Here is a 230,686-nt window from a genome sequence, read left to right as displayed (position 1 = left end):
AGAGTTGATTGTTCGATAAGAATGGCCTCTAGGCGTCTGCCGAGCAAGAGTGAAATTAAGTGCGGTTCGCTGCGTCCAATGGCTTGGGTGTTGAGCTCAATGTTTTGTTCAATCGCAAAAGCATAGTCGTAACCATTGACGGTATTAATAATTAGTTGTTTAGGTAGTTCTGAAATTTTTTTGTATTTATCTATCGCAGGGTGTTCTTTTACCGTGCATACCGTATAGGTGGTTTCTCCAAGCTCATTACCTGGAATGATCCAAAAGCTACGACGGTTTTCAACGTTGTCATAGGCGATAAGCAATATATCTATTTTCCCTTGGCGTGCTAAGGCGGTTGCTCTTCGCCATGGTAGTGCGTGAAAGCTGGCCTCTATACCCAGTGATAGGGAGACTTGTTTGGCAAGTTCTATGTATAAGCCCGCGGCCTTACCATTTTTGTCAGTATAGGTGTAAGGGGGATAATCTTCATCGGTGGTTACTATACTGAGATCTTGGCTATCTGCAAAAGATATGTGGCTCATTAACGTTGTTAATATAACTGCGGTGAGTAGTCTAGGCATAAGGCTGCAATAACTGTATGAGTGATTAGAGTGCGCCAACAACTCTGAAATTATAAATCCAATTGCTGAAAATGGGCTCAGACTTTCGACTGTTTTGATAGGGGGATGGGGGTGAACAGAAGGGCAGGGGTTTGTAAAGCAGAGGCTCTTGCGAGCCTCTGTTGGTGTTTTTTATAGGCGATGCATTGCACAAATTTTGTTGCCAGAAGGATCGCGCAAGTAAGCCAAATATAGCTTCATGCCATTGCCTTCACGCACGCCTGGATCATCTTCAATGGCTTCACCGCCGGCCGCTAAACCCGCAGCATGCCATGCATCAGCTGCTTCGGTAGTCGCCGCTGCAAAACCAATAGTGCTGCCGTTACCGCCAGTGGCTGGCTGGCCATCGATAGGCTTGCTCAAAGCGAAAATGCCGGAATCTGTAAAGTAAAAGCAACGACCTTTCGGGTCGATTACACCAGGGCCGTGTCCTAATGCACCCAGTACTGCATCATAAAATGCTTTAGATTCTTCGATATCGTTCGCGCCGATCATAATATGGCTAAACATGTTGTCGCTCCTCGCTCGTTTTTTGTACTGGCCTTGTGGCCGAAGCTTGTGAATGCCCAAGATTTGCAGACTTTAGCCTTCGGTTCAATGCAATTTAGCGCTTCTTAGCATTTATTGGTCGCGCTTGTCTTATTTGGCTGCTTGATTGTCACCTTCTGGCTCGCTGCTAAGGTGGCAGCTGTTGGCTTTTGTTTGATCTTGGCCCTACAACTCTCTGGGCTTTTAAGCTAGGGTTAGCCATAGTAATAGCAAAAACCATAGCCATTTAAGACAAGCAAAAAGAGACTATTGTGTTAGCGTCCTATGTGCCGAATCAGGCGAACTTCCATACCATCCTTGAGCAATACAGTCAGCAATGGCAAGAACGTGCCAGTGCAGAGCAGCAGGCCAGCCTAGAAAGCCTGCTGGCCGATGAGGGGCTGGCTAAGCAGCTGGCCAAGGCTTGGCTGGGTAGCGAATTTATTTTTCACTGTTGCCGTGATCAGCCACAGTTGCTGATTGATGTGCTGGGCAGCGGTGAGTTGCAGAGTGTTTGGTCCGTAGATGATTTTACCGAGGCTTTAAAAAAGCTAAGTGCCACCGCAGAGAAAGACACTGAACTGGATAGGGCGCTAAGACAATTTCGTCGCCGTGCGATGTTGCGCATTATTTGGCGTGATCTTAATCAGTTGGCTCCGCTAGAAGAAACTACCGCCGATATGAGCGCCTTGGCTGAATGTAGTAGTCAGTTAGCTTTGGAGTTCCATTATCGCTCCTTGGTAAAGCGATATGGTTTACCGATTGGACAAGAGAGCGGCAAGGTGCAATCTTTGGTGGTCTTGGGCATGGGTAAGCTGGGTGCGCGTGAGCTTAATGTTTCCTCCGATATCGATTTAATCCTTGCTTATCCTGAGTCCGGTGAAACCGAACATCGTAATTTAGCGCCGGGCGCTCGCCCTAAAAAGACCACCAGTAACCAAGAGTTTTTTAACCGTTTAGGCCAGAAGATAATTAAAAGCCTAGATGCACAAACAGTCGATGGATTTGTTTTTCGTGTAGATATGCGCTTACGTCCCTACGGTGAAAGCGGTTCATTGGTAATGAACTTTGGCTCCATGGAGGAGTATTACCAAACCCAGGGGCGCGAGTGGGAACGCTACGCCATGATCAAGGCGCGAGTAATTGCTGAGGGCGGCCCTAGCCAAGAAGATCTAGCTGAAGGTTCCGCTGGTGCTGAGCTAATGGAGCTACTACGCCCGTTTAGCTATCGCCGCTATATTGATTTTTCGGCTATCGACGCATTGCGTGACATGAAGCGCATGATCAATCGCGAAGTGCATCGCAAAGGTATGGCCACAGATGTAAAGCTTGGCTTCGGAGGCATTCGCGAAGTGGAGTTTGTGGTGCAGGTATTCCAGCTGATTCGCGGTGGGCGTGATCAGCGTTTACAGGAGCGTCGAGTATTAAAACTATTACCTTTATTGCAAGAAGATGGTTATTTACCCGAGGGTGCTGGTGATCGCTTAGCAGAGGCGTACCGCCTATTAAGACACGTCGAGCATGCCATTCAAGGTCATCAGGATAAACAAACCCAAGCCTTGCCGGTGGATGAAAATGATTTGGAGCGCCTGGCTTGGGTGCTCAATTTTAAGAATTGGGCAGAGTTAGATGCGATGCTGCAAACTCATCGTGAGCAAGTTAATGCCGAGTTTCAGGCGGTGATTGCAGAGCCTGAAGAAGAATCCCAAGAAGAGGATGAATCGGAGGCATTTTTGCCGCTGTGGCTGGGCGAGTTAGAAAAAGATGCTGCCGTCGAATTGCTAGAGCAACGCGGCTACCAGCAATGTGAAAAGCTGATTCAACAGCTTAATGACTTGCGCCAAAGCCGAGCAATTTTGGCCATGCAGGCCGAAGGGCGTGATCGCTTAGATAAATTTATGCCGCGTTTACTCCACACCTTAAGCTTGGGGCGCAACCCAGAGGAAGATATTGCTGAAACCCTGAGTCGAGTATTGGGCTTGGTAAGCTCGGTGGCGCGCCGAACTATTTACTTGGTGTTGCTGACGGAAAACCCCGTCGCCCTAGCGCAGTTGGTTCGCCTCTGCGCGGCCAGCCCTTGGATTGCCGATCAATTATCACGACATCCAGCACTACTTGATGAGCTGCTAGATCATCGCAGTTTGTATTCACCGCCTAGTCGTCAAGAGTTGGCCGACCAGCTAAGGCAAGAGTGTTTACGCATTGAGTGGGATGATCTGGAAGGCTATATGGAAGCCTTGCGCTATTTTCGTATGGCCAATGTGCTGCGCGTTGCAGCCTGTGAGGTGACCGGTGCCATGCCCTTAATGAAGGTCAGTGATCACTTAACGGATATTGCCGAGCTGCTACTTGAAAAGGTCATTGAAGTTGCTTGGAAGCAAATGGTGGATCGCCATGGCCAGCCGCGAGATGCCGAGGGTGAGTCTGTTTCCCGCCCTGAGTTTTTGGTATTGGGCTATGGCAAAGTGGGCGGCATTGAGTTAGGGCACAGCTCTGATCTGGATCTGGTCTTTATCCATGGTGGGGCGCAGGGGCAAAGTACCAGCGGTAAAGATGATACCGGCGAGCGCAGCCTCGATAACTTGATCTTCTATACCCGTATGGCGCAAAAAGTTATCCATATTATGAATACGCAAACCGTGTCTGGGCAGCTGTATGAGGTGGATATGCGCTTGCGGCCAAATGGTAATTCCGGAATGTTGGTCACAACGGTTGAGGCATATGAGCAATATTTACAGCAAGAAGCATGGACCTGGGAGAAGCAAGCTCTAGTTCGTGCGCGTGCAATTTCGGGCTGTCGCTCACTGGCTGAGCAATTTGATAAGGTTCGCCAAAATATCCTCTGCCAGCCCCGTGAATTGGCAGCATTACGTGAAGATGTTGTGCAAATGCGCGAAAAAATGCGCAAACATTTGGCCACGCAAGGCCCAGATAGCGAAAAAGCCCTGCGCTTCGATATCAAGCAAGATGTCGGAGGTATCGTGGATATTGAATTTATGGTTCAATACGGCGTACTTGCCTGGGCTCATGAGCAGCCCTCCTTGGCGAAGTGGACGGATAATATTCGTATCCTGGGTTGCCTAGAGCAAACCGGGTTTATATCGGCAGATGACACTGCCCAACTTATCGAAGCTTACAAGGCCTATCGATCCGCCGGACACCGACTCGCGCTACAGCGCCAAAAAAGTGTCCTGCACGGAAAATCTGAATTTACAGCTGAACGCCAATCGGTGCAGCGACTATGGCAGCAATTAATGTTACTGCCCAAATAGTGGCTTGGCTTTGGGGCGCTTGGTTTTCCTGTCCGCTGTGACGCTTTTGAAGATTGTGGCGAGCAAAATGAGGGTTGGTAGCAAGATTACGTCTGTTTGGATGGCGGATGCTTTGCCGTTATTTTCCCTTAGTTGATAACGAGCTTAATGACTGAACGGCGCGAGCTTTGCGCTGCAGTCACTCTATATTTGTTTGAGGTTTCAGATGGCCGCGTTTGGTACAGTTTTCATGCCGCAAATGGCACTTTCTCGCTTTGATGGTTCTGGCTGGAGTGAGGCCGAAATGGTCGCCAGCGATAGCATCTCTTTGCACCCTGGCGCCCATGTATTGCACTATTCGAGCACCTGTTTTGAAGGCTTAAAGGCCTTTAAGCAGCCTGACGGCTCTATCAAGCTTTTCCGTATGGATAAGAATGTAGAGCGCTTCGCCCAAAGCAGTGAACTGCTATCACTCCCGGCAATCGATAAGCAGGCCACAGCGAAGATGATCACGGACATTGTTGCTTTATATGCCGATGAAGTTCCTGCTCCACCGGGCTCTATGTATGTTCGCCCAACGCATTTTGGTATCGACCCTGCGATTGGCAAGGCGGCGGCCCCCTCCGAGACCTCATTGCAATATGTTTTGTTGTCACCTGTAGGTGAGTACTTCAGCAGTGAAGGTGGTGGTTTGCGTTTGTTGCTGGATGAAACCGGTATGCGCTGTGCGCCACACAATGGCATGATCAAAAGTGGCGGTAACTATGCCAGTGCCTTACGTCCTATTATGCAGGCCCGTGATAAGTACAAGGCCGACCAGGTGCTGTTCTGTCCCGGTGGCTACGCCCAGGAAACCGGTGCCGCTAACTTCTTGTTGATTGACGATGGTGAAGTAATCACCAAAGCATTGGATGAGAGCTTCTTACACGGTGTAACCCGCGATTCCATTCTTACGCTGGCCAAAGACATGGGGATGAAAGTCTCTGAGCGCGAGTTATCTGTGGAAGAAATTCTAGAGCGTGCGGCGAAGCCAAGCTGTGAGGCGGCCCTTTCTGGTACCGCAGCGGTATTGGCCCCGGTTGGCACCTTTATTCACAATGATAAAGAGTACCAGGTTGCTGATGGCAATGAAGGCCCAGTAACTAAGCAGCTGCGCCAGGCGATGAACGATCTACAGTGGGGTCTAGCTGAAGATAAGCATGGCTGGTTGTTCGACGTTTAAATTAAACCATCCACTCATGGCCTGCTAATCGTCTGTTGCTAGCTTTGTGATACGGGGTATTTGGCGCCGTAATTGCAGCACTCATGCCTCTGTGTGTAGTCGCCATGGGCTAGTAGGATATCGCCGGTCACTTTAGTGGTCGGCGTTTTGCCTTTAGGGCTGTTATAATCCGGCCTTTGATGAAGACAAGGCAATTTATCGTGTGGCCCAACTCGGCTAAAAAGAACAGTGAAGGCTATATTGAGGCCCATTTCCGCCAGCAGTTTCGCCCGGCGCATATGCTTAATTTCCACGCCCTGTGGGAAATGCAGTTTCTTGATATCCACAAAATCTCCTTTCCAGAGGCTGGCCAAAGCCTGATCGACCGCTTTGACTTGGATGGCTTGGGTGCCTTTTACATTAAGCGCCAACTGGATCGCAGTGTGCGGACATGGCGTCGCCCATTCGGTGAGCCGACCTTTGCCCAAGAGCTACGCAATATTCGCCTGTGCGAGCAACACCATATTCCTACTTTAGAGCCTGTTTATTATGGTGAGCGCCAGATGGAATCAGGGTTGGCTGCAATTCTTATCGTGCGGGCCCTAGATGGCTATCAGTCGCTGCAAGATATTTTGGTGAAATGGTATGGCCTTGAGCGCCATACTCGTGAGGCGATTCTGCTAACGACGGGCAAGGCCTTGGGACGAATTCACGGTGCAGGTTTAAGCCATCGCCGCTTGCTGGCCGACGATATCATTATCGATCTTACTCAAATTCCCCAGTGGCGTTTGGCCAGCCCGCAATATATAACGCCAGCTAAAAGCCGTGATCTACTAATGGAGTTGCAAGGTTTTCTAGCGAGTATTTCCGTAGTTGGTGAAACTGAATTGGATTTCCTGCTAAAAGCCTATGTTGAAATCTGCCCGCAGTGGGCTGATGTCGGTGCACTTAAGCAGGCACTTTTCCCAAGCCGGCAGGCAAGCTAGCTCAGTATTAATTCGAGAATGGTTTATGACAGAACTTAGCGCTTCAGAGTCTGGGCAAAAGGCCAGCGGAGCACAAACTTATCGTCGCTTGTTAAGTTATCTTTTACCCCATAAGTTTATGCTGAGCATGGGCTTGATTGGCTTTGCTATTTTTGCAGCCTCTCAACCGGCATTAACTAAGCTATTTGGTATTTTGGTGGATTCCATTAATGGTGGTGATAGTGATTATAAAATCATTATTCCTCTTGCGGTGGTAGGTATCTTTTTTATTCGTGGTGTTGGCACTTTCATCGGTAGCTATGCCTTATCAAAAGTCTCTTTGGGCATTGTGCACAATTTGCGTGTGCAGCTTTTCGATCAGTTAACCTTGGCGCCGGGAGAGTATTTCGATAACAACAACTCCGGCCATCTGGTTTCGCGTATTACCTATAATGTTACCCAAGTAACCGATGCCTGTACGGAAGCGATTAAGGTTCTGATTCGAGAAGGCTTAACCGTCATCGTTTTGTTGGGGTATTTAATTTGGGAAGATTGGAAGCTTACCTTGGTGTTTGTTGCCATCGCTCCTATTCTTGGTTTTATTGTTTCAAAAGTGGGTAAGCGCCTACGTCGTTTATCGAGCAATATTCAATTGACCATGGGGGATGTTACCCAGTCAGCATCCGAAATGATAAATGGCTACAAAGTTATGCGCAGCTTCGGCGGTGAAGATTATGAGCGTGGTCGATTTGAAGAAGCCAGTGTTGCCAACTTTAAACAAAATTTAAAAATGGTGACTACCGCTGCCATTAACACGCCAGTTTTACAGTTGATCGTGGCAATTGCCCTGGGGGTGCTAATGTACATTGCCCTCAGTTTTATGGGCTCTTCAACCCCGGGTGACTTTATTGCTTATCTAGGTGCTGCGGCTTTAATTCCTAAGCCAGTACGCCAGCTCAGCGAGGTTAACTCAAAAATTCAAAAGGGCATCGCGGCGGCTGAAGATATTTTTGCTCAATTAGATGTTGAGCCAGAGCCTGATTACGGCAGCCATACGAGTGAGCGTGTAGCCGGTAATATCGCCATTAAAGATTTGAATTTTGCCTACAATGCCAGCGAAGGCAATGTTCTTAAAAATATCAATTTGAACATTAATGCCGGGCAAACCGTTGCCTTGGTAGGGCGTTCAGGAAGCGGCAAAACAACCTTGGCCAGCTTAATTCCGCGATTTTATCATCACGAGCAAGGCAGTATTTGCATTGATGATGTGCCGCTAAATGACTATCAGCTAGCAAGCCTGCGACAGCAAATCGCCCTGGTGAATCAAGACGTAACCCTCTTTAACGATAGCTTGCGCAATAATATTGCCTACGGTGGTTTGGCCGATGTCGGTGAAGAAAAGCTTCGTCAGGCGGCGGAAGCTGCACATTGTTGCGAGTTTATCGATCAGTTCAGTGATGGCTTTGATACCCTGGTAGGTGAAGACGGCACACGTTTAAGTGGTGGCCAGCGCCAGCGAATTGCTTTGGCTAGGGCCTTGCTAAAAGATGCGCCGATTTTAATTCTTGATGAAGCTACCTCAGCTTTAGATACCGAATCGGAACGCAAAATCCAAGCAGCACTTGACCGTTTGATGGAAAACCGTACGACTATCGTTATTGCGCATCGCTTATCCACTATTGAAAATGCCGATGTCATCGTAGTGATGGAAAAGGGCGAAATCGTAGAGCAGGGCAGCCATCAAGAGCTACTAGAAAAGAATGGCGCCTATGCCAAGCTGCATGCAATGCAGTTTGGTGAAGAGAGCAGCCCCGAATAAAACAATGTGCAATGTATACCTGAGGAGAGAATCATGCAGTTGAGCATGCCCCGTTTTGACCAAGGCAATGTGCTGGTGGTTGGCGATGTAATGCTTGATCGTTACTGGCAAGGTGATACCGCCAGAGTATCTCCTGAGGCGCCGGTACCTGTTGTCAATGTAAAAGTGACAGATGATCGCCCAGGTGGCGCCAGTAATGTTGCCATGAATATTGCCGCACTGGGTGCCGCTGCTAACCTTGCAGGTTTGGTTGGGCGAGATGAGGCGGCGGATAGCTTGCGTGAATCTTTAACTTCTGTTGGTGTGAACTGTCTTTTCAGTGAGGTCGGCGATAAGCCGACTATTACCAAGCTACGCGTAGTGAGTCGCCAGCAGCAGCTTTTACGAATGGATTTCGAAGAGGCTTTTGCGCAACAAGACAGTGAATTATTAAGTAATAGTGTTTCACTGGAAAATGTTCAAGTGCTGCTGCTGTCGGATTATGCCAAGGGCAGCCTGCAGCATTGCCAAGAATTAATTGCCAAAGCTCGCCAAAAAAATATCCCCGTTTTGGTAGACCCTAAAGGACATGACTTTAAGCGTTATCGTGGTGCTACTTTATTAACGCCAAACTTGTCGGAGTTTGAAGCAGTTGTTGGGCACTGTGCTAATGAAGCTGAGCTGCTGAGTAAAGGCCAGCAGCTTTTGCAAGATTTAGAGTTGCAGGCGCTATTAATTACTCGTGGCGAGCAGGGTATGACCTTGCTACAAGCCAATGTTGAAGGTGAGTTTCACCTGCCAGCCAAAGCGCGAGAAGTTTTTGATGTGACTGGCGCAGGCGATACCGTTATTGCGGTACTGGCGGCAAGTTTGGCCGCTGGTAGTGAACTGCCGATGGCGGTGGCCTTGGCGAATGTGGCTGCAGGCATGGTAGTGGCCAAGTTGGGTACCGCTACAATCTCTGCACCAGAATTGCGCCAGGCAATCAGTGAAGGCCAAGAGGTAGAGTGTGGTGTTGTTAATGAAGAGCAGTTATTGCTGGCGCTACGTGAAGCCAAAGCGCGGGGCGAAAAAGTTGTTTTTACCAATGGCTGCTTTGATATTCTGCACGCCGGCCACGTTGGCTACCTAGCCGATGCTCGCGATCTTGGTGATCGCTTAATTGTGGCCATTAATAGCGATGAATCGGTGTCACGCTTAAAAGGTCCTTCAAGACCAATCAACCCAGTCGATCGTCGCATGGCAGTATTAGCGGGTTTATCGGCAGTTGATTGGGTGCTGTCTTTTGCCGACGACACTCCAGAGCGTTTACTAGAATTAATCCAGCCCGACGTGCTAGTAAAAGGCGGCGACTACAGCGAAGAGCAAGTGGTAGGCTGGGAAATTGTTAAAGCCAATGGTGGTGAAGTTAAAGTGCTCAGCTTTTTCGACAACTGCTCAACCACAGCTATCGTAGAAAAAGTCATCGCCGACGCCGATAAATAAACAGCCACTAAACAAGGGGGTCAGATCCCAAGGGATCTGACCCCAAATCGAAGCCGATACCTCTAAGGCCGCCTTTCCCATATTAAAACCCACCAATTCTTAACTCAGCATTTTGTCCGGTTGAAGTTCAAAGCTGTGAGAATAAGAATAAGCTAAAGCTCAGGCTTCAATAAACTTAAAGGTGATCAGCAATGAATGTCGCAATAGCCAGAGGCTTGTCGGTGATACTCTCATCGTTGGCTGCTGTCTTGTTTATCACTGTGCTTGATGTGATTTTCAACCCTGTGCCCACCTCACTACAAATCACTTTTGTGGCTTTTCTATCGGGCAGCGGTGCTATCAGCATTTATGCAAAACTAAGGTCGGGGTCAGATCCCAAGGGATCTGACCCCAAATCGAAGCCAAGCACCTAACCGCTCTAAAACCCCCGCCAAACCAACTAAAGCACTTAAACCCATAAACCCATCACTTAAACGGCTTTTACTGTGTTCTCATCGCTATATAAATTCAGGTTGTTATAGTATAACGTTTTGCTATACCCCTAAAAATCAATAAGTAGGAACTTGCTATGAACAACACAGGGCTATTGCGCTCTTTGAAGCTCATGCTGCTTGGTACGGCTTGTGCTATTAGCGTCCCGAGTTTTGCTGAAGAAAAAGAGGATCAGGCGCCACTTTCCAGTGCGACCTTTAAAGGTTTAGAGCTGCGCAACATTGGGCCGGGCTTTATGTCGGGTCGTATCGCTGATATTGCTATCGATCCAAAAGATACCAGCACTTGGTATGTTGGCGTAGGCTCCGGCGGTGTTTGGAAAACCAAAAATGCGGGCATTAGTTGGAAGCCTATATTCGATGGGCAGCCAGTTTATTCAATTGGCGCCGTAGTTCTAGATCCTAGCAATAGTAATACGGTATGGGTAGGTAGCGGCGAGAATGTCGGCGGCCGTCATATCAGTTTTGGTGACGGCGTTTATGTCAGCCACAATGGCGGCGCTAAGTGGACCAATATGGGGCTGAAAGACTCTGGCCATATCTCCGAAATTATTGTGCACCCGAAAGACCCAAATACAGTGTGGGTTGCTGCTCAAGGCCCGCTTTGGAAAAAAGGCGGTCAGCGCGGTTTGTTTAAAACTACGGATGGCGGTAAAAACTGGAAACAGGTTTTAGGTGATAAAGAATGGGTGGGCGTTACCGATCTTGTGATCGACCCTCGTAACCCTGATGTGCTTTATGCAGCTACCTGGCAGCGTCATCGTACTGTAGCGGCCTATTATGGCGGCGGCCCAGGTTCTGGCCTGCACAAATCCAGCGATGGTGGTGAGACTTGGCAAAAGCTTGAGCAAGGCTTACCTAAAGAAGAGATGGGTAAAATTGGTTTAGCCATTTCACCAATTGACCCGGATGTGGTTTACGCCGCTATCGAGTTAAAGCAGCGTACAGGTGCAGTGTTCCGTTCAGCAGATCGCGGCGCTTCTTGGGTTAAAGGTGCCGATGCGGTCGCAGGTGGTACTGGCCCCCACTATTATCAAGAGCTTTACGCTAGCCCCCATTATTTTGATCATATTTATCTTGCCGGCGTTCGCATGCAAGAATCAAAAGATGGCGGTAAGACCTTTGCGGCAATGAAAGAAGCCCATAAGCACAGTGATAACCACGCTATGGAATTTATCGCCGGCGATAAAAACTACATGATGGTGGGCTCTGATGGTGGCTTATATGAGAGCTTCGATTTAGGCGAGCATTGGCGTTTCCATAAAAACCTACCTATTACGCAATACTATAAAGTGGCCTTAGATGATGCGAAGCCGTTTTATAATATTTATGGTGGTACCCAAGACAATAACTCTCAAGGTGGCCCTTCGCGTACCGATAGCGAGCACGGCATTCTAAATTCTGATTGGGAAGTGATTCTATTTGGTGATGGTCATCAGCCTGCGACTGAGCCGGGTAATCCCGATATTGTTTATGCGGAATGGCAGCAAGGCAATTTAACGCGCTACGATCGTACGACTGGTGAAATGGTTTATATCCAGCCGCAGCCTGGAAAAGGTGAAGGTCCAGAGCGTTATAATTGGGATGCGCCAATTTTGGTGAGCCCCCATAAGCCAACGCGTTTGTATTTTGCATCGCATCGTGTTTGGAAATCTGAAGATCGTGGCGATACTTGGACAGCGATTTCAGGCGATCTCACTAAAAATCTTAAGCGCATAGAGCAGCCTATTATGGGCAGCACCCAAGGCTGGGATGGCGCTTGGGATATTTATGCGATGTCCCAGTTCAGCACCATTACGTCTTTGGCAGAATCACCCGTGCAAGAAGGCTTGATCTATGCCGGTACCGACGATGGCCGCATTCAAGTGACTGAAAACGGCGGTGAAAACTGGCGCAAGATTGATATCAATAAATTACCGGGCGTACCTAAAACCGCCTTTGTTAATGATATCAAAGCCGATATGTTTGATGCCGATACGGTTTATGTAGCCTTAGACAATCATAAATTTGGTGATTACAAACCTTATCTCTATAAAAGTAACAACCGCGGTAAATCTTGGAAGTCCATGGCCGGTGATCTGCCTGCTAAGCACCTAGTGTGGCGTTTAGTGCAAGATCATGTTGATGCGAATTTGTTCTTCTTGGGTACCGAGTTCGGACTGTTCTTCAGTATCGACGCTGGTGAAAAGTGGGTTAAATTGCAGGGCAATGTTCCAACAATCTCTTTCCGCGACTTGGCCATTCAGCGTCGTGAAAATGATTTGGTGGGCGCAAGCTTTGGTCGCGGCTTCTTTGTGCTGGATGACTATAGTGCTCTGCGTAATCTAACTGAGCAGCAGCTAGAGCAAGAATCTTTATTGTTCCCAGCTCGCGATGCTCTTTGGTACATCGAACGTAGCCCATTAGGGGGCGATGAAATCGGCTCCCAAGGCGAAAATACCTATCGTGCCCCCAACCCCGAGTTTGGTGCGACATTCACCTATTATCTAAAAGACGATATTAAGAGCTTAAAGGAAATTCGTCAGGCCAAAGAAATGGCCCAGAAAAAAGCGAAGAAAACCCTTAAAGTTCCATCTTGGGATTCCTTAGCCGCCGAAGAGCGTCAGCAGCAGCCAAGCTTGTGGTTCACCATTCGTGATGAGCAGGGTAATGTTGTACGTAAGATGCAAGGCAAGGCGAAAAAAGGTATTCAGCGTGTAACTTGGGATCTTCGTTGGCCTGGCCATCAGGCGGTAGGTTTGCAGGGCGATTATTTTGATCCTGTGCCTAGAGGCCCAATGGTCGCACCAGGTAATTACACCGTGAGCATGAGCAAGGAAGTTGATGGCGTAATTACTGAGCTGCAAGCGGCGCAGCCATTTAAAGTTGTGCAAATGCATAAGCGTGACGCACTGAAAGATGTCGATGGTGCAAAAGTGGCAGCCTTCTGGAAAGAGCTGGCTTCTGTGCAGCGTGTATCTACCGCCACCGCTAAGGCACTTGCTGATTCGGTAAAACGTTTAGATTTGCTAGAGCAATCATTGGATCGCACCGTAGTCGCTCTTGGTGAGCATGATGCCAAGTTCGCAGAGCTACGTGCTCAGCTGCTTGTATTGGACAGCCGTCTGAATGGTAACCCGGCCAAGAATAAGGTTGGTGCTTGGAACGGTGTGGGTATCAATGACCGTTTATTCCATGCTCAAATCGGCACCTTCCGTTCAACCTATGGCCCAACTCCAGCGATTGAGCAGAGTGTGGCTATTGCTAAGGAAGAGCTAGGTGAGTTGCGTAACGCATTGGAAAATCTACGCAATACTAAGATTCCAGCTTTTGAGCAGCAGCTGCAAGCGCTAGGCGCCCCTTGGGTTCCTGGACAACCACTGCCTAAGTTGTAAGCACGCGACTTCGATACCGGGGTCAGAACCCATAGGGTTCTGACCCCATTCTTCCCTCGCATTCAGCCTAATACCAAAAATCACGCCCTTCGACCGAAATTCACTTTTTCTCTCTAATAGCAGCCCAGCCCTTCTAAGATACAAACTCAACAAACACATTGAGTACTGAAGGAGCACAACCATGTTAGAGCGTTTTTCACAGTTTGATAGCACAGCCTTATGGACAGAGCATGGGGTTTTTCTGTTGATCTTTATTCCTTTGTTTCTAGCGATCTACTTTTTGCCAAGTTTAGTTGCCTTTGTAATGAGGCGCGAAAGTAAGAAAAAGATCTTATTGGCGAATATTCCAGCAGGATTATCTTGGATTGCCTGGTTTGGAGTCTTAGCTTGGGCAGTAGTTGGTAAGCTGGAAGAGGAAAAATGCTAATCGCCGTTTACCTAGGGGCCTGGGCATTGCTATGCTGCCTAGAAGAAATTAATCAGCAACTATGGTTATCATGGATATGTCACAGCGCCTTAGCGTTTGGCTGGCTGAATGTCGCCAGCCAAGCACTGCCTATAAAATTGCCTGCTTTATTATTGTATTAGTTCATGTCAGCAGTGGCTTTATTCTTATGGAGCTTTTCCTAGAGGACTTAGCTAGGGATCGTTTAATGCTACTGCTGCGCCTTACGGGCGAGTCCCTAATGATCGTGGCGATTTGTCATATCTGTATGCGGCCTTTTCTTCGATTAGGAATCCTGCGTTCTGGGCTAAATGGAACTTCCTTTGCTGGCCTTTTCCTTTATTGTGTTCCCGTCGCTGGTGTTATGTCATTGCTAATGTATGGTATCGCCAGTGTTTCTGATTTCTCGGACTTCGATATCGATAGTATCCAGTTTACTAATAAAGCCGGTGAGACCTCTAGCCACAATCGAGCTACTTCAGCTTATGTGATTTATGCTGGGCAGCAATATGCATTTCTGCTTTTTTGGGCTGCGGTATATTTATCTTGGCATTTCTATCGTAAGCGCGTTGAGCTGTCCCGTGAGCTGGAAATTGCACGTTTACAGCAATTGGCCAATCAGATAAACCCTCATTTTCTATTCAATACGCTCAATAGTATTCGAGCCTTGGTTTACTCTGATCAAGATAAAGCGGCCGAAACCATTACCCAGCTTTCGGAGCTAATGCGAGTTCATATGCACGCCGAGGTAGCAACGCTTAGCCGTTTTGAGCAAGAGTGCGAGCTGGCCGAAAGCTACTTAAAGATTGAGCTACTGAGATTGCAGGAGCGTTTAACCGTTAGATGGGATGTGTCACCCAATGTTGGTACGGTACAAATGCCAAGCTTGGTATTGCTTACCCTATTAGAAAACGCGGTTAAATATGGTATCGCACCTTCAAGTAAAGCTGGCGTTATCGATATTGAAGCAAAGCTAGTCGACGATAATCGCTTCCGTTTAACAGTAAGCAATAGCTTGCCCGAAAAGAGTGCCGAAAAAGGCAATGGCATTGGCTTGAAAAATATCGAGAAACGTCTGCAGCTACTCTATGCCGATCAAGCGACGCTATCTATCAAACATGCACAGCAGTTTACTGCTGTAGTGGAGATTCCAGTGCCATGAAATTATTGATTGTTGATGATGAGCCGCTCGCTCGCCAAGAGCTAGAGCGCCTACTGGGTCGCTATGATGATATAAACTCCCTTAAACAGGCTGCCAATGGCAAGGAGGCTCTGGAGATACTACAGCAAGAAAGTTTTGATACCGTCTTTGTTGATATACGTATGCCCGAAATGGACGGTATTGAGCTGGTAGCCAGTGCCGGGAATAAAAGCTTATTTGTATTCTGTACCGCATACAGTCAGCACGCACTTGAAGCCTTTGACTTAAATGCCTTTGATTATTTGTTAAAGCCTGTAAATCCCAGTCGCTTGGATCAGGTCATCGCCAAGGTACGCTTGGCATTGGCTGACAAGTCTTATCACGGTCAGCAAGAAAAAGCGGCTTCGGTAGAACAGCTACCAGAAAGCCATGGTTTTCTCCTAAAGTTTGGGCACGATTACCGCATAGTGCGTTTGCAAGATGTTCAGCGTTTTGAAGCGGTTGGCAATCATGTGGCCGTTCACCTGGAAAGTGAGAAGTCTTTTATACAAAGCTCTTTAAGTCGTCTAGAAGCAAAGTTAGACAGTAATGTGTTTTTCAAGGCCAGTCGCAGCGATATTGTTCGTGTAGATGCGATTGCTCAGGTGGAAGAGGGTGTGAGCTCGGGCAGCTTGATGTTGATACTCAAAAACGGGCAGGAAATAGAGGTGAGCCGAAGACAGGTGCAGGCTTTAAAGAAACAGTTTAGTTTGTAGTGCCTCGGCTATTTTTGCATCACTCCAAGTTTCGATTTCTAGTATGACTTGATATGGGTTGCTGAATTGTTTTTTTAAAAGCTGATCTACCAATGTCGCATAGACGCTTGATTATTCAGAGGTGCCCTAAGTCAACAAATATAGTGCTGACAACCTCGGGGTAAAACTCCTTCAGCAACAACAAAGCCTTGCTGTCACACAAGGCTTGTTTTTCTCGGTCGATCTTATTCACCGCTGTAGCCAATGGCTATTGATTAGCGGCCAAGATCATATCGGAAGCTTTTTCTGCGATCATCATGGTCGGCGCGTTAGTATTGCCGCTAACTACAGTTGGCATAATCGAGGCGTCGATAACTCGTAAACCTTCTATGCCATGAACGCAAAGGTTGTCATCAACTATCGCCATTTCATCATTGCCCATTTTGCAGGTACCTACAGGGTGGTAGATGTGGCTGGCATTTTCACGAATAAAGGCTTCAATTTCTTCATCGCTCTGGCAGGCCGATCCCGGGGTAATTTCAGCACCGCTCACTTTGCGCAAGGCTTCCCCTTGCAATAATTCGCGGCCGCGTTTTACGGCGGCAACCAGTAAATTCATATCTTCAGCTTCGCTGAGAAGATTCAAATTGATAACAGGATCATCAGTCGCATTTTTACTGGCCAAGGTAACGCTGCCACGACTCTTCGGGCGCAATACACAGACATGCAAACTGTGACCATAAATGCTGTAATAACTGGTGTCACGACCGTGATCGCCCATCGCGGCAGGCGAGAAGTGCAACTGAATATCGGGTCTTTCAGCATTTTCTCCAACCTTAATAAAGCCACCAGCTTCCGCTACAGTAGAAGTTAAATTACCGCGGCGAGCAAAAATAAACTGGAAAAAAGCCTTGGTAGAATTCCACAGCGCTTTAGGGCGAGTGAGGGCCAAGCTAGTGCCGGTATTTTCTTTGGTGGTAATCAATACATCAGCGTGCTCTTGTAAGTTTTTCCCGACACCCGGCAAATGATGCACAGTCTCAATGCCATGTTTATCAAGCTCGGCTTTGTCGCCAATACCCGATAGCTGCAATAACTGTGGAGAGCCAAAGGCACCCGAGCTAATTAAAACTTCTTTATTGGTTTTTAATACTCGGCGCTGACTCCCTTCAATAATCTCAACACCCACTGCACGTTTCCCCTCAAAGATAATCTTGCTGGCATGCACTTTACTGATCAGTGTTAAATTACGGCGTTCTTTAAGTACGGGGTGAAGATAGGCCGCTGCAGCACTGTGCCGCAGGCCGTTTTTCTGAGTGGCCTGAAACCAGCCAACGCCTTCTTGTTCGGCGCCATTAAAATCCTGAGTCGCTTTCTCGCCTTGTTCTACGGCAGAATCGATAAAGGCCTGACTCAAAGCATGCTGACTGCGCGAATCGGCTACATTTAATGGGCCGCCAGTACCATGCAATTCATTAGCACCACGCTCTTGGTGTTGTGAGCGCTTAAAATAAGGCAGTACCTCGTCAAAACTCCAGCCTTTATTCCCGGCGTCTGCCCAACTATCGTAATCTTCCTTCTGGCCGCGTACATAAAGCATGGCATTGATCGAGCTGCTGCCACCAAGCACTTTACCCCTTGGGCAGTATATCTCTCGGCCATTAAGGGTTTTTTGGGCGCTGGAGTTATAAGACCAATTGAATAAGCCGCCTGCTAAACTGGCCAAAACCCCGAGCGGGGTATAAACCAAAGGGTTGCGATCACTACCGCCAGCTTCAATTAAACAAACACGGTTTTTAGGGTCGGCTGATAGGCGATTGGCCAATACACAGCCCGCCGAACCGGCACCAACGATAATGTAATCGTACATAGGGGTAGCTCACTCTTTATATTTATCTCGAGGGCTATGGTAATGAAAGTGGTTCGCAATTGAATGTTTTGTTTTGACATTTGATGCCGAAGTTTGATTGTTAGAAAGGGGCTAGCTGGACCGGCCTCTAAGGTGGGGTAGTGTTTCTCCGTTCCGATGTCGCATCCATGCGACTGTCCCTCCCCCTCCATGGCGCTAGTCACTACAAAACACTACCCCACCTTAGAGGCCTGCATCGATGGCATATTAAAGGTTGTTGCTTTAAGTAAGTTGATTTCTTAGGGGCTGCCCCGCTTCGTTACAAAAAGCGCGGGTAGCATCGAATTGTGATGCGTGTTGGTAGCTATGTTTTACAAGCTTGTGTTTTTTTCATTGCTTTAATAAAGCAACGGTCTCAACACAAACACCATAAAGACATACCAAGCCAGGAATGATAAATAGGAATGAAAACCCCACTTCTTGGTTTAGAAAGTAGGCCAATGCAAAACAAGTAAGCGCAATCACAAGCTGTGTAATGATTCCGTATACACCAGGCTCTAATGAACCTGCACTCGTTAGGCGTCGGAAGTTTTTATATTTTATTTTCATGCTTGTAACACGATAGTTTAAAATTATTGCTCAGTAGATTTTAGTTCTTGTGGGAGTAGATTTGAAACCGTAGAGAGGCATGGACGCCTCGAAGTCGAGCGCCCGCGGATGGTTTAAGCGTGTTTCAAATCTGCTTCCACAAGGACTGAAATCGGACAGCCTCAGCCATTGTTCATGGTCTGCATATAACTCTCAACATTCCCCATCAAATGCTTCAAATTAATCGTCCCAATAATCGCCGCCGTCGCCCCAGGATGCGAAAAAACAAACTTCATACTTTCCGCAACACCACTAGCTTGATTATTATGAGCAATATGCCCACTGGCTAATGCTTTCTTGATAAGAGCCGTTTTATGATTAGCAGCGCAAAAATCTAACACCTCAGCCTCAGCTGTTTCATTCAAATTGTAAGTAATCATCACACAGTCTGATCGCTTGGCTGCAGCAATACCGCCAGCAACCGTTTTAGTAGACATCCCCGTGGCACGAATTAGACCCGCTTGTTTTAGCTCAGTAAGTGCTTCCAAACCGCCCTGCGAAATAACATCTAAATCATTACCATCAGAGTGCAACAGAAGCATATCAATATAATCTGTATTCAAACGTTTTAAACTACGCTCAACACTTTTACGAATATGCTCTGGTCGAAAGTCAAAACTGGATTCACCATTATCGAACTCTTCACCCGCTTTACTAACAATAACCCAATCTTCACGCTGCCCCTTTAAAAGCCCACCCAAACGCTCCTCGCTACTGCCATAAGCCGGCGCAGTATCGATAAGATTTATCCCGCAAGATTTCGCAGTGGCTAATAGCTCTTTCGCCTCGCTATCACTAGGTAGCTCGAAAGCACTAGGATATTTTACCCCCTGATTTCGGCCAAGCTTCACCGTGCCAAGCCCCAGCGGACTGATATTAAAATCTAAGCCTGGGACGTTTTTTTGAGGAAGCAGAACATGGCTCATGGGCTAAGGTCTTCTTTAGATGGAAAAAGTTTATCCCAAGGTGCTTTAGCAATTTTAGCCACAGGCAAATGGGGTAGAGAGGATTGTTGGCTTAGAGTTTGATCCGCCGCTTGAAGTTGCTCGATAGCCTGATCGGCAAAATTCGGGCTAAGCGCCAGTTTAGTAGGCCAACCGACGATAACATTATTAATGCCTGCGGCACGTTCGGCAAAGGCCTTGTCTGGCCTTACCAAGCCCTTCTGCCTAGGCTCAGCGCGATTAATGGGAAGGCTGCACCATTGGGCCTTACTAAAATCCAGCCAAGGGAATAATTCAGCCAGCTCTAGCTTGGCCTGGCTAATGAGTTCTTCAGGGCTTTGCTTGGCGCCAGCTTCTGCCAGGCTGCCGCCCAAATACCATACCTGCTCGCCATCTTCGCAAGGATGACTAGAGATGGTTAAGCGCGGAGTGCTCTCGGCGCCCATACAGTGGCCATAAAAACGATAAGGTAGGTTATGTTTTACGCAGACCTGCTGCAATGGTCTTAGCTGCATGGCCGGTTTTTTCAGGCCTAGGTTTTCCAGTAAAGCGGCATTAGCTTCGCCAGCGCAAAATACAAAGTTATTGGCTTGAATAATCTGCTCTTCACCCTCTTCATTGGTAAGGCAAAGCTGTGCCTTATCTGCTTCTTTTAGCCAGCGGTGCTTACTTGGTAGTTTAAAAATTCTCTCGCGATAAGGCTCGCTAAGTGCCTTAAGTAATGAAGGCGTATCTACAACGATATCCAAAAGTTTATAGACTTGTGCATTACTTTGGCCTTGGAAGAGCGCGGGTAAATCCGCGCCTTTAACCTGTTCCACTCGCCCGCGTGTAAGCTTGCTGGCAAAGAAGGTACTGATCTTAGAGCTGCTCTGCTGGCTAGAAAACATATAGAAGTCTTCACTCAGCAGCTTGGCGGATTGTAGGTTGATTTCGCCCGAGCCAGAAAAGCACTCAGCCCAGCGACGGGGCATATCAGCAATCGCCTCGGAGGCACCGCTAAGTGCGCCAGCTAGGGTGTACTTGATTCCGCCATGAATCATTCCTTGTGAAGCTAAGGTTTGCCCAGCGCCAAGAGCCTCTCGCTCAAATAATGCACAGTGTCTGCCCTGTTGCTGTAGGCGGTTTAATAGCCATAAGCCAGCAATGCCGCCGCCGATAATAGCGGTATCCAGTTTGATGGGGGCTGATGCCATAGGTGTTTGAGCCTCGAGTGCTGAGCTGCGAGCAGCTACTGTATGGTATTGGCAGATTGCTTTATTATAACGTGAATTAATTAAGAGTCTGCTTTAGCCCGATGCGTTTTTTCTACAGTCTAATCTTCTACCTTGCCTTGCCGGCCGTTTTACTGCGCTTGCTATGGCGTGCCATCAAGGCACCAGCCTACGCTAAGCGATGGCAAGAGCGTTTGGGGCTGTTTCCAAAGCTTAAAAATTCGCGCCCAGTGATATGTTTGCACTCGGTATCGGTAGGGGAGACGATCGCGGCCAGCCCGCTGATAAAGCGCCTGTTAGAGGACTACCCCGATCATCAGTTAATGGTGACGACGACGACCCCGACTGGCTCGGCTTTGTTGCAGGAGCGTTTTACAGGCCAGTTGGCGCATGTGTACCTGCCTTATGATCTCCCCGACGCTGTCGCACGCTTTTTAAATAAGCTTGAGCCAGAGCTTATGCTGGTGATGGAGACCGAGCTGTGGCCTAACTTATTGGCGGCTTGTAAAAAGCGAGGCATACCCAGTTTGTTACTAAATGGCCGATTATCAGAGCGCTCGGCGAAGGGCTATCAGCGAGTTTCTGCCTTAAGTGCTCCAATGTTCGCGGCCTTAAGCGGGGTGTACGCCCAAAGTGAAGCAGATCGGCAGCGCTTTATTAGTACAGGCGCAAAGGCTGAAAACACAGTTGTCAGTGGCAATATCAAATTTGATTTGCAATTAAATAATGAGCTGCGTGAGCAGGCCAAAAAACTAAAACAGCAGTGGCGCGAATGCTCAACGGGTGAGGGGAGATTCCTCATTGCTGCCGCTTCTACTCATCCGGGCGAAGATGAAATAATCCTGGAAGCATTTGGCTTGCTGCTACAGCCGGAGCCACAGGCCCGCTTGTTGCTGGTTCCTCGTCATCCTGAGCGTTTTAATGAGGTTGCTCGCTTAATAAAAGAGCAAGGCCTGAGCATGCAGCGCCGCAGTGTAACTAAAAGCCGCAAGGCCTTAGAAGATAACTGCCAAGTTATCTTGGGGGACACCATGGGAGAAATGTTGTGTTTCTTTGGCGCTGTTGATGCTGCATTTATTGGTGGCAGTTTGGTGGATCGAGGCGGTCACAATATGATTGAAGCGGCAGCTTGGGGTTTGCCCATCATGACTGGCAAAAGTTGTTTTAACTTTGTAGAGGCGAGTAGTCTTTTACAAACAGCTGGTGCATTGCTGCAAGTTGAAAACGCTGTTGAGTTGGCCGATCACTGGAAGCAATTAATGAATGATCCCGAGCAGGTAAAAACCATGTCGACGGCCGCCTTAGAGGTTGCAGAAAGTAATCGTGGAGCCTTAGATAAAATGATGATGGGCATCGCTGCCCATCTAAAGTAAACAATTATTGTGGCGCAGGGCAGTCTATGCCGCCAGCTGATTGAACTCGCTCTTCAGTGCCAGGATGGGTGCTGAGGTAGTTTAAGGCATCTCTAAGATCAAACTCTTCGTCCCAGCCCATTTGTTTTTTCAGCTTCTCCTTCCAATCGAGCTCTTGTTCTTCCTTGTTATCTTTTTCTGCGTCATCGCTGTTAGGTTCTGTCGCGCTGGCATCATTCTTTGGATCGTCGCTTTCCAAAGTTTCTAAAAGCTCGGCAGCATCAATAGGCTCTTGCTCTTTCGGTTTTGCATCTTCAATAACAATATCGCCAACATTGTTTGTATCAAGCGTAATATCATGAGCTGCCATAAGGTGAGTTAGGCCAGCGCCGAGGCAACTGCTGGGTACATTGATTTGCTCTAGCATCTCAATGGAGAAGTGATCCGCTTCTCGTTCAAGATCTCGGCTATAAGAAAGCTGCTGGAAAATAACAGGGCCGGAAACAAGCACCGTTTCAGCTAAAACGCTGACATCACCTACGATAACGGAGAGCAATGCGACGGTACCCAAAGATTGAATGATATTGCGAATGCCGTGATACTGCTCTACATGGCCGGCTTCATGAGCTAATACCGCCAATATTTCATTTTCATTATTGAGCGCTGTTACCAGCTCATCAGTCACCAAAATATGGCCGCCAGGCAAGGCGAAGGCATTTGCACCGATGCCGGGACTGCTTTTGCTTAATAGGGTGTAGCGCTGTTGATTGGGTAGGCGTTGCCAAGCGCTCTCTAGAAGACGCTTACCATCTTCATCGAGTTTGCTTTCGTGGAAATAGCCTTGCAGCTGCTGCAAGGCCTGATTATCTAAAGCCAGCAAGGCCTCTTTGGGTATTTGAGGGGCCAATACTTTCGCTGCCAGTGGCATGCCCACTTTAATATACAGTAGGGCAATGATGGGCAGCATGACTAAAGCGGCCAAGGCAAAGCCTCGGCTCTTTTCCCAATAGTGAACCAGCCGCGAAGCGTTGGGTTCTGCGAAAATTGCCTCAATAGCCTGATGATCTTCACACTCGAAGCAATCACCATTTGGCAATTCAATGCGATAGGGCATGCGGCCAATAGGGGCCGAAAGCTGGCACTGCTCGATAGACAGCTCTTGCAGTATTTCACCACCGCTCTGAAAGCGTAAAGCTTGCCCTTCACAGAAAAGCTTCGCTGAAACTTGCTCAGAGCTGTGCGCGCGATAATATTTCCCCGTTAGGCTCATGCTGTATTAAAACCCGAAGTCAAAATCGAAGGCTTCGCCAACTTCATCGCCAACAGCATTGGTGTGTTGCTGATTGTGGGCAATAAATTGATCGCTATCACCTCGGTATTCAAGGGCTTCAATTTGCATTTTTAAAATACGAATTTTAATCCATGGGTAAGCAAAGCCCAGTGTAATCACCATCAACACCGTATTGATCACCCAGAGCTTGGCATAGGCATAAATGCTGAGGTTTGAGCGAAACTCGATATCGGCCAAAGTGAGGGTGTCAAAGGTGTCATTAAAAATGCGACCGCGCCAATAGGCATACGCCGCCATATAAGAGGCGATCATCAAGCCATAGACAAAGACAATGGCAAGGGTGATTAGTATCGCCATGCTGGCGCCGCCTTCGAACTCGATACCAAAACCAAAAATTATTGCCGCTGCGATTCCGGCAACAATGCCGCCAATAAGCATAACGGCCATGCCTGCGGCAATAGATATACCGAAGGCAATCCAAAAATGCTCAGAAAAACGGCCGCGTTTTAAGTCGACATTGAATGTGCTCTGGCCATACTGACTATGACGGGTATTGAAGTTGCGAACATCACAAATAAACAGTGGAAAGATAAAACACATGGCCATTACGATAAGACCATAGAATCCCATTAAGCGGGTAAAGTCTTCCATGCCTGCAAATGGATCGATGTCTTCACTGCTTTGGGCGTCATTTCGAATATCGTCTGCAGAGAATTCAGGGCTTATGCTGCCATCTTCTTCATTGTAGTCGTACTCTGTGATGGCTGACTCGCTCTCCTCAAGTAGTTCTTGCTCGGCCTGCTCTTCATAGCGTTGCTCGGCGCGCTGCTCCATATCCTCGCTCCAGGCCAGGATTTCATTACTGATGTGGATAATTCCGGCTGCAGCAATTAATAGGGCAACCAAATAAGGCCAAAGCGCTTTGTAGGCATCACTTATTTTGCCGTTGAACCCAAAGCGAATATTGCGCAAGCTGGTGTGGCGTAAACGAAAGCCTAAAGCGCGCACCATAAACATCGGTAATAAACCAAGAACAATAGCAGCCGAGATAAAGGGGATAGCCGTGTGTAATAATGCGCCCTGAGACCAGCCGATTAAAAGCACAATGGCAATAATTCGACCTAGCAGAATCTGCAGTGGCTTGCCGTGAAAGTCCAATCGTCCGCCGGCAACTTCGGTATGGCCATAGAAATAGCGGCGCTCACGCACAGTAGCCCATGCTGAGTAGATACCGAGGGTCAACAGGGTTAATACTAAATTGACAATCCAAATGCGAAAATACTCGCCGCCATTGCCGTGAAATTTTATCAGTTGCCACTGTGACTCGGGGGAGCTGGTTGCGGGCGTGCTATTTGGCTCGTCCGTGGAGGGTAATTGGGAATCTGACATGGGCATTCCTTGTGTTTACAGTCTATTCCTTGCGCAAAACCGTATCATCTGAGTACTGTTTTCTGCATTTGGTGCCCAAGTGTACGTTAAAAGCGCAGCAGCAAGCCATACCGCCAGTGAAAATCAGCGTTTTGCACTATACCCGTGAATATGTCCATGTATATATCCATGTAAAGGCCCTTATAAAAACTCATCCCAGCATCTAAAATCCAGTACAATAAACAACTTATACCGCCTGATTTAGAAGAGAGCCCCATGACGGAAGCATTGTCATCCAATATCGAAGAAAACTTCGACCGATTTATCGTAGAAGCCTTAGAAACCGGCTGCGTTTGGGGCTTGGAAGGCCCAGAAGGCTGGGCTTTATGCCCATCGGAGCAATATGGTGAAACGGACGTTATGCCATTTTGGAGCCAGCCCGAATTCGCCAAGGCCCATTGTGTAGAGGATTGGTCGGTCTATCAGCCCGTCGCAGTATCGGTAGAAGAGTTTATGGATAAATGGCTGCCAGGTATGCATGAAGACGTTTATCTCGTGGGCATTAATTGGGATAGTGAAATGGAAGGTATAGAGATAGAGCCGCTGGATTTATTAGAAGAATTCGAAAACGAAATCAGCTGATATGTATCCTCTAAACTATATAGAGCCAGTTTTTCGGCCCCCTAGCGAGTGGAAGTCTCTTATTCTGCAAGTAGCCAATGGCTGCTCATACAATAAGTGCACCTTTTGTGAAATGTACACCATGGAGCAAAAGCGTTTTAAGCCTAAGAAGCCCGATGTGATCGAGGCGGAATTGCGTCAGATCGCCGAGGCTGGCTACCCTGTTCAGCGAATCTTTTTAGCCGATGGTGATGCGATGACCTTATCGGTTCGCCGTCTCAAAGAAATTCTGCTGTTAATTAAGCAGTACTTTCCCCACATCAGCCGAGTGTCTAGTTATTGCTTGCCTCGCAATTTAAAAAATAAATCTGTTGCCGACTTACAAGAGCTAAGGGAGTTGGGGCTTAGCCTAATGTACGTAGGTTGCGAATCTGGTGATGACGAGGTCTTGGCCAGGGTTCGTAAAGGCGAGAGTTTTGATAGCTCTTTAGATGCGCTGCAAAAAATTAAAGCGGCCGGCATGAAAAGCTCGGTGATGATTCTAAATGGCTTGGGTGGCCCGACCTTGAGCGAACAGCACGCTATTAACTCAGCAAAGTTAATGAATGCCGCCCAGCCCGATTACCTATCAACATTGGTTGTTGAATTTCCAAGAGGCAGCGAGGACTTTGAAGAGGCCTTTGAGATTCCTTGGCGCAAACTAGAGCAGTTAGAGTTATTCCGTGAGATGGAGCTGCTGTTGGATAATTTGGAATTAGACAAAACCATCTTCCGCAGTGACCATGCATCCAATTACCTAGTGTTAAAAGGTGTGCTGGGCAAGGATAAAGGCAAGCTATTAGATACGGTGCGCACCGCTATCAATAAGCCTGGAATGATTCCATTGCGACAGGAATGGCAGCGGGGTTTATAAGGATTTTCATGACTGATATTGAATGGGATTTTCCAAATCCTCACACGGTTGATATAACGGTTGTAGAAGACGATATTGACGGCCTAAATCACGCCAATAATACTGTCTATGTGAAATGGTGCGAAATGGCCGGTTGGGGGCATTCTTGTCATTTGGGCTTAGATATCGAGGCTTATCGTCAGTTGGATAGAGCAATGGCGATTCAAAAAGCCGAATACGAGTACATGCAAGCTGCTTTATTAGGCGATGAATTGCGAGTCGCCACCTGGCTAACGGAAAGTGATGGCAAGCTCAGTATGACACGTCGCTTTCAAATCGTGCGCTTAAGCGATGGCGCAACTATGCTGCGTGGCCAGTGGAAAGTGGTTTGTATTGAAATGAGCAGCGGTCGACCGCGTCGCATGCCGCCAGAGTTCAAGGATGGCTATGGTGCGGCATTGGTAAGCGAAGCAAGTTAATACAGGCAAAGCAATGAGTGACGACGAAGATTTTTTTCGCCAGAGCATGGCCGATGTTCAGCCTATTAAGCAGCCTAAGCGCGTAAATCTAAAGGCCGAGAACGCCAGCAATCCGGGTTTAGAGCATCGTAAAAAAGCAGCAGTAGAAGAAATGCCCAGCCACCAAGGTGATCCGCTTTCTGATGAATGTATCGAGCCGGTCGACCCGCTAGAGATTATTGGCTACCAGCGCCCAGGTGTGCAGCATGGGGTATATAAGAACCTACGCTTAGGTAAATACCAAATTGAGGCACGCTTAGATCTACACCACAAAACCGTAGAGCAGGCACGCCGCTCGGTCTATCAATTTATTAAAGATTGTATTGAGCATGATATCCGCTGCGCCTTGATTACCCACGGCAAAGGTGAAGGCCGAAAAGATTCGGGGTTAATTAAAAGTGCGGTGGCCCATTGGTTGCCCCAGATAGATGCCGTCTTAGCATTTCATTCCGCACAAAAGCACCACGGCGGGGCCGGTGCAACTTATGTTATGCTGAAGAAGAGTGATAAGAAGCGCCTGGAAAATATGGAGAGGTTTTCTAAGCGTTAGGTTTTTGCAGGGCAGCGTTTGCGGCTCTGCCTCTACACACGCTGGCTGAAACTTTATTCTTCTGGCAATGTTAACAAGGATTGTTTGTGTTTAATTTAAAGAAAAATAAAACTATCTCATTGGCAATATTCTTGTTGCTTGCCGCGATAGGTCTGTTCTTTATTGGTGGACATGAAAATACGACTGTTGATGATCTGGTCGCACCGCAATTAAGTCAAAAGCCCAATCTAAGCCCGCCCGATACCCAGAAAGTAGAAACGCCTGATGAGCCCAAGAAGGTGGAAAGGCAAAAATCAGACGCTAAGCAAGCAGAAATAGATTCTGCGCGCACTGGGCCCCCTCCCTTTGTATACACACCGGAGCACTGGAAAGCCCTGCAGGAAAAAGCGAATAATCAACAAAATTTGTTTAGCTCAGAGCTTTGGTCTGATGCTGAATTTGATTCCTATATTCAGCTGCTGGAGAAAGGGGATAGTTCGGCCATCGTTAATTTTCTACATATTTACGCCAATTGCCGTACCAAATTTAGGGAGATGATCCAGGAAAATTGCGCCAAGATGAATCGCTGGCGATTGGATAAAGAGTTCGAAGACCCTAACTTTAGCTTGTTTGATGAATTTGAAAAGCTGGTATTTGCTGGTGATGAGCTGGCGAGCTATTTATATTATAGGGTACTCGAAGATGCCATTGAGTCCGAAGATGTAAATATCCGAGCTTTCCCAGAAAAGTGGATTGCTAGGCGTGATCGCGTTAGGGCTCACCTTATGGAGCAGACAATTCAGGGCAGCCCTGGAGCTGGAATGAGTCTAATGTTTGATGCTCTATTTGGTATAAATGGACCGGTAGATTTGGTGCGGGCTGCGGCCATTGGGCGTTATTTGCATGAGCAAAGCCCTGAACTGTTGTTTGAATTTGAAAATATTACGGATGATTTTGTTCTAAGGCATGGTATAGATGCGGCAGAGGTAGAGGTGGTTTACCAATATCTATTCGGGCATCTTTAAATGCCAGTGATACGAATTGCCCTATAGTTGAAGTGTGTGCGAGGTCAACTTCAAAGCAAGCTAATATGGAAGGTTTATGCTTAGGAAATTAGCATTTGTTGCTACGATCATAATTGTTTCGTACTCCACTTATCATTATTTTGTAGATGGTACGCAGTCTGCTATTAATAAAGATGGTACGCATGACTCTAATGGCCGCTTAGCTAAAACCAACTCGCCTCAACAAAGTTCAATGCCCTCTGAGGCCGTTGAGGCTGTAGAACCATTCAATGCTTCAAACAATAGTTTTTCATCCAACTCTTCTATTACCCTTCAAGACAGTAATTACTTAATTAATAATCAACTAATACTACTGGCTCAAGCATATAAGCCAAATGCGGAAGTGATAGCCAGCGTGGAACGCTTTGAGACTATTCAGTTTGAGCTTTTGGAAGAGATTGATGAAATTATCACAATGAAAGAGGGTGATATTCCCCAAGACGGAGATCCCGATGAATACCCTGCCTATGCCGAAAATAAAGCCCACAAAAGTGATAGTGTTTATGACCTTTCTTTGTTTACGCAATTTATAGGTGAGTGTTTTAGGAGTGGGTTTAAGGATAAGCCCGCCTGTACAGGAACTTATGGTACAGACATTAATAGGCTATCCATTCGGACGCCAAGAGCAATCGATAAGCTAGACCAATTGGCTTTGCAGGGAGATCTGCAAGCGCAGTCTCTCTATCACGCTTCCTTGCTAAGTGCCGTTGACAGCTTTGATATGAATACCGCCAGGGATACCGAGTTGTGGTTGCAGCGCCGTCAAAGAATGATTGGCTATAGCTTAAAGTTCGCAAGAGCTGGGTCAGCGCTCGCGACCAAACAGCTAGCGGAGCTATATGATAGTAGTGATTATATTGAAGCCCAGCCTTTTTGGGCTGCAGTGTTCTATAGTCAGCTGTCGACTTTAGACAATAGTGGTAGCTTCGATCTTCGGCGTTTGATTTCGAATCACGACTTGGATGAAGGTGAAATAGAGCAAGCAAGAAATGACTTGTTTGAGGATGATAGCTAATAGGTCTTTATGAGAATGTTAAGAGGAAAGCTAAAAATTGCCTTGCTGTGCGCTTGTCTTATGGTTGGCGTACTCTTTCTTTGGGCGAAGACTGATGTCGATTCAGAGTCCGCTGCTCAGGATGTAAATGAGCTTGGTGCCGCAATTAGTAGCGAAAGCAAGTCGCAAAGTGGAGTTGAGTTAAATCAAGGTCCCCGCCCAAATGCCTTGACTCAACGAGTTACGAATAGCGACAGCTCTGCCGGCATAAGAATCCCTTCGAAACCAAGAATGTTGGAGTTGGCAGTTTCAGCTTCTCAAGACGATGTACAGCAATTGGTAATCGCTTGGCCTGAATTGAAGGAGCAAATGCAAGAGCTCAGGTCTGCATATGCTATCCGGGCTAATAAAGATGAAGACATAGCCATAGAGGCAGTCACTAATCTTTTAAAAGGTGTAGAGGATAACAATGCATTTGCTGTCGATAAACTTAGGAATATAATTTTTCGTTGTGAAGACGGCTATGCTGAAAAAATTGATTGTGAGCAAGTAAATCGTTGGGTTGCTAAACAAAAAGAAAGTAGAAGTCCTTCTCTATTCGAGAGGCTAGAAAAGCAGGCTGTAAATGGGGATGTATATGCCCAGTATTTATACACACCAAACTTGCAATTTGCAGTCGGAAGCCGCGAAGTTAACACAGCTCGAGACATACAGTTATGGATGGAGCGCCGGCAGCGTATGATTGAGTATTTGGTTAAGTTTGCTAAGGCGGGTGATGTTGGAATGCAGTTTTATCTGGCGGCCACTTTTGAGGGTAACTATTTAATTAAATCTAATCCATTTTGGTCGGCGGTCTTCTTCAAGCAAGTAAAGCTGCACTATGGGGAATATCACCCATATGAAAATTTGGTCGAACTTCACGAGCTAGATGAAGCCTTAATCGAAAAAGCCCGTCAGAGCTTTTTCGATAGCTGAAGTAGTTTTCTAGGATTTAGGCCAAAAGTGTCGGACACTGAGGGTTAAGATTAACGGTTTTGCCGCAGATATAGCTGGAAAATAGATGTCTAACTCGGGGCTGCATGCCCCTCACATTCATGCTCATGCTCTTCATCTAGGTGCTTCTCGCCACACTGCAAACAATACTGATTAAAGCTGATTTGCAATGTCTTACAGGATCCGCACTCACGTTTAATACACAAGCCACAATACACACAGTACTTATTATCCGGGCTGGCGAATTTGCGATCACATGACGGGCAAATACCTTTGTGAATTTTCTCGAATGAGTTTTCTAGGTTGCGCTCGTTATTTTGTAAGCTACTGCGACGGCTCTCTTCGTCACGCTGCTCCATCTCGCGTTTCTTTTCTAAATAATCCTGCAGTTTGTTAATTAAGAAACGCCCTACCAAGAAACAAGCCACGATTCCAACGATGGAGCGCACATAGCCGCCATAGTTAGGGAAGTAAGGGACTAATTCAATAAAGAAGGCGTACAGCGAAAAGTAGCCCCAACCGTAAACAAATGGCCAGTAACTGGAATTACGATAACGTTTGAATAGAAACACTGCAAGGGCTAGTAGGGGCAACACGAAGGCCAGGCGGATTAAAAATGCCTTTAGGGTATTACTGCGTTCATCTTCGCGCATCAATTGGCGGGCATCCGATTTTAGCTCTCGGATTTCTTTGCGTAGCTTTTCGCTATCTTGGCGCAATAACAGTAACTGTTTTTCCAGTTGATTTTCGCTTTGGGTCGCAGTACTAATCGCCACTCGTCCCTGCTCGATCTTTTTACGTATAGCTTCCACTTGTTGATTGCTTTGGCTGTCTTCTGTGACATAGCGCGAGGCCAGCATCTCTTTGTAGTTTTGTTGTTGTATGCCCAATACTTCTTTTAAGCCACTAAGCTCGGTTTGTACACTCTGGCGCTGAAAACCCAAGGTTTCCTGCTTTAGGCTATTGTCGTCCTGCTGCTGCTCAAGCTGCGAGAGCTGCGCCTTATCCAAATAATCTTCTAGTTGAATGTTGGTATGCCGACTTGGCAGGTTTTTAATAATGAGAGAGCCGCCTTGTAGTAGGAAGTAGGTGAATACTAAGGCGATGATATGGAGGAATATATTAACGACTTTACTAAGTTGGCGACTGGATTTCATGATAAGGCTCTAAAGCTTGGGTAGTGGTCGTGGATAGTTGTACTCATAGTAGAGACTTGAACTATAGGGTCAATAGTCCTGTGAAAAGTATCGTATATTGATACTTTGTGGCTTATTGCTGAGTGCTTTTGGAGTGTGGGCAAAACCCCGGGGTCAGACCCCGTTTTTAAAAAATAACTGGGCTCAATAACCGGCTATGTTTTCTTAGATGTGGGGTCTGACCCCTTCACTGATCTAGATAAAAAAAGGGCCCCTTCGAATAAATCTTAGGAGCCCTACGTACGGAAATCTGACTTACTGCTGAATTTTTTCTTTTTAAAACCGGGGTCAGACCCCGTTCTTAAAAAAATAACTGAGCTTAATTAGCTACTATGCTTTCTTAAGTATGGGGTCTGACCCCTTACTTGCGCAGAAATTTTACTTAAGATGCGTTTTACACATTCATCTCAGGAACATTATCCGGCACTACTAGCTTGCCACCGGTTTTGCTAACAATCTCTTCTACGCTCACGCCAGGGGCGCGCTCTTTTAGAATAAACTGGCCATCTTCAATTTCTAGGTAGGCAAGATCGGTAACTACTTTCTTAATGCAGCCGGCGCCAGTAAGTGGCAGGGTACATTCGTTAAGCAGCTTAGAGTTACCGTGCTTATCGGCGTGGGTCATGGTTACGATGATGTTGTCCGCGCCCGCTACCAAATCCATGGCGCCGCCCATGCCTTTAATCAGCTTGCCTGGAATCATCCAAGAAGCGATATTGCCTTGCACATCAACTTCAAAGGCACCCAGTACGGTAAGGTCTACGTGGCCGCCGCGAATCATGGCGAAAGATTCGGCCGAACTAAAAATAGAGGCGCCGGTAATGGTGGTGACGGTTTGTTTACCTGCATTAATCATATCGGCGTCTACTTCTTCCTCGGTAGGGAAGGGGCCCATGCCCAGCAAGCCGTTTTCAGATTGCAGCATTACTTCCATGCCTTCAGGTACATAGTTGGCCACCAAAGTTGGAATGCCGATACCTAGGTTTACGTAGAAGCCGTCTTGTAATTCTTGCGCTACGCGCATTGCCAGTTGTTCACGTGATAAAGCCATGATCAATCTCCTTATGCGCGTACGGTGCGTTGTTCGATACGTTTTTCGAAAGTGCCTTGAATCAGGCGATCCACATAAATACCTGGGGTATGAATCTGAGTTGGGTCTAGCTCGCCCGGCTCAACAATCTCTTCAACCTCTACAATGGTGATCTTGCCTGCGGTGGCTGCCATTGGGTTAAAGTTCTGAGCGGTGTGGCGGTAGATCACATTGCCGTAGGTATCGGCCTTCCAGCCTTTCACAATGGCAAAGTCACCGGTGATGGCTTCTTCCATAATGTACTTGCGGCCATCGAACTCACGCACTTCTTTACCATCACCCACTGGGGTGCCGTAACCGGTAGCGGTATAGAAAGCAGGAATACCCGCGCCGCCGGCACGCATTTTTTCAGCCAGAGTGCCCTGAGGCGTTAGCTCAACTTCTAGCTCACCCGCTAACAGCTGATCTTCAAATAGCTTGTTCTCACCAACATAAGAGGAGACCATTTTCTTAATTTGCTTGTCTTCCAGCAAAATACCTAGGCCAAAGCCATCTACACCACAGTTATTGGAAACAATGGTTAGCTCTTTGGTGCCCATCTTCTTGATTTGAGCAATACAGCCTTCTGGAATACCGCATAGGCCAAAGCCACCGGCAATTACCGTCATGCCATCTTCTAGGCCGGCCATGGCTTCTTCGTAGCTGCCGACAACCTTATTGAAACCGGACATCATCCACCTCTTTTTTGTTATGTCAGAGTCACGCTCATTAGCGTTTAGGTGGCCTAGCTTGGTGGAATTCGCTATATTTAGCAAATATAAAAAAATTCATAATTGATAAATATTTTAAATATATCGAATGTATCCAATAAACGGAGAATGGCGACTTTATGAGCCAGCGCCCCTCATTTACCCATAAGCAACTGCGAGCCTTTGTGGCGGTAGCAAAACATCGAAGCTTTGCTGAGGCCTGTGGTGAGTTGCACCTTTCTCAGCCAGCCTTAAGTATCACTATCCGCAATTTGGAAGAGCAGTTGGGTGGGCCCTTAATTAATCGCAGCACTCGCAGCGTATCGCTTACCCCAGAGGGCGAGGCCTTTTACCCAATCGCTCAGCGCATATTGCAAGATTGGGAAAGTGCTTTTGATGAAATGCATAACCGCTTTGCGCTGCGCCGTGGCCGCTTGGCCATGGCCTGTATGCCATCGCTGGCGGCGAGCGTATTTCCTGCGTTAATGGCGCGCTTTCACGAGCAGTACCCTGAGATCGATCTAAGCCTAGAAGACATTGTGATGGAGGATGTTCTTTCAGCCGTGCATTCCGGCCGAGTAGAGCTCGGTATCGCTTTTGAGCAAGAGATACCCGAAGACATAGAGCAGCAACAGCTCTTTAGCGATAGGGCTGTGGTAGCACTTCCCCCTAGCCATGCCCTGGCTCGGAAAAAACAACTCAACTGGCAAGATCTATCGCGCTACCCTTTTATTAGCCTAAACGCCCGCTCGGGTTTTAGGCGCAGTATCGATACCATCATGCAAGAGCAAAACGCCGTGCCTGAGCGTATCTATGAAGCTAATCAATTAACTACTGTAGGCCGAATGGCCGCCGAAGGTTTAGGCTTGTGCCTAGTGCCAGGTTTTTGTCAGTTGCAAATGGAGCAGATGGGCTTGTTGTGTAAACCGCTGGTGGGGCCGGTGTTTAAAAGGGCGGTAGTTATCCTGAGCAGGCGGCGGCACGGACTATCAGCTCCTGCTGGGGCTATGACTGAATTACTCATGTCTAATTTTGATTTTGCTGATTAAATTGTACAAATGTCCAATTCGGTAAAGAAGGGTTAAACACCACGCTGATTGACGGGGCTTGAATTAGACTGCAAGTCTATAAAAACTCTGGGCCGCCGAGCCTAGAATACTATAAGCCTTTAGGCAGGATTAGCTCATGATCGAATTTCAGCTCAATGGCGAGCCCGTGTCCGTGGATTTGCCAGCCGATACCCCTTTGTTATGGATTATTCGAGAACACTTTCAGCTCACTGGAAGTAAGTTTGGTTGCGGTATGGGCTTGTGTGGTGCTTGCACCATGCATGTGGACGGCGTTGCCAGTCGTAGCTGTATCTTGCCTATTGCCGCTGTAGCTGGAAAGGCGGTTACGACGATTGAAGGCCTCGGCTCAGATGAGAATTTGCATCCGGTGCAAGAAGCTTGGCTAGAGCACAATGTGCCCCAATGCGGCTACTGTCAGCCTGGGCAGATTATGTCGGCATCGGCCTTGCTGGCAAGCAATCCTAAACCTGATGATGCCACTATCGATGCGGCGATGAGTGGCAATATTTGCCGCTGTGGCACTTACCCTCGAATCAAAAAAGCCATTAAAAGTGTGGCAGCCGTGCAGCATTTTGATCCGGCGACAGTGTCTGAGCCTAAGGTGGCTGGAGGTGAATCATGAGTCGTTCTGTCAGTTCTTTACCACGTCGTTCATTTCTAAAATTATTGGGTGCTGGCGGCTTAATGCTAAGTATGCCGACCTTAGCCAGTGATATGCCTTTGCTGTACAGCCAAGGTGATGCCTTAATGAGCGATGGCCTGTTGCAAATAACTCCAAGTGGAGAAATTATCTTTTTGATGCCTCGCGCTGAAATGGGGCAGGGCACTAATACCGGCCTTACTATGCTGATCGCTGAAGAGCTGGATACCCCGCCAGAGATGATTACCGTATTGCATGCAGGTGTCGGGGAAGAGTACAAGAATCCATTGTTCGGTATGCAAATGACGGGCGGCAGCACCAGTATTATGGCGCACTTTGAGCCGCTTCGAAAAACCGCCGCGACTGCTCGTGAAATGATACTGCAGGCCGCCTCCGAGCAGCTCAATATGGATCCGGGTAGCTTAAGTATTCGTGATGGTAAATTATGGTTCGCCGAGAAGTCTTACGGTCTAGGTGATTTTGTTACGCGAGCTAGCCAATTACAGCCACCTGAAAATGTTGTGCTAAAAGCCAATGGCAATTTACGTTTTATTGGCAAAAAACAAAAACGTATTGATGCGCTAGCCAAGGTTACTGGCAAGGCCCGCTTTGGTATCGATGTGGGCAGCCCTAGTGGCGACACAGTCATTAATGCCTCTGATCAAAATATTCCTAATTTAAAACGCGCTGCCTTATTACGTTGTCCGGTTATTGGTGGCACGGTAAAAAGTGTGAATGCCGATGCAGTTAAAAATCTAGAAGGTGTACAGCAAGTTGTGCCCATTTTTAATGGCGTGGCCGTCGTTGCCGAACACTACTGGCAGGCCAAAAAAGCTCTGGCTGAATTACAGGTAGAGTGGGATTTGCCCGAGCTGGCAAAGCATAGCTCAGGTGATATTCGCAAAACCTTTGAAGCGGCCCTAAGTGAAGAAGGCCAAACCGCCTTTGAGCAAGGTGATAGCAAGGCCGCCATCGCCAGCGCCAATAAAAAACACAGCGCCGATTATCATGCGCCATATTTGGCCCACGCGACCATGGAGCCAATGAACTGTACCGTATGGTTACAAGATGATGTGGCTGATATTTGGGTGCCGACTCAAGGCCCTGATGCTAGCCAGTCGGTCGCTTCGGAATATTGTGATGTACCGCGCGATAATATTCGAGTTCACAGTACCTTTTTAGGAGGCGGTTTTGGTCGTCGTGTAAATCAGGATTATGTGGCTGAAGCTGTTGCTATCGCCCATGCCTCTGGATTGCCCATTCAGCTGATTTGGAGTCGTGAGGATGATATGCGCAACGACTTCTATCGCCCTGCGGCCTCGGCACGCATGAGTGCGGCGATTAATGATGCGGGTAAAATTGATGCTTGGGATGTCACCCGAGTAGGCCCGAATATTACCGGTTATACCATCGATGAAATGGCTGGCATGTTCTTACCAGAGTTCTTGCCCGGTGGCTTTGTCGATTGGATCAGTAAGCGTGGCCATGGCGTTTTTGAAAACTGGACGGTTGATCACAGCAGTATTGAGGGGCTATGGGAAGAATACAGCATTGCCAACAAAACCGTGCGGCAGGTTACGGTTGATCCTGGCTTGCGCTTAGGCTTTTGGCGTTCGGTGGGGCATTCTTTTAGTGGCTTTTTCAAAGAAGGTTTCTTCGATGAACTGGCGATTGTGGCAGAAGAAGATCCACTGGCTTATCGCCTGAACCACTGTGATGATATGCCAAGACTGGCTGCGGTATTGAAAAAAGCCGCGGAAATGTCCAATTGGCAAGACCGTGAAAAATTAGCAGCCAAAGGGCGCTTCCTCGGGATTGCTGGGGTTTTCAGTTTTAACTCCTATGTGGCCCAGGTTGCGGAAGTGTCTGTAGAAGCCGGTCAAATTAAAGTGCATAAAGTGTATTGTGCGGCTGATTGCGGGCGTGTGGTTAATCCCGATGGTGTCGCTGCGCAGTTAGAAGGCGGTATTATTTTTGGTTTATCAGCGGCACTCAGTGGCTCTATTACTTTGAAAGACGGTGCTGTTGAACAGAGTAATTTCCATGACTACCCTGTTGTGCGAATGAATGAAGCTCCGGAAATTGATCTGCATATCATGCCGAGTACTCAAGCGCCTACTGGTGCAGGTGAACCAGGTGTGCCGCCAATTGCCCCTGCCGTAGCAAATGCTGTATTCGCAGCGACGGGGCAGCGCCTGCGCGAACTGCCTTTACGTTTGGCTTAATTTTTACAGAGACTTATTGTGCAAGCAGAACACGAAGATATTTTACATAGCGCCTTACTTGCTGCGCAGGCGGGAAAATCTTTGTGTTTGATTTCCGTTATGGAGACCTTTGGCAGCTCGCCAAGGCCGGTAGGGTCACTGTTAGCTGTTGCGAAAAGTGGTGAGTTTTGGGGTTCAGTTTCTGGTGGCTGCATTGAAGAAGAGCTGCTAGAAAGCTTAAAACAAAACTGGCCAGAATCGGCTGAAGTTCGCCTATATGGCGAAAGCGAAGAAGAACGTGCGCGTTTGCAATTGCCCTGCGGTGGTTGCATGCGCTTATACGTGCAGCCGGTGACGGAAAGCTTATTAGCCGATGCCCTTCAGGCTTTAAAGCAACGCCAAACAGTAGCCTTAGTTAGCCAGCTCGATAGCGGGCAATGTGAAATACAAGATTGTGATATCTGGCAAGAGCACCAGTGGGATGGTGAGCGTTGGCTCAATGTTTTAGGTCCGCGTTGGCAGTTGTATATCGTTGGCGCTGGGCCCATTTCGCAATATTTAGTGCAGCTAGCCGAGCTGCTTAATATTCGCTGCGCAGTCATTGATCCGCGCCCTGAGTATGCCGAGCAGTGGCAAGAATCCTGGGCACCTATTTATCGCCAATATCCCGATGATGTATTGGCTGAATTGGGGGTGGATAGCCATAGCTTTATTGCCACAGTAAGTCATGACCCTAAAATCGATGATCTCGCCGTGATGTATGCACTGCGCTCAAAGGCAGCTTATATTGGTGCCATGGGCTCAGTAAGAACCAGCGCCAAGCGTCGCGAACGCCTGCAGGAGCACTTTGGTTTTAGCGACCGCGAGCTGAAAAAGCTAAAAGCCCCCATTGGTTTAGATATTCACAGCAAAACCCCAGCAGAAATTGCGGTATCAATTTTGGCCGATCTTATCGCCGTAAAAAATGCCTAGCTCCATATCCAATTTAAATGAGCGCTTGCAAGTTTGCTTTTTAGCCGCCGGCTTTTCCCGCCGTTTTGGTAGCGCCAAACTACTCGCCCCAATGCCCGATGGCCGCCAATTAATTGAGCACAGCTTGCAGCCATACCTAGAGCTGGGTTTATCTCCTACAGTTTTTTTAAGGGCGGATGATCAAGCGCTTTTAACACAGATAAAGCATCACCCTTTGCCGACTATTTTATTAGAAGATGTGAGCGAAGGCTTATCGGTTTCCGTTCGTGCTGCTGCTGAATACGCTCAAAGTAAAGAGCACTCATTTACGTTATTCGCATTGGCCGATATGCCATATCTTAGGGCTTCAGCTTTGGAAAACTTCTTGGACGCAATAGACTGGCAAGAAAATTCAATCTTCGCACCGTTTAGTCAAGAACAGGGCAGGCTAGGTAATCCAGCAATATTCCACCGTAATTACTTAACTGAGTTTAGTAAGCTGCACGGCGACCAAGGAGCAAGGCCGATACTAAAGACGCATTCAGATAACTTAAGAAAAATAGATAGCCTAGATATCGGCTTCTACAAAGACGTTGATACAAAAGAAGATCTAACAAGTGGCGGCCCAACGGGGTCAGAACCCTAAAGGTTCTGACCCCACTTCGAAGCCATTTTTTCAAAGTGTATTCTTAATAGCTTTTGTTTCTTTCAGGTTTTTATCCGAAACCGTGGAGCGGCATGACCAATTTCCTTGGAGGAAATTTGGGCTTGACCGCAGGTAGAGCGCCATGGATGGCGACGAATCCACGCCGCGAAGTCGAGCGCCCTAGGATGGTTTAAGCGTGTTTCGGATCAAAACCTGAAAGGAATAAAAGCGGATGGAAGCTAATGAGTTGTTTTAAAGCAACTACGCCGCATCCATCAGGCATTGATCTCAGTATTTACTATCAATGAGCATTAGCAACCTGCCCACCATCAAGCACAATCGTATGACCATTCACAAAAGCCGAAGCTCGCGAGCTTAAATAAATCGCCGTGCCCGCAGCATCCTCCGGAGTACCCACACGCCCCGCCGGAACCGAAGCTGCCGCCGCTTGCGCATCGTGATCCAAAATAAAGGCCGTCATCTTGCTTGGGAAAAAACCAGGCGCAATACCGTTAACCAACACATTATCTTTAATCAAACGTGCCGCCATATGAGTGGTTAAATGAATCACTGCCGCCTTACTGGCCGAGTAAGAATAATTTTCCATGTTAGGGTTGGTTAAACCATTAATGGAAGCAATATTAATAATACGGCTACGGTCTTCAGCACTGGCACCCGTTCTCAAAAGAGGCAGCAACTTCTGACTCAAAAAGAAAATAGATTTAGTATTTAAATCCATCACTCGATCCCAGCCTTGCTCAGTAAACTCATCGATAGGCTGTCCCCAAGTCGCACCAGCGTTGTTAACCAATATATCAACTTGCGATTCACGGGCCTGTACTTCAGCAACAAAACTTTCAATACCTTCCATTGTGCTCAGATCAGAGCTGATAGCAATACACTCGCCTTGCTTACTTAACTCGGCAGCAGTGGCTTCCAATTCAGCTTGCTTACGAGCCGTGATATAGGTTCGAGCGCCAGCGGCCACAAAGCCTTGGGCAATCATGGCGCCAATACCACGAGAGCCGCCGGTGACGATAGCGACCTTACCTTGTAAATCAAATAGTGCTTGCATGGTTAACTCCTTAAAGTGTTTTGCCCCATTGTAAGAGCCAAAAGTAATAGCGCAAAGGGTGAATACTGACAGGATGTCGCATATAGATTGTGTGCTGGTGCGCGCTCAAAATGTCTACTGGTGCAATGATTACGAAACTAAGCTCAGCTTTACCTGTGTATCCTGCAAACTGCCGATTCATTCACGTTTATCTGGCACGGATGGGCGTAGCATTGCCAGCCGTCATTGGGGGTAGATTCAAGTCTTTGGCGGTAATGGCCGACAACTAACAATAATGAATAATGCATAAAAGGATGATGCATACCATGATCAGTTCACAGCGCGTCAAAAGGGTTGAAGTAGAAGAGTACCAGGGGATATTGCCACATCTCGTAGTTGTCGCCTTAGGGCACTGCTGTCAGCAGCCTGATAGCGCCATCTTGCGTCTTGCAAGGCAGCAGCCCAATGCTGACGAAGGTATTTATGACTTTGAGTTCTGCATGGATCCACATCAATGTGAGTGCTCTGCTCATGATCAAAAGAAAAACCTTAACAGCTATCGCTTAATGCATCCGCAAACCGCTAGCTATACTTGGGTGGATTTCCCTAAGAATCTCAAGGCTGTCAGAGTAAGTTCGGCTAACAATACATTGTTGGAATACCTTCCTCAGGCTGAAATTGCCCAAGCGATCTAAGTGTATCGGGGCGGCCCGCTAGCCTTTGTAGTTGAATTCGCCTCCAGCCCTCACTATCCTGAACGATTCCGAAAACTATGATGTGGCGTCGTTATGGATAAGCCTCAATTAGAAAAACTGTTATTAGATTCTTTATCAGATAGCCGACTGGATAATCAGGAAAAGCGAGAGCTGCGAGATTTTGTACAGGCCTTGAGTGGGCCAGAGAGAAACTTTGTGCGCAATCGAGCTTTTGATCTGGCCAAAGATGCCATGTCGAAAGACGATGGTAATCCAGCCGCTATTCTTGAATGGCTGCAAAAAGTGGTCAAAGTTTGTAAGCAAGATAGTGGCTTCTATAAGGCCGACCAAGCTTACTTTAGCCCTGGCAATACCTGTCGCCAAGCGATCATTCAGCAGATCAACAGTGCCCGTGAGCAGATCGATATCTGCGTGTTCACGATTTCAGATGACAAAATTAGCGAAGCTATCCTAGCGGCGCATCGCAAAGGTATCGATGTTCGAATTATCAGCGATAATGATAAATCCCACGATATGGGCAGCGATATAGATCGCTTAGAGGCTGCAGGCGTCGAGCTCAGACTAGACGACAGTCCTTACCATATGCACCATAAATTCGCCTTATTCGACCGTCGCTTGCTAATCAATGGCAGCTTTAACTGGACCCGCAGTGCGACCACCAAGAACCAAGAGAACATTGTGCTAACTTACGAACGCGATTTATTACGGCAGTTTTCTGCGCTCTTTGAAGAGCTGTGGCAGGCTTATAAATAATAGCCTGCCTTTTTCAACAGCCTGCTAGAGAGCATTTAGTTGGAATGCTGATCAACAAAATCAACAATAGTCTTAATAAAGCGCTCAGGTTCAAAATAAAAGGCGGCAACATGGGTGCCCCAGGCGCCATGGTCTTCATAAATCCAGTGATCGCTAGCCGGGTCGGCAAAGCTAACATAATTAATTTCCGGCCTTGCTTGGTGCAGGGTTTGGGCGTGTTCTAGGCGGGTTACTGGGTCGCCAACATCTTGCAGTAATAAAGTGGGTAGATTTTGCTTAAGGGCAATATCTAAAGCATTTGCGTGAAAATCGCGCTGCTGCAGGGTACTCCACACAACCATATCGGCCAACCAGTTGGGAATACCGGTGCTGGCTTGAGAGCCTAGCTCTAGGGCATCTTCGGTATGAAGCATCGGATCAAACAAAATTAAGCCGCGGCTGCGTTTATCGATATCAGCTAGGTGGATTACAGCAGCGCCACCCATCGATAATCCAAAGCTAAAAATCGGTAATTGTTCGGGGTTGCGTTGTTCAATCTGGTCGAGTGCGGCGATAAGATCGGGGCGTTCGGCAATGCCCATGCCCAGCTCGCCTAGCTCACTTCTTCCTGAGGTGCCATGGTTACGCATATCAATTGCCAGTAGGGAATAGCCCTCCGTAAGTAGCGCTTTATACATGGCTAGTGAGTTAGGAAAGCGTCCTTCTTTGCTACCATTGGCCCCGTGTACCATCAGTAAAATGGCTTTCGCATCGGTTGCGGGCATCCACCAAGCGTGCAGCTTGATATTCTCGTCTTTGGGCTCGAAGTATAAGTCTTCAAAAGCTAAGCCGATGTCGCCAGGATTTTGCTTGGGTACTTGGTTTTTGGCTTCTAGCATATAACTGGGCAATACCAAGCCGATCAAAATAGCGGCTATTGTGGCAAAAATGGCCAAGCCGACACCAAGCTTTTTCATATAAATTCCTTTGTCTCTATTATTGTTTGTTCATGCAGGTCAATGTATTGTAAAAATAAGCCCCTGTGGGCAATGCCCAGTTTAGGCATAATGACGCTATAAGATTGAAAGCGTTATAAAAGCCACAGCCAATACCAACAATGTTACAACAGTTAGGGCACCATTTTTAAGAGTTGCTCAGCGCCTGATAAGAGAAGAATTGTGAAATTTCAAGTTATTCCCGTTACCCCTTACCAGCAAAACTGCAGTTTACTGTGGTGTGAAAAAACCATGGAGGCTGTCATTGTTGATCCAGGTGGTGATCTTGACCGTATCAAGCAGGCCGTCCAGCAGTTGGGTGTAAAGCTCGTCAAGATTATCAATACCCATGCGCACTTGGATCATGTGGGCGGAGTGGCAGCTTTGGCCGAAGATTTGTCGCTGCCAATCGAAGGGCCGCATTTAGAAGATGATTTTTGGATTCAATCTCTTCCTAATCAGGCGCAAATGATGGGCTTTCCAGAAGCCAATACATTTGTCCCGAATCGTTGGTTGCAGCAAGGCGATGAAATTCAATTTGGCGAAGAATCGCTCGAGGTTCGTCACTGTCCTGGCCATACTCCTGGGCACGTTATCTTCTTTCATCGTGCTTCAAAGTTAGCCATTGTTGGTGATGTACTGTTTCAGGGCTCTATTGGTCGCACAGACTTTCCTCGTGGCGATTTTGATACCTTAGTGAAATCGATTCGTGAACAACTATGGACCTTGGGTGACGATGTCAGTTTTATTCCGGGGCACGGTCCTATGTCCACCTTTGGGCAGGAGCGCAAAACGAACCCTTTTGTTTCCGATAAAAACTTTGGTTAGCAAGAAGAGGCTAAGCAAAAAAGTAAATGCAGCAGTAGCAAAGAAGTAGAGAAAGATATGACAGAGAGAATTTGGTTTTCAGAGCCTGATATAGCAGAGTTTTCTAAAGGGCATAAAGGTACCGCCGTTGAGGCAATGGGTATAGAGATTACTGAAATTGGTGACGATTATATTCGTGGCACAATGCCAGCTGATCATCGTACTTTTCAGCCTTTTGGTTTGATTCATGGCGGCGCTAATGTTGTGTTGGCTGAAACTTTGGGCAGTATTGGTGCTAATTTGGTGATTGATCCAAGTCGTGAGTTTAGCGTTGGCCAAGAGGTCAATGCCAACCATGTGCGCGGCGTGCGAGAAGGCTCAGTGACGGGTACGGCAAAGCTTGCTCACAAAGGAAGAAGCTCCCAGGTGTGGGAGATACACATTGTTGACGATCAGGGGCGGCTGAGCTGCATCTCGCGCTTAACGATGGCAGTTGTTCCCCACAAAAAATAGTACTGCATTGCAAATGGCGGTGTAAGCTAAGCGCCTTATGGTAAGGCGCTAATCGTTTTTGCGTAAAACGGATTCCATCGCTTGGCGAAGTGGCGAGGGTATTTCTACCGCATCGCGAGTCTCTCGATTGATCCATACATGGGTGAAATGCCCTTGAGCTGCAGCTTCATTATCCCCCTCAGAAAATAAGCCTGCTGCATATTGCACTGAGCTGCGTCCAATCTTATTGACGCGCACGCCGATATCAATATTTTGATGTTTCGGCCATCCCAGCTCCTTAAAATAATCGCAGCCAGAATTAACAATGAGCCCAATAATAGGATCGTTTGCCATATCTAAACCACCTTCTTGGTGCAAAAATAGATTGACGGCATTGTCGATAAACTGGCTATGGACATTGTTGTTCAGGTGGCCATAAATGTCATTATCCTGAAATTTAGTACTCATTTGGGTGAACCAATAATAATCACTACGGCTATCGGCTGATGGTTTCATAGTCTGGTCTTTATCGTTCTGTTTAAGCTGAGTAATCTTTAATACTGCGCAGTAGCTTTGATACGGCCGAACGTTCTGCTTCATTTAATTCAGGGCGCCAAATCTCAAAGATAAGCACAACTCTTTCCGAGTCCGAATTGTTCCAAGCTTCGTGCTCCATCGAATCATCAAAGATTATTACCTGGCCCTCTTGCCATGGGCGTGCTTCGTTTCCACAGCGCAATGCCCCACAGTTTTCCGGAATAATAAGCGGTAAGTGGCAAATCAATCGAGTATTTAAAAATCCACAATGCGGTTCAATTCGGGTGTTGGGGCGTAAGCGGGAGAAAAGCACATTGGGAGAACTGTCTGGAATCTTGGCAAAGGGAATCTTTTCCAGTGCTGCAATTGTATTGGGGAAGTGAACCTCAGCGCTATTCTGACGTTCGCCACTTTTCCAAAGATAAAAAGCCCCCCAGTCATCATTGTCCCAGTTTTTACTGTCGCTAAGCGTTGGAACATCTTCACTGCTTTGCAAATAGGGTTCGAAACTTACCCCTTTTTCTAGGGCTGCTTTTAGCTCTTGTTTGATAATGGCTGTTTGTGCCTCTAGCTCTGGTACCCAGTCAAACTGCTCGGTATCAAAAAATTGTATATGGGGAAGCTGAGGAAAAAAGAATTTCGACGGTTGTTGTGGGTAAAACTGCTTTTTTCCCATGCTAATGTCTAAAGCTTCCTGAAAGCGTGCTCCGGTTTCTTCGGCATCGAGCCCAAGCTCATCCATCTGTGCTTGTAAATAATCCAACTGTTCGGCGGCAACACTGTCGTGGTTTGCTTGAGCTCTGGCAACTTGGGCCTGTAGGTCCGGTGCAAGATTGTTGCTTTGCTGGGCTTGAAAAAGAAAGCCCTGGTAAAATTCAGCAGCGGCGTTTTTATCGCCCTGGTGCCATAAATGATCGGCCTTGAAAAGTAAGGCTTGAGGATTTTGTGGCTGAATCTGCAGGGCAGTGTTTACCGCCTCCAGTGCGCCTTGCGGATCTTGCGCGTTACCGCAGGCAAAGGCTAGGCCGAGCCAGATACCGGCATTCGATTGAGCCTGTGGTGCTTTTAATACCGTTTGGAAAAGCTCTTTGGCCTGGGCGGCTTGCCCATTGCGCAGTGCTAAGGAAGCTTGGTTTAGTTGTTCTTGAATGGCTTGCATGGCTTCTATTCTGTGGCAATCAGTAAACGCTTAAGAGTAGAGCCTTGGGCAAAGCGGCACAAGCTTTTTGAGCTTGTGCCGCTCGTGCTTGTCAGTGTTGTTAGTGCGGCTTTAACTCAATGCGAGCGCTAACACTGGTAATCATCACATCGGCGGAGCCACCATTTAGACTCATTTCTAAAGAGCTGCCTGGGCCATACTTAGGGCGCTTGGCCTCGTGATCAGATAGCTTGTTTTTAATACGGCCGCCAGCATGGTTCTGCAGACTAAAGTCCGCCGAAACCTTGGGGTCTAGGCTGAGCGTAATATTCCCACTTACCGAATCGATTCGAATATCGCCATTATCGGCCAGGCGATTTACATTGATGTCCGCTGAAGCATTGGCGACTTGAATGCTGAGCTCTTGTAATTGATCGGCCATTACGGCCAATTCGATATCTGAATTTACCGATTGCAGCTCGATGTATTCGGCTTCAGTGGTGCTATGAATAGGGCCGTTGACAGTTTGGAACTCTAACTGCCCTCTAGAATTTCGATCTTCGATGCCGCCATTGATACTCTGAATTTCAATCTGGCCCTTCAGGTTTTCGGTGCGAATAGTTCCATTAATGGTTTCTAGCTGAACTTCCGAGCTTAATGAACTGGCGGTAATGTTTCCGTTTACGGTTTCAATACTGCTACCGCCATGGACACCGCTGACTTCAAAATTGACCAATACACCCTCACTAAACAATTTGCTGTTTTTGGGGATATGGAAGGTTAGATCGGAGCCCTTAGAGCGATCGCGATAATTGCCTCTTGGCATATCAACTTCAAAGATAATCCGGTTGCCATGGCGCTTGAATTCATAGCCATCGGCTTCATCATCAAGTTCGCCACTGACTTTTACCTGCTCCTTATCCCAACCAATAATTCTAACGTCGCCGCGCAAATTATCGATCAGTACGCGGCCATTCGAAGCCGCATCTAGTGTTTGATCTATGGTTTGGCCAGCAAAACTTGCGCTGGAAAGCAATGCCAGGCCTAGAGTTAACATTGTCTTGTTCATTTTGTTCACCTTAAATTTGCTGCCACTTTGGTGTGTGAACCTTATTAATAAGGTCTAATTGCTGCTGGTATACATTGCCTAACATATGAATTAAAACTGCATTGTCAGGGTCATCTTCCAGAGCGTTTCTTAGGCTCTTGGCGGCCTCCTCCAAGTCATTAAGCTGTTGCTGCCAGTTGCTGACTATGGCCTCTTGACCTTGATATCTCACTAACATCTGCTGCTTTTCTTGTTCGTAGGTATTAACCAGTGCGGCAATACCGCTGTCTATTGTCGGCTCTTGGCTAGGAAGCAGGTCTGGGCCTTTTATTAACAATACTGCGGCCAATACTGAGGCAGCGCTGCTGAATGCAATCTTACTGTTAATGGATAAACCTTTCGGGCTCTTTTGCTGCTCTTGGTTAATGGCCTTTTCGATGCCTGGCCAGAGATCGCGCTTGGGGCTTATCTCTTCGGGGCATTGGCGCTCATCGGCCAAAAGCTCATCTAAACTTTTACTATGCTTCATGGTTCAACCACTCCTGCAATAAATTGCGTGCGCGATGGTATTGGGCGCGGCTAGCGCCTGATGAAATACCGAGCATCTCGGCAATTTCAACATGGCGATACCCTTCCACTCCGTGCAGGGTAAAAACAATTCTCGCTCGCTCTGGTAGCCTGCAAAGTAATTTGTCCAGGCTAGAAAGCTCGATACTGTCTTGCTCCAGGCTTGCGCTCTGGGGTTCTGGCACGGCCTCGTCTTCTTGGCTAAAGACCAGTTTTAGCCAAGATTTATGCTTACGCAGATAATCTAAAGTGGTCCGGCTTGCCAGAGTGTGTAACCAAGTGCTAAATCGACTTTGCTTGTTAAAGCTGTCGAGCTTGCGCCAGGCTTTGATGAAAGCCTCTTGGGTACACTCTTCGGCAGATTCCGAGTTGGCGGTCATGCGCAGGCACAGGGCGTAAACCCGTCTATAGTGCCTTTCGTACAATTGCTTAAATGCCTGACTATCGCCATCGGCGGCCAGATCCACCAAGGAGCTATCTGGGTCTTCGCCAGCGTAGGCTTGTACAACAGCCGACATATGCTCTCCTCGTGAATATGATCGTTGGTTTGTAAATTATGACGTGAGTCGGTCCAAAAACGTTTGTTTGGATTGTATTTTTTAACGATTTCTTGGTTGAGCTCAATAAATGCGCCATAACCCGCGCTCAGCTTATGGTATAGTGCGGCCCAATTTTGCACAGTTTAAAGGTAGTGGATTTACCCATGTCCCAAGCGTTTCCCGAGTTAAAGAATGATCGCTTTTTGCGCGCTCTATTACGTCAGCCTGTAGATCTTACCCCAGTATGGATGATGCGCCAGGCTGGGCGCTACCTGCCGGAGTATAGGGCTACTAGGGCCCAGGCTGGTGATTTCTTGTCGCTTTGTAAAAACACCGAGTTGGCTTGTGAGGTTACCTTGCAGCCACTTCGTCGCTATCAGCTTGATGCTTCTATTCTGTTTTCAGATATCTTAACTGTGCCAGATGCGATGGGCCTAGGCCTTTACTTTGAAGCGGGTGAGGGGCCTAAGTTTAAAAAGCCGCTACGCAGCGCTGCCGATATTGAGAATCTGCCGGTGGTGAATACGGCCCAAGATCTAAGTTATGTGACCGATGCGGTCTCTATGATCCGCCGTGAGCTTAATGGCATGGTGCCATTAATTGGCTTTACAGGCAGCCCTTGGACCTTGGCGACCTATATGATTGAAGGTGGCTCCAGTAAGGATTATCGCCGCACCAAGGCGATGATGTATGACCAGCCTGAATTGTTTCAGATTTTGTTGGACAAGCTGGTCGACTCGATTATCGACTACCTGAATTCGCAGATTAAGGCAGGCGCTCAAGCGGTGCAGATCTTTGACTCATGGGGTGGCGCACTGGCCCATGATGCTTATTTAACCTACTCATTGCGGCCCATGAAGCGCATTATCGATGGCTTGATTAAAGAGCATGATGGCCGTCAAGTACCGGTGATTTTGTTCACTAAAGGTGGCGGCCAGTGGCTTGAGCCTATGGCGGATAGTGGTGCCCAGGCTTTGGGGCTGGATTGGACAACCAATATCGCTGATGCCCGTGCGCGGGTGGGGAGTCAGGTGGCTTTGCAAGGCAATATGGACCCGAGCATTCTCTATGCCTCGCCTGAACGAATCCGACAAGAGGTGGGTACCATCCTTAAGGCCTTTGGCAAGGGTGAAGGGCATATCTTTAATTTGGGGCATGGAATTACCCCAGAAGTCGACCCAGATCACGCTGGAGCCTTTATTTCAGCCGTTCACGAGCTGTCTGCAGACTATCACTAATTGGTTGATTAGACTAAAATACCATCAGGGTAATTGTTTTTAGCTCAGCGATAATCTGGGCTTATAGCGACACGCATTGGTTATTTGATCCCAAGCGGCTTCAAGGAGAGGACATTGGGCTTAAAGCAGGCAAAGGTAGGCGTTAACGATTTGGTGCTGGGTATGTTTGTATCCGGTCTAGATCGCCCGTGGACGCAAACCCCTTTCCCGCTCCAAGGCTTTTACCTTCGTGACCTAGAAGAGATCAACCAGCTTAAACGCTACTGTAAGCATGTCTATATTGATGTGCAAAAAGGTAAGGGGCCGGCTAACCGGCCCAATGCGCTTGCACCAATTCCCCGTAAAAAGTCAGAAGCTCCCGAAAGAAGTCCTAGTAATCAGCCGCTGGATGTAAAAGTGTCGCCTTTAAAGGTGCGTCACAATGTCTATAGCCATTACACCCCTTTGAAGAATGAAGTTGAAGCGGCGCGAGCCTTGAATCAACGAGTTGCCAAGGCAATTTCTGAAATTGACAAAGGCTTGGCAACAGTTGATACCCAGGCCTTGTCCAACACTCGTAAAGTGGCAGGGGAGATGGTCGACAGTGTGCTGCGCAACCCAGATGCTCTAAGTTGGTTAAATCGAGTTCGCGATGCCGATGAGCACAGCTATAGCCATTCTGTTCGAAGTGCAATTTGGGCCATTTTATTTGGTCGCTATATCGGCCTGTCGAAAAAAGATTTGGATGTCCTCGCCTTTGGTGTCTTGCTTAAAGACGTGGGCAAGGTCAAATTAGGCGCCGCCTTGCTGCGCAAAGAAAATCGAAGCGAAGAAGAGGAGCTAGAGTACGAAAAATTTGTACTTTATGGTGTCGAAATTCTTCGCCAAAGTCGACAAGTTGAGCCTCGAGCTATTGCGGTTGTTCACAGCCACTGTGAGCGCATTAATGGCAGCGGTTATCCGCAGCATTTAAAAGGCGACAAAATCCCGGTGTTAGGCCGCATTGCTGGCTTGGTTAGCTTTTACGATGAAATCAGCAACCCGCGCAATAGCAGCAAGGCATTGTCGCCTTCGCGCGCGGTGGCGCGATTGTATGAGTTACGTAATGTCGCTTTCCAAGAAGATTTAACGGTAGAGTTTATTCGCGCGATAGGCTTGTACCCTACCGGCACTTTGGTAGAGCTAAGTAATGGTGAAGTTGCCGTAGTGGTAGAGCAAAACTTTGAGCGTCGCCTTAAGCCTAAGGTAATGCTCGTGCTTGATAAGGATAAGCAGCCCCTTAAAAAGCAAGTTGTGCTTGATTTGGCTAAAAAAGATATTCGTTTGCAAAAGCAGATCGACAAAGGTAAAAAACGTTTACAGGATGTCGATCGAATTGAAATCTCTCACGATCTAGAACCCTCTAGCTACCCGGTGGATATCGCGAAGGTGAGAGATGACTATTTGTTCAGTACTCAACGCAAGGGCATTTTGGGGTTTATAAAACAATCCCTTATAGGTTAAGAAAAGCGGCGCCCAAATTACGCCACTTGATCACTGTGCTTCTCTTACGCTTCTGGGCTGATTTCAGAATTGGTCTGATTTATCTCTTGCCCCATCTCTTGGCCCATAACAGTTGGGCTGCCAGCGCTTAATTCTTCTTGCCAGTTCATTGTGTCTTTGGCAAATAAAACGATCGCTGTAGAGCCTAGTTTAAAGCGGCCCATCTCTTCACCTTTGTCGAGCGTGATGTCATCGATAATTTGGTCGTAATCATGGCGAACAATCTGCTTTAGCTGCGGCGTGATCTGGCCGGCCCATACGGTTTCAATACTGGCGACAATCATAGCGCCAACGAGTACCACCGCCATAGGCCCTATGTCGGTATCAAAAACACAAACTACTCGTTCATTTCGGGCAAATAAACGCGGTACATTTTCAGCGGTAGTTTCATTTACGGAAAATAAATCGCCCGGGACATGAATCATGCTGCGCAGCTTGCCGGCGCGGGGCATGTGAACACGGTGATAATCTTTAGGTGACAAATACACCGTGGCAAATTTTCCATCATTAAACTCAGCGGCCAAATCATTAGCTCCACCTAGCAATTCTAGAGTGCTATAGCTTTGCCCTTTAGCTTGAAAAATACGGCCGTGCTGAATGTCGCCGAGCTGACTGATCGCGCCATCGGCCGGGAAAACAATACTGTTTTCATTGTGGTCAATCGGGCGAGCGTCTTCTTTTAGGGCGCGCGTAAAAAAATCGTTAAAGCTTGCATAAGCGCAAGGGTCTTCTTCGGCAGCTTCGCTCATATCAATATCAAAGCGATCGACAAACCAGCGAGTGAAAGGATCTTTTAACCATTTGCGTTGGCTATTAGCGATCTTACCCATTAGGCGAGAAAGCAAATGCTGGGGCACCAAGTATTGAAAGGCGATAAATAACTTTTCCATGAATAATGTTCACCTATGAAATTTCTGTGTCACTAAGATTGCCCCACTCTGACCAAGAGCCTGGATAGGCTCTGACATCGTAGTCTAATGCCTTAGCGATTAAATACGTTAAGCCTGAGCGGTGGTGGGTTTGGCAATGGGTAATGATAGGGCGGCTGCCGTCGATACCCAGTGCTTTCAAATACTCACGCGCATCAGTACGAATTTTTAGATGTTTCTCTCTGTCCATAAAATCGAGCCAGTTGCCATTGATGGCGCCAGGAATGTGTCCGCCACGCTCGGCAAGCACCTTTTCAGCGCGAAATTCTTCGGGACTGCGGGCATCCCAAATATCGATACTGCCAGGGGCGCCCAATAAAAACTCAATTTCCTTACGGTCAACGCTCGGGGCTTCGCTAATGGTAAATGGGTAGCTAGCGGCTTGCTGCGCTACGGATTCACCAGTCTCAAGTGTGCCTGCAATAGCCTGCCAGGCAGTCAATCCGCCATTAAGGTAGCTGTAGTTGTGAAAGCCAATACAGTCGAGCAGCCAAATAAAACGTCCGGCCCAGCCGCCACCTTCATTGTCGTAGATCAGCAGGTGGCTGTCGGTTTGCAGGCCTAGTTTATCGACAATGCTTTGCAGTTGTTCTTGCTCAGGTAATAATCCCGGTGGCTTACCGCCGCGAGTCGTGGCCTTGGGGTCTATATGGACGGCACCAGGCAGGTGGCCTTTGAGATAACTTTCGCGATCACAAAGATCAACAATAATAAGTTGAGCGGAGGCCTCTTGGGTTTGGAAGTCCTCTGGCTCAACAATTAGGGGCAACAGTGTGGAAGCTCCTAGCATAGCAATTCCTTATTCTTCTCTAATGCGATTTTTGGGCGCGTAGGGGCTATTGTATGCCAAGCTAGAAGCTCGCGCTAACGCTATAGCAAAGCTTGATGATAGCGGCTTAGTTCTTAACTTTTAGTTGCTGCAATAGTGCTTGATGAAAACCGTGTCCTAGTTGTTTGAAGTACCTAAAATGCTCATCATCAAGATGCTCATCTTGTACCAGCATCAACAGGGCTGCGGGTTTGTTGGCGACGAAGATCGACATTAATGCGACCTCCTGCTTGGGGCTTAGCAGGATTTGAAGTCCCTGGGGGAGGCTGGGGTGCTGAGAGCTGAGGCGCACGGCAGCGGCCTTTTGCAGCAGCCGGAGGCAGATATTGTTGCTGCTCTGATTTGCTGTAAAAGCACTGGGACTGATGTCTTCGCCAAGGCCGTAATGGTGTCGGCTTTTGAATTCTCCGCGGCTATATACCCAGATTAAGCCGGCTTTACTAGTAAGGCCGCGCTTTAAACTTTGTAAAGTAAACTCTAATAGATGGTTGCTGCTTTTGAAGCTTTGTTTGTTAAGCAACCTTTTTAAGCTGCTTTTAAGAATGTCGCTGTTTATTTTTGTGGTGACTAATTGATTTTTTGAAAGCTCTTCTTGTGTTTCGTTTGTTTGTGCTTCTACAAATTTAGGCAGCCAGCGGCTGAGCTTCCACTGGCAGTGCTGCCAGCGCATTGGGTGGCACTCGATAGGCAAGCTTGGGTGCCATGGTATGCTCAGCATGCATTGGTTCAAAAGGCCGTGTATTTGTGGGCGGCTCAAACCGCTGATGCCACTTAGTAAGCGTAAATGTTTGGCAAAGCTTAATGGATTCCATAGTTGTTCAATTAGCCCGTGGCAAGTAATCAGGAGCATTTCAGGCTCGCTTGCTATGGCACTGGGACGGCCTTTGTTGCGTTGTTGATAGCTCTGCAGTGCTTGTCGAATTTGTAGCCGATTGTCTTTATCAAGATATTGCCAACTGCGATTGAGTTTATTCAAAATCGCGCAATACTGACTAAACTCAGTCATGATGTCGCTGTAATGGCAATCTAATAAGTTGTGCTGAGCTTGTCGCAGGCTTGTGCCATTGTGTTGTAAAAACTCTAGTTGAACTTGCATATGGGGCGTGTCGATGGAAATCCCCCATTCTGGCAATCTAAAAAGCAGGCTGCTCAACTCGAATTGTTTTGCGATGTCGCTGTTGTTGGCTATAGCAATGCGGCGGAAGAGCTCGCTGGCTAGATGACTGTTGATGAGGCTTCTGCTTAGCACCGCAAAATGTTGCTGCAAATCTTCTTGTTTAAGTTCTTCGCAGCTGCTGATGGTCGCTATAACTTGCGGGATACCAATCAAACTAATAAGTTGCTCAAGCTGTTCTGGCCATTTTGAGCGATCACTAATGAGTTGATTTGCGCGGCGGCTTAGTTGCCAACACAGCAAAGGGTCTTGTCGGCATAGGGTGGCGATAGAGGCGGCGGTTGCATTGGGCTTTTGGCATACATTCAGGGCGAGTTGGCGACTGCCTGGGAGTATTTTCCAGTTCAGTTCGCTGAGTTTTTTGGACCAGTAATGAAAACCCTCTGCCTGAGGCCGGATTACCAGCTTGGCTGCTGCAGACATGCATACCCCTTAATTATTCAACGCCAGACGCTTTGAAGTGGGTAGCTTGCTTCTATGTGGGCTACTCCTCAAAACTCCTTAGGATATGATAGTAGCTGTTCAGCCTTTGCGCTCGAATACTTCCTTCAGAAGCAGCTTTTTGTAAGGCGCAGCCAGGTTCTTTTTCATGTTGGCAATCCCTGAAGCGACATTGGCCGATAAATTCTTTTAGCTCCCTAAAGCCCGCCATCAGCTCGTGAACTTCTAGTGGCCAAAGGCCAAATTCGCGAATACCTGGGGAGTCGATCAAGTGTCCGCCGCCGGGGAAGTGCAGTAGTAGCGCGGTGGTGGTGGTGTGAGTGCCTTTTTGTCGCGCGGCCGACAAGGCGCCTGTGCGTAGCTCTAAACCAGGTATTAAGCTATTTATCAACGAGGATTTGCCTACTCCGGATTGGCCTACAAATACACTGGTGCCTTGTTTTAACAGTTCCGTCAGTTCATCCACGCCTTCCCCTGTAGCGGCGGATAATTGCAGAGTTTGGTAGCCTAGGTCTTGGTACAGCTCGGCAAGTTTTAATACTTTTTCTGATTCGGAACCGCCATCGAGCTGGTCGCTTTTATTGATCAATAGCAGTGGTTCAAAGCCAAGTAGCTCGGCGACAACTAAATAGCGATCGATAAGGTTACCAAAAGGTTCGGGATAGGGCGCCACAACAATCACAAGCCGATCAATGTTTGCTGCAATGGTTTTCATATTGCCATGGCTATCAGGGCGAGTCAGTACGCTGCGACGCTCTAATACGGCTTCAATCACGCCAATACTCTGCCCTTGACGCCATACTACTCGGTCACCGGTGACGATGGAGCCAAGGTTGGCGCGCAGGTGGCAGCGCTGGCTAATGGCTTCATCCTGATCCAAGCTTTCTACCTCAACTTGGGTGCCGTAATGAGCGATGACTAGGCCATTTTGTTCATCGCCAAGGCTGTCGGCTTCTAGGCTTTCTAGTTCCTTGTTGCGCTTTTTAGTGGCCCGTTCAGCCCTTTCGGCTTGGATCTTTTCAATACGCCAAGCTTGGCGGCGGCTGAGTTTGCGCTTCGACATACAATTTGAGTGCTAAAATTAAGTTAGAAAGATCGCCATGGTGCCAGTACAATGCTCTGGCAACAAGTCTTTCAGTCGCTGCGCTTAATAAAGAGGACACTCAATGCCAGTATCGGATACTCATTTAATTTGGATCGATCTCGAGATGACAGGTCTGATCCCAGAGAGTGATGTGATTATTGAAATCGCCACTATCGTGACCGATGCGGATTTGAATATTCTTGCCGAAGGCCCAGTGCAAGCGATTAAGCAGCCCAAGGGGCGCATGGAAAAGATGGACGCTTGGAACACTAAAACTCATGGCGCATCAGGTTTAACTGAGCGGGTATTGAGTAGTCAGGTAAATTTAGGGCAAGCTGAACAAGAAACTTTAGGCTTTTTACGCCAGTGGCTGCCACCCGCTGTATCGCCCATGTGCGGTAACTCAATTTGTCAGGATCGACGCTTTATGGCCCGCTATATGCCAGAGCTGGAAGCGTTTTTCCATTACCGAAATCTTGATGTCAGCACTATTAAGGAGTTAGCCAAGCGCTGGCGACCTAGTGCCTTAGAAGGTTTTAGCAAGCAAGGCTCCCACCTTGCCCTTGATGATATTCGCGAATCGATTGCTGAACTAAAGCATTATCGTGGACAGTTTATCGACCCTGAGTTCAGCTAAAAGCTAAACTGACTGGCGCTTTATTTTGCGCTTACGGCGACGTCCAGGCTGCTTTTGCTGAGCAATAGCCCAACTAAAGTGCTCGCTTAATACTGTATCAGCACTGACTAATCTTTCTTCTAAGGCTTTCACAATCAACCCATTACTTTCGGCATTGGCAAGACCAATGCTCAAGTTTCGTTGCCAGCGTTGATAGCCGATGCGGCGTAAAGGCGAGCCTGCTGTGCGTTGTAAAAACTCTTCTTCTGTCCAGCCGAATAATTCTAAAAGATCGCTGTCATGCAGGTTGTGGCGCGGCAAAAAGTCTTGTTCAGCGGTGTTGTGGGCATATTTATTCCAAGGGCAAATGGCTTGGCAGTCATCGCAGCCAAATACGCGATTACCCATCGGGTCGCGAAATTCCTCAGGTATCACGCCATCAAATTCAATTGTTAAATAGGATATGCAGCGCCTTGCATCTAAGACATAGGGCTCTGGAAAGGCGTCAGTAGGGCAGACTTGCAAGCAGGCCTTGCAGTCACCGCAATGATCTTCACTAAGTTCTTTGTTAATGGGTAAATCTAAGTTGGTGAATATTTCGCCAAGAAAAAACCAGCTGCCCACTTCTCTTTCGATCAGTAATGTATGCTTGCCTGTCCAGCCAAGTCCCGCTTTTTCAGCAAGCGGTCGCTCCATTACGGGGGCACTATCTACAAAAGCCCGAGCACCGTGTTCGTGCCCGATAAACTCTTCAATTTGTTTGGCCAGTAGACTTAAGCGCTTGCGTATTAATTTGTGGTAGTCACGTCCTAGGGCATAGCGAGAAACATAGGCCTTGTTAGAGTCTTTTAGTACTCGAATGGGTTCGGTCGAGGGCGGCAGATAGTTCATTCTTGCGCTGATCACCCGCTGGGTGCCAGGCAGCAACTCCTCAGGGCGACTGCGTTTATTGCCGTGCTCGCCCATCCACTGCATATCGCCTTGGTAACCCTTGTCCAGCCACTGTTTGAGTTTGCCTTCTTGCTCTTGCAGATCTATATCGCTGATGCCTACTTCCTGAAAACCCAGCTCTCGCCCCCAAATGGGGATCATTTGCGCGAGTTGCTTAAGTTTATCTGGCTTAGTCATAGAGTGTGCCTATCGCCTGCTGCTGTGGCTTGGGTATAATTCGATAACAACATTAGTGAGTCTTGGGCTAATAATGAATCCGCAGGCTCAATAGATAGAGAAAACCATGCAAAACCATACGCAAAGCTCCACTCTTCCTAGCGCATTATATACTGCCGAACAAGTAAAAGCCTTGGATCAAGAGGCGATTAATCGCCTTGCTGTGCCCGGTATAAAGTTAATGAAAAGAGCTGGCCGAGCCGCTTTTGAAAAATTATTAGAGCACTGGCCAGATCTCGATAGTCTGACGGTTTTTTGTGGCGCCGGAAACAATGCTGGAGATGGCTATGTGGTGGCGGCACTAGCGGCTCAAAAACGAATTGCTGTTGATATAGTACAGCTGGCCGATCCAGAAAAATTGCCAGCCGATGCCCATAAGGCTTATCAGTTTGCGCGACAGGAGGGTGTGATCATGGCGCCTTTCCAAGAGCATGGAGGTATTGCCGGAGAGGTAGTGGTCGATGCCTTGCTGGGTATTGGGAGTCGTGGCGCACCGCGCGGAGACTATGCCGCAGCTGTCGCCCAGATTAATGAAGCCAATAAACCTGTTGTTGCACTAGATATACCATCAGGCCTTTGTGCTGATACAGGTCATGCTGAAGCGGCGGTCAATGCTGACATCACTATCTGTTTTATTGCTTTAAAGCGTGGCCTGTTGACAGCTCGAGGCCCTAAACATTGCGGGCAGCTCTATTTTGATGGCCTGGGGGTGGCTGACGATTGCAACTCCCAAGTTGCTGAAGTGGAAAGAGTGAGTAGTGCTCAATTATTAGAGCGGCTCCCCCCCCGAGAGGCAGACGCCCATAAGGGGCGCTTTGGTCATGTTTTGGTAATCGGTGGCGACCATGGTTATGCGGGGGCAGCCTTGTTATCCGCAGAAACGGCAGCGCGCTGTGGCGCAGGTTTGGTTAGTGTTGCTACTCGAGCCGAGCATATTGCCGCAATTGTTAGCCGGCGTCCTGAGTTAATGGCGCAGGCGGTGGTATCAGGTCAGGAGCTTACGCCTTTGTTGGAAAAAGCCTCCGTCGTGGTTATCGGTCCAGGCTTGGGTCGCAGCCCTTGGTCTGAGCAACTTTTGCAGCAAGCTTCGGATTACTGCGCTGAACAAAATGTGCCGATGGTGATGGATGCGGATGCCTTGAATATGTTGGCTGAGGCTCGGGTTATCGAAGGCGCCAGAGATAACTGGGTGTTAACCCCACACCCAGGAGAGGCGGCCCGCTTATTGGCCTGCGAAATCAGCGATATTGAACAAGATCGCTTTGCCAGTGTTGCTAAGTTGCAGCAAAAATATGGTGGTGCAGTTCTGCTTAAGGGAGCAGGTAGTCTAATTTGCTGCCATCAAGCAGCGATTGGCCTGGCCAGTGTTGGTAACCCGGGTATGGCAAGTGCTGGCATGGGTGATGTCTTAAGTGGTGTTATTGCCGCTTTGATCGCACAAGGCATGTCCCCGGGGGATGCCTGTCGCTTGGCTGTGTGTTTGCATGGCGATGCGGGTGATTTGGCGGCTGAAGAGTTTGGCCAGCGGGGAATGCTTGCCGCGGATTTGATCCCCCACTTATCTGAGTTGTTAGCGGAAGTTTGATGGTGAGAATTTGATGGTGAGAATTTGATGGTGAGAATTTGATGGTGAGAGTTTGACGGTGAGAGTTTGATGGTGAAAATTGTTAGAGAGTTGGTAGATGAATCTGCCAGCCTTGAGTTGGCTGCTGAGTTTTCAAAGGCCTTGCAAGAGGAGTTGAATGCTGCAGATGAAGAGCTTTCGCTAAATTTTCCAGATGGTTTGGTAGTTTTTCTGTTGGGTGATTTAGGTGCCGGAAAAACGACCTTTAGTCGTGGTATTCTGCGTGGCTTTGGCCATCAAGGTGCCGTTAAAAGCCCCACCTATACGCTTGTTGAACCCTATGAGTTAGAAGTGCCCGTTTTTCACTTTGACCTGTATCGCTTGGCCGATCCAGAAGAGTTGGAATATATGGGAATACGAGATTACTTTGCTCCGGGCCACTTATGTTTGATTGAGTGGCCGAGTCGAGGTGAGGGCTTTTTACCAAATGCGGATATTGTGATTGAAATTAAGGTTCAGGGAAGGGGGAGAAGCATAGAGTTGCAGGCACAAAATCCCGCTAGTGAACGAATCCTGAAAAAGCTGGCCTAATAAAAAACGGCTTTCTAGTATGGTGTTAACAGCACATAAAAAAAGCGGCTATACTAGACTCATAAATTCACCTTTGAAGACCAACGACATAGCTTGGCTATTAAAGGTTATGCAACTGCCTAAGTAGCAGTGCGATATATAAAACAAAGAGCGTGTGCATCTGCGAGTATCTCGCAGTTGTGTTTGACCATAATCGGGGGAAGCAATGGGCTTTCGAGCAAGTAAAATTTTGCTGCCTAAATCCTTGGGTTTAGGGCTTCTCCTATTGTCTTTGTTACAGGCTTCTTTCCTGCAGGCTAAAGCTCAAATCGAGGGCGTGCGATTGTGGCGTGCGCCAGACCATACCCGGGTTGTATTCGACCTATCAGCTCCCTTAGAGCATAAACTGTTCAGCTTAGAGAACCCCCACCGGCTGGTTTTGGATATGGAATCGGCGGCGAATCAATTTGCACTTGCCGATATTGATCTTAGCAAAACACCTATTCGTCGAATCCGCAGTGGCGCCCGTGATAAACACGATTTACGTGTGGTACTGGATCTTAATGAAGCGGTTAAGCCGCGAAGTTTTTTATTGAAAAGCCACGGCGATAAACCTGATCGCTTGGTGCTGGATCTATTTGATAAAAACCTGCGCACTGAAAAAAAGTTGGAGCAGAGCCAGCCCAGTCAAAAGCGTGACATCATTATCGCGGTTGATGCAGGGCACGGTGGTGAAGATCCAGGAGCTATTGGGCCGGGCCGCCTACGCGAGAAAAGTGTGGTGATGGCTATCAGTAAGGAATTGGTACGCCAAATTAATCAGGTGAAAGGCTATAAAGGTAAGCTTGTCCGTACTGGTGATTACTATATTGGTTTACGTAAGCGTCGAAATATCGCTCGTGATATGCGCGCTGACCTTTTTATTTCTGTTCACGCTGATGCCTTTAAGCACCCTAGTGCAAGTGGAGCGTCGGTATTCGCGCTATCTAGACGTGGTGCAACTTCAGAGACTGCGCGCTTTCTCGCCCGTAAGGAAAATGAAGCCGATTTAATCGGCGGTGTTGGTGGTGTGAGCCTGGAAGATAAAGATGAGGTCTTGGCGGGCGTTTTAGTGGATCTATCGATGACGGCTAGCCTTAGTTCAAGCTTGCAGGTGGGTGACAAAGTTCTTCAGTCGATGGGTAAGATCGCCAAATTGCACAAGCGCCGTGTTGAGCAGGCGGGCTTTGCGGTTTTAAAATCTCCGGATGTACCCTCGATACTGGTCGAAACAGGCTTTATTTCAAACCCTAAAGAAGCTAAGAACTTGGGCAGTAGCCGTTATCGTAAGAAGATGGCAAGCCAGATATTCAAAGGGGTTAGAGCGTACTTCGATGATAAGCCTCCGATAGGTACATATCTGGCTTGGGTAAAAAACGGCAAACAAAATGGCCGCTCTAAAGAGTATATTATCGCCCGAGGAGATACGCTCTCTGGTATTGCTTTGGAATATAACACCTCGGTTGCGGCCATTAAAAAGGCCAACAAGCTAAGTAACTCTCGCATTCGAGTGGGGCAGCGCTTAAAAATCCCGACCTCTTAGCCGCCATTCTAGCTTTCACCTTTGATAGGCCGGTTCTTGCCCCTGGGGGTGATAAACTCGGCGAACCTCGTTAAACTTCCCGCCTCATCTGTACGGATTTATAGCCCATGTCGAAAATCAAACTACTCAGCCCCCGTCTTGCTAACCAGATTGCCGCTGGTGAGGTGGTCGAGCGACCCGCGTCTGTCATTAAAGAGCTGTTAGAAAATAGCCTTGACGCTGGCGCCACTCGAGTTGAAGTAGAGATTGAGGCCGGCGGTGTTAAGTTGATGCGTGTGCGGGATAATGGTGGCGGCTTGGCAAAAGAAGATTTGCCACTTGCGCTATCTCGCCATGCCACCAGTAAAATCTATGAGCTAGATGACCTCGAGGCCGTAGGTACTTTAGGTTTTCGTGGGGAAGCCTTGGCAAGTATCAGTTCGGTTTCGCGCTTGACCCTAACGAGTAATTCTGGGGATGCCGGGCAAGCTTGGCAGGCCAGTGCCGAAGGGCGAGACATGGTGGCGGAACTTAAGCCTGCTGCGCATCCACAGGGCACCACCGTTGAAGTGCGAGATTTGTTTTTCAATACTCCAGCCCGCCGAAAATTTTTGCGTACCGAAAAGACCGAGATGAATCGTATCGACGATGTCATTAAACGATTGGCGATGTCACGCTTCGATGTCAATTTTGTACTGCGCCACAATGGTAAAGCAATTCACAATCTTCCCGCGGCCAGCAACCAGCATGAAAAAGAGCGTCGCCTGGCACAGATCTGTGGCCCGGCGTTTATGGAAAACGCGGTGCACCTAGATATTGAACGCAGCGGCCTGCGGTTATGGGGCTGGGTAGCGCTACCCAGTTTCTCGCGCAGCCAAGCGGATATGCAACATTTTTATGTCAATGGCCGTGCAATTAGGGATAAATTGGTTACTCACGCTGTAAGGCAGGCTTATCAGGATGTTTTGTATCATGGGCGCCATCCGGCCTATGTTTTATACCTTGAGCTTGACCCGGCTACGGTAGATGTCAATGTACACCCTACCAAGCATGAAGTTCGCTTTCGCGATAATCGCAGGGTGCATGATTTTCTGTTTCGAAGCTTACATCGTGCCCTTGCTGAAGTTCGCCCAGATGATCAATTACCGAGTGCTGATGCCAATGTTTTGCAAGCCACCACAGCGCCTATTAGCGGCGTGGCGGCAGGGGAATTTAAACAGCAAGAAGCAATGGATTTTCGCGCCCAAAGCGCAGGCTTTAGTAGTGCGAATATGGCGCCAAATCAATCAGCTTTTGCACCATCTTCGGCGCCGTCTTATACCTCAGAGCGTCCTGCTGAGCACCAATTGCGTGAGCAAATGGCAAATTACGCCCAAGTTGTTGCGCCAAGTTCGCAGGGCAGTTCGTTAGAAAATATAGAAGCACAGGACGAACAAATTCCGCCATTGGGTTATGCGATTGCGCAATTAAAAGGCATTTACATTCTGGCTGAAAATGCCCAAGGCATGGTAGTCGTTGATATGCACGCCGCCCATGAAAGGGTGGTGTATGAGCGGATGAAAATTTCTTTTGCAGCCGAAGGCATTAAAGCTCAGCCGCTATTGGTGCCGCAAAGTTTAGCGGTGAGTCAAAAAGAAGCTGACTTTGCCGAGCAATTTAGCGATAACTTTAGCTCCTTGGGTTTTGTGATAGAGCGGGCAGGCCCAGAGACTTTATTGGTACGCCAGGTTCCCATGATGTTGCATAAGGCTGATGTGGAAACTCTGGTGCGAGATGTGCTCTCGGATTTAATAGAATATGGTGATAGCCGTCGCATCACCGAGCACGCCAATGAGATTATGGCGACCATGGCCTGCCATGGCTCGGTGCGAGCGAATCGCAAGCTTAGTATTGCAGAAATGAATGCCTTGTTAAGAGATATGGAGGCCACTGAGCGCAGCGGCCAGTGTAATCATGGTCGCCCAACTTGGTCGATGTTAAGTCTGGACGAAATGGACAAGCTCTTTATGCGGGGACAGTAAGGGAATCATTTTCCCTTTGTTGTCTCTGGGCATTTAATAATTCGATAAGCTCTTTTTGTGTCAGGGGTTTGGCGAATAGATATCCTTGGCCATAATCACAGCCGTTTTGATTTAGAAACTGATGCTGCTCTGGGTTTTCGATACCTTCTGCAACAACTTTCAATTGCAGTTTGTGAGCCATGGCGATAATCGCCGCCGTAATTTCCATATCGCTCTGACTGCTGGGAATGTCCATTACAAATGAGCGATCAACTTTAAGAATGTCTACTGGCAGTGACTTCAAATAGCTTAGCGAAGAGTAGCCGGTACCAAAATCATCAATCGATAAAGTAACTCCCAAGTCACGCAATTTTTGTAAAAGCTCAAAGCTCTCTTCCATATTGCCCATTACCATCGATTCAGTAATTTCTAGCTCTAGATGCTCAGTGGGAAGCCCGGTGGCTGCCAGCGTTTTTTCAACCGATCTAAAAAATCCTGGGTCGGTAAATTGTCGGGCAGAAATATTTACCGCTACCTTGATGGGGGGCAGGCCAGCTTGTAGCCAGCCGGCTACCAGGCGGCAGCTCTCTTTAAGAATCCATTCGCCTACGGGAACAATCAAGCCAGTTTCTTCGAGTGTATCGATGAACTGATCAGGGTATTGCATGCCCTTGCTTGGGTGGTTCCAGCGTATAAGGGTTTCCATACCGCATATCTCGCTGTTGTGGATATGCACCTGGGGCTGAAAATAAAGCACAAACTCTCGGTTAGCTAATGCGCTGCGCAACTCATTTTCAAGGGACAGTTGGCGTGCCGCTCGCAGGGTGAGCTCCTTGCTAAACGGGCAATACTTATTGCGACCCATCGCTTTGGCTTGATACATCGCTAGATCGGCGTTCTGCAAAAGCTCTTCAGTGCTAATGCCGTCATGGGGGGCTACAACGATTCCGATGCTAGCTGATATATTGATCTCAGTTCCAGAAATGTGAATCGGCATAATCAAGGTGCTGAGGATGTGTGACGCTAGCGAGTGGGTTTCACTGGGGTCTTTTACAGTGTCAATTAGAATGCAGAACTCATCGCCACCGAGACGGCCGACAACATCGGCGGCGCGAACACAGGATTTTAAACGGTTGGAAACAATTCCAAGGAGTTTGTCTCCGGCGCTGTGACCTAATGAGTCATTGATGCGTTTGAAATTATCTAGGTCTAGAAACAACAGGGCAAAGCCAGATTGATTGCGTTTGTAGCGCCGCTGACGGAGTTTGATTTCCTTTAAAAAACAGTAGCGATTCGCCAGCCCGGTTAGATTGTCAAACATGGCTAGGTTCTTTAACTCATCTGTACTTTCTTGCAACTGCATTTGCAGTTGGTCCAGCTGAGTGGATAGCTCGCCTTCGGCTTCCAAAAGCTGATCGACTTCATCGGCAAAGAAACGGCGCGGCTTTTGTTTTTTTAACAAGCTAGATGCCAGTTCGTATTCGCCTTTGATCAAAGTACGCATAATTTTAGTTTGACGGATCATGCGATTTAGCGGAGATAGCATCATTATGTAAAGTGCAATACAGCCAATCAATAGTGGCCCGATAATCTTACTGAGCGATTGTTGCTCAATATCCTTGACGGCCTGAACGGACTGGCTAATATCCGCTAGGATGACGAAGCTCAACCGCGCATCCATAAATTGCGGCATCGCAAAAATACTGATGTCGTAGGTACGGCTATCGGAAGATACGCTTTGACTGGTCCCTATACTGTCGGTGAAGCTTCTCTGGCGTGATAGTCGAATAATATGAGCTAGATTCTTTTGTTTTTGTGTTAGATGCAAAATAGATTGCGTCCACTCGGGGATGTCTGGGTTTTTGATATGTGGGCGTCGGCTGATGATGCCGATGTCGGTTTTGGTAACCCTTCGAAAATCATCCAGCATTTGACTGAGTTGAACATCGATTTGAATCAAAAGCGGGCCTTGGGGGCCAATCAATGGAACCAATATGGATTGTAGGCAGTGGCTTGCACAGCTTATTTTTGAGCCTGATTGGCTACCGTTTAGAGCTTGTTTGATCAAATTGTCAGGCATGCTGGGCGACTGCCCCCAGCTATTTAGTTTCATGCCTCTGTCAGAATACAGTGTAATGCCTTCAATCCCCCAGTCTGCCTGCAGATATAGCCAATAGCGAGCAATAACCTGCTCTAAATTTTGGCCTGGGTTGGATTTCATGGCTTCGGGAATGCCGCTGGCGACTTGTTTTAAATGTTTTTCAGATTGAGTTATTAGGCCATCAAGTAAGCTGATGTGTTGTTGATGAATTTCTGCACGCTCATTGGCGTTAGCTTTGCTTGCTCTTTGATCAATAAAGTAAAAGAAGACGCCACACAAAAATGCCAATAATAGACTAACGGCAAGAGTGGCTTTCCATCTTAGGCTGATAAACATTGTGTACTCTTGCTGGCGTTAGGCATTGGGCTGTCTTTATGGCTGTTGCTCAGCCATCCTTGAGGAATCCGATTGGGGGAGGCCTGACGACACGGTTCCCACTTAATTTCAATCCATTGTTTTTGCAAGGCGCTGCGACCATCATCGCGCAGCACTTCTAAGCATAGTCTAGTATTAGGATCATTTGCTGCATTATTGGCTGCTAAGCTTAATGTTAATACCTTTTTGCAGTGCATGACGTTAGAACTGCCGATTATCCCTAAATAACAGACTAATTTATGGGGCGCCGTTCAAAAATGGAAACCTTGTCATGCTTACTTAACGATTATCGGCAGATAAGCCCTAATTATTAAGTTCTATGCGGCGAGATTTTGCACTAAATAGCACGAAGGCGAGAGAATAATTTAATTCGCAGTTATACTGAATATATGACGTTTACTATATCTTTTGGAGATAGCACCCTGCCACAAGTAGTGTTTTTAATGGGGCCAACGGCCTCTGGCAAAACGGCCCTAGCCTTGGAAATCGCCAATCAATTGCCGGTAGAGATTATCAGTGTTGATTCCGCCTTGGTCTATCGCGGAATGGATATTGGTTCGGCTAAACCGAGTGCTGCTGAACTTGCACAAGTTCCTCACCATTTGATTGATATTCGGGACCCCGCCAGCCCTTATAGCGCTGCTGATTTTCGGGTAGATGCCGAAGCTTTGGTTGAGCAAATTATTGCTCGAGGTAAAACCCCTGTGTTAGTGGGCGGCACCATGCTTTATTTTAAAGCTTTGCTTGAAGGTATGGCAGACATGCCAGCGGCGGATCCAGCGATTAGAGCGGATATTGAACAGCTGGCCCAGCAGCAGGGTTGGCCAGCTGTACACGCTGAGCTGAAAAAAGTTGATCCAGTTGCGGCGGCGGCTATTCATCCGAACCATTCCCAGCGTTTAAGTCGTGCTTTAGAGGTGTACCGATCTTGTGGGCAGACCATCACGGAGCTTCGCAGGCAGCAGCAGGCAGGTGCCGGGGATAGCTTTCAAGACCGTTATCGTATATTGCAAATGGCCATAGCCCCCCACGACAGAGGCTTATTACATCGGCGAATAGAGCAGCGTTATCGCCAAATGATCGAATTAGGCCTCTTGGATGAGGTGCGCACTATGTATCGAAGGACGGACTTGCATGTTGCCTTGCCATCTGTACGAGCCGTGGGCTACCGGCAAATTTGGCAATATCTAGATGGAGAATTAACCCTAGATGAAGCCGTGGAGAAAGCCATTGTGGCTACCCGCCAATTGGCTAAAAGGCAATTGACCTGGTTAAGAGGCTGGCCTGAACTAAACTGGGTTTACATAGACAAAGAAGATGGGCAATTGTTGCCGAAAGATGAAATTATCGCCCAAGCAATGGGATTTATTGCCCGAAAGGACATATAATGTTTATGTCAGTTGTAAAAGGCCTCATTTGAGACCTTTATTACGCTTGTTTCTGCCTCTTTTGAGCCGTCCCCAGCGATTTTTGGCTTTGAAGAGTGTTTTTGCAGGAAGTTTTTTGCTTATTTTTAAGGAGAATAACAATGTCAAAGGGGCATAGCCTACAAGACCCTTACCTGAATGTGCTTCGTAAAGAGCGTATTCCGGTGTCCATCTACTTGGTAAACGGTATTAAGTTGCAAGGCCAGGTCGAATCTTTCGATCAGTTTGTGGTTTTGCTAAAAAACACCGTTAGCCAAATGGTTTATAAACATGCAATTTCTACGGTTGTTCCTTCTCGCCCAGTTCGTGTGCCTATGCTGAACCCAGCAGCAGGTGAAGGCGAAGAAGGTTAATCAAAGAGGGTAACCTTGTTTTTTGATCGACCCGATTCAGGTGAGCTGGCGGTTCTGGTTCACCTGGATCTCTCTCGCAGTGATGATTCAGACGACCCGCGCGAATTTGAAGAGCTTGTGCTTTCAGCCGGCGGAGATCCAGTTGCCTTTTTGACTGGCCAGCGTCAAAGTCCCACCTCAAATTTTTTCATTGGTAGTGGCAAGCTTGATGAGCTCAAGCAGCTAGTGCAGCTACACGGTGCCCAATTGGTTATTTTTAATCATGTATTGAGCCCCAGCCAGGAGCGTAATCTCGAGCAAGAGCTTGAGTGCCGAGTGCTAGATCGCACCGGATTGATTCTAGATATCTTTGCCCAGCGTGCCCGCACCCACGAAGGTAAGTTGCAAGTTGAGTTGGCGCAATTGCGTCATATGTCTACCCGCTTGATTCGAGGTTGGACTCACCTTGAGCGCCAAAAAGGTGGTATCGGCTTGCGTGGCCCGGGTGAAACGCAGCTTGAGTCAGACCGTCGTCTTTTACGTGGCCGTATAACGACCATCGAAAAGCGCTTGGAAAAGGTACGCAAGCAGCGTGACCAGGGGCGCCGCTCTCGCCAGCGCGCAGATTTACCCACCGTATCGTTGGTAGGCTACACCAATGCGGGTAAATCGACCCTGTTTAATATCATTACTGAGGCCGGTGTTTATGTGAAAGACCAGCTGTTTGCAACACTTGACCCTACCATGCGCCGTGTTGAGTTGGACGGTGTAGGTGCGGCGGTACTTGCAGATACGGTAGGTTTTGTTTCGCATTTGCCTCACAAGCTGGTAGAAGCATTTAGAGCAACGCTCGAAGAGGCGGCCAATGCGGATTTGCTGCTGCATGTTATCGATGCCGCAGCCGAAGAGCGCGATCGCAATATTGAAGCGGTGGTTGAGGTATTGGATGAAATCGGCGCCGGTGAGATTCCGTCGCTGAAAATCATGAATAAAATTGATTTGATGGGTTTGCCGGCTCGTATAGATCGCGACGATAGCGGTCTGCCGGTGGCCGTTTGGTTATCCGCTCATAGCGGTGAAGGTGTGGATTTACTACTGCAGGCCATTGCCGAGCGCGTGGGTCGCGACATGATCCATCAAACCTACAGCATGGCAGGCATTGATGTAGCGGCCAGCGGGCGTTTGCGTTCACGCTTTTATGCCAATAATGCGGTATTGGCAGAAGGCTATAATGACGAAGGCGTCATGCAGCTTGAGTTGCGGATGCCACGCAGTGATTTTTGCCGAATTTTAGCCGCAGAAAATTTAAAAGAAGCCGATGTTGAAATAGCGGTTAGTGCCACAGGCTAAGTTTTACTTTTTGTTTTTGCCCTAATTTAGCCTAGTGCTGCGCTATTAAGTTGCGTAAGTTTGCTTGTAAAATGGCGTATCAGCCTTATATTGATGAATAACAATTCACAGGTGCTTTGCCGCCTTTTGACTGGAGAGACTCTATGGCCTGGAATGAACCGGGTGGGAATAATAAAGACCCTTGGGGCGGTGGTAACCGCGGCGGTGGCAATAAAAATGATGGCCCACCGGATTTAGACGAAGTGTTTAAAAAGCTCCAAGATCGCCTCGATAGTGTCTTTGGCGGTAATGGCGGTGGTGGCTCTTCCAGTAAGGGAAGCGGCTTGCCATTTATGTTGATCTTTATTGTTCTGGGTGTGTTTTATATAGTTCAGAGCCTCTATCAGATTGATGAGCAGGAACGTGGCGTCGTTTTGTTTTTAGGCAAGTATGACCGCACTATGGGGCCGGGATTGAAGTTTGCTCCGGCTTTTATTGAGCAGGTTGTGATTGTAAATGTTACGAAACAACGTACTCATGCAGCTCAGTCTTCAATGCTGACGAAAGACGAAAATATCGTTCAGGTTGATTTGTCGGTGCAGTACAACATTGCCGACCCGGAGGCTTACACCCTGCGTGTAAGAAACCCGGACGGCACTTTGGTGCAGGCAACCGATTCCGCCTTGCGCCATGTTGTAGGTTCATCCCGCATGGATGATGTGCTAACGGTGGGTCGAGAAAAGATTGCCCAAGATGTGCAGATACGTCTGCAAGAGTATTTGGACAACTACCAAACAGGCATCTTGGTCAGCAAGGTAAACATGGAAGGCGTAGATCCACCACGTGAAGTGCAAGACGCCTTTGATGATGTGATCAAAGCTCGTGAGGACAAGACCCGTACTGAGAACGAAGCCCAAGCTTATGCTAATGGCATCATTCCTGAAGCACGTGGTAAGGCCCAACGTATGGTTGAAGAGGCCAATGCCTATCAAGCCGAAGTGGTTAGCCGTGCGAAGGGTGAGGCAGAGCGCTTTACCGATCTTTTGGTTGAGTACAAAAAAGCTCCAGAGGTAACCCGCGAGCGTATGTATCTAGATGCGATAGAGCAGGTAATGGCGCGTTCATCTAAGGTGATGATCGATGTGGAAGGTGGCAATAATATGCTGTACCTACCGCTGGATAAAATTGCTAAGCCAAGTGGAAGTAGCTACCCATCCAGTCAGGTGGTTTCACCAGATGTGGTGCGTGATATTAAGAACCGTGTGATCGACGAGTTGCGTCGTGATGCAGCGGCCAGTCGTCGTCGGGAGGCTCGCTAATGAGTACTAAAACCTTATTTGGCCTGCTGCTAATGGGCGTGGCCTTACTTATCGGCTCCAGCAGCTTGTTTATAATTAATGAAACTGAACGTGCGGTAATGCTGCGTTTCGGTGCTATCGAAAAAGCCGATATAGAGCCAGGCTTAGGTTTCAAAGTGCCTTTTATGAATAATGTTCGTCGCTTTGACGCACGGATACTGACGCTAGATTCACCTCCTGAGCGTATTTTTACCATTGAGAAAAAAGCCTTGATGGTAGACTCTTTTGCTAAGTGGCGCATTGCTGATGTTGGTACTTACTATCAAGCAACCTCAGGTGAGGAGCGCACTGCCGTACGTTTGCTTAGCCAGCGTGTAAACGAAGGCCTACGCAACCAGTTTGGTGGTCGTTCGCTACAAGAGGTAGTAAGTGGTGAGCGTGATGAGTTGATGGCTGATCTAACCCGCGATCTGAATGAGATTACTCAGAAGGAAATCGGTGTTGAGCTGGTCGATGTGCGTGTTAAGAAAATCGATCTACCTGATGATGTAAGTGGCTCGGTATATGACCGTATGACCTCAGAGCGTGAAAAGGAAGCCCGTGACTATCGTGCAAAAGGTCGTGAACAGGCTGAAGTTATCCGCGCTGATGCAGATCGCCAAAAAGCCGTACTTGAAGCCGAAGCTTATCGTGAATCTGAGTTGATTCGTGGTGATGGTGATGCGGAAGCCGCGTCTATTTATGCCGCTGCTTATAATCAAGATCCAGAGTTCTATTCATTTGTGCGTAGCTTGAATGCCTATAAGAACTCCTTTAAAGGTCGTGAAGACATGTTATTGGTGGATCCAAAGAGCGATTTCTTCCGCTATTTGAACAATTCCCAAGGCAAATCTTCCAAGTAAGCCTTAAATAGGCCATTGTCCATGATGAAATAGCCCAAGGGGCTATTTTCCATGGCAAAGAAAATGGTAAAATCAGAAAAACCGGGCCTAGGTCCGGTTTTTTTGTGTGCGGGCCAAAAATGGCCCTGAGAAGAGTAGGTTCGCAAGTGGTGATCTGGGCCTGTCCAGTTCTAAAGGCGTTAAGGGTGATCCCTAACGACGCTGCCACCATAGGCACCACCCGGTCGTACAAGGGCCCGGTGAATGATTCACACATTCGTAAATTCCTAGCTTTTATAAGTTGGGGCGGGATCGTGATAAGCGTCCCGATAAATGTACCTGAATTAATTAAACGTGAAGGATTATCACCATGAGCACTGGCCCGGCCAATGTCGACCGCTGGTTATTGCCCGATGGCGTGGAAGAGATGCTGCCCGCTGAGGCGGCCAAAATCGAAGCTTTACGCCGCCGTTTGATCGATACCTATCGCAGTTGGGGTTATGACCAAGTTATTCCCCCGCTGATTGAATACACAGATTCACTATTGATCGGCCTTGGGCATGATCTTGATCTGCTGACCTTTAAAATGACCGATCAGTTAAGTGGTCGGACCTTGGGCATTCGCGCGGATATTACTCCGCAAACAGCTCGTATGGACGCCCACAGTTTTCGTCGTCAGGGGCCAAATCGCCTCTGTTACGCTGGCCATGTTCTGCACACTAAACCAAAGGGGCCGCTGGCCACTCGCTCGCCGATTCAAGCAGGTGTTGAGCTATTTGGTGAGGCAGGTTTAGACGCCGATATTGAAGTGGTTTCCTTAATGTTGGAAACACTCAAATTAGCTGGAATTGAAAAAGCCAATATCGACTTAGGTCATGTTGGTATATATCGCGCTGTTGCCGAGGCTGCTGGTCTGGATGAGCAGGAGCAGCAAACCTTTTTTGACTTGCTGCAACACAAAGCAATCTCAGAACTGGAACAATGGCTAGAAGGATTATCGCTGTCCGCTGAGTATATTGATTTGCTACAGCAAATGCCTCGCCTTGCCGGAGATCAATCAGTGCTGGCCAAAGCTAGGCAGTGGTTCCAAGGTGTATCTGAAGATGCGCTTGCCGCATTGGATGAGCTAGAAGCCATTGCGCAAGTTATCGAACAGCGCTATCCAGATACCCAGATGTACTTCGATCTTTCTGAGGTGCGTGGTTATAACTATCACACAGGTTTGGTGTTTGCAGCTTATGCCGACGGCGTCGGTCAGGCGATTGCTAATGGTGGTCGCTATGATCACATCGGTGAGGTATTCGGTCGCGCAAGACCGGCGACAGGCTTTGCCGTTGATGTTACAAAGTTGGCGCAGTTGTTAGATGCGAAGCCGGCTGCAGTGAAGGGCATTTATGCCCCTGCCAGTGAAGACCCGACGCAGTGGCAGGCAATTCAAACATTGCGCAGCCAGGGTGAAAGAGTAGTTTGTGGTTTGGCCGATCAAGCGGCCATCCAGGAAGAGTTGGCCTGTGATCGCCAGCTAGAGTTAATTAATGGCGACTACCAAGTCGTTGAGTGGCGCTAAGCCAGCAAAGCTTTATACAGTTAAGAGCGTGAAAACATGGGCAAGAACGTAGTTATTTTAGGCACCCAGTGGGGCGATGAAGGTAAGGGTAAGATTGTTGATCTACTTACCGATCAAGTTTCCTTAGTGGCTCGCTTTCAGGGTGGCCACAACGCGGGCCACACTTTGGTTATTGAAGGTGAAAAAACCGTATTACACCTGATTCCATCGGGAATTTTGCGCGATGGCGTAACCTGCATGATCGGTAACGGTGTAGTGTTGGCTCCCGATGCTTTGCTAAAAGAAATGGCCGAGCTGGAAGCTAAAGGCGTGCCGGTACGCGAGCGTTTGCGCTTGTCACCATCTTGTCCTTTGATCCTGCCTTACCATGTCTCTTTGGATCAGGCTCGTGAAGCGGCTCGTGGCAGCAAAAAAATTGGTACTACAGGTCGTGGTATCGGCCCTGCCTATGAAGATAAAGTAGCGCGTCGAGGTTTGCGCTTGGGCGATTTAATGAACGCTGATCGTTTTGCGGCGAAGCTAAAAGAAGTGTTGGAATACCATAACTTCGCGATCGAGCATTACTACAAAGCTGAGCCACTTGATTACGACAAAGTTTTGGCCGATGCTTTGGCTTGGGGCGAGGAGTTACGTCCATTGGTCGCAGATGTAACTGATATGTTGCACAATGCTCGCGAAGCTGGCGAGAACATTTTGTTCGAAGGTGCTCAGGGTTCTTTATTGGATATCGATCACGGTACCTACCCATTTGTAACTTCTTCAAATACGACCGCTGGCGGTACCGCTACCGGTTCTGGTTTTGGTCCGCTGTATTTGGATTATGTTTTGGGTATCACTAAGGCCTACACCACCCGTGTGGGTTCTGGTCCTTTCCCTACCGAGCTGTCCTGTGAGGTTGGTAAGCACTTGGGTGTTGTTGGCCATGAGTTTGGTGCAACTACTGGCCGTGAGCGTCGCACAGGTTGGTTTGATGCGGTAGCGGTTAAACATGCTATTCGTATTAACTCTATCTCTGGTTTGTGTCTAACTAAGCTGGATGTTTTAGATGGCTTAGAGAAGGTTTGCATCTGTACGGGCTACCAGGATAAAGCGGGCAATGCTATTTCTGTACCTTTTGATGCGGAAGGTTGGGAAGAGGTGCAGCCAGTTTATGAAGAGATGCCAGGTTGGACTGATTCGACTGTTGGTGCTCAGTCGATTGATGCATTGCCGCAAGCGGCGCGTGATTATATTGCGCGTTTGGAAGAGCTTGTTGGTGCGCCGGTTGATATCGTTTCAACAGGTCCTGATCGTGTAGAAACCATTATTTTGCGCCAGCCATTTGCGTAATAATTAGTTTGTTCATGAAGTTCAAAACGCCTGGCCTATGCTGGGCGTTTTTGTTTCTGGGTTTTCTTTGATTAGAGTTTTGTACCGGCCTGACCGCTTTTAACTCCGATGGATATCGATCTGGAACGCGCTCAAGCCATCCGGGGCGCTCGGGTCGCGACGTCCGTGTCGCTTTACGGTTCCTGATCGATATCCATCGGAGTTAAAATCTACATTTCGTATTCGTTAAAGTCGGTCAGAAATCTGCTTTGTCCAAAGATCTTTTGTTGTAAAATAGCATTGATAGCAAAGGTGGGAAAAGCAACCAAAACCCTGAGGCTGGCATTAGAGTTACCCCTAGGCAATTAACCATCAAGAAGGCTATGGCGATCGTCTTGGGCACGGCTTGGCCATGCTTCTCAATGCTCAGCACCAATAGACCTATCACAAACAGCAAACATCCAAACAGTAAAAACCATGCGGCAAGGCTTTGCTCGATATTATTGATACCGTTTATAAAACCTTGCTGCCCAATTTCATGCAGCTCCTTAGTAAAACTGCTGATGCCAAAGAGTGTGTGTAGTAGCGCAACCACAATAATCCATATGCCCTTCCAGTTTTTCATATTAGCCCTTTATTGTTTTGTATTGACCTTAGCTTAAAGCCTTTGAGTTTATAATGGTATTTTATATACCGTAAGATAGCTCAAATTAGTGATATCGCGATTGTGTTAATCTTTCTTGAAGCGAGGCATACTGTCTGTGTAGTGAAAAAAGAAACTGAACTAAGAAGTAGCGAGCATTGCGATGTACAAAGCTGCCATTTTTCCTGTATTACTAGCTGCCATAACTCTGGCGGCATTTCCTATGCAATTAGCTGCGACTAATTTACATGCAAGTACCAGCTCTGTCCCGCCGTATGTCTACCAAAATGAAGGTGAGCTTTCCGGTTTAGCCATAGAAATCATTCGTGAACTAGAGCGCCGCCTAGATTTGCCCCCTATAGATATTCACATTCAGCCTTGGAAGCGTGCGCTGCGTGATGCTGAGGATGGGCGAAGTAATTTTGTATTTATGTCTGGGCCTGATAGCGAGCGTGAAGAGTGGGGCGATTATATGAGCACCCCTATCATTGTTGAACGCTATAAACTGTATCGTCTTAAAACAAAAGCAATTAGTTTGGCAAGTGATTATCAGCAAGCGAGCGCCTATCGTATCGGTACCGAGCGAGGCTGCCTTTATGGTCATGGCATTTTAAGAAAGGCCATTGATCAGAAATTTTTTAGCAATACCATCTCAAGTGATACCGAGGCCAATTTGAATATGCTGTTGTCTGCCAGGGTGGATGTAATTGCTGGGGATGAAAGAAGAGTGCTCTGGAATCTTAAAAAGATGGGTCTTGAGGGCAAAATTGTAGCGAATAGCTTTAGTGATAATGCTGAAGAGCTTGTCCTAGAATGGCCCACCTATATTGTCTTTTCGAAAAAACGCGATCAACAAGAATTGAAATCGCGTTTCGAAAAAGCATTACGAGAATTTAAGCAAAGCGAATCTTATTTGCAGCTGTTAAAGAAGTACCAAGTTAAGTAGTCGTTTTCATGTTAATCATGAAAACGAATGGTTTCTCCGTTGCTAGCGTGCACCAACACTTCTACGTCTTCAATTCTTTTAGCCAGTTGTAACTCGCCAAAGCCAGCATGATTGTACAATGTGCGGCTGTTTTTGTTGTTGGGGCGCCTGTGTTTGATGCGCATTTTTCGGCGTTGAGTAAACCAGTTAAGGGGCGACTTTGATCCATAAAATAAGCGGTTTAATCTATCCAGCCAGCTTAACAGTTTGCCTGGGAAGGCATTCTTAAAACCGCTTGCAGTAGCCTGTAGTATGCGAGGGCTATTTTTTCGAAAGCGTAGGGTGATGTCATAGGCGAAGGAGTAATGTACATCACCTGAAAGAATAATAAAATTTGGTGGAGTTTTGCCGTGCAGAAAGATATTCAACATGACATTGGCGGCGCCAGGGTGTGCCATCCAGTTTTCGGCATCCACTAAGAGTGGCTTCCCAAAGAAAGTAAATATTCGTTGAATGACTTCGATCAGTTTTACCCCAAATACCGGTGCAGGTGAGACCATAATGACCGAGTCTTCGCCAATCAGTTCTTGTTGTAGTTCGCTAAGGCTTTCCCAATCCATCAGGCCCGAAGGTTTTCCTGGGCTGCTCTCGGAGCGCCAGCGGTGAGTGCGAGTGTCCAATACGATGACTTTGGGTTTACTGTCTATACAGTAATGCCATTCTTGCCAATCTAAAACGGTGTCGATAAGTGATTCATGTTGCTCGATACCGACTGGGGTAAAGCAGTGGCGAGTATCTTCCCTTAAATCTTGGAGTTTTTCTGGACGGTTTCCCCAGGCCTGGCAAAGCCAGTAAGCGATCAGGGTGTTGCCAATAATACGTCGCGACAAGGGGTTGTTGTAAGCGGCTTCTTCCCAGCCTCGGGTTAGGTTCCAGTCGTCAGTGACATCATGGTCGTCAAAAATCATATAGCAAGGCAGGCTGGCGAGTACTCGCTGAACTTTGGGCAGCTCACGAACAAAACCGTCGAGTATTTGTTTTTCCTGGTCATAACGAGCTAAATACTCGGCCGGAATTTTTTCTCTGGCGCTTTGCCAGTTGATAAGGGGCCAGAGACTTGGAGACCAGCATAGCAAGTACATGGCAATACTCTCGGCCAATGTGATCAAGTGGTTATGGGCACCGGCCGAGGTAAATATTGGTTTGCGAGCCCCCCGGAAAAAGCTATCGGTAACCTCTTGATTGCTTTTGTCTTGGGGCAGTAGCTTTTCTCGTTGGTAGTAACAGTAGGGGTGATCAAGCAAAGCCGATTGGCTATTGGCCATCGCACCTTCCCAAGATTCAGTAAACAGGCCGAGTTGATCGATAAGCTGGTGAATTGCCGCAAGCATTGGGCCGGCCACATCGTCAGCGTAGATTTGATCGCCGCTCATCATAAGCAATGCTGGCCTTTCGTCGCTGCTTTTCATTTCGGCTAAACGATCATCCATGCTGGCAATGGCGTCGCGCTGTGGGTGATGGGGTTTGCGACAGGAGCCATGCCAGATGCGGTCGATCTCGCTCTTCAGGCGAAAGCGGGTGGCCTCATCGCTACTGTATTGTAGTGATGAATTGAATGCTTCGCCCAGAGCTGTCAGCTGATAAAAGTAATCCTGTTCAGTGCTCAATGCCACTTTGATACTAAGTAATTGGATAAAACAGTGTTCGCCAAGCTGAATGCGATCACAGCTGTGCTCATCAATATTGATGCTTTGCTTATCGCCTTGTTCACTTTTAATAATGAGCTGGCCAGTAAGCGGCTGGCTTGTAGCAATCCATAAAGTGAAATTTTCTTGGTTAATATGGCGCAGTATTGGGCCCGCCAGTACATCAGGCAGTGTGGCTGTGTCTTGCATTATTCTTTAGCTCTTCTGGGATAGCATCTGGTTTAAAATCTGACAGTCGTTAACAACTTGTGCTGCGTAGCTTTTTGCCGCCTCGACAATACTTTCTTCATGCCCTTGCAGTTTCGCTTGTACTGCCTGCTCAAATAATTTCGATCGTCGATCACCTCGGCAGTGGGCTAATGCTAAAGCTTTGCCGCAAGCAGAGGCGTAATCGCTAAAACCACCTTTGCAGGCCTTTTTACCTAGGGCGATATCTTGGGGGTCAAAACCTAGGCGAGCATGATGACGTGAGCGTATTAACCAATGGCCATCGCGCCATTCTGTTTCGTCGAGAACCATATCGGGCGAGCGTTGCATGCGGCGTTGGCACATTACCGTTAGGTGGGCAGGGTTCAGGCGATTATTGGGGCTTAGATTTGGGAAGTAAAATATTGGAGCGGCTTCACGCTGTTGTTTAACTTCTACCAGATGGCAGAGCTCTAGTTGGTCGGCATTGGCATCTTTGGGGCCAACCAAAAGATAGTAACGATCCATATTGACCGATCCCGTCCCGGCATTAAGACGTTTTACGATATCCAAGATAAAATCGTCCACAAAAGGAGATAAGTCATAATGAATACTATCGTATTCTTCGGGGCTTAATGTTTCAAAGCGATCCGGCCGCAGGGCAAAGTGTAGCGGCGAGGCCCCAAGATCTACAGACTTTGCTATTGCGCTTTTACGATAAAAATCATCTCCCTTGGCAGAGCGTCGCTTGGCTTTGTTAAAGCTCTTAAATAAAAAATGTTGTTCGTCGACTTTATCTAGACCGTCTTGATAAAGTTTGCTGTCTGAGCTGAGGCAGCTATTCACATAGCTGCGTACAAAAGCCAGTGCAGCAAGCTCGGCGCTTTCTTGGCTTACAAAGGCTTTGCCCTGTCCTTCTTCAGCTTCGATTCGACCCTCGCTAATAGCCTGGCAATGATCAGCACATAGAAACAAACTGCAACTGAATCGAATGAGATCCCAGCTCGCTTGCCCTATGCAGGCATCGTCAAAATCATTGGGGCTAAAAATTATATCGCTGCTGTGCGAGCCTTCCTCGCTGAGAAAGCCAAAATTGGAACTATGGCAATCTCCCATAACTGTGGTTAAAGGCATGTCTAGAAGGTTTTCAGGAGCCTCTAATTTACCTGATGCAATATCTTGATAAAACAAAGGTGCTGAGCCGCGAAAGAAGATAAAGGGGCTGCGGCTCATTTTGTGATGTTTGGGGATGCCTAATTGTTGATCAACTCGCTCAAGGCAATCTTGAATTTCTCTTGCCCGGGCTTCTGGTTGAACTCGATTTTGGCTGTGGCTTGCTGACATGCTTTCTCCGTCTAGAATCACTAACGAATATTTAGACGAGTTTAGCAGGCAATGGGTTTCTGCGATAAGGTAAGGAAGTGCAAATGAGTTGTGTGGCTCCCGCTCGATACTGTCATCCAGGCATATGCCCGCTCTTGCGCCGTCCATGGCGCTCGCTCGATACTGTCATCCAGACATATGCCCGCTCTTGCGCCGTCCATGGCGCTCGCTCGATACTGTCATCCAGACATATGCCCGCTCTTGCGCCGTCCATGGCGCTCGCTCGATACTGTCATCCAGACATATGCCCGCTCTTGCGCCGTCCGTGGCGCTCGCTCGATACTGTCATCCAGACATATGCCCGCTCTTGCGCCGTCCGTGGCGCCCGCTCGATACTGTCGTCCAGACATATGCCCGCTCTTGCGCTGTCCATGGCGCTCGCTCGATACTGTCATCCAGACATATGCCCGCTCTTGCGCCGTCCATGGCGCCCGCTCGATACTGTCGTCCAGACATAAAAAAACCGCTAGGCCTGGTGGCTTAGCGGTTCAAAAAAATCTCTAAATATTAGAGAAGAAGCGATGATGAAACTGACTGATAAGTAAGCCTCGCAAGCTTACTTAGTTAAATCCTGTACGGCGATGAAAGCCAACAGGGCTAGATAAATACCGAACGCTGCTTGCAACATGTGTCTAATCTCCTGCTTAGTGGTTTGCGGCGAGTTATTCGCTGCTTTCTTTAAGATGTGTGTAGTCTAGTTATTGGCCTGTTATGTTTCCAATGGTTTAGATTACTGACTATAATGAATTCAATTCATAACAGTATAAAAATGATATAAATAGCGATGGATACACGTCAGTTGGCCAGAATGGACTTAAACCTTCTGGTGGCATTTCAGGTTTTGCTCGAAGAACGCCATGTTTCAAGAGCGGCGGACCGCCTTTTTATCACCCAGTCAGCCATGAGCAAGACTTTGGGGCGTCTGCGCGATCTGTTTGATGATCCATTATTTACTCGCAGCTCCCACGGCATGGTGCCTACTCCAAGGGCCTTAGAGCTGCAGTCACAGGTGCAGGGGGTCTTATCCCAGGTTCAGTCGATCACCGCCGGGCAGCAGTTTGACCCCAAAACTTATGAGGGTGAGATTTCAATTGCGGTATCGGAATACGTTGGCGTTGTTCTGCTCCCAGCGTTGATGCAGCTGTTGCAGCAAGAAGCGCCTTTGCTGCGAGTTACAACTTTATCAAGGGTAGAGCTACAGCTGGATGAGTTAACAGATGGTGGCTTGGACTTCGCTATCCATGTGCGTCGTAGCCACTATCGCCCGGAGTTTAATCTCAAGAATTTAGGCTCCACCAAGCCGGTATTGCTGGTGCGTAAAGGGCACCCTCTTTGGCGTCAGCGTAAACCCGACTGGAAAGATATCAGTCAGTACCCTCGTGTTGCCCTGTATATGCCCAATGTGGAGGAAATGGAGCTGATTGATCAGGTGGGTGAGGTTTTTTATCAAATGGAACATGATATGCGAGAGGTATTTGAAACTTCACACCTTTACACGGCTATGGAGGTCGTGCGTCGAACGGATTGTATTATGATGGGGCCACCTTTTCTGACTGATTTTGCGCAATTTGGTGGTGGCTTGATGAGCCTGCCAATACCTACCCATCAAGAAGTTCAAATCAATTATGTTTTGGTTTCTCATAAGCGTACCGAAAACTCACCATTGCATAGTTGGTTGGCTGAGAAAATTGTTGGCTTATCACAGCTATTTAATGTGGAGCCTGAAGAGGATGACAACCCCTATTCGGCCTTTGGGCGAGCGGGGCAGCGAGGTCGTTGGACAAGGTCTTAATGTTAATGAGCAATATTCTAGAGCAGCTTAAATCTGCGGATGCTGAATTGCTATTTAACTGCCCTAGCAAGGTCGGACAGTTGTCCTTGCGTCAGACAGAGCAATACCGCTTTCTGGAAGTAGATGGCTTTATGCAAAGCGTGATGGATTTGCAGCAGCCTACAAAGGCTTGTCTGCCTCATGCTCAGGTCATCAACCTGGCGCAGCTTGCAAAACCAGAATCAATCTTGATGGCAGGTCTTGGCGGTGGCGATTTGTTGCGTCAATTTGCCTCGCCGAAAGGGACCAAGCAATTTACTTGTTGTGAAATCTGCCCTGATATTATCGAGGTTTATCAGAAATATTTTGATAGTCACTACTGCGTGAATGAATTGCAGCTACTGCAAGAAGATATCAATGATTTTATTCCCCAATGTCAACGACAGTTTGATTTAATCATATTGGACGTTTTCGCTGGAGCGCAGCAGCCTGAATGCTTGCAACAGGAGAGCTTCTTCCAAGAGTGTCTCCGTTGTTTGAGCGATGATGGGCTTCTTGTTACGAATATAAAAGTAGGGCAACAGCAGCAGTTGTTACAGTTGGCCCTGAGCTTAAGGCGCGTCTTCGATAAAAAGGTATTGATGGTGCCAGTTCAGCATTGTGACAATGTCATTGTGTTTGCTTTTAAAGGGCGCCCCTTTGCTGAATCTAATGCCGCTTTTGCTTCGCAGCTGGGTGAACTTAATTCTACCTTGCTCAGTCCGGTGCCTCTCACATTGGGCGAACTGCAGGCATGTAATGTTCAGCGCGAGGGTGGAGAGCTTGAACTGTGGCATATAAAAAATAAAAACTAGTGAGTGAAATATGTATCAGCGTATTAAAGAGATTGCCAATGATATGCACCATGGTAAAGGGCATTTCAATGAGCTCTTAAGCGAAAAAGAGGGAGCTGAGACGATCCACTTTTACCACGCAACGGGTTACCCCTTCGGTAGTTATGCCGACCTGCTGTCGCGCCTGGCTGATGATTATAATATTTTTGGTTTGGCCCATCGCGGTTGCTGGGAGGATCAAGCGGAGCCTAATTCCAGTATCGCTTGGCATAATTATGCCGATGATCTTATAGAGTTTTTAGACAGGCAAAAGCGTGGCCCGGTTATTGGTATGGGGCATTCAATTGGTGGTGTTACCACAATGTTTGCGGCGATTAAACGGCCTGATTTGTTCTCTAAAATAGTTTTAATAGATCCGGTATTTGTTGCTCCGCCGCTTTGGTATATGTCGCGCTTGGCGCGCTTGCTCAATAAGCCTGTGCCGATGGCTGCTGTGGCAAAAAAACGCCCGAATCAATGGGCGAGCCGAGAAGAGGCTGTTAATTTTCATCGTTCCAAAAGAGCCTTTAGCCGCTTTACTGAGAAGTCGATGGAGGCCTACGGCCATTTCGGTATTAAAGAAACCGACAAAGGTTTTGGTTTGCGTTTCAGTCGTGATTGGGAAGCGCATATTTACAGTTCAGTACCCTATATATGGCGTCAGCTGCCCAAGTTGAAATTGCCCGTATTGGGCTTGCGGGGTGAATTTTCTGATGTGCTGATGGATAAATCCTGGGGGCGCTGGCAAAAGCTGCGTCCACAAGATCAACTATTTAGCTTATCGGAGGCAGGTCATATGCTTCCCCATGAAAGGCCACTGGAGTGCGCTGAACATATAAAAGAGTTTCTAAGTCGATAGTTGATCGTTGGGGTTTTCTTTTTTGTGCTGATTAAAAAGTTTAGCGAAAAACGTTAGACTATCGCCATGATAGAAAGTAAAGCCTCACAGCAAGAGTTGCCAGGAATTCAACTTGTTCGCAGCAAGCGTAAAAGCTTGGCTATTACCATTGAGGCGGGGCAGGTTATCGTACGTGCCCCGCTTCGGCTTCCCAAATCTGAAATTCAAGCCTTTATTTTAAAAAAGGAGGCGTGGATTTTACGCACCGTAAAAGCCCAAAGTGAACAGCTTGCTGAGGTTCCTCAGCGTCAGTATATCGATGGTGAATACCTCCCTTGGCGAGGACGTTCATTATGTCTTCGACTAAAGCCAGGAAAGCGAATTACCGAGAGAATCGGCGATGAGCTATATACCGCTATAGCAGAAAAAAGCCAGCTTGAAGAGCGAGTACAAGCCTGGTATCGCAAAGAAGCCAAGCTTGTTTTAACTCAAAAAGTCGAACGCTTGGCGGCAGCTCATGGGCTGAAGTTTGCTGAAGTAAAGGTCAGGAAGAGCAAGCGCCGCTGGGGGCATTGCACTTCTAAAGCGGTGCTACAGTTTAATTGGCTGATTATGTTAGCTCCAGAATCAGTGATTAACTATTTAGTAGCACATGAGGTGGCTCATTTACGTCACTTTAATCATGGCCCAGAGTTTTGGCGTTTGGTGCAGTGTTTTGAACCTGGGTATCAGCAGGCTCAGGCTTGGCTCAAGGAAAATGGGCATCTATTGGTGTTATAAGTGATTTACAAAGGCAGCAGCTCAGGATCAAGTAGAACTGAAAGTAAAACGGGGCTCAATAAGCCCCGTTTTACTTTTACTGTAAAATGTTTTTACAGCGCGTCGACTTCGGCTCGAATGATCGATTTGCTATTAGTCATCCATTTGTCCAAAGAGTTAATATCTTCCGGGGACAAGGTGCCCGCTGCCTGCTTAAGGCGTAGATTGTTCAAGATATAAGCGTAACGAGAGTTGTCGTAATTACGTTGGGCGGCATACAAACGCTGTTGCGCTTGCAATACATCAACAATATTACGAGTACCCACTTCATAGCCCGCCTGTGTGGCTTCCTGTGCACTCATGTTAGAGGTTAAAGCTTGCTTCTGCGCTTTCACTTGAGCGACATCAGTCACCACTTGTAGGTGCGCTGAGCGAGCCTGTTGAATGGTGTCACGTTGAGCTTTATTTAATAGCTCTTGGGCTTGCATCCAGCTTTGATAGGCTTGGCGACGCTTGGCTGATGTTCCACCACCTGAGTAAATAGGGATGTCCAGTGTTACAGCAAAGGTGGTGCCATCTACTGTGCGGCTATCAGAGGCTGTCGTGGTGCCTTGAGCAATAATATCGGTATTACTGTCATCATAATCGGTGTATGAGATGCGACCATTAATGGTCGGGTAGTGGCCGGCCTTGGCTGTCTTCGCACCTTGCTTAGCGGATTCTGCGCTCGTTTTGGCAACTTTAAGTGAATAGTTATTCTTCAGGGCGAAATCAACCCAGTCGGCACGAGCAGCTGGGGTTGGGTTTACTACGGGTAGCTCGTCGGATAAGGGGGCAATTTCATCTGCCTTTTTACCGGTAAGAACTTCCAAAGCTTCAAATTGAATACCTACATTGCCTTGACCTTGTAGGGTTCGAGCGTTGGCAGAATCGTAGGCAGCTTGGGCTTCATGCACATCAGTGATTGCTGCTAGGCCTACTTCAAAACGTTGCTTGGTTTGTTCCAGCTGGTGCGAAAGCGCTTTTTGTTCTGCTTTGGCCGTGCTTAAGGTGTCTATTGCTTGCAGTACATTTAAGTAAGCTTCTACGACACGAAGAATCAGGGACTGTTGGGCCGCGGCAAACTGATATTCAGCTTGCTTGCTTTGGGCTTTACCCTGCTGGTAGCCATACCAGGCAGCCATGTTGAATAGCGGCTGCGTCAATGTCGCCGTATAAGCTTCATTCTCACGCTCGATAGCGGTAGTTACCGCAGGGCCGCCAGTGAAAAGCGCACCTACTGAATCTTGCTCTGTCTTAGAGTAGCTTGCGCGCGCGGTAACATTGGGTAATAGATTTGCGCGACCGATATTTACCGCTTCCTTGCCTGCCAAGAAAGCTGCCTCATCCGCCTTTATTTGATGGTCATTTTTCAATGCTTGCATATACACTTCTTGCAAGCTGTCAGCGTAACTTCCGCTAGCTGCTACTAGGCCGCTGATGGCGACGATTAGGGTTTTTCTTAACATAGGTTTTGTCCCTGGTATTAAAGCAAAGTGCCTAAAGCACCGAAGTTGCCTATTAGACGATGCTGCGGCGAAAAAAAGCAGGCAGCTTTTGAGATTTAGCCGCTAATTTTAGCCAGTTCATCGCAACTGGTCGACTCAATAGCCTTTAAGGATAGCAAACAAGCCGTAAATTATTGTTAATCGAGTGATTGCAGCAATGGGTTTCTCTGTTGGCTACGCCACTGTTGTGGGCTGATTCCCTGCCAACGTTTAAAGCTGCGCGTAAATGCGCTTAACTCCGAATATCCCAATACTGCCGCCACATCGGTAAGGCGATAATGGGGTTCGGAGAGGTAGTCCAAGCTGAGTTGATGTCGCACGCCGTCAATCATGTCTTGGAAGTTGGTATCTTCTTCTTGCAGCCGTCGTTGTAAGGTGCGTTTGCTGTAGCCGATGGCACGCGCGACACTTTCCAATTTGCATTGGCAGCTGGGTAGCATGATGCAGATAACATGCTGAACTTGTTCGATCAGGCTGTCTTTATGGCGGTGCTCTAAATATTGTCGCAATAACTGCGGCAGCGCCCGTGCCGATTCGGCGATTGGCTGCTCAAGTTGGCTGGGTTCAAACGATAGGCCAACAAAGTCATGGTTAAATGCCACCGGACATTTAAAAAAGCGACTGTAAATACTGGCGTGGTCGCAACCATCATGTTGTAAGTAAGCCGCACGCAGCCGCAATGGTTCGCCATACAAAATTTGTAATAGGTTGTAAATTAAGGCCAGCGCATGATCTTGCAGCGCCTGGCTTTTGGCGATCGCCTCATACTCGCAATGAATAATGAACTGTACAATTTCACTTTGCTGTCTTAATTCGAGCCGAATCATCTGGACGTTGAATTGCAGGTGGTCAGCAAGCATCTGTAATGCATCGCCAATGGTCTGGCTTTCGGTGGACATGATGCCAATTGGGCCATAAACCCCAACCGCTTGGCGGCTGGCTAACTCTAAGCAAAAGCTTGGGCTTTTAAGGCGCTCGCGGGCTAAATCTAGCAGGCGTACATGTCGATCGAATGGATTGAGTGTGCCACTTTGCAGGTGCAAGGTCTTGTTATTTTCAGGTAGTTGAAGGCCGGCTTCGCGATATAGCGCGGCAGGGTCACCGCCCAGCTCGCTGACATATTCGCTGAATCCGTCTAAATACTCACTGTTGATCAAGGGAGCTGACATGGCAAAGTATCTGTGATGAAAAGCCCAATTGTGTTTTTCTGGCGCTAAAAGTCAATACGAATTGCGAATCTTAGCGGCACGCGCTTATTATATTGATTGCTACAAAGACCTAGAATAATCAATAAATAAGGATTCTTTATGAATATTGTCGCTGTTTATATGTTGTTTAATCTGCTGCTGTTGGTTTTCAGTAAAGCGCCGGTCGCTATCGCGATGGCAAAGCAAGGCAGTGGCTATGATAATGCTAGTCCTCGCGAGCAGCAGGGAGAGTTGAGCGGCTGGGGTAAGCGCGCGCTGGCGGCACATCAAAATGCGATCGAGGCCATCCCTATTTTTGGCTTGGCATTATTAACCGCTGCCCAGCTTGAGTTGGCGGTGTCACAAATACACCTATATGCCGGCGGCTTCCTTGTTACTCGCCTTGTTTATCAAATTTGCTACTTGGCAAATTGGGCGACTCTACGCAGTGTGGCTTGGATAGCAGGCTATGCTTGTTGCATAGCCTTGGTGGCATTGGCCTTGTAGTGCTTTGTCAGTAGAGCCGTGTTACGAATTACATTAGTGCAGTGGAGCGAAACAGTCGTTCTTCGCGAAAAAAATTCGACATGATGTCGGCCATGACTCCGCGCAACCACAAATGTGGCTGGCTGTTAATACTACGTCGGTGCTGAATAATCACCATCTCTAATGTTGGATAGCCGAGCTCAACCGGCATGGTTTTATAGGTATATGCTGGGTTTTGAAGCTCTTTGTGATTGTCTGCCGTCACAAGCAGGCAGTCACTTTTGGCGACAACGTCTAAAGCTGAAGATAGCGATGAGGTTTCTAAGATGATGTCTCGCTGTTGGCCGCTCTGGTTGAGGATTTCATCCACTACGCCAATATTGGCGTGCGTGATTTGAGCGATATACAGGCGCACATGTGGAAAGGACAAATAATCTTCAAGGCTAATCTGCTCTTGTGCGGCCAGTGGGTGATCAGAGCGCATGGCGCAAATAACTTCGCCAAAGCCAACGCTGGTTTTAACCAATTCTTCGGGCATTGAGCGATTGATATGTATAACAAAGTCGAGCTGGCCTGAGGCAAGCTGTTCGGTGAAGTCGGTGCTAACCTCTGAAATGGTCAAGCTTGCTCTGGGCGAGTGATCTTGCAAGGCAAGGCTTAGATCCGGGATAAGTTGGTCAAGAATGACCCCGGGCCCAGCAATATTAAAGCGCCCATTATAAGAGCCGGGAATGAATTCCTGAGGATGCACTAGGTTGCTGATTTGATCTAACAAATCTGGCAGTTGTTGTTCTAGCTGCTTGGCTCTAGGGGTTGGGATTAAACCATGGGAAGAGCGAGTGAATAGTGGGTCGTTTAATTCCTCGCGCAGCTTCTGGAGTGTTTTACTCATGGCAGGCTGTGAGACATGCAGTCGTTTGGCGGCATGGGTCACATTACGCTCTTCAAGTAAAACACGCAGAGCGCTTAAAAGATTTAAATCGGGACGCATTATTTGTCTTCCTAGATAAGAAATTCCTTGGGGTTATGCTAAAACAGGTGAAAAGCAATTTCAATTATATCTGCAATTTGTTTAAAGTAGATATAGGCTGTAGGCATATATAAAGCGTATTCGCGTAAGTAATGACTCAGCTACATCATAGCCAGATGTACCCTTGGCGTGAACGATAACGACAACAGAGGCCTAAATATCATGCTTAAGTCCATACTGAGAGGGGTAGCTTGCGTTCTGTCCCTGGGAGCCAGCTGGACCGCTCTCGCCCAAGATCGTCCCAATATATTGGTGTTTTGGGGGGATGATATTGGTATCACCAATATTAGCGCCTATAGCCACGGATTAATGGGATACAAAACCCCTAATATTGACCGAATTGCGCGTGAAGGCGTTATGTTTACTGACTATTACGGTGAGCAAAGTTGTACCGCAGGTCGCTCAGCGTTTATCACTGGCCAAAGTCCGATGCGTACAGGGTTGTCAAAAGTTGGCTTGCCGGGTGCAGATAAAGGCATTCGTAAAGAAGATCCAACCCTTGCTTGGATGTTGAAATCCAAGGGTTATATGACGGCCCAGTTTGGTAAAAACCACTTGGGTGATCGAGATGAATTTTTGCCCAGTAATCATGGTTTTGATGAGTTCTTTGGCAATCTATACCACTTGAATGCGGAAGAAGAGCCTGAAGATCCAGATTATCCAAAAGCGCCTGGCTTTCGTAAGCGTTTTGGTCCACGTGGTGTAGTGCATTCCTATGCTGATGGCCGAGTTGAAGATACTGGCCCGCTGACTCGCAAACGTATGGAAACTGTCGACCAGGAATTTGTTGATAAGGCCATGGGCTTTGTCGATAAGGCTCATAAGGCTAAGAAGCCATTTTTCGTTTGGGTGAACACCACAGGTATGCATTTTCGTACTCACCCAGCAGCGGATACCAAGGGCAAATCTGGGCAGGGCTTTTACAACGATGTAATGGTGGCTCACGATGAAAAGGTAGGTGCCATGCTAGATCAGTTGGATAAGCTGGGCATTAGCGATAACACTATTGTAATGTACTCCACTGATAACGGTGTGCACTACAACACTTGGCCGGATGCAGGTATTACCCCGTTCCGTTCTGAGAAAAATACCAACTGGGAAGGCGCTTATCGTGTGCCTGCTATGATTCGCTGGCCAGGCAAAATTAAGCCTCAGGTTTCCAATGAAATCGCTTCGCACTTAGATTGGTTTCCGACCTTGATGGCCGCCGTGGGTGAAGGCGATATCACTCAGCAGTTACTGAAAGGTAAGACGGTAAGTGGTCGTAAGTATAATGTGCACTTGGATGGCTATAACTTGCTGCCCTATCTAACCGGCAAAGAGAAGAAATCGCCACGCAATCATTTTATCTACTTGTCGGATACCTCAGACATTGTTGGGCTGCGCCGTGAAGATTGGAAGCTGGTTTATGCAGAGCAGCGCGCCAAGCGCTTTGATGTATGGCGTGAACAGTTTGAATTTTTGCGTATACCGAAGCTATTCAATCTGCGTCGCGATCCTTATGAGCGTGCCGATGAGCATTCAAATGCTTACAACGAATGGTGGGCGGATAAGGTGTTACCACAATCTGCAATGGCTTCAACTGTCTTGATTCCGTTTTTACAGTCCTTCAAAAAGTATCCGCCAAGACAGAAGCCGGATACCTTTACCATCGATCAGATCGTAGAGAAGGCGCAAATTTGGGAAAACGTGCAGTATAAGTAAGGCTTATCCCGCACCGAGCTTGTACATCGACAGATATTACAGGCAGCAAAAAGCCCAGCCCAGTGCTGGGTTTTTTGTTATGCTTTCTTAGGCCCTTAAGCGGCTTTTGACGCTAGGGTCGACCAATAGCAATAACTAATAATAGGTTTCGTCATGGATGCTTTGCGTCAACAGTTTGCTGAGCTGCGCAGCAGTTTGCATCAACGCTTAATTGGCCAAGAAGCTCTGCTGGATTCGCTTCTTCTGGCGCTATTGTGCAATGGACACATTCTCCTTGAAGGCTATCCAGGAACGGCAAAAACGCGTTTGGTAAAGCTGCTAGGGCAGAGCATTCAAGGTGATATGGGGCGAATACAGTTTACCCCTGATCTGTTACCGGCCGATGTTACCGGTGCCGAAGTGCTGCACCAAGATGCAGGGCAGCAAAGCCTTAGTTTTCAAGCCGGCCCAATTTTTAACAATCTAATTCTCGCTGATGAAATCAATCGTGCGCCTGCTAAAGTACAGTCCGCATTATTAGAGGCCATGGAAGAGCGGCAGGTGACGGTTGCTGGTAAAAGTTATTCTTTGCCCACGGTATTTATGGTTGTCGCTACCCAAAACCCTATTGAGCAAGAAGGCACCTATCCATTGCCCGAGGCGCAGCTGGATCGATTTTTATTAAAGGCCAATGTGTCATACCCCGATGCTCAAGAAGAGTTGAATATCATTCGTTTAGTTCGTAGTGAAGAGCATCAAACAGAGCCATTGGCTTGCACAATCAGTGAAGATAACTTGCTGGCGGCCAGGCAAGCCTTTCAACAAACACATGTGGCGCCGGCGATAGAGCAATATATTGTTAATCTTGTAATGGCAACGCGTAAGCCAGAAATGTATCAAGACAGTCGCTTGCCTCAATATATTCAATTGGGTGCAAGTCCAAGGGCCAGTATTGCTTTAGACAAATGTTCTAGGGCGAGAGCCTGGCTTGCGGGTCGTGACCATGTTTTGCCTGAAGATGTTGCCGCTGTGCTACCGGAAGTCATGGCCCATAGGATCCAGCTTAACTATCGAGCCCAAGCCGAGTCCTATAGCAGTGCAGATGCTTGTGCTGAGCTATTGGAGCAGGTTTTGGTGTAACGGTAAGTATTCCATGACAATACTTTTGGGCGGCACGTAATGGCAATTGGTAACCCTAACAGTCCAGCTTCGAAAAAGCTGCTTGAAGCGGGTATCCAGGTGGATATGGAGGCCTTAATTCAACAAGCCGCCCCCAGTAAAAGTTTAATGCCGTTGTTTCTGGAGGGCTTGCTTGGGCCTTTGCTTGGCCACCGTAGTGGTTCGCGCAAAGGCAGTGGCCTCGATTTCGCCGAACTCAATCACTATCAGCAAGGTGATGATATACGCCACGTTGATTGGAAGCTGAGTAGTCGTAAGCAGAGTCCCTATGTGCGCCATTACCAAGAGGAGAAAGAGCAGCGTTTTGAACTGCTTGTCGATCAAGGCACGAGTATGTTGTTTGGCTCTTTGGCCGATAGCAAAGCGGCTGTAGCGGCTAAACTGGCCGCTCAGATTGGGTGGCAGGCTATCCATCAAGGGGATCCTTGCTCCTGTTCTGTAGTATCCAGCTCTGAAACCCACTGGGGGCACTCTAGTCGAAGTCTTCAGTCTTGGTTGCAGACTTTATCTGATCTACAAGAAATAAATCAAAATATTAATGCAAGGGCCGAGGCATCAGATCAATTGCTGTCGTCCTGCTTAGAGGAAATGCTCGATCGTCGCTATCGCGGGCGGCATATTTATATCATTAGCGATTTTATGAGTTTGCTGGCGCAAGAACAGAATGTGCGATTGCAGCAACAGTTGCAAGCGCTGTCTCAGCATAATTCACTTCGATTAATTTATATCTTTGATGAGTTGGAGCGGAGATTTCCCGAGGCAGGTTTTTTGCCGATATCAGATGGCCATCACCACGCTGAAATCAATAGTTCAGACCCAGATTTGCAATTGGCTTTGCAGCGCACTTTTTTGCAGCGGTTACATTTTTTATCGGATGTGGCTTCAACATTACCCAATGTGCAGCTGTTGGTTTTTGATTGCTCTTTGCAATATCGAGGAGAGCTATTGTGAAGCAAGATGGCGCCTTAAACGATCCGGAAAATGAACTTCTAAACCCCAATGGGCAGGAAGGGCAGTTGGCCGCATCGATCGAAGAGGCAAGGCCAGATTTTTGGTTTCAAGGTTTTGGTAACGACTGGTTAGAACATTTCTATGAGCTGGATTCTGCAGCTGGTGAATTGCCTAGCGGCTTGCAGATGTATATACCCAAAACAGAAATTCTGTTGCTTGGGCTTGCCTTTTTATTGCTAATATTACTGAGGTATTGGCTGCTAAGCAGATTGCAGGGGCAACTGGATTATTATCGCTTGGAAGCACAAAGCGAGCTAGACGATGTGTTTGCAGCTATCGAAAGCGGTGAGCTGGATAATGCCAATCGTATGGCTGAAATTCTACAGCGCTGTCTGTTGGTATTCGCAGAGCGTAAGACTTTAAGCTCTCTTTCTGAGCGCCAAAGGGTCGAGTTTATTAATCAGTTCTTACCAAGTACTACTCCCCCATTGTTCAAGCTTGACGAGCAAGACCTCGCCGCTTTAGAGCGCGGCCGTTTTGAAAAAGCAGCTGCCAGCATGGATCAAGAGCAGCTAGAGGCCGTGCATGGCAAGCTTTTGTTTTGGGTCAAAAATCATAAAGTGGGTGAGCAGCATGTTGTCCTTTGAGCAGCTCTGGGTTTTGCTCCTATTGCCCTTGCCTTGGTTAGTAAGAAAGTTAGCCCCGGCTTATGGCAGTCAAAGGCGTTCTCTTAAGGTGCCATTTTTCCAGGCACTGCTTAAGGAGCAGGGGCAAGTTTTACAAACACAAACGGTTCAGCGGCGACGTAAAATCCAAGTGTTTTTATTGTTATCGGTGTGGTTGTTGTTATTGCTGGCCGCGGCCAAGCCGGTGTGGTTAGGTGAGCCTGTTGAGTTGCGAGAGCCAACTCGTGATCTGTTAATCGCCGTCGATTTGTCTGGCTCAATGGCAGAGCTAGATTTTGCCCCTGAAGGCGAGCAGGCTATGTCGCGGTTACGGGGAGCTAAACAGGTATTAAGTGCATTCTCAGAAGCTCGCGAAGGCGATCGCTTGGCCTTGATGGTCTATGGTGATGCGCCTTATTTACAGTTACCTTTTAGTGAGGATAAGGCGCTTTTTAATACGTTGCTAGAAGAAAGTCGAGTGCGTATGGCTGGGCCTAAGACCATGCTGGGTGATGCTGTTGGTTTCGCCTACAAGCACTTTATGGAAGAGAAAGAAGCTGGCGATGCTAGAGCTGCAGATCGCAGTCGAGTATTGCTACTATTAAGTGATGGCAATGACTCTGGTAGTCGAGTACCGCCGAAAGAAGCCGCACGCTTAGCGGCCAGCGCTGGAATTAAAATTTACCCAATTTTATTAGGTAAACTGGATGCCGTCGCGGAGCAGGCGGTCGATGAAGGGCAGCTGCAAAATTTGGCAGATATCACTGGCGGGCGCTATTTCCATGCTGAGGATGCTGGTGCCTTGACTCGGGTATCTGAGCTTTTGGATCAGTTGGAACCTAGTCGATTCGCTGTGCATTATTATCAGCCGAGCCATAATCTATTTTATTGGCCAGTGCTGCTGGCGGTGTTGCTGGTTTATCTCATACACTTTTACTTGGCTAGCCAGTCTTTTAAACAACGCAGACAGAATGTTTCAGTTTCTATGGTCGGAGCTGACAATGTTTAGCTTGTGGGATTACTGGCAAAGCTTTCACTTCTTGCGGCCATGGGCATTATGGCTCTTGCTGCCCGCATTGCTCTTGTATGTAATGGCTTTGCTTCAAGCTCGCTTGGCTAGCCGCTGGGGGCAGATCATAAAGGCCGAGTACCTAGGTATACTCGCTGTGGATAGTCGCCATCATTCTGGCTTAAGCCCGGTTCTGTTAATGTTGCTGACTTGCAGTTTGGCGGTAATAGTTATCGCAGGCCCAAGTTGGCAGCTCAAAGCTAATCCGTTAAAGCAAACTCAAGAGGCGATTTATCTTGTGTTACAGCTCAATGAGCAGATGCAAGAAGATAAACAGCATTTGTTAACGGCGAAGCTAAAAATACGAGCGTTGTTGCAAGCCAATAAAAATTTGCCGGTTGCTCTTATGGTTTTTTCCGGCAGTGCTCATAGTGTGTTGCCGCTTAGTCGAGATCATCAGGCGATAAATTTGTACCTTGCTGATTTAACAGCGGACTTGATGCCAGAAGATGGCTATCGCCCCGACTTAGCCTTGCAATATGTACAAGATCAACTTGATGTACAGCGATACCCGCAAAGCACAGTTGTTGTGATAGGCAATAATGAGAGCTTCGCTGAAACAAGTCAGTTTTCTGGCTTTAAAAAGGAGCTATTAAAGATCTATTGGTCTTATGAGGCTGCAGGGATGCCTGCGTTTTTCGCACAGTTAAATTTCGAGGCACTGCAGATGAGCCTAGGCGATAGTGATCTTAGTCACTTTAAGTGGCTGCTTAAGAAGCAGCAGCAGAGCTTGGCATATGGCGAGGAAGATGACTGGCAAGATGCGGGCTACTTGCTATTGTGGCCCTTGTTAATTTTAGCTTTGCTATGGTTTCGGCGCGGTATGGTGCTCAGTTGGACTTAAACTATGTATAAAGCAAAGCAACAACAAATTAAACGAATTAAGACGCTTTTTGACGTAAGTCTTACAGCATCTTTATTGTTGTTGATTGTCTTACATATAGTATTTGCGCTTAAACCTGGGGTAAGCCCAAAACAGTGGTGGTGGACAAATGAGCAGCGTGCCGCTCAACATTGGCAGCGAGCTGAGTATCTGCAGGCTGCGGAGTTGTTGGGCGGGACGCGTCCTGCGTCCATTGCTTACTATGCGGCTGAGGATTTTGCCAAAGCTGAGGCGCTGCTGTTGAAAGAGTACGATGAGCTGGCTTATTTTGCTCTGGCCAATAGCTTGGCTCATCAAGAGCGCTATGATGAAGCGATAATTGCCTATCGTATGGCGCTGGTTCTGCAGCCAAAATGGCCAGAAGTGGAACACAATTTACAGCTTGTGAAGGTGCTGCAAGAAAAGCCTCGCCAGCGCCGCGATAAAGATCAAGACAGCAAAAGTGATTTCGCTGCCGACGATATTTCTTTCGATCTAGATAAGGACAGCAGTGATCAGCAAGTAGATGATGCTTTAGCTAGTGGAGATCTTAGTGAGACGGCGCTGCGACAGCTTTGGCTGCGCCAATTAAATCGTAAGCCGGTGGATTTCTTGCAAAGAAAATTCGCCTATCAGTGGCATCAGCAACAGCTGAAAGAACATGCAGGGGATAAACAATGAAGCCTGTCTTCCTCGCATTTTTATATTCGCTGTTACTGTTGCTATTAGGGGCTTTAAATAGCGCATATGTTTTTGCGTCAGCTGCGCAAGAGCAGCCTCTAGCTTTTGTGCGTATTGCTTTGCTTGATGAGCCTGAAGAAGCTTTGCTTGGGCAGGAGCGACTTTTAAGTGTCAAATTGTACAGTAAAACTTGGCTTCGAAAAGCGCCGCGTTATCCGGAAATTGAAATTGATGGCGCTTTAACTGTGCGACCGTTGTCCTTTGCAAATCATAGTCAAGAACTGCTAGACGGTGCGGAATACATTGTTCAAGAGCAGCAGTATAGAATATACCCCCAGCGCTTAGGGGCCTTCTATATACCCCCTGTCGTATTGAACTTAAGCATAAGCTTGGAAGGGGAAGAGCATCGTTTATCGCTGCACAGTGATGATCTAATATTTACTGTGAAAGAAAGTGTGCCAGCTATAGTGGCACGCAACTTACAACTGGAAGAGAGTTACCAGTTATTGCGGCAGGGGGAGTCAATAGACTTGGCCGAAGGGCAAGAGTGGGAGTTGCAATTGGGTGATATCTTGCTTCGCAGTTTGTCGCTGCGGGCAGAAAAGATAAGCGCGGTGCTTTTGCCAAACCTCTACTTATTAAACAGCCGCTCCGATAGCTTATTAGGGAGGGGGGAGGAGCGCCAGTTTTCACAGCAAAGCAATGAGCTTGGGGCGCTTTACACCGAGGTCAGCCGTTTAGAAGATTTGGAAAACCGCGGCGAAGTTAGTGCTATTCGTGAAGAAATATGGCGCTATGAGCTTAGTTTTGCAGGTCAGTTGGAGATACCTGCGATTGCCTTATCTTACTGGGACAGTGAGCAAGCAGAATATCGGTACAGAGAGTTAGATGCTAAGACAATTCATATTGGGCCAACTACACCTTGGTGGTTGCTCGCGACCTTGTTGTTTGTATTGTCTATTTTGGTGCTGTTTTATTACTCATCATCTGTCCAGCTGATATTAAAGAAGTTAAAACGTCCGCATTTAGAAAGTTCGGAAAAAAGTGTATTCGATGAGCTGGTTTACGCGCTAGATCACCATGCTGCTCAACGGGCCGCCTGTTTATTAGCCCTGTGGTTAAAGTATTATGATGCCGAGCCAGAGGTTCTGGAGCCCTATATTCAGCTAAAAGAATGCCTATCTATGCCCTATGAGTTACAAGCCGCAGCAGCTGAAGATAATGAAGGCCCGGAGCAAATTAAGATAGAAAAAATAAAAACCGAAAAAATTAAGGAAGAACTCAGGTCTTTGCGTTCAGTCTTGCAAGGGCACAAGAAAAAACAAAAGCCTGAAAAGAATATATGCTTACCTCCTTTAAATCCCTACAGCAAAAACTAGCCGCTGCGCTGCTTATGTTTTTACCGCTATTGCCGGCTACTCTATATGGGGGGTGGGTAGGCAGTGAACAGTGTAAAAATTGTCACGCAGAGGCTTATCAAGCTTGGCAGGGCTCTCATCATGATTGGGCAATGAAGCCGGCGAAGCCAGATTACGTTTTGGGCGATTTTAATAATAGCCGCTTTGATCACTTTGCTGTGCTGACTGAATTTTATACTCGAGCTGGCGATTATTTTGTAAAAACCCAAAATGCTAAAGGCCAGATGCAAGAGTTTAAGGTGGCCTACACCTTCGGATTTTATCCTCTACAGCAGTATTTGTTAGAGATGCCGCAGGGTAAACTGCAGGCTTTAACGGTTGCTTGGGATTCGCGCCCAAGCGCCGAAGGTGGTCAGCGTTGGTTTCATCTTTATCCCAATGAAAAAATTCCAGCAGGCGATCCACTGCATTGGACAGGGGCATATTTTAACTGGAACAGTCGCTGTGCTGAGTGTCACTCAACAAACTTGCAGCGAAACTACAATCCTGAATCGCTAAGCTACAACACTCAGTGGTCGGAGGTGAATGTTGCCTGTGAAGCTTGCCATGGCCCAGGTCGGGATCACCTTGATTGGGCGAGCTCGGGTGCTCAGGGTAGCGATAAAAAAATTCGACGCCTACATGCCAAAGGGCAGTGGATTCTCAGTGCCGCAGATGTCATCGCCAAGCGAGAACAAGGCCCCCGTGCAGCGGGTGAAATAAGCGAGCAGATTAATGTTTGTGGTAGCTGCCATTCTCGCCGCCGTTTACTACACGAAAAACGTGAGCCAAAAGCCGCAGCGGATTTTTTTGAGCAGCATGCTCTGCAAACTCTGGTCGAGCCCATGTATCACCGTGATGGACAAATTCACGATGAAGTCTTTGTACTGGGGTCGTTTATGCAAAGTAAAATGTATCAGCATGGGGTGGAGTGCAGTAATTGTCACGAACCACACAGCCTAAAATTGCGTGCGCCGGGAAATGCGGTTTGTGCACAGTGTCATGTGCCCACGGTTTATGATCAACCAAACCACCATCATCACAAAGCCAAAAGCACTGGAGCCCAATGCGTAAACTGCCATATGCCAGAGACTCTCTATATGGTGGTAGATCCTCGTCGCGATCACAGTATCAGAATTCCTCGCCCAGATTTGAGTGAAGAGCTTGGCAGCCCTAATGCTTGCGTACAGTGCCATACTGATCGGAATAACAGTTGGGCGAGTAAACATTTTAAAGATTGGCTGCGATCAGCGGGTAAGGCCTTGCCAGAGAAACCCGCTTTGGCCGAAACGAATCCACTTAAGCTGCTGTCACGTATTAGTAAAGAGCCTGCGATTATCGCCGCTAGTATATTGGAGCGCTTAGCCCAGCAGCCAAGCAATCAATCGCTATTGGTTGCTCAATCTCGATTGCACCACCCAGAGCCGATGGTACGTGAAGCGGCGGTAAACTTTATGGCGGCCTTGCCATTGCCGCAACGCTTGCAAGAATTGCTGGCCAGTTTAGATGAGCCGGTCATGGCTGTGCGTTTGGCAATTGCTCGGCAGACTTTAGGTGCTGATACGGTGTCACTGGATGCCTCGCAGCATCAAGCCATTAATGGTTTATGGAGCGATTACAAAAACAGCTTGATATTCCATCAAGATACTGCAGCTGGGCAATTGAATTTGGGGCTCTATTTTTTAGCCTTAAACGACTTGGCAAGAGCAGAGCAAAGCTATCGAAGGGCCATCGACTTAGAGCCCTTGCATCTTGGCGCCCACTTAAATCTCGCCGATTTATTACGTCAACAGGCGAAGGCCGAGCAGTCTTTGGCCTTGTTGCGTAAGATTAGTCGTGCTTTACCTGATGCGGCCGCAGCTCAGCACGCCTTGGGCCTGGCACTGGTGCGGGCGAAACAATATCCGCCTGCCGTAGCGGCCTTGGCGCAAGCTGCTGCATTGGAGCCAGATAATAGTCGTTATTCATATGTTTATGCGGTGGCATTGCATTCCACCGGGCAAAGCATAAAAGCCCGCAGTGTTTTGAGGGAGATGGCTAGTAAGTCTTTATTGGATAGTCAGGGGCGCCGATTTTTGGCGCAGTTAGAACAAATTACTCGATAGCAAATTGACCGGATGTTGATTAAATCATGGACTCAATAAATGAGAAGTCCTTGCTCGTTGAAAGCCCGTTTGAGCAAAGCGATGTTGAATATGATCAAAAGGAAGTTGCCTACGGCGGCTTTTTTGAAATGCAAAAATGGCAGTTACGTCATCGTATGTTTTCGGGAGAATGGACGGAACACTTTCGGCGGGAAATCTTTTGTCGTGGCAATGCTGTAGCCGGAATTATTTATGACCCATGGCGTGATGAGATAGCCTTGATTGAGCAATTTAGAGTCGGTGCACATGCTCACCCTACTGGCCCCTGGTGTTTGGAAGTGGTCGCAGGAATGATGGATAAGGGCGGTGAAAGCCCCGAGGAAGTCATGGCTCGCGAGCTGGAGGAAGAGGCCGGTTTGCAGGCTAAGGGGATGGAGTTTATTTGCCGTTATTTATCCAGCCCTGGCGGCACCGATGAAGAAGTATTTCTATACGCTTTGTTATGTGATCTCAGTGGGGCTGGGGGGATTCATGGCCTTGATGAAGAGCATGAGGACATTCGTTTGCTGGTTTTTCCAGCGCAAGAGGTGTTTGCTGCTATGCTTAACGGAAGGATGAATAACGCGGCTACCTTGATTGGTTTACAATGGCTGCAGCTAAACCGGGAAAGACTCCGTGGCCAGGCCTCTGTATTGGAGTGAAATTGCAACTTTAAGTCGAATGTATTTTTATGAAATCGCGTTATAAAGTAGACCTACAGGGATTGCAGGCACTATGTGGCATGAACTATGCCAAATTGCTGCGCTTAATGCCTGCTAGGGATTCGCGTGATAGCTGGGAGTACAGTGCAAGTGCTGATGGTGCTCATAAAATCAGCATTCGTATACTAGAGCGTGCACCGTATACCACCACGGTAGCGGTAGAGCAGCAAGGTAGTATTAACAAGTGGCTTAGAGATTTGTCCTTAGGGGTGCGCATTTATCATGATGCTGAGATGGCTGAGGTAGTAAATTGGGCACAGTATCGCCAATTTTTAGGACGTTACCCTTACCCCAATGAGCAAATGCATCAAATGGATGAAAAAACCCAGTTAAATCGATTTTTGTCGGACTGGCTGGGGCTCTGTCTTGCACAGGGTCACAGTTTGGAAAATTCCAACTTCACTAAACTGGGTCAAGGGATATAAAGTCAAATGAGGGTTATTGTGCCAACAGCGGCAATATTAAGTCGTTGTTCAGTCTTAGGTGCTAGATTTGCCCCAAAGCGCGCGCCCTTGGGCGGGTATAATTAAAAGGTGTAGCGGTGATTCTACCCATAAACGCAGAGCGCCCGATGAGGGTGTTGCAGATTACAGATTGCCACTTAGGGGCTGAGTCCAGCGAGACTTTGCTGGGCTTAAATGTGGAAACCAGCTTTGTCGATGTGCTGGAGCATGCCCTTGTCCGCGAAGAAACCCCGGACCTGATTTTGGTTACCGGTGACATTGCCGGCGACCCAAGTGCCCAGGCCTATCAGCGCTTTGTTTACCACTTAGACAAAGCCTTTCCTGAAGTGCCTTTTGTATGTATACCTGGTAACCACGACGTGCCCGCCACAATGGCTTCGGTGTTTCCTGAGAGTTCTTTGCCCAAGATGGTAGAGCTGGGGGATTGGCTTATTTTGTTGCTAGATTCAACAATTCCCAATAAAGAACACGGCGATCTCAGCGCGCAAGAGCTGGATTTTGTGCAAAAAACCTTAATGCACAACCCAGATAAACGCGCCATTATTTGTATGCATCACCAACCGGTAGCGGTTGGCTGTGAATGGATTGACCAATACAAGGTTGCCTCAGCGGCGCAGTTTAAAGCTTTGTTATCCGAGTTCGATAACGTTGAATTGGTTTTGTGGGGCCATGTACATCAGGCGTTTGAGACAGAAGTAGAGGGGGTGCGCTATATGGCCAGTCCTTCTACCTGTATACAATTTAAGCCAAACTCCGTCGATTTTGCCCTTGATCGCCTTATGCCTGGCTATCGCTGGTTTGAGCTGGATAATAGCGGCCAGCTTTCAACTCGTATTGAGCGCATCAATCAAAAAGATTACCCCATAGACTACAGCAGCAATGGCTATTAATATCCTTGTTTTGGAACAGCAGCATAAGGCGGCTGTGATTTAGGATACAAGAATGCCCGCTCTGCTCTACATTCACGGTTTTCTCAGCTCTCCCAACTCCTTTAAAGCCCTACAGGTGAAAGACTGGCTGCAGCAGTATCGTCCAGATATTGAATACTATTGCCCCTTCTTGACGGTGTACCCCGATCAGGTTCAGACGGAGCTTGATCGTATTGTGGCAGGGGTGAAAGCACAGGGTGAAGATTTGTACCTTATGGGGAGTTCCATGGGGGGCTTTTGGTGTAGCTACCTGGTCGAGAAGTATGATCTTCCAGCCTTGCTTATCAACCCGGCTGTGCGCCCTTCTATGCTGATGCCAGAATATGTTGGTAAGACATTAAAGAATTACCATAGTGAAGATAGCTATACCTTAGAAGCTAAGCATATAGAGCAATTGCGCGCTTTACTGCCTGAAGAAATTACTCGCCCAGATAATTACTGGGTGTTACTGCAAACAGAAGATGAAACTTTGGACTATCGCCAAGCGGCGCAGCTGTATCAGCACTGCAAGCTTACCATTGAAGAAGGTGGTGATCATGCCTTCCAAGGTTTTGAACGTTTTATCGAGCCGGGCATAGAATTTTTAGCCCAGCGTTATCAAAAGGCGTAAGCGCTCAACGATAATACAGAAGCAATTAAGGACCCTGTATTTATGGCAAATTATAGTGCCGAGGACATTGAAGTACTCACGGGCTTAGACCCGGTTAAAAAACGCCCGGGCATGTATACCGAAACGACACGCCCTAACCACTTGGCCCAAGAGATTATTGATAACTCAGTGGATGAGGCGCTGGCAGGTCATGCTAGCCAAATCGAAGTGGTGTTGCATAAAGATAATGCCATGACCGTAACTGACGACGGTCGTGGTATGCCGGTGGACATCCACCCAGAACAAGGCCGCCCTGGCGTGGAAGTTATTCTTTCTACTCTGCACGCCGGTGGTAAGTTCAGTAATGATAATTACCAGTTTTCAGGTGGTTTGCATGGTGTGGGGGTGAGTGTTGTTAATGCTCTCTCCAAGCAGTTATTAGTGACGATTCGTCGTGGTGGCGAAGTTCATCAGATGGAATTTCGTGATGGTGATAAGCACAGCGACCTAGAAGTTATTGATAGCTGTGGTAAACGCAACACCGGTACGGCGGTAAGATTTTTACCCGACCCTCAGTATTTTGATTCCAATAAGTTTTCAATCTCGCGTATGCGTCACGTTTTGCGCGCAAAAGCGGTGCTATGCCCTGGTTTAAAAGTTGTTTTTAAAAATGAACAAACCGGTGAGAAGGACGAGTGGCATTATGAAGACGGCCTACGAGATTATCTAAAGGCAGCAACTCAGGGTTGGGAAGTTTTACCCGCGGATCCTTTTGTAGGCAGCTTTAGCGGTGACAGTGACGCGGTCGACTGGGCTGTACAGTGGTTGCCCGAAGGTGGTGAGGTTACCCAAGAAAGCTATGTGAACTTAATTCCAACCGCGCAAGGCGGCACCCATGTAAATGGCCTGCGCTCTGGCTTGTTGGATGCGGTACGTGAGTATTGTGAATTTCGCAATCTATTACCGCGCGGCGTCAAACTTGCACCCGATGATATCTGGAACAATTGCTGTTTTGTTTTAAGCACAAAAATGGGCGACCCACAGTTTTCTGGTCAGACCAAAGAGCGTTTATCTTCGCGCGAAGCGGCGGCCTTTGTTTCCGGTGTGGCAAAAGATGCATTTGGTTTGTGGCTTAATCAACACACCGAAGAAGGTGACAAGCTTGCCGAATTTTGCATTAGTAATGCTCAAAAGCGTGTGCGTTCCTCTAAAAAAGTTGCCCGTAAAAAAGTTACCCAGGGCCCGGCCTTACCGGGTAAATTGGCGGATTGCTCCAGTGGTGAGCCAGAGCGTGGTGAGCTGTTTTTGGTAGAGGGTGATTCTGCGGGCGGTTCAGCTAAGCAGGCTCGTGATCGAGAGTTTCAGGCGATCATGCCACTGCGCGGTAAAATTCTAAATACTTGGGAAGTCGATAGCTCGGAAATTTTGGCCTCCCAAGAAGTTCATGATATTTCAGTTGCCTTGGGTATTGATCCTGGCAGTGAGGATTTGTCGAAGCTGCGTTATCACAAGGTTTGTATCCTGGCGGATGCGGACTCTGATGGTTTGCACATTGCTACCTTGCTGTGTGCGCTATTCCTGCGCCACTTTCGCCCAATGGTTTCGGCAGGTCATGTCTATGTTGCTATGCCGCCATTGTACCGTATTGATGTGGGTAAAGACGTTTACTATGCCCTCGATGAGGCTGAAAAAGCCGGCATTCTAGAGCGCATTAAGGCCGAGAAAAAGAAGGGCAAAGTAGGCGTGCAGCGCTTTAAAGGCTTGGGTGAAATGAACCCGCTGCAGTTACGTGAAACCACCATGGCGGTTGATACTCGTCGCCTAGTTCAGTTGGTTTTAGAGCCAGGCGATGATACCAACCAGGTAATGGATATGTTACTGGCCAAAAAGCGTGCGGGCGATCGTAAGGCATGGTTGGAGCAGAAGGGTAATTTGGCTGAGGTGTAGCTAGAGCTTTAATTCTAGAAGTACTCAGTTGTTAAGAGCGGGCAGCTTATGCTGCCCCAAAAGGAGAGCTAATAAATGGAAAGTAATCATCTGAAGGCCTTCAAGTCGCACAAAAAGATAATGCTGAGAATTGCAGTATTGATGGCCTTGGCTTTCGGCTTATTATTGGTTCTTAATCTTAAAATGAACATTGGCCTTACTGATGGCCAAGTGAAAATGCTAACCTCAGTATTGCCGGTTTTGATTGCCATTCCTTTTGGCATGTTGGCAGCTCACAGCTGGAAACTGTACGAATTGCTTAAACAGCAAATGAGTCAAAATTCTGAGTCTATAAAAGCTCTGGCGGACTCGAATTAAAAACTATCTCTTCTTTAGCTTGCATAACCTGTCTAATAAACTGCATTAGTTGGGCTTTGGTTGGGCTTGTGCACTAAATTTGATTTCTGAAACATAACTCTCCCCACGCCTTTCAAAATTAACTGCCCAGCCATGATGCTGACATATGCGGCTAATAATCTCCTGCCCATAACTTTATCTTATGTAGCTCACATTTCATCAGCACAACATTCAGCCTGTAAAAATTCGATCAGCGCTTCAAAGTGCTCATATTCGGCTTGGCAATACAGGGTTCTGCCGTCGCGGGTTTGGGAGAGTAGCTGGGCTGAGGCCAGGCTAGCAATATGATGGGATAGGGTCGAGTTAGGTATCTTCAGCTCTTCTTGCAGCTTGCCTACGGCCATGCCGGGCTGGCCTGCTTTGACCAAGCGTTTATAAATCGATAAGCGAATAGGGTGCCCGAGTTCTTTTAAGGCTTTGGCGGCTATTTCAATATCCATTGTGTCTCTGTACTGCGGTATTTGATATTTCGATATTAGCAGAAATATCTTGACCTGGCTTTCTTTAAAAACTATATTTCGACAATTCCGGAAATATAGTTTTATGGTTTTGTAGTTATTAGGATTTTGCAGTTATTTCGGTTTAGCAATTATTCCTGCTTGGCCGTTGTTTCAGCTTGAGAGATATAGGAGGACAAGATGGTGACTCAGTCAGCTATCGTGGCGAGTTTGGAAATGTTTGTGTTTTTGGCGGTTGAGCTAACCTTGCTGTTTTTAGTGGTGAGCTATGCTGTGGCTTATTTGCAAACCCGGCTGCCGCCACAGAAAATTCAGGACATTCTGGGCGCCAAGCAAGGCAAAGGCTATTTCTTTGCCGCATTGCTGGGTTCTATTACCCCGTTTTGCTCTTGTTCGACCATCCCATTTCTAAAAGGCCTGTTAAGAGCTAAAGCGGGTTTTGGCACTATGATGGTGTTTCTCTTTGCCAGCCCATTACTCAATCCAATTATTATCGCGCTTTTCTTTGCCACCTTTGGTGCGGCGGTAACATTGTTTTACTTTGTGATGGCGATGGGGGTATCACTAATTGCCGGTATTGCTCTAGAGGCCATGGGCTTTGAGCGTTACCTTGAAGCGCAATCCTATGAAGCACCTGATTCAGCGGGCTGTTCTCAAACTTGCGGCCAAGAAGTTCAAAAGCAAAGCCTATGGCGTAAATTGTGGGAGTCGACTTGGCAAGATTTTAAAACGGTGTTGCCCTATTTGATGGCGGGCATTGCAATTGGCTCAGTGATTTATGGTTTTATGCCCACCGAGTGGGTGGCTACATTTGCCAGTGCCGAAAACCCCTTCGCTATACCGATAGCCGCCATTATTGGAATTCCACTGTATATACGCGCCGAGGCTGTTATTCCATTGAGCGCTGTATTGGTCGCTAAAGGAATGGGGCTGGGTGCGGTAATGGCCTTGATTATCGGCAGTGCTGGGGCAAGCCTTACCGAGGTGATTCTATTGAAGTCTATTTTTAAAAGTCCGTTAATTGCTGCCTTTTTATTGGTTATCGTCAGCATGGCGGTTATATCGGGTTTCCTATATGGACTGATCTTCTGAGGGCCGTTGGAGGCATGAGCAGATTGCCTTGCTAGTTGTTTATGCTGACTATGGAATCGATTTGGCTTAATCTGCATTATTCACAAGTGCCTTAATAATTAAGAATAATAATTTGCTGACGACAGTGCTTGCCCAGCAATCCGTACCCAGGAGCCTCCAATGCATTTCTCCGTTGAATCTTTTCCTCATTTTGTCAGTGAGGATATTTGCTTACAGTTTAACCGTGTCTGGCAGCGATTGGCTGAGCCGGGTTACTGGTGGACAGCACAGCAGCGCAAATTAATTGTTGAGGCTATGCGGGCGGCGAAGCCTAGACCAGTTTACGACCGTCAGCGTGAAGCGGTGTCGAATCTATCTCATCAAGAGCCATCTCCAGAATGCTTGAGTCCGCTGTTGCTCGATACCATCGAGCGCGTTAGCACTGAGTCGGGACAGTTGGATGGACTGTGGTGTCGATCTGTCTGCGAAAGAATTGGTGAAGGCGCTTATGTTGAGCTGGTGGCCTTAATTATCTTGGTGTTACCTATTGATCGTTTTTGCATGGCGCTGGGGCGAGATTTACAGCCTTTACCTGAGCCCCAAAAGGGTGAGCCCTTAAGAGCTTATCCAGAGGGTATTGTGGAAAACGGGGCTTGGGTGCGCCAAACAAAATCTGCGGTTGCAAACAAAGAGTTGGTGAATGTTTCACGCGCTTTAAGTATCTGCCCGATTGAAAATGGCCTGCGTCGCGATCTGGTGGATGCCATGTATATGGAGGGCCATAGTTTTTTCGATAAGTTGTGGCACAGAAAATCTTTATCACGCACTCAGTTAGAAATCGCAGCCACTCGCACCTCTGTGATCAACAGATGTTTTTATTGCGCCAATGGACATACCATGATTTTGGATATGGCGGCTAAGGCTAGCGGTGATGCCGTAGATTTGAGATCCCCTCAGGGCCAAGAGGTGAATGACATTGGTGTCGAGCATGGCGAACTAATTTTGGATTATACCGAGTTTGCAAATCGAGAACCTGAAAAAGCCTATGAGCAGTACCCTAAGCTCATTGACGTTCTGGGTGAAAGGGCGGCCATGGAATTGGCCGCCGTGGTTGCGATATTCAATGGCTTAAACCGAACTAGCGATCCAACTGGGGTGCCAATGGAAGAAACCTTGATGGCCTATGGGCGACTGGGCAATAAAACCGAAAGCTTAGGCTTAGCGAAAATGACTGGCATCAATAATACCGAGCGCCCTTCACTGTTGCAGAGTATTTGGATTTTAGTGAAGTTTCAGATTCGACGCATAATGGGGGAGGGGCAATAGGTGATTATTGCTATTGCCCATCGAGGTATTCTTTAAGCTCCTTAAAAGGAAGTGCGGGGCTATATAAAAAGCCTTGTAGCTCATGGCAGCCATTATTGCTGAGGAACTCTTTATGGCTGTTTTGCTCTACTCCTTCGGCAACTATCGATAGATCAAGGCGTTTGGCCATTTCGATAACACTTAAAATAATTTCTCTGGCATTTGCGCTGTGATCAATTTCTTGGGTAAAGGATTGATCTATTTTGATTCGTTTATAGGGCAGTTGTTTTAAATGGCTTAAGGATGAATAGCCAGTTCCGAAATCATCAATGGTAAAGCCGATACCAAAGTCGCTGAGTTGGCTCATTACTTTCATGGCGGTGTCGATGTCGCGCATCAATGTACTTTCGGTGACTTCAAACTCAAGGCTCGATGGCGGCAGGCCAAGCTCCATAACAATAAGTTGCACTCGGCTAACAAAGTTTTCTGATAGGAATTGCTGGGGTGAAATGTTTATCCCCATTTGAATGTCATCATGGCCCAATTCGCGTAATTGTTTTAGATGGAAGCAGGCCTTTTTTAATACCCAGTCACCAATCGCAGAGATCATGCCTGAGTGCTCGGCTACCGGTATAAAGCTACTGGGGCTGATCCAGCCAAGCTTTGGATTCTTCCAGCGCAATAGGGCCTCAAGGCCATTGCAGTTTCCATCGCGTGTGTCGATACGTGGTTGGAAGTGCAATTCCAGTTCTAGTCGGTCGATAGCGTGGACCAGTGCTTGCTCGAGTTCGTAACGGGCTTGGACTTCCTGGCCAATGGTTTCGGAGTAAAAGCAGTAGCTACCTTTGTCATCCATGCGTGCTTTAAAAAGCGCAGTAGATGCATTGCGCATTGCCTCTCCGGCATCGTGACTATCTTTGGGCCAGCAGCTTATGCCCATATTGGGTGACAGAATCAAACTCTGGCGATCTCGCGTTATCGGACGGCTGAAGCTGGCATTTAGGCGCTCTAGAAGATCAAGCGTGTTTTGGCCTTGCCGATCATCGCTCACTAAGAAGGCGAAGTCATCACTGTTGAGGTGCGCCATAAAGTAGCCAGGACGATTTATTTCACGCAGTTGCTCAGTAATTTGTAGCAGCCCCGCTTTACCCAAGCTCTGATCGTAAATACTGTGGCTGGCATCGCTCCAATTAAAGTGGCAGATAATAAGGGCAACTTGCTGGCTGCTTTGCGCTTTAATAATCTTGGCAAGCTCGCGTTCTAGTGCTCCTTGGTTGGGTAATTCGGTAAGGGGGTTTCGGCTGCTTAGCTCGTCCAGTTTATCCTGTAGCTCTTGCTGGGTTTTAGCTTGGTAGTGCAGGCGCCATAAATTCCAAAGGGGCCAACAAATCATTAGGCATGCAATGCTGCTGGCTGGGGCAAACCAATACCCGCTAGCTAAAAGCATCGCAGAAAACGTTAAGCTGGCACTGATAAAAACCAGGGTAAGTGAGAAGCCATAACGCAGTGGCGCCAACATGATAGCGCTGGCACCGAGTAGAATAATTAGAATACTGATTAACCACTGCTGCCAAGGATTTAGCTCTTGCAGCACTTTACCTTGTAATAAGCCATTGAGTTGCTGGGCGAGTAGCTCAACTCCGGGCATTCTTTCGTGCTCTCGGTAAGATGGCGTAGCAATTCTGTCGCCGATTCCCGTGGCTGTTACACCCACGAAAAGGTATTTTTGATCAAGCTGATTCAACTTGATGCGCTGGTGTAAGACATCGGCATAGGAAAGTCGCGTGGCCTGATCTTGTCGCAAAGTGAATGGGATTAGCCCCCGCTTATTGCGTACCCAGCCAGCTGCAATTCGGCCTTCGATATTGTGATTTTGTAATTGTTCGAGTTGCGGTACTGGGTCTTTTGCAAACTGTGCCATGGCCAAGGGCATGGATGGCCAGTGGGCATCACCCATGCCGCCATAGGCATGAAATTTTCGATTCAAGCCATCAAGATCGAGCTCTACATCGACATGGCCAATGCCCGCCGCGCCGGCGGCTAGGCTTGCCATTGGTAGTAATTCGCTAACACCGGAACCCTGGCTAAGCAAAACAGGAGCGGTGATTAAAAAGGTTTTGCTATTGTTTTCGATGGCCTCAGCTAAGGCTTGATCGGCACTGCTTTCTTGCGGCTCAGAGAAAATAATGTCGAGGCCAATGGCTTTGCTGTCGTATTGGCTGAGGACATTTAATAGGTCGGCGTGAATATTTCTGGGCCAAGGCCAGCGGCCAAGCTCCATGATGCTGGCGTCATCGATATCGATAATGACGATATCTTTCGACATCTTTGGTGCTTGAACTGGTAATAGCAAATCGTAGCTGAGGGTATCAAAGCGGTTGAGTAGATTGCTAAAGTGTAAGCCGCTGGCCAATATTAAAAGGCCAGCGAGAAGAAGTATTGCAACGCCCAGTGTCTGTCTGTCTCGCCCGGGCATATTGCCGCCTGCTTAGATAATCAAAATGGCAATAATACCAAGAATTAGCGCCCAGTGGCTGTTATCGGGTAAGCCTTCGATCACTTGCGTGCTTCCCCAGGGGCTTTCATAGCCATCGGCTTCGATAGTCTTTACGCGCATATAGCGCTGATTGCCGGTGTGGGGGGCAAAGGCGAACTGCGGCACATCAGTGGTTTCATCAACGATGATGCGCTTAAAGTTCTTATCTTTGGCTATTTGTACTTTATAGCGCTGGCCTTCTCCCGTTTTTTCCCAGCTGGCCAGAAGCTTACCGTCGTCCCCGCTCGCAACTGCGGTTTGAGGCTCTTTAGGAATCGGTTTTACATTGTAGTGGCGAGTAACCCCTACTGGGCCGTATTCCCCGTCAGAGGCAATACTGGTCAAGCGCCAATAGAAATCGCCCAGCTCAGCGACGGCATTGCTATTGAATTGGCGGGCTTGGGTTTCTTCTTTGAGCAGCAAGTTGTTGAACTCCGGATCACTGGCTAGCTCTAGCAAATATCGCTCAGCATCACTGGATTCGGTCCACTGAAGAGTTGGCCACTCGGCGCGGTAGCTCTGCTTATTGTGTGGCTTCAGGGGCAGTGGAGGCTGAGGTCTGGCATCTAGCACGAATTGAGTCATCTTTTCGAGGCCTTCCAGGCCCAATTCGTCGATGCCACGAACACGCACAAAGTACTCGCCATCGGGTAAATCGGGTAGTGCAGCTTTGCTGTACTCGCTGACGCCTTGCCACAATAAGGTTTCAAAGGCAGCGTTTGCGCTGACCTCTGTTCGATAGGCTTTGGCGCCATCAAGCGCATGCCACTCTAAGCGCCAATTGAGTTGTCTAATGGCGTTGGGGATGGCTTTAAACTGAGGTGCTGGTAGCAGTTCTTTGGGTTTGCTGGGTGCTTCGCCAGCTTTTACCTGGGTTCCAAAGCCTGCTGGTACCAGTGTCTGGGATTTTCCACCGGCGACGGCAACCTTACCTTCAACCACTTCGATATTGGATGTTTCGCCATTATCGTTGGCGACTGCGCGGTAAGCGGTACCTCTAACCGCACTGATGGCCGACGGCGTGTGGATTTCAAAGCGCGAGCCTGGGCCAACAGCGGTGGTAACTTTTGAGCTTAAGCGGCCTTGCAGGAGCTTAATTCGTGAATCCACCATGCCAGTGCTACCGTGCGCGCTTAGATGGTCAAATCGCACAATGCTTTGGTCGAAGATGGAAACTATGGAGTTATCAGCAAAACGGATTGCGACGCCGCTGTTTTCACCTGTGCGGATAACATCGCCTAGGTAAATCTCCATGGCCTTACTGGCATTTAATCGTTCTTTGCCTTGGGCTCGCTCGATTTCAGCTTGGCCCGTAATCGAGTGAATGCGAGCTGGCACTAAATTAGATTTAATCCAGGCCATTGGGACGCGCACCACAGAGCCTGGCTTCATCCGGGTTGGATCGCTGATATTATTTATCTTACGAAGCTGTTCAAAGCGGGTGACTTTGTCTAGGTGCTTTTTGCTAAAGTTCCAAAGGTTGTCGCCATCTACTACGGTATAAACCCATTCATCAGCGAGTGAGAGTTGTGTAAAGCACAGGCTTATTAGGCACAGTGCAAGCTTGTATCGCAGGTGTTTGCGCAACATAGTGTATTCCAGCTAAACCGCTTAAATTGAATTTCTTTTAGGGCGTGAGTAATGCGCCAGGCCAAGTATTGACAGCTCTATTTTGATAGGAAATGCCGAATTCCTTAAAAAGACGGCTTCTCCTTGTATTTGGCTGCGTAGTCTACCAAAAAAAGGCATAAATCCCATTGAAAGTGCACCTTGAAAGCCAGGCAATAGCTTAATTTGAGAAGGAGTACACGCCAGATGATCTTGCGGCTTAGTCAATTACTCTAATGCCTTGGGGGCGCCACCACTGGGCAAAGCCTTTAATAATGATCGTTGAAAAATGAATGTAAGCTGAAAGTGCTAAATAAAGTTGCAGGCGGGGGGCTTTCGTAGTCCTTTAGGTTCAATTTTTCTCTCCTGGGCCCGTTCAGCTGGCCGCCTGTCAAAGTTTAGCTAAACTTTTAAAAAACCAATAAAAAGTACCAAGACTTGATCTTCAATTTAAAGGACTATTAGCTTTCACTGGGCCTAGGTAAAAAGGTCTAATTGTGTGAGTTAGGGTGCAATTAAATTAATTAGAAAAACTTAGGGCGGTTAGCAATGGATGCAGCGACTACAGCAGTAATTCTTGTGGGTTATCAGAATGATTATTTTTCGGCTGAGGGCATTCTTCATTCGGCATTAGAGGATAATCGCCGAGTTCAAGAGGTCCTACACAATACCTTAAATTTACTTGAAGCTTTGAAACCTAGTTCGGTCCCATTTATTCATACTCCTATTGTATTTACGGAAGATTATAGTGAGTTGCTTGATCCGGTTGGCATCTTAAAAATTATTAAAGATACCGGGGCTTTTAAACGAGGCGCTCCTGGCTCGCAAACAGTACCGGAATTAATGGCCTTGGGGGCTCGCATGCTAAGTTTGCCTGGAAAGCGGGGTTTAAACTGCTTTTCAAATACCTCTGTTCACGAACATCTTCAGCAGGCAGCTGTGACCGATGTTTTAATCGCTGGTGCGGTAACCTCTCTATGTATCGATACCGCAGGAAGAGAGGCAGCTGATTTGGGTTATCGAGTGCACATCCTCGAGGATTGCATGGTGGCTAGAACCAGTTTCGAGCAGGAGTACTTCGCAAAAGAAATTATGCCTTTGTATGCCAATGTTACCGATAGCCAAGCTGTAATCGCGCAACTGTATGCCTAAGGGATTAGGTGCATCTAATGTCCAGCAGCAAAAGTACGCTACAAAATGAACTGCTAGCTCAAGCTCAAACTCGTTTGATAGAAGAGTTACAAAGTTCTCAGCGTCATTATGCGCATCTTGTGGATCATCTTAAAGATGTTGTTTTTCATTTGGATGAGGATTTTTGCTGGAGTTTTTTGAGTCAGGCATGGGAAGGTCTAGCGGGGCAGAGTGCAGAACAGAGTCGCGGGCAGTCGGCTCTTAATTATTTTCGTGCTTCTGATTCAGAACCTTTTGAGCAGGCCTTGTCGCAGCTGCTTAGTGGTGAACGGCATGATCTAGAGGCGCAATACTATTTGCTAAGAGGCGATGGTGGCGGTCGTCATGTGGAAGTTTCCTGTCGCGCAATGCGAGATGATACCGGACGTTTAAGCAGTGTGGTTGGTGTTATACGGGATATTACTGAGCGTCTAGAGAGCCAGCAAAAAATTTATCATATGGCCTATCACGACTGCTTGACGAGTCTAGCCAATCGTCGGCAACTAATGGATCGTCTATCGAGTGTTTGTGTGCCCAGCAGCTCTCGTTCAATTGCTTTGTTGTATTTAGATCTTGACGAATTCAAAGGGATTAATGATATGTATGGCCATTCTGTTGGCGATGCAGTCCTACAGGAAGTCGCTCAGCAGTTGCTCACAGTAAGTTTTCCTGAAGAATCTTTAGCAGCGCGAATAGGTGGTGATGAATTTATTATCTTGTTTGAGCAGTTGGCAAGCCACTACCCAACGGCTCGTGCCCATTTGTCAAAGGTGGCCGACAGTTTGCTCGAAAAAATCATGCGTATTAATAAGCGTGTGGGTACCTTTAATGAAATAAAGTGCAGCGTCGGTATTACCCTGGTAAACAGCCATTCTATTTCAGCTGAAGAGTGCTTGAAGCAGGCTGATTTTGCGATGTATCACGCCAAGCGTGCCGGTAAGAATAGAATACAATTTTATGATGCCGAGCTCGCTAAGCAAGAAAGCCGTAGGCAGCAACTACAAAGAGAGTTGTGTGAGGCTGAGCGTTATGGTCAGTTTACCGTCTTTTATCAACCTCAAGTTGAAGCTGACAAAAATAAGGTGCAAAAAGCTGAGGTGCTTCTGCGTTGGCAACACCCTCAGCGAGGTCTGTTGATCCCAAAAGATTTTATTCATGAGCTGGAAAACAGTGATCTTATTAAGCCTCTGGGACAATGGGTTTTAGATCAATCTCTGGCGCAACTGAGTATATGGAGAAAAATGGGCTATGAGAATTTGAGCCTATCGGTCAATGCCAGCGCGGGTCAATTTCAAAACCCCGAGTTTGCCGATGATGTTCGACGCTCCCTTCAGCGCTTTGATATACCTGGCGAGTATTTGGAGATTGAAATTACTGAAACAACGGCCTTAAGTAATGTCCATAGCGCGATAGCTAAGATGCGAGCCCTAAAAGATATTGGTGTAAGAATAGCTTTAGATGACTTTGGGACGGGTTATTCTTCATTGTCTTATTTAAAACACTTGCCCATTGATACCATTAAGCTCGACCGTAGTTTTGTGCAGGGCTTGCCAGATAATGGTTACGATAGTGCGATCGTACAATCCACCCTGCTAATGTCTAAGCACCTCAAGCTGAGCTCGGTCGCAGAAGGTGTGGAATCCGAAGAGCAATGCCAGTTTTTAAAGGCCTTGGGTTGCGAGCTCTATCAAGGTTATTTATTTAGCCCAGCTATCTCTGCTGATCAGTTTGCTGAGTACTTACTTCAGCGTAGTTAGCCTCCTTCCTCTCAATAGCTTATCTGCTGCTCCGGGTTTGGACGCCTGCCGGGATGGTGGTATGGTGTGCCCAAATTTAGTTCTGTTTCATCTTGGGAGAAACTGCCTTGTTGTTACTAATCACCTTTATGGTGCTGGCTATCGCTATTTCCTTCTTATGTTCGGTTATGGAGGCGGTGCTATTAAGTATTACCCCGAGCTATATAGGGGTGCTGCGAAAAGAAAATGAAGCATTGGCTAATCGAGTGCAGTCATTAAAAGACAATATTGATCAGCCGCTGGCTGCCATTCTGACTCTCAATACAGTAGCTCATACAGCAGGTGCTGCGGGAGTGGGGGCGCAGGCTGCGGCCGTATTTTCGGATGCGGCCGTAGGTATTGCTTCCGCTATTATGACGCTATTGGTGCTGGTGCTCTCTGAGATTATCCCTAAGACCTTGGGTGCCAGTTACTGGCGCGGATTAACGCCAGTTGTATCTTTGAGTTTGGTTTTCTTAGTGAAGGTGTTTAAACCTTTTGTTTGGATGTCAGATCGCCTGACTCGCCTAATCGGTAAAAAGGAGGATGAGGCCCACTTTATCCGCCAAGAAATCGAAGTGATGGCCGAGCTAGGCTCAGAAGCTGGCGCCTTGAACCAAGATGAAAGTGATACCATCCGAAGCTTGTTAAACTTTAGAACCGCAAGCCTCACCGATATTATGACGCCCCAGACTGTGCTCTTTAAAGTGCATAAAGATATCACAGTGGATGACTATCTTTCAGAGCATGGCTCAGTACCCTTTTCGCGGGTCTTAGTCTTTGATGAAGATGGTGATGATGTGGTGGGCTATGTCCATAAAAATGACCTGATGTTGGCCTATCACCGCCTTGGGCATGACTATCGGTTGGGTAAATTAATCAAATCTCTTTATACCGTTCCTGAAACTTTAGCGGCCCCTAGCTTGTTTCAAAACTTGCTGCAACGTCGTGAACATATTGCTTTGATTGTTGATGAGTATGGTGCAGTGCAGGGTATCGTCACCCTAGAAGATTTACTGGAATCTTTGATTGGTGTGGAGATAGTAGATGAGCACGATCGCGTCAGTGATATGCAAGTGAAGGCGCAGCAGTTATGGAAAGAGCGTAGCGAGGCCCACGATAAAATCATTGACGATAGCGGTCTATCTGCGGACTTAGCTAGTGATCAAGATGGCAATGAACATAGTGAAATCGATCCGGAAAACGGCAGTCAAGGTAATAGTAAAGCAGATTAAAGAGAGATAATCATGTTTATTCAAACAGAAGAAGAGTTGCGTGAGATATATGGCTTTCCAGCTGGGAGAGCTAAAGACAAGCAGCTGGCTGGTTTGGAGAAACACGCGATTAATTTTATTGCTCACTCGCCCTTTATGTTGCTCTCTACGAATAATGCCGTGGGGGAGTTAGATTGTTCTCCACGCGGGGGTTCGCCTGGTTTCGTTTATGTTAAAGACGAGAATTGTATTTTGATTCCCGATGCTAAAGGGAATAATCGCATTGATAGCCTGGTGAATATCGTAGAGACGCAGAGGGCAGGTTGTTTATTTCTGATTCCAGGGGTTGATGAAACCCTTAGGGTTAACGGTCGTGCAAACATCAGTGCCGATCAAAGTTATCTTTCCTATTTTGAAGATCAAGCTAAGCCTGCGATAAGTTGTATTGTTTTGCAGGTTGAAGAAGTATTTTTGCACTGTGCAAAGGCTCTGATGAGATCAAGATTGTGGGATGCTGTCTCACAGATTAAGCGTGACGAATTTCCGACAATGGCGCAAATGATGAAAGATCAGTTGAGGCTTGAGGGTGAGCCAGAGACTCAAAGAGATATGATTCAGCGTTATATGAAGGATATTTAACCGCAGTTAGTCTTACCCCAACAGTGCTTTATACAGTATAGATTTCATGAGTATTTCTCGTTTCCATTTTTACGAACATTTCACTTTCTTGTGCTTCATCACAGGAAGTAAGTTTTTTCAGTAAGTCCTAATTTAGCCAACTACACTCCTTTTGCATCGAAAAATCGACGCAAAAAACATTACTTCCTCTTTCTAGTAGTAGTTAGCTATGAATTCATTATTGGAAACATCTCGATTTCTTATGCAGGCAACTCTTGGCTACGATCAGGCCTTGTTGCAGCAAGTGTCCACTGACGGTATTAGCAATTGGTTAGGCACTCAGCTTAATGCTCCAGCTTTAGCAAATGATCACTATCAGTCGTCGACTAACTCCATCTGGCAAGACTTTCGCTCTCAGTGTCTAGCGAAAGCCGCTAACGATGAGAGTAAGTTAAATGGAGACAACAACAACCCATGTTTGCCATATAAATGGTATTTTCGTATGGCGTGGTGGCAGCGTTGTATTGAGAATAATAACTCCGATATTTTGCGTCGCAGAGTGGCTCAGGCCTTAAGTGAAATTTTGGTGCTGTCCGATAACTCCGCATTGGAGTTGGACGCGGTGGGTCTAGGAAGTTATTACGACCTGCTATATAAGCATGCCTTCGGTAACTATAAAGAGCTACTGTTTGACGTTAGTATGCATCCTTGTATGGGCGTCTATTTAACCCATATGAATAATCGTAAAAAGGAAGCAAATATTCATCCTGACGAAAACTATGCTAGGGAAATTCTTCAGCTTTTTACCATTGGCTTGTTTGAACTAAACCCTGATGGTAGCCGAAAACAACTCGCGGGAAAGGATATTCCTACTTACGATAATGACGACATTAAAGAATTGGCTCGGGTGTTTACTGGCATTAAAGCTGCGAATTATGAGTATGAGTGGACGACGCCTTTTTGGGATAAGGCTGCCTTGAATGGAACCAGTGTAAGCTTTGTCGATTCTGTCAGCAAATCATATAAAACGGTTCCCTACGTAAATATGGTAGACCCCATGGAGGTCGATGAGGCTTTCCATGATCGCGGAGCAAAATCTCTACTGGATGGTTATCTACAATTGCCCGCTAATGTAAATGGAGCTGTTGAGATACGCAGCGCTGTCGATAAATTGGTTGAACACCCTAATACTCGTGTGTTTGTCGCCAAAAAACTGATTCAACAGTTAGTGACCTCCAATCCGAGTGGCGCCTATATTCAACATGTGGCGAATGCCTTTGGAAGCGATGGTGATTTGAAAGCTACGGTTGAAGCTGTGTTGACTTATCCTCTAACCAACACGGTGGCCGCACAAAGATTCCCTTCTGCTTATAGTCAAGGGGCTAAGGAAGTACAAGCTCAAAAGCTAAAATCTCCGAGCCTGCGTCTGAGTCAAATTTTGTTAGCGTTCTCTGCCGATAATACCAGTAAAAAATACTGGATGACAGCTGAGGATACTCTGTTTTCCTTGCGACATAACCCGCTGAGCTCGCCGACGGTATTTAATTTTTATAAGCCTGACTATGTGCCTCACGGAGCATTGGAGCAGTTGGATTTGGTAGCGCCGGAATTTGAATTGCACGATTCGGCAACATCTATTGCCTATGTGAACGTGCTTTACGACTGGCTATTTGCTGGGGCTTTGGCCTCAGTTAGCACGGAGGTTAGTAGAGAGAATAATATTTTTAATATTCCTGAATTGGATGAAGTTAAGCTTTTCGATAAATTAGATAATCGCTTAAATTTGAATTTGTCAGCTTATGCAGCTCGAGCCAATAGCCCTGCAAATCATGATGCCTTAATCGAAGAGGTAGGCATATTGCTGACGGCAAAGAGTAATCTACCAGTGAAGCCGCACATCCTAAATGCCATTAGTACTTATCAAACCAATGGCGAGTGGGTTATGCAAACCATAGTTTTTATGATTGCTGCATCACCTGAATTTACAGTGATGGAGGCTTAATGATGAAAGTGTCACGTCGTAATTTTCTTGCTGCCAGTAGTGCTTCAGCGGCTGCAATGGGTTCCATAGCGCCTCAGTTTTCAATCGCTCAAAGCCTGCAAAAGGTACCGCTTAAAAGTAATAACAAGGTTTTGGTTTACATTATGCTGGATGGCGGTAACGACAGCTTCAATATGCTGGTGCCAACAAGTGCAAGCCATTACGCCCAATACAGTAGCACTCGTGATAACTTGGCGGTCCCTCTGGCTGATTTACTGAGTTTAAATGGCTTTAGCGATAGTGAAGGTCGCAGCTTTGGTGTGCATAAGGCAATGCCTGAAGTACAGAGCTTATTTAATAATAAGAAGCTCTCTTTCGTTGCCAATGTTGGGCCTCTCGTTGAGCCTGTGGATCGGGCAGGGATGCAGGCGGGCACTGCCAAATTGCCTTTGGGCTTGTTGTCGCACTCAGATCAGTTTAAGCATTGGCTAACGGGTAGGCCAGACGAGCGAACTAACACCGGCTGGTTTGGGCGTTTTGCCGATTCAGTACAGGCCAATCGCCAAGCTAATCAAATACCGATGAATATATCATTGGCGGGAAGTAATATTTTACAAAACGGAGCCGACAGCACTCACTATACGGTTAACAAAAAGGGCAGTGTTGGCTTGGCGGTAAAAGATAAAAGTACGCCAGCCAATCAGGCTTTAAACAACGCACTTCTCGCAGGCTTTGAAGCGATGCTGAATCAAAGCTATGGCGATGACCCAATGCGCGCTGCTTATATTGCACAAACTCGAGAGTCTCAGGCACAGCACGAGAGGTTTAAGGCGGCTACCAACACGGTAACACTGAGTAGCGCCTTTTCAGACAGTAATTTGTCTCAGCAGCTTAAAAAGGTGGCAGAGTCTATAGCCAGTGCTGATCAAATGAATTTGCAGCAGCAAACCTACTTTTTGCGTTACATTGGTTGGGATCATCATGACGGCTTGTTGGATAAGCATCCCAAAATGCTGTCAATTTTAAGTAAGGCTTTGTTTGAGTTTCAAAGAGCCTTGGAGGAGCTAAATGTAGAGGATCGAGTAATCACCTTTACCGGCTCTGATTTCGGACGTACTTTAACGTCGAACGGTAATGGATCTGATCACGGGTGGGGAGGAAATGCCATTGTGATGGGCGAGCCAGTTGATGGTGGAAAAGTATTTGGAGAGTTCCCTAGCCTTGAGTTAGGCAATAATAATCCACTTGACGGTGGTGACGGAATGTTAATTCCCTCTATGCCACTTGATGAAATGTTTGCAGAATTGGCTATCTGGTATGGCGTCGAAGGTAGTGATGTTAAAACGCTTTTGCCAAATATTGAGAAGTTTGGTGGTATAGAGCACCGCAAGGTACCGGTAGGCTTTGCGCTTAAGTCTAGCGATGTGACTGTGCTACCTGCTAGTGCACCGGGCTCGGCGACAGCGGTGCCAACAATGGGGGCTGCCGCATCTGCTGTAACTATGGGTGGGCTCGCTTTACTTGCAAAAAGTTATCACCGACGCATGGATGTTGTAGATTCTGAGGACCAGGAAATAGAAGCTGATAATCGATAGGCTCGGCTTTAAGTGCTGGAAACATGCTAACTTGGTAAGCTAGCATGTTTCCACTTGCTCTATTTTACACTGAGTTTCGCCAGCTCAATCAGTTCTTTAAGTTCCAGCTCATCATTTGCTAAGTCTTCAACTGTGGCTGAGTAGCCAAGCTTTAATAGCTGCTTTGCCGCCATAAAATCTTTCGGGCGGTTGATACAATCCGCAGCAATTAAACGCTTCGCCTTGAAATACCAGACGCTAAAGTTTTCTTCTTCTGGATTACCGCGCACTACGTAGTCGCTATAGCCCATATTAAAACCAGCTATTTGCAGTTTTACGTCATATTGGTCTGACCAAAACCAAGGGTGTTCGATATTTGGTAGAGGCTTATTGCATAGAGTGGACGCAATAATTCTTGCCGTGTCATTGGCGCTGGGTACTGACTCTAGGCGAACTTGGCTATTGAGCTTGGGGTGTGGGTATGAGCAGCAATCGCCGGCTGAGAATATATCCATATCGCTGCTGCGGCCTTGCTCGTCAACAACGATACCGTTATCGATGCTTAAGCCTGCCGCTTCGGCGAGCTCGGTGTTGGGTATAACGCCGATACCAATAATAACCATATCTGCTGGCAACACTCGACCATCGGCGCAAAGTACAGCTTCGACTTTATGTTCGCCCTTGATGGATTCTAATTGAACTTTGCTGAGAACCTTCACGCCTTCGCGCTGGTGTTTGTTGCAATAAAAATCAGAAACGTCGCTAGCGGTAACACGTTGCAGAATTCGATCGCCCGCTTCCAATACGGTAACGTCGGCTCCGAGTTTGTTGAGCGAGGCTGCGGTTTCTAATCCTATATAGCCGCCACCGATGACGACTACGCGCATGTTTTTCTTAAATTGCTTTTGTATGCATTTGCTGTCCTCGGCACTGCGCAAATAGTGTACTTCTGGAAGATGTGCGCCGCTTAATGGTAGCAGTCTAGGTCGAGCGCCGGTACATAGAACTAGCTTGTCGTAGTTTAGAAGCTCGCCATCGCTGAGCTTTAGTTGCTTGTGGTCGCGATCAATACTAATTACTTTGCAAGCAAGCCTCAGGGTCACATCCAGCTTTTCGTATGCTGACGCCGGACGAATCAGTAATTTGTCTTCTGCGAGCTCACCACTTAAAAATGCTTTGGATAATGGCGGCCGTTGAAAGGGAAGCAAGGCTTCTTCGCCGATAAGAGTTATAGGGCCGGTCCAGCCAAGTTGTCTTAAGCTGGCGACAAGTTGCGCCGCAGCGTGAGAGGCGCCGACAATTACACAATGCATGCTAAAAATTCCGAGTGGGTTTTGATGTTTTCAGAGGGCTAGAGAGAAGCTAGCGACGACCCAGATAGGCCGGGCAAAACAGCCCGGCCTAGGCGTTTACTAAGAAACGGCTTTAATAACTTGGGAGAAGTTATCCAACATTTCTAGTTCTTCTTCCTGCTCAAAGTAACCAACATGGTGCCAGCATACAAATTCTTCAGTGCCATACTTTTCTTTTAGTGCACCAACTTGATCAATAACCTGGTTAACGGTTCCTTTCCAAACACGCCCCATGGGTACATTGTAAGGCGGGGCATTGTAGGCAAAGTTAAACAACTCTTCGAAATCGCGATAGTGTTGTTCAGCTTGGGCTTCGTTTGAACCAATGGTTAAGTGACCCCCGAGCACCAAAGTGTTACCTACGGTGCACTCGGTGTGACCATGTCTATGGGCTTCCTCGATATACAGGTCCATGGTCATATCGATAAATTCTTCTTTGGCTACAAATGCAACCAGCTTGGCGCCTTCTTTGGCCCAGAACTTAGCGGTTTCCATTGACCACGAGAAAGGCACATACAGCGGTGGGAAGTCACGGCCTTCACGAACCCGTGGGCGAGGTACGATGCCGGTCTTTTTCAGGCGGTCGTTCTCATCCAGTGCGTCTTCTCCGCCCCAGGCTTTGGTTGGCGGGAATGGCCAAGTGATGTCAGTTGGGGGGATGTCCCAGAACTCGCCATAGTGGTTAAAGGTTTTATTGGTCCAAGCTTTTTTGATCACCTGCCAAGACTCTTCCATCAAGCGGCGATTTCGGGCATCTGCTTTTGAACGATCGGACTGGGTGGTAGTGATATCCAAGTGCTGGGATAAATTGTTAAGCCAGCGTGGGGTGTTGCCACGCACGAAGCCACAGAATAGGCGGCCATTCGTCATGTGATCTAGCATCGCCAAGTCTTCTGCTAGGCGCATTGGGTGATGGGCGGTCAGTGCCATGCCTACCTGGCCAACCATTAGGTTCTCAGTGTGTTGGGCAATGTGCAGGTTCCACAGTAGTGGGTTGGTGGTGGTTTCAATGCCCTCAACCTGAAAGTGGTGCTCAGTCATACAGAAGCCAGCAAAGCCATTCTGGTCGGCGAATTGCATCTGTTCTGTGGTGCGCTGTAGCAGCGTTTCAAAGCGATCTGGGTCGCCACCAGGAAGCTCGACATCTTCACCTTTGCTGCGCATATAGGGCTGTACAAGTATATGGGCCTTCATTGCTAATCCTCTAATGGTATGAACGTTCGTTCGATTATAGGGTGGAAGTGAATATTTGTATAGATGTTGGCTGATGAAAGATCCCAAGCTGGGGTCAGAACCCAAGGGTTCTGACCCGGTTTTCGGAGTCGCGATGTATCTGCTGCGATGAGGTTGGCAAGTTGCCCATGCGGAGCTTCGCTGCGCTTAGGTATTTACTTAAAAATCGTACAGGCACCTGGGGTCAGAACCCATAGGTTCTGACCCCGTTTCGGAGCCGTGATGTATCTGCTGCGATGGGGTTGGCATGTTGCCCATGCGGGGCTTCGCTGCGCTTAGGTATTTACTGAAAAATCGTGCAGGCATCTGGGGTCAGAACCCATGGGTTCTGACCCCTCTCTCTCCGTTTGGGGGGCTTAATCCATCAGCGGCTTGGCTCTTTCATCAACGATATGGCTATCGATCTTGGTATCGAATAGACGCTCAGCCAGATAGTGGTGGAAGTCCACAACCACCTGCTCCAGCTCAACCAGTTTTCCTGGCTCCCCATGGCGGGATTTCATGGCTTTTTGATTGCGCTCACAGATCCACTTGTCTTCAGCGAAAAAGGCCTCAACGAACTCTTGCTCTCCTGCCCCAGGGTTAATTTTGCTAGAAGAAATAGTGCCTGCTCGAATAATAGAGTTGTTAGCGTCAACAGGAATTACCGATAAATAACCGAGAGTGTCACCAAGCAAAATTCCAACAAAATTCGGCGGTAAGCTAAACAGCACATAGTGTTCCCATAGGCGTTGCTGTGATTTGGGCATTAAGGCCATCATGGCATTTTCTGTAAAGCTACGACTTTCACCGACCAAATTTCCGCCCGTCAAAGTCCAATCCGGTTTGCCTTCGATGTAAAATGCTTCACGCGTCGGAGTGTTAACTTCAAGGGTTTCTTGGTGAACTTTAAATAGATGGTAGCTTTCAATGCCATTCTCTACGGCTAGCTTCCAATTGGTCTCCCAGTATTCATTTTCGCCGCCAACACCTTTATCAAAAGAACCGATATTGTAACGTTGCAAATACTTCTCTATGCCAGAATAGCGCTCACTCAAGGCTTCGGCATTGCCATTGATATTCACAAATACCAAGCCATGCCAGCTTTCCAATTTGAAATGAGGTAGGCAGTGTTTTTCTTTGTCTACCGCAATAATTCCAGGGTGAGGTACGCCAATCAGCTTTCCTTGATCGGTATAGGTCCATGCATGATAAGGGCAAACCATGCGACCTTTATTGCCAAAACCTTCATCGTTTAGTGGCGTCCCGCGATGGCGGCATACATTGGACATGGCCCGTAGCTCGCCATCTCTACCGCGAATAATAATAATAGGTTCATCGGCAATGGTTAAGGCGTAGTAATCGCCGGGATTAGCAACTTCGCCCTCATTACAGACGAATACCCAATCATTGCGATAAATCTTTTCCATTTCTAATTGGTAAACTTCTTCGTCTGAGTAGGCGGCAAATGGTAAGCCGGTGGCCTCCTCAATTTTTGCGCTGGCGACTTTTTTTATCGAATCCAGAACTGTCATTTTCATCTCCTTCAGAGCCGTATTGGCTAATCAATGTTTATTGTAATGTGTTACAAACAACTATTTAAAAAAATACCTTTTGCCTCAACTGCTAGATGAGGCAAAAGGTTCTGTTGTCATTAAGAGCTTGCTTTGGCGTCGCTTGCCGCCGCTTCTCGTTTGCGTTTTTGCTCTTGTTCCCACGCCCAGATCGGCGGGCGAACCAGCAGCTGAAAACGATAAGACCAGCTTGGCGCTTCCCATAATTGCTTGCCCAGCTTGGTAAAGCCATGGAAGAACACAGTAAATGGATTTACGCTATTAATACGAGGGTAGACACCAAACTTTACTTCCTCGTCTTCCTCGGCAAAGGTGCCAAACATGCGATCCCAAATGATAAAAATACCTGCGTAGTTTTTATCAATGTATTTACTGTTGGTGGCATGGTGAACACGATGATGTGAAGGCGTGTTCATGATGTACTCGATTGGGCGTGGTAATTTCTTAACCATTTGCGTATGTAGCGCTGTCTGGTATAGCTGCACCAGTGCTTCTGCTAAGAACACCATAAACGGATGGAAACCTAGCATGATTAGCGGCAAGTGGAAGAAGAACGGGAAGAAGCCATCCAGTGGGCCGAAACGATAGGCCACAGAAATATTAAAATGTGGCGAGCTGTGGTGAACCGTGTGGGTTGCCCAGCCCAAACCGCAAACATGCATAAAGCGATGTTCCCAGTAGTAGATGACATCCGCTAATAAAATACAGCCCAGCAAACTCATCCAAGTTAGCGGTAGTTGAGTAATACTGAAGTTTTCGTATACCCAAAAAAAGGCCGTTAGATAAAACAGGATATAAATAAGCCCGCCAATAAAGCGGTAGGCAAATAAGGTGATGAAGTTGGTGATGGAGTCACCAATTAGGTTCCAGGTCACGGCTTTTTTAAAGGCCATAACGATCAGCTCGAAGGCAAACAGGGCCATCATTGCTAGGAAGAACCAGTAGTTTATATACTCATCCCAGCCAAAAAGCTCGAGATCGGTAAGGCGTTGCTGTAAAAATTCCATCATGGCAAAGCTCTCTATTGATAAATCACGAATAAAGACGTCAGCTCGCTGTTTTGGGTGTAGTCGCGACGTTCCACTACCGCTTTAACAGCTCTGCTATAGTCGATATCCTGCCACGCATTAAGTAGCGCATTGTTTCCATAATTACTGGGTTTAAGAAGAGGCTCAATTTTGCCTTTTGGAATCAGTTGTTGCTCGCCTTTCATGCCTGGCTTGTCGTAGCCGATGCTGATGGTGGCGCGGCTGTAATCACTATTGAAATCGCTGTATATGGCGAACACACTCACCGTATAGCTGTCTAGCTGATCGCTAAGGGCACTATTGCTGGCAAATTCCTGCCACACTTTCTCGACATTAATTAATTCGGTGCTGCGCTGTATGCCAATCACGGATTTGGGCCAGTCTTTTAGTGATGGCTTTGCTTTAGGCTTGGCTGGACGCTCAATTTGAGCCAATTGCATCGTCGGTGCTTCCGCCTTGCTTGCTTGGGCTTCGCTGGCGGCTACTTGGGGTGCGTCGCTGGCGCTAAGCGCTTTGGCATGATCATTTTGCGCTAGTTGCACATATTCTTGGTAATCCTTTAGCTCGAAATAATCTGCAGTAGATTCACGGCCAAAGGCGGCCATGGCGTAGCCAACTTCGCTCATGGTGGCGAAGTCCATGTTAGCACTGCTGTATTTTTCAAATTCAGTGGGCGGTTCGGCTTTTTGCAAGCTGAGGGCAAAGCCTACCACTAAGCCGAGTAAGATGGTGCTTAAGGCTGAGACAAAAAAGTTCATAGTTTTACCTGCTAATCACACTATTACACTTGAGAATAATTTTCATCATTAAGGGCTTCTGTGCCGTATTGCTCTTCGAGTTCACGATAAAACATCGGCAGGCGCTTAAAGACATAGGCGTAACAGCCTAAACAAATAGCCATAAAAAACGTTGCCAGAATCATTTTTCCGTCTTCGCTGAGCAAGCCGTTGAACTGGGTGCCAAAGGTCATGCCGACAACGGTGGCGGGTAGGAAGATGGCGGCAAAGCGCCCGTCAATGCTGAACTCGCTGTATAGACCAAGTTGAAACGGCGTAAAGATTGCCCATGAAATCGAGTAGATAAGTACCGCAACGGTATAAATCCACTTATCTTCAGGACCAGTCGATAGGTAGAACATAAAATACACCATTAGGTGAATGCCGCCGGCGATTAGCATGGGGTAAGTACGCTCAAAACGGCTCGCTAAGTAGATAGCGATACCATTCCCCGTTAGGCTTGCCAAGTAACCTGCGGCAAAAATACTACTAATAAAAGTAGCAGATAAACCCATTTCCATCCCGCGATTTGCCGAGTCAGCCCAAAACAGTCCGAGTGCCGCGTACCAAATGATGGTGGTGCCAATAACAATGGCTTTTAAGCGCTTCAGTAAAGGGCTTGCCTTGAAATCTTCGGCATCTTCTTCCTGTTGATCGCCTTTGGGTGTCCATAAGGCCGTTGGGATAATGGCGATCAAGCCACAGATCAATAAGAAGGAGAAAGAAAGTAAGGGCATACTTTCGCTCAAGGTAGGCATCGCAAAGGATGCCACGGCAGACCAAAGTACCTGTGCAAACAGCACCAGGGCAAAAAGAGCCTCTGGGTTTTTCTGGCTGCCAATAATAGAAAAAGCATGGGAAGTAACAATGCCCGCACCCAGGCCGCACATCAGTCTGGCAAATAGTGTCAGGTTGAAGTCACCATCGGCCGCCATGGTAATGGCATTACCTGCAATAAAAAGTAACAAGCCTAGCAAGCAGCTCAGCTTTAGGCTTAAGCGCTTGCGCCAATAGTTGAAGCTAAGGCCGCTGACGCAAATACCGAATAGCTCGGCAGTGGTGAGGGTTGCAGTCGATTCGATATCGAAAACCAAGCTAAATGAAGAAAAGATAAAAGGCAGAATATTGGCAGCAGAGCCGCCAATAACGGCTAAAACCAGCAGAGCGCTGATCTGTCGTTTATTAAAACTAGATTGAATCATTATTCGCTTCTCGGCTAAAAATCGGCTTCCCGATTAAATTCTCATTGACAAAGGCTCATTGAAATTTGTAGTCTCGCCCATAATACGATCGAACGTTCGGTCATGCAATGGCTTGAGTGGCTCGATTGTGGTGTATGCGCAGTGAATGCAAAGAATTTCTAAAACAATAAAGATCGAGAGGCTAGGAGAATGTCAGTGACTAGGAATTTCCCGGTAAAACCATTAGTGGCAGCGGTTGTAGTGGGCTCAACGTTGGCGGCTGATTGGGCGGCGGCGCAAATTGAAGAGGTGTTGGTAACGGCCCAGCGCCGCACGGAATCGGCTCAAGATGTGCCTGTATCCCTAACGGCGTACAGCGCAGAAGACCTGAAAATCGTGAATATTACCCGTAGCAGTGAGCTGGCTGCGCAAACCCCCAATATGGTGGCGGTTGATGGTAACTTCGGCCTGTCGGCGCCGATTATCAGTATGCGTGGGGTAAGTAATGTTGATTTTAGTGCGATATCCAATACCCCGATTGCTGTGTACAGCGATGGAGTGATCTTAAACAATATTCAAACCCATGGCTTTGCCATGTTCGATCTTGATCAGGTTGAAATCTTGCGTGGTCCTCAGGGTACGCTATTTGGCAGAAACTCCACAACGGGTGCGATGCAGGTTTTTTCTGCCAGACCGACGGAGGAGTTCAGTGCTGGTATTGAAGCTACCTTTGGGCGTTTTGATCGTTCTCGTCAGGAGGCTTTCGTTTCGGGTGCTTTGACCGAAGATGTTCGCGGACGTTTGGCTTATGTTAGCAACCGCTCTTCCGGTTATGTGAAAGATCAGTTAGGCCGCGATGCTCAAAACGAAGATGTGCAAGCGGCACGCTTGAGTGTTGACTGGGATGTAAATAAAGACATCGTCGTTGAGTGGCGCTTAGCTCACCAGCAAATCGACAATAAGCCAGTGGTTTTCCATAACCAGTTGCCAGCGAATGCTTTTGATCCAAGCTCGCCAGGTGGTGGCGCCTCGGATTATCGTAGAGTTACCCTCAGCCCTGATTATGAGCGAAAAGAAAAGGGCGAGACTATCATGAGCTCCTTAACTTTTGATTGGGATCTGGGTGATGTTAACTTGGTTTCGGTAACGGGCTTTGTTGATCATGATTTCCTTTATCAAAACGATGAGGATGCCAGCACGCAGCCAATCGGACACAGCCAAGCTTTTACTGGGCAGCGTCAGTTTACCCAGGAGTTTCGTTTGCAAGGTGAAACCGAAAAGCTAGATTGGGTGGCCGGTGCATTCTTTATGGATGAAGATGTGGAGTCACAAGCCAGCTATGACATTAACGGTGTGTTGGCCGCAATTCCCCACGGCTTTGTGCCAGGTAGCGATGGCTCAGTCGGTGGCTTTGATGCCGCCTTAGGCTTGGGCGGTGCATGGATTGCATCGGCTGCTGCTGCTGGTTTTGCGCCGACGGACTTTTTGAATGTCGCACAGGCCTATAATGTTCTGCAGGCAATAGGCCGCATCCCGGCGGGCAATGTTTCTACTCGTGCCAACAAGCACAAGCAAAACTTAGAGAGTATGGCTCTATTTTCCCACTTAAAATATCGCATCAATGATTATTGGGGGGCTACTGTAGGCTTGCGCTGGAGTCGCGATGAAAAAGATCTTTCTGGTCAGTACTTAGGTTGTTATGTGGGGCAAAATCCAAATGCTGGCCAAGGCCGCTTTGATCAGTTGCAAGGTATTGGTGTTGATCCTAATGCGCCCTTTGGCTTTGACATTGCCGGCTTAGTAATGGACCCAGAGATTTGCGGTATTAATAATGGCGCGCCAGAAAATTTTGCTCGCGATGCAAGCTGGGACTCACTAAGCGGTAAGGTTTCATTCGAGTATACGCCGGACGAGGAATCCCTATACTACTTCGGTATTTCTCGTGGCTTTAAGGGTGGCAGCTTTAATGGTACTTATTACAATCGTCTAGTTGAAGTTGATCCTGAAAAGCTGACCTCAATTGAACTGGGGACTAAGCACTATCTATTGGATCGCCGCATGACTTTAAATGCTGCATTGTTCCAGTATGACTACACGGATTTCCAAGCTGTTATCGCCGTGACTCTGCCTTCGCAATTGCAAGGTACTACCGTGGTTAATGAGTTGGTTAATGTACCGGATTCCACTATTCGCGGTGCGGAAGTTGAGATGGCTTACAACCCGGTCACCAACCTGGTATTAACTTTGGGCGCCTCTTGGTTGGATTCGGAAGTGGATAAGCAGCCAACAGTTGCCGCTGGTGCGATCCCAGATATTCGTGGCAATGCTTTTCGCTATGCGCCAGAGTTTACATTTAATGGTGTGTTGAGCTATACCTTCGAGTTAGGCGAGATGGGCTTTATTACTCCGCAATTGGATTGGTCGTACACCGATGAGTACTTCACGGATATCGCCAATAACCCATTGGGCAAGACGGAAGATAATTGGATGACTAATGCTCGTATCAGTTGGACTAGCACCGATGAAAGCCTCAATGCTACTTTCTTTGTTGAGAACTTAACGGATGAGGTTTACAACAGCTCAAACACTCGTGAATTTACAGAGTCGTTTGGCTCCACCTTTTCAACTTACAGTAAGCCTCGCACGGTTGGTTTGACGGTGGCCTATCGCTTATAGCTGTTTAGCGACGGTTAGGTGAGATCCTCACCACATTGCTTGGGGCCACATTGTGGCCCTTTTTTTGTGCGCTGCAGCTGTTTTTAGAATTTTAAGGTGCTGCGGCTTTGAATTAGCTAGGCTTCTTTTAATTCGTAAAACCTTTCACAGTTTTGGCTGGCTTTGGCCCACTCTGAAGACTTGCTTCTTTGTTGGTGGAAATCAAAAGCCCGTTGGTCAATGAATTCTTCGTAGACCCAGAAAATTTCTTTTCTTTCGCTGTCCTGATTCACTCTAAAGCAAACGCAGCCGGGTTCTTGTTGGGTAGCAGCTATATGCTGCTGGAGGGCGTTCTTGAACAGCGAGACTTCATGCATCGGTACTTGAATATAACCTTCTAAAATAATCATAAGGGGATTTGGATCGGGCTTAAGCTGCTTGAGTGCGTGATCATAGCTTAAGTCTGCTGGTGCAGAAACAGTAGTTATAAAGCTTACGCAGTGTAGAGCTCTATTATTTTTACAAGCAGTTGCTAAAATACCTCCCCAATCAGCAGGGGTAAATATGGCAAGACCAAGTGTAAAAGAGGAAAGGGCGGCGGCTATTTTGGCGGCCTTTGAGCGCTGTGTGGCTCGCTACGGGGTTGAGGGGGCGACGTTAGAGCGTATATCTCAAGAGTCGGGCTTGCATCGCAGTTTGCTGCGTCACCATGTGGGGAATCGTGAGGCCTTGCTTGAGCGTCTGCTTGAGCGTTGTGTAGGCACCGAGCAGGATGATATTCAGCGCTTGTTTGATGATCTTCATTCTGGTGATTCCTCTGTTGAGCGAAATGAAGAGCTTATTATTGCCTATCTATTTGGCGAAATGCCGGAGCAAGAGCAATTGCGAATGCGGGTGGCGCTGGCATTGCTGGCGGCGGTAGAAAATTATCCGAGTATCAAAAGACGCCTTAGCCAGTGGAATAATGACTTTATTGCTAACCTTCAAAGGCTGCTGCAGCAGGCTTACCCAAAGTTCCAAGCTGAGCAGTGTGCTGCGGTTGCTTGGGGCTTGGCGAGTATTTCGCTTAGCCATCTTTCTATGGCGCCTCTGGGTTCCGTAAAACTTTATCAGCGCAGTGGTGTGCAAGCAGCAAAAATTCTACTGCAAAGTTTGCGGGGGTGATTGGCTTTAAAGTGCGTTTGCTCTGAAGTTCGGTGCGCCGGGGTCAGACCCCGCTTCTAAAAAGTGCACGGTATAGCAAGCTAAGGTTAACGTAATAAATGTGGGGTCTGACCCCAATAAAAAGCATTTTGCAGTTGAAGGTATCGGGGCTCGGCGCGCCGGGGTCCGGTGCGCTGGGGTCAGACCCCGTTTCCAAAAAGTACGCGGTTTAGCAAGCTAAGGTTAACTTAAAAAGGATGGGGTCTGACCCCTATAAAAAGTATATTGCAGTTGGAGGTGTCCGGGCTCGGCACGCCGGGGTCAGACCCCGTTTTCAAAAAGTACGCGGTTCAGCAAGCTAAGGCTAACTTAAAAAGAATGGGGTCTGACCCCTACAATTTGGCCGGATCTCTTTTTCATATCGGAAACGCTCTCTGCTCTGGCCGAATATTTTCATACTGTTTAGCTAACTGCAGCACGCCAAAATCATCAAACCTTGGTCCAACAATCTGTAAGCCTATGGGCAGGCCTTTGCTGCTGTAACCGCAGTTAATGGAGGCAGCAGGCTGCTCGCTAATATTAAATAAAAAGTTATTACACCAGGGGTCAAATAGTTTGTCGGCATCATCGGCCGGAAGCTCAGCAGGAAATGCAGGGCGGGGAGTCGATGGTAATAACAAATAATCTACTTGCGAACACATTTCCAAGGTTTGTACGCCAAGCTTGCGCATTTGCATGGTGGCCTCAAATAAATCTGGCGCAGAAACCTCTTCACAATGTTCTGTAAATTTCCAGATGTATGGGCTTTGGCGGCGCTTTTCTTCGTTGTATTGCTTAAACTCATTGTGGCAGCGCTGTTGATAATAGAGTTCAGCGCAATCTTCATCGCCGCTTTTAAAGGGCGACTGGATCGGGATTACTCTATGTCCAAGATCTTCAAGTTGTTCGGCGGCTTGGCTGACGGCGGTTAGAGTTTCTGGGTCGGGGCTTGTCCCAAAGCCAATATCTAATAGCAGGCCCAGGCGTAAAGACGGACGGGCAGATTGCAGCCCTTGCGTAAAATCAAAATCTTGCCAGGCAAGAGAGCGAGCATCGCGCCGATCTGGGCGGCTCAATATATTTAAATAGGCGGCCGAGTCCATAACGCTGCGTGACATTGGCCCTGCTACTAGTGTGTCGGCATTGCTTGGGTAGTAAGGAACCCTACCTTGGCTAGGCTTGAGCCCAAATAATCCGGTATAGGAAGCTGGTAGCCGTATGGAGCCTACGATATCGGTGCCGGCGGCAACGGTGTTGAAGCCGGCAGTAATTGCAGCAGCCGTGCCTGAGCTGCTGCCGCCGGTAGTCACACTGCTATCCCATGGGTTGCGAGTAATTCCATGATATGAGCTGTAGCCGGACGCCAATATGCCAAAATCTGGCATGGTGGTTTTGCCTAGTGAAATCATTCCAGCTTCTTTTTGGCGTGCAACGAGAGGGCAGTCTTCGTTCCAGTCGATGTCGTCAGCAATATTGGCGGTTGATCCGCGGTAACTTTTTTGATCGCGGCTTAATAGTGCATCTTTTACGCTTGTAGGGGTGCCGTCTAAAACACTATTGGGTTCACCATTAAACCAACGCTGTTCGGATTTTTGCGCCTCGCGACGGGCGCCTTCAAAGTCAATTTCGTAAAAGGCGTTGTATTTGGGGTTCAGCGCTTCGAGGCGCTGCAATTGAGTGTCGATAACTTCCCTTGGGCTTAGCGCTTTACTTTGATAAAGGCGGCTGAGTTCCAGTGCGCTTAAGTTAGAAATATCACTCATGAAGCGTTCCCTAGTAGGCTAGCTTGATTGCTGATGGTTTCATGGATCAACGGGTACTTTTCTTCACCGCTCTGGCTGCTTTTGTGATCGATAAAGAACTGCTGTAAGGCCGCAGCAATACTTGGGTAAGCGAGTTGCGACCAAGGGATCTCGTTTTGCTTAAAAAGCTGAGCTTCTAAGGTTTCTAGACCGGCTTCTACCTTTGGGCTCAATAGTTTAGCCCGGTAGTACATATAGGTTTGATTGATATGGGGTAGGTTATACACCGCATACAAAGACTGGATCTCAAGCTCTGCACAGGTTTCTTCTTTAGCCTCGCGCATGGCGCCTTCATCGCTGGACTCGCCGTTTTCCATAAAGCCGGCCGGCAGACACCAGAGGCCTTTTTGTGGCTCAATGCCTCGTCGGCAAAGCAATACCTGGTCTTGCCAATGGGCAATGACGCCAACGACTAAGTTGGGGTTTTGGTAGTGAATGCGACCGCAGTGACTGCAAATAAAGCGCTCGCGCAAATCACCCGCAGGTATTGCGAGTATTAAACTGTGTCCGCAGTCGCTACAAAATTTCATGCTAAAAGCCCGGCAAATTTGCTTCGGTAAAACGCCAGAGCTTCACCGTCATTGTGTTGCAGTTTCTCTACCTTGCCGATCAGTAAGCGATGGTCGCCACCGTCGTGATTAGCGTTTAAAGAGCATTCAAAACGCACCAGGCAATCTTCCATAGCTGGTGCGTTTTGATCGCCTTGCGCAAGTTTAACGTCGGCAAATCGGTCGCCGTCTTTGCTGGCAAATTGGTAGGCCAAATCGCCCTGGTCGTGCTTAAGGATATGGATGTTGAAGTGGCTGCAACTATTAAAGGCCTCAAAGTTGCTACTGCCTTTGCCGATGCTCCATAGCACTAGTGCTGGTTCTAGTGATAGTGAGTTGAAGCTGCTGGCTGTCATGCCAACTGGCTTACCGTGTTGATCAAAGCAAGTGATCACTGTAACCCCGGTGGCAAATTGACCTAGGGCGTCTCTGAGTTCTCTGGGGTCTATCGGCTTGTTGGCGTGCTTTTCTTTCACGGTACCACTCTCACAATTTCAATTTCTGTCTGATACGCGTTCGTTGTCTTTAAATCTGCTCAATGATCCATGAACGAACGTTCGATAATATTATGTTCGAGAGCTATTTAAGTCAAATTTTAGTCGATCAAATGGACTCAATTTGATCTTGACATGATCGTTCGTTCGGTTAAAAGTATATTAAGACATTATTAGACTTAGAAAATACTATTCGATAGGCATTTTCAGCGCAGTTTGGCCAAAAGTGCCATTTGTGCTCCTGGCGTCTCGCAAGGCTCGCCAGTCTGCCGCAGATACAAAAACGATGAGGTAATTAAAAGCCAATGGTGGAGCAATCACTCAGTGGTCACGGTCCTTGGGCCGAGTATCAAGCGCGCTTGAATGCAGGGCAGTTTTGCATTCAGCAAGGGGGCGATGGTCAGTTTTTCTTTTATCCGCGGGCTATTGCGCCCGGCAGTGGCAGCAATGACTGGCAGTGGGTGGCTGCCAGTGGTGCAGCCAGTATTTATTCTCTGAGTCGAATTCCCCAGCGGCCAGAGCGCGGCGGTGACTATTACGTAGCGATTGTAGAGCTTAAAGAGGGGCCGAGAATGATGACTCAATTGCGCCTGCAATCGGATGAGTTGCCAAAAATCGGCGATACAGTTGAGGCTTTTGTCGAGCAGCAAGAAGGCGCTGATGCGCTATTGCTTTTTAAGCACGGTTTGCAGGAAGGGGCGCGCTAATGTCAGCTGAAATTTTACGTGGAAAAGCTGCGGTTGTTGGCGTAGCGCAAGCAGGTATTGGAAATCACGAAGGCTGGCAACCATTAGAGTTAATGGGAGTCGCCGTGCAGCGTGCGCTGGAAGATGCCGGCATAGGGCTGCACGAAATCGACGGGCTTTGTGCGACCACAGGCTCCCATTATTTTGCCAACCTTAGTGCCGCTGAATATCTAGGTATTCAGCCAAGTTTTACCAGTTGCGATATGAATGGCGGTTCGTCGTTTATGTCTCAGCTTTTGCAAGGCGTAATGGCGATTGAGTCTGGCTTGTGCAAAACCGTGCTCATTGCCTACGGCAGTAATGCGCGCAGCAATGGTGGTAATCATGCGGGACTAATTGAAACCCCAGAATGGGAGCAGCTCTATCGCCCGCGCATCCCCGTCACCGGTTACGCCCTAGCTGCAGCCAGACATATGCATGAATACGGAACAACTAGAGAGCAGTTGGCTGAGGTGGTGGTGGCGGCTCGTGCTTGGGGCGCGATGAACCCAGAAGCTTTTGTTCGAGAAAAAACTGATTTAGAAACGGTACTTGCCGCAAAAATGGTTTCTGATCCGCTATCGGTAATGGATTGTTGTTTGGTGACTGACGGTGCGGCGGCGATGGTGTTGGTTGCTAAAGATCGTGCCAAAGAATATGGCAAGCAAGCAGCTTATGTCCTAGGGGCATCTTCGGCAACAACTCATCGACAAATAGATCAGATGCCTGATTTAACAACAACGGCCGCAGTGCAAAGCGGTAGTCGTGCCTATCAAATGGCTGGCGTCCAAGCCAGTGACATCGATGTTATCCAGCTGTATGACGCATTTTCTATTAACGTCATTTTATTCTTAGAAGATCTTGGTTTTTGCGCTAAAGGTGAAGGCGGTGCTTTCGTTTCTGCCGGGCGAATTGCGCCAGGTGGTGTACGCCCAGTTAATACTAATGGTGGTGGAATCTCCTGCGTACACCCAGGCATGTACGGCTTGTTTTGCATGATCGAAGCTGTTCGTCAATTGCGCGGCGACTGTGGCGATCGACAAATACCATCGGCCGAGCTTGCTTTGGCGCATGGTAACGGCGGCACACTGTCTAGTCAGGCCACGACGATCTTTGGCACAGAAGCTTGTTTATAGGAGTTTAAAAATGCTCGGAAAAATGATGGATTTTCAGCTCACTATTCCTGCGGTTATGCGTCATGCTGCAAGAATCCATGGTAATACCGAAATTGTTTCTAAATTGGCGGATGGCAGTTTGCATCGCTACCGCTATGCAGATGCATTTAAACGCGCTGCAAAGTTGGCGGGCGCTTTAGAAAAACTTGGCGTTAAACAAGGTGATGTGATCGGAACCCTGGCGTGGAATAGTTATCGCCACTTTGAATTGTATTATGGGATTCCAGGGGTGGGAGCGATATGCCACACCATCAATCCGCGTCTATCCGACGAGCAGTTCGATTTTGTATTAAACGATGCTGAAGATCAGTGGGTATTTGTCGATCCAGACTTTTTACCTTTGATGAGCCGTCTGGCCGACAAATTTAAAACGGTTAAAGGTTATGTGGTTCTTTGTGGTGAAGAGGCAATGCCGGCCCACGAGTTAGACAACGTTTATTGCTATGAGACGCTTTTAGCCGAACAAAGCGGTGAGTTTAATTGGCCAGAGCTCGAAGAAAATCAAGCCTGTGGTATTTGCTATACCTCGGGTACTACCGGTAATCCAAAGGGCGTTGTTTATAGCCATCGCTCAACTGTATTGATTAGCTTAACGGCCAATACCAGTTCCTCTGTCGGAATGCAGCCTGAAGACTCTCTATTAGCAGTGGTGCCAATGTTTCACGTAAACGCTTGGAATATTCCATACGCTGGTGCAATGGCCGGTGCCAAAATGGTTTTTCCTGGGCGCTTTATGGGGGACGGCCAGGCGCTGGCCGAGCTAATGAACGCTGAGCGTGTTCGCTTTGCTTCGGGTGTGCCGACAGTTTGGCTGGCCTTGTTGCAGTATTTGCGCGAAAGCAATACCAAATTGGAAACTGTTGAGCGTTTGATGGTAGGTGGCGCTGCAACGCCTCTTGCATTGATGCAGGCCTTCGAAGAAGAGCAGGGTATTTTTATGCAGCAGGGTTGGGGAATGACGGAAACCAGCCCCTTAGGCACGATGAATATGCCAACGCCCAGCATGATGGCTATGGAGAAAGATGAGCAGTTTGCCTTGCGTAAAACTGTCGGTCGCCCAACTTTTGGTATCGAGGTGCGCATTGTTGATGATGCTCTAAATGAAATGCCATGGGATGGTAAAAGCCCTGGCTCTTTCCAAGTGCGCGGCCCGTGGGTGTGCTCTCAATATTTAGGTATCGAGAAAGCCGATGCTCATACTGAAGATGGATGGTTTGATACTGGCGATATAGCGGTTATCGATTCTAGGGGCTATGTCTCTATTACTGATCGCAGCAAAGATGTTATCAAATCCGGTGGCGAGTGGATCAGTTCTGCTGATCTCGAAAACGCTGTGATGGCCCATGAAAAGGTTTTGGAGGCGGCGGCAATCGCGGCTTATCACCCCAAGTGGTCTGAGCGCCCTCTCTTAATTGTTGTTAGCAAACCCGGCGAGGAGGTGAGTGAACAGGAGTTGAAAGATTTCTTGCAAACTCAGGTAACGCGCTGGTGGATACCAGAATCTATTTTATTTGCGACCGAGCTACCGCATACCGCAACGGGGAAAGTCAGCAAAAAAGACTTGCGTGAGCAATACCGTGATTTTTCCTACGAGGGATAAAGTTTGATGTCTGAGTTTAATCAATATGTAAATTATTCTGTTCAGGGTAATTTGGCGACACTGAGTATGTGCCATGCACCAGTAAATACCCTGAGCTATGAGCTTCGTTGCGCGATCGATCATTACCTGGATGCGGCTGAACAGGATGAGCAAGTCAAAGTTGTGCTTATTTGTTCAAGCCTAAAAGCATTTTCGGCAGGTGCAGATATTACAGAGTTTGGCAGCGAAAAATCTTTTGCTGAACCAAGTTTGCCGTCTTTGTGCAATCGTATAGACAGCTTTCCGAAGTGGGTGATTGCCAAGGTTTCTGCTTATGCCTTAGGTGGTGGCTTGGAACTGGCTCTTGCAGCGGATCAGCGTATTGCCGAAGCGGGCAGCCGCTTGGGGTTGCCGGAAGTCAATTTAGGTATTCTGCCGGGGGCCGGTGGTACCCAAAGATTACCAAGAATAATACCAATGGCAACTGCAGCAAAAATGATGTGCGATGGAAAGCCAATTTCAGCGGAGCAGGCCTTAGAGTTGGGCTTGATTGAAACCGTTTTTGAAAGCCAAGAGCAAGCTAATGAAGCTGTTTTGACCTTAGCGGAATCCTCCAAAAACGTTGAGCCTATCAATATGTTTGAGCAGAGCTTCACGGTAAGTGAGGATGATGAGCAAGCCTTGCGAGCATATCAAGAGCAGCAGTCTCGCCGTTGGTATGGTCAAAAATCCCCTGTTGCCATTGTTGAGGCGGTGCGCGAGGGGATGAAGCTAAGCTTGCAGGCGGGCCTTGCCTTAGAGCGAAAGCTCTTTGATGAGTGCGCTAATAGTTTCCAGGCTCGCGCTTTGCAGCATGCTTTTTTTGCAGAGAAAGAAGCATGGAAAGTACCTGGTATTAGTTCAGCTGATGCTTCTTTGGAAATCCAAGAGGTAGCCATTATCGGCTCTGGGTTAATGGGCTGTGGCATTGCCATTAACTTCTTATTGGCAGGCATTAAAACTCGTTTGTTAGATGTAAATGCAGAGGCATTAAAGAAAGCCCGCGCTTACATTACTAAAACTATTGAATCTAATCGCGATAAGGGGCGCATCAATGCTGCTAAATGTGAAGCATCTTTAGCGGCTCTTGCTACGGTAAGTGATTATCAAGAATTAGCAAATACCGATTTGGTAATTGAAGCAGTATTTGAAGATATATCAGTGAAAAAGTCGGTATTTGCTGAGCTGGATCGCCACTGTAAGCCCAGCGCGATTCTCGCCAGTAATACGTCCACCCTCGATCTGAATGAAATTGCCGAGGTTTGCTCTCGCCCAGAGAACGTTATCGGCCTGCACTTTTTTAGTCCGGCCAATATTATGAAGCTGCTTGAAGTGGTGCGTACCGAGCGTACCTCGGCTTCGGTTTTGGCAAGTTGTTTGCAATTAGCAAAAACGATAAAGAAAACTGCGGTCACCGTTGGAGTGTGCTACGGCTTTGTGGGAAATCGCATGGTGGCCCCTTATTCGCGTGAAGCGTTTCGCATGGTGCTTGAAGGTGTGAAGCCCAGTGAAGTTGATTCTGCGCTGCGGGAATTTGGCATGGCAATGGGACCAATTGAAATGGCCGATATGGCGGGCATTGATGTTGGTTGTATGGCAGCTTTGGCTAATCAAGATGAGTGGCAGGGTGAGGAAAGCTATCAGGCTTTACAGTTTGCCTTGCGTGAGCAAGGCCGCTTAGGGCAAAAAACGGGTGCTGGGGTGTATCAATATCCGGAAGGTAAAAAACAAGAAGATCCACAAGTACAGGCTTTGATTGCTGAAATTTCTGAAAATCTCAGTATTAAACAGAGAGAGATCTCAAAAGAAGAAATTGTGCAACGTTGCATCCTCAGTATGGCCAATGAAGGCATGCGTATCCTGGAAGAAGGTATTGCTTTGCGCTCTGGCGATATCGATGTGATTTATCTCAACGGCTATGGCTTTCCGCGCTGGCGTGGTGGCCCAATGCAATATATTGATGAGCTGGGCTTGGAGAATACTCAGACAAGTTTAGTTAAATTGCAAAAGAGCCTTGGTGAGTACGGCGAACGCTGGTTTAAGCCCGCAGACTTGTTAAACGAGTTATCTGAAAGCCAGAGCAGTCTTAAATCATATAGAAAATCATAAGGGCTGGGGCACGTCTAAATATCTAGCCTAAATCGAATACAAATTTTTTGGAGTTATCTTATGAGTCAACGTCAAGCCCTTATTGTATCAACCGCACGAACGCCAATTGCGAAAGCCTTTCGCGGTGCATTTAATATTACTAAATCGCCCACCTTATCTTCTTATTCTATTAAGGCGGCGGTTGAGCGCAGCGGCTTGGCCGCTGATCGCTTTGACGATTTAGTAATGGGTACTTCATTGCAGGCCGGTACGGCGGGTATGAACTTGGGCCGTATGGCCGCTTTAGCTTCAGGCTTGCCTTTAACAGTTTCCGGCCAATCTATAGATCGTCAGTGCTCTTCCGGTCTGATGTCAGTGGCGACGGCTGCTAAGCAAATTATGGTTGATCGTATGGATGCCGTTGTGGCAGCGGGTCATGAACATATTTCCATGGTGCAAACACCGGCCTTTGAATGGATTATGAAGGAAAAAGACGAAACGGTTTTGGCCAATTCCGATACGGCTTATATGCCAATGCTGCAAACTGCAGAATATATTTGTAAGAAGTACGGTATCTCTCGCGAATCTCAGGATGAGTATGCCTTGCTGTCTCAGCAGCGCACTGCGGCAGCGCAAGAGTCGGGTGCTTTCGAGCAGGAGATTGTTCCTGTTACAACGACTAAAGCTGTTTTTAACAGAGAAAGCAAAGAAACTTCGTTTAAAGAAGTAACGCTTGGTATGGATGAAGGTAATCGTCCGCAGACTACATTGGAAAGTTTGCAGGCACTGAGCTCGGTAGTCGAGGGGGGTTCTATTACGGCGGGTAATGCCTCTCAACTTTCAGATGGTTCGGCGGCCTGTGTATTGGTTTCTGATGAATTGGCTGCCCGTGAAAACTTACAGCCACTAGGTGCCTATAAAGGCATGATGGTAGCGGGACTGGAGCCTGAGGAAATGGGTATTGGTCCTATCTATGCTGTTCCAAAACTGCTTAAAGCTCATGGTTTAACTGTCGATGATATTGGCCTTTGGGAATTAAACGAAGCCTTCGCCTGCCAGGTTATTTACAGTGCTGAAAGGCTGGGTATTCCAATGGATAAGCTCAATGTAAATGGCGGTGGTATTTCGATTGGCCACCCTTATGGTATGACAGGCACTCGCTTAGTGGGGCATGCTCTCATCGAAGGTAAGCGTCGTGGTGCGCGTTATGTTGTCGTCACTATGTGTGTAGGCGGCGGTATGGGCGCTGCAGGTTTGTTTGAGGTTCTGTAAGGCAGCAAGAAATATCTGCTAGCTGATTTAACACCGTATTAATTCGAGAGAAAGTATTGTGACCCAGTATCACGTTCCCTACGAGAGCATTCGTTTTGCTTTCGAGCAAGTAATGGAGGTCCCCGCGGCCTATACAAAAAATAATCCCGATTTGGATATGGATTTTGTATCGGCGATTTGGGCAGAAGCCGGCCGCTTTGCCCAGGAGCAGCTGGCTCCTTTAAATCAAAGCGGCGATGAAGGATGTCAATGGCAAGATGGCGAGGTGACTACACCCACAGGTTTTAAAGCGGCTTACCAGCAGTTTGTTGAAAATGGCTGGCCCGCCCTTGCCCAGCCAGAAGAGTTGGGTGGCCAAGGCCTGCCGATGAGCTTGCAGTTTTCAATTTATGAGATGTTGGTGAGCGCAAATTTGGCTTGGACGTTATACCCAACCATTACTTGGGGTGCGGTTACTACTTTAAAAACCCACGGTACTGAAGAGCAAAAGGCCGATTATTTACCCGGCCTGGTGAGCGGGCAATCACAAGGGACTATGTGTTTAACCGAAGCGCATTGTGGCTCTGATTTAGGTTTGTTAAAAACTAAGGCGACGCCCAATGAAGATGGCAGCTACGCGATTAGTGGTAGCAAGATTTTCATTTCCTCGGGTGAGCACGATATGGTCGACAATGTGGTGCATATCACTCTGGCCCGTATTGAAGGTGCGCCTGAAGGGGTGCGCGGAATTTCTCTATTTCTAGTGCCTAAGTTTTTACCCAATGAGCAAGGTGAGTTCATTCAGCGTAATACCGTTGCCTGCGGTTCCATTGAGCACAAGATGGGGATTCACGGTAACGCGACCTGTGTTATCAACTTTGATGGTGCAAAAGGCTTTTTAATTGGTGAACCCAATCGTGGTTTAGCCAATATGTTTACCTTTATCAATGAATCACGTGTCGATGTTTGCTTGCAGGCCCAGGGGCAAATAGAGAAGTCATTTCAAAATGCTTTAGCTTACGCTAAAGAGCGTTTGCAAATGAAGGCGAGTCCGCGTTTTTCAACTGATAAAGCGGCTGATCCAATTATTGCTCACCCAGAAATACGTCGCTTGCTGCTTACTCAGCAGGCCTTTTCCGAAGCTTCACGAATGATGTCCTATGAGCTAGCAGAAAAGGTTGATCGTCTGCACGATGGCGGCGAAGTAGCAGATGAGGCTCAGGCAGTACTGGCTTTCCTAACGCCAATTGCTAAGGGCTTTATTACCGAGGCTGCTATGGAAGCCACTAGTCACGGTGTGCAGATTTTAGGTGGTCACGGATTTATCTCTGAATACGGGATGGAGCAGTTATATCGCGATGTACGTATCACGGCGATATATGAAGGCACTACGGCAATCCAAGGTATCGATCTTATTAGCCGTAAAATTATTGCTGACGACCAGCGGCAGTTAAATGCCTTTATTGCTCAAGTTAATGCAGCTTGCGAAGAGGCTAAGGCCAGCAATACGCCTGATCTTATTCAGTGCGCCAATGCTTTGTCGGATGTTGTGGCTGACTGGCAAAACCTGAATGCGAGCTGCTTGGCGAAATTTGCAGAAAACCCTGCAGAGGTTAATGCGGCCGCCAGCGATTATCTGATGTTCTGTGGTTATATTGTGGCAGCGTATTATCTATTGCGTGCTGCAAATAAAGCCAATGCCTATCAGGGCAGTGATTATAGCTCTGAGTTTCTTGAGCAAAAGCAAGCTTTGTTAAATTTCTATGTTGCACGTATTTTGCCGCGCACCCAGGCACTGGCGGCGGCGATTAACGCGGGCAATGATTCCATCGCCGATTATTGGTTAAAAGAGCCGTTCTAGGTTTCTTGCTGGCTAGGTTGATTGTATGAGTAAAAGAAAACTATCACATACTCGCAATATCCAGGTACAAGCCTTTGAGCGCGAAGATGGTTTATGGGATATCGAGGCCCATTTAACTGATAAGAAGCACTTTAGCTTGGGTACCCCAGATCGAGAGTTGATCACAAGTGACGATTATCTTCACGATATGTGCTTTCGCATCGCTTTAGATTTGGATATGACTATTCAAGAAGTAGAAGCCACGATGAGTGACACCCCTTACCTGCGGTGTCCTGATGTTTTACCAAACTATCAGCGTTTACTAGGCGTGGTAATAGGTCCAGGCTGGCAACGTGAGATTAAACAGCGGCTTGGGGCAACGGAAGGCTGCACTCATCTGAGAGAGCTACTTGGCCCTATGGCCACGGTAGCTTACCAAGCCATTACAGATGCGGTTTACCGCCCGATAGACTACAGCGAAAACCCACAAATATTTAAACCTCTGGTCGATAGTTGCTACGGCTTAGATGCCGCTGGTGATGTTATCCCAAGACTTTGGCCAGAGTTTGTTGAAGTAAAAACGAATTAGAGTAAAGAGGATACTATGAGTGAATCTCTACAGGCGACTCGCCTACAGTTGTTAAAAGATTTTGCCCAAGCTTGGAATGATCACGATATTGAGGCCCTTATGGCTTGTATGTCAGATGATTGCCGCTTCGATAGTTCAGCAGGTGCGGATATATTCGGTAATCGTGCTGAAGGTTTGGTGGCTGTGCGGGAAAGTTATCTAACTATTTTTAAGGTCTTCCCTGATGCGAAGTGGAACGAAGACACTCACTTTGTTGCGGGCGATCGCGGTGTATCCGAGTGGCGTTTTACGGGCACCAAGGCTGATGGCAGTAGTGTCAACTTGATGGGCTGCGATCTATTCGAATTTGCTGGCGATAAAATCAGAGTTAAAGATTCTTATCGTAAAAACCCAGCTTAACTATCTACTTGAAAACCGATGGAGTCATTTATGAGCGCTATTGATAAAGAAGCTATTGAGGCGGTTTATAAAACCTTGGTCAAATCTTTGCTGAAAAAAGACTACGCTACTGCAAGGGCTTTGTATGTGGAGCAGGGTGCTTATGTCAAAGCAGACGGTGAGTTAACTCAAAATGAGATCGAGCTTAACGCCGAGCTTGAGCGTTTCACGGATATTATCGCCAATATGGCCTTGGTAAAGCGCAGTATTCATATTGTTGAAAACACGGCTTTGGTAGTTGTTGCTTGGCATTGGGCGGACGATAAATCTGATTCGCCTGAGCTTCACAAGGCTATTGATGTTTTACAGAAGAATACTGATGGTGAGTGGCAATTTATAATTGATAATCCGATGGGCTTGTAGTCTGTATATCCTACAGTGTGGAGGCTGAACGAATATCTTGGGCGGGTAGTGCTATGAAGGGGTCGCAAAAAGCGGCGTCCATGCTAGCTCACCTCCTCCTCCAAGTCGGAGATGCCCCGTCATAGCACTACCCGCCCAAGACATTCTGCATCGTAAATTTTTTTGAGTATGCTTAAAGGATGCAGGGTTAGTCTTCAATTGCAGCATGTCATGGGTAGGGCGCACTTTGCAGGGCCGTTTTCGACTTGACCAAATCTCTAGGAGAGATTTTGGGCTTGGCCAAAGGCTGAGCACCCGGATGGTGCGAATCCAAGAGGAAGCGAGCTTGGATGGACCCAGCTTTTTGCGTGCCCAGCAAAGTGTGCTCTATCCATGGCATGCGGTCAGTTCGGTAAAAAGTTATGTGCGGCTCTCTTGTTGCATACGAGAAATACTAAATTTCCAATATAGAAGAATCGCCACGATTAACGTAAAGCCTTCTGCCAAGGTAATGCTCAACACCGGCGAGTACTCGGGTAAAAAGTTGATGAACAAGGCAATAAACAACAGAGGTAAAATTAGACTTCGGCTTAGGGCAATTAGCGACGAAGCGGCGGCCTTATGTAGCGCCGTTAAATAGGCCGAAAGGGTAATGTTCAAGCCATTTAAAATAAACACCGGCCACAAAATACTGGCAAATAACATGGCTTGCTCAAGTAACTCGGGGTTTTGGCCTTTAATAAATACCGCCATAATCGAATCGGCCGAGCTGAGTAGAAGAATACTAAAAGCGATACCGACAGAGATGCTGCTAGCTAATGCTATGAATAAAAAACGGCGGAGCTGGTCCCATTGCTTGGCCCCATAACACTGGCTGCTTAGTGCTTGCAGACAATCGGCAATACTGAAGCTGACCAAAAGGCCAATAAACATCGTGTAATTAACCAGACTGAAAGCCGCTAGGCCTTGAGTGCCTAATTGTTTGATAATGAGTAAGTTTATAATAAAAGCGACAGTGCCTGCCGACATCTCATTAATAAACTCAGAAAGCCCATTAAAAGCACTGGCAGCAAGGCTGCCCCAGTTCTTTTGGCGAATGCCGAAACGCAGGATTTTATCTTTCTGAAAAAAGTACAACAGTAAGACCAGTAAAGCTGATAACTGAGAAAGCCCGGTTGCGAGGGCTGCACCGTATAGACCTAGATCGAGTTTTGCGATAAATAGATAATCTAAGGCAATATTTAAAACGGCGGCGGCTATCAAGGCAGCAGATGCGAGAGCGGGTTTGCCCGCAATGCGTACAAAGAAGTATAGGCCTACGCTTAAAGCTTGAATGGGTAAAAATGGCAGTAAGGTTTTGAAATAATCATTAAGCAGCTGTTTCAGTGAGTCTTGCGCGCCCAGTAGGCCATAAAGGGCGTCAGCCAGCAGAAAGCTACTGCCGGCAAAGAGTATTGATATCAGTGCTAGTGCGATTAGGGTTTTGCTGAAAATCGCTGAGCTATCGTCAAGGTTTTGTTCACCAATCCACTTACCGGCTGATACCGAACCACCGACGGCGAGCATATAAAAAAGCCCGGCAAACATCGAAAAAATAGGGATCAGCAGATTGATGGCTGCAAGAGCGGTTTCACCTTCATAGCGGCCAATAAAAATACCGTCCACGATAGATGCCGAGGAGATGGCTAGTAGCCCGATAAGTGAGGGCAGCAAGTATTTTAAGAAGGTGCGACCCGCCGGAGCATGGCTGACAGAAGTGCTGTTATGCATAGGGTTAATTGTAAGTAGTGATAAACAATAATTGTATAATAATGCATTCTTTATTCAATGGATTTGCTACAATTGGGCAAAATTTGGGGGACCCAATGGCCGAAGACAAACAAACTGCAGATAAAAGCCTTGAGCAAAAGCTTAATAAAATAGAAAGCAGCTATAGTATTCGTAAATGCGCGAGTGAAAAGGGCGTATGCATTGAATCGGATCTAACCAAGGAAGATGTCGGTAATCATGCTTGGGTATTGGATGATGCATGTGCTCGCATGGCTTGGGTTGCTGCCCATGAATTATTGCGCAGCCAAGAAAAACATCGCCTTTTACGTATTGAAAACACCCACCTAAATGCCTTCGCTCAAGGTGAGGGGGCTTGCTTACAAGCTGTCGCCGAAGTGATTTTCAAAAATAGCGAACGTTGCGCTATACGCGTACAGCTATTTCGCGGTGCTGCAGAACATAAGGCGAGCCCTGAAACCTTAATCGCTGAATATAACCTACAAGGCCTTTGGTACGATATTGGCGAAGCCGCGGCAAAAGCCGAAGAGATTGTCGCTGCCCGCAATGAGCAGCAGCCAGTTGCTAGTAGTAGTGCCCCCCTTAGTGCCAAAGAACAGGCCATCGAAGACAAGAAGCGTCGTATCTTTGAAGGTGCCTGTGAAGTCATTGGTCGTGAAGGTTATGCGGCTACTACCATCCGTAAAGTGGCTAAGGCAGCTGGTTTGCCAATTTCTACCATGTACCAGTACATCGAGAGCAAAGAAGATCTGCTCTTTATGATCACCAGTGGGTGCATGGAAGAGATCTTCGATTATATGTATGAAGAGATGAGTACCGATCACCCTCCAGTGCAAAAGCTAGAAGAAGCGGTGTCGGCTTATATGAAGTACATTTCAAAAAACCGTCGTTATATTAATCTGGTTTATCGTGAAACTCGTGCACTGAGCCGCCATAATCGCGAGAAGGTTTTTGATATCGAGCGTAAGTTCACCCAGCTTTGGGAAGCCATCATTATTGAGGGTAACAAAGAAGGCGTTTTCGATGCCCCGAAATCGCGCCTAGCGGCTAATATGGTGTATTTCTTCTGTAATGTTTGGTCACTGCGCTATTGGAGTGTGCAAGATTATACGGAAGATGAAGTTAAAGAATACCTAATGCGCTTTATTCGTCAGGGTTTGAATTAAACCAGCTCCCAAGGAAGGGCCATGCTTAAAACTCTATTAAGTTTAATTTTATTAAGCCTAATCGCTTGTTCGGCTTCGCCTCAAATGGAATCCCTTTCGGTGGATGCCCTTGGTGATGGCCGAGTTCAAACGGTTCGCTACTACAATATATCCAGAAAGGATGCTGCACTTTTCCTAGATCATGTTGTGAATGAGCAACTTCAATATGGCAGAGAGACCGGAATAGATCTTTCGTCGTTATCTGATGCGGAAGTGAGTCGCTCGCTCACCCTTGATGAGTTGTATTATATTGTTGCTATCCAAGGGCGAGTACGGGCTTATATTCGAGAATGTTGGGGTGGTGAATGTCGCTTTATATTCGCTACCACAAATGCCAAAATCTGCGGTTTTGAGGTGTCGGTAACAAAGTAGCAGAGTGTGAAATCAATGAGTTAATTAGGAGTATCTATGAAAGTGCTTAGGTTTACTTGTACGATGTTGAGCATTAGCTTGATGTCAGTTGGGTTTAGTTTTGCAGGCCCCGACGCTTTTACACCTGGTCCGCAGATTGAGAATTTTGGCGAAAATGCCAAGGTTAATCAGAGCAAGGCGGTTAGCCCAAATGCTAAATTTAAAGTTGCCTTTGATGTCGGAAAGCCTGCCGAAGAAGGCAAACTAAATCGCAGCTTTAATTCGCTGGCTCGTTTTATCAACATGCATGTAGCCGCTGGCGTGAAGCCCGAAAATATTGAGCTTGCCCTTGTCGTCCACGGTAAGGCGGCTAATGATTTACTGCACAATAAGGCTCGAGCTGCAAAAGAATTGGTAGAGAATCCTAATCTACCCTTGTTACAAGCACTGCTGGATAACAATACCCAAGTCTTCCTGTGTGGCCAAACGGCGGCCTATTACGGTATCAAGAGCGAAGATCTCTACCAAGGTGTGCAAATGTCACTTTCTGCAATGACGGCTCATGCATTATTGCAGCAAGAAGGTTATACAGTTAATCCGTTTTAATTTGTAGAGCCACGAGCGCTATGGATTTTAATCCAGGTTTTCGATTTTCAGTTCTCGATGGGGTAATTATTGCCGCTGCGTTGCTTGGGGCGTGGTATTTGCATCCATACTCCTGGCTTTTGTCGGCTATCGTTTTGTTTGTAGTCGCTCACTTCTTTTTATTCTGTAATATTATTCGTATGTCCCGAATGCCGGAGCTAATATGGGCTTCGATTTTTGTGCCTTTGACCACAGCCTCGATAAGCTTGAATCTTATCAGTTGGTACATTTCAGCTGCTTTAAGCCTGCTTAGCACCGCTGTACTGGTGCTTCGGGAGATTAGGCAGCCTTTCTACCATGGTGTTCTTTGGAAGCGTTTAAATCCGGGCTTGCCAGATTGGTTCGAGGCCAACTCTAAGGACTGCAAAGCTTAATAAACCTCTAGCTTCGTGGGCGCGCGCTATATCGTTGTCTTGCTTTACTACATTTTAAGTCTTATAGTGATAGTAACATTGGTCGGTGATCCTAAATCTCTAGCAATACGTAGAAAATAATTAAAAGCGAGGGCCTTATGGCGAAGTATATGCGGGCGTTGAAATTCTTATTGGTGATCGCAGTGGTTGCGACAGGTTTGGGCTATGCGGGCAGTAGCCATAGTTTGCAGGCCTTTGATTGGCCGATTTTTGCTATTTGCATGGGGGTAGCCTTCGCGGTGCAGTGGCTGATGTTTATTCCCGCTTATATCTGGCAAACCGAGCGTTACTTTGATCTAACGGGCAGCCTTACTTATATCAGTGTGACCTTGCTGGCCTTTTTCTTGGCGGCTAAGGAGGATACCCGCAGCATAGTATTGCTGGCGATGGTGCTGGTTTGGGCGCTACGTTTAGGCAGCTTTCTGTTTACCCGTATTTTACAAGATGGCTCGGATCATCGCTTCGATGAGATAAAGCCCAATTTTGCTCGATTCTTTGTGGTCTGGACGCTGCAGGGCCTGTGGGTTTCTTTTACCGCCGCTGCGGCACTTGCGGCTATCAGTAGTGAGGCCACCTTGGAGCTGCAGTTGTGGGATGGTTTTGCGATTGGCCTATGGCTATTGGGCTTTGCCTTTGAAGCTATTTCAGATCGTCAAAAGCGCATTTTCCGTGCCGACCCTGCCAATAAAGGCCGATATATTGATAGTGGTTTATGGGCCTATTCTCGCCACCCAAATTATTTCGGTGAGATCTGCTTATGGATTGGGGTGGCGATTCTAGCGCTGCCCGTTCTTCAAGGTTGGCAATATGCGGCCCTGTTGAGCCCGCTATTTGTTATCGTATTGTTAACCCGTATTTCTGGTATTCCAGGCCTTGAGGCTGGCGCGGATAAGCGCTGGGGCGAGGAGGCGGAGTATCAAGCTTATAAGCAAAATACACCGGTGTTGATTCCGAAGTTGAAGCGCTAGTTAGAAGGCTTGGGGAATAGAGTGAGTAGCGAAAACTCGCTCTATTCTCGGTATAGTTTTTCTAGCCCTTTATAGTCTTTTTCTAAAAACAATTCGATCGCTTCGCGTGCCTTAGCTTTGTTGAGGCAATCAGAATATAAAGAGATTGTTCCTTGGCTTTTGTATAGACCAAAGAGCCTCTTCACTTCCCCAGGAAAACAACACTCTGAAGTAAATGCGGAGCACTTGTGTGAGCCGACGCCCGATACCCAAATCATTTCAGAGCTGCCGTTAACTAGAATGCTTAGGGTGGGTGAGCAGTTGTTAAGCTGATTGGCTTTCTCTACTTCGCCGTCCCAGTCGAATTGCTCAAAGGCATTGAGAGCATCTTCTTTGCTGATATTGTGCGTAGTGTCCGACTCATCGCTTTGGTGATGGGCATACTGAAAATTCAAATCCATTTACAAGCGTTCCTTATTATTCGCTGAAGTTGTTGTTTCGGCGGGTTAAAGCCGTTTTAGTGATACCGTGATCCGGCACCCATTGTTTAAATTTAACAAAGCCATATTTCTCATAGAGCTGGATAGCAGGCTTATTCGCGGTTGCAGTTTCCACCACAGCTTCATCGTAGTCAAACTGAGTAAGTACATACTCAATCAGCTTTCCGGCAATACCTTTTCTAAAGTGCTCTGGTGATACGACCAAGCTATTAATATCTAGTCGATTTTCAAGTCGTTCGACTTCAATGACTCCTGCCAACTCGCCTTCGTCATAGTAGCCGTAAAATACGTTTTTCGAGCGAGAGATATCTTTCACACTTCTCGACAAGGGTGGGAAGTTATCTGCTTCGATTATTGCTGCTTCGACTTTATAGGAGGCTTGAAAGACCTGGTATATAGCTTGTGCGACTACGATAGATTGCGCTTTAAGGTGGTTTATCATCTACTTGCTTGTTTTCTGTTCTTATCTTATGTATCTATCTTATGTACTTCTCTTCTCAGCTCGGGACTGCTTGTACTGCCAGCGCTTACGGTTAATATTCTAATCTAATAGCCGGATACTTTATCGGTAAAACCCTTGATGCAAAAGAGTTGTCTTGATGTTAAACATACTTAAACAGTCAATTTTACTTCTTACCACTACACTCTCTGTCGTTCATGTCAGTGCTGAGCAGCAGAAGCTGCTGGCCGATGACGGCAAGCCTGGTGATTCTTTTGCATTTAGCGTGGCGATTGATGGCGATACCGCATTAGTTGGTGCTTTCAATGCTGATTTAGAAACTAAACTAGGCACTGTGAAGGATGCAGGCGCTGCTTATGTTTATAAACAGAGCCCAGAAGGGTGGCGTTTGGATAGTAAATTGCTTGCTAGGCAAGCAAAAACCGGTGATACCTTGGGGGGCAATGTGGCTCTAAAAGGTGGCACTGCGGTATTGGGTGTATCAAGGCGGGATGATGTTGCTGAGGATGCCGGCGCAGTGCTGATATTTGAACAGCAGGGCAAAGAATGGCAGGAGAAAGCTTGGCTTACAGCGGCTGACGGCAAAGCTGGTGATGCGTTTGGACAGAGTATTGCTCTTACAGAAAGCTTTATGGTCATCGGTGCACCCCATAGCGATGCTGTGGCAAAAGATTCCGGCTCTGCCTATGTTTATCGACGCCAGCACGGAGGGTGGCAATTTCAAAGCAAGTTAACAGCAGGCGATGGTGCCGAGGGTGATCTCTTTGGTATCAGCGTAGCCATTGATGGGAATACAATATTGGTGGGTGCTGACCTAAATGATGAAAAAGCAGAAAAGGCCGGTGCCGTTTATGCTTTTGTGCTTGAAGATGGAAAATGGCAGCAGCAAGCTAAGTTAATGGCGACCGATGGCGGGCACACAGATATCTTTGGTGTGCGCGTTGCTCTATCAGGCGATACCGCCTTGATATCGGCAAGAAGAGATGATGTCGAAGGAATCGGTGTTGATGCCGGTTCGGCCTATATTTTTGAGCGATCACAAGGCAAGTGGAAACAAGCAGTTAAGTTGATTTCACCTGATGGCAAGGCTGATGATCGCTTTGGCCGTGGAGTTTCATTGCTAAACGATACCGCTATTATCAGTGCGATGAATAACGATGCGAACGGCAATGATGCTGGCGCGATTTACGTTTATAAAAAGCGTGAAGGGAGCTGGCTATACAACTCAAAAATAGTGGCTGAAGACGGGCGAGATGGCGATCGTTTTGGTTGGAATGTGGCGCTTAGCCAGACTAGGCCCAATAACGAAATGCCTAGAAAACCCTCTCTGTTTGCGATTATTGCAGCGCCAAACCGTGCTGATAATGGTAAAAAATCTGGCGCTGCTTACATACAGGATATCGACGAATAAAATCAATTTCCTTCGGTGTTTTTGGATAGAATTTGCTGTCTTATCCAGTGGTGTGCTTTATCTTTATTGCGGCTAAGATGCCAGGCAATACTGCTATTGATTTCTGGCTGCTCAATGGGCAATGCCCGGTACGTTCCACCTGTGTGTTCTTTCACAAAGTGCTCTGGTAGAACAGTCAGTAACTTGAAACTCAAGGCAAGGTCGATAGCGCTAGAGAAGTTAGACACTCTATGCTTTATTGTGCGTTGCAACTCCAGCTTTGCAAGCGCTTTATCGACAAAGCTTAAGCCTTTTCCTGTTGGCGAAACCAGTACTTGCTCGCAGCTGGCAAAAGCTTTTGTAGTTAGACTTTTTCTCGTCATTGCAGGGTGATCTTTGGGGCCAAATATTACGTAGCGATCGTTAAGAAGTGGCCTGATAATCAAATCTTGAAACAATGACGTTTGCGGGGCACTGGCTATTATTTCGTTGGGGCCTAGCAGTAAGTCAATTTGTCCCTTTGCTAAGCTTTCCAAAGCATTCTGATCCAATGGGCGCCAGCTCGATTTAATATTGGGGGCATAGGGCGCTATTTTATCGCGCCAGATATCAATGGCGACTTTAGTTAGATAATCGTTGCAGGCGATAACTATAGTTTGCCTGCTTTCGGCAGGTTTAAACTGCGGGCTTTGTTGGGTAATTAATCGCAGTTTACTAACCGCAGCGGCTAGATCGTCCTGCAAACCCATGGCCATCTGCGATGGTATCAAACTGCGCCCTGATCTTATGAGTAGTTCATCTTCGAAATCCAAGCGTAAACGCTGCAAGGCTCTGCTTGCGGCAGGTTGTGATACACCCACTCGCATCGCCGCGCGGGTAACGCTACGCTCTTCGAGCAACCAATGAAGCAAAAGAAGCAGGTTTAAGTCTAAATCTTCAAGATTTTTCATATATCAATTATGCATCTTAAATATATATTTCATGCATTTTACATATGATTTGAGTGCTTGCAATAATCCTCTTATCCGTAGGAGGTGCCTTATGAATGTGACTTTTAAATTCTTTTTATCCCTTGTCGTCTCAATCTTTTGTTTAATTTTAAGTTCATGCGAGCTGCTGCAGCCAGTAGGGAATATCAATATTGAGCCGATAGCATTGTTAGGGGACGGTAGAAGTAAGGCCTCTTTATCAAGTCATGAGGGTGTGAGAGTTACCGCTTATGTCACCGGGTGGGTTAAAGCTCCGGCTAAGATACTTATCGATCAGGATTCACCAGATCTCCCTAGCCAACTTCAAAGCGCAAAGTGGGTTCCTTCAATTGCCTATGCTATTCATCATCCTGAGTATGGTGTCGTGATCATGGACGCCGGCCTCAAAAGAGGAGAATGCGATTATGGCTTGCGGCCATTTTACTGGGTGCCATGTCGAAACGATGTTGGTGCAGATTTGGTGTCTCAGTTAATCAGGTCTAAGGTCGCAGGCGAAGATATTATTCACATTATTCCATCCCACTTTCATGGTGATCATATCAGTGGTTTAGGCGCTTTATTGGCCTATAGCGATGCGGAGTTGCTTTTAACTCAAGCAAGCTTGGATGAGTTGCGCTCGCCATTACGTGCCTTTTCGGGAGTGCCTTCTAAGATGATAGGGAAAGATATGAAAGCTTCTGTCATCGATTCGAGAATGCTTGAAGATCCGCTTTTAGGTCAGAGCTTTGATGTTTTTTCTGATGGCTCTCTCTTGCTGTTCGCTACTCCAGGGCATAGTGCTGGGCATTTGTCAGCCTTGGTAAAGACTAATAAAAATCAATTTTTATTGAGCTTTGATGCGAGTCATATTAAAGAAAATATGCAATTAGGAATTCCCTCTGGGGCTAGCAGCTCGCCGGATCAGGCGCTAGATAGCTTGCAAAAACTTAGCGCGATTATGGAAAGAATTAACGGAGTAAAAATGATATACGGCCATGAGCCCTCACAGTGGGCTTGTGTGAATCAGTCTATAGATTTGGATGTCTTACTGGCAACTTGTTAACGCCCGTTCATGAGCTTACGCCAAACCGGCTTGTATGAAGAAAGGTCTGGCACGGCTCATAAGCCCTCTTTTACTAAGGGGCGAGGATTAAGTCACTTAATCTGAAAAGACGATTTTATTATTGTCTAAATCCCTAACATAGGCTGAGAAACGCGGGCCCCGCTGATTGGGCTCGCCTTCGCAGCGGCCACCTAGCTCCAGTGCTTTTTTGTATAGCTTCGATACTTCCTCGCTAGAGCCAAGGCTAAAACCTACCATGGTGCCGTTGCCATTTGTTGCGGGCTCTTCATTAAAAGGAATGGCTACAGCAAATGCTGAATCACTGTCTTCGTCCTGCCAATAAGTCATTCTGTCGGTCGCAAATGTTTGTTTATAGTCGGTTAGCTCGAAGAGCGCGTCATAAAATTGAATGGCAGCGGCCATATTGTTGGTGCCTAGAACAAAGTAATTTATCTTCATTTTGTGTTCCCTATTTTGGATTAAGCTATTTGAGTTCTTGAGCTTAGTTCAAGGGCCTGACAGGAGTTGTCGGTAGTAGGGGGAGAGTTTTGCTGTGATGATTACTACTTTGAGAATAGTTGTTCCGATTGCGGTGTCTCATTGCAATGCCCACAAACCAGCTGCTGCTGTAAACTTGCCCCACAAGTCTTGTGAATCAATTGGCTGCCAATGGCTTTGCCTTGTTCATCACCGGCCAATATCCATTGGCGCAATTCACTGATAAAGCGCCCAGCCATTAAGCCTTTCTTGCTGAGCTGGTAATTAAAGCGCGGTGGATTGTCTTGGTATTGTTGTTTTACCATCAAGCCCTGTTCTTGAAATAGTTTAAGGCGTGCATTTAAGGTGCTGGGCGCGATATTGAGCAGCTTTAGGAAATCATCAAAGCGCTCTACCTTGAGTAGGTTGGCGATAATAATGAGTAGACACCAACGGTCGCCAATAATATTGGCGACGATGCTCTGTTTGTTATCGCCTGTGCTGTTTTTAAACACCGCGCTTTCCCTAGGGCGCTTGCCTTGGCCGTTTATGCTTAACGCTTGCAGCTGGTTTAGTTCTTGTAACTCGTCGCGCCCATGAGCCAGCTGCTGCCAGGTAATATCTTTGTCATGTAGCTCTTCTTTACAATGTTGGCAAATAAGTTTGGCTTTAAACGCATGGCCGCAGCTGGTGTGTTTCAAAGGTCTGGGTGCCTGGCCGCTCCAAGCTGCTTCTAATTCGCGGGCGAGTAAGGAGGCATTTAGTAGTTCCAGGCCACGTTCACTAAAAACATATAAAAAACGACGCGGATGATCACTGGGGGTTTTGATGAGTATTTTATGGTGTGTTAGTTCTTCTAGGCGACGACTCAAGGTGGCCCGGCTAATGCCTGTTTGGCTAAGGAAGTCATCAAAGCGGCAGCAGCCCTGAAAAGCCGCTTGCAGAATGCTGAGTGTCCAGCGGTTGGCAATCAAATCCAATCCATCGGCGATGGTTTGCAATATATGGCTGGGCGCTTTCATTAATTCTCTGTATTTTTATTGTTAAGGTTTTACGGTTGGTTGTTGTTAGTGCTTTTGCTCTACAGCTTTATTTTCTGTGGCCGCTTGGGGCTTTGGCTGTGAAAACAAATGGCCAATTGCTTGGCTCAAGGCTTCGGAGCGATCAGGAGAGCGAATGAAACGCAGTAAAGTTTCGCGTAACGGCGCTTGGAATAAAAGCTCTTGCACTACGGCGGCGAAAACATCATCTCCGGCGGCCGCTAGATGTTCTAGAAATACCAAGGCGTATTTATCGCTTACCAGTTGCTCACTACAGCGGCTGCTAAGGCTAACCAGCATTTCGACATCCATGATTACAGGACTGGATAAAACTAGGTTTAACGCCTTTTCGACTCGTGTAGCATCTTGGCAAAAGCTGATGCCGCGCATAAGGGCGATTTGCTCGGCTTTTGCATCGCTATCTTCAATAGTACTTTTTAAGCGTAAAAGTAGGGCGTCGGCGACTAAACCGTTAATTGCATGGTGTTCTAGGCAGTGACAAAAGCTGCTAAGGACCGGGCTTGGTAAATTTGCAATGGCTGCACAAATTTCGTTTTGGTAGTCCTGCCAGCGGCAGGCCAAATCGGCCAAGCCTTGAATGCCCAATTGTTGCCAGTCATCACCTTCTGGTTTAGCGAAATACTCCAGTACGGTACTCATAAAAGCGCTATGGGGTTGCTTTAATTGTTGGCTAACAATCGCATGCAGGTTGGCCTGTTTTTCTTCGCTGGGTTTGAAAACGTATGGATTGCCTTCAAGTACGGCCGTGAGTTGTTCGTCTTTTTTGGCGGCTTCTAAATTGCTGCTTAGGGCAATTAATAAGTGTTTTAAAAACTGATCGCGACTGGCTAGGTCTAATTTGCCCTGCTCGTCTAAAGGAAAGCGCAAGCACCACAGTTGAACATTCTGCTTGCGTTGATCGTCTTCCGGCCAAAAAGCTAGGCCAAGGTAAGCTTGTTTTAGATAAGGGTGAGGGTAGGCGATTTGCCCGTTTTCAAATTGCTGCCATTGGCTTTGGCTTAGCTTGCTAATGCGGTGGCCGGCATCAAACCAACGACAGTTCACCTGCATATTTTCCAATAATTGGTAGAGGGTGCTGATTGCAGCGCTCATGATAAAAGTCCTATACAGATCAGGCGCAGCAGCGCTTAAATTTCAAGCCGCTACCGCAGGGGCAAGGGTCGTTACGTCCGGTTTTTTTGGGCGCTTTTTGTGGGGTGCTGCCTTCTACATAGAGCCAGCGGCCATCAACCTTGCTAAAGCTGGATAGCTCGTGATGGGCCAGGCGCTCGCTGCTGCCTTTAGGGCGATAGTAGGCGATAAACTCTACGGTGCCTTCGTTTTGTTGGCTACCACCTTTGCGACATTGCAGTACTTGCAGCCCCAGCCAATCGTGGGCTTCTACCCAAGCTCGGGTGTCTTCTGCTTGGCCGGCGCTATGCTGCCAAGTGGCCATCAGGTAATCGATATCGCCCAAGACATGAGCTGTATAGCGCGAGCGCATCAGGGCTTCAGCAGTGGCAGCGGGCTTGCCTGCCAGAATAGCTTGGCAGCAGTCCTCAAAGCTCGCTTGGCTTTGGCAGTAGCAATTGCTGGCGGAGAGGTTAGCGGACATAGCGGCCCATGATAGTTATCCCTATTAAAAACTCGCGATGTTAACACGAGAGGCTAGTCCAACCCTAGCTGGAGCCCCCGTTCTTATAGGCATGCTATAGGCACGTTATCAGTATTATAAGTCTTGAAATTATAGCTTTTGGGGCCTGTTTTCGGTATGTTGGCAGGTTTTGGTCGAGCCATAATAACAATAGGCCGGCCGCTTATGTTGCTACAGGAAGACTATGAGCAAGTTTGACGATATCCGTCCTTATAATGACGCCGAAGTTCGACCCACACTGGACAAGATTCTAGAAGATCCAGAGCTGCTACAAGCAATAGCGGCCTTTCGTTTTCCCCGCTTGAATGGGCTTGTGGGAGGCTTGCTGCGCCCCATGATTAAATTTGCCTTAAAGCGTCGCTTGGCCAATGTAAAAAATGTAGAAGACTTCCAGGTGGTGGTTAAGTCCTATATGGATAAGATGATCGCCAGCACATCTAGGGGCTTGAGTATCTCTGGCATTGAAAAGCTTGATCGTAATAAGTCTTATCTGTTTATTAGCAATCATCGTGATATAGCCATGGACCCAGCCTTTGTCGGTATGGCTCTTCACAAGAATGACTTTGATACTGTGCGTATTGCCATTGGTGATAACTTGCTGACTAAACCTTATGTATCCGATTTGATGCGTTTAAATAAGAGTTTTATCGTTAATCGCTCGGCGACTGCTCCGCGTGAAAAACTGAAGGCAGCCAAGCATCTTTCCAGCTATATCCACCACTCTATCAATGAGGAGAATGCCAATATTTGGATTGCTCATCGTGAAGGGCGAGCTAAAGATGGTTTGGATGTCACCAACCCTGCGGTGATTAGTATGATTGCCCTAAGCAAAGGCAAGCAGCGCACCCTTAGCGAATATATTAACGAGCTTCACATCGTTCCGGTCGCTATTTCATATGAGCTAGACCCCTGTGACAGCATAAAAACCAACGAGCTATACAGGCAGGCGAAAGACGGCGCTTACGAGAAAGATGAGCACGAAGATATTGCCAGTATTGCCCAGGGCATCACGGGTGACAAAGGGCGTGTGCATGTGGCCTTTGGTGAGGTGTTACGCGGTGAGTTTGAGAATACTGATGATGTGGCCGCCGAAATTGATCGCCAGATTCGCCTAGAATACCGCCTCTTCCCCAGCAACTGCTTCGCCTATGAAAAGCTCAATGGCAAATGGCCTATGGTTAAAGTGGGTGCTGGTGCGAAAGACTTTAAAGCGCAAGCGTACACCAAAGAGCAGGCCGAGTTTGAATCTCGATTGGCTGAGGTGCCCGAAACGCAGCGGGACATCTATTTGGCGATGTATGCTAATACGGTGAGTAATAAGCTGTCTAAGTAGGTCGCCCACCATTGTGAGTAGCATTTTAAGAAGCCCTGGCACCTTTGCCGGGGTTTTTTATGGCCAGCTCTTACCATCCGATCATGCGGCTATTCTCCAAGTCCCAAAAAGGGTAGAATCCTCTACCTGATATTTATCCAGTAGTTTCACGCACATTCATGCTAAATAACGACCTCAAGCGCCAAATCCAGGGTGCTTACAGCAAATTTCTAGAAGCCAAAGGCTTGCGACCTCGATATGGGCAGAAGTTGATGATTGCCGATATCGCGCGCACCCTGGGTGGTATTGTCTTGGATGATCAAGATCAGCGCCATAATGAAGGGCATATTTGCGTGGTTGAGGCGGGCACAGGCACCGGTAAGACAGTTGCTTATTTGCTGGCTGCATTACCCATTGCTAAGGCCTTGGGTAAAAAGCTGGTGGTTTCAACCGCTACTGTTGCGTTGCAAGAGCAGATTGTGAATAAAGATCTGCCCGATGTGCGCAACAATAGCGGCATGCAATTTAGTTTTGCTCTGGCTAAGGGGCGCGGTCGTTATTTGTGTCTCAGTAAATTGGATAACCTGCTGCAGAGCGTTGATGAGCCGGTGCCGGTGGATCCTACCCAAGCGCTTTATGAAGAGTACGCCAGCGGTGTCGATGAGCAGAGCATCAAGATATACCAAAATATGGTGGATGCCTTAGCGGCGAACGAGTGGGATGGTGATAAAGATGGTTGGGCTGATGGCGTCGAAGACGATGTTTGGCGCCGAGTGACCACCGATCACCGCCAGTGCACGGGCAGGCGCTGCTCAAACGTCAGCAGCTGCAGCTTTTTAAAAGCACGCGATAATATAGGCAATGTGGATTGTATTGTTACCAACCACGATTTGGTGCTGGCCGATTTGGCTTTAGGTGGAGGTGCGATTTTGCCTGCGCCCGAAGATGCCATTTATATTTTTGATGAAGGTCATCATTTACCCGATAAGGCCTTGGGCCACTTTGCTCACCACAGTCGCATGTTATCGACATCAAAATGGCTGGAGCAAAGCAATAAGCAACTGGCCGCCATGTTGGGGCATATTTCTGGAGCCGGCAATATCGATCGTTTTGCCGAACAACTGCCAGCGGCCATGCTAGATGCGCGCCAGCAGCTCGATAAAATTTATCCGGCTTTCCAAGCCTTAACCGATACCATCGAAGATGATGAGCGTCATTTGCGCTATCGTTTTGAAGGCGGCGTTATTCCCACCGAGCAGCGCGAGCAGTGCGATGAAATTTATCGCGCCTTTGATCGTTTGCAAGATCTACTGGGCAAAATATCCCGTGAGCTAGAAGAAGCCATGGAAGATAGCTATTGCGAAGTGCCCAAGGTCGATTTAGAAAACTGGTACCCCCTGGTGGGCAGTTGGCAGGCCAGGGCCGAGGCCAATGCGGCACTCTGGGAAACCTTTGCCACCCCAGATAAAGAAGGCGTGCCACCAACGGCGCGCTGGATTACGGTGGTGGAAATCAGCGGCTATATCGATCTAGAAGTATGCTCTAGCCCAATACTGGCATCGGGCACCTTGGCTTATGGTTTATGGAGCCGATGCTGTGGTGCGGTGGTAACTTCCGCCACCTTAACCGCGCTGCAAAAGTTCGATCGTTTTCGTATGCGAGCCGGTACGCCTGTTGATAGCTGTTACAACTCAGTACCCAGCCCTTTTGATTATCAAGGCAACGGCACATTGGCGATCCCCAAAGAGGCCGCCGATGCTGGAAATGCCATGGCCCATTCCGACAGTATTATCGAGCTACTGCCTAAATTATTAAAAGACGAATTAGGCAGCCTGGTTTTGTTTTCCTCCCGCCGGCAAATGCGCGAAGTATTTGAAGGTTTACCTATGTCTTGGCAGGGGCGGATCTTAATGCAGGGCGATAAATCCAAGCAGGAAATAATCACCGCCCATAGAAAAGCGGTTGATCGGCAAATGCAAAGCGTCATTTTTGGTTTGGCCAGCTTTGCTGAAGGAATCGATTTACCTGGCCCTTATTGCAGCCATGTGGTGATCGCCAAGATACCTTTTGCAGTGCCTGATGACCCTGTAGAAGCATCGCTTTCCGAATGGATTGAGGCGCGCGGTGGCAATCCTTTTATGGAGATTACCGTCCCCGATGCCTGTGTAAGATTGATTCAGGCCAGTGGCCGCCTATTACGAACCGAAAGCGATACCGGCCAAGTAACCTTGCTCGATAATCGTTTACTAAGCCGCCGCTATGGTCAGGCGATATTAAATTCACTGCCGCCCTTTGCTCGTCAGTTTTAAACTCAGCCAGCAAAGAGTAGGAGCTCGAAATGTCCGATACAAAGCTCAATCAGGCCGAGCAAATGGCGGTTCTGCTCATCGATTTAGAAGCCGCTCTGCGAAAAACAGGGCAATGGCAAAGTACAGCGCCTAGTGCTGAGGCGCTTGCCAGTACCCAGCCCTTTTGCGTAGATACCTTAGATTTTTGCCAGTGGCTGCAGTTTATTTTTATTCCGCGCATACAGTTTATGTTGGAGCAAAAAATTGAGCTGCCCACAGTAAGTGGCATCGCTGCAATGGCTGAAGAAGTTTACAAAGCGGATCGTCATGTCCTTAACAGTGTAGTGCCTACTTTAAATAAAATTGATCAATGCTTGGGTGGAGATAGCCGCGTAGCGATACCTACGGCCAAGCAGTAGGGTCGTAAAACAGCAAATAGGCCCTTTAAGTAAAGACCTCAAAAAGACGAGAGTGCAATGAGTAATACCACAGCGCAAATAAATACCCAGGGCACCGGTTGGCGTTCTCCCTATGCGCTGCTAGCTATCATGACGGTCGCCATGCCCCTAGCTTTCTCCACCTGGTATGCTCTGCTCAATAATTTCGTGGTGGAGCGTGCGCAGTTTAACGGCGCCGATATTGGCTTATTGCAAAGCGTTAGGGAAATACCAGGCTTCCTAGCATTTACCGTAGTTTTTATTCTATTGTTCCTGCGCGAGCAACGCTTCGCCATTCTTTCTTTGTTTACCCTTGGCTTGGGGGTGTCATTAACAGGCTTGCTGCCCAGTAGCGTAGGCCTACTGTGTACCACATTCATTATGTCAGTGGGCTTTCACTATTTTGAAACCCTTAAAAAATCACTCACACTTCAATGGCTACCCAAAGATCAAGCGCCAGCCTTAATGGGCAAGCTGCTCGGCATTGGTTCGGCAAGCTCCATGGTGGTTTACGCCTTTATTATCTGGCAGCCGTTCGGATATGAAACCACCTATATGCTGGGCGGGGGCTTATGCATGCTGCTCGCCTTATTTATGTTTCTGGCCTACCCGCTATTCCCAGAGAAAGAACCCCAGCATAAAAAACTCTTCCTCCGCAAACGCTACTGGCTCTACTACGCCCTTGTCTTTATGAGTGGCGCACGCCGACAAATCTTTATGGTATTTGCCGGCTTTATGATGGTAGAAAAATTCCACTATGACGTCAGCGACATAGCTACCCTCTACCTAATCAATCACGCCATCAATAGCGTTATCGCTGCCCCGATAGGGCGCTGGATAAACCGAGTAGGCGAGCGCACCGCATTAAGCTTGGAATACATCGGCTTAATCTTAGTATTTGTCAGCTACGCTTTTGTAAATGATGCTAAACTGGCCGCCGGCCTATATATTATCGATCACCTGTTTTTCTCAATGGCTATCGCCATTAACAGCTACTTCCAAAAAATTGCCGATCCAAAAGACATCGCTGCAACATCGGGAGTAAGTTTTACCATCAACCATATAGCCGCTGTCGTTATCCCGGTAAGTTTTGGTTTACTCTGGATGACATCCAGCGCCGCGGTGTTTCTATTAGGCGCTGCCATGGCCTTAGTATCATTAATACTGGCCAGAAAAATTCCTTGCGATCCAAGTGCGGGGAATGAAGTTAGGTAGTTCAAAATCAGAAAATGTAGCCTGTAAGCCCCAGTAGGTTTCTCTAGGAGCCTACCGGGGCTTACAGGCGATCAGGTCTGCCACATAGCCACAGCCTGAATTGAAAATTTAACAAATGCAGCTCTTAAGTAGTGGAAACTCTTGCTGGAAACCGTGGAGTCTCATGGATGAGACGAATCGAGCGCCCGCGGATGGTTTTAGCGTGTTTCCAGCGAGAATTTCCGCTACTTAAGAGTGGTCCGGTTTGCAGCAATGTTTGTCTCGGACCTAATTCTAGGAGTCAATGTTGTTTAAGTCCCCCACAAAGCCCTTAGCGCTACCCGAATTTATTGCCCTCATGGCACTCATGACCGCACTGGTGGCCCTAGCCATCGACGCCATGCTGCCAGCACTGGCAGAAATCGGCCAAGAGCTAAAAGTCGAAAACCCCAATCACGTTCAACTTATCATCGGATACCTATTTCTAGGTTTGGGTGTAGGCCAAATCGGTTTCGGCCCACTATCCGATAGCATAGGCCGCAAGCCCACCATCTACATTGGCTTAATAATATATTTGTTCGGCAGTCTCATGGCCATGTTCGCCAAAGACTTCGACACCATGTTAATGGGAAGATTACTACAAGGCCTAGGCTTAGCTGGCCCCCGAGTCGTCACCATGGCAATTGTTCGCGACCTTTATAAAGGCCGAGAAATGGCCAGAGTCATGTCCTTTATGATGACAATTTTTATCCTCGTGCCGGCTCTCGCCCCAAGTCTCGGTCAACTCATACTATTCGTTGCCGACTGGCGAATGATTTTCAGTTCATTTGTAATACTGGGGATTGTCGTCTGGGTTTGGTTAGGGGTACGCCAACCTGAAACATTGAGCAAAGAAAATCGCCGACGCTTCCATATTGTCGATATCGCAAAAGGCTTCGCCTATGTATTAAAACACCCCACCGCGATCGGCTACACCGCAGCTGCCGGAAGTATTTCCGGAGCCTTCGTAGCGTTTTTAGCAACCTCGCAACAAATTTTAGAAATTCAGCTTGGCGGCGGGAAATACTTCCCGCTATTGTTTGCTTGTTTGGCACTGTGTTTAGGTGCTGCATCAGTAGTCAATGCACGAATTGTGGTGCGCTATGGCATGCGAGCAATAAGCCGCAATGCCATGTTGTGTATCATGCTGGCAGGTAGTCTTTACTCTATAGCGGTTTATATTTTAGGAGAACCAAGCCTATTGTGGTTTATGCTATTTCTGGGATTTTTGCTATTCTGTGTAGGTATGGTGTTTGGAAATATGAGTTCCGTCGCCATGGAACCACTAGGAAAACTAGCCGGAATCGGCGCTGCAGTAGTGGGTTCTGTCTCAACACTAATCTCCTTTGCCTTAGGGGCATGGATAGGCAGTTTCTACAACGGTAGCGTATTTCCCCTAGTGTTAAGCTTTGCTATGTGTTCCGCCTTGGCCTTGCTAATTATTACAATTGCCGATAGGCTGGAACCACCTCAGGAAGCTCAGCATTAGAGCGAGAAGACGTAAACGAGTATATATTTTAAAAAATTAATTTAAAAAAATAGCCTATAAGTTTCAACCGTCTGTCATATTGATCGCTCATGCTAGCTCCGTATAAAAAGGAGAAAAACGTATGAGTGATAAAATAAAATATTCCAGTGTCAGGCCGACACGAAGCATGAATCTACTTTCCCATCGAGAAATTGAAAGCTTGATGGATTCCCACCCCGAGGTGCACCGCTTATTTAGAGAGTGTGCCTTGGCGGTCTTAAATGCCGGATCAGAAGATGATGATCCAGAATTGCTGCTAAATAGCTTTAAAGATTTCTCTATCGAACTCTCGCCGCAATCACGCGGAGTAAAGCTGGAAGTTCGAAACGCCCCGGCGACAGCCTTTGTTGATGGTGTGATGATTCGAGGTCTACAAGATCAGCTGTTTGATGTATTGCGAGACATCGTCTTTACCCATAACAAAATGAGTGAGCGCGGCAACTTTGATCTTAGCAGCGCAGAAGGTATCAGCGATGCGGTATTTCGTATATTGCGCAACGCAGGTGTGGTAAAGCCCGAGCGTATGCCCAACCTCGTTATTTGTTGGGGTGGCCATTCGATTGATCGAGTGGAATACGATTACAGCAAAAAGGTAGGTTATCAAATGGGCTTGCGTGGCCTTGATGTGGGCACCGGCTGTGGTATTGGTGCCATGAAAGGCCCAATGAAGGGTGCAGCCGTAGGCCATGCCAAGCAGCAGATACATAACGGCCGTTATGTGGGTATTACCGAGCCTGGCATTATCGCATCGGAATCGCCAAACCCTATTGTTAATGAACTGGTTATTCTTCCGGATATTGAAAAGCGCCTAGAAGCCTTTGTGCGCATGGCGCATTGCATTATTGTTTTCCCTGGTGGTGCTGGTACTGCTGAAGAAGTCATGTACTTGCTTGGGATTTTAATGCACCCGGATAATCGTGATATCGAAGTGCCGTTAATTTTTGCTGCACCCGAAGAAAAGCCCGAGTATTTCGAAGATCTTGATCGCTTTATTCGCTTTAGCTTGGGTGATGATGCGGCACAATATTACGAGATTATCGTTGGGCAGCCAGAGCAAGTTGCACGCTTAACCAAAAAAGGCGTTGAGCGGGTAAAACGACAGCGTCGTAAATCACATGAATCCTATGTGTACAATTGGCAGCTAATGATTCCTGAATCTCTTCAGCAACCATTTATACCAAGCCACGAAAATATGGCAGCTCTAGAGCTTAATAAGAATGTGCCCGCTCATGAGTTGGTTGCTAATATGCGCAGCGCCTTCTCTGGTATCGTAGCGGGTAACGTTAAGCCTTTCGGAATCGAGCAGATTCGAAATCGTGGGCCTTATCAATTAAATGGAGATGCCGATATTATGCAGGCTATGGACTCCCTGCTACGTAGCTTCGTGAGTGCAGGTAGGATGAAGCTTAAAGGTGAATATACCCCCTGCTATGAATTAAGCCATTAGCTGGCTGAGGAAATATCCCAGGGGCGCCTTTAAGAACCACCAGAAGAACCTCCGGGGTCAGATCCCGTTTTTAAACAGAATTGAGAACAACCGGGGTCAGATCCCAGTTTTAAAAAGAAGCGGGGCTTTTTCTCTATAGTGTTTTAAAAAAGAATGGGATCTGACCCCTAAAGCTGCTAGTTGATCGTATAAAGTTGGCCCCGGTATCCACCGGGGTCAGATCCCGTTTTTAAAAAGAAACGGGGCTTTTTGTCTGCATCGTTTTAAAAAAGAATGGGGTCTGACCCCTAAAGCTGCTAGTTGATCGTATAAAGTTGGCCCCGGTAGCCACCGGGGTCAGATCCCGTTTTTAAAAAGAAACGGGGCTTTTTGTCTGCATCGTTTTAAAAAAGAATGGGATCTGACCCCTAAATCTGCTAGTTGATCGTATAAAGTTGGCCCCGGTAGCCACCGGGGTCAGATCCCGTTTTTAAAAAGAAAAGGGGCTTTTTGTCTGCATCGTTTTTAAAAAGAATGGGATCTGACCCCTAAATTGTAACGAGATCGACTCGTTACAATTTATTATCCAACGCTAAGGAATCATCATCCTTATAAAGCAACATAATTAAGGTCGCGAAAAAAACGGTTGTCGATGGGAAAAATAAAGGCTTGGCTTCACCGGCTAAATACAGGCCGAGCGGGTCTAGAATATACTGCCAAATGGCAAGTAAACCGAAACCCAAAATTAATGCCTGGGCCGGGTAAACATACTTTCGAAACAAACCTAAAACTACTAAAAAACCAATAGCAATCTGAGCAACTCCCATTGCTAATACAATCTCATCGGCGCTGACTAAACCACCATAGTATTTTTCAGAAACACCTTTAGCCTTGTCGGGCGCAGCAATTTTAATGGCTCCCCAAATCAGCAATAGCAAACCCGTTGAAACACGAGTGAAGAGTAGAGTCCAAGCCTTCATAATTTATCCCGTTCAAATTTATGGTTTTGATTATGTTTAAACGCGAGAAGTTTTGCCGAGCGGGCGATTGCTTGCAAGGCTTTATTTAGATTCAAAATGAATGAGCTTATGGTAAATAACAGCGACGAGAAGGGATGAGGAAATTGTGATACTTGCGTGAGGAATTGAAGGCTTGAGCGGGGTCAAATGAACTTGCTCAAGCCGATGGGATGCCGCCCTTCATACCCCAAGGTAGCTATAAAGCCCCCTTCCTGCTTTATAGCACCCATCGGTTTTGAGCGACTTTTTTCTACATGCTCCTTTAGCCCTGTAAAGCGTTTAGGCGCGCCAGGGCTGCTTTATACTCGGCACCTAGTTTGGCAATAAAATCGGCGGCCGGCTGTACTTCTTTTACTGCTCCAATTCCTTGGCCACAACCCCATATATCTTTCCAGGCTTTAGTCTTCTGATTGCCCCCAGAGCCAAAATTCATCTTAGACGGATCACTTTCAGGTAGCGCATTCGGGTCCATACCTGCCGCTTCGATTGAAGGTTTTAAATAATTGCCGTGAACACCGGTAAACAAATTACTGTAAACAATATCTTCTGCACCACAATCGGTAATCATCTGCTTATAGCGCTCATCAGCATTGGCTTCGGTGGTGGCGATAAAGCCCGAGCCGATATAGCCCAAGTCTGCGCCCATTGCTTGTGCTGCCAAAATAGAATCGCCAGACGCAATGGAGCCAGATAATAGCAATGGCCCATTGAACCATTCGCGAATCTCTTGAATTAGGGCCAGTGGCGACTGAACACCGGCATGGCCGCCAGCGCCAGCGGCAACAGCGATAAGACCATCGGCGCCTTTTTCAATGGCCTTTTTAGCAAAGGTGTTATTAATAATGTCGTGCAGCGTAATGCCACCATAGGAGTGAATCGCTTCATTAAGCTCTACACGAGCGCCCAGCGATGTAATAACAATTGGCACCTCATATTTCACGCACAGCTCTAGATCCTCGTCCAAGCGATTATTAGAGCGATGCACAATCTGGTTTACCGCATAAGGGGCTGCTGGCTTGTCCGGATTTTCTTGATTGTGGCGATCAAGCTCTTCGTTAATGTGAATTAGCCACTTCTCAAACTCACCTTCACCGCGAGCATTAAGTGATGGAAAGGAGCCCACCACGCCAGCCTTACACTGCGCTAGAACCAGTTCTGGGTTGGAAATAATAAACATCGGCGAAGCTACTGCTGGAACAGATAGACGGCCTTTTAGAATCTCAGGTAATGCCATGGGGTGTTTCCTTTGCCAAATTTCAAGACAGAAAATGTATCAGTCACTATAAGACCTCAGATGAGATTGGCTCGCAATGGCCAGATATGCCATTGCATTGGCAAAAAATAATGAAAATGGTCAAAAGTGCTATCTGAGCGGTCTGCTGGGAATTATCTTCGGGGTCATTGAGCCTGAGAATGCTGACTAGGGCGCGACGCTAAGGTATTCGCAATATTGCAGAGCAAAACGAGCGCCATATGCTAGATTTATAGTAATAACAAAGTAGCAGGGTCGCATTACAAGAATTCTCTATGAACAGTCAGCAGGAATTTCAGCTAGACAATCTTACCCCTCTCTATACCAGTCAGCGGACACGGATATCCAAAGCCCAAGATAGGCTTAGTGGAGAGTCGCTGGTGGTTAAACAGTCCATATCCCTGGATTTGGACTTCTCGCGCTATGGTGAATGCAAAGAGTGGGTGCTAGGTAGAAGCTTAGACCCGAGTTATGTCAGCTGTCCGATCGCGATCATGCAGTTTGAGCGCCGACCAGCACTGATCTTTGCCGAAGAGGGTTTGCGCTCATTGGCCGATCTGGCGCCAGCTGGTGGGATGGATTTGCATAGCTGGTTAGATTTAGGCATCGAAATTTGTCGCTGTATTGAATCTATACATAATGCAGGTGTTATTCATCGTGATATTAACCCAGCAAATATTGTGAGTAGCACCGATTTCCGCTCGGTTAAGTTGATAGACTTTGAACATGCCAGCTCCTTGCAAGAGCATTCGGCCGAATTTACCTCGGCCAAACAGCTCGCTGGGACGCTCGCTTATATCTCGCCAGAGCAAACTGGCCGCGTAAACTTGCCCATTGATCAGCGTAGTGATCTGTATTCGCTGGGCTGTACTTTATTTTATCTGGCAACTGGCCAAACCTTATATCAAGCTAAGGAACCTGCCGAGCTGATATACGCTCATATCGCACAAGCACCAACAGCGCTTGATAGTGTTTTACCTCGCTGGCCCAAGGTCGTAGCGCGGGTTGTCGATCGGCTTCTAAAAAAAGATCCTAAGTTAAGATATCAGAGCATTGCTGCTCTTCAACAGGACCTTGAGCATATTCGGCAATGTTTGGGGCAGGATAAGACGCTCGAGAACTTTAAAGTCGGCTTAGGTGATTCAAATACCGCAATTCAATTGAGTCAAAAATTATTTGGTCGCGAACAGCAAAAAGCCGAGTTATTAAAATCTTTAAAGGAGGCTCGTGATCAAGTCTGCATATTGTCTGTCTGTGGTCCTTCAGGTATTGGGAAAAGCGCCTTAATAAGGGAACTTTTTGCTGAAATCAGTCGAAGCAATGGCTTTTATATTTCTGGAAAGTTTGATCAGTTTGAAAAGGGGCACGCTTACACAGCAATCTGCTCAGCTTTGGATGATTTTATTGATCAGGCCCTGGCAGATGATAATGTTCCCTGGAGTGAAGTTATAAGCAAATCTGCGGCATCAGCACTTCCTCTGCTATTGGAGATGATGCCAAAATTTTCGCTACTGTTAGCTGAACAAGCTAGCACCGAGGGCCAATTTAGTAAACACGAAGTTAGGACCCAACGTAACCGCTTATTTGCAGAGCTATTCTTCACCATATGCGAACAGTTACATCGGCAGGGTCGCGAGTTGGTAATGTTTATCGATGACTTGCAGTGGGCTGATGCCGCCAGTATCGAGTTGATGGAAAAGATACTGCAAAGAAAGCCAAATGGATTGCTGATTTTACTGAGTTATCGTGATGACGAAATTGAAGACAGTTACCACTCCAGCTTGTTTCTAAAAACCATAGAGGATTTAGATTGTCGTTTTAAAAAACTGCTACTGCCGACTCTGAAGCAAGAGCATTTGATTGATTGGTTGCAGGTGGATCTGCACCTAGATCGAAACGTTGCAGCAAAGCTTGCTGAACAATTGATGCTCAGAACGGCGGGTAATCCTTATCATATACGATCCTTGCTAGAGAGTATTCTTTCTTCGGAGATCGTATTTGTTGAGGGGGCTAAAGTAAAGATAGATTGGGATGCTATGCTGGCACTGCCCATTTTAAGCTCCACAGAGTATGTAAAGGACAAGCTGCAAGGTCTGAATGAAGAGTCCAAGGATCTTGTGGCTAAGCTCTCAATCTTGGGAAATAAATTCAGTATTTCTCAGATGTGTGATTTTCTTGATGTGAAAAGGTTTGAGCTTGCCGAAAAAATACGAGACCTCATCAAGATCAGTGCCTTGTTTAAGGCTGGTGATTATATTCACTTTTGCCATGATAGCGTTCAAAGGGCCGCCTTTGATTTGCTTCCTGAGAATCAAGTTCAGAGCTTATGTTTATCGCTAGCCGACAAGCTTCGTGATAGACAAATTAATCAGGGAGGACAGCCTGATTACGCTCAATTTCTTCATCTGTATAACAGGGCCATAAAACTACTAGACAAGAATCAATTAGAAGATTTGGTTCGAATGAATCTTGAGTATTCTCGCGAGCTGATGGCGCAGGCGGCCTTCGCTTCGGCTTTAGATTTCTTGTCAGTCTCTGAACAGATTTTATTAGAAAAACATGCAGGGAGGTACAGTGATCGCCTTGGCGAAGTCTGTACGGCAATGGGGGAAGCCAATATAGGCCTGTGTAACTTCGACGAGGGCTTGGAGAAGCTTGATTGGGTGATAGCTAAGGCGCGAAAGGATAAGGAAAAAATACCTGCCTTAGTATCCAAACTGAATTACTATTCGGCAGGTCACCTGAACTCAGAGGCGGCTGGCGTATTAAAAGAACTACTCAGGGCTATGCATATAGGCATGCCTAAACGGGTTGGCTTGCTGCGTCAGGTGGCAAGTTTCTTTAAATTAATTAGTCATTCTTCGGTTCGCCACCCAGAGAAGATTCTTGAATTACCAGAGCTTGAGGATGAGGAGGTAAAACAGCAAATAAAATTGTTGTCAGCTTGCCTGGTGGCGGCCTATCTTTGTGAATCCGACTATTTTGGCCTCATAGTAATGCATATGATTAAGCTGACTCTGAAGCACGGGGTGTTTGATCAGAGCGCAAGCCCGATGATCTGCTTCTCGGTAGTTTGCATGGCTTTTGGGCGTTGGGATTTGGCTCGAAACTTTGCGAAATCAGCATTGGCTCTGTTAGATAGATATGATAATAAATCAACGGAGGCTTTTGTTTATCTGAATTATGGTGCGCTGGTAAATCATTGGTTTAATCGACCAATTGCGGAAAATGAGAGCTATGTAAAAATGGCTTTAGATAGTGCAGAGGCTTGCGGTGAATATGAAGTGGCAAGTTTAGGAATTGCAATTCTGACTGGCCAGCGCTATTTGCGTGGTATACCTCTGCCGTCGTTAATTGAAATTCAGCTCAAGGCTCGCGATTATATAGAGCAGTTCGAGAAAGATCTCTCGCTTCAGCATAGTGATTTCACCATCGAGTTATTCAGAGCTGTTTCGCTAAGTGATAGTGATGGTGTGACGATCTCAGGCCCGTTCTTTAATGAAGAAGATATGCTCAGTCTAGAAGCTGACCAGGGCGAGAGCATATTTGTTTCTGGGCTTTATGCCGATAAGGCTTTTTTATGTGTTTTGCAAAAAGACTACAGCTTAGCTTTCGATAATTTTAGTCGCGCTTTCAATGGTAAAATTATGGAAGCCGCCGGTAGTTATTATCACCCATTTATCTTTATGGTCGGGGTGGTTGCGTCGGTAAACTGTTTATCTCAAAACTATCAGCCATTGAAAGCGCGATACTATATTTGGACGTTGTTGCGCCGTTTGAGGAAGTTATCTGAACAGAGTCCGGTGAACTTTAAGCCGCAATATCTTTTGGCAAAGGCTTGCTATCTTGCTTACAAGGGATCTTTTGAGGAAGGCATGAGTGCTTATCAAGAGGCCTTAGATTGTGTCATAAAAGATGGGGCGTTGCAGACCAAGGCCTTGGCTCATGAGTTATTCGCTCGATTTCTTCTGACAAAGAACTTTACCGGCTTGGCAAATACTCAGATACGCCTGGCTTATGAGTTTTATCAACAGTGGGGCGCTCAACCAAAATTACGCGTTATGCGTGAAGAATTTGCGTTTTTGCAAGATCGCTATGCGGCTTCTGATAGCACCTTAAGTACTACTACTCGTACTGTGAATGCGGATCTTGATTTTAAGGCGCTCTCTCGAAGCATCGAGCTTTTGGGGAGTAGTTTAGATAAGAATCAACTGCTATCTGGATTGATGGATGCTTTACTGCTGAACTCGGGTGCTAGTCGAGTAGCCTATGTTGAGCACTTTAATGGCAGTTTAAGTCTGCTAGCTCTAAAGAGTGGTGATTCGGCCTGCTTAATTCTTGAGGAGGGCGAGGCCAAATTGCATGAGCATCAGCTGCAATTATCCTTGCTTCACAAGGCTAAGGATGGCAAAGGCAAAGTGTTGTTAGAAAATTGCGAGCTCAATGGCGCTAGTTTAAGTGTTCTTGTTATTCCGATCTATCGTAAAGCTGCGCTGCAAGGGTTGATTTATTTAGAGAACTCGCTTTTTGCCGACGCCTTTAGACCCGATAATGTTGATGTGTTGCGTCTGCTGGCTATGCAAGCTGGTATGGCACTGGAGAACGCCGGGGTTTTCGAGCATGCTGAGCGAGAACGAAAGAATGTAGAGAATATCATTAACGCTGCACCACTTCTGGTGTTCGAGGTCTCTGTTGATGCTCGGATACTTTACGTAAATCCCGAAGCCTGCCGACTTACTGGGTACAGTAAAGATGAGATGATTGATGCCAATTGGTGGCATTTACTTTTGCATGAAGAAAATTCAGCTAATTTCAAAGATGTAAGACGTGCAGTTATAAAGGGTGAATTGAATAACTTTGAGTTTTCTATTCAAACTAAAAATAACGAAGAGCGTATAGTACTGTGGAGTAATGTTATTCGCCAGGCGGAAAAGGGACGCCGCAGAATTTTAATCTTTGGCGTGGATGCTACAGAAGAGATTGTTGCTAAACGTAAAATGTTAGGTTTTAATCAAGAGCTGCAAGAGCGAGTTGCATCTAGAACACATGATTTGGAAGTTTCCTTGCAGAGTTTAAAAGAAGCGCAAAGCAAGTTGGTCGAATCTGAAAAAGCGGCTGCTCTCAGTGGTTTAGTTGCCGGAGTTGCCCACGAAATCAATACGCCCATTGGCATTGGCGTCACAGGCGCTACCCAGTTTATAGACAGTACCAAGCGAATTGTTAGGGATTACGAATCTGGTGCGATGAGCCAGCAAGGCCTAGAGGGATATTTCAAAAACAGCATGTCGATTGCTGAGCTTCTGCACAGTAACCTGCATAGGGCGGCGGAGTTAGTGAAAAGCTTCAAGCAGATATCGGTGGATCAAACCAGTGAGGCTCGCCGACGTTTTTATTTAACCGAGTATTTACAAGAAGCATTGCTGAGCTTGCATAGCCAGTATGCTCATCGAGATATCACTGTTGATCTGCAGGGGCCTGAGCTATTTGAGATTGATTCATACCCAGGTTTTTATTCCCAAGTACTGACCAATTTGTTGATGAATTCACTATCCCATGCCTACGGTGAAGAAGACTCTGGTCAGATTACAATTCGAGTCACCATCGATGATAGTGAAATTAGCATAAATTACTGCGATGATGGCAAGGGCATTAGCGATGATAACCTATCGAAAATTTTTGATCCGTTTTTTACCACAAACTCCCAAGGCGGCGGCACTGGTTTAGGGCTCAATATTCTTTATAACCTGATTACTCAGAATTTAAATGGCGAGATTCGTTGCGAAAGCGATCTGGGGGCAGGGGTTTGTTTTTATATCAAGTTGCCTAGAGAACTGGCGAAGGAAGAGATAAGCCTGTAACGTTGATGGACTAAAAGCTGACCACCGTAGTGGTCAGCTATGACGTAGAAGATTTACATCTTCTCCATAGTTTCAATGCCTAATAGATCCAGGCCTGTGCGTAAAACGGTGGCGGTAGCCGCACATAGCTGCAGGCGGCTCATTTTGTCAGCTTCACTGACACCATCTTTTAAAATCGGGCAGGCCTCATAGAATTTCATGTACAGGCTTGCCGTTTCGTATAGGTAAGTACAAAGAACATGTGGAAACGCTTCTTTGGCGACCTGCTCTAGGGTCTCATCAAAGCGTAACAGTTTTAAGGCTAGTGCCTGCTCTTCTGCTGCCGCAAGATGTAAATCTACGTTCAAATCATCGGCTTGAATGTCAGCGCGACGGAAAATACTCTGTATACGTGCGTAGGCATACTGCAAGTATGGCGCAGTATTACCTTCAAAGCTCAACATCGATTCCCAGCTGAAGATGTAATCATTGGTGCGGGTTTTGGAAAGGTCAGCATACTTAACAGCGCCAATACCAACTTTGCGAGCCACCTCTGCACGCTCTTGCGCGCTAAGCTCTGGATTTTTGGCTTCCACCAATGCATTGGCACGCTCTACCGCTTCGGTCGTTAAGTCCGCCAGTTTTACCGTGCCGCCGCTGCGGGTTTTAAACGGTGTGCCATCTTCGCCCATCATGGTACCAAAGGCATGGTGCTCCAAGCTTACTGCCTCAGAAACAAAGCCCGCTTTGTGAGCCAAGGTAAACACCTGCTTCATATGCAGTGATTGGCGCGCATCAATAAAGTACATAATGCGATCAGCCTTAAGCTCACCCACTCGGTGACGCATAGCGGCAAGATCGGTGGTAGCGTATAGATAGCCGCCGCCTTTCTTCTGAATGATAACTACCGAAGGGTTTCCTTCTTTATCTGCAAGTTCTTCCAGAAAGACTACGATAGCACCGTCGTCTTCAACGGCTAAGCCTTGCTCTTTTAGTTCGCTAACCACTTTGGCCAAGTCGTCATTGTAAAAGCTTTCACCTTTAACATCGCTGCGCTTTAAAGTTACCCCTAAAGCTTGGTATAGCTCTTCACCATGTTCTAGAGAAACATCACGGAATTTATCCCATAGCTCTAATAGTTTGGCGTCGCCACCTTGCAGCTTGACGACGTAATCGCGAGCTTTATCGGCGAAGGCTGGATCATCATCGAAGTGCTTTTTTGCTTGCTGGTAAAACTGTTCTAGGTCTTTCAGCGCCATGCTGGCGGCCTGGTTTTGCCCAAGCTGTTCTTCCAGTTCTGCGGTAAGCATGCCAAATTGGGTGCCCCAGTCGCCGACGTGGTTTTGGCGAATCACCTTATGCCCCATAAATTCCAACACTCGAGCGAGACTGTCACCGATAATTGTAGAGCGCAGATGCCCGACGTGCATCTCTTTGGCTAAGTTCGGGGAAGAGTAATCTACGACGATAGTTTGTGGGCTGTCACTGCTCTGAGCTTCGCAGCTTTGCTGCTTAAGCTGCTGGGCAAGCCAGGCCGGGCGCAGATGCACATTAATAAAGCCTGGACCGGCAATCTCGGTTTTGTCGGCTAAATCATCAAGCTCAACATTATCGAGAATCTCTTGGGCAATATCACGAGGCTTGCGACCCATTGCTTTGGCGGCGCCCATGGCGCCATTGGCTTGGTAGTCACCAAATTGTGGGTTTTTGCTGGGGGCCACATGCGGGGCGCATTCAGCAGGGATACCAGCGGCAGCCATAGCTAGGCTGAAGCGCTGGGTAAGCAAATCACGGATATTCATAGCTCTTCCAAGAGGGCAAAAACAAAGGCGAGATTGTAACTTGCCGCGTTTGAGATGCAAGCTGCGCCATGTAATTTGTCAATCTACGATCAATACCTAAGCATGTGCGAATATGCATTCATAAAATGCATAAATATGCGGCCAAATGCGGCTATTTTCTTAATCTTTGCTAAAATTAGGACGTTTTGTGGGGCTTTACATTTATTGGCTTGCAGTATTACCTGCCGGCGCTAAATTACTAAGCTCGAAAATACCCTTCTTTTTTATATTGATGCTCTTGGTTTGTGGTTCATTATGCAGAGTTTAAATTCCTTGTGGGAAAGTAAAAATTATCGCATCGCTTTTGTTATCGCTTTGTGTTCTATCCTTTGGATGCTATCAGGTTTGGTGATTAGCTCCGATAGTGAGGAGGCCAATCGTGAGGTAAAGGCTGAAGATAAGCTAACTACCGTTCAGGTACAGCGACTCAAGAGTGAACCATACGCGTTGCAGGTGCGGGTAAGAGCTCGCACCCAGGCGCACCGCATGGTGGATGTTCGCGCCGAAGTTGAAGGACGTGTTGCTCGTCAGCCGGTTGATAAGGGCGCGAAAGTTAAAATCGGCGATTCCATGTGTGAAATTGCCATGGAAGATCGCAAGTTGCGTTTAGATGAAGCTAAGGCCGCAGTTCAGCAAGCCCAGTTAGAATACGATGGCGCCCTGCGATTGAAGTCGGGTGGCTATCAATCAAAAACCGCTATTGCCGGTGCCAAGGCCCGCTTGCAAACCGCCAAGGCAAATTTGCAACGCAGCGAGCTGGATCTCGCTAATTTGAATGTCCGCGCTCCTTTCGATGGCGTCGTAGATTTACGCCCAGTAGAGTTGGGTGACTATATGCGTAAAGGTGATACCTGCGCCCGTGTTATTGATTTAGATCCTATCGTCTTAGCAGGGCAAGTTTCTGAAACCGAGGTTGCTCGATTGGCCGTTGGTGGTGAGGCGCACGCTAAATTGCGCACAGGTGAAGAGCTTACGGGTCGTATTCGTTATATTGGTCGTGAGTCCAATAGTGTAACTCGTACCTTTCCGATTGAGGTTGAAGTAGACAATGCCGACGGGAAATTATTGGCAGGTATCACCAGTAAATTAGTGATACCTGTAGGCGCCGTAGATGCCTTTCATATTCCAGCTTCGCTGTTGACCCTGGATGATGACGGTAAAGTTGGCGTGCGAATTGTTGATGAAACCAAAGTAGTGCAGTTTTATCTTGTAGATATTATTGGCAATGACGATGACGGTGTTTGGGTTTTGGGAATTCCAGAATCCTCTTTGTTGATCACTGTGGGCCAAGAGTATGTCGCTAAAGGCGAGAAGGTCGCTTATAAATTCGCGGGCACTAAAAATGCGGAGCAGGCAGCCAGTCTATGAAGTTTCTCGATGTCGCGGTCAGTCGTTCCCGCAGTACTTTAAGTATTCTGTTTCTCATCGTCATGGTGGGCTTGTTTTCCCGTGAAAAAATGGCTGTTGAGATGCAGCCAGATGTCAGCTTGCCCTTTGTTATCGTGTCGGTCTTTCAAGAGGGTATTTCTCCTGAAGATGGTGCGCGTTTATTGTTGCGTCCACTTGAGCAAGAGCTACGAACTTTGGAAGGATTAGAAGAGCTCAATGGTACAGCGCGTGAATCTACCGCTTATATTCTTGTTGAGTTTGAATCTGATAAAGAAATTAAGCAGGCTGTTACTGAAGTGCGCGAGGCGGTTGACCGTGCCAAAGCAAAGCTGCCACAAGAAGCCGAAGAGCCCGTTGTTGAAGAAGCTTCCGCGAGTGATTTTCCGGCTATCGTAGTCACCTTTAGAGGCGATGTTTCTGAGCGAACACTCTTTAAAACGGCTCAAGCTTTAAAGCGTCAGTTTGAGGGTGTGCCGGACATCCTAGAAGCCAATATGGTTGGCCATCGTGAAGAAGTGGTTGAGGTTATTATCAACCCTGACCAATTAGAGCACTATGGCATTACCAGCAATGAGCTGATCAATGCCGTACTTGGTAACAATTTATTGGTGCCTGCTGGTGAGTTAGATAGCAGTCAGGGCCGCTTTGCCATTAAAGTTCCAGGCTTGATTGAAACCGCACAAGACGTGTATGGCATTCCAATTAAATCTACCGCCGACGGCGTAGTTACCCTGGGTGAAGTGACTGATATTCGACGAACCTTTAAAGACCCAAGCCGCTTTACCAGTGTGAATGGTCAAAGCGCGATTGCCGTTGAGGTGACTAAGCGTCGTGATGCCAATCAGATTGAAGTGACTCGTAAAGTTCAAGCGATTGTTAATCAAAACGCTGGTAACATTCCCAAAGGCGTTACAGTTGAATACATCCTAGATCAATCAGCGTTTGCGCTCGGTATGATCAGCGAGATGGAAGGTAATATCGTTACCGCCATGTTGCTGGTGATGGTGATTGTTGTTGCAGCCTTAGGCTTTCGATCAGGTTTGCTGGTTGGCTTAGGTATTCCTTTCTCTTTGTTGTTTGCCATCATTATTATTTCCTATATGGGCTACACCTTTAACTTTATGGTGATGTTCGGCATGTTGCTGGCCTTGGGGATGTTGATTGATGGGGCGATTGTAATTACCGAGTTTGCCGATCGGAAAATGGCTGAAGGTTTAAGTGCTCGCGGGGCATATCAAATCTCCGTTAAGCGTATGTTTTGGCCGGTGCTTGCATCAACGGCAACAACATTAGCAGCTTTTTTACCGCTAATGTTTTGGCCCGGTGTCGCTGGTGAATTTATGGGGTATTTGCCAACTACCGTATTTGCGGTGCTGACAGGCTCCTTACTTTACGCTTTATTATTTGCGCCGGTTTTGGGCTCTTTGATGGGGCGCAGTGAAATAGATTTAGAAGTTCAGCAATATTTGCGCAAACTGGAAACAGAATCGCCTACTAAGGTAAAAGGTATCACGGGAGCTTATGCTCGCCTGCTAACGACCTTGTTGCGACGCCCTGTGGTGATGTTTGGGGTAAGTATCTTTACATTGGTCGCCATCTTTATGGCCTACGGTGCTGGTAACGCTGGCCTTGAATTCTTTACTGAAACCGAAGAGAAATATGGCCAAGTTGCTGTTCGTGCACAGGGTAACTTATCGGTCGAGGAAACACGCGATATCGTCCAGGAAGTTGAGCGCAGGGTGATTGCCACAACTGGGGTAGTCTCAACTTACTCAGCCAGCGGTAGCGGTGGAACCCAAGGGGGCGGTGCCCGCCCACCTGAAAAAGATCAGGTAGGCTCAATACTGGTCGAGTTGGATGATCCTCAAAAGCTAACGATGCGAACCCGCGAAGTCTTCGCGCTTATCAATGAAAACACCAAAGATATACCTGGTGTTATTGTAAGTGCCAATGCCTTTGAAGGTGGCCCGCCGGTAGGTAAGCCGATTCAAATTCAAATCGCGTCCCATAATCACGATAAGCTCATTGCTACGGCGCGCCGAATTCATCACGCTCTAGATACCGAGTTTGAAGGCTTGCGAGATATTACCAATACCACGCCATTACCGGGCATTGAATGGGAGTTGAAAGTTGATCGCTCTCTTGCCGCTCAAATGGGTGCCAATATAGTTGAGGTCGGACGTTCCGTACAATTGGTCACCAATGGGGTGAAGGTAGGTGAGTATCGCCCTGATGATGCCGATGAAGAAGTGGATATTCGAGTGCGCTACCCAGATGCCGAGCGCGGTATGATGGCCCTGGATGACTTGCGGGTTAATACCAATGCGGGTTCTACGCCAATTTCAAGCTTTGTAAACCGCCAGGCTCAGCCTAAGGTCGATAAGATCAAGCGAGTGGACGGTATTGAAATCATGATGGTGCGTGCTGATGTGCAGCCAGGCGTTCTTGCCGATACTAAGGTGAAGGAAATCGAGGCTTGGTTAGCAGAACAGCCGAAGGACTCTGAAGTGGCGGTGGAATTCCGAGGTGCAAACGAAGAGCAAAATAACTCAGCAGCCTTCTTATCAGTAGCCTTTTCATTGGCGCTGTTCTTGATGTTCGTATTGTTAGTGACGCAGTTCAATAGCTTCTACCAAGGCGTATTGATTCTATCGGCCGTGATTATGTCTACCGCGGGTGTGATGTTAGGTTTGTTGATCACCCAGCAGACTTTCAGTGTGATTCTTACCGGTGTGGGAATTGTGGCGCTGGCGGGTATCGTAGTGAACAATAATATTGTTTTGATCGATACCTATAACCATGTTCGCTCTCAAGACTCTGAGCTAACAGCCGCTGAGGCCGTAGTGCGCGCCTGTGCTCAGCGATTGCGTCCGGTGTTCCTAACTACGGTAACAACCGTATTAGGTCTGTTACCAATCGCGCTTGGCATGAGTGTTGATTTCGTAGGTCGTGAAGTGGTATCTGGCGGTGTGATCGCATCTTTCTTTGTACCTCTGGCCAGCGCGGTGGTCTATGGCTTGGTGTTCTCCACTATTCTAACTTTGGTCGTTACGCCGGTGCTGCTGGTCTTGCCTCAACGAATCAACTATCTTTTCTTCCGTTATATTTGGACGAAAAAGGCGACTGAGCAGTCTGTATAGCACACTTATCTATAGGGTCAGATCCCGTGGGATCTGACCCTGATCTTCGATTAAACTCAAGCAAATTCTGAATTTTCCGCTATAACTATAATGGAAGAGTTTATGGAATTTGCTATGCCTGCCCGCCGTTTTTTATCTGGTCTATTCGTGTTCTTTATGTCAGCCCTCAGCTGGGCTGCTGAACCTTATTTATGGCTACCGACTACCTATAAAGAGAAACTGCCAGAGCTAAAGCAAGCCGTTGAAGTCGCTCGCAGTAATCCTCGCTGCAGCAAAGTTTTAAAAGGCACGGTAAATGTTGATCTAAGTAGCTTGCAGGTGCCGGTTTTTAAAATTCTATGCCGCGACGATGAACGTAAAACCTTTTCCCTCTTACTCGATGGTAGCAGCTTTACCACCTATGATCGCACTAAGTCTCGCTTCCATAGTGGCCCAAGTGAGCGCTCGATGCGTGAGTACTGGATGGCTTGTAAAAAGGCGGTGAACGATATGTACGAGGACTTCCGTACGATTCGAGTGCTTACCCGTAAACGGCCAGAGCCCACTTTATATAAAGATGCCACAGTAGGTATTGCGATTGATTTTGATGCGGTTAGTTTGATTGGAGAGCCGCTGGCATTTAGAGCTGAGTGTATTTTTACCAGTGGCACCAGCTATCGTTTAAAGCTGACGGGCCGAGAAGATGAGTAGTTAAAACTTCTACCGGTATATCTGGGCTTTTAAAGTAAATCAGGAGGCGTAGGCCTCCTGATTTACTTTAGGCTTGAATTGGCTGCTAGATACAGCCTTTTTCTTTCAGGGTCTTAAGCTCTTCTTCGCCTAAGCCCAGAACATCCGATAAAATCGTTTCAGTATCGTTGCCAAGCAGTGGTGGGGCTTTGCTGATTTCGACTTTTGTACGGCTGTATTTAATCGGGCTATTGCATAAAGAAATACTGCCAGACAAAGGGTGTTCTACCTCGATTTGCATTTGGCGATGTTGAATTTGCGGATTGGCAAAAACCTGTTCTATGTTATTAATGGGGCCGCAAGGTACACCGCGAACAGACAACGCTTCTAGCCAGTAATCACGGCTTTTTTGCACCATAATATTGGCCACTTCTTCGCAAACGACCTCGCGGTTTTGTACGCGGGCGGGATTGCTAGCGAAGCGTTCATCTTGCATTAGCTCTTCGCGTCCGGCCAGCTGTAATAGCTTTTCGAATTGTCCATCATTGCCAACGGCAAGAATGATAAAGCCATCGCTGGTAGCAAAAGCTTGGTAAGGAACGATGTTGGGGTGTGCGTTACCCATGCGCTGGGGAACCACGCCGCCCACCAAGTAATTACTAGCTTGATTGGCCAGTACTGCCGCTTGCACATCGAGTAATGCCATATCGATATGTTGACCAAGGCCCGAACGCTGACGTTCCAAAAGAGCGCCCTGAATAGCAATGGTGGCATACAGCCCGGTAAATAAATCAGTAACAGCGACGCCAACTTTTTGTGGGCCAGCACCGGCAACACCATCTTTTTCACCGGTAATGCTCATCAGGCCACCCATGCCCTGAATCATAAAATCATAGCCGGCACGTTGAGCATAGGGCCCGTCTTGGCCAAAGCCGGTAATCGAGCAATACACTAGAGCTGGGTTGATCTCTTTTAGTGATTCATAATCCAGCCCGTATTTTTTTAAGCCGCCAACTTTATAGTTTTCTATTAATACATCACATTCTTTGGCGAGTTTTTTAATAATGTCTTGGCCGTCGGGCTGGGTAATATCCACGGTGATGGAATCTTTACCACGGTTGGCTGCGGTATAGTAAGCGGCTTCGGCTGTGTCTTGACCATCGCTATCTTTTAAATAAGGAGGTCCCCAGCGACGAGTGTCATCCCCCACTTTGGGGCGCTCTACTTTGATAACCTGTGCTCCAAGGTCGGCGAGGGTTTGTGCGCTCCATGGTCCTGCAAGAATTCGGCTCATATCGAGAACACGAAAACCACTGAGAGGGCCGGATTGATTGGCGCTATTAGCCTGGCTGGACATGACTGCTCCAAATGTAAAAATAAAAGTGAAGAAGAAAAAAGGGCCGTGATATCGGCCCTTTAAACGGTATTAAAACCGTATCTTAAACAGCGTCTGCTTAAACTTAGAAAAACGCTTGCAGGCCAGTTTGAGCACGGCCAAGAATTAATGCGTGGATATCTTGTGTACCCTCGTAGGTATTAACTACCTCTAAGTTACACATGTGACGCATTACAGGGTACTCGTCAGAAATACCGTTACCACCGTGCATATCACGAGCTTCACGGGCAATTTCCAAAGCCTTAACACAGTTGTTACGCTTCATCATAGAAATTAGCTCAGGCGCTAATTGACCGGCGTCTTTCAACTGAGATGCACGCAAGCTGCCCATCAGGCCAAGGCTGATATCGGTTTGCATTACGGCTAATTTCTTTTGGATTAGCTGAGTTTGTGCCAGTGGGCGACCAAACTGCTTACGATCCATGGTGTATTCACGAGCAGAGTACCAACAAGCTTCTGCAGCACCTAAAGCACCCCAAGAAATACCCAAGCGTGCAGAGTTCAAACAACCGAATGGACCTTTCAAGCCTTGTACGCCAGGCATTAAGTTTTCTTCTGGAACAAATACATTGTCCATCACAATTTCACCCGTGATAGAGGCGCGCAGTGCTAGCTTGCCTTCGATCTTAGGGGCACTTAAACCTTCCCAGCCCTTTTCTAGAATAAAGCCACGAATAACGTCGTCTTCGGTCTTGGCCCAAACCACGAATACATCGGCGATAGGTGAGTTGGTGATCCACATTTTGGCGCCGCTTAGACGATAGCCGCCATCTACTTTCTTAGCGCGAGTGATCATTGAGCCAGGGTCAGAGCCGTGATCGGGCTCAGTCAGTCCGAAACAACCAATGTATTCCCCGCTGGCGAGCTTAGGCAGATACTTTTCTTTTTGCTCTTCGCTGCCGTAGCTCCAAATAGGGAACATCACCAAGCTAGACTGTACAGACATCATCGAACGATAACCGGAGTCTACACGCTCAACCTCGCGAGCAATCAAACCGTAAGCAACGTAACTAACACCTGGACAGCCATAGCCTTCAAGAGGAGCGCCTAGCAAGCCCATCTCGCCCATTTCGCGGAAGATGTTGATGTCGGTTTCTTCTTTTTGGTAAGCCTCGCGTACGCGCGGTAACAGCTGCTCTTGGGCATACTGGTGAGCAGAATCACGCACCATGCGCTCTTCTTCGGTCAACATTGAATCCATCAAGAAAGGGTCTTGCCAGTTAAAGCTGGCCCAAGGGGACTTCGCCATGGTGTACTCCGGTTGATTGTTGTTTCGCTAATCTTAGTTTGCAGCTCAATAAAGCCAAAACTTCACATGTAACCTAATTATACTCTAGCTGGATGCATATATAAAATATATCGTTTATATTGTTGGCATATATTTTATATATGGGTTGTTTTTTAAGGAGGGTGTCGCCGAGACTTGGGCTTCATTGCTTCTTATATAGGTAACTCCTTTTTGATTGTCGGTGCGTATAGTTACGCCCCAAAGCTAAGGTTTCGAATGGATAAGCGTCAATTACAGATTTTTCGCCAAGTGGCGATTAGCCAAAGTTTCACTAAGGCGGCATTAGAGTTGCACATGGCACAGCCGGCGGTAAGTATTGCGGTAAAGAAGCTGGAAGAAGAGCTGAGTACAAGATTATTCAATCGTATTGATCGACGCATCGAGCTAACCGCTGCGGGTGAAAAGTTACTGCATCGTGCCGAACGTATTTTGGTTGAGTTTCAGCAAGCTAAAGACGAGCTTAAGGAGTTAGAAGCCTTAAAGAGTGGCCAAGTACGCTTAGATACACCTGCAATGTTAGGCTCCTATTTTTTGCCCGAGCAGTTGATCGCGTTTCGCCGAGCTTATCCAGGTATTAATTTGCACATTAGTGCAGAGGGTACTCAGCGAGCCGAGCAAATGTTGATAGATGGTTCTACCGATATGGCCATTGTTAACGTTCAGCAGCATTCTGAACAGATTGAGTCACGTTATCTATTAAAAGAAGAGGTGGTTCTGTGCATGGCCAGCGATCACCCGCTGGCAAATCGAGAAGCTGTCGATTTCCTTGATATAAAGACGGAACCCTTATTGGTATATCACCAGGGTTATCACTTGCGACAAATTCTAAACCGCCTAGAGTCGAGTGCTGCTCATAAGGCGAACATTATTATCGAAACGGATATCTTGCGTTTAATGGTTGGGATGGTGGCTTCAGGGGAGGGGATGTGCTTGTGTTTGAGACGCTTGGTAGATGCGGAGAAAGATTTGGTTTCGGTTTCTTTTAAGGAGCCACAATACATAGAACTGGGAATTGGCTGGAAAAAGGGGGGCTATTTGTCACCCGCGAACCGGGCATTTATCGAGTATTTGATTGAGTCTGCAGCAGAAATCGCGAGATAGCGGCTGCCCACAATATTACAGGCAAAAAAAACGGCGCCGAAGCGCCGTTTTTGCAAAGAACGCTGTAATTACTTCTTAGCAGCTTTCTTGGCTGGGCGACCGCGACGGGTAGCTTTCTTAGCAGCTGGCTTCTTAGCAGCAGCTTTTTTGGCCGCTGGTTTCTTAGCAGCTGGCTTCTTCTTAGCAGCAGGCTTTTTCTTAGCGGTTTTCTTCTTGGCAGCAGCTTTAGCTTTAGCGGCCGCTTTCTTTTCAGCAGCTTTTTGCTTAGCAGCGGCTTTCTTAGCAGCAACTTTAGCTTTAGCAGCGGCTTTCTTCTCAGCAGCTTTAGCTTTAGCGGCGGCTTTCTTCTCAGCAGCTTTAACTTTAGCAGCAGCTTTCTTCTCAGCAGCTTTAGCCTTGGCAGCTTTCTTCTTAGCAGCAGCCTTTTCGCGAGTGGCTTTAGCCTTGGCAGCAGCTTTAGCTTTAGCAGCAGCTTTCTTAGCAGCTAGCTTTTCACGCTCAGCTTTCTTCTTAGCGGCTACTTTAGCGCGGGCAGCGGCTTTCTTGTCAGCGGCTTTAGCTTTAGCAGCAGCTTTCTTATCAGCAGCTTTTTGCTTCTTGGCTAGAGCTGCTTCAGCTTTGGCGATCGCCTTAGCTTGATCGTTAGAGCTCTTATTAGCAGCCTTAACAGCTTTTAGCTCAGCTTTAGCGGCGGAAGAAGCAGCTTTAGCTTCAGCAGCAGCTTTTTTATCAGCAGCAGCAGCTTTAGTCGCAGCAGCCAATTGCTTAGCTTGAGCGGCAGACTTCTTCTTCTTACGGATAGCTGCAACCTTGTTGCCAGAAGCTTTCGCTTTGGCAGCGGCCTTAGCAGCGGCTTTTTCTAGTTTAGTGGTCTCTTTACCCAAGTCGGCTTCTTGCTTGGCACGAGCTTTAAGCAATTGAGCTTGGATCTTGGCCAGTTCTGCTTCTAATTTAGCGACTGGATCGTTAGCTTTACGAGCTGCCATCTTATTTTCCTTTGAATGTAATTAATCTAGCACTGAAACTTCTTTTTAGTGGCTGTCCAGCCCGCTTATGGCGCGGATCTGGGAGTATAAATAACCAGCCGACTACGACGCGTGTATAAGGTACGTCTTTACTGACAAAATTCAAGAGTTTATGGTCAAAAAAATAGCAATTTTTGGTATTTATTGGCCGTTTTTCTTGAATTCACATTAATTTTAGAAAAAAAACAGAAAATTTCATTTTTATAAGGGGCCATTTGGCAAAAAACGGTTATCGCTGTTGGCTTTAATCCAAAGCAACATTTCCCTTTTTAGCGGCATTTTCTTTTGTCGCATAAATTTAACAATATATATCACCGGGGAGTCTTCGCCGGCTTGCCAACTAGCAATTTGCTTTTCAGCTAGGGTCAAAAACTCGATCAAACTCAGTAATTGAGCTTCATTAAAATCTGTAACGGCGGCAAGCCAATTTTCTCTACCCTGTTTCATCATGGCGCTATGCTTTTGCAGATCTGCAGCGTCAAAATAATCTGCAATCGGCTTTTCATCGCTATTTTGTCGTTGCTTGATAATACTCAGCAGAATATCGTGCTCTATCGTATAGCTTTTTTCTTGCTCGCTGGCATCTGGGTCCCAGGATTCTATGCTCATAATTGAGTCTCTTTGGTATCTACTTTGATCGGCTAGCTAAAACTATCTAAATCCGACTTACCTGAGTGTTACAATAAGCTATCAAGCGACGGATTCATTATATTATATACCCGTCTATCCATAAGTAGCCCAGAATCTTACGACTTTTAAAGCCTATATGAGTCTAGAGCGCCATATTATTCACTGCGATGCCGATTGTTTTTATGCTTCGGTAGAAATGCGAGACGATCCCAGCTTAATCGGTAGGCCTTTGGCCATTGGTGGTGAAGCAAAAGGCCGAGGCGTGGTAGCGACTTGTAATTATGAGGCTCGTAAATTTGGCGTGCGCTCAGCTATGCCGATGGCATATGCCCGCAGACTTTGTCCTGGTATTTTGTCTATGCGACCAAATATGGAAAAGTACCGAGAGGTTTCCCGACAGATGCAGGAAATTTTTTACCGTTATACTGACATCATTGAGCCTTTGTCTCTTGATGAGGCATTTTTGGACGTTTCTCAGCAGGTCAATCGAGGTAATTTTGACTGCGCTAGCACTATTGCTGAGTTAATTCGTAAGGAAATTCAGCAGGAACTGGGAATTACCGTTTCAGCTGGGGTCGCCCACAATAAGTTTATTGCTAAAGTAGCAAGTGATTGGAAAAAACCTAATGGCTTAACGGTTATTTCTCAGGTTGAGCAAGGCGATTTTGTAGCCGCCCTTGGGGTTAATAAAATTTACGGCGTTGGCAAGGTAACCGAGCAAAAATTGCTTTCCATGGGTATAACGCATTGTTATCAGCTACAGGAATATGACTTGGAATTTTTACAGGCCAAATTTGGTAGCTTTGGGCGGCGCCTTTATGAGCTATGTAGAGGCAATGATTATCGCCCAGTTGAGCAAAGCCGTAGGCGAAAATCTCTCAGTGTTGAGCACACGTTTGCCAGTGATTTACCCGATTTGGAGGCATGCTTTGAGCAGATTCCTGGATTGCTGGAAAGTCTGCACAAACGTTTGTCGATTCTGGATGATAGCTATATCATCGCTAAACCATTTGTGAAACTAAAATTTCATGACTTTTCATCCACAACTGTGGAAAAGCAATCCGCCAGTTACTCATTAGAGGCCTATCGGCAGCTTATTTCTGAGGCCTTTGAGCGGTCTTTTCAGCCTGTGCGCTTGCTCGGCTTGGGGGTGCGCTTCCAAGAGCCACGCTCTGAAGATCCTCAAAGTGACCTTTTTGCCTAAAAAAGCATCAGTTTCAGTGTTTGCTAATTCAAATGCCCAATAACTGGGCATAACCAGCAGCAGGAATCCCCGATTATTTATCCTGCTTTAGTTAATCCTAGTTTTTTCTTAAGTGGCGCTACAAATTCCCGCTGAACTCATTATAATCGCCACCCTTTTTGAGTGGCCCCTTTGGGGTATCGGTGTTATTTAAGCCGGGGAGCGTTTGTGTTTGTTTTTACCGTAAGCTGTGATGTTAGCCAAGATGTATATGTAGGCTCAGCCAAGGAATCTATTGAAGCGCAGTGGGCTTCAATTGTAGCCGCAGCGGATGAGGGGCAAGAGGGTGCTTTGCAAGCGGCAATACGCTTGCATGGTGTAGAAAATTTTTCTGTTGAAGAATGGGCGTTTGCGGAAAACAGCCGTGAATTGCGCGAATTACTGAGTGAGGCCAAAGAAACCTTAGGCGCCAAGTCTATCAAGCTAGGCCGCGTTAGTGAGGGTGCCAGTAAGCGCAGTGGTGCAACGCAAGTGAGTAGCGATATTCGAGAGCTGTTTTCGATGGCAAAAGCCGAATACGAAAGCGAGTTAGTCGAAGAGCTTATTCCAGCCGAAGGCTTAGAAAGAAAAGCTAAAACTGCAGTAGCTGAGGAAAAAAACACCTCGAGTATTAGTCCGGGTGCTCGAATATCGCGCGAAGCAGAAAAAGAAGAGTTACCGGCTAGCGAAAAAGTGGCCAATGGGCGCAGTGGCTCGGCTGGCAAAGAAAAGCGCATCAAGGAAGCAATTACAGCCGAGCGTGAGCAGCGGGCTGTTTTAAGGCAGCAACAAGCAAGTATGGAAGCGAAAGAAATGCAGGCTGTGCTGCTGCAAATCGAACAGCGCCGTTTAGCCCAAAAGAAAAAGCCTACTGCGCGTAAAAGCAGCAAGTCGAAAACGTCATTACGCAGTGCGCTTAGCAGCAAGCCACCGAAGAGTTCGGCAGCCGCCAGCACTTCTAATACTGCTGATAAAGCCCCTGCAAAAGTCGCTGTGGCTAAAGGTCGTACCGGTTCGAGTGTAAAAGAAAAGCGAATTAAGGAGGCTATTGCGCAAGAAAAAGCCTCTATCGAAGCGGCCAAGCGCCAGCAGGCTGAATCACAAGCAGATGAAATGGCCGCGATACTTAATCGTTTAGATGAGCGAAATAAAGCAGCCGCAACCTATAAACGTAAGCTATAAGCTTTACAGTATAAAAAAGGGCCTTTAAAAGGCCCTTTTTTAATTCTGGGTTATTTCGCGCAAGGCTTATCGTTTGCCGAGCATCATGCGCAGCATAAAGTCCATGGTTTTACCAAATGGGGCAACCATGTATTTAGTGCCAGGACTTGGGGCTTGCTGAAAGATAGGTCTTAACTTAGAAAACTCTATAAATCCTTCTTTACCGTGATAGTGCCCCATACCACTATTACCAACACCACCAAACGGAATATCGTGTTGTGCGACGTGCATCATCACGTCATTTAAACTTACCCCACCAGAAATAGTGTTTTTAATCACCTTGTCCTGTAGAGGTTTGTTTTTACTGAATAGGTAAAGCGCCAAAGGACGCTCACGAATATTGATAAACTCGATGACTTCGTTGATATCGCGATAGGTTTTCACCGGCATAATCGGGCCAAAGATTTCCTCTTGCATAACGGTCATTTCAGTCGTGCTGTCGAGAATCAAAGTCGGCGGGATTTTTTCTAGCTCATCGCTAGGCTCCACGTCGCCGAGTAGGTTGACAACTTGGGCGCCTTTCTCTTTTGCATCATCTAAAGTTTGTATTAAACGAGAATATGCTCGCTTGTCGATGATGGAGGTGAAGTCCTTGGTTTCTAGATTTGGGTAGCGTTGTGGAACAATTTTCTTTGCATGTTCGATAAATGCATCGGCTTTGCTTTCAGGTAAGAACACATAGTCTGGTGCTACACAGGTTTGACCGGCGTTATACAGTTTACCTTGTAAAATACGTTCACAAGCTAGCTCGATGTCATAGTCTTCGGCAACAATACAAGGCGACTTACCGCCTAGCTCTAGGGTGACAGGCGTTAGGTGCTTAGAGGCTTTTTCCATCACCTGGCGGCCAACGTTTGGAGAGCCGGTGAATACCAAGTGGTCATAGGGCATGTCGGTGAAATCTGAAGCGCTTACGCCCGGTAAAATTGCCAAGGTATCTTCACCAAATTCTTTGTTTACCAGATCGGCGAGTAATCGACATAAATTCTGCGAGTTGGCCGCCATTTTTATCATGGCGCGGTTGCCGGCTGCGAGCACATTGGCAAGCGGGCTCATGCATAGAAACAGCGGGTAATTCCACGGCACTACAATACCTACGACACCTTTTGGTTGAGGTAGTACTTTATTCTTGCCACCAAAAAACCATATTGAAGTATGGCGTTTCTGCGGTTTCATCCAGCTTTTTAGTTGCTTACGGCAATATTTGATGCCATCAATTGAACCAAATAACTCAAGAAACTCGGTCTCATGAATAGAGCGGTTGCCATAATCTTTATTGATTGCTTCGGTAATGGCTACACGGTTGTTCTTCAGTATGTTTTCTAGCTTTTGAAGGTTGGCTAGGCGCTCTTCATACTCAGGGTATGGATTCGCCAGGTAAGCTTGATGTTGTTTTTCGTATGTTTCTTGTACACGTTGAGCAGAAGCTTCAACGTTCAAATTGGGGTTGGCCGCTTGGTTCATGGTGCGGGTCTCCTGCTGTGTCGGATTTCGTTGTTAAAATTGTCTGTTATATAGAGCGCCTACAAAGGGGGAGCTAGAAGGCCCCACAATGACACTGGAGCTCACATTAGCAAAATACTGCACAAATGTACTAATGCGCTTTCGCAGGAGTGTGGCTTTGGCGTGATTGGGTAAAAATAGCGCATTTTGATGGTGCTTGGCGTGCTAGAAATTACGGATCGCTACACTAATATCATCAACACCATGCAGATTATGGTGACTTGCCACTTGGCCTGTGCAGGTAAAACCGCTAACATGTCATCCTTGCTGGCACTAAGCTGCCCAAGGCGATGATAAAATAGCGGGTTCCCAGTCTGAGTAAAAAATGCACACTGACTGTGATATAAGACTTGAATAGTTAAGCTTTATTTCACAGCTAGGTCATTTGTTCGAGGCTCTGGAGATACCAGCAGAGTAAATCAAGACTAGAATAACGGAGCAATAATGAGCCGTCGTAAGAAGAACAAAGTAGAAGTTGAAGAAAAAGCTGATATTGACCTAACGCCCATGCTGGACGTTGTATTCATCATGCTGATCTTCTTTATTGTAACGGCCTCTTTTGTGAAGGAAGTGGGTATCGGTGTGAATATTCCACCTGAAAATGATAACCCTCCGCCACCAGATGCCCCGCAAAACATCCTAGTAGAAGTTACTGCTACTGACGAAATTTGGATGGAAGGTCGTCGTGTAGATGTTCGTGCGGTACGCGCAAACATTGAGCGTATGAGCGCAGAGAACCCTAAAGCTTCCGTAATTATCAAGGCTGACGGTAAGGCAAGTGCTGAAAAGTACATTGCAATTGCTGACGCGGCACGTGAAGCAAATGTTTATAACGTATCTTTGGCACCAGACATCAAGAAGCGCTAAGCTTTAATATCTAACGGTGCAATAAAACAGGAGCTTAGGCTCCTGTTTTTGTTTCTGACACTGCCTTTTGCTAATCAGAGGGAAATACAGTGGACAATTCCAGTTTTCAATTTCAAACCGCCATGCCAGCACTGCTGATTATTGATTGGCAGCAGGCTATCGATCACTTTGGTGAGTTAGCTCGCAGTCACCCAGAGGCGGAATCAGCTTGCTCAGACCTACTGGCCTACTGGCGACAAGAACAAAGACCGGTGATTCATATTCGCCATTCATCGAGATTCTCAGATTCTCCATACCATCAGTCTTCGCCTTGGTTTGATTTTAAAACTGAGCTGGAGCCAATGGTGGGGGAGTTAGTCTTAAGTAAGCGCGAAAATTGTGCTTTTGCCCAAACTGAGCTGGAAGAGATTCTGAGGGCTCGGGGCGTAGAGGAGCTTGTTTTTACCGGGGTGTTGTTAAACAACTCTGTTGATGCAACGCTAAGAGTGGCAGCAGGGCTGGGATTTAAAAGCTATTTAGTGCCAGAGTGCTGTCCAGCCCAGGCCATTGATAGTTTGTCTGGTGAGCATTTCACGGCTGAACAAGTACACGATATTTTTCTAAGTAATCTGGCCGATGAATATTGTCAGCTACTCAGTGCTGAGCAAGCCATTAGGGGCTAGTCAGCACTGGGTGTTACCGTGTTTTGATGTAGAGCAAAAGAGTTATTGCGCGCTAAAACGCTGTACGCCACCGATGACCGTTTCGATAACTTTTGTATTGCGAAGACTTTCGGCGCTTGCCAGTGGGTCTCTGTCTAAAACGATAAAGTCAGCCAGCTTTCCAGCTTCCAATGAACCTAGTTCTTGCTCTGCAAATATCTGCCAAGCAGCATCAATAGTGATGGCCCTTAAAGCATCTATGGGCGTGATGGCTTGTTCTGGGCCTAGCACATCGCCACTGGACGTCTCTCGAGTGACCGCTGACCAAGCTGCTAAGAATGGTGTCATGGGTACGATCGGGGTATCTAGGTGCAGTGTAAAAGGTACATTTCTGGTTTTGGCACCAGCCATAGGGCTCATTCTGGCGGCACGTGCTGGCCCCATAAATAGTGCTTTGTGGCGGTCACCCCAATAGTACACATGACTATTAAAAAAACTTGGGCTCATGCCGAGCTCTGCAAATTGATCCAGTTGATCGTCGCGGGTCATTTGGGCGTGAATAATTATCGGGCGGGCATCTTCTCTCGGGTGAGCCTTTTGGGCATTGCGATAAGCTTCAATAATCAAATCGATGGCGGCATCGCCATTACCATGCAGCGCTATTTGCCAGCCTGCTTCGTGGAACTCTGCAACGCTGGCAAATAACTCTTCTTTGTTCATGGTTGGGTAGCCACGATAGTCATCGTCTTTACCTTCGGCGGGCACATGATATGGGTGACCCAGAAAACCGGTATAACCTTGAATGGAGCCATCGGTAATTAATTTTAGGGCGCCAACTTTTACCCTATCGCTTTCTATATTATTAACACTTAGCTCTCCGGATTGAATCGCTCTTGCAGCTTCTAAATCAGGCCACATGACTACGCGCTGCGGGTAAATGCCAAGCTTGCCAAAAGCAGAAATTGGGGTGATGAATTTTTTGCTGGCCAAGCCGACTTGGGCAGAGGTTACGCCTTCTTGTAGATAGTTTTCACTGGCGAAGCGGGACATGGCATAAAACTGCTTTAAGCCAAGGTCTAAAGCCTTCATCACTAAAGGGTATTGAGCATTTTCTTCTACTAAGCCTGCCAGCTCACCGTCCTCGCTGCGCACTATGACTCCGCCTTCGGGGTCTTTGGTGTTTTTATCATAGCCCACCGAAGCAAAAGCCATGCTGTTGGCCATGCCCATATGCCCGGATATATGGTTTACATAAATGTTGTGCTCGCTAGAAATACTGTCCAGCTCAAGGCGCGTTAAAAACCGCTGTTCGGCAATTTGTGTATCATCATAGCCGTACGCATACACCCAGCTGCCTTTAGGGCTTTTTTCAACCTGTGCGCGCAGCCGAGCAAGCGCATCGGCAACCGTCTTTACTTCGTTAATTGGCGGGCTATTTAAATCGGCTGCCACGGCCGCCAAGCCTGAACCGGGAAAATGACCATGGGCATCGATAATACCTGGCATGATGGTTTTGCCAGCCATATCTCGAGCAAGTGATGGGTTTTTAAGTAGCTTTTTGATCTCTTCATTGCTACCAATAGCGATAATCTTGTCGCGCTTTACGTACATCGCTTCGGCAATATCATTATTGCTGTTCATGGTCAGAATTCGGGCATTAATGAAGGCTTGCTCGTCTTCTGGCTGTGGATTGAAATGCATATAAACGGCAACTACGACTATTGTCAGTAGCAATGCAAGCCCGGTTAAGGCCTTGATTAAGGTTTTTAATAGCGACATGTGCGCCTCTAATTATTGTTGGTTGGCTGAAATTGTTCAGGCTATCAAATTTTAGCCCGCGCTACTTGGCCAAAAGTGACAGTTGTTGGCCTAGCCGAATAGAAAAGCCTTCTTTGGCCCTAGCAGTCGATAGAAAAGACGTTTTTGGCATAGACAAACGCCATTTGCGCGTTAAGGTAGTGTCAAACAGCTGAAGGTTGATTGTCGTAATCTCCAGCTAGCTAAAAAGTCACTAGGTTTAAAGAAGGATAGGTCCAAGGCATGAGCATTACCCCCCAGGAAACAGATTTATTTTCTTTGCTAGAGCACCGCTACAGTGTGCGCGGTTTTACCGATCAGGTAATTGAGAAGACAGTTCTGCAGGAAATTTTTCAAAAGTCCCAGCAAGCTCCTTCCAACTGTAATACTCAGCCCTGGCAGGCCTACGTCATTTCGGGCGAGCGCTGCCGTCAGTTTGCCAAAAGCCTAGCTGAGGCCATTGTTGGTGGTGCGCCTTCCAAGCCCGATTTCGATGTGACATTAGGTTTCTTCGATGAATATCGCCAGCGTCAGGTAGATTGCGCTTACGCGCTATACGGTTCCATGGGTATCGAGCGTGGTGACAAAGCTGGCCGTGGCGCGGCCATGTTGCGTAACTATGATTTCTTTGGAGCGCCACATGTTGCATTTATCGCAATGCCCAAGAGCTTCGGTATTGTGAATGCCTTGGATGTGGGCATTTATTTACAGACTTTAAATCTTGTTATGGAGTCTTACGGAGTGGGTAGTTGCATTCAAGGTGCATTGGCTTATTACCCAGATCTGGTTCGTAAAGAGTTGGGTTTGCCTGAAGATGACAGCATGCAAATCCTTTGTGGTATTTCATTCGGTTACGAGGATAAAAACCACGCTGCCAATAACACCCGAACTGTTCGCGCCGACTTAGGTGAAAACGTAAGCTTCTACGAATAGGTACACTTGGCATGATTATTAAGCACGCAGATAAGATCGCTTCGCCAGAAGTCTTGCAGGAAGCATTTGAAAAGCGTGGATACATTTGTAGCGACTCAATCGCTACAGCTGTGTATCTAGCTTGCCATTTACAAAAACCTATTCTCGTTGAAGGCCCTCCTGGTGTTGGTAAAACAGAGCTGGCGAAGGTAACCGCTGAGTATTTAGCTGCGCCACTGATTCGTATGCAGTGTTATGAAGGTTTAGATGAGGCCAAAGCACTGTATGAATGGAAATACGGCAAACAGCTTCTTTACACCCAGGTTTTAAAAGATCAGCTTGGAGATGTGATGCGTGGTGCTCGTGGTTTGGATGAGTCTGTTGAGCGCTTACACTCCTTTGGCGATATCTTTTACTCAGAGCAGTTTTTAGAAACCCGACCATTGTTGCAAGCTTTACGAGAGCCAGATGGCGCGGTCTTATTGATTGATGAAATTGATAAGTCCGATCAAGAGTTTGAAGCTTTTCTTTTGGAACTGCTGTCAGATTACCAAGTATCTATTCCAGAAATTGGAACGGTAAAGGCCAAGAGCAAGCCGATTGTTTTTCTTACCAGTAATAATACGCGCGAGCTTGGAGATGCACTGAAACGTCGCTGTTTGCACTTGCATATTCCATTCCCTGAGACTGCACTGGAAAACCAAATTATCGCCAGCCAGGTGCCGGATATGGACGGTAGCTTGAGAGATCAGCTGGTCGATTTTGTGCATGAGTTACGCCAAATGGCCTTAAAGAAAGTGCCGGCAATTAGTGAATCTATCGATTGGGCGCGTGCTTTATTACTGTTAAATGTTGACAGCCTTGATGAAAAGTGGGTGAGAGATACCCTGAGCCTATTATTAAAATATCAGGACGATATTGAAATTGTGGAGCCTGAGCTTCGCAAAATCATGACGCAAATTAATCCTAAATAATTCGTTTTTAAAAATGTACTGTATTCATATATAGGTTAGTTAACGTGCAGAAAGTTTTTGCCGATTTTATCCATACTTTGCGTCAGCAGGGGGTGCCGATATCCCCTGCGGAGACTCTAGATGCCTTAAAAGCAGCGGAGCTTTTGGGCTTGCAAGGAAAGTCTCGCTTGCGTCAGGGCCTTGGCTTAGTGTTGGCAAAGAATGAGCAAGATAAGCAAACTTACGAACACTACTTTGATGAATTTTTTAAGTTTGCGGAGACTGCCTCACCCTCAGGTTCTGAGGCGCTTGAAGATGGCGATGATTTAGAACAACAGAATGAACAGAGTTCTGATGAGTCGTCATCAAATGACGACGCAAGTGAGGTGTCCAGCAGTTCTGGGCAGGGTGGGGGCGAATCTGAAGACAATGAGCAAGATGAGTCTTCGGAGAACTCTGCTACAGAAGTTTCCGCCAGCTCCCCCTTGGGAAAAATGCTGCAAGCGTCAGACCCAGCGGCCATTGCAATGGCGATAGCCAAAGCTGGGCAGCAAGAATCGGTTCAAAATATTCAGTTATTTACCCAAAAGCCTTTGTTTAGTTACCGCATGATGAATCGCATGGGTAACGAAGCTTTAAACCAAGAATTGCTGGCCTTAGATGCAAGTGATGAACTGGCTCAGCAACGTTTGGCTAATCGGCTCAGATCTGCCCAGGCCCAGCTGCAAGAGCAGGTTAAAGATTATGTTGAGCAGCAATATCTACTTTATGCCGAGGCAAAGGGGCAGCAACTGCGTGAAACCACCTTGCAGAAAGTAAAGCTTACCAATATCGATAACCACTATATGCATCAAATGGCTGATTTGGTGCGAAAGGCTGCCAAGCGTTTGGCAAGTCTTCACAGTCGCAAGAGAAAATTACGCAAGCGCGGTCTACTAGATGTGCGTAAAACCATAGCGGCTAATGCTGCCTATGATGGAGTGTTGTTCCATACTCGCTGGAAATCCACCGTGGTAGATCGCCCTAAGGTTATGGTGATTTGTGATGTCAGTGGGTCTGTAAGCCGGGTGGCGCGCTTTTTATTATTATTCGTTCACAGCTTGCAAGAGGTCTTGCCCCGTAGCCGTTCTTTCGTATTTTCTTCCGATATGGGTGAAGTTACCGATCTGTTTAAGGAACATAAATTAGAAGATGCATTGGCTGAAATAATGTCTAAGTGGGCGAATCAGTCCACTAGCTATGATAAGGCCTTGGCGGATTTCTCCGAAAATACACTGAAGGATGTTGATCAAAAGACCACGGTTATCATGTTGGGTGATGCTCGCAATAATAATGGTAATGGCCGTGCGGATATTTGGCAGAAGGTTTATCTTCAGGCAGGGCGGGTTCTGTGGCTAAACCCAGAACATATCAATAGTTGGGACACTGGCGATTCTATAATGGCCTCATATCGCCCTTATTGCTCAGAGCTGCATTGTTGTAATTCTCTAAAGGATCTTGAGCGCATTCTAGGTAATTTGCTTAAGCACAGTTAATATTGGGTCCTGGGCTGGAATACTTTGGTGGGTGAGTATTGAAAAAGTTTATATTTCTTGCAATTTTTATTGTGTTGTTTCAGTTTCGCGACGAGCTTTTTAGCTTTCATAGCCCTGCTCCCGAATATGCAGCCAAGCATGAAGAAAGAGTTATTCTATACGCCACACAGTGGTGCGCTTATTGTAAAAAAACACGCAAGTTCTTAGAGCAGAATAATATTCCCTATTATGAGTATGATGTCGAAAGCTCAAGCGAGGGGTATGATCAATTCAAGGCGCTTGGTGGTCGCGGTGTCCCTTTGTTGCTGGTAAACGGCAAGGTAATAAAGGGTTTTGATACAAAGCGCATTTTAAAATATCTGGAAGGCTAACGATTGCAGCGGCATAGGCAAAAGCAGGCTTTTATGCTGCAAGCGCTGGCTTTATCTCGACAAGCTCTACCAGCTTGCTTACCAAATCCGCCTGTGGCCTGTTTGCTAGTAAAGCATGGCCTTGTTGTCGCTCGTGGCTTTACTCAAGCCATTGGCGGCAATCACGCAGAGGTCCAGGCGCTCAATGCCTGTAATTGCGATAGCGCTGATCTCACAGCCTATGTAACTTTGGAGCCATGTTCATTTGTAGGTCGCACACCATCTTGTGCGCAAACTCTAATTGATTCTGGCATTAAGCACGTAGTAGTAGCGATGCTAGATCCCGACCCTCGCAATAATGGCCGGGGAATTAAAATGCTGCGCGATGCTGGAGTTGTTGTGGAGTTCGGGTGTTGTGAGGCGGAAGTGGGTAAGTTTTTAAGCCCTTATCTTGGGCTTTCCTAAGCGGCTAAGTAATCTTGAGTTATTCACTTTCAGTTTTCTGTGAATTTTGGTTTTCTGTGTAGTTAAAAGTTCGAAAGTGTAAGCTTTATTAAGGTTTATTGCTTCGTTTTTAAGCATTGGGCAAGCTCAAGACAACATCCGATTGAAGCGCTACTTAAGTGAAGCTTGTGTGGGTTTCTAGCGTTCTTAGTTGAGTTTTGCAACAACATTATTTTCTCAAGGCCAAGCGAATTATGTCTGATATTAAAGCGAATCAATTTTCCAGTATTGAGCAAATGAGGGCTGATTTTGAACGGCGTAGTCAGAGATCTATTTCCATGCCATTGGCCGGCATGCTGGTTTGGCTGTTCATTGCTGTCATCAGCTTTTTTCTGGATTCGAAATTAGCGATTTATGTTTTACTGTTTTCGAGTGGTGCTATTTTTCCATTGGCCTTATTAATAGCCAAGTTTAGACAAGAAGATTTGATGTCACGCACTAACCCTTTGGCGACCTTAATGGGGTACTGTGTATTAATGGTGAATTTGCTTTGGGCGGTGCACATCCCCCTGTTGTTTATTGAACCCGAATTGCTACCACTTAGCTTGGCAATTGCTTTGGGTTTGCACTGGGTGGTCTACTCTTGGATTATTCAACACCCTTTAGGAATTATTCATGCCGTTCTCCGAACATTAATGGTGGTGTCTGCGTTTTATTTATTTCCTAAAAATAGCTTGAGTGCGATTGCGTTGGCAGTGGTGTTCGCTTATATGATTAGTTTGTGGATGATGTTGCGCCGAGAAATAGCCTGGAAAGCATAGTGGAAGTTAGTTTGAAAGGCCTTTGAAGTTGAGAGCAGTTTGAACCCTTAGTAGAGAAGCTGCCCCACTCTATCCATTTAATAGATAGAGTGGGGCAGTGGGAAGTTAGTAAAAGGTAGAGCTAAATTACCAGCCGCATTGACGGCCTTTGTTTTGCTCGTCTAACCAAACTTTTAATGGCGCAAAGTAATCAATGATCGCTGAAGCATCCAGCTCGCGCTGGCCTGTTACCGCTTCCATAGCATCTTGCCAAGGACGACTAGAACCCATAGCCATCATGGTTTTTAAGCTCTCACCAACTTCTTTATTGTTGTAAATAGAGCAGCGATGAAGTGGGCCTTGATAGCCAGCTTTTTCACACAATGCGCGATGGAATTGGAACTGTTGAATAAAGGCTAGGAAATAGCGAGTGTACGGAGTATTGCCCGGTACATGGTATTTTGCACCTGGATCAAAATCAGCCTCGCTGCGCGCTAGTGGCGGAGTAATGCCTTGATATTTTTCACGCAGCTCCCACCAACCTTTGTTGTAATCCGCAGGCTGTAGGTCGCCGTTGAATACTTGCCAGCGCCACTTATCTACGAGTAGGCCAAATGGCAAGAAGGCAATTTTATCCAAAGCTTGCTGCATCAAGAAGCCAAGATCTTCAGACGCAGGGGGTTCTTTATTCAGTAGACCAATTTGAACCAAGTAGCTTGGAGTGATTGATAGGCCGACAACGTCACCCAAGGCTTCGTGGAAACCGTCGTTTGCGCTTTCACGGAACAACATTGGTTGTTGATTGTAGGCGCGCTGATAATAGTTATGACCTAGCTCATGATGGATGGTCTGAAAATCTTCACTGTTCTTTTGAATACACATCTTAATGCGTAAATCTTCGACATTATCGATGTCCCAAGCGCTAGCATGGCAGACAACATCACGATCTTCTGGCTTAGTAAATTGTGAACGTTCCCAAAAGGTTTCTGGCAGCTCTTTAAAGCCTAAAGAACTAAAGAAAGCTTCACCGGTTTTTACCATATCCATTTCACTCATACCTGATTTTTCAATCAGCTGAGTGACGTTATAGCTTTGCTCAACGCCTTCAGGTTTCACTAGATCGTAAACGTTACCCCAAGTTTGGGCCCACATATTGCCGAGTAGGTGTGCTGGGATTTTGCCTGTCGCCGGTGCAACATCATCGCCATAGTGCTCGTTTAGTTTGGCGCGCACATGACACTGTAATGAGTCATAGAGTGGCTTCACTTTTTGCCATTGGGCGTCGGCATCGGCGGCAAATGCATCTGGATCCATATCGTACTTGGAACGCCACAGAACACTCAGGTTTTCAAAGCCTAGGTCTTTGGCGCCTTTGTTAGCAATGCTAACTTGCTCTTCATACAATGGGCGCATTGGCGGTGAAACTTGGCGCCAGCCGGCCCATAGCTCTTTTAAAAGTTCTGGGTCTCGACTATTAGCGAAAACCGCACTCATTTCACCAAGGTTGTAGCAGCGTTCGTCATTACAGTATTTGCCTTTGCCATACATGCCTTGCATCTTGGAGCCAATCTCCGCTAGGCGCTTAGCTTGTGCGGGATCATTCGGAGCTGGAAAGCTTAAGGTTTTCTTTAGGGCGTTCATTTGGCGGCGGCTAGATGCGTCGAGTTGCACTTGGTCATATTTGGCTGCTTCTTTTGCCAGCTTCACGCTCAGCAAGCTGAACTCGGTTGCCGCTTTGGCCTCTAGGTACTGGGAATCGAAGTTGATGTAGGTCGCGGCTATCCATGAAGCGCGGCCATAATCTTCTAGAGATTGAGCCAGTTCATCGTTGGCTTTTTTAAGGAATGCAGCAGCTTGTTCGGCGCTTGGCGCCGAGGCTTGTGCATTTGTTTGCTCGGCAGCTTGATTCTGGCTTGCAGCTGTTTGGTTTTGCTCATTGCAGCCAAATAAGGCCAGCGCCGAAACGCATGTCGCGAGGGCTAGGGGTTTCATCGTCATCTCCAGTTCTAGTTGTTATGACACTGAAGCATAGACGAATAACAGCTGTCTGCGCTCAAATTGCAACTTGGCTATTTGGCTCTAAAACGTGCCACTAGGCCCAGTAGAGCGCTAAACAAGATAACTTGCATGGGAATTGGAAGGCTCGGAACGGCATGGTTGTCGTTGCTCATCATGGGGTTTCGCATCAGCAAAATTTGTCGTTGGCCGCTTGGGTTAGCCGTAGGGGTAATATTGCTGGCGGCTGAGCCAAAGGCAATGAATTGGCCGTTTCCTGAGATATCGGTTTGAGAGCTTGCTCCGTCTGCTTCCTGGCCAGTGCGGCTAAGGTTGATGCGAAAGGTGTTTTGGCTCTCTCGGTCGTATAGGAAGGTGTCTCGAGAGGCATTGTTGTCATTGTCTACAAGGTTGCTGGCATCTGACCAAAAGCTGATGAAGCGGCCGTCCTCACTAATGGCTGATCCTGCGCTGTTGTGATTGCCAAGGTCTCCGTTGCTGTGTTGACTGACGGCAGAGTTTTGCCCATTACTGTTGTCGTGAATGATGATATCCCGTCGGCCATTGCTATCGCTGGACAGCAATTGACCGGATGGGTGAATCATGGCGCTGATCCGACCATTGGCTGCAATGACGGGGCGAAAGTTTGAAGCCAGATCGGTGATTTCGTTTCCGCCGACTGTAAGGCTGACTCGGCTCATGGTGCCACTGCTCACTTCGCAGCTAAAAATATCCCCAATGGCATTGCCATCCCCTGGAACGAGATTGCTGGCTTCAGAAATAAAGATAATGTGCTTGCCTGAGCCCTCTATATATGGTCGTCTGGAAGCTGCATTAGCTTCAGTTCCAGCGGCTTGGCTTACCAGCGTGGTTTGCCCTGTGCTGCGGTTATGCAGATAGACATGTTCATTGTTAGCGGCGGCGGGGGTAGCCAGATCACCGCCTCCAACAAAAGTAAGTAGCTGCCCATCATCGGAAATCGATACTTGATCTCCGGTATCTTGGCTGCCTTCGTTGCCATCACTGCGGATGCTGATCCTTTCGATGCTGTTGTTTAGCCTGTCGTATACAAAGGCATCTTTGTTGCCGTTGTTATCAGCTATTACTAGGTTGGTGGCTAGTGATGTAAAGGCGACATAGCGCCCGTCAGGCGTGATGGCGGGGCGGGTGGAGTTTCCATTGCTTGGAGTATTGCCAAGTCCTTGGCTGACTCGGATCGTACTGTTGTTTTGGCGATCCCTCAGATAAATATCGCTAGAGCCGCCGTGGCCCGGGGCTAAGTTTGTCGCAGATGATTGAAAGGCTACAAAACGGCCGTCGTCAGAGACGGCTGGGTTATCGGCATGGCTATCGGCAATATCGCCAGCATTGTTAAGGCTGACAATATCTAGGTTATTTGGGCTTAAATCCTGAGCGACACAATGCTTGGAGCAGATGCCCAAAACCATTAGGGCAATTACTAGCTTTTTCACGACGACTAAATCCTTTAGTGCTTAGGCAACTAAATAAAAGTAGCACTAAAGAATTGGTTTTCCAGTGAGCCAAGAAAGATTACTTGCTGTGCAGTTCTTTCATGGCGTCATTCCACTGGCCAGCAGCGGCTTTAGGTAGAACCTTGCTGGCCTCATAAATTGCGTCATCAATTGCTTGCTTGTCGCTGCCCGAAGGGCGCTTCAACACATAATTGGCTACTTCTTTTGCGTTGCCAGGGTGGCCAATGCCAATGCGTAGACGAGCAAAGTTATTGTTATTGCCAAGAGCCTTGATGATGTCGCGTAGGCCATTATGGCCGCCATGGCCACCGCCAATTTTAAGCTTGGCGATACCTGGGTCCATATCCAGCTCATCGTGGGCAACTAGGATTTCTTCGGGGGCAATCTTAAAGAACTTTGCCATCGCGCTTACAGATTGACCGCTTCTGTTCATAAAGGTTGTTGGCTTCAGTAGGCGAATATCTTTACCGCCGACATTAATGCGGCCGGCTTCGCCATAAAATTTGCTTTCTGGACTAAGCTGTCCGGCATATTGGCGGGCTAATTCGTCAACAAAGTCGGCGCCGGCATTGTGGCGGGTGCCATCATACTCAGTGCCGGGATTGCACAGACCGACAATCATACGAATAGGGTTGTTCATAATATTCCTTGAGCTGCTTAAACGGACCACCAGCGGTAAATCATCAAAATCACTAGTAATAAAGAAACGAGGCTGGCCGGATAAGCTTTATGTCCAATGTCTTTGCCTTTTCGGATCATATGCACCGAATAAGCAATAGCAGCGTTGCTTACTGCGAACATGAAGCCTAGAAACACAGCCGTCTCGGTCTTGCTGTTTCCGCCAAAGCCTGCGAGTGCGGTAATGGCTATCAATATGCCTGCGACAGAGGCTATTAGGGCCAGGTAGAAAATAATCGTTTTCATAGGCTATTTGTGCTGTTTAATTTTGGCGACGACTTCACCAGCCAATGCATTGGGGATTGGAAAGGCGAGATTATACTGCCTGAACTTCCAGTTTTCTTGTTCGCCTGTTGTCTCTAGGCTGAGTACACCTGAGCCTCGCACTAGGCCATACTTTTTATTCCAAAGTAGCTCATCAAACCACGCCATTTTACCATCCTTGCTGATAATGATATGGCGTTCTTTTGCGGTATACAGCCAGCCGCGGCCTTTATTGAAATAAGGTAAGGCATAGCCTTTAAAATCGTCTTTGCTCCAACGCTCGCTAGCATCGGTGCCAAGATAAACCATATCTTCGCTCATCAGTTCAAAATAAGCCTTACCATTTGCCTCGGCGGCATATTGGTGGAATCTGTCTAAGGTGTTATCTACCGCTTCTTTTGCGCCTGCATAGGAGTTTGCGACTGCAAAGCAGCAGCAAAGAAGGATTGTTCGAATCATTGGGGGCTCCCAGCTTTGATTTGAAAAGAGCCAGTCTATAAGAAAGTTGCTGTATGCGATAGTTACTGTTGGGTTGGGCCTGGCTGGCCTGTGCTATTGCCTAAAGTATCGACGAGTAGGCATAAAAAAGCCGGCATAAGCCGGCTTTTTTAAAGAGGGAAGAGTGTCGATTACTCGGCAGCTTCTTCACCTTCTTCTTCACCTTCCTCAGCAGCTGCGCCTTTAGGCTTGTTCACGATCGCAACAGTTAGATCGTGGTCAGCGCCGTGGCTTAGAGCTACAGACTCAACACCCTTAGGTAGAGTCAAATCAGAAATGTGGATTACCGCACCCGCTTCTGCATTTGCGAAATCAACTTCGATGAACTCAGGCAAGTTAGCTGGTAAACAAGTGATTTCCAGTTCGGTCATGCTGTGAGCAACGGTGCAGCCCTGTAGCTTAACAGCTTCACAAGTGTCTTCATTGATGAAGTGTAGAGGTACAGTAGTCTTGAACTTCTTGGTTTTAGAAACGCGCAAGAAATCAGCGTGCATAACCAAAGCTTTGGCTGGGTGGCGCTGTAAGTCTTTTAGAATTACGTTCTCAGTTTTGCCATCGATGTCTAGCTCGATGATGTGAGAGTAAAATGCTTCGTTTTCTAAGTGCTTGATCAGCTCGTTGTGTGCAACGGTGATGTTAGCAGGCTTCTTCTTGCCACCGTAAACGATAGCAGGAACTTTGTTTTCCAGACGACGCAGGCGGCGGCTCGCACCTTTTCCCTGCACGTCACGGGCTTGGGCATTCAATTTAAAATCTTCAGACATGATATTTCCTCAATCTGTCTTCCACTGCTCTCCGCGACCAGAATTGCAGTGGGCTTATGAAATCCCGGCTTTATAGCTGGGAGTGTTAATGCAAGGCTCGAGAGCTTTGCGTTTCTGCTTGCGTGCTAAATGCTCGCAATCAAATCTTTTTTTGCTGGCCTGTTAACGAAACATGGCGCTCAGAGACTCTTCATTGGCCAGGCGGCGCATAGCTTCGGCTAGCATGCCTGAAAGAGTCAGCTGACGAACAGTGCCCAGCTTTTCAATATCCTTATTCAGAGGGATAGAGTCGGCGACAACCATCTCATCCAAAATGGAGTTGCTTAAATTCTTTAGTGCATTGCCAGACAAAACCGGGTGAGTACAGTAGGCAACCACTTTTGTGGCGCCTTGCTCTTTAAGTGCGGCAGCGGCGTTACACAGTGTTCCTGCGGTATCAACCATATCGTCGACTAGCAAACAGGTGCGGCCATCTACTTCACCGATCAAGTTCATTACCTCGGCTACATTGGCGCTTGGGCGACGCTTATCGATGATGGCTAGATCTACATCTAGCTGCTTAGCAACCGCGCGAGCGCGAACTACACCGCCGATATCAGGAGATACCACCACCAGGTTTTCGTACTTTTGACGATTAATGTCGTCTAGCAATACTGGTGATGCGTAGACGTTATCCACGGGTACATCGAAGAAGCCCTGAATCTGCTCAGCGTGAAGGTCAACCGTTAATACGCGGTCGACGCCAACACCAACCATCATGTCGGCCACTACCTTGGCGCTGATAGGTACTCGAGAGGAGCGCACACGACGATCCTGGCGGGCATAGCCAAAGTAAGGCACCACTGCGGTGATACGGCCTGCCGAAGCTCTGCGTAAGGCATCTACCATTACGATTAGCTCCACCAGGTTGTCGTTGGTAGGTGCGCAAGTCGATTGCACCACGAAAACATCGCGACCACGCACGTTTTCATTAATTTCTACCGCAATCTCGCCATCGGAGAACTGACTTACTGTTGCGTCACCTAGGGGGATGCCTAGACGGCTAACAATCTTCTTTGCTAATTCCGGGTTTGCGTTCCCGGTAAAAACCATTAAATCGGCCACGGTAATTCCTTAGCGTTGGAGTTCACGGTTAATCAGCCTGGCTTGTGGCAACAGGCGAAATCAGGGGCGCGCATTCTACCGTGTTTTAAGGGGGGATTAAAGAGATAATTGTTGGATTAATGAGCGTTTGTCAGAAGAAAAGATGGCTGGGGTGGAAGGATTCGAACCTTCGCATGACGGGATCAAAACCCGCTGCCTTACCGCTTGGCTACACCCCAGTAAAGGTGTTGAGCATTATATAAACGCTAGGATAGGTGACTCTTGAATACCTTTGGCAATGAAGCCGTTTAGATGCTCTGGTCGCTGCTTGAATACAATTTCAGCTGATGATTGATCATCGAAGCTGGCAAATACACAAGCACCTGTTCCTGTCATTTTAGCTGGCGCGAACTGGCTAAGCCAGTTGAGTGCTTCAGCCACCTCTGGATAGAGTGAGCTGACCAGCTGCTGGCAATCGTTTTGACCACCCTGCTCAAGAAAGGCCGCTACTGTAATGGCCGAACTGTCTCTTGTCAAATATTTATTTGAAAAAATTTCAGCGGTAGAAACATGGCAGTTTGGTGCCAGTACTAAATACCATTTCTCTTCTAATTCAAGGGCTTGCAATTGTTCGCCGACTCCTTCGGCCCAAGCTGTTTGGCCATTAATAAAGACCGGAACGTCGGCGCCAAGGCTTAGCCCAAGCTCGCAAAGCTGCTTTTTATTGAGTCCGCATTGCCATAGATAGTTTAGGCCGACTAGGGTGCTGGCGGCGTCACTGCTGCCGCCACCGATGCCACCTCCGGCTGGTAATGTCTTGTGCAGGTAGATGTCGGCACCCTGCTTTTGCGGGCAGTGGCTTTGCAACAATTTAGCCGCCTTAAAGACAAGATTATCCTCTGTCGCGAGCCCTGGAATTTCAGGTTTTAAGTGAATTTCTTGGTCGCAGCGCCTTGTGAAATCTAGGCGGTCGCCATGATCTAGCAATTGGAAGGCTGTTTGCAGCTCATGATAACCGTCAGCTCTTTGCCCAAGAATATGCAAAAAGAGATTGAGTTTGGCAGGGGCGGCCAAGCTAATGCGTTGTTCTTGCATTACTGCCATCGCTTAACCACAAGGGTCAATTGAATGTTACCGCGCTTTAATTTGAGCTTTTCTGGCAGGGGAATACGATGCCGGCTATAGCGAAGGTATTCGATTTCCCAGCCACCTTGCTGCAGCTTTTGTAATAGGCCCTCTGACCATTCGCTCTGGCTGCTTTCATCTGGGGCGGCTAGGCCGCGAACCCAGTATGGCATTTGCTGTTGTGGTAATGGCCAGCCTAGGGCTTGCTCGGCTTGGGCTTGAGGGTTGTTGATAACTTCTTCGCCCTGGATGCTAAGCTCATGTTTATTGCCAGCTATTACCGTGCTGCCTTGGCCGAGTGGCCCGCTAACCTGTAAGCGAAACTGCTCGCCATCCTGCTGCCAGTCAATAAAGCCTGAGCCGTTCTGCTGGGGGCTGCGCAAGCCAATTTTTCCTCGCATACGCCATTTGCTATGCGGGATAAGTAATGCCTGGCGTGCCTGTTGCTCTGCGCTGCTGGTGGCAAGGTCTAGATCTTGATTGCTGTTAACTGGCTGTTGGCTGATATTGCTACAGGCCGATAGAAATAGGGCAAGCAGCAACAGCCTCGCAGCGTTATAAATTCTTGTCATTTGTTTGCTCTTAGGGCTGCGGGATTTTGGCGTTTAGACGCTGGATGGTTTCTTGCAGAATTTCACTGCCAGGGTGCAGTTCGAAGCCTTGCTGCCAAATGCTTTGAGCCTCTTCTGCGCGCCCAAGCTGCCAAAGCACTTCACCTAAATGGGCGGCGATTTCATGATCTGGGTAGGCGTTCATTGCCTGACGTAAAAACCCTAGTGCGCTCTGGAGGTTGCCGCGCAAATACTCAATCCAGCCCATGCTGTCGATAATTGCTGGATCTTTAGGGTTCAATTTGAACGCTTTGCTGATGAGCTCAAAGGCTTCTTCTTTACGATCACTGCGTGTAGCTAATGTGTAGCCAAGTGCATTTAATACACTGGCATTATCGGGTTTGTTTTCCAGAATTGCGCGCAGGTCAGCTTCCATGGCGGCAATGTTATCTTGCTTTTCAAAGCTCATGGCGCGACCGTAAAGTAAATGGCGATTTTGCGGATCGCGTTCGAGTGCCTGATTGAGCATTTCCACTGAAAGGTCGCTCTGGCCGTATTTATTGAGGGACTCTACCGTTACCAGTAAAAAGCGCTGAGCTAATTTAGGGAATTGTCTGGCGGAGCTTTGCAGTAGAGCTATGGCCGCTTGGCTTTGTCCTTGCTCTATTAATATGTCACTACGAAATACCCAAGCCGGCAGAAAATTCGGGTCACCTGGCTGAACTTCGTCAAAGTACCCCATGGCCACATGAGGCTGCTGACGGTTCATGGAAATTCTACCTAAGTAATAATTTGCCATTGAATAGCTCTGCTCGTAATCCAGTAGCAGGCTGAATTGCTCTTCGGCGGCATCGGTTTTACGCTGCTCGTAAAGTACCAGGGCATAAGCCAGTTGTAGCTCAGTATCTTTAGGATAGTCTTTGTGTAACGCGGCAAATTCTTGCTCTGACGAAGGTAGGTCGATGTTCGCCATTAATCGAGCGTATTGAACTCTTAAGCGTTTATTATTGGGTTGCTGTTCTAGTAATTCCGCTAAGCGTTTTTGAGCTAGGTCGAGTTGGTTTAATCGCTGCAGCGACTTCACCTCAACCATGGCGGCGCTGATATAGCTTGGATCGATGGCTAGCGCGCGTTTGGCAAGCGCCATGGACTCTTCAGGTGCTTGCTGTTGCAGTAATATGGCAAGCGCTGTTAGCAACTCTTTGTCATCACCATCTTCATCTAGCCACATTTGCAGTTGCTCGGCCATGATGCCGATCTGTGCGCCTTCGCTGTTACTGGCTTGACTGGCAACGGTAAGGTGCAGGGCTTGGTTGCCGCGCAATTCCAGTTTTCTTGAGTATTCTAGGGCTTCAACATAACGTCGAGCATTGATTAACTCGGTGGTGGCAATAAACAGAGCCTCTTCGCTGCTTGGGTCAAGCTGGCTCCATAATAGGGCTGCCTCTAAACCGGCTTTGTCTTTGCGTAGCTGACGCGCAATTTGTGTGCTGTGTTTGGCAAGACCGATGTCCCGAGTTTGTTGGGCTTGTTCTAGATAATTGTCCAGAGCAATATCGGGGTTGCCACGCCGACCGGCGAACTCTGCAACTAAAAGAGAATACAGGGTGTCTTGCGCAAAAGGCTTTGTTGGTAGCTCAGGGGCCGGCGCGGGTTCAGCCACTGGGCTGACTGGGGCGGGCTCTGGCTGGGGTTGTTGGCTACAGGCGCTAAGGCCGAGGCTGATAAGGCCGGCGATTACTATATGTCTTTTGCTCACTACTTATGCTCGTGTTCGGCTAGGGCTTGATAAGGCCAATATTCTACTATAGGCCTTACTATAGCAACTTAGTGCCCTTGAGCACTAATCGCTTTGATTTTAGAGGCTTATTGTTATCCGCTGAGCTGGCCTTGGGGCTGGCTTTAGGGGACAATAGCGGGCTGTTTTCAAGTCTCTGCTGTAGTAAAGGTCGTCATGCTCATCGCATTAGGCATCAATCATAACACCGCGCCGGTAGATATCCGTGAGCGAGTGGCCTTTGCCCCTGGCAATATAGCTGGGGCGCTTAAATCTATGTGCGACAGTTTGGCAATTGAAGAGGCCGCTATTTTATCGACCTGTAATCGCACCGAGTTATACGCTTGGGGTGAATTGCTCGATGCCGATGTGCTGCAGTGGCTGGGTGATTATCATCAGCTTTCCCGGGAATCTTTAGAGCCTTATCACTATGTGTTGCAAGATGGTGAGGCCATAGAGCATATGATGCGTGTTGCCGCCGGTTTGGACTCCTTGGTTTTGGGTGAGCCGCAAATTTTAGGGCAGATGAAATCGGCTTATGCGGATGCTACCGAAGCAGGCGTGGTAGGGCGAGGTTTGCACTATGGCTTTCAGCAAATTTTTAATATTGCTAAGCGTGTGCGAAGTGAAACCGAGATTGGTGCGAACCCTGTCTCGGTGGCCTTTGCGGCTGTTAGTCTGGCGCAGCAAATTTTCTCTGATCTGAAAGAAGATACAGCCCTATTGGTAGGCGCCGGGGAAACTATCGAGCTGGTTGCTCGGCATTTGCATAATAATGGCATTAAAAAACTGATTGTTGCTAATCGCACTTTGGAGCGTGCCAAGGGGCTCGCGGAAGAGCTGGGCGCTGAAGCGATTTTATTGGCCGACATTCCTGAGCAATTGCACCGCGCCGATATTGTTATTTCGTCAACGGCCAGTCAGCTCCCATTATTGGGTAAGGGTGCCGTGGAGACGGCCTTGAAAAAGCGCCGGCACAAGCCCATGTTTATGGTGGATATCGCGGTGCCAAGAGATATTGAGGCTCAGGTCGATGAGCTGGATGATGTCTACTTATACACGGTTGATGATCTGCGCGCAGTAATCGATGAAAACCGTAAATCCCGTGAGGACGAAGCAAAAAAAGCTGAATTGATTGTAGCTGAAGGAGTCGCTCAATATCAGGCGGAAATGCGAGCCTTGCAAGCAGTCTCTACAATTAAGGCTTATAGGCAGCAAGCTGAGCAGTTGCGAGACAAAGAGCTGGAAAAGGCGCTGCGAGCTTTAGAGTCTGGCACTGATGCTGCGCAAGCAATGACACAGCTTGCGCGCTCGCTAACGAACAAACTTATTCATTCGCCCACAACTAAATTAAAACAGGCCAGTGCTGATGGCCGCGCTGAAGTGATCGATATTTCGCAAGAGTTGTTGGGTATAGATATATCAAAAGAATCATCTAAATAGCGCTTTGCGCTATTGGTGAGCTGATAGCTTGCCAGTAAATTTCTGAGAGTTTAGCTGAATTATGAAACAGTCCATTTTAGATAAATTAGACCATCTGCAAGATCGCTACGAAGAAGTGGGGGCTTTGCTTAGTGATGGTGGGGTGATCGCAGATCAAAACCGCTTTCGTGAATTATCTAAGGAATACGCCGAAATTGAGCCCGTCGTAAAATGTTATGAGCGCTACACCACTATTTTGGAAGATATCGAAGAAGCCAAAATGTTATTGAAAGATGGTGATGCCGATATGCGCGAAATGGCGCAGGAAGAGTTAAAAGAAGCTGAGTCTCAGTTGGAGCCAATGGAGCTTGAGTTGCAAAAACTTTTGCTACCGAAAGATCCAAATGATGATAAAAACGTATTCTTGGAAATTCGTGCGGGAACCGGTGGTGACGAGGCGGCAATCTTTTCCGGCGATTTGTATCGTATGTACAGCAAGTATGCCGAAGCTCGTGGTTGGCGAGTAGAGATTATGAGTCAAAATGAGGGTGATCATGGTGGCTTTAAAGAAATCATTACCCGGGTTTCAGGTCAGGGTGTTTATTCTCAGTTGAAGTTTGAATCCGGCGCTCACCGAGTACAGCGTGTACCAGAAACAGAATCGCAAGGCCGTGTCCACACTTCAGCTTGTACTGTGGCGGTAATGCCAGAAGCTGATGAAACCGAAGAGGTTAATATCAATAAGGGCGATTTGCGTATCGATACGTTTCGAGCCTCCGGCGCCGGCGGTCAGCACGTGAACAAAACCGATTCGGCTATTCGTATCACCCACATTCCAACCGGTGTGGTCGTGGAGTGTCAGGATGAGCGTTCTCAGCATAAAAACAAGGCTCGAGCCATGTCTTTGTTAGCAGCGCGTTTAAACAATGCTCAAGCTGAGAGGGCTGCCCAAGAAATTGCCGATGAGCGTCGTAATTTGGTGGGCAGTGGTGATCGCTCTGAGCGAATTCGCACTTATAACTACCCGCAAGGTCGGGTGACTGACCATCGTATTAATCTGACTCTATACAAGTTGGCAGAGGTTATGGAAGGGCGCCTGGACGATGTGGTGCAGCCTTTGGTGAATGAATACCAAGCTGATCAGTTGGCAGCTTTGGCTGAATAATTTTGGTTTAAAAACTTTAGTTGAGGCTGATTTTGAACAGCATTGCCGAACTGCTGAATAGTGCTCGCCAGCAGTTGCTCAATAGTGATACGGCTCAGCTCGACGTGGAGCTGCTCTTATGCCATTGCCTGGAGTGTGAGCGCAGTTATTTATTTACATGGCCCGAAAAGCAATTGAGTGATCAGCACAATGAGCACTTTCAGAAGTTGCTAGAGCGACGCATTGCTGGTGAGCCGGTCGCTCACATTATTGCAAAGCGAGACTTCTGGGATCTGACTCTCGAAGTAAATAGCAGCACCTTAATCCCTAGGCCTGATACTGAAACTTTAGTGGAGCAGGCCCTAGATTACTTTCCTAGTGGCGCTGCAGCAGCTCTAGATTTAGGCACCGGAACTGGAGCGATTGCTCTAGCCTTGGCGAGCGAATGGCCGTCTTGCAAATTATTAGCCGTCGATTTGAATGCTGAGGCCGTGGCCTTAGCCGAACGAAATCGGGTGGCGAATAACATTCAAAATGTGCGCTTTTTACAGAGCTCTTGGTTTGCTGAAATAGACCCGGGTTCTCGTTTCAATTTAATTGTTAGCAACCCTCCTTATATTGATCCTATAGATCCCCACCTTCAGGAGGGGGATGTTCGTTTTGAACCTTTGTCGGCCTTGATTGCAGGTGATGGGGGGATGGCGGACTTAAAGCTGATTGTTCAGCAGGCGCCACATTACTTAGACTCTGGCGGTTATCTATTGTTGGAGCATGGTTATCAGCAGGCTGCATTGGTGCGTGAGTTGTTATCTCTGCAAGGTTTTGTAGATGTAGCAAGTCGCGAAGATATTGCCGGGCATGAGCGAATCAGTTTTGCGCGTTGGCCATAGAGCTTGCTCGCTCGGGCTATAGAATGGAATTTCTGTTTTCGGCATAAGCTTTGTTGAGCAATTTGAGTTCGCGAGCGTGAAGTTAATTTGACTATCAATGGTACAAGCTAATGAACGATGAACAGTTACTGCGCTACAGTCGCCATATTTTATTGCCTGAGATTGATATCGCAGGGCAGCAAAAGTTATTGACTTCACATGTCGCCATTGTCGGTTTGGGTGGTTTAGGCTCGCCTGTGGCGATGTACTTGGCGGCGGCAGGTATTGGGCAGCTAAGCTTGTTTGATTTTGATGTGGTGGAGCTCAGTAATTTGCAACGTCAAATTGCCCATCGCTTTAGTAGCATTGGTAAAACCAAGGTTTCTTCTGCTGCTGCAACTATTCGTGATTTAAATGCCGATGTTCAAGTGCATGAAATCAATGCCAGTCTTTCAGCTGAATCTTTTGCTGAACATTTTGCTGCGGTGGATTTGGTGTTGGATTGCACAGATCGATTTTCTTCTCGCTTTGCGATAAACCAAGCTTGTGTGAAAACTAAAAAGCCTTGGGTGTCAGCTTCGGCTATTGCTATGGATGGTCAGTTGCTGACCTTTGATCCTGCGCTGAAGAGCTCGCCTTGTTACGCCTGTCTTTACGATGATGATGGTGACGAGGGGCGTCGTTGTGCAGAAGAGGGGGTGCTATCACCTTTATTGGGGGTGATTGGTAGCATGCAAGCGTTGATGGCATTGCGAAGCGTGCTGGAAGGGCCGCTTGCTGTTGGGGAAATGAAGCGCTTTGATGCCAGGGATTTAAGTTGGCAAAGTTTGCGTTTGCCTAAAAAAGCAAATTGCTGTGTTTGCTCGGTGTGAGTTTTCGCAAGCTTAAACGGCGAGCTTGCGAATTTTGTCGAGTTGGTGGATCAATAGTCTTCCGCTGCTGCGGCCGATCCAGCCTTGGTCTCGCCAGGGCTTTAACTCCCTTTGTACGCTTTGCCGTGTAGCACCTAGCATGTTGCCTATGTCGGTCTGCGATAGTGGAATGTTAATACTGATGCCGTCTTTTTCCTGTTTGCCGTGTCGCTCGGCAGCATCAACAATTAAGGTTGCTAGGCGTTGCTTTAAGCTGGCTTGTGAAAGTGATTCCACTTGTCCAAGTAGGCTGCTTATGATGGCGCAAAGTTTCTGGGTGAGTTGTGGGAATATTTCCGGATGTTGCTGGCTTAAGTCAAAAAAATCATTTTGGCTTAGGCTACGCACAATGGTATTGCCCCTTGCTACGGCATTAAAGCCGCGCTTAGCCTCTTTGGTGAGCAGGGGTATTTCGCCAAAGCATTCTCCGGGGCCATGAAAGGTGGCTAGATATTCTTCGCCTTCTTTATTGCTCCGCTTTAAGACTATCAGTCCGCTTTGGACTTGAAATAGTGCTTGGGCTTGATCGCCGGGTTGATAAAGTGGCTCGCCATTTTGCAGTTCGCGGCGTTGCATTCGCTGTTTTATTTTTTCTTGTACAGCTTGGGGGAGCTCTTCTATCCAGTCGTGCCCGCGATAAAAGTGAGACATGATTAATTTTCGTCTGGGCGCAGTAATCCAACCTGTAAAACCGTTCTCATTACTTGCCCTTGTCGAATAAAATCGATATTGATCAGGCTGCCCGGGCGCAGGCGGCTGGTGGCCTGTTCTGGTGCAGGATTGCTCGCGCTAAGAGGGATGTCGTTGATGCTGGTGATGTAGTCGCCAAGTTGTAAGCCCGCTTGCTCGGCTGGGCTACCTGGTGTAATGCTGGTTACAAATATACCGTCGTTGTTGACTAGCCCGCCTGAAGCTGCGGCGGCTGCGCTTAATCTATCGGCGCCAAAACCGAGCCAGCCGCGAACTACATAACCATATTGAACGATGTCATCGAGGGCATACATGGCGTAATCAGCAGGAATGGCGAAGCTAATTCCAGTGGCGTTCTCATTGTTGAGAATGGCGGTACTGATGCCGACTAATTTTCCATAGGCGTCGATCACGGCGCCGCCGGAGTTGCCGGGGTTTACGGCGGCATCGGTTTGAAAAAAGTATGTGTAGGGGCTTAGCTGCTTTAGGCCTCTATCGGTAGCGCTGATAATGCCTTGGCTCACTGTTTGCCCAACCCCCCAGGGGTTGCCGATTGCCAGTACAACATCGCCAATTTGCATTTCTTCGGAACGTCTCACCTGTAGAGGTTTAAGGTTTTCTTTGTTTACCTTTAATACGGCTAGATCACTTTTGGGGTCGGTGCCTACCAATTCGGCATATTCCGTGCTGCCATCGAAAAACTGTACTTGGATTTCGTTGGCGCTCTCAATGACGTGGTAGTTGGTTAAGATGTAGCCATCTTCAGAGGCGACAACGCCTGATCCGAGTGGGCTGTTATTTCTTATATTATTGTGCTGCTGAAATAAGGGGTCGTTAAGTAGTGGGTGATCCCTAAAGTTGCGCTTTTGGTTGGTGCTAATATTGACTACGCCAGGGGCTGCTATTCGAACTGCGCGGGAATAAGATGCGGGGCCTTGCTGATCTATCTGCTGCTGGGTGCCAAGCTGAAAAAAGCTGGGTTGGCGAAGTTGGGGGAATAAAAGCAACAGAGCCGCAGCGATGATTATCCCAGCGAATACTGGTAAACCTACAAAATCCAGCAGCTTTTTCAAGTTCGCCATTCCCCCAAACGCTTCTACTTAGGCTTTTTCTTCTTCTTTTGGCTCGCTGTCGCTTTCTTCCGGCTTGCTGTCAGCGGTTTTGTCTAGGCCAAAGTCTTCGCTCAAAGTGCCCTTATCTCCCGGGTTTTTAGGGGCCCAGTCTTTAGGTTGTTCTTGCAGCTCGCCCATTGCTTGGCTTTCTAGCGCGGGTTGGCTGGTGCCTGCTTCTAGAATCTGGCGGCTAACATCAGGGTTGGATAACTTCAGGGCGCTATTGGCAAGGTGCTCATGCACGGCCTTATAGCTTTGATTCATGTCGTTAACCAAAGATGCGGTTTCAGCGAAGTGTTCGGCTACTTCATGCTGGTAGTCACGCTGTTCTTCTTTTAGCTGCTCTAGTTCTTCTTTAATAGTCTCTGCGGCTTTGCTTTGTTGGCTGGTGCTGCGGCCAATGGCTAGGCCAATAATGCCGCCGGCAATCAACATGCCCACGCCAGTAATAATTAGGTGGCTCAGTTCAAACTCAGTCACGGATGGTCTCCTTAACAAACAACGGTGGCAGTTGGGCTGTTAAAGTTTGCCCCTGCTAATATCTATTATATAGGATAAATGGTCGCTGTGTGGATCTGGACTTTGGTGGTATCACGCTTCTTTACATACGCTATTGCGGCTTGCTTCTATGTTGATGGCTGGTTAAAGTGGCGCGGTTTTGCTATCGCCCTTCGGAAGTAGAGATATGAGTAGCCCTATAGAGCGCTATCAGCGCGACCTTAAGAGAGATGATTTTCGTCATGATCCTGCCCAGGCGATGGCAGTGGATCATTTGCAGGATCTCTATGAGCGCTTAACAGCTAAGCCTGTTGCGGCTAAAAAGCCCGGATTGATGTCTAAATTGCTGGGACGCAAGAAAGAATCTTTAGGGCCTGAGAAAGGCTTATACTTCTGGGGTGGTGTTGGTCGTGGTAAGACCTACCTGATGGATAACTTCTATGAGTCTCTGCCTTTTGAAAATAAAATGCGGGTGCACTTCCATCGTTTTATGCGCCGCGTCCATCAAGAGCTGAAAACCTTGCCGGGCGAAAAGAATCCCCTTGAAATCGTAGCGAACCGATTGGCTAAAGAGGCTCGTGTTATCTGCTTCGATGAATTCTTTGTTTCCGATATTACCGATGCAATGATTCTGGGTAATCTGATGCAGGGTTTGTTCTCTCGCGGTGTTACTTTGGTGGCCACCTCCAACATTGTTCCTGATGGTCTATATAAAGATGGCCTGCAGCGTGCGCGGTTCTTGCCAGCTATTGCCATGCTTAATGAGCATACTTTGGTGGTCAATGTAGACGGTGGTGTTGATTACCGTCTGCGAGCCTTAGAGCAAGCCGAGCTTTTTCATCACCCTTTAGATGAAGAGGCGGATATTAGTTTGCGGCGCAGCTTCGAGGGTTTGGCGCCTGATTTGGAAGAGGCTCGTGCCAATGTGCCCTTGGAGATCGAGGGTCGTGAAATCATGGCGCGCTTCGAATCAGAGGATGTGGTCTGGTTTGACTTTATGGCGCTCTGTGACGGTCCTCGCTCCCAGAATGACTATATTGAGCTGGCTCGCGAATACCATGCTGTATTGCTTTCGGATGTGCCTCAGTTGGGGCGTGAGACCGATGATCAGGCTCGTCGCTTCATTAATCTAGTTGATGAATTTTATGATCGCAGTGTGAAGCTGATCATCTCTTGTGAGGTACCTTTAGAGCAGATCTACGCTGGTGGCCACTTAAGTTTTGAGTTTGATCGCACGGTGAGTCGTCTGCTGGAGATGCAGAGTCACGATTATTTGGCGTTGCCGCATAAGCCTTAGTTCTTGTTTAGGTGTTATGCAGGACTGACCGCCTGTTAGGGGTAGGGGCTACTTTGTTGGGGGCGCAAAAAACAGCATCCATGCTAGCTCACCTCCTCCTCCGAGTCGGAGATGCCCCAACAAAGTAGCCCCTACCCCTAACATTCTGCATTTGCGATATTTTAGTTTTCTTTGATCTTTCGGCGCGTTGACTCAATGAGTTTGCGGTGTTTTTGCGCACTAAACTCAAAGGATTGGTTGTATGTATGAATATGTAGCCTGTTGAGGGGAGCAGTTGCTATGCTGGGGCATCTCCGACTCGGAGGAGGAGGTGAGCTTGGATGGATCCAGTTTTTTGCGCCCCCAGCATAGCAACTGCTCCCCTCAACAGGCGGTCGGGCTTCTTGGGATGTAATAAGTTTGGGAGTTTTGCTTGCTTTTTGCTCACCCCCGCTATAGAATCCGCGCTCCATTTTTGTGGCTCCCTGATTCGCCCTTTGTGAATAGGCGCTGCAAACCGAAACCCTAAAAGGCAGATATAACATGAAGACATACAGTGCCAAGCCCGAAACCGTCCAGCGCGACTGGTACGTGATCGACGCTGAAGGTAAGACCCTAGGCCGCATGGCCGTGGCGATTGCCGACCGTTTACGCGGTAAGAACAAGCCTGAGTTTACCCCTCACGTTGATACTGGCGATTACATCGTTGTAATCAATGCTGAAAAAGTACAAGTGACTGGTAATAAGGCTAAGAACAAAATCTACCATAGCCACACTGGCTACCCTGGTGGTTTGAAGTCTATCAGCTTTGAAAAGTTGATCGAGAAGGCTCCTGAGCGCACAATCCAGAGCGCTGTTAAGGGTATGTTGCCAAAAGGTCCTCTAGGCCGTGCAATGTTCAGCAAGTTGAAAGTATATGCTGGTGCCGAGCATCCGCATACTGCACAGCAACCCAAAGAACTGGACGTATAAGGAATAAAGACAATGGCAGCTACACAATATTACGGCACAGGCCGTCGCAAAACTTCCACTGCTCGTGTTTTTATCTCTCAGGGCACTGGTAAAATTTCTGTTAATGGTCGCGCTATCGAAGATTACTTTGGTCGTGAAGTGGCTCGCATGATCGTGCGTCAGCCGTTAGAGATCACTGATAATGTTGAGACTTTCGATGTTACTGTTACCGTTAAAGGCGGTGGTAGCTTCGGTCAGGCAGGTGCGATTCGCCATGGTCTGACTCGTGCATTGATGTCCTACGACGAAGGCTTGCGTCCAACTCTGCGTGAAGCAGGTTACGTTACTCGCGATTCTCGTGAGGTTGAGCGTAAGAAAGTTGGTCTACGTAAAGCACGTAAGAAGCCACAGTTCTCCAAGCGTTAATTCGCTGGCCGAGCTGGCTTTCGAAAAACCCAGGCTGCTTCAGTCTGGGTTTTTTTATGGGTTTAGAAAGGCTGTAACCCTCATTTTGGTGTCATTCAAATGGCCAGTGGGTCGCAAATTGATTGATATTGATCGGTTTTTGTCTCGAAGTGGCGAGGCAGTCACAAATTGACCTGCTATTCTTGTTGGGCGCATTAGAAGTCGCTTGCATGACATCTGAGCAGAAACATTAGCTGCGAATGATCTTGGTCAGAACTTCTGGGAAAAATATAGCTAAAGCCTTGAAAAACAGGCGGTTATCCTTGTCAGTTCAACGCAATTTCTATACCATGTGTCAATTTTTAAAATCACACCATAAGCACAGAATCAACCGTAAACCTTTGTAATTCAATCAGTTACTGCCTGCAGTACTGGAATGGGAGAAGATCGTCATGAGCAATGGCGGAGTGAACGAAGGGCGTCGCCGCTTCTTAACCGCTGCTACCTGCGTTGTAGGTGGTGCCGGAGCAGTGGGTGTTGCCGTACCTTTTGTTGGGTCCTGGAATCCGAGCGCTAGAGCGAAAGCTGCTGGTGCCCCGGTTAAATATAATCTAAGCAAGCTTGAGCCTGGTCAAATGGTCACCGTAGAGTGGCGTGGCAAGCCGGTTTATGTCGTGCGTCGTACTCAGGAAGTCCTTGATGACCTGAAAACCGTCGACGGCCTATTGCGTGATCCAAATTCTACAGAGTCGGTGCAGCCGCCTTATGCAGATAATGAGGCTCGCTCAATTAAACCGGAATTCCTAGTATTGCTAGGCTTGTGTACTCACTTGGGCTGCGCCCCAATGTACCGCCCTGAAGTTGGCGCAGCTGACTTGGGTGGCGATGAGTGGAAAGGCGGTTTCTTCTGCCCTTGTCACGGTTCTAAGTTTGACTTAGCTGGCCGTGTTTACCAGGGTGTGCCTGCTCCGATCAACCTAGAAGTCCCGCCATACCGCTTTGATAGCGATGCGGTGATTACTATCGGTTTGGACCAGGAGGCCTAATTGATGAATATGTTAGTGAATCTGTGGAACTGGATCGACGCTCGCCTACCTGTGCAGCGTGCCTGGGATACCCACATGGGCAAATATTATGCCCCGAAAAACTTTAACTTCTGGTACTTCTTCGGTGTTTTATCACTGTTGGTTTTAGTTAACCAGTTGTTGACCGGCATTTGGTTGGTTATGTTCTTTGAGCCCAGTGCCGATGGTGCATTTGCTTCTGTAGAGTACATCATGCGTGATGTCGATTACGGTTGGCTCATCCGCTATATGCACTCCACCGGGGCCTCGGCTTTCTTTGTGGTGGTCTATCTGCATATGTTCCGTGGCTTATTGTACGGCTCGTACAAGGCTCCGCGTGAGCTAGTGTGGATCTTTGGTATGGCGATCTACCTAATCTTGATGGCTGAAGCCTTTATGGGTTACGTATTGCCTTGGGGTCAGATGTCCTACTGGGGCGCCCAGGTAATTGTATCTTTGGCTGGCGCTATTCCGGTGGTTGGTGAAGACCTAGTGCAGTGGGTACGTGGTGATTACTTGATCTCCGGCGCTACCTTGACTCGCTTCTTCTCCTTGCACGTAATTGCATTGCCTATCGTATTGTTGCTGTTGGTGGTATTGCACCTGCTAGCGCTACACGAAGTGGGTTCAAACAACCCAGACGGCGTTGAGATCAAGAAGAACAAAGACGAAAACGGTATTCCAAAAGACGGCGTTCCTTTCCACCCGTTCTACACCGTTCACGACCTAATCGGTATTTCCGTATTCTTGTTCGTGTTCTGTTTCGTAATCTTCTTCATGCCGGAAATGGGCGGTTTCTTCTTGGAGTACGCTAACTTCGAAGAAGCAAACAACTTGAAGACTCCGCCGCATATTGCGCCGGTATGGTACTTCACCCCGTTCTACGCCATCTTGCGAGCGGTAACCTTCGATATTGGGCCTTTGAGTTCCAAGTTCTTAGGTTTGGTTGCCATGGGCGCAGCGATTGCTATCTTGTTTGTGTTACCTTGGTTGGATAAGTCGCCAGTTAAGTCTATGCGTTACAAGGGTAACTTCAGTCGCATCGCACTATTGGTATTCGCAGCTTCTTTCGTAATCTTGGGTTACTTAGGCGTTAAGGCCCCAACTCCGGGTCGTACTATCCTGGCTCAGATTTGTACCGTTATCTACTTTGCTTACTTTATCGCTATGCCGTTCTGGACGGCTCGTGAGAAGTGTCAGCCAGAGCCAGATCGTGTACAGATGAAAGGCTTGCCTGCACCACTGGTTTGGGGTGGTTTCATCCTATTCTTAGTGCTCACCATTGTGCCGATTAAGGCTGTAGGTGCTGGTGGTGAGAAATCTTGTGGCGCTATCGATTGTTATGAAATGACTCCGGATCTACACGATAAAGAGTCTTTGCAGAACGGTGCTAAGTGGTTTATCAACTACTGCATGGGTTGTCACGAAGCGAGTTTCTCTCGCTATGGCCGCGTAGCAGATGATTTAGGTATTGATCGCGAGTTAATGCGTGAGCAGATGGTTTTTGATGGCTCCGCAGTGGGTTCATTAATGACGAACTCAATGGATCCTGACAAATCTAAAAAGTGGTTTGGTGCGACTCCTCCAGATTTGACTTTGGTAGCACGTGCTCGTAACCCGCAGTGGTTATACACCTACATGCTGACTTTCTATAAAGATGATAGTCGCCCAACAGGTGTAAACAACCGTACTTTTGACAAGGTTGCAATGCCTCATGTAATGCTGGAAATGCAAGGCTTGCAAGAATGTGCACCTGGTCCAGTTTACGATCATGGCAAGCCACGTCGCGACCCAATCACTGGCGATCCAATTATGGAAGACCCTTGTGGTACGCTGAAAGTGGGTGCAGTTAAAGGTACCATGAGCCCAGAAGAGTATGAAAAGGCCGTTTACGACCTAGTTAACTTCTTGGAATATGTTGCTGAGCCTGCGGCACTAGATCGTGAGCGCATTGGTATTTATGTATTGCTGTTTATCCTAGTATTGTTCGTATTTGTTTACTTGCTGAACCGCGAGTACTGGCGCGACATTCACTAGAATCCCAAAAAGGATTTTACAGCTACCGGGCGGTCCTCTTTTAGAGGCCCGCCCGTTCGTTTTTTTTATAGTTTGAAGATAGAGGTGGAATAATGGCAGTTGGCGTAGGCGCAAAACGCTCCTCCATGACATATTTTTCGGATGCTAGGAATCACTATAGCCACCGAGTACGTATTGTTTTGGCCGAAAAAGGTGTATCGGTTGATATCATTGATGTTGATCCGGACAACAAGCCTGAAGAACTGGCTGACCTGAACCCATACAACGATTTGCCTACCTTGGTTGATCGTGACCTGTCCTTGTATGAATCAAAAGTAATGATGGAGTACTTAGATGAGCGTTTTCCTCATCCTCCACTGTTGCCGGTTTACCCAGTAGCGCGTGCACAAAGCCGTTTGTGGATGCACCGCATTGAGAAAGATTGGAGTCCAAAGGTGGACGAAATTCTTTCTGGTAAAAACAAAGAGGCCGCGGCAAAAGCGCGTAAAGATCTTAAAGATAGCTTATTGGCGATTGCTCCGATCTTTTCAGAAATGCCATTCTTCATGAGTGAAGAATTTACTTTGGTAGATTGCTGCTTGGCACCGATTTTGTGGCGTTTGGATTTATTGGAAATCAAATTGCCATTAACTAAGCAAACCCAGCCTTTGCATGACTACATGGGGCGTTTGTTTGAGCGTGAAGCTTTCCAGGAAAGCTTGTCTGAACTAGAGCGCGAGATGCGTGGCTAGAGGTTTAGATTTATGAGCATGAGCAGTAGTCGTCCTTATATGGTGCGTGCCCTGTATGAATGGATTGTCGATAATGAGTGCACCCCCCATGTGCTTGTTAGCGCCTATGCCGAAGGCACTGAAGTACCTCAGCAGTATGTTAATGAGGATGGCTTGGTGGTTTTAAATATCTCTCCAACCGCTGTAAGTGGCTTGGCAATGGATAATGAGGCCTTGAGCTTTGGTGCACGCTTTGGTGGTGTGCCTACCGATATCTTTGTGCCATATAGCGCAGTGCTTAGAATTTATGCTCGTGAAAACGGCCAGGGTTTAGTGTTTGAGCCAGAAGCGGATCCGAGTCCAGAGCCGCCGAAGCCTAGCAAGCCTGATGATTCAGGAGCTAAGCGCCCAAGCTTGAAGGTAGTGAAGTAAAATTCACGCCCGGGGCAGACACAAAAAAGCCGAACATGATGTTCGGCTTTTTTGTGTCTGCCCCAGGCGTTTATAAGGAGTTTATCCGCAATGATCTTTAACAGCCTGCTCTGCAGTTTTACGCTGCTTATCCATTTGCTCTTTACTTAGCACAGTCAGCTCGCCGTTTTCATCTTTTAGTCGCACTCGATTATTGCGGTTCAAAATCTCTAAGTTGCGTTTGGCGGTATTGCAAACCTCGGGGTTCTTAATGGGTTGTGGGGCTGCCTGAGTCGTTTCTTCCTCGGGCTTTTCTTCTTTTTCTTTGGCGGCTTGATTGGGGGGAGGGGTGCCTCGGCCAGTGTAGGTATTCACCACTTCGGCCTGCTGCCCTTTTGGTGGCCGCTCGCTGTAATGGGTTACGCCATCTTTATCGACCCATTTATAGAATTTCTTTGCGGCATGGGCGTCGTTGCTCATAACGGCGGTGACCAAAAAGCAGCTGGTGATGAGGGCTGCTGATATCAACTTGGTTATATATGGCATGCTGGTAGATCCCTTTCAAATACTGCAGCTATTATAAGGCTGAAAGCTGTCCCTTGGCTAAACTTAGTGCTCAACAAGGTTATTCTAAGACAGGCGGGCTAGTCTATTCTTAGAAATTGATCATATTGGGTGAATTTTTGTGCTAAAGGCTCTATAGACCATCGAACATCTTGACTTTAGCTTAGACTTGTCCAGAATTAAGCTTACGCAAGATGGGTGTAGATCCTGGCTGTAACCTCAGCAAATAAAACTCCGCCATCATGGAGTTACAAGCATCTACCCGAGCAAGCCAACCGTTTGCAAAACCATCCTCACCGCGGGGGTGTATCAACCGATACGTCCTCCCTGGATCCGTGCACTAACCTGTGACGGACATAAAAGGGCGATAGATAAATTTATCAGTCTGGCTACTTTGTGTAGAACCGGGCTCGTTGTGTTTTGATAATTCTTAAGGAGAATTCAAGTGGAAATGCTATCCGGCGGCGATATGCTGGTACGCTCCTTACAAGATCAGGGTGTTGAATACGTATTCGGCTATCCTGGCGGTTCTGCCCTACATATTTATGATGCCATCTTCCGCAACAAAGCGGTCAAGCACATTCTCGTACGCCATGAGCAGGCGGCGACTCATGCGGCTGATGGTTACGCTCGCGTCACGGGTAAGGCGGGTGTGGTACTGGTCACCTCTGGCCCTGGTGCTACCAATGCAATTACCGGTATTGCTACGGCCTATATGGACTCCACTCCAATGGTAGTCATTTCAGGTCAGGTGCCGAGCGAGAAAATTGGTGAAGATGCTTTCCAGGAAACCGATATGGTGGGTGTGTCCCGGCCTATCGTGAAGCACAGCTTCCTGGTGAAAGACCCAGCTGAGATTCCTGAGATTGTTAAAAAAGCGTTTTACATTGCTGAAACTGGTCGCCCTGGCCCGGTAGTTATTGATGTGCCTAAGGATGTGACCAGTCCGGCGGAAACTTTCCCGTATGAATACCCCAAGAAGGTAAAAATCCGCTCCTATTTCCCGGCGGAAAAAGGCCACAGCGGTCAAATTAAAAAAGCCATTCAGTTACTGTTAGAAGCTCGTCGCCCGGTAATTTATTCCGGTGGTGGTGTTGTTCTCGGAGATGCTTCTAAGCAGCTTAGAGAGTTGGCTCGCAAGCTGAACTATCCTGTGACCAATACCTTGATGGGCTTGGGTGCTTTCCCTGGAACCGATAAGCAGTTCCTGGGGATGTTGGGAATGCATGGTACTTTTGAAGCCAACACCGCTATGCATCACGCCGATGTCATCTTGGCTATTGGGGCGCGTTTTGATGACCGCGTGACCAATACCCCAGAGAAGTTCTGTCCGGGTGCCAAGATTATTCATATTGATATCGATCCGGCCTCTATCTCAAAAACCATTCAAGCCGATATTCCTATTGTGGGTTCAGTGCAGAGCGTCTTGAATGAAATGCTGGAGTTGTTGGCGCAGAGCAAGGAAAGCCCAGATGAGCAGGCGCTAGCGGATTGGTGGCAGCAGATCGAAGATTGGCGTGGCCGTCACGGTTTGTACACTAAGAATCGTTTTGAAGAAACGGGGCAAATTAAGCCTCAAGAAGTGATTCAAGCACTGCACGAAGTCACTGGCGGTGATGCCATTATTACATCTGATGTGGGCCAACATCAGATGTTTACGGCCCAGTACTACCACTTTAATCGTCCCCGTCAGTGGGTGAATTCCGGTGGCCTTGGCACCATGGGCTTTGGTTTGCCAGCAGCTATGGGTGCACAGTTCGCCGAGCGTGATCAGCAGGTTGTTTGTGTTACTGGTGAAGGCTCAATCCAGATGTGTATTCAAGAGCTTTCTACCTGTACTCAGTATCATCTACCGGTGAAGATTATTTGCTTGAATAACCAGGCCTTGGGCATGGTACGTCAGTGGCAAGATTTGCATTACGATGGACGTTACTCTGAAAGCTTGTATGAGGAATCTCTCCCTGATTTTGAAAAGCTAATGGAAGCTTACGGTCATGTTGGTATTAAAGTAACCGAGCGTAGCGAGCTTAAGTCGAAGTTAGAAGAATGTTTCGCCATGAAAGATCGAGTGGTCTTTATGGACATTTATGTGGATCAATCCGAACACGTATATCCAATGCAGGTAGCTCCTAATGGTGCCATGCGCGATATGTGGTTGAGTAAGACGGAGCGCACCTAAAATGTCAGAGAAACAATCAAAACGTATTATCTCCCTATTGATGGAGAATGCTCCCGGTGCGCTATCGCGAGTTGTTGGTTTATTCTCACAGCGTGGTTATAACATTGAAACACTTAATGTTGCGCCAACCGACGATGCCAGTTTGTCGCGCTTGACGCTGACCACTATCGGTAGTGAGCACAATATTGAGCAGATCACAAAAAACCTTAATAAGCTGATTGATGTGGTGAAGCTGGTCGATTTGACCGAAGGTTCCCACATCGAGCGTGAGCTGATGCTGGTAAAAGTGAAGGCGACGGGTGCTTTGCGTGAAGAAGTAAAACGTTGCGTGGATATCTTTCGTGGTCAAATCGTTGATGTCACCAGCACTGTTTACACGATCCAAATCGTGGGCGCCTCTGATAAGCTGGATGCCTTTGTGCAGGCCGTTAGTGATGCTCAAATACTCGAAGTGGTTCGCTCGGGTGTTTCCGGTATTGCTCGCGGTGAAAAGGTCTTGAGCCTATAAAGATAGCTTTTCTATGAGTTGCCACAAAGCCTCGCACATGCGGGGCTTTTTTGTATCGGCTTTCATGCCAAGATCATTGTCACAGTTTGCCATCGCTTGGTTTGCCTTTACTCCTAAATATCTCTACATTAACTCGTTTAATCACTGAAAAACTAGGCTGCTCAATGCGTATCTCTCATTTTCTTTTAAGTGCTTTGTTTTTACTTGCTCCGCTAAGTTTTGCGGCAGAGCATGGCGAGCCCAAGAGTGACCCTTTTTACAGGGGAGCTGATGTGCAGCTTGAGATTGATGCCAAGCTGGCGCTGGCCAAGCGAGAAAATAAAAAACTGCTATTGGTCTTAGGTGCACAGTGGTGCCACGATACCCAGGGCTTATTGAGAAATTTTGATAAGCCCGAGTTGCAAAAGACTCTGCAAGTTCACTATGAAGTGGTTTTTGTGGATGTGGCTTATCTCAGTAAAGGTTTTGATGTGACCAAGCGATTCGGCTTGCCTATCTTTTATGGAACGCCAACAGTGATGGTGGTTGATCCTGAGACGGAAACTCTAATCAATCGTCCTTCAATGACACAGTGGTTAAGCGCCGATAGCGTTTCCTATACGCAGTACAAAAGGTACTTTGCAAAAATGTCATCACACGCAGTTGATGTTAAGTTAGAAGGCAGTAAGCGCTTGGCCGATTATCTATCGCAGATACAGCAATATGAGGAAGTTCAGGCTAAAAGAATCAAACTGGCTTATCAGCGCTTAGGCCCTGTTTTAGAAAATTACCAAGAGAACGGCGTGGACTTTTCTGAAAAAGAAGATAATGAATGGCGTGAGTTGGCTCGTTTTCGCTATGGGGTTCAAAAGCGCGCTGCAGAGTTTAGGCAGCAGGCGAGGGATGCCGTTAAAAATCAACAAGAGCTAGAGCTATCTTTCCCGTCCCATAAAAAGTTCTCCTGGGAGTAATACAGATTTGCATAGCAGAGGTATTTAGGCCTGTGCTATACAGCAGCGCTGCAACAGTGTTTCTCTAATCGCTCTGCTATTAAGGCAGAGCTTTACAGCTATTGGAAAAATACGGCCCTACCAACTGTCTTTGCTGCACAAGTTTGCCGTCTCTCAAATCCAGCATAAAAATATAGCGATACTCGCTGTGATCGATATTGCCTTCGTACTGTCCGCCCAATGCGCGAATTATCTCGCTCAAATGATTATGAGCCACTACTAAACTTGTGCCGCTTAGAGCGGCTAGCTGCTTAGCAAAATCCTGCTGGTTTTTGGGATCAAAGCTGAGCGCTGTTAATTTTTGCTGTGCGCTTACTGGGGCGGCGGTTTGTTGATTGCGTCGGTACTTACTGGCAAAGAGCCTATCCAGCTTTGTTTTGGAAAAAAACTGGGCGTAGTACTGGGCGCGACATTGGCCAGCTGCGGTTAATTCTGGGTCTTTACCTTTTTGCTTTTCAGCATGGCGTACAAAATAAATACTGTGATCGCCAATGGCAGCAGCCTGGTTGTTATAGCCAATTCCAATAAATAGGCTTGCAAGCAAGAGGCAGCGTTTTATTATCATCTTGATTATCCCAGTTCTTAGAGCGAAGACTTGGCAGTCTGCCTGCGCTTTATTGGGTTGTCTATATATGGCTCAGGCCTGTTTGTAAGCCGCTCAGGGCTGTTTGTAAGCCGCTCAGGGCTGTTTGTAAGCCGCTCAGGGCTGCCCTAGATCATCTAAATCGTAATTAGTCGCTTTTGGCTAATGAGAATCAGTCTGTCTTGGGGTAAGCTATGCGTCCGTTTTTAGTGATCTGTTGAGTGTTTACCATGTGGGCCAGAACCTTCACCATTGCCCTTAGCATTGTTGGCGCTATGTATTTGATGGCTTGTTCCGAGCCCAGTACTCAAGCATCGCAGTTACAAAAGAAAGTCGCTCTCGGTAGGGCGTTGTTTAATGATGTGCGTTTATCCAAAGATGGTCAGCAGGCTTGTGCGAGCTGCCATGATGCAAGTCGCGCTTTTATGGATGCTCGTCCTAATGTTTCAAGTCACCGCCGCGGCGAGCCGGGCGCAGTTTCGCTAGGGCAGGATGGCCAATCTTTAGGTGATATCAATACCCCTAGCATTGCCTATTTGGCCTTTGCGCCAGACTTTTTCTTCGACACCTCTGACCCAGAGGAATCGCTGTATAAAGGCGGTTTCTTTCTAAATGGGCGGGCAGCGTCCCTACATGAGCAAGCCAAGGGGCCTTTTGTAAATCCAGTAGAGATGCAAACCACGGTTGCTGAGCTGGCTGCTAAGGTGGAAATTTTCTACGCCGCTGATTTCGAGAAGATCTACGGGGCAGGCGTATTCGCCTCAGCGGGCCTGGCCTATAGCGCGATTAGTGATGCGCTAGTGGCCTTTGAGCGCAGCTCAGAATTTGCGAGTTTTGATTCAAAGTTTGATCGCGTTATGGCCGCCAAAGAGAGTTTTAGCGAGCAAGAGCAGCGAGGCTTCGAGTTATTTAAGGCCGAAGATAAGGGCAATTGCGCGGCTTGCCATACGGTGCCAGAGCCCGGAGCTAGCAAATCCGAGCGTTTATTTACCGATTTTACCTACGATAATCTTGGGGTGCCTGCCAACGAAGTAGTTCGCAGGCTAAACGGATTGGCTTCGGACTATCAAGATGAAGGCTTGCTCGCGAATCCTGTGGTAAGTGATGAGGGTTTGAAGGGGGCTTTTCGGGTAGTAAGCCTGCGCAACGTAGCCGTGACTGGCCCCTATATGCACAATGGTGTTTTTCGAGATTTAGCCACAGTAGTGCATTTTTATAATAGCCGTGACGTCGCGGGTGCGATAAACCCTGAAACCCACAAACCTTGGCGCGCAGCTGAAGTACAAAGCACCGCCAATCGCGAGGAGTTAGGTGATCTTGGCCTTTCTGATGATGAGGTGGAAGATATTGTCGCCTTTATGAAAACCTTAACAGATAGACGATACGAGGCCTTGCAGTAGCGGTGTCTTAGCTGTTTTGGGGCCTAAATAGTTGGCAGTTTGGTCTTGCCCGGCTGTTGAAAAGACAATTGGCGATTTCTGCTCTATGGAAAGCTCGGCAAGGGCTTTCTCCGGCGGCGGTTTGGTGTACAATCCGCGCCTTATTCTCTTTAACCCTCACCATACACAGCACAAAAAGGCTTGCCATGTTTGATAAAGACCAAACCATTGCCGCTTATGATCCAGAATTGTGGGCTTCTATCCAGTCAGAAGAAACCCGTCAGGAAGAGCATATCGAGCTAATCGCTTCTGAAAACTACACCAGCCCTATGGTTATGGCGGCCCAAGGCACCAAGTTGACCAATAAGTATGCCGAAGGCTATCCAGGCAAGCGCTACTACGGTGGCTGTGAATATGTTGATACTGCAGAAGCCCTAGCTATCGAGCGTGCAAAAGAGCTATTTGGTGCCGATTACGCCAATGTGCAGCCACACTCTGGCTCACAGGCGAACGCTGCTGTTTATCAAGCTTTGTGTGCTCCAGGTGACACAGTATTGGGTATGAGCTTGGCTCACGGTGGTCACTTAACCCACGGTGCTAAGGTTAACTTTTCCGGTAAGACTTACAACGCTATCCAGTATGGGCTGAACGCTGAAACTGGCGAAGTTGATTACGAAGAAGTTGAGCGTTTAGCGCTAGAGCATAAGCCTAAGATGATTGTGGCTGGCTTCTCGGCTTACTCGCAAATTATGGATTGGCAGCGTTTTCGCGATATCGCCGATAAAGTGGGCGCTTACTTATTTGTAGATATGGCTCACGTGGCCGGTTTGGTTGCTGCAGGTGTCTACCCTAATCCTGTTCAGATCGCTGATGTAACGACGTCTACCACCCACAAAACCCTACGTGGTCCACGTGGTGGCATTATCCTGGCTCGTGCCAATGAAGAGATCGAGAAGAAGCTAAATTCAGCTGTATTCCCTGGCGGCCAGGGCGGCCCATTGATGCATGTTATTGCCGCAAAAGCGGTGAGCTTTAAAGAAGCCATGAGCGATGAGTACAAAACTTATCAGCAGCAAGTGGTTAAAAATGCTCAGGCCATGGCCAAGACCTTTATCGAGCGTGGTATTAAGATTGTTTCTGGTGGCACTGAGAACCACCTGATGTTGGTTGATCTTATTGGTAAGGAATACACCGGTAAAGACGCTGATGAGGCTCTAGGTAACGCCAATATCACCGTTAATAAGAACTCGGTTCCGAATGATCCTCGTTCTCCATTTATCACCTCTGGTCTACGTGTAGGTACTCCGGCGATCACCACTCGTGGCTTTGCTGAAGAAGAAACCGTTCAGCTAACACATTGGATCTGTGATGTATTGGAATCGCTAGAAAACGGCAATTGCGAGCAGGTTATTGAAGAAGTGAAAGGCAAGGTATTGGCAATCTGTAAGGATTTCCCAGTATACGGCTAAGCTTTAAAGCGATGCTAATAGCGCCCAGTCGGCTTCGTCGTCTGGGCGTTTTTGTCTCTGCGATGCTGTTGTTTTTCTGTTTTGATACGCGGCTTAGCAAGCTTGTGCCGCTGCCGACTATTGAGGGAGCAATATGAATAGTAGCCAGCTTATCTGGTTGATAGGCTTTATCACTTATTTGCCTCTACACTTGGGCATGCCTCTGTTATTGGAATTGATTCGCAACGGTGCTTTGCCAGCGGGCTACCGCCGATACTTGTGGCAAGGGGCGCTCGTGACGCTCTTGGTCTTTGCTTTGGCCTACTATTTGAGTCAATTTGGCCTGTGGTGGGCCCTTTTATGTATCGCGCTGAGTATTCCCTTACCTTGGATACAGCTCGGTAAGATGCGTGAGCCTTAATTGTGCTATTATCCGGCCCGCCGATATAGCCTATGCCAAATAAGGATTGCACATGCACTGCCCATTTTGCAGCGAAGAAGATACGAAAGTTATCGATTCGCGCTTGGTAGCCGAAGGCGACCAGGTGCGCCGCCGCCGAGAATGCCAGACTTGTCGTGAGCGTTTTACCACCTATGAAGTGGCCGAACTGCTATTGCCTAGGATTATTAAGCAAGATGGCAGCCGCGAACCCTTTAATGAAGAGAAGATGCGCTCTGGCTTGTTAAGAGCCTTGGAAAAGCGCCCGGTCAGCATGGAGCAGATTGAATCTTCGGTGACCCAGATTAAGCACTATCTGCAAGCGACCGGTGAGCGCGAAGTGCCCGCCATGCGAGTTGGTGAGAAGGTCATGGAGGAGCTGCAAAAATTAGACGAAGTTGCCTATATCCGCTTTGCGTCGGTATATCGTCGATTCCAGGATCTCAATGAGTTCCGTAAAGAGATCGAGCGTCTAGAAGGCAGCCCGGAGCATAAAGAGTAGGGCGGAGCCACTTAAAAGCTACTTAGAACTTATTGAAGAGTTACGCAAAAGCTATGCAAGAGTTTGATAAATCTAGCGTCCAGCAAGACGATAAGTACTGGATGGCACGGGCTATCGAATTAGCTAAGCGTGGCCAATACAGCACTATGCCTAACCCTAGAGTGGGTTGTGTAATGGTTAAAGATGGACAGTTATTATCGGAAGGCTGGCATCAAAAGCCTGGCTTAGGGCACGCCGAGGTGGAAGCTATAGCTGCGGCCAATAGCGTCGGCGCTGAGCTAGTCGGCGCAACGGCTTATGTCACTCTAGAACCCTGCAGTCACCACGGCAAAACAGGGCCCTGTTGTGAGGCCCTAGCCGCAGCAGGTGTTGCGCGTGTGGTCTACGGTATGGAAGATCCGAATCCGCAAGTGAGTGCGCGAGGCCTAGAGTATTTAAAAGGTCAGGGCATTGTTGTTGATGGGCCAGTCATGGAAGAAGACTGTAGAGCATTAAACCCAGGCTTTATCGCCCGCATGATGCACGGTCGGCCACTGCTTCGGCTAAAGCTTGCGATGAGCTTAGATGCTCGTACAGCAATGGCTAATGGCGAGAGCAAGTGGATTACCTCGGCCGCAGCCCGCAGTGATGTTCAGCGCCTGCGAGCCAGCAGTTGCGCGGTTATCAGTGGTATCGATTCGATATTACAAGACAATCCCGCCATGAATGTTCGTGCGAACGACCTAGGCTTAGACGAAACGCTCTGTCAGTTGGCCACAGAGAAACAGCCGCTAAGAGTGATTTTGGATTCGGCACTAAGGATGGATCCAAAAGCCCAATTATTGAGTAAACCGGGCAAGGTCTTAATTTGTACTCTGCAAGATCCAGCTTGCGAAAAGGCCCAAGAGCTTCGATCAGCTTGCGCTGAGCTAGAAGTTTTGCAGGCTAAGGCCCGCGAAGGGCGAATTGATCTGCATTGGCTGATGACAGAGTTGGGCAGAAGAGAATGTAATGAGGTGTTGGTAGAAACCGGCGCCTCTCTAGCGGGCAGCTTTTTAAGGCGCGGCCTGCTGGATGAGTTGATTATCTATATGGCACCAAAGCTGCTGGGTAGTAAAGCGCGGCCAATATTTGAGCTGCCGCTGGATACCATGGCCGCTCATCTGCCATTGATGATCGAAAGTATTGAGCCGATCGGGCAGGATTGGAAAATCCTAGCTCGCCCCGATATAGAGTCATAAGTCCTCGATATCGAACGATCGCTTCGCTTGTTGGCGTCTTAAGCCGGCAATGGGAGCGCATCGGCCATAGGCAATTGAATAGTGGATTGATATGTTTACCGGCATTATTGAAGCAGTTGGCGAAATTGTCGCCGCAGAGCCTCGCGGTGGTGATATTCGCCTGCGAGTGAAAAGTAACGGTCTTGATCTTGGTGATGTGGCATTAGGTGATTCAATTGCCACTAATGGCGTTTGCCTAACCGTTATTGATTTGCCGGGTGATGGCTATTGGGCTGATGTTTCGGTGGAAACCATCGATAACACCACCGTTGCTAGCTGGCAGGTAGGCCAAGCCGTTAACTTGGAAAAGGCGCTAACCCCGCAAACCCGTCTAGGTGGCCATATAGTTAGTGGCCATGTTGATGGTGTAGGTGAGGTGATCAGTCGCCACAGCGATGCCCGCTCTGAGCGTTTTCGCTTGCGTGCACCTGATAACCTGGCCAAGTACATTGCCCACAAAGGCTCGATTACTGTCGATGGCACCAGCCTGACCGTTAATGCTGTACAAGGTGCTGAATTTGAATTGAACATCGTGCCTCACACCCTTGATAAAACGGTGATGGGGCAATACCGCAGCGGTAGCAAAATCAATTTGGAAGTTGATGTCATTGCCCGCTATTTAGAGCGTTTACTGCAAGGAGAGCAGGCCGCGCACGCCGAAGGCAGTTCTGATCTGTCGATGGCGTTTTTGCAAGAGCACGGCTTTGCCGGCCGCAAATAACTGTCGTAGCACACTGTCCTAGCACAAGGGTACGGCCTCCTAAAGATAGAGAGTGAATTATGCAACTCAACACCGTAGAAGAACTGATTGACGATATTCGTCAGGGTAAAATGGTTATCCTGATGGATGATGAGGATCGCGAAAATGAAGGCGATCTAATTATTGCGGCCGAACAGCTGCGCGCCGAAGATGTTAACTTTATGGCCACCCATGCTCGCGGCTTGATTTGCTTAACCCTTACCGAAGAGCGCTGCCGTCAACTGGATTTGCCGTTAATGGTAAGCGATAACCGCGCGGCTCACTCGACTAACTTCACGGTATCTATCGAAGCCGCTGAAGGTGTAAGCACCGGCATTTCCGCCGCTGATCGTGCGCGTACCGTACGTGCTGCAGTGGCTCGCGATGCGCAGCCTAAAGATATTGTGCAGCCAGGTCATATTTTCCCATTGAAAGCTGAGGCTGGTGGCGTATTAAGTCGTGCAGGTCACACCGAAGCCGGTTGTGATCTAGCGCGCCTTGCAGGTTTTGAGCCGGCCGCTGCCATCGTTGAAATTATGAACGAAGACGGCACCATGGCGCGCCGTTCGGATTTAGAAAAGTTTGCGCAATTGCATGATCTTAAAATTGGCACCATTGCCGATATGATCCAGTACCGCACGCTTAACGAAAAAACCGTAGAGTGTGTTAATGAGCGCAATGTAAGCACTGAGTTTGGTGAGTTTAGCTTGCGCACTTATCTTGATAAGCCTCGCCAGGAAAAGCACTTTGCATTGGTCAAAGGCGATATCCAAAACGAAGAGTCCGTATTGGTGCGTGTTCACAATAGTGATACCGCACGTGATGTTTTGGGTATTTTGCGTGAAAGCGACAAAACCTATAAGCCGTGGAGCTTTCAGCGTGCTTTGCAGAAGGTTTCTGAAGAAGGCAGTGGCGTGGTGATCTTATTGTGTCACAACGAAACTACCGATGACATTGAAGAGAGCATCGATTGGATGATCTCTGGCAAGCAGCAGCGCCCTAGCCAAGATATGGTTTATAAAAGCGTAGGTACCGGCTCCCAAATCTTGCAAGATTTGGGTGTGCGTAAAATGCGTTTGATGAGTGCGCCGTTTAAATTTAGCGCACTATCTGGTTTCCAGTTGGAAGTTGAAGAATATTTAAGTTGTAAATAAGTTTTAGTCAGCTCTACAAATTAGAGACGAAGGAATTTCATTATGAGTATTAAAACCATCGAAGGTCAGTTCACTAACTGTCAGGGTAAATATGCACTGATCGTAAGTCGCTGGAACAGCTTTGTTGTAGAAGCATTAAAAGACGGCGCTTTGGATACTTTACGTCGCCATGGCATTAGCGAAGATCAAATCACCATCGTGTATGCACCGGGTGCCTTTGAGTTTCCTCTTGTTGCTCAGCGCCTGGCCGCTAAAGGTGAGTTTGATGCCATTATCGCACTGGGTGCGGTAATTCGTGGTGGTACTCCACACTTTGATTATGTCGCTGGCGAGTGTACTAAAGGTTTGGCGCAAGTTGGTCTTAACAGCGATA

At 47.4% G+C, this 230,686-nt stretch carries 206 protein-coding genes and 1 tRNA gene (2 of these 207 cut by a window edge); 130 read left to right on the top strand and 77 right to left on the bottom strand.

The window, feature by feature from the left end; genetic code table 11:
- On the bottom strand, positions 1-524 hold the 5' portion of the coding sequence (locus tag Q1A41_RS09460; RefSeq protein ID WP_299977675.1) for a transporter substrate-binding domain-containing protein. 193 nt of this gene lie to the left of the window's left edge; 524 of the gene's 717 nt are visible here — the first part of the coding sequence; it begins with the start codon at positions 522-524; its stop codon lies off the left edge, out of view.
- A gap of 210 nt (positions 525-734) precedes the next feature.
- The gene (locus tag Q1A41_RS09455) at positions 735-1,112 is read right to left on the bottom strand and encodes a VOC family protein (protein ID WP_299977672.1); all 378 of its coding nucleotides are present in this window, start codon (positions 1,110-1,112) and stop codon (positions 735-737) included.
- Between the two features lie 290 nt (positions 1,113-1,402).
- On the opposite strand from Q1A41_RS09455, the gene glnE reads away from it, so the two are divergent.
- From glnE to Q1A41_RS09410, 9 genes are all read left to right on the top strand, one after another.
- Positions 1,403-4,402, top strand: coding sequence for a bifunctional [glutamate--ammonia ligase]-adenylyl-L-tyrosine phosphorylase/[glutamate--ammonia-ligase] adenylyltransferase (glnE, locus tag Q1A41_RS09450; RefSeq protein ID WP_299977670.1), 3,000 nt, complete (start codon positions 1,403-1,405; stop codon positions 4,400-4,402).
- 205 nt (positions 4,403-4,607) lie between these two features.
- Positions 4,608-5,603 carry a branched-chain amino acid aminotransferase gene (locus Q1A41_RS09445; protein WP_299977667.1) on the top strand — a complete coding sequence of 332 codons (996 nt, stop codon included), beginning with the start codon at positions 4,608-4,610 and terminating at the stop codon, positions 5,601-5,603.
- 200 nt (positions 5,604-5,803) lie between these two features.
- The gene (locus tag Q1A41_RS09440; protein WP_299977664.1) at positions 5,804-6,568 is read left to right on the top strand and encodes a lipopolysaccharide kinase InaA family protein; all 765 of its coding nucleotides are present in this window, start codon (positions 5,804-5,806) and stop codon (positions 6,566-6,568) included.
- A 25-nt stretch (positions 6,569-6,593) separates the two neighbouring features.
- Entirely contained in the window at positions 6,594-8,366 is a 1,773-nt protein-coding gene (gene msbA, locus Q1A41_RS09435; RefSeq protein ID WP_299977661.1) for a lipid A export permease/ATP-binding protein MsbA, read from the top strand.
- Between the two features lie 33 nt (positions 8,367-8,399).
- A complete protein-coding gene (hldE, locus tag Q1A41_RS09430) occupies positions 8,400-9,830 on the top strand; it encodes a bifunctional D-glycero-beta-D-manno-heptose-7-phosphate kinase/D-glycero-beta-D-manno-heptose 1-phosphate adenylyltransferase HldE (RefSeq protein ID WP_299977658.1) in 1,431 nt (476 codons plus the stop codon).
- Positions 9,831-10,398: 568 nt separating this feature from the next.
- A complete protein-coding gene (locus tag Q1A41_RS09425; protein WP_299977655.1) occupies positions 10,399-13,695 on the top strand; it encodes a glycosyl hydrolase in 3,297 nt (1,098 codons plus the stop codon).
- Positions 13,696-13,876: 181 nt separating this feature from the next.
- Positions 13,877-14,122: a superinfection immunity protein gene (locus Q1A41_RS09420; protein WP_299977652.1), complete on the top strand. Its 246-nt coding sequence runs from the start codon at positions 13,877-13,879 to the stop codon at positions 14,120-14,122.
- A gap of 76 nt (positions 14,123-14,198) precedes the next feature.
- The gene (locus Q1A41_RS09415; protein ID WP_299977649.1) at positions 14,199-15,302 is read left to right on the top strand and encodes a histidine kinase; all 1,104 of its coding nucleotides are present in this window, start codon (positions 14,199-14,201) and stop codon (positions 15,300-15,302) included.
- On the top strand, positions 15,299-16,036 hold the full coding sequence (locus Q1A41_RS09410) for a LytTR family DNA-binding domain-containing protein (RefSeq protein WP_299977646.1): 738 nt from the start codon (positions 15,299-15,301) through the stop codon (positions 16,034-16,036). Before Q1A41_RS09415 ends, Q1A41_RS09410 begins: the two co-directional genes overlap by 4 nt.
- Before the next feature lie 247 nt (positions 16,037-16,283).
- On the opposite strand, the gene Q1A41_RS09405 is transcribed toward Q1A41_RS09410, so the two are convergent.
- The 4 genes from Q1A41_RS09405 to Q1A41_RS09390 all read right to left on the bottom strand — a co-directional run bounded on the left by Q1A41_RS09405 (position 16,284) and on the right by Q1A41_RS09390 (position 20,652).
- Positions 16,284-17,885 carry a choline dehydrogenase gene (locus tag Q1A41_RS09405; RefSeq protein WP_299977643.1) on the bottom strand — a complete coding sequence of 534 codons (1,602 nt, stop codon included), beginning with the start codon at positions 17,883-17,885 and terminating at the stop codon, positions 16,284-16,286.
- Between the two features lie 369 nt (positions 17,886-18,254).
- Positions 18,255-18,473, bottom strand: a complete 219-nt coding sequence (locus tag Q1A41_RS09400; RefSeq protein ID WP_299977641.1) for a hypothetical protein — start codon at positions 18,471-18,473, stop codon at positions 18,255-18,257.
- 161 nt (positions 18,474-18,634) lie between these two features.
- Complete coding sequence (locus Q1A41_RS09395; protein ID WP_299977639.1) at positions 18,635-19,438, bottom strand: aldo/keto reductase; 804 nt, start codon at positions 19,436-19,438, stop codon at positions 18,635-18,637.
- A complete protein-coding gene (locus Q1A41_RS09390) occupies positions 19,435-20,652 on the bottom strand; it encodes an FAD-dependent oxidoreductase (protein ID WP_299977636.1) in 1,218 nt (405 codons plus the stop codon). The genes Q1A41_RS09395 and Q1A41_RS09390 overlap by 4 nt, the downstream gene beginning before the upstream one ends.
- Before the next feature lie 101 nt (positions 20,653-20,753).
- On the opposite strand from Q1A41_RS09390, the gene waaA reads away from it, so the two are divergent.
- Positions 20,754-22,043, top strand: a complete 1,290-nt coding sequence (gene waaA / locus Q1A41_RS09385; protein WP_299977633.1) for a lipid IV(A) 3-deoxy-D-manno-octulosonic acid transferase — start codon at positions 20,754-20,756, stop codon at positions 22,041-22,043.
- A 4-nt stretch (positions 22,044-22,047) separates the two neighbouring features.
- Here waaA and Q1A41_RS09380 read toward each other — a convergent pair whose 3' ends face one another.
- Entirely contained in the window at positions 22,048-23,292 is a 1,245-nt protein-coding gene (locus Q1A41_RS09380) for a M48 family metallopeptidase (protein ID WP_299977630.1), read from the bottom strand.
- A gap of 6 nt (positions 23,293-23,298) precedes the next feature.
- A complete protein-coding gene (locus tag Q1A41_RS09375) occupies positions 23,299-24,702 on the bottom strand; it encodes a YjgN family protein (protein ID WP_299977627.1) in 1,404 nt (467 codons plus the stop codon).
- A gap of 255 nt (positions 24,703-24,957) precedes the next feature.
- Here Q1A41_RS09375 and Q1A41_RS09370 point away from each other — a divergent pair, with 255 nt between their 5' ends.
- The 7 genes from Q1A41_RS09370 (at position 24,958) to Q1A41_RS09340 (ending at position 30,274) form a co-directional block, all read left to right on the top strand.
- Complete coding sequence (locus Q1A41_RS09370) at positions 24,958-25,323, top strand: DUF2750 domain-containing protein (RefSeq protein ID WP_299977624.1); 366 nt, start codon at positions 24,958-24,960, stop codon at positions 25,321-25,323.
- A gap of 1 nt (position 25,324) precedes the next feature.
- Complete coding sequence (locus Q1A41_RS09365) at positions 25,325-26,215, top strand: radical SAM protein (RefSeq protein ID WP_299977621.1); 891 nt, start codon at positions 25,325-25,327, stop codon at positions 26,213-26,215.
- An 8-nt stretch (positions 26,216-26,223) separates the two neighbouring features.
- Positions 26,224-26,673 (top strand): thioesterase family protein, encoded by a 450-nt coding sequence (locus tag Q1A41_RS09360; RefSeq protein WP_299977618.1) that lies wholly within the window; start codon positions 26,224-26,226, stop codon positions 26,671-26,673.
- Positions 26,674-26,686: 13 nt separating this feature from the next.
- Positions 26,687-27,262, top strand: a complete 576-nt coding sequence (gene smrA / locus Q1A41_RS09355; protein ID WP_299977615.1) for a DNA endonuclease SmrA — start codon at positions 26,687-26,689, stop codon at positions 27,260-27,262.
- A gap of 86 nt (positions 27,263-27,348) precedes the next feature.
- The gene (locus Q1A41_RS09350) at positions 27,349-28,266 is read left to right on the top strand and encodes a hypothetical protein (RefSeq protein WP_299977612.1); all 918 of its coding nucleotides are present in this window, start codon (positions 27,349-27,351) and stop codon (positions 28,264-28,266) included.
- Positions 28,267-28,342: 76 nt separating this feature from the next.
- Complete coding sequence (locus Q1A41_RS09345) at positions 28,343-29,320, top strand: hypothetical protein (protein ID WP_299977609.1); 978 nt, start codon at positions 28,343-28,345, stop codon at positions 29,318-29,320.
- 9 nt (positions 29,321-29,329) lie between these two features.
- Positions 29,330-30,274 (top strand): hypothetical protein, encoded by a 945-nt coding sequence (locus Q1A41_RS09340; RefSeq protein ID WP_299977606.1) that lies wholly within the window; start codon positions 29,330-29,332, stop codon positions 30,272-30,274.
- Positions 30,275-30,363: 89 nt separating this feature from the next.
- On the opposite strand, the gene Q1A41_RS09335 is transcribed toward Q1A41_RS09340, so the two are convergent.
- From Q1A41_RS09335 to Q1A41_RS09325, 3 genes are all read right to left on the bottom strand, one after another.
- Positions 30,364-31,449: a hypothetical protein gene (locus tag Q1A41_RS09335; RefSeq protein WP_299977603.1), complete on the bottom strand. Its 1,086-nt coding sequence runs from the start codon at positions 31,447-31,449 to the stop codon at positions 30,364-30,366.
- Positions 31,450-31,882: 433 nt separating this feature from the next.
- A complete protein-coding gene (locus Q1A41_RS09330) occupies positions 31,883-32,539 on the bottom strand; it encodes a CoA transferase subunit B (RefSeq protein WP_299775346.1) in 657 nt (218 codons plus the stop codon).
- An 11-nt stretch (positions 32,540-32,550) separates the two neighbouring features.
- Positions 32,551-33,249, bottom strand: a complete 699-nt coding sequence (locus tag Q1A41_RS09325; protein WP_299977840.1) for a CoA transferase subunit A — start codon at positions 33,247-33,249, stop codon at positions 32,551-32,553.
- A 158-nt stretch (positions 33,250-33,407) separates the two neighbouring features.
- Between Q1A41_RS09325 and Q1A41_RS09320 the strand changes: the two genes are divergently transcribed.
- The 5 genes from Q1A41_RS09320 to Q1A41_RS09300 all read left to right on the top strand — a co-directional run bounded on the left by Q1A41_RS09320 (position 33,408) and on the right by Q1A41_RS09300 (position 38,778).
- On the top strand, positions 33,408-34,316 hold the full coding sequence (locus Q1A41_RS09320; RefSeq protein ID WP_299977601.1) for a LysR family transcriptional regulator: 909 nt from the start codon (positions 33,408-33,410) through the stop codon (positions 34,314-34,316).
- 136 nt (positions 34,317-34,452) lie between these two features.
- Positions 34,453-34,959, top strand: a complete 507-nt coding sequence (locus Q1A41_RS09315) for a (2Fe-2S)-binding protein (RefSeq protein ID WP_299977598.1) — start codon at positions 34,453-34,455, stop codon at positions 34,957-34,959.
- Positions 34,956-37,202 (top strand): molybdopterin cofactor-binding domain-containing protein, encoded by a 2,247-nt coding sequence (locus Q1A41_RS09310; RefSeq protein ID WP_299977595.1) that lies wholly within the window; start codon positions 34,956-34,958, stop codon positions 37,200-37,202. Before Q1A41_RS09315 ends, Q1A41_RS09310 begins: the two co-directional genes overlap by 4 nt.
- Before the next feature lie 18 nt (positions 37,203-37,220).
- Positions 37,221-38,153, top strand: a complete 933-nt coding sequence (locus Q1A41_RS09305) for an XdhC/CoxI family protein (RefSeq protein WP_299977593.1) — start codon at positions 37,221-37,223, stop codon at positions 38,151-38,153.
- Complete coding sequence (locus tag Q1A41_RS09300; protein WP_299977590.1) at positions 38,146-38,778, top strand: nucleotidyltransferase family protein; 633 nt, start codon at positions 38,146-38,148, stop codon at positions 38,776-38,778. Before Q1A41_RS09305 ends, Q1A41_RS09300 begins: the two co-directional genes overlap by 8 nt.
- A 301-nt stretch (positions 38,779-39,079) precedes the next feature.
- On the opposite strand, the gene Q1A41_RS09295 is transcribed toward Q1A41_RS09300, so the two are convergent.
- Entirely contained in the window at positions 39,080-39,853 is a 774-nt protein-coding gene (locus tag Q1A41_RS09295; RefSeq protein WP_299977588.1) for an SDR family NAD(P)-dependent oxidoreductase, read from the bottom strand.
- A gap of 305 nt (positions 39,854-40,158) precedes the next feature.
- On the opposite strand from Q1A41_RS09295, the gene Q1A41_RS09290 reads away from it, so the two are divergent.
- Positions 40,159-40,527, top strand: coding sequence for a hypothetical protein (locus tag Q1A41_RS09290; protein WP_299977585.1), 369 nt, complete (start codon positions 40,159-40,161; stop codon positions 40,525-40,527).
- A 93-nt stretch (positions 40,528-40,620) separates the two neighbouring features.
- Entirely contained in the window at positions 40,621-41,301 is a 681-nt protein-coding gene (locus Q1A41_RS09285) for a phospholipase D-like domain-containing protein (protein WP_299977582.1), read from the top strand.
- A gap of 35 nt (positions 41,302-41,336) precedes the next feature.
- On the opposite strand, the gene Q1A41_RS09280 is transcribed toward Q1A41_RS09285, so the two are convergent.
- Entirely contained in the window at positions 41,337-42,257 is a 921-nt protein-coding gene (locus Q1A41_RS09280; RefSeq protein ID WP_299977578.1) for an alpha/beta fold hydrolase, read from the bottom strand.
- Positions 42,258-42,455: 198 nt separating this feature from the next.
- Here Q1A41_RS09280 and Q1A41_RS09275 point away from each other — a divergent pair, with 198 nt between their 5' ends.
- Together Q1A41_RS09275 and Q1A41_RS09270 are read left to right on the top strand one after the other, a co-directional pair.
- Complete coding sequence (locus tag Q1A41_RS09275; protein ID WP_299977837.1) at positions 42,456-43,103, top strand: MBL fold metallo-hydrolase; 648 nt, start codon at positions 42,456-42,458, stop codon at positions 43,101-43,103.
- 57 nt (positions 43,104-43,160) lie between these two features.
- Positions 43,161-43,595: a hotdog fold thioesterase gene (locus Q1A41_RS09270; protein ID WP_299977575.1), complete on the top strand. Its 435-nt coding sequence runs from the start codon at positions 43,161-43,163 to the stop codon at positions 43,593-43,595.
- A gap of 48 nt (positions 43,596-43,643) precedes the next feature.
- Here the strand turns inward: Q1A41_RS09270 and Q1A41_RS09265 are convergent, their stop codons facing one another.
- The 5 genes from Q1A41_RS09265 to Q1A41_RS09245 form a co-directional block, all read right to left on the bottom strand.
- A complete protein-coding gene (locus Q1A41_RS09265; protein ID WP_299977574.1) occupies positions 43,644-44,090 on the bottom strand; it encodes a thioesterase family protein in 447 nt (148 codons plus the stop codon).
- A 22-nt stretch (positions 44,091-44,112) separates the two neighbouring features.
- Positions 44,113-45,270, bottom strand: a complete 1,158-nt coding sequence (locus Q1A41_RS09260) for an aspartyl/asparaginyl beta-hydroxylase domain-containing protein (protein WP_299977569.1) — start codon at positions 45,268-45,270, stop codon at positions 44,113-44,115.
- A 100-nt stretch (positions 45,271-45,370) separates the two neighbouring features.
- The gene (locus tag Q1A41_RS09255) at positions 45,371-46,318 is read right to left on the bottom strand and encodes a DUF4097 family beta strand repeat-containing protein (protein WP_299977566.1); all 948 of its coding nucleotides are present in this window, start codon (positions 46,316-46,318) and stop codon (positions 45,371-45,373) included.
- 10 nt (positions 46,319-46,328) lie between these two features.
- A complete protein-coding gene (locus Q1A41_RS09250; protein WP_299977563.1) occupies positions 46,329-46,826 on the bottom strand; it encodes a tetratricopeptide repeat protein in 498 nt (165 codons plus the stop codon).
- Positions 46,816-47,382: an RNA polymerase sigma factor gene (locus Q1A41_RS09245; protein WP_299977559.1), complete on the bottom strand. Its 567-nt coding sequence runs from the start codon at positions 47,380-47,382 to the stop codon at positions 46,816-46,818. The genes Q1A41_RS09250 and Q1A41_RS09245 overlap by 11 nt, the downstream gene beginning before the upstream one ends.
- Before the next feature lie 185 nt (positions 47,383-47,567).
- Here Q1A41_RS09245 and hemE point away from each other — a divergent pair, with 185 nt between their 5' ends.
- Positions 47,568-48,641: a uroporphyrinogen decarboxylase gene (gene hemE, locus Q1A41_RS09240; protein WP_299977557.1), complete on the top strand. Its 1,074-nt coding sequence runs from the start codon at positions 47,568-47,570 to the stop codon at positions 48,639-48,641.
- Positions 48,642-48,755: 114 nt separating this feature from the next.
- Positions 48,756-50,123 (top strand): HD-GYP domain-containing protein, encoded by a 1,368-nt coding sequence (locus Q1A41_RS09235; RefSeq protein ID WP_299977555.1) that lies wholly within the window; start codon positions 48,756-48,758, stop codon positions 50,121-50,123.
- A gap of 44 nt (positions 50,124-50,167) precedes the next feature.
- Here Q1A41_RS09235 and asd read toward each other — a convergent pair whose 3' ends face one another.
- From asd to rsgA, 4 genes are all read right to left on the bottom strand, one after another.
- Positions 50,168-51,052 carry an archaetidylserine decarboxylase gene (gene asd / locus Q1A41_RS09230; protein ID WP_299977552.1) on the bottom strand — a complete coding sequence of 295 codons (885 nt, stop codon included), beginning with the start codon at positions 51,050-51,052 and terminating at the stop codon, positions 50,168-50,170.
- A 13-nt stretch (positions 51,053-51,065) separates the two neighbouring features.
- Positions 51,066-51,881: a rhodanese-like domain-containing protein gene (locus Q1A41_RS09225; protein WP_299977549.1), complete on the bottom strand. Its 816-nt coding sequence runs from the start codon at positions 51,879-51,881 to the stop codon at positions 51,066-51,068.
- Positions 51,882-51,987: 106 nt separating this feature from the next.
- Complete coding sequence (locus tag Q1A41_RS09220) at positions 51,988-53,517, bottom strand: hypothetical protein (RefSeq protein ID WP_299977546.1); 1,530 nt, start codon at positions 53,515-53,517, stop codon at positions 51,988-51,990.
- Between the two features lie 61 nt (positions 53,518-53,578).
- Positions 53,579-54,598: a small ribosomal subunit biogenesis GTPase RsgA gene (gene rsgA, locus Q1A41_RS09215; protein ID WP_299977543.1), complete on the bottom strand. Its 1,020-nt coding sequence runs from the start codon at positions 54,596-54,598 to the stop codon at positions 53,579-53,581.
- Between the two features lie 103 nt (positions 54,599-54,701).
- On the opposite strand from rsgA, the gene orn reads away from it, so the two are divergent.
- Entirely contained in the window at positions 54,702-55,256 is a 555-nt protein-coding gene (gene orn / locus Q1A41_RS09210) for an oligoribonuclease (RefSeq protein WP_299977541.1), read from the top strand.
- A gap of 3 nt (positions 55,257-55,259) precedes the next feature.
- On the opposite strand, the gene queG is transcribed toward orn, so the two are convergent.
- Positions 55,260-56,363 carry a tRNA epoxyqueuosine(34) reductase QueG gene (gene queG, locus Q1A41_RS09205; protein WP_299977538.1) on the bottom strand — a complete coding sequence of 368 codons (1,104 nt, stop codon included), beginning with the start codon at positions 56,361-56,363 and terminating at the stop codon, positions 55,260-55,262.
- Between the two features lie 106 nt (positions 56,364-56,469).
- On the opposite strand from queG, the gene Q1A41_RS09200 reads away from it, so the two are divergent.
- The 4 genes from Q1A41_RS09200 to mutL all read left to right on the top strand — a co-directional run bounded on the left by Q1A41_RS09200 (position 56,470) and on the right by mutL (position 62,118).
- Positions 56,470-57,987, top strand: coding sequence for an NAD(P)H-hydrate dehydratase (locus Q1A41_RS09200; protein WP_299977536.1), 1,518 nt, complete (start codon positions 56,470-56,472; stop codon positions 57,985-57,987).
- Between the two features lie 69 nt (positions 57,988-58,056).
- A complete protein-coding gene (gene tsaE / locus Q1A41_RS09195) occupies positions 58,057-58,557 on the top strand; it encodes a tRNA (adenosine(37)-N6)-threonylcarbamoyltransferase complex ATPase subunit type 1 TsaE (RefSeq protein ID WP_299977533.1) in 501 nt (166 codons plus the stop codon).
- Positions 58,558-58,762: 205 nt separating this feature from the next.
- Positions 58,763-60,118 (top strand): N-acetylmuramoyl-L-alanine amidase, encoded by a 1,356-nt coding sequence (locus Q1A41_RS09190; RefSeq protein ID WP_299977530.1) that lies wholly within the window; start codon positions 58,763-58,765, stop codon positions 60,116-60,118.
- Positions 60,119-60,225: 107 nt separating this feature from the next.
- Complete coding sequence (gene mutL, locus Q1A41_RS09185) at positions 60,226-62,118, top strand: DNA mismatch repair endonuclease MutL (protein WP_299977527.1); 1,893 nt, start codon at positions 60,226-60,228, stop codon at positions 62,116-62,118.
- On the opposite strand, the gene Q1A41_RS09180 is transcribed toward mutL, so the two are convergent.
- Positions 62,102-64,534, bottom strand: a complete 2,433-nt coding sequence (locus Q1A41_RS09180; RefSeq protein ID WP_299977524.1) for an EAL domain-containing protein — start codon at positions 64,532-64,534, stop codon at positions 62,102-62,104. The genes mutL and Q1A41_RS09180 overlap by 17 nt on opposite strands.
- A gap of 428 nt (positions 64,535-64,962) precedes the next feature.
- Between Q1A41_RS09180 and miaA the strand changes: the two genes are divergently transcribed.
- The 7 genes from miaA (at position 64,963) to Q1A41_RS09145 (ending at position 72,736) form a co-directional block, all read left to right on the top strand.
- Entirely contained in the window at positions 64,963-65,961 is a 999-nt protein-coding gene (miaA, locus tag Q1A41_RS09175) for a tRNA (adenosine(37)-N6)-dimethylallyltransferase MiaA (protein WP_299977522.1), read from the top strand.
- A gap of 140 nt (positions 65,962-66,101) precedes the next feature.
- Entirely contained in the window at positions 66,102-66,353 is a 252-nt protein-coding gene (hfq, locus tag Q1A41_RS09170; protein ID WP_166850557.1) for an RNA chaperone Hfq, read from the top strand.
- Between the two features lie 15 nt (positions 66,354-66,368).
- Complete coding sequence (gene hflX / locus Q1A41_RS09165) at positions 66,369-67,682, top strand: ribosome rescue GTPase HflX (RefSeq protein WP_299977519.1); 1,314 nt, start codon at positions 66,369-66,371, stop codon at positions 67,680-67,682.
- A gap of 143 nt (positions 67,683-67,825) precedes the next feature.
- Entirely contained in the window at positions 67,826-68,980 is a 1,155-nt protein-coding gene (gene hflK / locus Q1A41_RS09160; protein ID WP_299977516.1) for an FtsH protease activity modulator HflK, read from the top strand.
- Positions 68,980-69,861, top strand: coding sequence for a protease modulator HflC (gene hflC / locus Q1A41_RS09155; RefSeq protein ID WP_299977511.1), 882 nt, complete (start codon positions 68,980-68,982; stop codon positions 69,859-69,861). The genes hflK and hflC overlap by 1 nt, the downstream gene beginning before the upstream one ends.
- Before the next feature lie 349 nt (positions 69,862-70,210).
- Positions 70,211-71,407, top strand: a complete 1,197-nt coding sequence (locus Q1A41_RS09150; protein ID WP_299977508.1) for an ATP phosphoribosyltransferase regulatory subunit — start codon at positions 70,211-70,213, stop codon at positions 71,405-71,407.
- A gap of 36 nt (positions 71,408-71,443) precedes the next feature.
- Positions 71,444-72,736: an adenylosuccinate synthase gene (locus tag Q1A41_RS09145; RefSeq protein WP_299977506.1), complete on the top strand. Its 1,293-nt coding sequence runs from the start codon at positions 71,444-71,446 to the stop codon at positions 72,734-72,736.
- 235 nt (positions 72,737-72,971) lie between these two features.
- Here Q1A41_RS09145 and Q1A41_RS09140 read toward each other — a convergent pair whose 3' ends face one another.
- Entirely contained in the window at positions 72,972-73,340 is a 369-nt protein-coding gene (locus Q1A41_RS09140) for a DUF6463 family protein (protein ID WP_299977503.1), read from the bottom strand.
- A gap of 181 nt (positions 73,341-73,521) precedes the next feature.
- Between Q1A41_RS09140 and Q1A41_RS09135 the strand changes: the two genes are divergently transcribed.
- Positions 73,522-74,304 (top strand): transporter substrate-binding domain-containing protein, encoded by a 783-nt coding sequence (locus Q1A41_RS09135; protein WP_299977500.1) that lies wholly within the window; start codon positions 73,522-73,524, stop codon positions 74,302-74,304.
- Between the two features lie 11 nt (positions 74,305-74,315).
- On the opposite strand, the gene Q1A41_RS09130 is transcribed toward Q1A41_RS09135, so the two are convergent.
- From Q1A41_RS09130 to Q1A41_RS09120, 3 genes are all read right to left on the bottom strand, one after another.
- On the bottom strand, positions 74,316-76,178 hold the full coding sequence (locus Q1A41_RS09130; protein WP_299977497.1) for an alkaline phosphatase D family protein: 1,863 nt from the start codon (positions 76,176-76,178) through the stop codon (positions 74,316-74,318).
- Between the two features lie 6 nt (positions 76,179-76,184).
- Entirely contained in the window at positions 76,185-77,519 is a 1,335-nt protein-coding gene (locus Q1A41_RS09125; RefSeq protein ID WP_299977494.1) for a DUF2252 family protein, read from the bottom strand.
- A 324-nt stretch (positions 77,520-77,843) separates the two neighbouring features.
- A complete protein-coding gene (locus Q1A41_RS09120; protein ID WP_299977491.1) occupies positions 77,844-78,014 on the bottom strand; it encodes a hypothetical protein in 171 nt (56 codons plus the stop codon).
- Between the two features lie 328 nt (positions 78,015-78,342).
- Here Q1A41_RS09120 and Q1A41_RS09115 point away from each other — a divergent pair, with 328 nt between their 5' ends.
- The 4 genes from Q1A41_RS09115 (at position 78,343) to Q1A41_RS09100 (ending at position 81,819) form a co-directional block, all read left to right on the top strand.
- On the top strand, positions 78,343-79,350 hold the full coding sequence (locus tag Q1A41_RS09115) for a LysR family transcriptional regulator (RefSeq protein WP_299775427.1): 1,008 nt from the start codon (positions 78,343-78,345) through the stop codon (positions 79,348-79,350).
- Positions 79,351-79,355: 5 nt separating this feature from the next.
- On the top strand, positions 79,356-80,183 hold the full coding sequence (locus tag Q1A41_RS09110) for a fused MFS/spermidine synthase (RefSeq protein ID WP_299977488.1): 828 nt from the start codon (positions 79,356-79,358) through the stop codon (positions 80,181-80,183).
- Between the two features lie 10 nt (positions 80,184-80,193).
- Positions 80,194-81,060: an alpha/beta hydrolase gene (locus Q1A41_RS09105; protein ID WP_299977485.1), complete on the top strand. Its 867-nt coding sequence runs from the start codon at positions 80,194-80,196 to the stop codon at positions 81,058-81,060.
- Positions 81,061-81,126: 66 nt separating this feature from the next.
- Positions 81,127-81,819: a SprT family zinc-dependent metalloprotease gene (locus Q1A41_RS09100; RefSeq protein WP_299977482.1), complete on the top strand. Its 693-nt coding sequence runs from the start codon at positions 81,127-81,129 to the stop codon at positions 81,817-81,819.
- A gap of 92 nt (positions 81,820-81,911) precedes the next feature.
- Here the strand turns inward: Q1A41_RS09100 and Q1A41_RS09095 are convergent, their stop codons facing one another.
- Together Q1A41_RS09095 and Q1A41_RS09090 are read right to left on the bottom strand one after the other, a co-directional pair.
- Positions 81,912-83,306 carry a TolC family outer membrane protein gene (locus Q1A41_RS09095; RefSeq protein ID WP_299977479.1) on the bottom strand — a complete coding sequence of 465 codons (1,395 nt, stop codon included), beginning with the start codon at positions 83,304-83,306 and terminating at the stop codon, positions 81,912-81,914.
- Positions 83,307-83,482: 176 nt separating this feature from the next.
- A complete protein-coding gene (locus tag Q1A41_RS09090) occupies positions 83,483-84,514 on the bottom strand; it encodes an AraC family transcriptional regulator (protein ID WP_299977477.1) in 1,032 nt (343 codons plus the stop codon).
- Positions 84,515-84,652: 138 nt separating this feature from the next.
- Here Q1A41_RS09090 and Q1A41_RS09085 point away from each other — a divergent pair, with 138 nt between their 5' ends.
- On the top strand, positions 84,653-85,039 hold the full coding sequence (locus tag Q1A41_RS09085) for an MAPEG family protein (RefSeq protein ID WP_299977475.1): 387 nt from the start codon (positions 84,653-84,655) through the stop codon (positions 85,037-85,039).
- 28 nt (positions 85,040-85,067) lie between these two features.
- Here Q1A41_RS09085 and Q1A41_RS09080 read toward each other — a convergent pair whose 3' ends face one another.
- Entirely contained in the window at positions 85,068-86,009 is a 942-nt protein-coding gene (locus tag Q1A41_RS09080; RefSeq protein WP_299977472.1) for a LysR family transcriptional regulator, read from the bottom strand.
- A gap of 201 nt (positions 86,010-86,210) precedes the next feature.
- Between Q1A41_RS09080 and Q1A41_RS09075 the strand changes: the two genes are divergently transcribed.
- From Q1A41_RS09075 to Q1A41_RS09005, 15 genes are all read left to right on the top strand, one after another.
- Positions 86,211-87,752 carry an arylsulfatase gene (locus Q1A41_RS09075; RefSeq protein ID WP_299977469.1) on the top strand — a complete coding sequence of 514 codons (1,542 nt, stop codon included), beginning with the start codon at positions 86,211-86,213 and terminating at the stop codon, positions 87,750-87,752.
- 153 nt (positions 87,753-87,905) lie between these two features.
- Entirely contained in the window at positions 87,906-88,871 is a 966-nt protein-coding gene (locus Q1A41_RS09070; protein WP_299977466.1) for a MoxR family ATPase, read from the top strand.
- A gap of 39 nt (positions 88,872-88,910) precedes the next feature.
- Positions 88,911-89,861, top strand: a complete 951-nt coding sequence (locus Q1A41_RS09065) for a DUF58 domain-containing protein (protein ID WP_299977463.1) — start codon at positions 88,911-88,913, stop codon at positions 89,859-89,861.
- Complete coding sequence (locus Q1A41_RS09060) at positions 89,858-90,508, top strand: DUF4381 family protein (protein ID WP_299977460.1); 651 nt, start codon at positions 89,858-89,860, stop codon at positions 90,506-90,508. Before Q1A41_RS09065 ends, Q1A41_RS09060 begins: the two co-directional genes overlap by 4 nt.
- Positions 90,495-91,535, top strand: a complete 1,041-nt coding sequence (locus Q1A41_RS09055; RefSeq protein ID WP_299977457.1) for a VWA domain-containing protein — start codon at positions 90,495-90,497, stop codon at positions 91,533-91,535. Before Q1A41_RS09060 ends, Q1A41_RS09055 begins: the two co-directional genes overlap by 14 nt.
- Positions 91,528-92,439 carry a VWA domain-containing protein gene (locus tag Q1A41_RS09050; RefSeq protein WP_299977454.1) on the top strand — a complete coding sequence of 304 codons (912 nt, stop codon included), beginning with the start codon at positions 91,528-91,530 and terminating at the stop codon, positions 92,437-92,439. Before Q1A41_RS09055 ends, Q1A41_RS09050 begins: the two co-directional genes overlap by 8 nt.
- 3 nt (positions 92,440-92,442) lie before the next feature.
- Positions 92,443-93,138: a tetratricopeptide repeat protein gene (locus tag Q1A41_RS09045; RefSeq protein ID WP_299977451.1), complete on the top strand. Its 696-nt coding sequence runs from the start codon at positions 92,443-92,445 to the stop codon at positions 93,136-93,138.
- Positions 93,135-94,517 carry a hypothetical protein gene (locus Q1A41_RS09040; RefSeq protein ID WP_299977449.1) on the top strand — a complete coding sequence of 461 codons (1,383 nt, stop codon included), beginning with the start codon at positions 93,135-93,137 and terminating at the stop codon, positions 94,515-94,517. Before Q1A41_RS09045 ends, Q1A41_RS09040 begins: the two co-directional genes overlap by 4 nt.
- Positions 94,481-96,640: a multiheme c-type cytochrome gene (locus Q1A41_RS09035; protein WP_299977446.1), complete on the top strand. Its 2,160-nt coding sequence runs from the start codon at positions 94,481-94,483 to the stop codon at positions 96,638-96,640. Before Q1A41_RS09040 ends, Q1A41_RS09035 begins: the two co-directional genes overlap by 37 nt.
- 26 nt (positions 96,641-96,666) lie before the next feature.
- A complete protein-coding gene (locus Q1A41_RS09030) occupies positions 96,667-97,320 on the top strand; it encodes an NUDIX domain-containing protein (RefSeq protein ID WP_299977442.1) in 654 nt (217 codons plus the stop codon).
- A gap of 29 nt (positions 97,321-97,349) precedes the next feature.
- Positions 97,350-97,805, top strand: coding sequence for a DUF1249 domain-containing protein (locus tag Q1A41_RS09025; protein WP_299977439.1), 456 nt, complete (start codon positions 97,350-97,352; stop codon positions 97,803-97,805).
- Positions 97,806-97,921: 116 nt separating this feature from the next.
- Positions 97,922-98,734 carry a 3',5'-cyclic-AMP phosphodiesterase gene (gene cpdA, locus Q1A41_RS09020; protein WP_299977436.1) on the top strand — a complete coding sequence of 271 codons (813 nt, stop codon included), beginning with the start codon at positions 97,922-97,924 and terminating at the stop codon, positions 98,732-98,734.
- 52 nt (positions 98,735-98,786) lie between these two features.
- Positions 98,787-99,383 (top strand): YqiA/YcfP family alpha/beta fold hydrolase, encoded by a 597-nt coding sequence (locus Q1A41_RS09015; protein WP_299977433.1) that lies wholly within the window; start codon positions 98,787-98,789, stop codon positions 99,381-99,383.
- 42 nt (positions 99,384-99,425) lie between these two features.
- Positions 99,426-101,309 (top strand): DNA topoisomerase IV subunit B, encoded by a 1,884-nt coding sequence (parE, locus tag Q1A41_RS09010; RefSeq protein ID WP_299977429.1) that lies wholly within the window; start codon positions 99,426-99,428, stop codon positions 101,307-101,309.
- A gap of 75 nt (positions 101,310-101,384) precedes the next feature.
- Positions 101,385-101,666, top strand: a complete 282-nt coding sequence (locus tag Q1A41_RS09005) for a hypothetical protein (RefSeq protein WP_299977426.1) — start codon at positions 101,385-101,387, stop codon at positions 101,664-101,666.
- Between the two features lie 188 nt (positions 101,667-101,854).
- Here the strand turns inward: Q1A41_RS09005 and Q1A41_RS09000 are convergent, their stop codons facing one another.
- Positions 101,855-102,145: a metalloregulator ArsR/SmtB family transcription factor gene (locus Q1A41_RS09000; protein ID WP_299775483.1), complete on the bottom strand. Its 291-nt coding sequence runs from the start codon at positions 102,143-102,145 to the stop codon at positions 101,855-101,857.
- Between the two features lie 198 nt (positions 102,146-102,343).
- On the opposite strand from Q1A41_RS09000, the gene Q1A41_RS08995 reads away from it, so the two are divergent.
- Both Q1A41_RS08995 and Q1A41_RS08990 read left to right on the top strand, forming a co-directional pair.
- The gene (locus Q1A41_RS08995; protein WP_299977423.1) at positions 102,344-103,255 is read left to right on the top strand and encodes a permease; all 912 of its coding nucleotides are present in this window, start codon (positions 102,344-102,346) and stop codon (positions 103,253-103,255) included.
- A 159-nt stretch (positions 103,256-103,414) separates the two neighbouring features.
- A complete protein-coding gene (locus Q1A41_RS08990) occupies positions 103,415-104,560 on the top strand; it encodes an alkylhydroperoxidase-related (seleno)protein (protein WP_299977421.1) in 1,146 nt (381 codons plus the stop codon).
- A 10-nt stretch (positions 104,561-104,570) separates the two neighbouring features.
- Here Q1A41_RS08990 and Q1A41_RS08985 read toward each other — a convergent pair whose 3' ends face one another.
- Both Q1A41_RS08985 and Q1A41_RS08980 read right to left on the bottom strand, forming a co-directional pair.
- Complete coding sequence (locus tag Q1A41_RS08985) at positions 104,571-107,015, bottom strand: EAL domain-containing protein (protein WP_299977418.1); 2,445 nt, start codon at positions 107,013-107,015, stop codon at positions 104,571-104,573.
- A gap of 12 nt (positions 107,016-107,027) precedes the next feature.
- On the bottom strand, positions 107,028-108,665 hold the full coding sequence (locus tag Q1A41_RS08980) for a FecR domain-containing protein (RefSeq protein ID WP_299977415.1): 1,638 nt from the start codon (positions 108,663-108,665) through the stop codon (positions 107,028-107,030).
- Between the two features lie 567 nt (positions 108,666-109,232).
- On the opposite strand from Q1A41_RS08980, the gene Q1A41_RS08975 reads away from it, so the two are divergent.
- The 6 genes from Q1A41_RS08975 to Q1A41_RS08950 all read left to right on the top strand — a co-directional run bounded on the left by Q1A41_RS08975 (position 109,233) and on the right by Q1A41_RS08950 (position 117,036).
- A complete protein-coding gene (locus Q1A41_RS08975; RefSeq protein WP_299977412.1) occupies positions 109,233-109,835 on the top strand; it encodes a cysteine hydrolase family protein in 603 nt (200 codons plus the stop codon).
- A 17-nt stretch (positions 109,836-109,852) separates the two neighbouring features.
- The gene (locus Q1A41_RS08970; RefSeq protein ID WP_299977409.1) at positions 109,853-111,610 is read left to right on the top strand and encodes an EAL domain-containing protein; all 1,758 of its coding nucleotides are present in this window, start codon (positions 109,853-109,855) and stop codon (positions 111,608-111,610) included.
- A 107-nt stretch (positions 111,611-111,717) separates the two neighbouring features.
- Positions 111,718-112,863 (top strand): hemolysin family protein, encoded by a 1,146-nt coding sequence (locus Q1A41_RS08965; RefSeq protein WP_299977406.1) that lies wholly within the window; start codon positions 111,718-111,720, stop codon positions 112,861-112,863.
- A gap of 12 nt (positions 112,864-112,875) precedes the next feature.
- Positions 112,876-113,481 (top strand): pyridoxamine 5'-phosphate oxidase family protein, encoded by a 606-nt coding sequence (locus tag Q1A41_RS08960; protein WP_299977403.1) that lies wholly within the window; start codon positions 112,876-112,878, stop codon positions 113,479-113,481.
- 208 nt (positions 113,482-113,689) lie between these two features.
- Positions 113,690-115,462, top strand: coding sequence for a DUF1800 family protein (locus Q1A41_RS08955; RefSeq protein ID WP_299977400.1), 1,773 nt, complete (start codon positions 113,690-113,692; stop codon positions 115,460-115,462).
- Positions 115,462-117,036, top strand: a complete 1,575-nt coding sequence (locus Q1A41_RS08950) for a DUF1501 domain-containing protein (RefSeq protein WP_299977397.1) — start codon at positions 115,462-115,464, stop codon at positions 117,034-117,036. Before Q1A41_RS08955 ends, Q1A41_RS08950 begins: the two co-directional genes overlap by 1 nt.
- Positions 117,037-117,095: 59 nt before the next feature.
- Here the strand turns inward: Q1A41_RS08950 and Q1A41_RS08945 are convergent, their stop codons facing one another.
- From Q1A41_RS08945 to Q1A41_RS08920, 6 genes are all read right to left on the bottom strand, one after another.
- Positions 117,096-118,328, bottom strand: a complete 1,233-nt coding sequence (locus tag Q1A41_RS08945) for an FAD-dependent oxidoreductase (RefSeq protein WP_299977394.1) — start codon at positions 118,326-118,328, stop codon at positions 117,096-117,098.
- 99 nt (positions 118,329-118,427) lie between these two features.
- On the bottom strand, positions 118,428-119,561 hold the full coding sequence (locus Q1A41_RS08940) for an LLM class flavin-dependent oxidoreductase (RefSeq protein WP_299977391.1): 1,134 nt from the start codon (positions 119,559-119,561) through the stop codon (positions 118,428-118,430).
- Positions 119,562-119,956: 395 nt separating this feature from the next.
- Entirely contained in the window at positions 119,957-121,114 is a 1,158-nt protein-coding gene (locus Q1A41_RS08935) for an aromatic ring-hydroxylating dioxygenase subunit alpha (protein ID WP_299977389.1), read from the bottom strand.
- A 119-nt stretch (positions 121,115-121,233) separates the two neighbouring features.
- Positions 121,234-122,163 (bottom strand): sterol desaturase family protein, encoded by a 930-nt coding sequence (locus Q1A41_RS08930; protein WP_299977386.1) that lies wholly within the window; start codon positions 122,161-122,163, stop codon positions 121,234-121,236.
- Between the two features lie 11 nt (positions 122,164-122,174).
- Positions 122,175-122,939 (bottom strand): hypothetical protein, encoded by a 765-nt coding sequence (locus tag Q1A41_RS08925; RefSeq protein ID WP_299977384.1) that lies wholly within the window; start codon positions 122,937-122,939, stop codon positions 122,175-122,177.
- Between the two features lie 23 nt (positions 122,940-122,962).
- Positions 122,963-124,159 (bottom strand): MFS transporter, encoded by a 1,197-nt coding sequence (locus Q1A41_RS08920; RefSeq protein ID WP_299977381.1) that lies wholly within the window; start codon positions 124,157-124,159, stop codon positions 122,963-122,965.
- 195 nt (positions 124,160-124,354) lie between these two features.
- On the opposite strand from Q1A41_RS08920, the gene Q1A41_RS08915 reads away from it, so the two are divergent.
- Positions 124,355-126,814, top strand: coding sequence for a TonB-dependent receptor (locus Q1A41_RS08915; RefSeq protein WP_299977378.1), 2,460 nt, complete (start codon positions 124,355-124,357; stop codon positions 126,812-126,814).
- 116 nt (positions 126,815-126,930) lie between these two features.
- Here Q1A41_RS08915 and Q1A41_RS08910 read toward each other — a convergent pair whose 3' ends face one another.
- Complete coding sequence (locus Q1A41_RS08910; protein ID WP_299977375.1) at positions 126,931-127,203, bottom strand: antibiotic biosynthesis monooxygenase; 273 nt, start codon at positions 127,201-127,203, stop codon at positions 126,931-126,933.
- Positions 127,204-127,357: 154 nt separating this feature from the next.
- Here Q1A41_RS08910 and Q1A41_RS08905 point away from each other — a divergent pair, with 154 nt between their 5' ends.
- Positions 127,358-127,957 carry a TetR/AcrR family transcriptional regulator gene (locus tag Q1A41_RS08905; protein WP_299977372.1) on the top strand — a complete coding sequence of 200 codons (600 nt, stop codon included), beginning with the start codon at positions 127,358-127,360 and terminating at the stop codon, positions 127,955-127,957.
- Between the two features lie 395 nt (positions 127,958-128,352).
- Here the strand turns inward: Q1A41_RS08905 and Q1A41_RS08900 are convergent, their stop codons facing one another.
- Genes Q1A41_RS08900 through Q1A41_RS08890 form a run of 3 tightly spaced genes read right to left on the bottom strand, consistent with a single transcriptional unit; the run spans position 128,353 to position 130,801 of the window.
- Complete coding sequence (locus tag Q1A41_RS08900) at positions 128,353-129,738, bottom strand: amidase (protein ID WP_299977369.1); 1,386 nt, start codon at positions 129,736-129,738, stop codon at positions 128,353-128,355.
- The gene (locus Q1A41_RS08895) at positions 129,735-130,307 is read right to left on the bottom strand and encodes an NUDIX hydrolase (RefSeq protein ID WP_299977366.1); all 573 of its coding nucleotides are present in this window, start codon (positions 130,305-130,307) and stop codon (positions 129,735-129,737) included. Before Q1A41_RS08895 ends, Q1A41_RS08900 begins: the two co-directional genes overlap by 4 nt.
- Positions 130,304-130,801, bottom strand: coding sequence for a flavin reductase family protein (locus tag Q1A41_RS08890; RefSeq protein WP_299977365.1), 498 nt, complete (start codon positions 130,799-130,801; stop codon positions 130,304-130,306). Before Q1A41_RS08890 ends, Q1A41_RS08895 begins: the two co-directional genes overlap by 4 nt.
- A 323-nt stretch (positions 130,802-131,124) precedes the next feature.
- Here Q1A41_RS08890 and Q1A41_RS08885 point away from each other — a divergent pair, with 323 nt between their 5' ends.
- The 9 genes from Q1A41_RS08885 to Q1A41_RS08845 are packed head-to-tail and all read left to right on the top strand — an operon-like array spanning position 131,125 to position 140,906.
- Positions 131,125-131,526, top strand: coding sequence for an OB-fold domain-containing protein (locus tag Q1A41_RS08885; RefSeq protein ID WP_299977363.1), 402 nt, complete (start codon positions 131,125-131,127; stop codon positions 131,524-131,526).
- Positions 131,526-132,680: an acetyl-CoA acetyltransferase gene (locus Q1A41_RS08880; RefSeq protein ID WP_299977361.1), complete on the top strand. Its 1,155-nt coding sequence runs from the start codon at positions 131,526-131,528 to the stop codon at positions 132,678-132,680. Before Q1A41_RS08885 ends, Q1A41_RS08880 begins: the two co-directional genes overlap by 1 nt.
- A gap of 10 nt (positions 132,681-132,690) precedes the next feature.
- A complete protein-coding gene (locus tag Q1A41_RS08875; protein WP_299977358.1) occupies positions 132,691-134,319 on the top strand; it encodes a long-chain fatty acid--CoA ligase in 1,629 nt (542 codons plus the stop codon).
- A gap of 6 nt (positions 134,320-134,325) precedes the next feature.
- Positions 134,326-136,446, top strand: coding sequence for a 3-hydroxyacyl-CoA dehydrogenase NAD-binding domain-containing protein (locus Q1A41_RS08870; RefSeq protein ID WP_299977355.1), 2,121 nt, complete (start codon positions 134,326-134,328; stop codon positions 136,444-136,446).
- 60 nt (positions 136,447-136,506) lie between these two features.
- Positions 136,507-137,697 (top strand): acetyl-CoA C-acyltransferase, encoded by a 1,191-nt coding sequence (locus tag Q1A41_RS08865; protein ID WP_299977352.1) that lies wholly within the window; start codon positions 136,507-136,509, stop codon positions 137,695-137,697.
- A 58-nt stretch (positions 137,698-137,755) separates the two neighbouring features.
- Positions 137,756-139,537: an acyl-CoA dehydrogenase C-terminal domain-containing protein gene (locus Q1A41_RS08860; protein ID WP_299977349.1), complete on the top strand. Its 1,782-nt coding sequence runs from the start codon at positions 137,756-137,758 to the stop codon at positions 139,535-139,537.
- Positions 139,538-139,562: 25 nt separating this feature from the next.
- Positions 139,563-140,105: a DUF2889 domain-containing protein gene (locus Q1A41_RS08855; protein WP_299977346.1), complete on the top strand. Its 543-nt coding sequence runs from the start codon at positions 139,563-139,565 to the stop codon at positions 140,103-140,105.
- 15 nt (positions 140,106-140,120) lie between these two features.
- Positions 140,121-140,504, top strand: coding sequence for a nuclear transport factor 2 family protein (locus Q1A41_RS08850; RefSeq protein ID WP_299977343.1), 384 nt, complete (start codon positions 140,121-140,123; stop codon positions 140,502-140,504).
- Positions 140,505-140,534: 30 nt separating this feature from the next.
- On the top strand, positions 140,535-140,906 hold the full coding sequence (locus Q1A41_RS08845; protein ID WP_299977339.1) for a DUF4440 domain-containing protein: 372 nt from the start codon (positions 140,535-140,537) through the stop codon (positions 140,904-140,906).
- A 399-nt stretch (positions 140,907-141,305) separates the two neighbouring features.
- Here Q1A41_RS08845 and Q1A41_RS08840 read toward each other — a convergent pair whose 3' ends face one another.
- Positions 141,306-142,655 carry an MATE family efflux transporter gene (locus Q1A41_RS08840; protein ID WP_299977336.1) on the bottom strand — a complete coding sequence of 450 codons (1,350 nt, stop codon included), beginning with the start codon at positions 142,653-142,655 and terminating at the stop codon, positions 141,306-141,308.
- 95 nt (positions 142,656-142,750) lie between these two features.
- Between Q1A41_RS08840 and Q1A41_RS08835 the strand changes: the two genes are divergently transcribed.
- The 5 genes from Q1A41_RS08835 (at position 142,751) to Q1A41_RS08815 (ending at position 146,255) form a co-directional block, all read left to right on the top strand.
- Positions 142,751-143,839 carry a TetR/AcrR family transcriptional regulator gene (locus tag Q1A41_RS08835; RefSeq protein WP_299977333.1) on the top strand — a complete coding sequence of 363 codons (1,089 nt, stop codon included), beginning with the start codon at positions 142,751-142,753 and terminating at the stop codon, positions 143,837-143,839.
- A 21-nt stretch (positions 143,840-143,860) separates the two neighbouring features.
- The gene (locus Q1A41_RS08830) at positions 143,861-144,250 is read left to right on the top strand and encodes a hypothetical protein (protein ID WP_299977330.1); all 390 of its coding nucleotides are present in this window, start codon (positions 143,861-143,863) and stop codon (positions 144,248-144,250) included.
- A 36-nt stretch (positions 144,251-144,286) separates the two neighbouring features.
- On the top strand, positions 144,287-144,835 hold the full coding sequence (locus tag Q1A41_RS08825; protein WP_299977328.1) for a DsrE family protein: 549 nt from the start codon (positions 144,287-144,289) through the stop codon (positions 144,833-144,835).
- Positions 144,836-144,855: 20 nt separating this feature from the next.
- Positions 144,856-145,248, top strand: a complete 393-nt coding sequence (locus Q1A41_RS08820; protein WP_299977325.1) for a hypothetical protein — start codon at positions 144,856-144,858, stop codon at positions 145,246-145,248.
- Positions 145,249-145,385: 137 nt separating this feature from the next.
- Positions 145,386-146,255, top strand: coding sequence for a DUF1295 domain-containing protein (locus tag Q1A41_RS08815; RefSeq protein ID WP_299977323.1), 870 nt, complete (start codon positions 145,386-145,388; stop codon positions 146,253-146,255).
- 41 nt (positions 146,256-146,296) lie between these two features.
- On the opposite strand, the gene Q1A41_RS08810 is transcribed toward Q1A41_RS08815, so the two are convergent.
- Entirely contained in the window at positions 146,297-146,695 is a 399-nt protein-coding gene (locus Q1A41_RS08810) for a hypothetical protein (protein WP_299977321.1), read from the bottom strand.
- 16 nt (positions 146,696-146,711) lie between these two features.
- Positions 146,712-147,176, bottom strand: coding sequence for a GNAT family N-acetyltransferase (locus Q1A41_RS08805; RefSeq protein ID WP_299977319.1), 465 nt, complete (start codon positions 147,174-147,176; stop codon positions 146,712-146,714).
- 157 nt (positions 147,177-147,333) lie between these two features.
- On the opposite strand from Q1A41_RS08805, the gene Q1A41_RS08800 reads away from it, so the two are divergent.
- Positions 147,334-148,605 (top strand): hypothetical protein, encoded by a 1,272-nt coding sequence (locus Q1A41_RS08800; RefSeq protein ID WP_299977317.1) that lies wholly within the window; start codon positions 147,334-147,336, stop codon positions 148,603-148,605.
- A gap of 2 nt (positions 148,606-148,607) precedes the next feature.
- Here Q1A41_RS08800 and Q1A41_RS08795 read toward each other — a convergent pair whose 3' ends face one another.
- Positions 148,608-149,534, bottom strand: coding sequence for a LysR family transcriptional regulator (locus Q1A41_RS08795; protein WP_299977314.1), 927 nt, complete (start codon positions 149,532-149,534; stop codon positions 148,608-148,610).
- A gap of 91 nt (positions 149,535-149,625) precedes the next feature.
- Here Q1A41_RS08795 and Q1A41_RS08790 point away from each other — a divergent pair, with 91 nt between their 5' ends.
- Positions 149,626-150,615: an MBL fold metallo-hydrolase gene (locus Q1A41_RS08790; RefSeq protein WP_299977312.1), complete on the top strand. Its 990-nt coding sequence runs from the start codon at positions 149,626-149,628 to the stop codon at positions 150,613-150,615.
- Positions 150,616-150,711: 96 nt separating this feature from the next.
- Here Q1A41_RS08790 and Q1A41_RS08785 read toward each other — a convergent pair whose 3' ends face one another.
- From Q1A41_RS08785 to Q1A41_RS08770, 4 genes are all read right to left on the bottom strand, one after another.
- A complete protein-coding gene (locus Q1A41_RS08785; RefSeq protein ID WP_299977310.1) occupies positions 150,712-151,074 on the bottom strand; it encodes a VOC family protein in 363 nt (120 codons plus the stop codon).
- 104 nt (positions 151,075-151,178) lie between these two features.
- The gene (locus Q1A41_RS08780; protein WP_299977308.1) at positions 151,179-152,114 is read right to left on the bottom strand and encodes a winged helix-turn-helix transcriptional regulator; all 936 of its coding nucleotides are present in this window, start codon (positions 152,112-152,114) and stop codon (positions 151,179-151,181) included.
- A 45-nt stretch (positions 152,115-152,159) separates the two neighbouring features.
- Positions 152,160-153,245, bottom strand: coding sequence for a DUF3549 family protein (locus Q1A41_RS08775; protein ID WP_299977306.1), 1,086 nt, complete (start codon positions 153,243-153,245; stop codon positions 152,160-152,162).
- A gap of 19 nt (positions 153,246-153,264) precedes the next feature.
- A complete protein-coding gene (locus Q1A41_RS08770; protein WP_299977304.1) occupies positions 153,265-153,747 on the bottom strand; it encodes a YchJ family metal-binding protein in 483 nt (160 codons plus the stop codon).
- A gap of 223 nt (positions 153,748-153,970) precedes the next feature.
- Here Q1A41_RS08770 and Q1A41_RS08765 point away from each other — a divergent pair, with 223 nt between their 5' ends.
- The 6 genes from Q1A41_RS08765 to ppnN all read left to right on the top strand — a co-directional run bounded on the left by Q1A41_RS08765 (position 153,971) and on the right by ppnN (position 162,031).
- Positions 153,971-155,119 (top strand): 1-acyl-sn-glycerol-3-phosphate acyltransferase, encoded by a 1,149-nt coding sequence (locus tag Q1A41_RS08765; RefSeq protein ID WP_299977302.1) that lies wholly within the window; start codon positions 153,971-153,973, stop codon positions 155,117-155,119.
- A 158-nt stretch (positions 155,120-155,277) separates the two neighbouring features.
- A complete protein-coding gene (gene dinG, locus Q1A41_RS08760) occupies positions 155,278-157,407 on the top strand; it encodes an ATP-dependent DNA helicase DinG (RefSeq protein ID WP_299977300.1) in 2,130 nt (709 codons plus the stop codon).
- 29 nt (positions 157,408-157,436) lie between these two features.
- Positions 157,437-157,805 (top strand): YqcC family protein, encoded by a 369-nt coding sequence (locus Q1A41_RS08755; protein ID WP_299977298.1) that lies wholly within the window; start codon positions 157,437-157,439, stop codon positions 157,803-157,805.
- A 57-nt stretch (positions 157,806-157,862) separates the two neighbouring features.
- On the top strand, positions 157,863-159,038 hold the full coding sequence (locus Q1A41_RS08750; RefSeq protein ID WP_299977295.1) for an MFS transporter: 1,176 nt from the start codon (positions 157,863-157,865) through the stop codon (positions 159,036-159,038).
- 283 nt (positions 159,039-159,321) lie between these two features.
- A complete protein-coding gene (locus tag Q1A41_RS08745; protein ID WP_299977293.1) occupies positions 159,322-160,545 on the top strand; it encodes a multidrug effflux MFS transporter in 1,224 nt (407 codons plus the stop codon).
- 121 nt (positions 160,546-160,666) lie between these two features.
- Positions 160,667-162,031 (top strand): nucleotide 5'-monophosphate nucleosidase PpnN, encoded by a 1,365-nt coding sequence (gene ppnN / locus Q1A41_RS08740; protein WP_299977291.1) that lies wholly within the window; start codon positions 160,667-160,669, stop codon positions 162,029-162,031.
- 551 nt (positions 162,032-162,582) lie between these two features.
- Here ppnN and Q1A41_RS08735 read toward each other — a convergent pair.
- Positions 162,583-162,990, bottom strand: coding sequence for a hypothetical protein (locus tag Q1A41_RS08735; protein WP_299977289.1), 408 nt, complete (start codon positions 162,988-162,990; stop codon positions 162,583-162,585).
- A gap of 301 nt (positions 162,991-163,291) precedes the next feature.
- Complete coding sequence (locus Q1A41_RS08730; protein ID WP_299977287.1) at positions 163,292-164,263, bottom strand: nitronate monooxygenase family protein; 972 nt, start codon at positions 164,261-164,263, stop codon at positions 163,292-163,294.
- A gap of 293 nt (positions 164,264-164,556) precedes the next feature.
- On the opposite strand from Q1A41_RS08730, the gene Q1A41_RS08725 reads away from it, so the two are divergent.
- Positions 164,557-170,139 (top strand): AAA family ATPase, encoded by a 5,583-nt coding sequence (locus Q1A41_RS08725; protein WP_299977284.1) that lies wholly within the window; start codon positions 164,557-164,559, stop codon positions 170,137-170,139.
- Between the two features lie 53 nt (positions 170,140-170,192).
- Here the strand turns inward: Q1A41_RS08725 and argS are convergent, their stop codons facing one another.
- Positions 170,193-171,920, bottom strand: a complete 1,728-nt coding sequence (argS, locus tag Q1A41_RS08720; protein ID WP_299977282.1) for an arginine--tRNA ligase — start codon at positions 171,918-171,920, stop codon at positions 170,193-170,195.
- A gap of 294 nt (positions 171,921-172,214) precedes the next feature.
- On the opposite strand from argS, the gene Q1A41_RS08715 reads away from it, so the two are divergent.
- From Q1A41_RS08715 to Q1A41_RS08705, 3 genes are all read left to right on the top strand, one after another.
- Entirely contained in the window at positions 172,215-173,327 is a 1,113-nt protein-coding gene (locus Q1A41_RS08715; protein WP_299977280.1) for an efflux RND transporter periplasmic adaptor subunit, read from the top strand.
- Positions 173,324-176,488: an efflux RND transporter permease subunit gene (locus tag Q1A41_RS08710; protein ID WP_299977277.1), complete on the top strand. Its 3,165-nt coding sequence runs from the start codon at positions 173,324-173,326 to the stop codon at positions 176,486-176,488. Before Q1A41_RS08715 ends, Q1A41_RS08710 begins: the two co-directional genes overlap by 4 nt.
- Positions 176,489-176,590: 102 nt before the next feature.
- Complete coding sequence (locus tag Q1A41_RS08705) at positions 176,591-177,178, top strand: hypothetical protein (protein WP_299977274.1); 588 nt, start codon at positions 176,591-176,593, stop codon at positions 177,176-177,178.
- 85 nt (positions 177,179-177,263) lie between these two features.
- Here the strand turns inward: Q1A41_RS08705 and Q1A41_RS08700 are convergent, their stop codons facing one another.
- A complete protein-coding gene (locus Q1A41_RS08700; protein WP_299977271.1) occupies positions 177,264-178,514 on the bottom strand; it encodes a CaiB/BaiF CoA-transferase family protein in 1,251 nt (416 codons plus the stop codon).
- Between the two features lie 103 nt (positions 178,515-178,617).
- Positions 178,618-179,802 (bottom strand): acyl-CoA dehydrogenase, encoded by a 1,185-nt coding sequence (locus Q1A41_RS08695; RefSeq protein WP_299977269.1) that lies wholly within the window; start codon positions 179,800-179,802, stop codon positions 178,618-178,620.
- 255 nt (positions 179,803-180,057) lie between these two features.
- Between Q1A41_RS08695 and Q1A41_RS08690 the strand changes: the two genes are divergently transcribed.
- A complete protein-coding gene (locus tag Q1A41_RS08690) occupies positions 180,058-180,942 on the top strand; it encodes a LysR family transcriptional regulator (protein WP_299977267.1) in 885 nt (294 codons plus the stop codon).
- A 68-nt stretch (positions 180,943-181,010) separates the two neighbouring features.
- Here the strand turns inward: Q1A41_RS08690 and Q1A41_RS08685 are convergent, their stop codons facing one another.
- Positions 181,011-181,928 carry a hypothetical protein gene (locus Q1A41_RS08685; protein WP_299977264.1) on the bottom strand — a complete coding sequence of 306 codons (918 nt, stop codon included), beginning with the start codon at positions 181,926-181,928 and terminating at the stop codon, positions 181,011-181,013.
- 240 nt (positions 181,929-182,168) lie between these two features.
- A complete protein-coding gene (locus Q1A41_RS08680) occupies positions 182,169-182,576 on the bottom strand; it encodes a hypothetical protein (RefSeq protein WP_299977261.1) in 408 nt (135 codons plus the stop codon).
- Between the two features lie 157 nt (positions 182,577-182,733).
- Here Q1A41_RS08680 and dinB point away from each other — a divergent pair, with 157 nt between their 5' ends.
- Both dinB and Q1A41_RS08670 read left to right on the top strand, forming a co-directional pair.
- Positions 182,734-183,801, top strand: a complete 1,068-nt coding sequence (gene dinB / locus Q1A41_RS08675) for a DNA polymerase IV (protein ID WP_299977258.1) — start codon at positions 182,734-182,736, stop codon at positions 183,799-183,801.
- Between the two features lie 207 nt (positions 183,802-184,008).
- The gene (locus tag Q1A41_RS08670; RefSeq protein WP_299977255.1) at positions 184,009-185,001 is read left to right on the top strand and encodes a hypothetical protein; all 993 of its coding nucleotides are present in this window, start codon (positions 184,009-184,011) and stop codon (positions 184,999-185,001) included.
- Positions 185,002-185,067: 66 nt separating this feature from the next.
- On the opposite strand, the gene Q1A41_RS08665 is transcribed toward Q1A41_RS08670, so the two are convergent.
- Positions 185,068-186,504 (bottom strand): coniferyl aldehyde dehydrogenase, encoded by a 1,437-nt coding sequence (locus Q1A41_RS08665; protein WP_299977252.1) that lies wholly within the window; start codon positions 186,502-186,504, stop codon positions 185,068-185,070.
- Positions 186,505-186,987: 483 nt separating this feature from the next.
- Between Q1A41_RS08665 and Q1A41_RS08660 the strand changes: the two genes are divergently transcribed.
- Together Q1A41_RS08660 and Q1A41_RS08655 are read left to right on the top strand one after the other, a co-directional pair.
- Positions 186,988-187,410, top strand: coding sequence for a biopolymer transporter ExbD (locus Q1A41_RS08660; RefSeq protein ID WP_299977250.1), 423 nt, complete (start codon positions 186,988-186,990; stop codon positions 187,408-187,410).
- Between the two features lie 89 nt (positions 187,411-187,499).
- Positions 187,500-188,072 carry an isochorismatase family protein gene (locus tag Q1A41_RS08655; RefSeq protein WP_299977249.1) on the top strand — a complete coding sequence of 191 codons (573 nt, stop codon included), beginning with the start codon at positions 187,500-187,502 and terminating at the stop codon, positions 188,070-188,072.
- A 42-nt stretch (positions 188,073-188,114) separates the two neighbouring features.
- Here the strand turns inward: Q1A41_RS08655 and Q1A41_RS08650 are convergent, their stop codons facing one another.
- Complete coding sequence (locus tag Q1A41_RS08650; protein WP_299977246.1) at positions 188,115-189,830, bottom strand: amidohydrolase; 1,716 nt, start codon at positions 189,828-189,830, stop codon at positions 188,115-188,117.
- A 261-nt stretch (positions 189,831-190,091) separates the two neighbouring features.
- Here Q1A41_RS08650 and Q1A41_RS08645 point away from each other — a divergent pair, with 261 nt between their 5' ends.
- The 6 genes from Q1A41_RS08645 to Q1A41_RS08620 all read left to right on the top strand — a co-directional run bounded on the left by Q1A41_RS08645 (position 190,092) and on the right by Q1A41_RS08620 (position 194,863).
- Positions 190,092-190,781: a nitroreductase gene (locus Q1A41_RS08645; protein WP_299977243.1), complete on the top strand. Its 690-nt coding sequence runs from the start codon at positions 190,092-190,094 to the stop codon at positions 190,779-190,781.
- 11 nt (positions 190,782-190,792) lie between these two features.
- Positions 190,793-191,734 carry a MoxR family ATPase gene (locus Q1A41_RS08640; RefSeq protein WP_299977240.1) on the top strand — a complete coding sequence of 314 codons (942 nt, stop codon included), beginning with the start codon at positions 190,793-190,795 and terminating at the stop codon, positions 191,732-191,734.
- Between the two features lie 44 nt (positions 191,735-191,778).
- On the top strand, positions 191,779-193,248 hold the full coding sequence (locus Q1A41_RS08635; RefSeq protein WP_299977237.1) for a VWA domain-containing protein: 1,470 nt from the start codon (positions 191,779-191,781) through the stop codon (positions 193,246-193,248).
- Positions 193,249-193,286: 38 nt separating this feature from the next.
- Positions 193,287-193,619 (top strand): glutaredoxin domain-containing protein, encoded by a 333-nt coding sequence (locus Q1A41_RS08630; RefSeq protein WP_299977234.1) that lies wholly within the window; start codon positions 193,287-193,289, stop codon positions 193,617-193,619.
- Between the two features lie 3 nt (positions 193,620-193,622).
- On the top strand, positions 193,623-194,063 hold the full coding sequence (locus Q1A41_RS08625; RefSeq protein ID WP_299977231.1) for a bifunctional diaminohydroxyphosphoribosylaminopyrimidine deaminase/5-amino-6-(5-phosphoribosylamino)uracil reductase RibD: 441 nt from the start codon (positions 193,623-193,625) through the stop codon (positions 194,061-194,063).
- 233 nt (positions 194,064-194,296) lie between these two features.
- Positions 194,297-194,863, top strand: a complete 567-nt coding sequence (locus Q1A41_RS08620) for a hypothetical protein (protein ID WP_299977228.1) — start codon at positions 194,297-194,299, stop codon at positions 194,861-194,863.
- A 126-nt stretch (positions 194,864-194,989) separates the two neighbouring features.
- Here the strand turns inward: Q1A41_RS08620 and Q1A41_RS08615 are convergent, their stop codons facing one another.
- From Q1A41_RS08615 to Q1A41_RS08565, 11 genes are all read right to left on the bottom strand, one after another.
- Positions 194,990-196,834 carry a M2 family metallopeptidase gene (locus tag Q1A41_RS08615; protein ID WP_299977226.1) on the bottom strand — a complete coding sequence of 615 codons (1,845 nt, stop codon included), beginning with the start codon at positions 196,832-196,834 and terminating at the stop codon, positions 194,990-194,992.
- A gap of 77 nt (positions 196,835-196,911) precedes the next feature.
- A complete protein-coding gene (locus Q1A41_RS08610; RefSeq protein ID WP_299977223.1) occupies positions 196,912-198,309 on the bottom strand; it encodes a hypothetical protein in 1,398 nt (465 codons plus the stop codon).
- 79 nt (positions 198,310-198,388) lie between these two features.
- Positions 198,389-198,970 (bottom strand): aminoacyl-tRNA hydrolase, encoded by a 582-nt coding sequence (gene pth / locus Q1A41_RS08605; protein WP_299977221.1) that lies wholly within the window; start codon positions 198,968-198,970, stop codon positions 198,389-198,391.
- A 17-nt stretch (positions 198,971-198,987) separates the two neighbouring features.
- On the bottom strand, positions 198,988-199,254 hold the full coding sequence (locus Q1A41_RS08600) for a hypothetical protein (protein ID WP_299977218.1): 267 nt from the start codon (positions 199,252-199,254) through the stop codon (positions 198,988-198,990).
- Between the two features lie 3 nt (positions 199,255-199,257).
- A complete protein-coding gene (locus Q1A41_RS08595) occupies positions 199,258-199,731 on the bottom strand; it encodes a nuclear transport factor 2 family protein (RefSeq protein ID WP_299977215.1) in 474 nt (157 codons plus the stop codon).
- A gap of 170 nt (positions 199,732-199,901) precedes the next feature.
- Positions 199,902-200,537, bottom strand: a complete 636-nt coding sequence (locus Q1A41_RS08590; protein WP_299977834.1) for a 50S ribosomal protein L25/general stress protein Ctc — start codon at positions 200,535-200,537, stop codon at positions 199,902-199,904.
- Between the two features lie 159 nt (positions 200,538-200,696).
- A complete protein-coding gene (locus Q1A41_RS08585) occupies positions 200,697-201,626 on the bottom strand; it encodes a ribose-phosphate pyrophosphokinase (RefSeq protein ID WP_299771880.1) in 930 nt (309 codons plus the stop codon).
- 155 nt (positions 201,627-201,781) lie between these two features.
- Positions 201,782-201,856: transfer RNA gene (locus Q1A41_RS08580), tRNA-Gln, on the bottom strand.
- Positions 201,857-201,872: 16 nt separating this feature from the next.
- Positions 201,873-202,712: a 4-(cytidine 5'-diphospho)-2-C-methyl-D-erythritol kinase gene (ispE, locus tag Q1A41_RS08575; RefSeq protein WP_299977831.1), complete on the bottom strand. Its 840-nt coding sequence runs from the start codon at positions 202,710-202,712 to the stop codon at positions 201,873-201,875.
- Positions 202,712-203,314 carry a lipoprotein insertase outer membrane protein LolB gene (gene lolB, locus Q1A41_RS08570; RefSeq protein WP_299977212.1) on the bottom strand — a complete coding sequence of 201 codons (603 nt, stop codon included), beginning with the start codon at positions 203,312-203,314 and terminating at the stop codon, positions 202,712-202,714. Before lolB ends, ispE begins: the two co-directional genes overlap by 1 nt.
- A 10-nt stretch (positions 203,315-203,324) precedes the next feature.
- Entirely contained in the window at positions 203,325-205,052 is a 1,728-nt protein-coding gene (locus tag Q1A41_RS08565; RefSeq protein WP_299977210.1) for a tetratricopeptide repeat protein, read from the bottom strand.
- Positions 205,053-205,247: 195 nt separating this feature from the next.
- On the opposite strand from Q1A41_RS08565, the gene hemA reads away from it, so the two are divergent.
- The 4 genes from hemA (at position 205,248) to Q1A41_RS08545 (ending at position 209,377) form a co-directional block, all read left to right on the top strand.
- On the top strand, positions 205,248-206,513 hold the full coding sequence (hemA, locus tag Q1A41_RS08560) for a glutamyl-tRNA reductase (RefSeq protein ID WP_299977207.1): 1,266 nt from the start codon (positions 205,248-205,250) through the stop codon (positions 206,511-206,513).
- 61 nt (positions 206,514-206,574) lie between these two features.
- Positions 206,575-207,657: a peptide chain release factor 1 gene (gene prfA, locus Q1A41_RS08555; protein ID WP_299977204.1), complete on the top strand. Its 1,083-nt coding sequence runs from the start codon at positions 206,575-206,577 to the stop codon at positions 207,655-207,657.
- Positions 207,658-207,689: 32 nt separating this feature from the next.
- Positions 207,690-208,526 (top strand): peptide chain release factor N(5)-glutamine methyltransferase, encoded by an 837-nt coding sequence (gene prmC, locus Q1A41_RS08550; RefSeq protein ID WP_299977202.1) that lies wholly within the window; start codon positions 207,690-207,692, stop codon positions 208,524-208,526.
- Positions 208,527-208,636: 110 nt separating this feature from the next.
- Complete coding sequence (locus Q1A41_RS08545) at positions 208,637-209,377, top strand: HesA/MoeB/ThiF family protein (RefSeq protein ID WP_299977199.1); 741 nt, start codon at positions 208,637-208,639, stop codon at positions 209,375-209,377.
- A 12-nt stretch (positions 209,378-209,389) separates the two neighbouring features.
- Here Q1A41_RS08545 and Q1A41_RS08540 read toward each other — a convergent pair whose 3' ends face one another.
- The 3 genes from Q1A41_RS08540 to Q1A41_RS08530 are packed head-to-tail and all read right to left on the bottom strand — an operon-like array spanning position 209,390 to position 211,698.
- The gene (locus Q1A41_RS08540) at positions 209,390-210,067 is read right to left on the bottom strand and encodes a Crp/Fnr family transcriptional regulator (protein ID WP_299977196.1); all 678 of its coding nucleotides are present in this window, start codon (positions 210,065-210,067) and stop codon (positions 209,390-209,392) included.
- Positions 210,068-210,069: 2 nt separating this feature from the next.
- Positions 210,070-211,188 carry a trypsin-like peptidase domain-containing protein gene (locus tag Q1A41_RS08535; RefSeq protein ID WP_299977193.1) on the bottom strand — a complete coding sequence of 373 codons (1,119 nt, stop codon included), beginning with the start codon at positions 211,186-211,188 and terminating at the stop codon, positions 210,070-210,072.
- An 18-nt stretch (positions 211,189-211,206) separates the two neighbouring features.
- The gene (locus Q1A41_RS08530; RefSeq protein WP_299977190.1) at positions 211,207-211,698 is read right to left on the bottom strand and encodes a DUF1043 family protein; all 492 of its coding nucleotides are present in this window, start codon (positions 211,696-211,698) and stop codon (positions 211,207-211,209) included.
- Between the two features lie 205 nt (positions 211,699-211,903).
- Between Q1A41_RS08530 and zapE the strand changes: the two genes are divergently transcribed.
- The 7 genes from zapE to Q1A41_RS08495 all read left to right on the top strand — a co-directional run bounded on the left by zapE (position 211,904) and on the right by Q1A41_RS08495 (position 218,591).
- Positions 211,904-213,013 (top strand): cell division protein ZapE, encoded by a 1,110-nt coding sequence (gene zapE, locus Q1A41_RS08525; RefSeq protein ID WP_299977186.1) that lies wholly within the window; start codon positions 211,904-211,906, stop codon positions 213,011-213,013.
- 522 nt (positions 213,014-213,535) lie between these two features.
- Complete coding sequence (rplM, locus tag Q1A41_RS08520; RefSeq protein WP_299977183.1) at positions 213,536-213,964, top strand: 50S ribosomal protein L13; 429 nt, start codon at positions 213,536-213,538, stop codon at positions 213,962-213,964.
- 12 nt (positions 213,965-213,976) lie between these two features.
- The gene (gene rpsI / locus Q1A41_RS08515) at positions 213,977-214,369 is read left to right on the top strand and encodes a 30S ribosomal protein S9 (RefSeq protein WP_299977180.1); all 393 of its coding nucleotides are present in this window, start codon (positions 213,977-213,979) and stop codon (positions 214,367-214,369) included.
- 431 nt (positions 214,370-214,800) lie between these two features.
- Positions 214,801-215,394 carry a ubiquinol-cytochrome c reductase iron-sulfur subunit gene (petA, locus tag Q1A41_RS08510; RefSeq protein ID WP_299977177.1) on the top strand — a complete coding sequence of 198 codons (594 nt, stop codon included), beginning with the start codon at positions 214,801-214,803 and terminating at the stop codon, positions 215,392-215,394.
- Between the two features lie 3 nt (positions 215,395-215,397).
- Positions 215,398-217,449, top strand: a complete 2,052-nt coding sequence (locus Q1A41_RS08505; protein WP_299977175.1) for a ubiquinol-cytochrome c reductase — start codon at positions 215,398-215,400, stop codon at positions 217,447-217,449.
- 92 nt (positions 217,450-217,541) lie between these two features.
- Positions 217,542-218,180, top strand: coding sequence for a glutathione S-transferase N-terminal domain-containing protein (locus tag Q1A41_RS08500; RefSeq protein WP_299771279.1), 639 nt, complete (start codon positions 217,542-217,544; stop codon positions 218,178-218,180).
- Positions 218,181-218,192: 12 nt separating this feature from the next.
- A complete protein-coding gene (locus Q1A41_RS08495; protein ID WP_299977172.1) occupies positions 218,193-218,591 on the top strand; it encodes a ClpXP protease specificity-enhancing factor in 399 nt (132 codons plus the stop codon).
- Between the two features lie 81 nt (positions 218,592-218,672).
- Here Q1A41_RS08495 and Q1A41_RS08490 read toward each other — a convergent pair whose 3' ends face one another.
- A complete protein-coding gene (locus Q1A41_RS08490; RefSeq protein ID WP_299977169.1) occupies positions 218,673-219,116 on the bottom strand; it encodes a DUF4124 domain-containing protein in 444 nt (147 codons plus the stop codon).
- A 463-nt stretch (positions 219,117-219,579) separates the two neighbouring features.
- Here Q1A41_RS08490 and Q1A41_RS08485 point away from each other — a divergent pair, with 463 nt between their 5' ends.
- From Q1A41_RS08485 to Q1A41_RS08475, 3 genes are all read left to right on the top strand, one after another.
- Positions 219,580-221,313 carry an acetolactate synthase 3 large subunit gene (locus Q1A41_RS08485; RefSeq protein ID WP_299977166.1) on the top strand — a complete coding sequence of 578 codons (1,734 nt, stop codon included), beginning with the start codon at positions 219,580-219,582 and terminating at the stop codon, positions 221,311-221,313.
- Position 221,314: 1 nt separating this feature from the next.
- A complete protein-coding gene (gene ilvN, locus Q1A41_RS08480; protein ID WP_299771288.1) occupies positions 221,315-221,821 on the top strand; it encodes an acetolactate synthase small subunit in 507 nt (168 codons plus the stop codon).
- Positions 221,822-221,985: 164 nt separating this feature from the next.
- The gene (locus Q1A41_RS08475) at positions 221,986-222,771 is read left to right on the top strand and encodes a thioredoxin family protein (RefSeq protein ID WP_299977163.1); all 786 of its coding nucleotides are present in this window, start codon (positions 221,986-221,988) and stop codon (positions 222,769-222,771) included.
- 79 nt (positions 222,772-222,850) lie between these two features.
- Here Q1A41_RS08475 and Q1A41_RS08470 read toward each other — a convergent pair whose 3' ends face one another.
- A complete protein-coding gene (locus Q1A41_RS08470) occupies positions 222,851-223,375 on the bottom strand; it encodes a phosphoglycerate mutase family protein (RefSeq protein ID WP_299977160.1) in 525 nt (174 codons plus the stop codon).
- A 248-nt stretch (positions 223,376-223,623) separates the two neighbouring features.
- On the opposite strand from Q1A41_RS08470, the gene Q1A41_RS08465 reads away from it, so the two are divergent.
- From Q1A41_RS08465 to ribE, 8 genes are all read left to right on the top strand, one after another.
- On the top strand, positions 223,624-224,793 hold the full coding sequence (locus Q1A41_RS08465) for a cytochrome c peroxidase (protein WP_299977157.1): 1,170 nt from the start codon (positions 223,624-223,626) through the stop codon (positions 224,791-224,793).
- 185 nt (positions 224,794-224,978) lie between these two features.
- On the top strand, positions 224,979-226,241 hold the full coding sequence (glyA, locus tag Q1A41_RS08460) for a serine hydroxymethyltransferase (protein WP_299977154.1): 1,263 nt from the start codon (positions 224,979-224,981) through the stop codon (positions 226,239-226,241).
- Positions 226,242-226,374: 133 nt separating this feature from the next.
- A complete protein-coding gene (locus tag Q1A41_RS08455) occupies positions 226,375-226,641 on the top strand; it encodes a hypothetical protein (protein WP_299977151.1) in 267 nt (88 codons plus the stop codon).
- 52 nt (positions 226,642-226,693) lie between these two features.
- Positions 226,694-227,161 carry a transcriptional regulator NrdR gene (gene nrdR, locus Q1A41_RS08450; RefSeq protein WP_299977148.1) on the top strand — a complete coding sequence of 156 codons (468 nt, stop codon included), beginning with the start codon at positions 226,694-226,696 and terminating at the stop codon, positions 227,159-227,161.
- A gap of 53 nt (positions 227,162-227,214) precedes the next feature.
- Positions 227,215-228,381 carry a bifunctional diaminohydroxyphosphoribosylaminopyrimidine deaminase/5-amino-6-(5-phosphoribosylamino)uracil reductase RibD gene (ribD, locus tag Q1A41_RS08445; protein WP_299977144.1) on the top strand — a complete coding sequence of 389 codons (1,167 nt, stop codon included), beginning with the start codon at positions 227,215-227,217 and terminating at the stop codon, positions 228,379-228,381.
- 91 nt (positions 228,382-228,472) lie between these two features.
- Positions 228,473-229,141: a riboflavin synthase gene (locus Q1A41_RS08440; protein WP_299771304.1), complete on the top strand. Its 669-nt coding sequence runs from the start codon at positions 228,473-228,475 to the stop codon at positions 229,139-229,141.
- A gap of 59 nt (positions 229,142-229,200) precedes the next feature.
- Positions 229,201-230,313, top strand: coding sequence for a bifunctional 3,4-dihydroxy-2-butanone-4-phosphate synthase/GTP cyclohydrolase II (gene ribBA / locus Q1A41_RS08435; protein ID WP_299977141.1), 1,113 nt, complete (start codon positions 229,201-229,203; stop codon positions 230,311-230,313).
- A 42-nt stretch (positions 230,314-230,355) separates the two neighbouring features.
- On the top strand, positions 230,356-230,686 hold the 5' portion of the coding sequence (ribE, locus tag Q1A41_RS08430; RefSeq protein WP_299771308.1) for a 6,7-dimethyl-8-ribityllumazine synthase. 137 nt of this gene lie beyond the right edge of the window; the window shows 331 of its 468 coding nt (coding positions 1-331); it begins with the start codon at positions 230,356-230,358; its stop codon lies beyond the right edge, outside the window.

Origin of the sequence: uncultured Pseudoteredinibacter sp., from assembly GCF_947502065.1 — a bacterium.
Lineage (GTDB): Bacteria > Pseudomonadota > Gammaproteobacteria > Pseudomonadales > Cellvibrionaceae > Pseudoteredinibacter.
The sequence above is the reverse complement of the archived record's forward strand: the minus strand, read 5'-3'. Positions and strand labels throughout refer to the sequence as shown.

What these genes read in the sequence shown, in the direction of transcription:
- Q1A41_RS08850 (WP_299977343.1), top strand. Translation starts at nt 140,121, where the DNA reads ATGAGTGAATCTCTACAGGCGACTCGCCTACAGTTGTTAAAAGATTTT.
- petA (WP_299977177.1), top strand. Translation starts at nt 214,801, where the DNA reads ATGAGCAATGGCGGAGTGAACGAAGGGCGTCGCCGCTTCTTAACCGCT.
- Q1A41_RS08840 (WP_299977336.1), bottom strand. Translation starts at nt 142,655, where the DNA reads ATGCATAACAGCACTTCTGTCAGCCATGCTCCGGCGGGTCGCACCTTC.
- orn (WP_299977541.1), top strand. Translation starts at nt 54,702, where the DNA reads ATGCCAGTATCGGATACTCATTTAATTTGGATCGATCTCGAGATGACA.
- Q1A41_RS09280 (WP_299977578.1), bottom strand. Translation starts at nt 42,257, where the DNA reads ATGAAAAAGCTTGGTGTCGGCTTGGCCATTTTTGCCACAATAGCCGCT.
- Q1A41_RS09120 (WP_299977491.1), bottom strand. Translation starts at nt 78,014, where the DNA reads ATGTCTGGACGACAGTATCGAGCGGGCGCCATGGACGGCGCAAGAGCG.
- Q1A41_RS09340 (WP_299977606.1), top strand. Translation starts at nt 29,330, where the DNA reads ATGAGAATGTTAAGAGGAAAGCTAAAAATTGCCTTGCTGTGCGCTTGT.
- Q1A41_RS09145 (WP_299977506.1), top strand. Translation starts at nt 71,444, where the DNA reads ATGGGCAAGAACGTAGTTATTTTAGGCACCCAGTGGGGCGATGAAGGT.
- Q1A41_RS09300 (WP_299977590.1), top strand. Translation starts at nt 38,146, where the DNA reads ATGCCTAGCTCCATATCCAATTTAAATGAGCGCTTGCAAGTTTGCTTT.
- Q1A41_RS08505 (WP_299977175.1), top strand. Translation starts at nt 215,398, where the DNA reads ATGAATATGTTAGTGAATCTGTGGAACTGGATCGACGCTCGCCTACCT.
- Q1A41_RS08995 (WP_299977423.1), top strand. Translation starts at nt 102,344, where the DNA reads ATGGTGACTCAGTCAGCTATCGTGGCGAGTTTGGAAATGTTTGTGTTT.
- Q1A41_RS08615 (WP_299977226.1), bottom strand. Translation starts at nt 196,834, where the DNA reads ATGAAACCCCTAGCCCTCGCGACATGCGTTTCGGCGCTGGCCTTATTT.
- Q1A41_RS08910 (WP_299977375.1), bottom strand. Translation starts at nt 127,203, where the DNA reads ATGATTATTTTAGAAGGTTATATTCAAGTACCGATGCATGAAGTCTCG.
- Q1A41_RS09455 (WP_299977672.1), bottom strand. Translation starts at nt 1,112, where the DNA reads ATGTTTAGCCATATTATGATCGGCGCGAACGATATCGAAGAATCTAAA.
- Q1A41_RS09420 (WP_299977652.1), top strand. Translation starts at nt 13,877, where the DNA reads ATGTTAGAGCGTTTTTCACAGTTTGATAGCACAGCCTTATGGACAGAG.
- Q1A41_RS08725 (WP_299977284.1), top strand. Translation starts at nt 164,557, where the DNA reads ATGAACAGTCAGCAGGAATTTCAGCTAGACAATCTTACCCCTCTCTAT.
- Q1A41_RS08745 (WP_299977293.1), top strand. Translation starts at nt 159,322, where the DNA reads ATGTTGTTTAAGTCCCCCACAAAGCCCTTAGCGCTACCCGAATTTATT.
- Q1A41_RS08715 (WP_299977280.1), top strand. Translation starts at nt 172,215, where the DNA reads ATGCAGAGTTTAAATTCCTTGTGGGAAAGTAAAAATTATCGCATCGCT.
- Q1A41_RS08440 (WP_299771304.1), top strand. Translation starts at nt 228,473, where the DNA reads ATGTTTACCGGCATTATTGAAGCAGTTGGCGAAATTGTCGCCGCAGAG.
- Q1A41_RS09270 (WP_299977575.1), top strand. Translation starts at nt 43,161, where the DNA reads ATGACAGAGAGAATTTGGTTTTCAGAGCCTGATATAGCAGAGTTTTCT.
- Q1A41_RS08755 (WP_299977298.1), top strand. Translation starts at nt 157,437, where the DNA reads ATGTCCGATACAAAGCTCAATCAGGCCGAGCAAATGGCGGTTCTGCTC.
- Q1A41_RS09400 (WP_299977641.1), bottom strand. Translation starts at nt 18,473, where the DNA reads ATGAAAATAAAATATAAAAACTTCCGACGCCTAACGAGTGCAGGTTCA.
- Q1A41_RS08795 (WP_299977314.1), bottom strand. Translation starts at nt 149,534, where the DNA reads ATGAAAAATCTTGAAGATTTAGACTTAAACCTGCTTCTTTTGCTTCAT.
- Q1A41_RS08770 (WP_299977304.1), bottom strand. Translation starts at nt 153,747, where the DNA reads ATGTCCGCTAACCTCTCCGCCAGCAATTGCTACTGCCAAAGCCAAGCG.
- dinG (WP_299977300.1), top strand. Translation starts at nt 155,278, where the DNA reads ATGCTAAATAACGACCTCAAGCGCCAAATCCAGGGTGCTTACAGCAAA.
- hemE (WP_299977557.1), top strand. Translation starts at nt 47,568, where the DNA reads ATGTCCCAAGCGTTTCCCGAGTTAAAGAATGATCGCTTTTTGCGCGCT.
- rpsI (WP_299977180.1), top strand. Translation starts at nt 213,977, where the DNA reads ATGGCAGCTACACAATATTACGGCACAGGCCGTCGCAAAACTTCCACT.
- Q1A41_RS09150 (WP_299977508.1), top strand. Translation starts at nt 70,211, where the DNA reads ATGAGCACTGGCCCGGCCAATGTCGACCGCTGGTTATTGCCCGATGGC.
- Q1A41_RS08975 (WP_299977412.1), top strand. Translation starts at nt 109,233, where the DNA reads ATGGATGCAGCGACTACAGCAGTAATTCTTGTGGGTTATCAGAATGAT.
- ribD (WP_299977144.1), top strand. Translation starts at nt 227,215, where the DNA reads ATGCAAGAGTTTGATAAATCTAGCGTCCAGCAAGACGATAAGTACTGG.
- Q1A41_RS09065 (WP_299977463.1), top strand. Translation starts at nt 88,911, where the DNA reads ATGGCAATTGGTAACCCTAACAGTCCAGCTTCGAAAAAGCTGCTTGAA.
- ppnN (WP_299977291.1), top strand. Translation starts at nt 160,667, where the DNA reads ATGAGTGATAAAATAAAATATTCCAGTGTCAGGCCGACACGAAGCATG.
- Q1A41_RS09315 (WP_299977598.1), top strand. Translation starts at nt 34,453, where the DNA reads ATGATCGAATTTCAGCTCAATGGCGAGCCCGTGTCCGTGGATTTGCCA.
- Q1A41_RS09110 (WP_299977488.1), top strand. Translation starts at nt 79,356, where the DNA reads ATGAGCAATATTCTAGAGCAGCTTAAATCTGCGGATGCTGAATTGCTA.
- Q1A41_RS08970 (WP_299977409.1), top strand. Translation starts at nt 109,853, where the DNA reads ATGTCCAGCAGCAAAAGTACGCTACAAAATGAACTGCTAGCTCAAGCT.
- Q1A41_RS08780 (WP_299977308.1), bottom strand. Translation starts at nt 152,114, where the DNA reads ATGAAAGCGCCCAGCCATATATTGCAAACCATCGCCGATGGATTGGAT.
- Q1A41_RS08980 (WP_299977415.1), bottom strand. Translation starts at nt 108,665, where the DNA reads ATGTTGCGCAAACACCTGCGATACAAGCTTGCACTGTGCCTAATAAGC.
- Q1A41_RS08640 (WP_299977240.1), top strand. Translation starts at nt 190,793, where the DNA reads ATGATTATTAAGCACGCAGATAAGATCGCTTCGCCAGAAGTCTTGCAG.
- Q1A41_RS08500 (WP_299771279.1), top strand. Translation starts at nt 217,542, where the DNA reads ATGGCAGTTGGCGTAGGCGCAAAACGCTCCTCCATGACATATTTTTCG.
- Q1A41_RS08865 (WP_299977352.1), top strand. Translation starts at nt 136,507, where the DNA reads ATGAGTCAACGTCAAGCCCTTATTGTATCAACCGCACGAACGCCAATT.
- Q1A41_RS09285 (WP_299977582.1), top strand. Translation starts at nt 40,621, where the DNA reads ATGGATAAGCCTCAATTAGAAAAACTGTTATTAGATTCTTTATCAGAT.
- Q1A41_RS09190 (WP_299977530.1), top strand. Translation starts at nt 58,763, where the DNA reads ATGGGCTTTCGAGCAAGTAAAATTTTGCTGCCTAAATCCTTGGGTTTA.
- Q1A41_RS08660 (WP_299977250.1), top strand. Translation starts at nt 186,988, where the DNA reads ATGAGCCGTCGTAAGAAGAACAAAGTAGAAGTTGAAGAAAAAGCTGAT.
- Q1A41_RS08535 (WP_299977193.1), bottom strand. Translation starts at nt 211,188, where the DNA reads ATGGCGAACTTGAAAAAGCTGCTGGATTTTGTAGGTTTACCAGTATTC.
- Q1A41_RS08540 (WP_299977196.1), bottom strand. Translation starts at nt 210,067, where the DNA reads ATGTCTCACTTTTATCGCGGGCACGACTGGATAGAAGAGCTCCCCCAA.
- Q1A41_RS08495 (WP_299977172.1), top strand. Translation starts at nt 218,193, where the DNA reads ATGAGCATGAGCAGTAGTCGTCCTTATATGGTGCGTGCCCTGTATGAA.
- Q1A41_RS08775 (WP_299977306.1), bottom strand. Translation starts at nt 153,245, where the DNA reads ATGAGCGCTGCAATCAGCACCCTCTACCAATTATTGGAAAATATGCAG.
- Q1A41_RS08800 (WP_299977317.1), top strand. Translation starts at nt 147,334, where the DNA reads ATGTTAAACATACTTAAACAGTCAATTTTACTTCTTACCACTACACTC.
- Q1A41_RS08700 (WP_299977271.1), bottom strand. Translation starts at nt 178,514, where the DNA reads ATGTCCAGCCAGGCTAATAGCGCCAATCAATCCGGCCCTCTCAGTGGT.
- Q1A41_RS08585 (WP_299771880.1), bottom strand. Translation starts at nt 201,626, where the DNA reads ATGGTTTTTACCGGGAACGCAAACCCGGAATTAGCAAAGAAGATTGTT.
- Q1A41_RS09390 (WP_299977636.1), bottom strand. Translation starts at nt 20,652, where the DNA reads ATGGCATCAGCCCCCATCAAACTGGATACCGCTATTATCGGCGGCGGC.
- Q1A41_RS08650 (WP_299977246.1), bottom strand. Translation starts at nt 189,830, where the DNA reads ATGTCGCTATTAAAAACCTTAATCAAGGCCTTAACCGGGCTTGCATTG.
- Q1A41_RS08680 (WP_299977261.1), bottom strand. Translation starts at nt 182,576, where the DNA reads ATGAGCATAGAATCCTGGGACCCAGATGCCAGCGAGCAAGAAAAAAGC.
- Q1A41_RS09050 (WP_299977454.1), top strand. Translation starts at nt 91,528, where the DNA reads ATGTTTAGCTTGTGGGATTACTGGCAAAGCTTTCACTTCTTGCGGCCA.
- rplM (WP_299977183.1), top strand. Translation starts at nt 213,536, where the DNA reads ATGAAGACATACAGTGCCAAGCCCGAAACCGTCCAGCGCGACTGGTAC.
- asd (WP_299977552.1), bottom strand. Translation starts at nt 51,052, where the DNA reads ATGGAAAAGTTATTTATCGCCTTTCAATACTTGGTGCCCCAGCATTTG.
- smrA (WP_299977615.1), top strand. Translation starts at nt 26,687, where the DNA reads ATGAGTGACGACGAAGATTTTTTTCGCCAGAGCATGGCCGATGTTCAG.
- Q1A41_RS08930 (WP_299977386.1), bottom strand. Translation starts at nt 122,163, where the DNA reads ATGATGGAATTTTTACAGCAACGCCTTACCGATCTCGAGCTTTTTGGC.
- Q1A41_RS09035 (WP_299977446.1), top strand. Translation starts at nt 94,481, where the DNA reads ATGCTTACCTCCTTTAAATCCCTACAGCAAAAACTAGCCGCTGCGCTG.
- Q1A41_RS08735 (WP_299977289.1), bottom strand. Translation starts at nt 162,990, where the DNA reads ATGAAGGCTTGGACTCTACTCTTCACTCGTGTTTCAACGGGTTTGCTA.
- Q1A41_RS08750 (WP_299977295.1), top strand. Translation starts at nt 157,863, where the DNA reads ATGAGTAATACCACAGCGCAAATAAATACCCAGGGCACCGGTTGGCGT.
- Q1A41_RS09100 (WP_299977482.1), top strand. Translation starts at nt 81,127, where the DNA reads ATGATAGAAAGTAAAGCCTCACAGCAAGAGTTGCCAGGAATTCAACTT.
- Q1A41_RS08470 (WP_299977160.1), bottom strand. Translation starts at nt 223,375, where the DNA reads ATGATAATAAAACGCTGCCTCTTGCTTGCAAGCCTATTTATTGGAATT.
- Q1A41_RS09030 (WP_299977442.1), top strand. Translation starts at nt 96,667, where the DNA reads ATGGACTCAATAAATGAGAAGTCCTTGCTCGTTGAAAGCCCGTTTGAG.
- Q1A41_RS09260 (WP_299977569.1), bottom strand. Translation starts at nt 45,270, where the DNA reads ATGCAAGCCATTCAAGAACAACTAAACCAAGCTTCCTTAGCACTGCGC.
- pth (WP_299977221.1), bottom strand. Translation starts at nt 198,970, where the DNA reads ATGAACAACCCTATTCGTATGATTGTCGGTCTGTGCAATCCCGGCACT.
- Q1A41_RS09250 (WP_299977563.1), bottom strand. Translation starts at nt 46,826, where the DNA reads ATGAAGCATAGTAAAAGTTTAGATGAGCTTTTGGCCGATGAGCGCCAA.
- queG (WP_299977538.1), bottom strand. Translation starts at nt 56,363, where the DNA reads ATGACTAAGCCAGATAAACTTAAGCAACTCGCGCAAATGATCCCCATT.
- Q1A41_RS09375 (WP_299977627.1), bottom strand. Translation starts at nt 24,702, where the DNA reads ATGTCAGATTCCCAATTACCCTCCACGGACGAGCCAAATAGCACGCCC.
- argS (WP_299977282.1), bottom strand. Translation starts at nt 171,920, where the DNA reads ATGAATATCCGTGATTTGCTTACCCAGCGCTTCAGCCTAGCTATGGCT.
- hflK (WP_299977516.1), top strand. Translation starts at nt 67,826, where the DNA reads ATGGCCTGGAATGAACCGGGTGGGAATAATAAAGACCCTTGGGGCGGT.
- Q1A41_RS09320 (WP_299977601.1), top strand. Translation starts at nt 33,408, where the DNA reads ATGAGCCAGCGCCCCTCATTTACCCATAAGCAACTGCGAGCCTTTGTG.
- Q1A41_RS08945 (WP_299977394.1), bottom strand. Translation starts at nt 118,328, where the DNA reads ATGCATTGTGTAATTGTCGGCGCCTCTCACGCTGCGGCGCAACTTGTC.
- Q1A41_RS08705 (WP_299977274.1), top strand. Translation starts at nt 176,591, where the DNA reads ATGGAATTTGCTATGCCTGCCCGCCGTTTTTTATCTGGTCTATTCGTG.
- Q1A41_RS09345 (WP_299977609.1), top strand. Translation starts at nt 28,343, where the DNA reads ATGCTTAGGAAATTAGCATTTGTTGCTACGATCATAATTGTTTCGTAC.
- Q1A41_RS09080 (WP_299977472.1), bottom strand. Translation starts at nt 86,009, where the DNA reads ATGCGTCCCGATTTAAATCTTTTAAGCGCTCTGCGTGTTTTACTTGAA.
- Q1A41_RS08960 (WP_299977403.1), top strand. Translation starts at nt 112,876, where the DNA reads ATGTTTATTCAAACAGAAGAAGAGTTGCGTGAGATATATGGCTTTCCA.
- Q1A41_RS08600 (WP_299977218.1), bottom strand. Translation starts at nt 199,254, where the DNA reads ATGAAAACGATTATTTTCTACCTGGCCCTAATAGCCTCTGTCGCAGGC.
- Q1A41_RS09025 (WP_299977439.1), top strand. Translation starts at nt 97,350, where the DNA reads ATGAAATCGCGTTATAAAGTAGACCTACAGGGATTGCAGGCACTATGT.
- Q1A41_RS09255 (WP_299977566.1), bottom strand. Translation starts at nt 46,318, where the DNA reads ATGAACAAGACAATGTTAACTCTAGGCCTGGCATTGCTTTCCAGCGCA.
- Q1A41_RS09245 (WP_299977559.1), bottom strand. Translation starts at nt 47,382, where the DNA reads ATGTCGGCTGTTGTACAAGCCTACGCTGGCGAAGACCCAGATAGCTCC.
- Q1A41_RS09425 (WP_299977655.1), top strand. Translation starts at nt 10,399, where the DNA reads ATGAACAACACAGGGCTATTGCGCTCTTTGAAGCTCATGCTGCTTGGT.
- Q1A41_RS09075 (WP_299977469.1), top strand. Translation starts at nt 86,211, where the DNA reads ATGCTTAAGTCCATACTGAGAGGGGTAGCTTGCGTTCTGTCCCTGGGA.
- Q1A41_RS08940 (WP_299977391.1), bottom strand. Translation starts at nt 119,561, where the DNA reads ATGAAGGCCCATATACTTGTACAGCCCTATATGCGCAGCAAAGGTGAA.
- Q1A41_RS09000 (WP_299775483.1), bottom strand. Translation starts at nt 102,145, where the DNA reads ATGGATATTGAAATAGCCGCCAAAGCCTTAAAAGAACTCGGGCACCCT.
- ilvN (WP_299771288.1), top strand. Translation starts at nt 221,315, where the DNA reads ATGTCAGAGAAACAATCAAAACGTATTATCTCCCTATTGATGGAGAAT.
- nrdR (WP_299977148.1), top strand. Translation starts at nt 226,694, where the DNA reads ATGCACTGCCCATTTTGCAGCGAAGAAGATACGAAAGTTATCGATTCG.
- Q1A41_RS09040 (WP_299977449.1), top strand. Translation starts at nt 93,135, where the DNA reads ATGAAGCCTGTCTTCCTCGCATTTTTATATTCGCTGTTACTGTTGCTA.
- Q1A41_RS08475 (WP_299977163.1), top strand. Translation starts at nt 221,986, where the DNA reads ATGCGTATCTCTCATTTTCTTTTAAGTGCTTTGTTTTTACTTGCTCCG.
- Q1A41_RS08895 (WP_299977366.1), bottom strand. Translation starts at nt 130,307, where the DNA reads ATGAAATTTTGTAGCGACTGCGGACACAGTTTAATACTCGCAATACCT.
- Q1A41_RS09220 (WP_299977546.1), bottom strand. Translation starts at nt 53,517, where the DNA reads ATGTCTGCAGCAGCCAAGCTGGTAATCCGGCCTCAGGCAGAGGGTTTT.
- Q1A41_RS08805 (WP_299977319.1), bottom strand. Translation starts at nt 147,176, where the DNA reads ATGATAAACCACCTTAAAGCGCAATCTATCGTAGTCGCACAAGCTATA.
- Q1A41_RS08595 (WP_299977215.1), bottom strand. Translation starts at nt 199,731, where the DNA reads ATGATTCGAACAATCCTTCTTTGCTGCTGCTTTGCAGTCGCAAACTCC.
- Q1A41_RS08845 (WP_299977339.1), top strand. Translation starts at nt 140,535, where the DNA reads ATGAGCGCTATTGATAAAGAAGCTATTGAGGCGGTTTATAAAACCTTG.
- msbA (WP_299977661.1), top strand. Translation starts at nt 6,594, where the DNA reads ATGACAGAACTTAGCGCTTCAGAGTCTGGGCAAAAGGCCAGCGGAGCA.
- Q1A41_RS09365 (WP_299977621.1), top strand. Translation starts at nt 25,325, where the DNA reads ATGTATCCTCTAAACTATATAGAGCCAGTTTTTCGGCCCCCTAGCGAG.
- Q1A41_RS09005 (WP_299977426.1), top strand. Translation starts at nt 101,385, where the DNA reads ATGGAAAGTAATCATCTGAAGGCCTTCAAGTCGCACAAAAAGATAATG.
- Q1A41_RS08785 (WP_299977310.1), bottom strand. Translation starts at nt 151,074, where the DNA reads ATGAAGATAAATTACTTTGTTCTAGGCACCAACAATATGGCCGCTGCC.
- Q1A41_RS09310 (WP_299977595.1), top strand. Translation starts at nt 34,956, where the DNA reads ATGAGTCGTTCTGTCAGTTCTTTACCACGTCGTTCATTTCTAAAATTA.
- Q1A41_RS08955 (WP_299977400.1), top strand. Translation starts at nt 113,690, where the DNA reads ATGAATTCATTATTGGAAACATCTCGATTTCTTATGCAGGCAACTCTT.
- Q1A41_RS09140 (WP_299977503.1), bottom strand. Translation starts at nt 73,340, where the DNA reads ATGAAAAACTGGAAGGGCATATGGATTATTGTGGTTGCGCTACTACAC.
- Q1A41_RS08925 (WP_299977384.1), bottom strand. Translation starts at nt 122,939, where the DNA reads ATGAACTTTTTTGTCTCAGCCTTAAGCACCATCTTACTCGGCTTAGTG.
- zapE (WP_299977186.1), top strand. Translation starts at nt 211,904, where the DNA reads ATGAGTAGCCCTATAGAGCGCTATCAGCGCGACCTTAAGAGAGATGAT.
- Q1A41_RS08905 (WP_299977372.1), top strand. Translation starts at nt 127,358, where the DNA reads ATGGCAAGACCAAGTGTAAAAGAGGAAAGGGCGGCGGCTATTTTGGCG.
- Q1A41_RS09330 (WP_299775346.1), bottom strand. Translation starts at nt 32,539, where the DNA reads ATGGCTTTATCACGTGAACAACTGGCAATGCGCGTAGCGCAAGAATTA.
- Q1A41_RS09130 (WP_299977497.1), bottom strand. Translation starts at nt 76,178, where the DNA reads ATGCAAGACACAGCCACACTGCCTGATGTACTGGCGGGCCCAATACTG.
- Q1A41_RS08835 (WP_299977333.1), top strand. Translation starts at nt 142,751, where the DNA reads ATGGCCGAAGACAAACAAACTGCAGATAAAAGCCTTGAGCAAAAGCTT.
- Q1A41_RS09105 (WP_299977485.1), top strand. Translation starts at nt 80,194, where the DNA reads ATGTATCAGCGTATTAAAGAGATTGCCAATGATATGCACCATGGTAAA.
- Q1A41_RS09225 (WP_299977549.1), bottom strand. Translation starts at nt 51,881, where the DNA reads ATGCTAGGAGCTTCCACACTGTTGCCCCTAATTGTTGAGCCAGAGGAC.
- Q1A41_RS08815 (WP_299977323.1), top strand. Translation starts at nt 145,386, where the DNA reads ATGGCGAAGTATATGCGGGCGTTGAAATTCTTATTGGTGATCGCAGTG.
- miaA (WP_299977522.1), top strand. Translation starts at nt 64,963, where the DNA reads ATGACGTTTACTATATCTTTTGGAGATAGCACCCTGCCACAAGTAGTG.
- Q1A41_RS09405 (WP_299977643.1), bottom strand. Translation starts at nt 17,885, where the DNA reads ATGTACGATTACATTATCGTTGGTGCCGGTTCGGCGGGCTGTGTATTG.
- tsaE (WP_299977533.1), top strand. Translation starts at nt 58,057, where the DNA reads ATGGTGAAAATTGTTAGAGAGTTGGTAGATGAATCTGCCAGCCTTGAG.
- Q1A41_RS09015 (WP_299977433.1), top strand. Translation starts at nt 98,787, where the DNA reads ATGCCCGCTCTGCTCTACATTCACGGTTTTCTCAGCTCTCCCAACTCC.
- Q1A41_RS08935 (WP_299977389.1), bottom strand. Translation starts at nt 121,114, where the DNA reads ATGACAGTTCTGGATTCGATAAAAAAAGTCGCCAGCGCAAAAATTGAG.
- Q1A41_RS09085 (WP_299977475.1), top strand. Translation starts at nt 84,653, where the DNA reads ATGAATATTGTCGCTGTTTATATGTTGTTTAATCTGCTGCTGTTGGTT.
- Q1A41_RS08545 (WP_299977199.1), top strand. Translation starts at nt 208,637, where the DNA reads ATGAACGATGAACAGTTACTGCGCTACAGTCGCCATATTTTATTGCCT.
- hldE (WP_299977658.1), top strand. Translation starts at nt 8,400, where the DNA reads ATGCAGTTGAGCATGCCCCGTTTTGACCAAGGCAATGTGCTGGTGGTT.
- Q1A41_RS08695 (WP_299977269.1), bottom strand. Translation starts at nt 179,802, where the DNA reads ATGGCGAAGTCCCCTTGGGCCAGCTTTAACTGGCAAGACCCTTTCTTG.
- ribBA (WP_299977141.1), top strand. Translation starts at nt 229,201, where the DNA reads ATGCAACTCAACACCGTAGAAGAACTGATTGACGATATTCGTCAGGGT.
- ispE (WP_299977831.1), bottom strand. Translation starts at nt 202,712, where the DNA reads ATGCAAGAACAACGCATTAGCTTGGCCGCCCCTGCCAAACTCAATCTC.
- Q1A41_RS08950 (WP_299977397.1), top strand. Translation starts at nt 115,462, where the DNA reads ATGATGAAAGTGTCACGTCGTAATTTTCTTGCTGCCAGTAGTGCTTCA.
- Q1A41_RS09325 (WP_299977840.1), bottom strand. Translation starts at nt 33,249, where the DNA reads ATGTCCGGTTTCAATAAGGTTGTCGGCAGCTACGAAGAAGCCATGGCC.
- Q1A41_RS08490 (WP_299977169.1), bottom strand. Translation starts at nt 219,116, where the DNA reads ATGCCATATATAACCAAGTTGATATCAGCAGCCCTCATCACCAGCTGC.
- Q1A41_RS09095 (WP_299977479.1), bottom strand. Translation starts at nt 83,306, where the DNA reads ATGTTAAGAAAAACCCTAATCGTCGCCATCAGCGGCCTAGTAGCAGCT.
- Q1A41_RS09135 (WP_299977500.1), top strand. Translation starts at nt 73,522, where the DNA reads ATGTACAAAGCTGCCATTTTTCCTGTATTACTAGCTGCCATAACTCTG.
- Q1A41_RS08870 (WP_299977355.1), top strand. Translation starts at nt 134,326, where the DNA reads ATGTCTGAGTTTAATCAATATGTAAATTATTCTGTTCAGGGTAATTTG.
- hemA (WP_299977207.1), top strand. Translation starts at nt 205,248, where the DNA reads ATGCTCATCGCATTAGGCATCAATCATAACACCGCGCCGGTAGATATC.
- Q1A41_RS08855 (WP_299977346.1), top strand. Translation starts at nt 139,563, where the DNA reads ATGAGTAAAAGAAAACTATCACATACTCGCAATATCCAGGTACAAGCC.
- lolB (WP_299977212.1), bottom strand. Translation starts at nt 203,314, where the DNA reads ATGACAAGAATTTATAACGCTGCGAGGCTGTTGCTGCTTGCCCTATTT.
- rsgA (WP_299977543.1), bottom strand. Translation starts at nt 54,598, where the DNA reads ATGTCGAAGCGCAAACTCAGCCGCCGCCAAGCTTGGCGTATTGAAAAG.
- Q1A41_RS09125 (WP_299977494.1), bottom strand. Translation starts at nt 77,519, where the DNA reads ATGTCAGCAAGCCACAGCCAAAATCGAGTTCAACCAGAAGCCCGGGCA.
- Q1A41_RS09180 (WP_299977524.1), bottom strand. Translation starts at nt 64,534, where the DNA reads ATGTTTATCAGCCTAAGATGGAAAGCCACTCTTGCCGTTAGTCTATTA.
- Q1A41_RS09070 (WP_299977466.1), top strand. Translation starts at nt 87,906, where the DNA reads ATGGATGCTTTGCGTCAACAGTTTGCTGAGCTGCGCAGCAGTTTGCAT.
- Q1A41_RS08765 (WP_299977302.1), top strand. Translation starts at nt 153,971, where the DNA reads ATGAGCAAGTTTGACGATATCCGTCCTTATAATGACGCCGAAGTTCGA.
- waaA (WP_299977633.1), top strand. Translation starts at nt 20,754, where the DNA reads ATGCGTTTTTTCTACAGTCTAATCTTCTACCTTGCCTTGCCGGCCGTT.
- Q1A41_RS08920 (WP_299977381.1), bottom strand. Translation starts at nt 124,159, where the DNA reads ATGATTCAATCTAGTTTTAATAAACGACAGATCAGCGCTCTGCTGGTT.
- parE (WP_299977429.1), top strand. Translation starts at nt 99,426, where the DNA reads ATGGCAAATTATAGTGCCGAGGACATTGAAGTACTCACGGGCTTAGAC.
- Q1A41_RS09360 (WP_299977618.1), top strand. Translation starts at nt 26,224, where the DNA reads ATGACTGATATTGAATGGGATTTTCCAAATCCTCACACGGTTGATATA.
- Q1A41_RS09055 (WP_299977457.1), top strand. Translation starts at nt 90,495, where the DNA reads ATGTTGTCCTTTGAGCAGCTCTGGGTTTTGCTCCTATTGCCCTTGCCT.
- Q1A41_RS09295 (WP_299977588.1), bottom strand. Translation starts at nt 39,853, where the DNA reads ATGCAAGCACTATTTGATTTACAAGGTAAGGTCGCTATCGTCACCGGC.
- Q1A41_RS09335 (WP_299977603.1), bottom strand. Translation starts at nt 31,449, where the DNA reads ATGAAATCCAGTCGCCAACTTAGTAAAGTCGTTAATATATTCCTCCAT.
- Q1A41_RS08690 (WP_299977267.1), top strand. Translation starts at nt 180,058, where the DNA reads ATGGATAAGCGTCAATTACAGATTTTTCGCCAAGTGGCGATTAGCCAA.
- Q1A41_RS08455 (WP_299977151.1), top strand. Translation starts at nt 226,375, where the DNA reads ATGAATAGTAGCCAGCTTATCTGGTTGATAGGCTTTATCACTTATTTG.
- Q1A41_RS08830 (WP_299977330.1), top strand. Translation starts at nt 143,861, where the DNA reads ATGCTTAAAACTCTATTAAGTTTAATTTTATTAAGCCTAATCGCTTGT.
- Q1A41_RS08620 (WP_299977228.1), top strand. Translation starts at nt 194,297, where the DNA reads ATGTCTGATATTAAAGCGAATCAATTTTCCAGTATTGAGCAAATGAGG.
- Q1A41_RS08885 (WP_299977363.1), top strand. Translation starts at nt 131,125, where the DNA reads ATGGTGGAGCAATCACTCAGTGGTCACGGTCCTTGGGCCGAGTATCAA.
- Q1A41_RS08985 (WP_299977418.1), bottom strand. Translation starts at nt 107,015, where the DNA reads ATGCCCGGGCGAGACAGACAGACACTGGGCGTTGCAATACTTCTTCTC.
- Q1A41_RS09370 (WP_299977624.1), top strand. Translation starts at nt 24,958, where the DNA reads ATGACGGAAGCATTGTCATCCAATATCGAAGAAAACTTCGACCGATTT.
- Q1A41_RS09445 (WP_299977667.1), top strand. Translation starts at nt 4,608, where the DNA reads ATGGCCGCGTTTGGTACAGTTTTCATGCCGCAAATGGCACTTTCTCGC.
- hflC (WP_299977511.1), top strand. Translation starts at nt 68,980, where the DNA reads ATGAGTACTAAAACCTTATTTGGCCTGCTGCTAATGGGCGTGGCCTTA.
- Q1A41_RS08880 (WP_299977361.1), top strand. Translation starts at nt 131,526, where the DNA reads ATGTCAGCTGAAATTTTACGTGGAAAAGCTGCGGTTGTTGGCGTAGCG.
- Q1A41_RS08665 (WP_299977252.1), bottom strand. Translation starts at nt 186,504, where the DNA reads ATGAACCAAGCGGCCAACCCCAATTTGAACGTTGAAGCTTCTGCTCAA.
- mutL (WP_299977527.1), top strand. Translation starts at nt 60,226, where the DNA reads ATGTCGAAAATCAAACTACTCAGCCCCCGTCTTGCTAACCAGATTGCC.
- Q1A41_RS08810 (WP_299977321.1), bottom strand. Translation starts at nt 146,695, where the DNA reads ATGGATTTGAATTTTCAGTATGCCCATCACCAAAGCGATGAGTCGGAC.
- glyA (WP_299977154.1), top strand. Translation starts at nt 224,979, where the DNA reads ATGTTTGATAAAGACCAAACCATTGCCGCTTATGATCCAGAATTGTGG.
- Q1A41_RS08900 (WP_299977369.1), bottom strand. Translation starts at nt 129,738, where the DNA reads ATGAGTGATATTTCTAACTTAAGCGCACTGGAACTCAGCCGCCTTTAT.
- Q1A41_RS08820 (WP_299977325.1), top strand. Translation starts at nt 144,856, where the DNA reads ATGGATTTTAATCCAGGTTTTCGATTTTCAGTTCTCGATGGGGTAATT.
- Q1A41_RS08465 (WP_299977157.1), top strand. Translation starts at nt 223,624, where the DNA reads ATGTGGGCCAGAACCTTCACCATTGCCCTTAGCATTGTTGGCGCTATG.
- Q1A41_RS09200 (WP_299977536.1), top strand. Translation starts at nt 56,470, where the DNA reads ATGCAAAACCATACGCAAAGCTCCACTCTTCCTAGCGCATTATATACT.
- Q1A41_RS08645 (WP_299977243.1), top strand. Translation starts at nt 190,092, where the DNA reads ATGAGCATTACCCCCCAGGAAACAGATTTATTTTCTTTGCTAGAGCAC.
- Q1A41_RS08875 (WP_299977358.1), top strand. Translation starts at nt 132,691, where the DNA reads ATGCTCGGAAAAATGATGGATTTTCAGCTCACTATTCCTGCGGTTATG.
- Q1A41_RS09265 (WP_299977574.1), bottom strand. Translation starts at nt 44,090, where the DNA reads ATGAAACCATCAGCCGATAGCCGTAGTGATTATTATTGGTTCACCCAA.
- Q1A41_RS09415 (WP_299977649.1), top strand. Translation starts at nt 14,199, where the DNA reads ATGTCACAGCGCCTTAGCGTTTGGCTGGCTGAATGTCGCCAGCCAAGC.
- Q1A41_RS09045 (WP_299977451.1), top strand. Translation starts at nt 92,443, where the DNA reads ATGTATAAAGCAAAGCAACAACAAATTAAACGAATTAAGACGCTTTTT.
- Q1A41_RS09090 (WP_299977477.1), bottom strand. Translation starts at nt 84,514, where the DNA reads ATGTCAGCTCCCTTGATCAACAGTGAGTATTTAGACGGATTCAGCGAA.
- Q1A41_RS09410 (WP_299977646.1), top strand. Translation starts at nt 15,299, where the DNA reads ATGAAATTATTGATTGTTGATGATGAGCCGCTCGCTCGCCAAGAGCTA.
- Q1A41_RS08730 (WP_299977287.1), bottom strand. Translation starts at nt 164,263, where the DNA reads ATGGCATTACCTGAGATTCTAAAAGGCCGTCTATCTGTTCCAGCAGTA.
- Q1A41_RS08685 (WP_299977264.1), bottom strand. Translation starts at nt 181,928, where the DNA reads ATGGCAGCTCGTAAAGCTAACGATCCAGTCGCTAAATTAGAAGCAGAA.
- Q1A41_RS08825 (WP_299977328.1), top strand. Translation starts at nt 144,287, where the DNA reads ATGAAAGTGCTTAGGTTTACTTGTACGATGTTGAGCATTAGCTTGATG.
- dinB (WP_299977258.1), top strand. Translation starts at nt 182,734, where the DNA reads ATGAGTCTAGAGCGCCATATTATTCACTGCGATGCCGATTGTTTTTAT.
- Q1A41_RS09115 (WP_299775427.1), top strand. Translation starts at nt 78,343, where the DNA reads ATGGATACACGTCAGTTGGCCAGAATGGACTTAAACCTTCTGGTGGCA.
- Q1A41_RS08710 (WP_299977277.1), top strand. Translation starts at nt 173,324, where the DNA reads ATGAAGTTTCTCGATGTCGCGGTCAGTCGTTCCCGCAGTACTTTAAGT.
- Q1A41_RS09290 (WP_299977585.1), top strand. Translation starts at nt 40,159, where the DNA reads ATGATCAGTTCACAGCGCGTCAAAAGGGTTGAAGTAGAAGAGTACCAG.
- Q1A41_RS09395 (WP_299977639.1), bottom strand. Translation starts at nt 19,438, where the DNA reads ATGAGCCATGTTCTGCTTCCTCAAAAAAACGTCCCAGGCTTAGATTTT.
- Q1A41_RS08790 (WP_299977312.1), top strand. Translation starts at nt 149,626, where the DNA reads ATGAATGTGACTTTTAAATTCTTTTTATCCCTTGTCGTCTCAATCTTT.
- prfA (WP_299977204.1), top strand. Translation starts at nt 206,575, where the DNA reads ATGAAACAGTCCATTTTAGATAAATTAGACCATCTGCAAGATCGCTAC.
- Q1A41_RS08990 (WP_299977421.1), top strand. Translation starts at nt 103,415, where the DNA reads ATGCATTTCTCCGTTGAATCTTTTCCTCATTTTGTCAGTGAGGATATT.
- hfq (WP_166850557.1), top strand. Translation starts at nt 66,102, where the DNA reads ATGTCAAAGGGGCATAGCCTACAAGACCCTTACCTGAATGTGCTTCGT.
- Q1A41_RS09380 (WP_299977630.1), bottom strand. Translation starts at nt 23,292, where the DNA reads ATGAGCCTAACGGGGAAATATTATCGCGCGCACAGCTCTGAGCAAGTT.